The sequence below is a fragment of the Pedobacter rhodius genome, assembly GCF_027213645.1.
Classification (GTDB): domain Bacteria; phylum Bacteroidota; class Bacteroidia; order Sphingobacteriales; family Sphingobacteriaceae; genus Pedobacter; species Pedobacter rhodius.
Genome location: NZ_JAPWGL010000003.1, coordinates 403701 through 634386, shown reverse-complemented (window position 1 = coordinate 634386; position 230686 = coordinate 403701). Strand labels below are relative to the sequence as shown.

195 protein-coding genes, 1 tRNA gene and 1 riboswitch (2 of these 197 only partly in view) are annotated in these 230686 nt (G+C 37.6%); of the genes, 106 read left to right on the top strand and 90 right to left on the bottom strand.

What is annotated here, in order from left to right; genetic code table 11:
* From O0931_RS12850 to O0931_RS12840, 3 genes are all read left to right on the top strand, one after another.
* On the top strand, positions 1-799 hold the 3' portion of the coding sequence (locus tag O0931_RS12850) for a sensor histidine kinase (protein WP_269415981.1). 227 nt of this gene lie to the left of the window's left edge; only the last 799 of its 1026 coding nucleotides appear in the window; the start codon falls outside the window, past its left edge; its stop codon occupies positions 797-799.
* 465 nt (positions 800-1264) lie between these two features.
* On the top strand, positions 1265-1906 hold the full coding sequence (locus O0931_RS12845; RefSeq protein WP_269415980.1) for a DUF47 domain-containing protein: 642 nt from the start codon (positions 1265-1267) through the stop codon (positions 1904-1906).
* A 12-nt stretch (positions 1907-1918) separates the two neighbouring features.
* Positions 1919-2929: an inorganic phosphate transporter gene (locus tag O0931_RS12840; RefSeq protein WP_269415979.1), complete on the top strand. Its 1011-nt coding sequence runs from the start codon at positions 1919-1921 to the stop codon at positions 2927-2929.
* A 180-nt stretch (positions 2930-3109) separates the two neighbouring features.
* On the opposite strand, the gene O0931_RS12835 is transcribed toward O0931_RS12840, so the two are convergent.
* Both O0931_RS12835 and O0931_RS12830 read right to left on the bottom strand, forming a co-directional pair.
* Positions 3110-4396 (bottom strand): carboxypeptidase-like regulatory domain-containing protein, encoded by a 1287-nt coding sequence (locus O0931_RS12835; protein ID WP_269415978.1) that lies wholly within the window; start codon positions 4394-4396, stop codon positions 3110-3112.
* Complete coding sequence (locus O0931_RS12830; RefSeq protein ID WP_269415977.1) at positions 4389-4967, bottom strand: RNA polymerase sigma factor; 579 nt, start codon at positions 4965-4967, stop codon at positions 4389-4391. The genes O0931_RS12835 and O0931_RS12830 overlap by 8 nt, the downstream gene beginning before the upstream one ends.
* 103 nt (positions 4968-5070) lie before the next feature.
* On the opposite strand from O0931_RS12830, the gene O0931_RS12825 reads away from it, so the two are divergent.
* From O0931_RS12825 to O0931_RS12810, 4 genes are all read left to right on the top strand, one after another.
* Positions 5071-6987, top strand: a complete 1917-nt coding sequence (locus O0931_RS12825; protein ID WP_269415976.1) for a vWA domain-containing protein — start codon at positions 5071-5073, stop codon at positions 6985-6987.
* A complete protein-coding gene (locus tag O0931_RS12820) occupies positions 6974-7732 on the top strand; it encodes a DUF4197 domain-containing protein (protein WP_269415975.1) in 759 nt (252 codons plus the stop codon). The genes O0931_RS12825 and O0931_RS12820 overlap by 14 nt, the downstream gene beginning before the upstream one ends.
* 172 nt (positions 7733-7904) lie before the next feature.
* Positions 7905-9137 carry a DEAD/DEAH box helicase gene (locus O0931_RS12815; RefSeq protein WP_269415974.1) on the top strand — a complete coding sequence of 411 codons (1233 nt, stop codon included), beginning with the start codon at positions 7905-7907 and terminating at the stop codon, positions 9135-9137.
* Between the two features lie 63 nt (positions 9138-9200).
* The gene (locus O0931_RS12810; RefSeq protein ID WP_269415973.1) at positions 9201-10112 is read left to right on the top strand and encodes an AEC family transporter; all 912 of its coding nucleotides are present in this window, start codon (positions 9201-9203) and stop codon (positions 10110-10112) included.
* Positions 10113-10513: 401 nt separating this feature from the next.
* On the opposite strand, the gene O0931_RS12805 is transcribed toward O0931_RS12810, so the two are convergent.
* The 11 genes from O0931_RS12805 to miaB form a co-directional block, all read right to left on the bottom strand.
* Positions 10514-11941 carry an L-serine ammonia-lyase gene (locus O0931_RS12805; protein WP_269415972.1) on the bottom strand — a complete coding sequence of 476 codons (1428 nt, stop codon included), beginning with the start codon at positions 11939-11941 and terminating at the stop codon, positions 10514-10516.
* A gap of 59 nt (positions 11942-12000) precedes the next feature.
* A complete protein-coding gene (locus O0931_RS12800; RefSeq protein ID WP_269415971.1) occupies positions 12001-12660 on the bottom strand; it encodes an MgtC/SapB family protein in 660 nt (219 codons plus the stop codon).
* Between the two features lie 23 nt (positions 12661-12683).
* Complete coding sequence (locus tag O0931_RS12795) at positions 12684-13709, bottom strand: PorP/SprF family type IX secretion system membrane protein (protein WP_269415970.1); 1026 nt, start codon at positions 13707-13709, stop codon at positions 12684-12686.
* Entirely contained in the window at positions 13706-19708 is a 6003-nt protein-coding gene (locus O0931_RS12790) for a PKD domain-containing protein (protein WP_269415969.1), read from the bottom strand. The genes O0931_RS12795 and O0931_RS12790 overlap by 4 nt, the downstream gene beginning before the upstream one ends.
* Positions 19709-20033: 325 nt before the next feature.
* On the bottom strand, positions 20034-21671 hold the full coding sequence (groL, locus tag O0931_RS12785) for a chaperonin GroEL (RefSeq protein WP_269415968.1): 1638 nt from the start codon (positions 21669-21671) through the stop codon (positions 20034-20036).
* Between the two features lie 99 nt (positions 21672-21770).
* Positions 21771-22061 carry a co-chaperone GroES gene (locus tag O0931_RS12780; protein ID WP_025141798.1) on the bottom strand — a complete coding sequence of 97 codons (291 nt, stop codon included), beginning with the start codon at positions 22059-22061 and terminating at the stop codon, positions 21771-21773.
* A gap of 751 nt (positions 22062-22812) precedes the next feature.
* Positions 22813-23172, bottom strand: coding sequence for a preprotein translocase subunit SecG (secG, locus tag O0931_RS12775; protein WP_269415967.1), 360 nt, complete (start codon positions 23170-23172; stop codon positions 22813-22815).
* A gap of 13 nt (positions 23173-23185) precedes the next feature.
* Complete coding sequence (locus tag O0931_RS12770) at positions 23186-24262, bottom strand: hypothetical protein (protein ID WP_269415966.1); 1077 nt, start codon at positions 24260-24262, stop codon at positions 23186-23188.
* 53 nt (positions 24263-24315) lie between these two features.
* Entirely contained in the window at positions 24316-24819 is a 504-nt protein-coding gene (locus O0931_RS12765) for an LptE family protein (protein ID WP_269415965.1), read from the bottom strand.
* Positions 24820-24826: 7 nt separating this feature from the next.
* Positions 24827-26077, bottom strand: a complete 1251-nt coding sequence (locus tag O0931_RS12760; RefSeq protein ID WP_269415964.1) for a sigma 54-interacting transcriptional regulator — start codon at positions 26075-26077, stop codon at positions 24827-24829.
* 80 nt (positions 26078-26157) lie between these two features.
* On the bottom strand, positions 26158-27576 hold the full coding sequence (gene miaB, locus O0931_RS12755; protein ID WP_269415963.1) for a tRNA (N6-isopentenyl adenosine(37)-C2)-methylthiotransferase MiaB: 1419 nt from the start codon (positions 27574-27576) through the stop codon (positions 26158-26160).
* Positions 27577-27786: 210 nt separating this feature from the next.
* Here miaB and O0931_RS12750 point away from each other — a divergent pair, with 210 nt between their 5' ends.
* From O0931_RS12750 to O0931_RS12735, 4 genes are read left to right on the top strand one after another with little or no spacing between them, the layout of a single operon-like run.
* A complete protein-coding gene (locus tag O0931_RS12750; RefSeq protein WP_269415962.1) occupies positions 27787-29577 on the top strand; it encodes an AsmA family protein in 1791 nt (596 codons plus the stop codon).
* 59 nt (positions 29578-29636) lie between these two features.
* On the top strand, positions 29637-31454 hold the full coding sequence (locus O0931_RS12745) for a hypothetical protein (protein WP_269415961.1): 1818 nt from the start codon (positions 29637-29639) through the stop codon (positions 31452-31454).
* Positions 31455-31510: 56 nt separating this feature from the next.
* Complete coding sequence (locus O0931_RS12740) at positions 31511-32068, top strand: LemA family protein (protein ID WP_269415960.1); 558 nt, start codon at positions 31511-31513, stop codon at positions 32066-32068.
* Complete coding sequence (locus O0931_RS12735; protein ID WP_269415959.1) at positions 32068-33021, top strand: DUF3137 domain-containing protein; 954 nt, start codon at positions 32068-32070, stop codon at positions 33019-33021. Before O0931_RS12740 ends, O0931_RS12735 begins: the two co-directional genes overlap by 1 nt.
* Here O0931_RS12735 and O0931_RS12730 read toward each other — a convergent pair.
* From O0931_RS12730 to gltX, 9 genes are all read right to left on the bottom strand, one after another.
* Positions 33018-33383 (bottom strand): response regulator, encoded by a 366-nt coding sequence (locus tag O0931_RS12730; protein WP_269415958.1) that lies wholly within the window; start codon positions 33381-33383, stop codon positions 33018-33020. The genes O0931_RS12735 and O0931_RS12730 overlap by 4 nt on opposite strands.
* Positions 33384-33414: 31 nt before the next feature.
* Positions 33415-33999 (bottom strand): chemotaxis protein CheB, encoded by a 585-nt coding sequence (locus tag O0931_RS12725; protein WP_269415957.1) that lies wholly within the window; start codon positions 33997-33999, stop codon positions 33415-33417.
* Complete coding sequence (locus O0931_RS12720; protein WP_269416266.1) at positions 33984-34766, bottom strand: CheR family methyltransferase; 783 nt, start codon at positions 34764-34766, stop codon at positions 33984-33986. Before O0931_RS12720 ends, O0931_RS12725 begins: the two co-directional genes overlap by 16 nt.
* Positions 34767-34798: 32 nt before the next feature.
* A complete protein-coding gene (locus O0931_RS12715) occupies positions 34799-35176 on the bottom strand; it encodes a response regulator (protein WP_269415956.1) in 378 nt (125 codons plus the stop codon).
* A gap of 13 nt (positions 35177-35189) precedes the next feature.
* Positions 35190-38771, bottom strand: coding sequence for a response regulator (locus O0931_RS12710; RefSeq protein ID WP_269415955.1), 3582 nt, complete (start codon positions 38769-38771; stop codon positions 35190-35192).
* A 47-nt stretch (positions 38772-38818) separates the two neighbouring features.
* Positions 38819-39970 (bottom strand): hybrid sensor histidine kinase/response regulator, encoded by a 1152-nt coding sequence (locus O0931_RS12705; RefSeq protein ID WP_269415954.1) that lies wholly within the window; start codon positions 39968-39970, stop codon positions 38819-38821.
* 100 nt (positions 39971-40070) lie between these two features.
* On the bottom strand, positions 40071-40910 hold the full coding sequence (gene ypfJ / locus O0931_RS12700; protein ID WP_269415953.1) for a KPN_02809 family neutral zinc metallopeptidase: 840 nt from the start codon (positions 40908-40910) through the stop codon (positions 40071-40073).
* A 121-nt stretch (positions 40911-41031) separates the two neighbouring features.
* The gene (locus O0931_RS12695) at positions 41032-41214 is read right to left on the bottom strand and encodes a hypothetical protein (RefSeq protein WP_269415952.1); all 183 of its coding nucleotides are present in this window, start codon (positions 41212-41214) and stop codon (positions 41032-41034) included.
* A gap of 62 nt (positions 41215-41276) precedes the next feature.
* Positions 41277-42785 carry a glutamate--tRNA ligase gene (gltX, locus tag O0931_RS12690; protein ID WP_269415951.1) on the bottom strand — a complete coding sequence of 503 codons (1509 nt, stop codon included), beginning with the start codon at positions 42783-42785 and terminating at the stop codon, positions 41277-41279.
* Positions 42786-43008: 223 nt separating this feature from the next.
* On the opposite strand from gltX, the gene O0931_RS12685 reads away from it, so the two are divergent.
* Genes O0931_RS12685 through O0931_RS12675 form a run of 3 tightly spaced genes read left to right on the top strand, consistent with a single transcriptional unit; the run spans position 43009 to position 45116 of the window.
* Complete coding sequence (locus O0931_RS12685) at positions 43009-44214, top strand: sensor histidine kinase (RefSeq protein WP_269415950.1); 1206 nt, start codon at positions 43009-43011, stop codon at positions 44212-44214.
* Positions 44195-44704, top strand: coding sequence for a DinB family protein (locus O0931_RS12680; protein WP_269415949.1), 510 nt, complete (start codon positions 44195-44197; stop codon positions 44702-44704). The genes O0931_RS12685 and O0931_RS12680 overlap by 20 nt, the downstream gene beginning before the upstream one ends.
* Complete coding sequence (locus O0931_RS12675) at positions 44694-45116, top strand: hotdog fold thioesterase (RefSeq protein WP_269415948.1); 423 nt, start codon at positions 44694-44696, stop codon at positions 45114-45116. The genes O0931_RS12680 and O0931_RS12675 overlap by 11 nt, the downstream gene beginning before the upstream one ends.
* Positions 45117-45180: 64 nt before the next feature.
* Here O0931_RS12675 and O0931_RS12670 read toward each other — a convergent pair whose 3' ends face one another.
* Entirely contained in the window at positions 45181-45534 is a 354-nt protein-coding gene (locus O0931_RS12670; RefSeq protein WP_269415947.1) for a DUF6249 domain-containing protein, read from the bottom strand.
* 167 nt (positions 45535-45701) lie between these two features.
* On the opposite strand from O0931_RS12670, the gene O0931_RS12665 reads away from it, so the two are divergent.
* The 4 genes from O0931_RS12665 (at position 45702) to O0931_RS12650 (ending at position 47724) form a co-directional block, all read left to right on the top strand.
* Complete coding sequence (locus tag O0931_RS12665) at positions 45702-46022, top strand: DMT family transporter (protein WP_269415946.1); 321 nt, start codon at positions 45702-45704, stop codon at positions 46020-46022.
* 342 nt (positions 46023-46364) lie between these two features.
* A complete protein-coding gene (locus O0931_RS12660; RefSeq protein ID WP_269415945.1) occupies positions 46365-46598 on the top strand; it encodes a hypothetical protein in 234 nt (77 codons plus the stop codon).
* 62 nt (positions 46599-46660) lie between these two features.
* Positions 46661-47242, top strand: a complete 582-nt coding sequence (locus O0931_RS12655) for an RNA polymerase sigma factor (protein WP_269415944.1) — start codon at positions 46661-46663, stop codon at positions 47240-47242.
* A complete protein-coding gene (locus O0931_RS12650; protein WP_269415943.1) occupies positions 47239-47724 on the top strand; it encodes an anti-sigma factor family protein in 486 nt (161 codons plus the stop codon). The genes O0931_RS12655 and O0931_RS12650 overlap by 4 nt, the downstream gene beginning before the upstream one ends.
* Positions 47725-47848: 124 nt before the next feature.
* Here O0931_RS12650 and O0931_RS12645 read toward each other — a convergent pair whose 3' ends face one another.
* The 5 genes from O0931_RS12645 to O0931_RS12625 all read right to left on the bottom strand — a co-directional run bounded on the left by O0931_RS12645 (position 47849) and on the right by O0931_RS12625 (position 51926).
* Positions 47849-48361 carry an RBBP9/YdeN family alpha/beta hydrolase gene (locus O0931_RS12645; protein WP_269416265.1) on the bottom strand — a complete coding sequence of 171 codons (513 nt, stop codon included), beginning with the start codon at positions 48359-48361 and terminating at the stop codon, positions 47849-47851.
* Between the two features lie 98 nt (positions 48362-48459).
* Entirely contained in the window at positions 48460-48651 is a 192-nt protein-coding gene (locus O0931_RS12640) for a cold-shock protein (RefSeq protein ID WP_010599196.1), read from the bottom strand.
* 105 nt (positions 48652-48756) lie between these two features.
* The gene (locus tag O0931_RS12635) at positions 48757-49683 is read right to left on the bottom strand and encodes a hypothetical protein (protein ID WP_269415942.1); all 927 of its coding nucleotides are present in this window, start codon (positions 49681-49683) and stop codon (positions 48757-48759) included.
* 41 nt (positions 49684-49724) lie between these two features.
* Positions 49725-50591: a phosphodiester glycosidase family protein gene (locus O0931_RS12630; protein ID WP_269415941.1), complete on the bottom strand. Its 867-nt coding sequence runs from the start codon at positions 50589-50591 to the stop codon at positions 49725-49727.
* 84 nt (positions 50592-50675) lie between these two features.
* A complete protein-coding gene (locus O0931_RS12625; protein WP_269415940.1) occupies positions 50676-51926 on the bottom strand; it encodes an aspartyl protease family protein in 1251 nt (416 codons plus the stop codon).
* Positions 51927-52063: 137 nt separating this feature from the next.
* Between O0931_RS12625 and O0931_RS12620 the strand changes: the two genes are divergently transcribed.
* The 4 genes from O0931_RS12620 (at position 52064) to O0931_RS12605 (ending at position 55743) form a co-directional block, all read left to right on the top strand.
* Positions 52064-53305, top strand: coding sequence for a D-alanyl-D-alanine carboxypeptidase (locus O0931_RS12620; protein WP_269415939.1), 1242 nt, complete (start codon positions 52064-52066; stop codon positions 53303-53305).
* Between the two features lie 4 nt (positions 53306-53309).
* Complete coding sequence (locus tag O0931_RS12615; RefSeq protein ID WP_269415938.1) at positions 53310-54104, top strand: alpha/beta hydrolase; 795 nt, start codon at positions 53310-53312, stop codon at positions 54102-54104.
* 9 nt (positions 54105-54113) lie between these two features.
* Positions 54114-55154 (top strand): aminotransferase class I/II-fold pyridoxal phosphate-dependent enzyme, encoded by a 1041-nt coding sequence (locus tag O0931_RS12610; RefSeq protein ID WP_269415937.1) that lies wholly within the window; start codon positions 54114-54116, stop codon positions 55152-55154.
* 88 nt (positions 55155-55242) lie between these two features.
* Positions 55243-55743, top strand: a complete 501-nt coding sequence (locus O0931_RS12605) for a phosphoglycerate mutase family protein (protein ID WP_269415936.1) — start codon at positions 55243-55245, stop codon at positions 55741-55743.
* 456 nt (positions 55744-56199) lie between these two features.
* Here the strand turns inward: O0931_RS12605 and O0931_RS12600 are convergent, their stop codons facing one another.
* The 4 genes from O0931_RS12600 to porX form a co-directional block, all read right to left on the bottom strand.
* Positions 56200-56883: a M15 family metallopeptidase gene (locus O0931_RS12600; RefSeq protein WP_269415935.1), complete on the bottom strand. Its 684-nt coding sequence runs from the start codon at positions 56881-56883 to the stop codon at positions 56200-56202.
* An 80-nt stretch (positions 56884-56963) separates the two neighbouring features.
* On the bottom strand, positions 56964-58193 hold the full coding sequence (locus O0931_RS12595) for an alanine dehydrogenase (protein ID WP_269415934.1): 1230 nt from the start codon (positions 58191-58193) through the stop codon (positions 56964-56966).
* A gap of 84 nt (positions 58194-58277) precedes the next feature.
* Positions 58278-58694, bottom strand: a complete 417-nt coding sequence (gene tsaE, locus O0931_RS12590) for a tRNA (adenosine(37)-N6)-threonylcarbamoyltransferase complex ATPase subunit type 1 TsaE (protein WP_269415933.1) — start codon at positions 58692-58694, stop codon at positions 58278-58280.
* A gap of 97 nt (positions 58695-58791) precedes the next feature.
* Positions 58792-60345 carry a T9SS response regulator signal transducer PorX gene (gene porX / locus O0931_RS12585; RefSeq protein ID WP_269415932.1) on the bottom strand — a complete coding sequence of 518 codons (1554 nt, stop codon included), beginning with the start codon at positions 60343-60345 and terminating at the stop codon, positions 58792-58794.
* Between the two features lie 111 nt (positions 60346-60456).
* On the opposite strand from porX, the gene O0931_RS12580 reads away from it, so the two are divergent.
* The 10 genes from O0931_RS12580 (at position 60457) to O0931_RS12535 (ending at position 68932) form a co-directional block, all read left to right on the top strand.
* Positions 60457-61680: an HD domain-containing protein gene (locus tag O0931_RS12580; protein ID WP_269415931.1), complete on the top strand. Its 1224-nt coding sequence runs from the start codon at positions 60457-60459 to the stop codon at positions 61678-61680.
* Positions 61681-61802: 122 nt separating this feature from the next.
* Positions 61803-62879, top strand: a complete 1077-nt coding sequence (gene lpxD, locus O0931_RS12575) for a UDP-3-O-(3-hydroxymyristoyl)glucosamine N-acyltransferase (RefSeq protein WP_269415930.1) — start codon at positions 61803-61805, stop codon at positions 62877-62879.
* Positions 62869-64281: a bifunctional UDP-3-O-[3-hydroxymyristoyl] N-acetylglucosamine deacetylase/3-hydroxyacyl-ACP dehydratase gene (locus O0931_RS12570; protein WP_269415929.1), complete on the top strand. Its 1413-nt coding sequence runs from the start codon at positions 62869-62871 to the stop codon at positions 64279-64281. Before lpxD ends, O0931_RS12570 begins: the two co-directional genes overlap by 11 nt.
* The gene (lpxA, locus tag O0931_RS12565) at positions 64281-65066 is read left to right on the top strand and encodes an acyl-ACP--UDP-N-acetylglucosamine O-acyltransferase (RefSeq protein WP_269415928.1); all 786 of its coding nucleotides are present in this window, start codon (positions 64281-64283) and stop codon (positions 65064-65066) included. The genes O0931_RS12570 and lpxA overlap by 1 nt, the downstream gene beginning before the upstream one ends.
* Positions 65067-65217: 151 nt before the next feature.
* Positions 65218-65688 (top strand): GNAT family N-acetyltransferase, encoded by a 471-nt coding sequence (locus O0931_RS12560; RefSeq protein ID WP_269415927.1) that lies wholly within the window; start codon positions 65218-65220, stop codon positions 65686-65688.
* Positions 65689-65768: 80 nt separating this feature from the next.
* Positions 65769-66392 carry an ABC transporter ATP-binding protein gene (locus tag O0931_RS12555; protein WP_269415926.1) on the top strand — a complete coding sequence of 208 codons (624 nt, stop codon included), beginning with the start codon at positions 65769-65771 and terminating at the stop codon, positions 66390-66392.
* 453 nt (positions 66393-66845) lie between these two features.
* Complete coding sequence (efp, locus tag O0931_RS12550) at positions 66846-67406, top strand: elongation factor P (RefSeq protein ID WP_269415925.1); 561 nt, start codon at positions 66846-66848, stop codon at positions 67404-67406.
* 118 nt (positions 67407-67524) lie between these two features.
* On the top strand, positions 67525-68085 hold the full coding sequence (gene efp / locus O0931_RS12545; RefSeq protein ID WP_269415924.1) for an elongation factor P: 561 nt from the start codon (positions 67525-67527) through the stop codon (positions 68083-68085).
* Positions 68086-68202: 117 nt separating this feature from the next.
* Entirely contained in the window at positions 68203-68763 is a 561-nt protein-coding gene (locus O0931_RS12540) for a 5-formyltetrahydrofolate cyclo-ligase (protein WP_269415923.1), read from the top strand.
* 10 nt (positions 68764-68773) lie between these two features.
* A complete protein-coding gene (locus O0931_RS12535; protein ID WP_269415922.1) occupies positions 68774-68932 on the top strand; it encodes a hypothetical protein in 159 nt (52 codons plus the stop codon).
* Between the two features lie 109 nt (positions 68933-69041).
* Here O0931_RS12535 and O0931_RS12530 read toward each other — a convergent pair whose 3' ends face one another.
* The 3 genes from O0931_RS12530 to O0931_RS12520 all read right to left on the bottom strand — a co-directional run bounded on the left by O0931_RS12530 (position 69042) and on the right by O0931_RS12520 (position 71169).
* Positions 69042-69809, bottom strand: a complete 768-nt coding sequence (locus tag O0931_RS12530; protein ID WP_269416264.1) for an exodeoxyribonuclease III — start codon at positions 69807-69809, stop codon at positions 69042-69044.
* A 28-nt stretch (positions 69810-69837) separates the two neighbouring features.
* Positions 69838-70278, bottom strand: coding sequence for an IS200/IS605 family transposase (tnpA, locus tag O0931_RS12525; RefSeq protein ID WP_269415921.1), 441 nt, complete (start codon positions 70276-70278; stop codon positions 69838-69840).
* 183 nt (positions 70279-70461) lie between these two features.
* Positions 70462-71169, bottom strand: a complete 708-nt coding sequence (locus O0931_RS12520) for a peptidylprolyl isomerase (protein WP_269415920.1) — start codon at positions 71167-71169, stop codon at positions 70462-70464.
* Between the two features lie 95 nt (positions 71170-71264).
* Here O0931_RS12520 and O0931_RS12515 point away from each other — a divergent pair, with 95 nt between their 5' ends.
* The 8 genes from O0931_RS12515 (at position 71265) to O0931_RS12480 (ending at position 76822) form a co-directional block, all read left to right on the top strand.
* Positions 71265-71669, top strand: a complete 405-nt coding sequence (locus O0931_RS12515) for an HYC_CC_PP family protein (RefSeq protein WP_269415919.1) — start codon at positions 71265-71267, stop codon at positions 71667-71669.
* Between the two features lie 128 nt (positions 71670-71797).
* Complete coding sequence (locus O0931_RS12510) at positions 71798-72334, top strand: heavy-metal-associated domain-containing protein (protein WP_269415918.1); 537 nt, start codon at positions 71798-71800, stop codon at positions 72332-72334.
* Between the two features lie 3 nt (positions 72335-72337).
* Positions 72338-73150, top strand: coding sequence for a hypothetical protein (locus O0931_RS12505; RefSeq protein WP_269415917.1), 813 nt, complete (start codon positions 72338-72340; stop codon positions 73148-73150).
* 79 nt (positions 73151-73229) lie between these two features.
* On the top strand, positions 73230-73733 hold the full coding sequence (locus tag O0931_RS12500; RefSeq protein ID WP_269415916.1) for a DUF3347 domain-containing protein: 504 nt from the start codon (positions 73230-73232) through the stop codon (positions 73731-73733).
* Complete coding sequence (locus O0931_RS12495; RefSeq protein ID WP_269415915.1) at positions 73733-74293, top strand: helix-turn-helix domain-containing protein; 561 nt, start codon at positions 73733-73735, stop codon at positions 74291-74293. Before O0931_RS12500 ends, O0931_RS12495 begins: the two co-directional genes overlap by 1 nt.
* Before the next feature lie 179 nt (positions 74294-74472).
* Positions 74473-75045 carry a YceI family protein gene (locus O0931_RS12490; RefSeq protein WP_269415914.1) on the top strand — a complete coding sequence of 191 codons (573 nt, stop codon included), beginning with the start codon at positions 74473-74475 and terminating at the stop codon, positions 75043-75045.
* Between the two features lie 82 nt (positions 75046-75127).
* On the top strand, positions 75128-75952 hold the full coding sequence (gene ygiD / locus O0931_RS12485) for a 4,5-DOPA-extradiol-dioxygenase (protein ID WP_269415913.1): 825 nt from the start codon (positions 75128-75130) through the stop codon (positions 75950-75952).
* A gap of 144 nt (positions 75953-76096) precedes the next feature.
* The gene (locus O0931_RS12480; RefSeq protein WP_269415912.1) at positions 76097-76822 is read left to right on the top strand and encodes a heavy-metal-associated domain-containing protein; all 726 of its coding nucleotides are present in this window, start codon (positions 76097-76099) and stop codon (positions 76820-76822) included.
* On the opposite strand, the gene O0931_RS12475 is transcribed toward O0931_RS12480, so the two are convergent.
* Genes O0931_RS12475 through O0931_RS12465 form a run of 3 tightly spaced genes read right to left on the bottom strand, consistent with a single transcriptional unit; the run spans position 76817 to position 78041 of the window.
* Positions 76817-77230 (bottom strand): type II toxin-antitoxin system VapC family toxin, encoded by a 414-nt coding sequence (locus O0931_RS12475; RefSeq protein WP_269415911.1) that lies wholly within the window; start codon positions 77228-77230, stop codon positions 76817-76819. The two genes, O0931_RS12480 and O0931_RS12475, sit on opposite strands and share 6 nt — an antisense overlap.
* Positions 77227-77466, bottom strand: a complete 240-nt coding sequence (locus O0931_RS12470; RefSeq protein ID WP_269415910.1) for a DUF6364 family protein — start codon at positions 77464-77466, stop codon at positions 77227-77229. The genes O0931_RS12475 and O0931_RS12470 overlap by 4 nt, the downstream gene beginning before the upstream one ends.
* 44 nt (positions 77467-77510) lie before the next feature.
* Positions 77511-78041 carry a YfiT family bacillithiol transferase gene (locus tag O0931_RS12465; protein WP_269415909.1) on the bottom strand — a complete coding sequence of 177 codons (531 nt, stop codon included), beginning with the start codon at positions 78039-78041 and terminating at the stop codon, positions 77511-77513.
* 268 nt (positions 78042-78309) lie between these two features.
* Between O0931_RS12465 and O0931_RS12460 the strand changes: the two genes are divergently transcribed.
* The 5 genes from O0931_RS12460 to O0931_RS12440 all read left to right on the top strand — a co-directional run bounded on the left by O0931_RS12460 (position 78310) and on the right by O0931_RS12440 (position 83563).
* Complete coding sequence (locus O0931_RS12460) at positions 78310-79497, top strand: hypothetical protein (RefSeq protein WP_269415908.1); 1188 nt, start codon at positions 78310-78312, stop codon at positions 79495-79497.
* A gap of 198 nt (positions 79498-79695) precedes the next feature.
* Positions 79696-82083: a S9 family peptidase gene (locus tag O0931_RS12455; protein WP_269415907.1), complete on the top strand. Its 2388-nt coding sequence runs from the start codon at positions 79696-79698 to the stop codon at positions 82081-82083.
* 277 nt (positions 82084-82360) lie between these two features.
* Positions 82361-82993 carry a peroxiredoxin gene (locus O0931_RS12450; RefSeq protein WP_205057446.1) on the top strand — a complete coding sequence of 211 codons (633 nt, stop codon included), beginning with the start codon at positions 82361-82363 and terminating at the stop codon, positions 82991-82993.
* Between the two features lie 13 nt (positions 82994-83006).
* Entirely contained in the window at positions 83007-83315 is a 309-nt protein-coding gene (locus O0931_RS12445) for a thioredoxin family protein (RefSeq protein ID WP_269415906.1), read from the top strand.
* Positions 83315-83563, top strand: coding sequence for a DUF6952 family protein (locus O0931_RS12440; RefSeq protein ID WP_269415905.1), 249 nt, complete (start codon positions 83315-83317; stop codon positions 83561-83563). The genes O0931_RS12445 and O0931_RS12440 overlap by 1 nt, the downstream gene beginning before the upstream one ends.
* 335 nt (positions 83564-83898) lie before the next feature.
* On the opposite strand, the gene O0931_RS12435 is transcribed toward O0931_RS12440, so the two are convergent.
* The 5 genes from O0931_RS12435 to O0931_RS12415 all read right to left on the bottom strand — a co-directional run bounded on the left by O0931_RS12435 (position 83899) and on the right by O0931_RS12415 (position 91468).
* A complete protein-coding gene (locus O0931_RS12435; RefSeq protein WP_269415904.1) occupies positions 83899-86484 on the bottom strand; it encodes a phosphoenolpyruvate carboxylase in 2586 nt (861 codons plus the stop codon).
* Positions 86485-86924: 440 nt separating this feature from the next.
* The gene (locus tag O0931_RS12430) at positions 86925-88472 is read right to left on the bottom strand and encodes a DHA2 family efflux MFS transporter permease subunit (protein ID WP_269415903.1); all 1548 of its coding nucleotides are present in this window, start codon (positions 88470-88472) and stop codon (positions 86925-86927) included.
* Positions 88473-88479: 7 nt separating this feature from the next.
* Positions 88480-89517 (bottom strand): HlyD family secretion protein, encoded by a 1038-nt coding sequence (locus O0931_RS12425; RefSeq protein ID WP_269415902.1) that lies wholly within the window; start codon positions 89515-89517, stop codon positions 88480-88482.
* A gap of 8 nt (positions 89518-89525) precedes the next feature.
* The gene (locus O0931_RS12420; protein WP_269415901.1) at positions 89526-90845 is read right to left on the bottom strand and encodes a TolC family protein; all 1320 of its coding nucleotides are present in this window, start codon (positions 90843-90845) and stop codon (positions 89526-89528) included.
* On the bottom strand, positions 90842-91468 hold the full coding sequence (locus O0931_RS12415; RefSeq protein ID WP_269415900.1) for a TetR/AcrR family transcriptional regulator: 627 nt from the start codon (positions 91466-91468) through the stop codon (positions 90842-90844). Before O0931_RS12415 ends, O0931_RS12420 begins: the two co-directional genes overlap by 4 nt.
* Before the next feature lie 115 nt (positions 91469-91583).
* On the opposite strand from O0931_RS12415, the gene O0931_RS12410 reads away from it, so the two are divergent.
* The 3 genes from O0931_RS12410 (at position 91584) to O0931_RS12400 (ending at position 95062) form a co-directional block, all read left to right on the top strand.
* Positions 91584-94124 carry a bifunctional glycoside hydrolase family 9 protein/polysaccharide deacetylase gene (locus tag O0931_RS12410; protein ID WP_269415899.1) on the top strand — a complete coding sequence of 847 codons (2541 nt, stop codon included), beginning with the start codon at positions 91584-91586 and terminating at the stop codon, positions 94122-94124.
* 60 nt (positions 94125-94184) lie between these two features.
* A complete protein-coding gene (locus O0931_RS12405; protein ID WP_269415898.1) occupies positions 94185-94370 on the top strand; it encodes a hypothetical protein in 186 nt (61 codons plus the stop codon).
* A 122-nt stretch (positions 94371-94492) separates the two neighbouring features.
* A complete protein-coding gene (locus tag O0931_RS12400) occupies positions 94493-95062 on the top strand; it encodes a DUF2911 domain-containing protein (RefSeq protein ID WP_269415897.1) in 570 nt (189 codons plus the stop codon).
* A gap of 16 nt (positions 95063-95078) precedes the next feature.
* On the opposite strand, the gene O0931_RS12395 is transcribed toward O0931_RS12400, so the two are convergent.
* Both O0931_RS12395 and O0931_RS12390 read right to left on the bottom strand, forming a co-directional pair.
* Positions 95079-97460, bottom strand: coding sequence for a phosphocholine-specific phospholipase C (locus tag O0931_RS12395; protein ID WP_269415896.1), 2382 nt, complete (start codon positions 97458-97460; stop codon positions 95079-95081).
* Between the two features lie 75 nt (positions 97461-97535).
* Positions 97536-99038 carry a glycerophosphodiester phosphodiesterase family protein gene (locus tag O0931_RS12390; RefSeq protein WP_269415895.1) on the bottom strand — a complete coding sequence of 501 codons (1503 nt, stop codon included), beginning with the start codon at positions 99036-99038 and terminating at the stop codon, positions 97536-97538.
* Between the two features lie 191 nt (positions 99039-99229).
* On the opposite strand from O0931_RS12390, the gene O0931_RS12385 reads away from it, so the two are divergent.
* Together O0931_RS12385 and ybeY are read left to right on the top strand one after the other, a co-directional pair.
* On the top strand, positions 99230-102577 hold the full coding sequence (locus O0931_RS12385; protein ID WP_269415894.1) for a DUF4175 family protein: 3348 nt from the start codon (positions 99230-99232) through the stop codon (positions 102575-102577).
* 166 nt (positions 102578-102743) lie between these two features.
* On the top strand, positions 102744-103187 hold the full coding sequence (gene ybeY / locus O0931_RS12380; RefSeq protein WP_269415893.1) for an rRNA maturation RNase YbeY: 444 nt from the start codon (positions 102744-102746) through the stop codon (positions 103185-103187).
* Here ybeY and O0931_RS12375 read toward each other — a convergent pair.
* Positions 103184-104371 (bottom strand): threonine aldolase family protein, encoded by a 1188-nt coding sequence (locus O0931_RS12375; RefSeq protein WP_269415892.1) that lies wholly within the window; start codon positions 104369-104371, stop codon positions 103184-103186. The genes ybeY and O0931_RS12375 overlap by 4 nt on opposite strands.
* Positions 104372-104769: 398 nt before the next feature.
* Here O0931_RS12375 and O0931_RS12370 point away from each other — a divergent pair, with 398 nt between their 5' ends.
* From O0931_RS12370 to O0931_RS12355, 4 genes are all read left to right on the top strand, one after another.
* Positions 104770-105405, top strand: a complete 636-nt coding sequence (locus tag O0931_RS12370; RefSeq protein WP_269415891.1) for a GIN domain-containing protein — start codon at positions 104770-104772, stop codon at positions 105403-105405.
* 282 nt (positions 105406-105687) lie between these two features.
* A complete protein-coding gene (locus tag O0931_RS12365) occupies positions 105688-107550 on the top strand; it encodes an ABC-F family ATP-binding cassette domain-containing protein (RefSeq protein WP_269415890.1) in 1863 nt (620 codons plus the stop codon).
* 132 nt (positions 107551-107682) lie between these two features.
* Positions 107683-109545: a tRNA uridine-5-carboxymethylaminomethyl(34) synthesis enzyme MnmG gene (gene mnmG / locus O0931_RS12360; protein ID WP_269415889.1), complete on the top strand. Its 1863-nt coding sequence runs from the start codon at positions 107683-107685 to the stop codon at positions 109543-109545.
* Positions 109546-109666: 121 nt separating this feature from the next.
* On the top strand, positions 109667-111304 hold the full coding sequence (locus tag O0931_RS12355) for an Ig-like domain-containing protein (protein ID WP_269415888.1): 1638 nt from the start codon (positions 109667-109669) through the stop codon (positions 111302-111304).
* On the opposite strand, the gene O0931_RS12350 is transcribed toward O0931_RS12355, so the two are convergent.
* Both O0931_RS12350 and nadB read right to left on the bottom strand, forming a co-directional pair.
* Entirely contained in the window at positions 111294-111806 is a 513-nt protein-coding gene (locus O0931_RS12350) for a gamma carbonic anhydrase family protein (RefSeq protein ID WP_269415887.1), read from the bottom strand. The two genes, O0931_RS12355 and O0931_RS12350, sit on opposite strands and share 11 nt — an antisense overlap.
* Before the next feature lie 64 nt (positions 111807-111870).
* Positions 111871-113457 carry an L-aspartate oxidase gene (gene nadB, locus O0931_RS12345; protein ID WP_269415886.1) on the bottom strand — a complete coding sequence of 529 codons (1587 nt, stop codon included), beginning with the start codon at positions 113455-113457 and terminating at the stop codon, positions 111871-111873.
* A gap of 447 nt (positions 113458-113904) precedes the next feature.
* Between nadB and nadA the strand changes: the two genes are divergently transcribed.
* The 3 genes from nadA to thiL all read left to right on the top strand — a co-directional run bounded on the left by nadA (position 113905) and on the right by thiL (position 117399).
* On the top strand, positions 113905-114903 hold the full coding sequence (gene nadA / locus O0931_RS12340; RefSeq protein ID WP_269415885.1) for a quinolinate synthase NadA: 999 nt from the start codon (positions 113905-113907) through the stop codon (positions 114901-114903).
* Between the two features lie 68 nt (positions 114904-114971).
* Positions 114972-116189: a dicarboxylate/amino acid:cation symporter gene (locus O0931_RS12335; RefSeq protein ID WP_269415884.1), complete on the top strand. Its 1218-nt coding sequence runs from the start codon at positions 114972-114974 to the stop codon at positions 116187-116189.
* Positions 116190-116358: 169 nt separating this feature from the next.
* On the top strand, positions 116359-117399 hold the full coding sequence (thiL, locus tag O0931_RS12330; RefSeq protein WP_269415883.1) for a thiamine-phosphate kinase: 1041 nt from the start codon (positions 116359-116361) through the stop codon (positions 117397-117399).
* Positions 117400-118125: 726 nt separating this feature from the next.
* On the opposite strand, the gene O0931_RS12325 is transcribed toward thiL, so the two are convergent.
* From O0931_RS12325 to O0931_RS12315, 3 genes are all read right to left on the bottom strand, one after another.
* Positions 118126-118218: a GIY-YIG nuclease family protein gene (locus O0931_RS12325; protein WP_331283629.1), complete on the bottom strand. Its 93-nt coding sequence runs from the start codon at positions 118216-118218 to the stop codon at positions 118126-118128.
* The gene (locus O0931_RS12320; RefSeq protein WP_269415882.1) at positions 118219-119592 is read right to left on the bottom strand and encodes a DNA recombination protein RmuC; all 1374 of its coding nucleotides are present in this window, start codon (positions 119590-119592) and stop codon (positions 118219-118221) included. It lies immediately after the preceding gene.
* A 141-nt stretch (positions 119593-119733) separates the two neighbouring features.
* Complete coding sequence (locus O0931_RS12315; protein ID WP_269415881.1) at positions 119734-120867, bottom strand: NAD(P)/FAD-dependent oxidoreductase; 1134 nt, start codon at positions 120865-120867, stop codon at positions 119734-119736.
* An 86-nt stretch (positions 120868-120953) separates the two neighbouring features.
* Here O0931_RS12315 and O0931_RS12310 point away from each other — a divergent pair, with 86 nt between their 5' ends.
* Positions 120954-121649 (top strand): zinc metallopeptidase, encoded by a 696-nt coding sequence (locus tag O0931_RS12310; protein ID WP_269415880.1) that lies wholly within the window; start codon positions 120954-120956, stop codon positions 121647-121649.
* Positions 121650-121920: 271 nt separating this feature from the next.
* Here the strand turns inward: O0931_RS12310 and apaG are convergent, their stop codons facing one another.
* Both apaG and dusB read right to left on the bottom strand, forming a co-directional pair.
* A complete protein-coding gene (gene apaG, locus O0931_RS12305) occupies positions 121921-122307 on the bottom strand; it encodes a Co2+/Mg2+ efflux protein ApaG (protein ID WP_269415879.1) in 387 nt (128 codons plus the stop codon).
* Between the two features lie 36 nt (positions 122308-122343).
* Positions 122344-123351, bottom strand: a complete 1008-nt coding sequence (gene dusB, locus O0931_RS12300) for a tRNA dihydrouridine synthase DusB (protein WP_269415878.1) — start codon at positions 123349-123351, stop codon at positions 122344-122346.
* 43 nt (positions 123352-123394) lie between these two features.
* Here dusB and O0931_RS12295 point away from each other — a divergent pair, with 43 nt between their 5' ends.
* Genes O0931_RS12295 through O0931_RS12285 form a run of 3 tightly spaced genes read left to right on the top strand, consistent with a single transcriptional unit; the run spans position 123395 to position 125366 of the window.
* Entirely contained in the window at positions 123395-124321 is a 927-nt protein-coding gene (locus O0931_RS12295) for a CPBP family intramembrane glutamic endopeptidase (RefSeq protein ID WP_269415877.1), read from the top strand.
* Positions 124302-124508, top strand: coding sequence for a putative signal transducing protein (locus O0931_RS12290; protein WP_269415876.1), 207 nt, complete (start codon positions 124302-124304; stop codon positions 124506-124508). The genes O0931_RS12295 and O0931_RS12290 overlap by 20 nt, the downstream gene beginning before the upstream one ends.
* 48 nt (positions 124509-124556) lie before the next feature.
* Positions 124557-125366 (top strand): phosphatidate cytidylyltransferase, encoded by an 810-nt coding sequence (locus tag O0931_RS12285; protein ID WP_269415875.1) that lies wholly within the window; start codon positions 124557-124559, stop codon positions 125364-125366.
* A 154-nt stretch (positions 125367-125520) separates the two neighbouring features.
* Here O0931_RS12285 and O0931_RS12280 read toward each other — a convergent pair whose 3' ends face one another.
* Both O0931_RS12280 and metE read right to left on the bottom strand, forming a co-directional pair.
* Entirely contained in the window at positions 125521-125907 is a 387-nt protein-coding gene (locus tag O0931_RS12280; protein ID WP_269415874.1) for an acyl-CoA thioesterase, read from the bottom strand.
* Between the two features lie 101 nt (positions 125908-126008).
* Complete coding sequence (metE, locus tag O0931_RS12275) at positions 126009-128342, bottom strand: 5-methyltetrahydropteroyltriglutamate--homocysteine S-methyltransferase (protein WP_269415873.1); 2334 nt, start codon at positions 128340-128342, stop codon at positions 126009-126011.
* A gap of 198 nt (positions 128343-128540) precedes the next feature.
* Positions 128541-128739: riboswitch (cobalamin riboswitch) on the bottom strand.
* Between the two features lie 187 nt (positions 128740-128926).
* Here metE and O0931_RS12270 point away from each other — a divergent pair.
* A complete protein-coding gene (locus O0931_RS12270) occupies positions 128927-131632 on the top strand; it encodes a M14 family metallopeptidase (protein ID WP_269415872.1) in 2706 nt (901 codons plus the stop codon).
* A 238-nt stretch (positions 131633-131870) separates the two neighbouring features.
* Here the strand turns inward: O0931_RS12270 and O0931_RS12265 are convergent, their stop codons facing one another.
* Positions 131871-132515 carry a hypothetical protein gene (locus O0931_RS12265; RefSeq protein ID WP_269415871.1) on the bottom strand — a complete coding sequence of 215 codons (645 nt, stop codon included), beginning with the start codon at positions 132513-132515 and terminating at the stop codon, positions 131871-131873.
* Between the two features lie 109 nt (positions 132516-132624).
* Between O0931_RS12265 and O0931_RS12260 the strand changes: the two genes are divergently transcribed.
* Positions 132625-133344, top strand: coding sequence for a DsbA family oxidoreductase (locus tag O0931_RS12260; protein WP_269415870.1), 720 nt, complete (start codon positions 132625-132627; stop codon positions 133342-133344).
* Between the two features lie 267 nt (positions 133345-133611).
* Here the strand turns inward: O0931_RS12260 and O0931_RS12255 are convergent, their stop codons facing one another.
* The 3 genes from O0931_RS12255 to mfd form a co-directional block, all read right to left on the bottom strand.
* Positions 133612-133830: a DUF3820 family protein gene (locus O0931_RS12255; protein WP_269415869.1), complete on the bottom strand. Its 219-nt coding sequence runs from the start codon at positions 133828-133830 to the stop codon at positions 133612-133614.
* Positions 133830-134966 (bottom strand): ATP-binding protein, encoded by a 1137-nt coding sequence (locus O0931_RS12250; protein ID WP_269415868.1) that lies wholly within the window; start codon positions 134964-134966, stop codon positions 133830-133832. The genes O0931_RS12255 and O0931_RS12250 overlap by 1 nt, the downstream gene beginning before the upstream one ends.
* A 90-nt stretch (positions 134967-135056) precedes the next feature.
* Positions 135057-138395, bottom strand: coding sequence for a transcription-repair coupling factor (mfd, locus tag O0931_RS12245; RefSeq protein WP_269415867.1), 3339 nt, complete (start codon positions 138393-138395; stop codon positions 135057-135059).
* A 206-nt stretch (positions 138396-138601) separates the two neighbouring features.
* Here mfd and O0931_RS12240 point away from each other — a divergent pair, with 206 nt between their 5' ends.
* From O0931_RS12240 to O0931_RS12220, 5 genes are all read left to right on the top strand, one after another.
* Entirely contained in the window at positions 138602-138904 is a 303-nt protein-coding gene (locus tag O0931_RS12240) for a DUF2752 domain-containing protein (protein WP_269415866.1), read from the top strand.
* A gap of 5 nt (positions 138905-138909) precedes the next feature.
* Complete coding sequence (locus tag O0931_RS12235) at positions 138910-139278, top strand: TM2 domain-containing protein (RefSeq protein WP_269415865.1); 369 nt, start codon at positions 138910-138912, stop codon at positions 139276-139278.
* A 102-nt stretch (positions 139279-139380) separates the two neighbouring features.
* The gene (locus O0931_RS12230) at positions 139381-140478 is read left to right on the top strand and encodes a Nif3-like dinuclear metal center hexameric protein (protein WP_269415864.1); all 1098 of its coding nucleotides are present in this window, start codon (positions 139381-139383) and stop codon (positions 140476-140478) included.
* Positions 140478-141221 (top strand): zinc ribbon domain-containing protein, encoded by a 744-nt coding sequence (locus O0931_RS12225; protein ID WP_269415863.1) that lies wholly within the window; start codon positions 140478-140480, stop codon positions 141219-141221. The genes O0931_RS12230 and O0931_RS12225 overlap by 1 nt, the downstream gene beginning before the upstream one ends.
* 151 nt (positions 141222-141372) lie before the next feature.
* The gene (locus O0931_RS12220; RefSeq protein WP_269415862.1) at positions 141373-142866 is read left to right on the top strand and encodes a YfgM family protein; all 1494 of its coding nucleotides are present in this window, start codon (positions 141373-141375) and stop codon (positions 142864-142866) included.
* On the opposite strand, the gene O0931_RS12215 is transcribed toward O0931_RS12220, so the two are convergent.
* A complete protein-coding gene (locus O0931_RS12215) occupies positions 142863-143939 on the bottom strand; it encodes a 3-oxoacyl-ACP synthase III family protein (RefSeq protein WP_269415861.1) in 1077 nt (358 codons plus the stop codon). The two genes, O0931_RS12220 and O0931_RS12215, sit on opposite strands and share 4 nt — an antisense overlap.
* A gap of 548 nt (positions 143940-144487) precedes the next feature.
* Between O0931_RS12215 and O0931_RS12210 the strand changes: the two genes are divergently transcribed.
* Complete coding sequence (locus O0931_RS12210) at positions 144488-147646, top strand: SusC/RagA family TonB-linked outer membrane protein (protein WP_269415860.1); 3159 nt, start codon at positions 144488-144490, stop codon at positions 147644-147646.
* Positions 147647-147658: 12 nt separating this feature from the next.
* Positions 147659-149236 (top strand): SusD/RagB family nutrient-binding outer membrane lipoprotein, encoded by a 1578-nt coding sequence (locus O0931_RS12205; RefSeq protein ID WP_269415859.1) that lies wholly within the window; start codon positions 147659-147661, stop codon positions 149234-149236.
* Between the two features lie 101 nt (positions 149237-149337).
* On the opposite strand, the gene O0931_RS12200 is transcribed toward O0931_RS12205, so the two are convergent.
* From O0931_RS12200 to rsfS, 3 genes are all read right to left on the bottom strand, one after another.
* The gene (locus O0931_RS12200; protein WP_269415858.1) at positions 149338-149982 is read right to left on the bottom strand and encodes a LutC/YkgG family protein; all 645 of its coding nucleotides are present in this window, start codon (positions 149980-149982) and stop codon (positions 149338-149340) included.
* Between the two features lie 91 nt (positions 149983-150073).
* Complete coding sequence (ftsH, locus tag O0931_RS12195) at positions 150074-152101, bottom strand: ATP-dependent zinc metalloprotease FtsH (protein WP_269415857.1); 2028 nt, start codon at positions 152099-152101, stop codon at positions 150074-150076.
* 28 nt (positions 152102-152129) lie between these two features.
* A complete protein-coding gene (gene rsfS / locus O0931_RS12190; RefSeq protein ID WP_056869173.1) occupies positions 152130-152504 on the bottom strand; it encodes a ribosome silencing factor in 375 nt (124 codons plus the stop codon).
* 46 nt (positions 152505-152550) lie between these two features.
* On the opposite strand from rsfS, the gene O0931_RS12185 reads away from it, so the two are divergent.
* The 4 genes from O0931_RS12185 to pfkA all read left to right on the top strand — a co-directional run bounded on the left by O0931_RS12185 (position 152551) and on the right by pfkA (position 156574).
* Positions 152551-153333, top strand: coding sequence for a biotin--[acetyl-CoA-carboxylase] ligase (locus O0931_RS12185; protein WP_269415856.1), 783 nt, complete (start codon positions 152551-152553; stop codon positions 153331-153333).
* On the top strand, positions 153333-153782 hold the full coding sequence (locus tag O0931_RS12180; protein ID WP_269415855.1) for a protein-disulfide reductase DsbD domain-containing protein: 450 nt from the start codon (positions 153333-153335) through the stop codon (positions 153780-153782). The genes O0931_RS12185 and O0931_RS12180 overlap by 1 nt, the downstream gene beginning before the upstream one ends.
* A 124-nt stretch (positions 153783-153906) precedes the next feature.
* Positions 153907-155598, top strand: a complete 1692-nt coding sequence (locus O0931_RS12175; protein ID WP_269415854.1) for a protein-disulfide reductase DsbD family protein — start codon at positions 153907-153909, stop codon at positions 155596-155598.
* Positions 155591-156574, top strand: a complete 984-nt coding sequence (gene pfkA / locus O0931_RS12170; RefSeq protein ID WP_269415853.1) for a 6-phosphofructokinase — start codon at positions 155591-155593, stop codon at positions 156572-156574. Before O0931_RS12175 ends, pfkA begins: the two co-directional genes overlap by 8 nt.
* 45 nt (positions 156575-156619) lie before the next feature.
* Here the strand turns inward: pfkA and O0931_RS12165 are convergent, their stop codons facing one another.
* The gene (locus tag O0931_RS12165; protein ID WP_056086323.1) at positions 156620-156946 is read right to left on the bottom strand and encodes a heavy metal-binding domain-containing protein; all 327 of its coding nucleotides are present in this window, start codon (positions 156944-156946) and stop codon (positions 156620-156622) included.
* Between the two features lie 645 nt (positions 156947-157591).
* Complete coding sequence (locus O0931_RS12160; protein ID WP_269415852.1) at positions 157592-158113, bottom strand: 5' nucleotidase, NT5C type; 522 nt, start codon at positions 158111-158113, stop codon at positions 157592-157594.
* 140 nt (positions 158114-158253) lie between these two features.
* On the opposite strand from O0931_RS12160, the gene O0931_RS12155 reads away from it, so the two are divergent.
* The 5 genes from O0931_RS12155 to O0931_RS12135 all read left to right on the top strand — a co-directional run bounded on the left by O0931_RS12155 (position 158254) and on the right by O0931_RS12135 (position 161951).
* Positions 158254-158823, top strand: a complete 570-nt coding sequence (locus O0931_RS12155; protein ID WP_269415851.1) for a 30S ribosomal protein S16 — start codon at positions 158254-158256, stop codon at positions 158821-158823.
* A gap of 155 nt (positions 158824-158978) precedes the next feature.
* Positions 158979-159506, top strand: a complete 528-nt coding sequence (gene rimM / locus O0931_RS12150) for a ribosome maturation factor RimM (RefSeq protein ID WP_269415850.1) — start codon at positions 158979-158981, stop codon at positions 159504-159506.
* 16 nt (positions 159507-159522) lie between these two features.
* The gene (gene trmD / locus O0931_RS12145; RefSeq protein WP_269415849.1) at positions 159523-160197 is read left to right on the top strand and encodes a tRNA (guanosine(37)-N1)-methyltransferase TrmD; all 675 of its coding nucleotides are present in this window, start codon (positions 159523-159525) and stop codon (positions 160195-160197) included.
* Positions 160198-160334: 137 nt separating this feature from the next.
* Entirely contained in the window at positions 160335-160682 is a 348-nt protein-coding gene (gene rplS / locus O0931_RS12140) for a 50S ribosomal protein L19 (protein ID WP_346432490.1), read from the top strand.
* Positions 160683-160772: 90 nt separating this feature from the next.
* Entirely contained in the window at positions 160773-161951 is a 1179-nt protein-coding gene (locus O0931_RS12135) for a mechanosensitive ion channel family protein (protein WP_269415848.1), read from the top strand.
* A 266-nt stretch (positions 161952-162217) separates the two neighbouring features.
* Here O0931_RS12135 and O0931_RS12130 read toward each other — a convergent pair whose 3' ends face one another.
* The 3 genes from O0931_RS12130 to O0931_RS12120 form a co-directional block, all read right to left on the bottom strand.
* A complete protein-coding gene (locus O0931_RS12130) occupies positions 162218-162877 on the bottom strand; it encodes a phosphatidylserine decarboxylase family protein (RefSeq protein ID WP_269415847.1) in 660 nt (219 codons plus the stop codon).
* 53 nt (positions 162878-162930) lie between these two features.
* The gene (gene hpt, locus O0931_RS12125; protein ID WP_269415846.1) at positions 162931-163473 is read right to left on the bottom strand and encodes a hypoxanthine phosphoribosyltransferase; all 543 of its coding nucleotides are present in this window, start codon (positions 163471-163473) and stop codon (positions 162931-162933) included.
* 132 nt (positions 163474-163605) lie between these two features.
* Entirely contained in the window at positions 163606-165762 is a 2157-nt protein-coding gene (locus O0931_RS12120) for a transglycosylase domain-containing protein (RefSeq protein WP_269415845.1), read from the bottom strand.
* 282 nt (positions 165763-166044) lie between these two features.
* Between O0931_RS12120 and O0931_RS12115 the strand changes: the two genes are divergently transcribed.
* The 3 genes from O0931_RS12115 to O0931_RS12105 are packed head-to-tail and all read left to right on the top strand — an operon-like array spanning position 166045 to position 168092.
* A complete protein-coding gene (locus O0931_RS12115; protein WP_269416261.1) occupies positions 166045-167121 on the top strand; it encodes an Mrp/NBP35 family ATP-binding protein in 1077 nt (358 codons plus the stop codon).
* A 34-nt stretch (positions 167122-167155) separates the two neighbouring features.
* A complete protein-coding gene (locus O0931_RS12110; protein WP_056086291.1) occupies positions 167156-167401 on the top strand; it encodes a NifU family protein in 246 nt (81 codons plus the stop codon).
* A 46-nt stretch (positions 167402-167447) separates the two neighbouring features.
* Positions 167448-168092 (top strand): peptidase associated/transthyretin-like domain-containing protein, encoded by a 645-nt coding sequence (locus O0931_RS12105; protein ID WP_269415844.1) that lies wholly within the window; start codon positions 167448-167450, stop codon positions 168090-168092.
* A 47-nt stretch (positions 168093-168139) separates the two neighbouring features.
* Here the strand turns inward: O0931_RS12105 and def are convergent, their stop codons facing one another.
* The 3 genes from def to O0931_RS12090 form a co-directional block, all read right to left on the bottom strand.
* On the bottom strand, positions 168140-168700 hold the full coding sequence (def, locus tag O0931_RS12100; RefSeq protein ID WP_269415843.1) for a peptide deformylase: 561 nt from the start codon (positions 168698-168700) through the stop codon (positions 168140-168142).
* A 125-nt stretch (positions 168701-168825) separates the two neighbouring features.
* Positions 168826-170058, bottom strand: a complete 1233-nt coding sequence (locus tag O0931_RS12095; protein WP_269415842.1) for a M16 family metallopeptidase — start codon at positions 170056-170058, stop codon at positions 168826-168828.
* A gap of 254 nt (positions 170059-170312) precedes the next feature.
* The gene (locus O0931_RS12090) at positions 170313-172391 is read right to left on the bottom strand and encodes a S9 family peptidase (RefSeq protein WP_331283626.1); all 2079 of its coding nucleotides are present in this window, start codon (positions 172389-172391) and stop codon (positions 170313-170315) included.
* 238 nt (positions 172392-172629) lie between these two features.
* On the opposite strand from O0931_RS12090, the gene O0931_RS12085 reads away from it, so the two are divergent.
* The 3 genes from O0931_RS12085 to O0931_RS12075 all read left to right on the top strand — a co-directional run bounded on the left by O0931_RS12085 (position 172630) and on the right by O0931_RS12075 (position 175528).
* Positions 172630-174168, top strand: a complete 1539-nt coding sequence (locus O0931_RS12085; RefSeq protein WP_269415841.1) for a YifB family Mg chelatase-like AAA ATPase — start codon at positions 172630-172632, stop codon at positions 174166-174168.
* An 84-nt stretch (positions 174169-174252) separates the two neighbouring features.
* Complete coding sequence (locus O0931_RS12080) at positions 174253-174876, top strand: hypothetical protein (protein WP_269415840.1); 624 nt, start codon at positions 174253-174255, stop codon at positions 174874-174876.
* A gap of 280 nt (positions 174877-175156) precedes the next feature.
* The gene (locus tag O0931_RS12075) at positions 175157-175528 is read left to right on the top strand and encodes a hypothetical protein (RefSeq protein WP_269415839.1); all 372 of its coding nucleotides are present in this window, start codon (positions 175157-175159) and stop codon (positions 175526-175528) included.
* A 41-nt stretch (positions 175529-175569) separates the two neighbouring features.
* Here the strand turns inward: O0931_RS12075 and O0931_RS12070 are convergent, their stop codons facing one another.
* A complete protein-coding gene (locus O0931_RS12070) occupies positions 175570-175818 on the bottom strand; it encodes a hypothetical protein (RefSeq protein ID WP_269415838.1) in 249 nt (82 codons plus the stop codon).
* Positions 175819-175921: 103 nt separating this feature from the next.
* Between O0931_RS12070 and O0931_RS12065 the strand changes: the two genes are divergently transcribed.
* Positions 175922-176269 carry a hypothetical protein gene (locus tag O0931_RS12065; RefSeq protein WP_269415837.1) on the top strand — a complete coding sequence of 116 codons (348 nt, stop codon included), beginning with the start codon at positions 175922-175924 and terminating at the stop codon, positions 176267-176269.
* An 81-nt stretch (positions 176270-176350) separates the two neighbouring features.
* The gene (locus tag O0931_RS12060; RefSeq protein WP_269415836.1) at positions 176351-177733 is read left to right on the top strand and encodes an MBL fold metallo-hydrolase RNA specificity domain-containing protein; all 1383 of its coding nucleotides are present in this window, start codon (positions 176351-176353) and stop codon (positions 177731-177733) included.
* Between the two features lie 315 nt (positions 177734-178048).
* On the opposite strand, the gene O0931_RS12055 is transcribed toward O0931_RS12060, so the two are convergent.
* From O0931_RS12055 to ffh, 5 genes are all read right to left on the bottom strand, one after another.
* Complete coding sequence (locus O0931_RS12055; RefSeq protein ID WP_269415835.1) at positions 178049-179938, bottom strand: M3 family metallopeptidase; 1890 nt, start codon at positions 179936-179938, stop codon at positions 178049-178051.
* Positions 179939-179993: 55 nt separating this feature from the next.
* A complete protein-coding gene (locus tag O0931_RS12050; RefSeq protein WP_269415834.1) occupies positions 179994-180803 on the bottom strand; it encodes an AraC family transcriptional regulator in 810 nt (269 codons plus the stop codon).
* Positions 180804-180906: 103 nt separating this feature from the next.
* Entirely contained in the window at positions 180907-182154 is a 1248-nt protein-coding gene (locus O0931_RS12045; protein WP_269415833.1) for a glutamate-5-semialdehyde dehydrogenase, read from the bottom strand.
* A 125-nt stretch (positions 182155-182279) separates the two neighbouring features.
* On the bottom strand, positions 182280-183359 hold the full coding sequence (gene proB, locus O0931_RS12040) for a glutamate 5-kinase (RefSeq protein ID WP_269415832.1): 1080 nt from the start codon (positions 183357-183359) through the stop codon (positions 182280-182282).
* Positions 183360-183532: 173 nt separating this feature from the next.
* A complete protein-coding gene (ffh, locus tag O0931_RS12035; protein ID WP_269415831.1) occupies positions 183533-184870 on the bottom strand; it encodes a signal recognition particle protein in 1338 nt (445 codons plus the stop codon).
* A 187-nt stretch (positions 184871-185057) separates the two neighbouring features.
* On the opposite strand from ffh, the gene O0931_RS12030 reads away from it, so the two are divergent.
* The gene (locus tag O0931_RS12030) at positions 185058-187484 is read left to right on the top strand and encodes a DUF5916 domain-containing protein (protein ID WP_269415830.1); all 2427 of its coding nucleotides are present in this window, start codon (positions 185058-185060) and stop codon (positions 187482-187484) included.
* A 116-nt stretch (positions 187485-187600) separates the two neighbouring features.
* Here the strand turns inward: O0931_RS12030 and O0931_RS12025 are convergent, their stop codons facing one another.
* The 8 genes from O0931_RS12025 to O0931_RS11990 form a co-directional block, all read right to left on the bottom strand.
* Positions 187601-188602 (bottom strand): DUF3078 domain-containing protein, encoded by a 1002-nt coding sequence (locus O0931_RS12025; protein ID WP_269415829.1) that lies wholly within the window; start codon positions 188600-188602, stop codon positions 187601-187603.
* Between the two features lie 103 nt (positions 188603-188705).
* The gene (locus tag O0931_RS12020; RefSeq protein WP_269415828.1) at positions 188706-189029 is read right to left on the bottom strand and encodes a hypothetical protein; all 324 of its coding nucleotides are present in this window, start codon (positions 189027-189029) and stop codon (positions 188706-188708) included.
* Positions 189026-189778 (bottom strand): hypothetical protein, encoded by a 753-nt coding sequence (locus O0931_RS12015; protein ID WP_269415827.1) that lies wholly within the window; start codon positions 189776-189778, stop codon positions 189026-189028. The genes O0931_RS12020 and O0931_RS12015 overlap by 4 nt, the downstream gene beginning before the upstream one ends.
* Before the next feature lie 48 nt (positions 189779-189826).
* A complete protein-coding gene (locus O0931_RS12010; protein ID WP_269415826.1) occupies positions 189827-190663 on the bottom strand; it encodes a glucosaminidase domain-containing protein in 837 nt (278 codons plus the stop codon).
* A 26-nt stretch (positions 190664-190689) separates the two neighbouring features.
* Positions 190690-191364, bottom strand: coding sequence for a glucosaminidase domain and LysM peptidoglycan-binding domain-containing protein (locus O0931_RS12005; protein WP_269415825.1), 675 nt, complete (start codon positions 191362-191364; stop codon positions 190690-190692).
* 45 nt (positions 191365-191409) lie between these two features.
* Positions 191410-192045, bottom strand: coding sequence for an O-methyltransferase (locus O0931_RS12000; protein ID WP_269415824.1), 636 nt, complete (start codon positions 192043-192045; stop codon positions 191410-191412).
* Positions 192046-192054: 9 nt separating this feature from the next.
* Positions 192055-192471 (bottom strand): Holliday junction resolvase RuvX, encoded by a 417-nt coding sequence (gene ruvX / locus O0931_RS11995; RefSeq protein WP_269415823.1) that lies wholly within the window; start codon positions 192469-192471, stop codon positions 192055-192057.
* Between the two features lie 229 nt (positions 192472-192700).
* The gene (locus O0931_RS11990) at positions 192701-195121 is read right to left on the bottom strand and encodes an outer membrane beta-barrel protein (protein WP_269415822.1); all 2421 of its coding nucleotides are present in this window, start codon (positions 195119-195121) and stop codon (positions 192701-192703) included.
* Positions 195122-195333: 212 nt separating this feature from the next.
* Between O0931_RS11990 and O0931_RS11985 the strand changes: the two genes are divergently transcribed.
* Genes O0931_RS11985 through O0931_RS11975 form a run of 3 tightly spaced genes read left to right on the top strand, consistent with a single transcriptional unit; the run spans position 195334 to position 198429 of the window.
* Positions 195334-196482, top strand: a complete 1149-nt coding sequence (locus O0931_RS11985) for a DNA polymerase III subunit (RefSeq protein ID WP_269415821.1) — start codon at positions 195334-195336, stop codon at positions 196480-196482.
* Positions 196483-196484: 2 nt separating this feature from the next.
* Complete coding sequence (locus O0931_RS11980) at positions 196485-197972, top strand: PSP1 domain-containing protein (protein WP_269415820.1); 1488 nt, start codon at positions 196485-196487, stop codon at positions 197970-197972.
* Entirely contained in the window at positions 197965-198429 is a 465-nt protein-coding gene (locus O0931_RS11975) for a gliding motility lipoprotein GldH (RefSeq protein WP_269415819.1), read from the top strand. Before O0931_RS11980 ends, O0931_RS11975 begins: the two co-directional genes overlap by 8 nt.
* A gap of 871 nt (positions 198430-199300) precedes the next feature.
* Here the strand turns inward: O0931_RS11975 and O0931_RS11970 are convergent.
* Entirely contained in the window at positions 199301-200602 is a 1302-nt protein-coding gene (locus O0931_RS11970; protein WP_269415818.1) for a UDP-N-acetylmuramoyl-tripeptide--D-alanyl-D-alanine ligase, read from the bottom strand.
* A gap of 83 nt (positions 200603-200685) precedes the next feature.
* On the opposite strand from O0931_RS11970, the gene O0931_RS11965 reads away from it, so the two are divergent.
* The 12 genes from O0931_RS11965 to O0931_RS11910 all read left to right on the top strand — a co-directional run bounded on the left by O0931_RS11965 (position 200686) and on the right by O0931_RS11910 (position 225345).
* Positions 200686-203181 carry a M14 metallopeptidase family protein gene (locus O0931_RS11965; RefSeq protein ID WP_269415817.1) on the top strand — a complete coding sequence of 832 codons (2496 nt, stop codon included), beginning with the start codon at positions 200686-200688 and terminating at the stop codon, positions 203179-203181.
* A 242-nt stretch (positions 203182-203423) separates the two neighbouring features.
* A complete protein-coding gene (locus O0931_RS11960) occupies positions 203424-206678 on the top strand; it encodes a SusC/RagA family TonB-linked outer membrane protein (RefSeq protein ID WP_269415816.1) in 3255 nt (1084 codons plus the stop codon).
* 28 nt (positions 206679-206706) lie between these two features.
* Complete coding sequence (locus O0931_RS11955; RefSeq protein WP_269415815.1) at positions 206707-208143, top strand: SusD/RagB family nutrient-binding outer membrane lipoprotein; 1437 nt, start codon at positions 206707-206709, stop codon at positions 208141-208143.
* Positions 208144-208176: 33 nt separating this feature from the next.
* Positions 208177-209142, top strand: coding sequence for a DUF1735 domain-containing protein (locus tag O0931_RS11950; protein WP_269415814.1), 966 nt, complete (start codon positions 208177-208179; stop codon positions 209140-209142).
* A 191-nt stretch (positions 209143-209333) separates the two neighbouring features.
* Positions 209334-209954 carry a hypothetical protein gene (locus tag O0931_RS11945; RefSeq protein ID WP_269415813.1) on the top strand — a complete coding sequence of 207 codons (621 nt, stop codon included), beginning with the start codon at positions 209334-209336 and terminating at the stop codon, positions 209952-209954.
* A 311-nt stretch (positions 209955-210265) separates the two neighbouring features.
* The gene (locus tag O0931_RS11940; protein WP_269415812.1) at positions 210266-213412 is read left to right on the top strand and encodes a SusC/RagA family TonB-linked outer membrane protein; all 3147 of its coding nucleotides are present in this window, start codon (positions 210266-210268) and stop codon (positions 213410-213412) included.
* A gap of 22 nt (positions 213413-213434) precedes the next feature.
* The gene (locus O0931_RS11935) at positions 213435-214976 is read left to right on the top strand and encodes a SusD/RagB family nutrient-binding outer membrane lipoprotein (RefSeq protein ID WP_269415811.1); all 1542 of its coding nucleotides are present in this window, start codon (positions 213435-213437) and stop codon (positions 214974-214976) included.
* 335 nt (positions 214977-215311) lie between these two features.
* Positions 215312-218371 carry a SusC/RagA family TonB-linked outer membrane protein gene (locus O0931_RS11930; RefSeq protein ID WP_269415810.1) on the top strand — a complete coding sequence of 1020 codons (3060 nt, stop codon included), beginning with the start codon at positions 215312-215314 and terminating at the stop codon, positions 218369-218371.
* 11 nt (positions 218372-218382) lie between these two features.
* On the top strand, positions 218383-219768 hold the full coding sequence (locus O0931_RS11925) for a RagB/SusD family nutrient uptake outer membrane protein (protein ID WP_269415809.1): 1386 nt from the start codon (positions 218383-218385) through the stop codon (positions 219766-219768).
* Positions 219769-219902: 134 nt separating this feature from the next.
* Positions 219903-220544, top strand: coding sequence for a hypothetical protein (locus O0931_RS11920; RefSeq protein WP_269415808.1), 642 nt, complete (start codon positions 219903-219905; stop codon positions 220542-220544).
* A 170-nt stretch (positions 220545-220714) separates the two neighbouring features.
* On the top strand, positions 220715-223864 hold the full coding sequence (locus O0931_RS11915) for a SusC/RagA family TonB-linked outer membrane protein (RefSeq protein ID WP_269415807.1): 3150 nt from the start codon (positions 220715-220717) through the stop codon (positions 223862-223864).
* A gap of 11 nt (positions 223865-223875) precedes the next feature.
* A complete protein-coding gene (locus O0931_RS11910; RefSeq protein ID WP_269415806.1) occupies positions 223876-225345 on the top strand; it encodes a RagB/SusD family nutrient uptake outer membrane protein in 1470 nt (489 codons plus the stop codon).
* 63 nt (positions 225346-225408) lie between these two features.
* On the opposite strand, the gene O0931_RS11905 is transcribed toward O0931_RS11910, so the two are convergent.
* Both O0931_RS11905 and O0931_RS11900 read right to left on the bottom strand, forming a co-directional pair.
* Positions 225409-225816, bottom strand: coding sequence for a DoxX family protein (locus O0931_RS11905; RefSeq protein WP_269415805.1), 408 nt, complete (start codon positions 225814-225816; stop codon positions 225409-225411).
* A gap of 1 nt (position 225817) precedes the next feature.
* On the bottom strand, positions 225818-226717 hold the full coding sequence (locus O0931_RS11900) for a S66 peptidase family protein (protein ID WP_269415804.1): 900 nt from the start codon (positions 226715-226717) through the stop codon (positions 225818-225820).
* A 37-nt stretch (positions 226718-226754) separates the two neighbouring features.
* Between O0931_RS11900 and metG the strand changes: the two genes are divergently transcribed.
* A complete protein-coding gene (gene metG, locus O0931_RS11895; RefSeq protein ID WP_269415803.1) occupies positions 226755-228860 on the top strand; it encodes a methionine--tRNA ligase in 2106 nt (701 codons plus the stop codon).
* Between the two features lie 222 nt (positions 228861-229082).
* Complete coding sequence (locus tag O0931_RS11890) at positions 229083-229685, top strand: FMN-dependent NADH-azoreductase (protein ID WP_269415802.1); 603 nt, start codon at positions 229083-229085, stop codon at positions 229683-229685.
* 50 nt (positions 229686-229735) lie between these two features.
* On the opposite strand, the gene O0931_RS11885 is transcribed toward O0931_RS11890, so the two are convergent.
* Complete coding sequence (locus O0931_RS11885) at positions 229736-230131, bottom strand: VOC family protein (RefSeq protein ID WP_269415801.1); 396 nt, start codon at positions 230129-230131, stop codon at positions 229736-229738.
* 165 nt (positions 230132-230296) lie between these two features.
* On the opposite strand from O0931_RS11885, the gene O0931_RS11880 reads away from it, so the two are divergent.
* A tRNA-Arg gene (locus tag O0931_RS11880) sits at positions 230297-230368 on the top strand.
* Positions 230369-230499: 131 nt separating this feature from the next.
* Here the strand turns inward: O0931_RS11880 and O0931_RS11875 are convergent.
* A protein-coding gene (locus O0931_RS11875) for a hypothetical protein (protein WP_269415800.1) crosses the window boundary here: on the bottom strand, positions 230500-230686 show its end. It continues 362 nt past the right edge of the window; the window shows 187 of its 549 coding nt (coding positions 363-549); the start codon falls outside the window, past its right edge — the gene reads right to left on this strand; its stop codon occupies positions 230500-230502.

Below are 230686 nucleotides of genomic sequence, written 5' to 3'. Positions count from 1 at the left end.
AGATGCGCTTGGTGAATATGTAAGTTCAGATCCGATTAACGATGTGGAGCAGGAAGTAAAAGAGTGGGCCGGTGCAAAAAAAAAGGAAATTGATTTGCTTAAAAAGCAAGAGCAGTTCCGCAGGGAATTTCTTTCGAATGTATCTCACGAATTTAAAACACCGCTTTTTGCCATTCAGGGCTATATAGAAACGCTACAGGATTGCCTGGAAGACGATCCCGAAATGGCAATTAAATTTTTGAAAAAAGCAGAAAACAATGTTGAGCGTTTGAGTTACCTGATTAACGACTTAGATGTAATTGCAAAATTGGAAACCGGCGAGGCGCCTATTGACTACCAAAAATTTGATTTTGTTCAGCTGGCGAAAGATGTAATGGAAAACCTGGAAGACAGGGCAAAATCAAAACACATCAAGCTTTTTTTTAAAGATAAATATACCGCTGTTACCCTAGTAAATGCCGACAGGGAAAAAATTCGACAGGTATTAATTAATTTAATGGTAAACAGCATTAAATATGGAATCGAAAATGGCGAAACAGCTATTAAAATTTTTGAGCTTCACGATCAGTTCTTAATTGAAGTGACCGATAATGGTATTGGTATTGAAGAGAAACATCTTTCCAGATTATTTGAACGGTTTTACCGCATCGATACGCACAGGGCAAGGGAAGTTGGGGGAACCGGCTTGGGCCTGGCTATTGTAAAACATATTTTAGAAGCGCACCAGCAAACGATTTCCGTACGCAGCACACCTGGGATAGGAACAACATTTGCTTTTACATTACAAAAAATCGGGTAGTTTTTTATTAACCGCAAAGAATGCGAAGTTAGGTGAAGGGAATTCACCACAAAGCGCACAGCGGCAGGTTAGGGTTTTAATGGCTCGTTTTCTTGAAAATAGTCATTGAGAGGAAGCATGACGAAGCAATCTATTTTGCTAAAAGACTGTTCGTACCCCGCATCCGACAGCTATTGCATGACGATGGCTTTATTTGAGTATATAATTTTCCCAAGAATATTTTACCTGAGTTCTTAAACCCGATAAGAGCGGCAGCCTCCAAATTTTTCGTGAGGGCTATAGCGTTTAACGGGGCTGCTGTTGCCGAAGAACCAGATCAGCAGGTTTTCAAATTTTACTCATTCCTAATCAAACAGTTAAAATGAATAATTGATGACCTGGCGACAAGACAATTCCTTAATATAATTAACAACTTAACATTAACTTAACATTGAGCGTGTAGCTTTGTAACATATTAAAATTAACATGAACAATATTTTTAAGTTCTTTACGCCTCAAGATAAAAAGTTTCATCCTCTTTTTGAGCAAGCAGGCAGCAACGCATTAAAAATTGCTGAAACGCTTTTAGAAATGGTTAGCACCGCTGATGCAGAAAGCAGAAAAGCCATATTTAAAGAAATTGAACGCTTAGAGCATGTGGGTGATGATATTACCCATTCAATTTTCTTAGAATTAAGCAGAAACTTTATTACACCTTTTGACCGGGAAGACATTCACCAACTGGCTACGGCTGTTGATGATGTTGCCGATTATATTTACGGAACGGCAAACCGTATGCAGATGTATAACATGAATACCATTAACGAGCCGATTGTAAAAATTGCTGAACTTCTGGTAGAAATGTGTACCGATATTGATAAAGCAATTAAAGAATTACGCAGTTTCAAAAATATCCGTGTTATTGCGGATGCATGTATCCGGATTAACAGTGGTGAAAATCAGGCCGATTATGTATTTACATTAGCCGTTGCCCGTTTATTTGAATATGAAACTAATGCTATTGAATTAATCAAACAAAAAGAGGTTTTACAAACAATAGAGAAAGCAACAGACAAGTGCGAAGACGTGGCTAATGTGCTTGAAACGATTTTGGTTAAAAACGCTTAATAAAACACAAACATGGTAACTACCTTATTGGTTGTTGTTGTAATTCTGGCTATTGCTTTCGATTACATTAATGGCTTCCACGATGCCGCTAATTCGATTGCAACGGTTGTTTCTACAAAAGTTCTTACGCCTTTTCAGGCGGTTTTATGGGCTGCGCTTTTCAATTTTGCTGCCTACTTTTACTTTACCGATCATAAAGTGGCCAATACGGTTGCTAAAACAGTAATTGAAAATTACATTACTTTAGAAGTTATTCTTGCCGGTTTAGTGGCTGCAATTATCTGGAACCTGTTAACCTGGTGGTATGGCATTCCTTCCAGTTCATCTCATACACTTATCGGTGGTTTCGCCGGTGCGGGTATGACACATGCTTTACTTACAGGTGCCAGTCCGCTGGATGCCGTAAATATGTCATACGTGGTTAAAATTGTATCATTTATTGTACTTGCGCCCGTTATAGGTATGGTAATTTCTGTTGTAATTACCTTAATAATTATTAACATCTGCAGGTATGCAAAACCAGCAACGGCAGAGAAATGGTTTAAACGGTTACAACTTTTATCATCTGCGGCACTGAGTTTCTTTCACGGTGGTAATGATGCACAAAAAGTTATGGGTATTATCGCAACTGCTTTAATTGCATCGAAAGTTATTCCGGATTTCGAAGCCCTGCCGGCCTGGGTACCCATTGCCTGTTACTCTGCAATTTCTTTAGGCACAATGAGCGGTGGCTGGAAAATAGTGAAAACAATGGGTTCTAAAATTACCAAGGTAACCGCACTTGAAGGTGTTGCTGCTGAAACGGCCGGCGCTGTAACACTGGGTATTACAGAGCATTTTGCAATTCCCGTTTCTACAACGCATACAATAACAGGATCGATTGTTGGAGTGGGTTTAGTGAAAAGTGTTTCTGCAGTTCGTTGGGGTGTAACCATCAACTTAATCTGGGCATGGATTTTAACCATCCCGGTTTCGGCTACCCTAGCGGCAATTATTTATGCCGGTATTTATTATTTCAAGTAACAACAAAATTCTTAAATACATTTAGAGACTAAGGCAGATTGCTTTAGTCTTTTTTGTTTAACCGTATAGCAAAGCTGTTTTTAACACATTTGAATTATCGCCTAAAACACCTTGATTCAACGAAGAAAGACTTGTATTTTCATTTGAAGCTACTGCCTTTGCGTATACTTTGCGGTTAAACTAAAATTTAACACTCATTTCAACCAGGTCGTTTCCGTTTTTAGGTAAAACCCAGTCAGGACCGGTATCAATAAGTCTTTTAGCCTCAGCATCGGCTTTTTTATTCAGCGATTTTATAACCAAAATATTTGCTGGCCGCCCGTTTTTCTTAACTTTAAAACGTACAACAACATATTGTGCAGGACCTTTAGGATTATATAATCTATTGTTGTTTTCAAGGTATTGATCGTAATTTATCGTTGAAACAGGTACGGGTTTAGTGATTTCGCCTTTGGCCCTATCCAGATCTTCAACAGCATTTAAAACAATTTTTTTCGGTGTAATGGCTTCCTTTTTACGCCCGTTAGACCCTGTAATTAACGCAATTTCATTTAAAGATTTATCGCCACTCAAAGCCATACGAATTGCGTCAGGGTTTGTCGCAATTACCTTATCATTAAAACCCTGTGCTTTAATTAAAATTTCCTTGTCTTTATCCGCGCTATCAACGGGTAGCGTAAAAAAACCAGCCGCATTTGTTGCAGTTACCGCTTTCGAGTTTTCTAACTTCACAACTGCTCCCTGTACGGGCTTGCCTGTTTCGGAAACAACATTGCCGCTGTAAATCAAATTGCTTCCCGAACTTTGGGTTGCCGCCGAAACAACTACTTCATTCAAGTCGCTACGTTCACCAGGCTGGGTCGCAATCGGCGCAGCTTTGGCCTTTTTTAAGGTCGTATATTCTATATCTATCTTTTTCGCCTCAGATTCTTTCTCCGCATTTTTAATTACAGGAACTTGTCTGGCATTTTTGGCTAAATCACCGGTTTTGGCGTCAGCAATTGCTTTATCTATAAAGGCAGATTTAGAAACTTCATTTGCCCTCACGGCAGAATCTTCTTGTTTAGGCGTATCAGACGCAACGGTATTTGTAGAATCTAAATGAACAATAACGCCCTGCGATTTTCTGGCAGCAATCTCCGCATTTTTACGGTTCGTTTCCCGCATAAAAAACAAGATACTTACCGCTATAAATGCTACAGTGGCCGTTGCAGCAATGCTTAAGCGCTGTGTGGTAATGCCCCACATTTTACGCCTAATCGGTTTTTCAGAAATCCTATCGTAAAGTTGTTTTTGTAAAATAGAAAGCGTTTGTTTACGCTTTGGCGATTGGCGCAAACCCTCAAGTGCCTCGGCAACAAAAGGGTCGTCTAAGGCCTGCCTTTCTACAAAGTGCATACCTTTAGCATCAAGCTTACCATCAAGATAATCTTCCAGTACATCAATATCTAACCAATCGTTATTCACTGCTATTTTTCTCTATACAAATCTTTAAATTCCGCTTCCCATTCTGGATGTAACTCTTTACCTTCAGTATATCGTAGCCGGTCATATCGGCCACTTCCTTATAGCATTTTTCCTGCAAATAAAATAAATCTACACTTTTCCGCTGTTCTTCAGTTAATGTTTCCATACACTTTTCCATAATGGTCAGCTGCGTTTCTTTTGTGTTGTCTATATCCAGATGCACAAACTCACTGTTTTCCACAAAAGTATCGTCTATTGAAACGTTATTTTGTTTCGCAGATTTCCTTAACTCCATCAAACAATGATTTCTTGTAAGTACATGTAACCAACTTTTAAAGTTCTGCACCTCATATATTTTGAGTTTTGTTACCAGTTCCTCAAAAATCTGCATTACGGCATCTTTACTTAACTCTTCATCTTTAAAATAATTAAGGCAAACCCCGAAAACCAAATGCATGTATTTGTTATAGAGTGTACCCAATGTGTCTAAACTGCCGGTATTTTTATACGCCGCAATTAAGTCTGCATCTTCTTGCCGGTTATTTCCAGCTGTATTCTTTATAAACTTCAAAAATAGGGTCGCTAAGACAAATTATCTTTCAAGTATAAAAAATATTTTCGAGTATAAATATGGAAAAGACTATGTAACGACATCATCATTAAAAATCAAGATTATGAAAAAGTTACTTTTATCTTTAATTACTATAATTATCCTGGCAAGTTTTAAGCCGGCTACAACACGTATTATCACGGGCATTGTAACAGATGGAATAAATGCATTACCCGGAGTTTCGGTAGCAGGCAACTACAGCAAACAAGTTGTAGTTACGAATTCAAAAGGGGCGTTCAGCTTACGATTATCTGAAAAAGATACAGAACTCAGGGTATCTTGTATTGGTTTTACAACCCAATTTATTAAAATTGGTACGCGCAATAAAATCTCTATTAATCTGATTGCAGATGCGAAATCGCTTAATGATGTTGTCATAGTTGGTTACGGTATGCAGCGTAAGGTTTCAATGACAGAATCGGTGTCTACCGTTTATGATTATGCAGCTGCTCCTCTACAGGGGCGGGTTGCAGGGATATCCGTAAATAAAGTCAAAGGTTCAAATACCAATTTAATCCGTAACGATGAGAGTTATGCTTCTGTTAATGAGAATACTTTTCATAAGGTTAAAAACGAGCCGCTTTCTACATTTTCTATAGATGTTGATGCCGCTTCTTACACCAACATCAGAAGGTTTATAAATGGCGGTAATCTTCCGCCGGCAGATGCCGTTAGAATAGAAGAGATGATTAATTATTTTGACTATGATTATAATCAGCCAGGCGGAAATGATCCGGTAAATATTATTACTGAAATCGCACCTGCTCCATGGAACAATAAACATAAGCTGGTTCAGATTGGCCTACAGGCAAAAACGATTCCAACGGTTAATTTACCCGCATCTAACCTGGTTTTTCTTATAGATGTTTCCGGATCAATGAATGATTCAAATAAATTGCCCTTACTGGTATCTTCTTTTAAATTGTTAACGGATCAGTTAAGGGCAAAAGATAAAGTTGCAATCGTTGTTTATGCCGGCAATTCAGGTATTGTTTTACCTGCAACCAGCGGCGATGAAAAAACGAAAATTAAAGATGCACTCGATAAGTTAAGTGCAGGCGGTTCTACAGCCGGCGGCGAAGGAATTGAACTTGCTTATAAAATTGCAGGTGAAAACTTTGTAAAAGGCGGTAATAACCGGGTGATCTTAGCAACAGACGGCGATTTTAACGTAGGGGCGAGTAGCGATGCGGAGATGCAGAAATTAATCGAAGCTAAAAGGAAAAGTGGTATATTCTTAACCGTTTTAGGTTATGGAATGGGTAATTATAAAGACAGTAAAATGGAAATTCTTGCCGACAAAGGAAATGGCAATTATGCTTATATCGATAATTTAACGGAAGCGAGAAAAGTGCTGGTTAACGAGTTTGGCGGAACTTTATTTACTGTTGCTAAAGATGTTAAACTGCAAATAGAATTTAATCCATCTAAGGTCCAGTCGTACCGATTAATTGGCTATGAAAATCGTTTGTTAAATAAAGAAGATTTTAACGATGATAAAAAAGATGCCGGTGAAATTGGCTCGGGCCACACCGTTACCGCGCTTTATGAAATTGTTCCCGTAGGCGTAAAAGATGATTTATCCGGTTCCGTTGATGAATTAAAATATCAGAAGACCAGCCAATTAAAATCAACTGACTCAGAAGAAATCTTAAACGTTAAACTTCGCTATAAAGAACCGAACGGCGCTAAAAGCAAGTTACTGGTCAAAGGAATTTATGATAATGCCTTAGGTTTTAATGCAACCAGCGATAACTTCAGGTTTGCCGCTGCAGTTGCAGCGTTTGGTATGATTTTAAGAAAATCCCCTTTCAAACAAAATGCTACCTTTGAGCAGGTAATTACTTTAGCTGAAAATGCGAAAGGCAAAGACAAAGAAGGTTACCGTTCTGAATTTTTAAGCCTGGTAAAATCAGCTAAACTAATGGCAAAGGATTTGCTTAGCATAAAAGATAAACTCATAATGAATGAAGAAAATTAACATTCTACCTGCATCCCTGGCATTAATATTATTTACGAACCTGAATGTGAATGCTCAAATAAAACTGAGCGACATTTTTAAAAAAGTTACAGAAAAAACCACAACAACGAATGCAACCGGCACGCCAACAACCTTAGAAATCGGACAAGGAATTAAAGAAGCTTTACAAATCGGCGTATCTGCCGGTGCAGACAGGCTCTCGGCTAAAGATGGTTTTTTAGGTAATTTGGCCGTTAAAATCTTAATGCCTCCGGAAGCGCAAAAAGTAGAAAAAACTTTACGCAGCATTGGTTTAAACAAACTTTGCGATAATGTGATTGTAAGTTTGAACCGCGCTGCAGAAGATGCCGCTACCGAGGCTAAACCCATTTTTATATCTGCCATTAAACAGATGACTTTAACGGATGCAACAAACATTCTTTTAGGCAATAAAAATGCAGCAACTGAATATTTCAAACGCGTAACCACACCTCAACTGATGCAAAAATTCAGTCCGATTGTAACCACAAGTTTAAATAAAGTAAACGCAACGAAATATTACAGCGATTTAACTGCGCAATACAATAGGCTGCCTTTAGTAAAACCCGTAAACACCAATTTAACGGAATACGTTACACAAAAAGCAATAGAAGGTTTGTTTGTGGAGGTTGCAAAAGAAGAGCTGAAAATCAGAGATAATTTCAGTTCCCGCAGTTCTACGCTATTGCAAAAAGTATTTGGCTACGCCGATAAGAAAAAGCGTTAAAAGATGGAAAATGGACGATGGGCAATGAATGATGGATGATGGAAATGGAAATTCGAGGTTAACAGATTTAAATTGAATACTACATTTCGATCGTTTAAAACTGATATTCAAATCATGTTTGCTATTCGACGTATTTTAAGGTACTTTTGCTAAAATACATAAACATAACAGATTGAATTTTAACGACTTTAATTTTAACCCCGATTTACACGAAGGCCTGATGGCAATGGGGTATAAAAGCGCTACCCCGATACAAGAACAAGCTATACCGGTAATTTTAAACAACCATGATCTTATTGCCTGTGCGCAAACAGGCACAGGAAAAACAGCCAGTTACCTTTTACCGGTAATGGACAAGATTAGCAGGGCTACCGAAAGGCATAATAATACTTTAATTTTAGCGCCAACCCGTGAACTGGCCCAACAGATTGATTTACAGGTTGAGGCATTGGCTTACTTCACCAATATCAGCTCGCTTGCAGTTTATGGTGGTGGCGATGGCATTGCTTACGAACAACAAAAACGTTCGATGCGTGACGGTGTGGATATCATTATTGCAACACCAGGGCGGTTAATGGCCCACTTATCTTCCGGTGTGTTGAAGCTGGAACATTTACAGCATTTAATTTTGGATGAGGCCGACAGAATGTTAGACATGGGTTTCTATGATGATATTATGCGCATTGTAAGTTACCTGCCTAAGAAAAGGCAAACCCTTCTGTTTTCGGCTACAATGGCCCCGAAAATCAGGAAAATGGCCGGTTCCATTTTAAATGAACCACAGCAGATAACCATTTCTATCGCAAAACCCGCAGAAGGAATCGACCAGCAGGCCTATAATATTCACGACCAGCAAAAACAGGCTTTATTAACAGATATTTTTAAAGACGAAACCTATAAAAGTGCTATTATTTTTGCTTCAACAAAAGAAAAAGTTAAAGCTTTATACAAGACTTTTAAAAGCTTAGGCATTAAAGCGGATGCATTCCATTCCGATTTAGGGCAAAAAGAGCGTGAAGATATTTTACTTGCTTTTAAAAACAGAAGGTTGCCAATCATAATCGGAACCGATGTTTTATCGCGTGGAATTGATGTGGAGGGTGTGGATCTGGTTATTAATTATGATGTTCCCGGCGACCCTGCAGATTACGTTCATAGAATCGGCCGAACAGCGCGGGCAGCAACAAAAGGAACCGCAATTACCCTGGTTAACGGAAGAGATAAACGTAAATTTGATAATATTGAGAAACTGATTGAAAAGGAAGTTCCCCGGATGACTTTGCCAGAGCATATTGCAACAATGGACATTACGCATGTGGAGGAAAAAAGACCACAGCACCCAAGGAATAACGGCAAGAAAAAGGTTTGGCATAAGAAAAAACCAAAACCAAGCAACCAGGGTTAACCTTATTAAACGCCAATAGAATTTCTGATTGGCGTTTTCTTTTATCGCTATCTTTGCAAATCAATGGCAAATTTCATTTTAATCGGTTTGTGTATCCTGGCGGGAATGCTGTTTCGCAAGGGTAAAAGCCTTCCAAAAGATGCACACAAAGGCATTAACGCCTGGATTATCTACATCGCACTTCCTGCCGTTTCATTTAAATACCTACCGCACATTACCTGGACAAAGGATTTATTGTTTCCGGCATTTGCGCCGATCTGCATTTGGATATCCGGCTGGTTTATCATTACGCTGTATTCAAAACTCAGCAACATCAGCCGGGCAACTTTCGGTGGTTTAAAGCTGGTGAGTTCGCTGAGCAACACTTCATTTATTGGCTTCCCATTAATAATAGCGTATTTCAGCGAAAAAGAACTTGCTATTGCAATTATTTGCGATCAGGTTACATTTGCCTTATTATCTACCATTGGGATAATCGTGGCGATACGTTCTTCACAACAACAAAAACTCAGCGCAAAATTAGTACTAAGTAAAGTATTAACTTTTCCTCCATTAATTGGCTGTGTTTTAGCGTTGATTTTACCTCGATACCTGGATTTATCTCCTTTAGCAATTTTATTCGATAAACTTGCCGGAACGGTTGGTCCGCTCGCATTATTTTCTATCGGCTTACAATTAAAATTTGGTGGTTGGTTTAATGAAATCAAGCACATCAGCTTCGCTTTATTCTACAAATTGATTTTAGCCCCACTTTTGGTTTTGGTAATTGCTTTATTATTAGGGATGAACGGGATGATAACTAAAATAACTATTTTCGAAATGGCAATGCCAACGCTGCTCACAGCAGGAGTAGTCGCCGATCAATATAATCTGAATCCCAAAGTGTCCAATTTAGTGGTTGGGATTGGGATATTATTATCGTTTATTACAACTGGACTTTGGTGGTTGGTGCTGACTTATTCCGGTTTAATTTAACCATAAAGAAAGTGAAGCTCATTAACCACAAAGACACGAAGCACATAAAGTATAAAAAGCTGATAATATACTTAAATTCAAACCTTTCACAGGCTGAAGTTTCTAAGCTAGCCAGGGTGTCTTAGGTGGTGAAATCACAAAAGCATTAACCACAAAGACACGAAGCACAGAAAAGTTAATAAGATAACTTAAATTCAAACCCTTTACAGACTGAAGTTTCTAAGGTAAGCTAGGGTGTCTTAGGTGGTGAATTCACGAAAAAGCGAAGCTCATTTAACCACAAAGACACGAAGCACAAAAAGTATAGAAAAGCTAATAATATACTTAAATTCACCCCTTTTACAGGCTGAAGGTTTCTTATATGAACTAAGGTTTCGATGTTGATACAATTTAACAGTTAACTAACACTCCGGCAAGCTAATCGGAATATTTGTTGCCAAACCACCATCTGATGTTTCTTTGTATTTGGCATTCATATCCAGCGCCGTTTCCCACATGGTATTTACAACGGCATCTAAACTTACTTTTGCTTTATCCGGATTACTTTGTAGAGCCAACTGACTCGCAGTAATTGCTTTTATGGCGCCCATGGTATTTCTTTCAATACAAGGAATTTGAACCAGACCACCTATTGGGTCGCAGGTTAAGCCCAGATGATGTTCCATGGCAATTTCTGCAGCCATTAAAACCTGTCGCTGAGAACCGCCCAAACATTCTGTTAATGCTGCAGCGGCCATCGCCGAAGAAACTCCGATTTCAGCCTGGCACCCCCCCATTGCCGCCGATATGGTTGCCCCCTTTTTGAAAATACTACCCACTTCAGAAGCACAAGCGATAAACTGAATGATTTTATCTTCAGCATAACCGTCGCAGAAAGTGATAAAATATTGTAAAACGGCCGGAATTACGCCTGCGGCGCCATTTGTTGGTGCAGTTACTACCCGACCAAAGGAAGCATTTTCTTCGTTAACAGCCAGCGCAAAGCAACTTACCCAATCTAAAATATAATTAAAGCCATTGCCACCTTTCCTTATGGCTTCAACCCATGAGGTATAGTCGTGGTATTCACTTTTACCTATCAAACGTTTATTTAGCGGGAAGGCCCTGCGGGCAACATCCAATCCGCCAGGCAAGAAGCCAGTAGTATGGCAACCGCGGTAAATGCAATCTCTCATTACTGCAAAATGCTGAAGAATCCCTGCTTTGGTTACCGATTCAGGTCGCCATGCAGTTTCATTTTCCATTACAATTTCGCTTACTTTTAACCCGGTCGACAGGCACCAGTGTAAAAGCTCTTTTGCTTTCTCTACAGGAAAAGGTAAATCAACTTGTACTTTTTGGCTATTATCTTCACCCTCCTTTACCACAAAACCACCGCCAATTGAATAATAGGTTTCGGAAAAAGCTTTGCCGTTTTTTAAGAAGGCCTGAAAGGTAACTGCATTAGGATGAAAGGGCAGACTTTCGGCGAAAAGAAAAAGCAAATCGTTATTGTGGTCAAAGTCGATGGTTAAACACCCTGCCAGATTAAGTTTTTTATCTTTTTGAATGGCTTCAAAAGTTGGCGTAACGGCATCAACATCAAAGGTTACGGGATCTGCACCTGTTAATCCCAATAAAATGGCAACATCAGTTCCGTGGCCCTTACCGGTTTTTGCAAGTGAACCATAAAGCAATATTTTTACCTGCTCTACAGCGTCCAAAAGATTATTTTTTTGAAGTGAGGCGGTAAATTGTTGGGCAGCACGCCAGGGGCCAAGTGTATGCGAACTCGACGGGCCAATGCCTATCTTAAAAATATCGAAAACTGAAATTTGCTCTTTAATCATGAATCAGGTTAGTTATACAAAGCTATGATTTGTTTAATGGATTATTCAATGGAATAACTTTAAAAATCAAACTCTATAATTTCATCATCCTTTAACATCTGCTCTACAAATTTTTTGTGGTTTTTTGGCGTTCCGGTTGCTATCCAGTTTCCGGTAATAACGTTATTGACCAGTTGATGTTTTCCTCGTTGGGGTTTAAGCTTGTTCTCCCTGAAAACTTCCTCATAGCTTTCTAAATCGCCGTGCGCATGTTGTTTCTTAACAATTCTATAAATGCGTTTTGTGAACCGACGGTCGCCGATTTCCTCTAAAAAAGGAAAAATAATTAAGGCTAAAAGCACTACGCCAGTTACACCAATTGCCTGCTCGTAATAGCCTGAACCTACGGCCATCCCAATTGCTGCCACTATCCAGATGATACAAGCCGTTGTTAAACCTTTAACGCGGTTTTCTTCTTTAAAAATTACACCCGCGCCCAAAAAACCAATGCCGGTAACAATGTTTGATGCAATTCTATCCTGGCTGGTCGGCCCGATTTTAATGGATAATATGGTAAACAAAGTTGCGCCTAAACCAATCATCATCATGGTTTTTAAACCTGCAGATTTGCTTCTGTATTCCCGTTCCGCACCAATTAAGCCACAAAGTAACGTAGCTAAAAGAAATTTATTGACTTCACTTTGTGTAATAAAATGGCTGTTATCTAAAATATCATTCATTGCCCTGATTTAACAAAGGCAAATTAATAAAAATCATAGCATCTTAAGCCATTTGCACGACCATAATTTGTACTGTTAGGCCAGTATTTTTCATAACCTAAGCCAATTTCCGATGTTCCGCCGGTATTGGTGTAATTAATTTTTGAAGTGGTGGCATCATGGCTGATTCCGATTCGGAATTTTTCGCCATTTGTTCTTCTGTTGAAAATATCGAAAATCACAGAGAAAACGATTGCGTCGTTTCCGGCCGAGTTGCCATCATTACGATACCAGATTCCGGCATTGATGCCAGCATATTTAAATTGGGTACCGACACTGAATGATGTAACGTTTTGCTGCTTGTAAGCAACGATCGACGGAATCAAGTAGGTTCCATCCCGGTCATACTGATCGGAAACCAAAGCGAGTTTATAACTTAAATTTCCGGATATTCTCATCGGTAATCTGGCCTGGTAACCAGCCAAAGATTCGTCAGGACGGTTTAAATGATGCAAACCAACACCAAGCATAAAGTTTTTATAAACCAGGTTACTTCCTGCAGCCGCATCGAAGTAAAACCGGCTATCTACATTTGGCCTTTCGGCACCTGAAATAATCCCTGGTATGATTCCTGATGTTACATCTATCTGATCGCCGAAAACCAGTTTATCCCAGTTTAATTTTTGATTGGTTATACCACCCTGCAAACCAAAAGAAAGTGTATAATCGTCGCCGCCAATGATGTATGAATAGCTTAAAGCGATGTTATTTTTTTGCAGGTATGCTGTACCCTCGCTACTTCGATTAAAAATTAAGCCAATGCCACTATTTATCTTTTGCAGGTTTAAATCCGCGGAGGCGCTCATGTAAGAAAAATCGCCCGAAAGCCCGGTCCATTGATTTCTGTATAAGGCGTTAACCCTGATATCTCCTTCAAACTGACCCGTTAATGCCGGATTTAAATATATTGGGGCGTTGTAAAATTGCGAATAGATATAATCCTGCCCCGCAGAAATCAAAGGCATCACCGTTATCAACATAAATAAATAAATCCTCCTGCTCTTTATCATCTTATTAAATATATGTTTCCGGTTTTCTTCGGCGGTGATGAATCGTAAGTCATCCCTTTCCACTCACCACCATTTATAAACTTTACATCAATTTTCCAGAAGTAAACGCCCTGAGGCTGCTCCTGCCCGTTGTATCTTCCATCCCATCCTTCCAGCGGCGCACCGTCGTCGAGTTTTGTCGTTTCCCACAAAACCTGTCCCCATTTGTTAAAAACCGTCATTTTCCAGGTATCAATACCTCTTCCTTTTGCCCGGAAAGTTTGTAACTCATTTTTCTGACTTGCCGGCATAAATGAGTTTGGTACATATAAAAATCCGGGTACACCAATTATTCTGACGGCCTGCGACGAAACTGCCGAGCAGCCTTCTTTATTCAAAATTTTCAGGGTTACTGTATAATCTCCAACGTTAGGGTAAGTATGTGTCGGGTTTTGAAGTGTAGAGCTTGTTCCATCACCAAAGTTCCATTCCCAGCTTCCGGCACCGTTTAAACTTGCATCTTTAAAGCTAAAAGTGAAATTCGGAATGGATAGCTCGTTCCCAGGTAAAACCGTAAATATCGACTTCAATTCGGGTGCAATATTTATATAATCTGTCAGAACCAGCGTGTTGGTACAGCCTAAAAGATTTATTGAGGTCAATTTAACCGTATAATTTTTGCCTGCACCTTTATAAATGTGTTCAGGTTCGAACTCTGCAGATGTTGTTCCATCTCCAAAATCCCAGGTATAGCCTATAGCATTTTTACTTGTGTTTTTAAATTTTACCAAACCACCATCGCAAATTGCCGTTTTATCTGCTGTAAATTCAACTGTTGGTTGCGCCAATACCGTAATGGTTTCAGTGGTTTGTGCATTTGAACAATCATTTGACGCATATAACGTAACCGTAAATTTGCCTGGTTTTGTAAAAATATGCGAAACGGTTTCCGGCGCTGAATTGGTGATCTGTATACCTGTACCATCACCAAAATCATAAATAAACTTGCTGGCCCCTTTTGAGTTATTATAAAAATTAACCTTTAAGGGTGCGCAACCGGTAAGTTCCCCCGCATTAACAACTAACTCTGGCGTAATATCGTTCGGCGAAACCCGAAGGGTGTAACTTGATGTACTTTTACCACAAGCATTCTCGGCAGTCATGGTGATAACATAATCCCTAACGGCAAGGGTGGTAAATAAATGGTTTACCGAACTTCTGTCGTTGGTTATTACCTTGGGAGAGCCATCGTTAAAATCAAACGTGTAAGTTGTGCCTGAGCTTACCGGTGATGTGTTGCTAAAATTGACTAACAGCGGCGAGCAGCCTGTCGTTTTATCAGGACTGAATATGGATACCGCTTTACCCTGAACTAATACAGTAGACTTTTGAGTCGTTGTACCGCATGGTGTTATGGCGCTCAGCGTTATCGTATAAGTAATATCTTTACCTGTCGGATCCGCCTGAAAAGTTACCGGACCGGGTTGCGCCAGATTTGATGTTGTTCCGTTTCCGAAATCCCATTTAAAACTGGATGCCGTTAATGAATTCGATGTGTTGGTAAAGTTAACGGCCAACGGACCGCAGCCTTGCGTAACCGACTGGGTAAATGCGGCTTTTACATCCTGCTGAGTTGAAAATGTATGGCTGGTTTCGTCACCTGTACAGCCCAGACTGCTTGTTACAACTAATTTTATGACAACCGCTTTATTTTCGCCAGTAATCGTATAGCCCGGAAAGTTAATACCGGTTCCGATTTGAACATTATCTGCAAACCAGGTATACGTATCGTTTCTATCCGGATAAGCGTTTGCCTTTATTATTGCAGGTGTTAACACAAACGGAGGGCAGCCAAAATCTGTTGTATAGGTAATCTCCGCTTTAGCCGAAGGATTTACTGTAATTTTAACAGGGGTACTAAAATTGGAACAGGTACCGCTTGTAACAGAACGTCGGTACAGAATGGTTACACTCAGCGCAGATGGTGTAAAATCCCTACCCGTGGCGCCGGTAACATCTACCCATGTTACCCCGTTGTTTATGCTGGATTGCCATTGGTACAGGTAAGTTCCGCTTCCACCAGTTGGTGTGGTTCCTGTTATTGTGAGTGCCGGGCTACCAATACAGATGGTTTGATCTGAAGCGATTGTATTTCCAATAACAACCGGTAATACTTTTATTTCAACGCTATTGCTGTTTGACGTACAAACATTGCTGTTTACAATTCTTCTGTAAAAAGCGGAAGTAGTTACCGGTACGTTGAGATCTTTACCAGTTTGACCACTAATATCGGCCCAGGTATTTCCATCCGCACTGCTCTGCCATTGATAAGTATAAGTGCCATTTCCTCCGGTAGGTGTATCGCCTGTAACGGCAATGCTCTGGTTATAACAAACCTCAGCACTTGTACTGCTAATGGTGTTGGTTAAGGGAAGAAGGTCTGTGATCGTCACATTATCCTGTGTTGGCCCACAGGGCGATGGACCTATAACGGTCCAGGTAAAAATATAGGTTTGTCCAGGTGTAAGTTTGGTTATTGTAGTTGCAGGGTTTGTCGGATCTGTGATCTGCGTATTTGATAATATTGGGCTAACTACTGTCCATCTGCCGGTTTCTCCGGCTTTCAGTGTGGACAATGCATTTAGCTGGGCGCTGGTTTCATTACATAATACCTGGTTGGTACCCGCATCGGCAATTGTTGTTGCAGGTACTACTGTAATGGTAGCAGGTGTAGAAAATTCAGGTTTACACGCACCACTTTGTACAACCGCTCGGTATTGGGTAGTAGTATTAAGATTTGAATAGGCAATACTAACTGTCGTATTATCAATAGTGTTCCAATTAACCCATCCATCCGTAGAACTTTCCCATCTAACTACACTACCTACTTGTTCACTTAGCGTAATTGAGCCACTATTATTTCCTGCGCATACGGTTTTAGCCCCCACTATTGTACCGCCAACAGAAAATGGATTGATGGTGATTTTTACATCATCAATTAAGAAACAACCTTGGGCCGTAGTTATGGTCCATCTAAAAATATATTCATTGCCTGCAACTAAACCAGAAACAGTTGCATTTTCTTGATCATCGGATGAAATATTAACAGCAGGATAGTTAGATACTTGTGTCCATCTTCCTATCCCTACAATTGCTTTGTTCCCTTTTAAAATATAGGTTCCGGTACTGCATATGTTATCGTCCAGGCCGGCATTAGGTATAGTTGGTAAAGGCTGTACAGTAATGTTTACTGTATATGGCAGGCCTGTACAATCGTTAATTGAAATAGGGGTAATGGTATAAGTAACAATAACAGGAGCTGAGGTATTGTTAACTAAATTATCATTAATAATTGATGTTGATGTAGGATTGCTGTTATTGGTAAATCCAGTCACTCCAGCTACCGAAGTGCTAGTCCATGTATATTTGGTATCTGGTAAGTTAGATGATAGTGCAATTGATGCGGTTTGATTGCTACAAATATTTAAAAATGCAGGTGTCGCTGTAACAATTGGGCGCGGAGCAATGGTAACGGTTAAGGTAAAAGGAACACCTGAACAGCCATCATTTACAGGTGTAATTGTGTAGGTAACCGTAGCAGGATTTATTGGATCAGAATTAGCTAAAACGTCGGCAATGGATAAGCCAGGGCTTGCAGAATCATTAAAACCATTTGCATTTGAAGATCCTTTTGCGGTCCAAGTATAAACAGTATTATCTAAGTTGGAGATTGGGGAATAGTTAAGCGGATTCCCTGAGCAAATAGTTAATTTATCTGAACTTGTAATTCTAATTTCTTTTTTAATGTAGATTCTAATTTTTTCTGAGATGGTTTTACAAGGTTCCTGGAGATCTGTTTCTGCAGTATAAGTTAATGTAACAAGACCAGTAATTTTTTCATTTTCAGTTGGGGTATAGGTGGTAATAGTGCTATTCACATTTCCAAAAATACCTGAACCACCAACCCATTTGCCATTTTTAACCATCCCTGTAATAATGGCTTCTAAATTAACGGTGCTTTGTGTAAAACAAATGTTTTTATCCGCACCTAGGTTAATTGAAGGAGCAGCAACAAACTCTATTTTTTGTGATTTTGTTACTGTAGCACAAGTGTTTTTATGGATTACAGTAATTATGTATATTCTATTCTTTTTGAAATTAATAGAAGGATATTTACTATTCATAGAAAAGCCCGCATCAAATGAATAATCATCATTTGTTAATGCATTCCCATTTTCATCTGTAACTGTCCAAGTATAAGTATCTGGCAAATCTACTTGTGTTCCTGTAAAAATGGTTTGTGTCGGGGTATTTGGAATATTGTCGAAACTATAACTTCCAAGCCTACAAAGTTTTGTAGGATCAGCCAGAGAAACCGTTGGTTGACCATTAATAATTACTATTGGATTTGGCAATTGGCTTTTTACCGGTGAGCATGCTCCCGTAGAAATCTCCAACGCAATGTTATATACACCAGGATTTGTAAATATAAATTTAGGATTTGGAATATTGTTTGTAAAAGCGGTAAAACGCGTACCATTAGTGTTGGTAACAATCCAATTATATATGGGAGACGGAGCAGCTGGACAGCTTTGGTCAATTTTAGATTTATCTAAAACTTCTACCGTAAATGGAGCACATCCTGTTGTAGGCGTAGTGATTTCAAATGCTGGTTTTGGGGGATCTTGTATGCAGATTTCAGTATTAAATTCACTAGGTAAACAAACTCCAACACCATTAGAGGCAACAAGTGTGACTATGTGCTTACCTGTTGTTATAAAAATGTGATCAAAAGGTCTGGTATCCGAAAACTCTATAATTTTTTTCCCATCAACATACCATGTGTAGTCCATTAATGGAGAACAGTTTTGTCTTGTTCCGCCAGTTGAAGCATTGGTAAACCTAATTAAAGTATTGATACAGCCCACAGAATTTACTGGTGTTATCCTAGCTATGGGGTTTATAAATACTTGCGCATAGGCAGTCGCAGGTCTACTAACATTACAAACCTCACTTATTGCATTTACTGTAGTTTTAAATGAGTTTGATATTGGTGGATTTCCTGGAATAGTTGGTTCGCCACAAGATGTCCTCGTGTAATCATGAGATATTTTAGAAGCGTTAGTCGTAATTTCATAGATCGTAGATTCACTTGTTGAACCGTCACCCCAGTCAACTCGATAGATAGTTCCTGGATAATTGTTGTCAATTCCTCCAATTAAAGTAAGTTGAAATGAAACTCTAGCTGATTGGCCTGGCCCATTTATACAACCAATGTTCTGTCCACTATCTTGAATATTAACTAATAAGGGAGTATTGTGCAGAAAATAAGATTTGATTGATTTTATGTTCACTCCACCAGTGTTGGTGGTAGATATCACCGTAATAAGATAGTATCCTATATCTATTCCTGTAATATCCACCCCAGAACCAACGATTTCATTAAATGTTGTAGTCGTGCCAGTTTTAAGATTCTTGACTTCAATGATAACCGTAGATGGATTTATAGCATCACTTTTTACAAAAAAACTTTGACCATTTTTTGCTTCTGCTGGACACCAACCTAAATTATCCCCTCCTAAATCTCGACTTAAAAGAGATGGTGTGATTGTAATGGGCTTTGATTGAACATTACGAATGTCAATTGTGCCTGGAATGTCAATTACTTGAGCAGGACTGCTCGCTAAAATTCTCAACTTATAACCATTTCCTTGTTGTAAGTTAAGGGGTAGAATACCATTAATAAATGACGTATAAAACCCCGAGTATGTTCCAATTTGAGTTCCATTACCGATAAAATTTCCATTCGAATCAGAGATATATAATGTAAATACATTTCCAATTTTAAATTCAGATTGATTATTTGCAAAATTTAAAGATACGCTAATATTACTACCACCTCCGTAGGGCCCAGGATCAACCACCACATTCGTCAACTGTGCTTGCGCCGAAAAGGCAAAAAACAAAAGAGCCGAGCATACAGCAACTACACGCGAAATCTTTCTACACCAGGTCTTCATAAATTTTCAACAATAGGGAAATTGTTTTAAAAGAAGAATTACAGGAAAGAAATATAAACTTCCGATTATGACAAAGTCAAAAAAGGGCAACAGTAAGTTAATTTGTTTAGTAAATATTTATTCGATATCGTTTTTCTTCAAGTTATTTAGCTGCTAAATTAGTTAAATGATAGCGTATTACTAAAAATTTACACAAAAGTAAATATGAAATATCTTGCATTATGATGAAAAATGCCTTTTCTAAAGTCTTTATCAACAAAAAATCCCCCAAAACCTTAGTTTTGAGGGATTTAATTTTACACGTAAGTTTTATGCGAATGGTTGATTACATCATACCACCCATGCCACCGCCACCCATTGGAGGATGTGCTGAAGCACCTGCTTCTTCCGGCTCATCTGCTAAAACAACTTCAGTTGTTAATAGCATCGCTGCAATTGAAGCTGCATTTTCCAAGGCTACACGAGAAACTTTAGTTGGGTCGATAACACCGGCACCAATTAAGTTTTCGTAAACATCGGTACGGGCATTATACCCGAAATCTGCTGTACCTTCTTTAACTTTCTGAACAACGATAGAACCTTCGATACCTGCGTTTTCACAGATTTGACGCAATGGTTCTTCAATCGCACGACGGATAATCTGAATACCAGTGTTTTCATCTTCGTTAGCACCTTTTAAATCTGCTAAAGCCGCAACTGCACGAATGAAAGCCACACCACCACCAGCAACGATACCTTCTTCTACAGCTGCACGGGTTGCATGTAAAGCATCATCAACACGGTCTTTTTTCTCTTTCATTTCCACTTCGCTGGCTGCACCTACATAAAGAACTGCAACACCGCCTGCTAATTTAGCTAAACGCTCCTGTAATTTTTCTTTATCGTAATCCGATGTAGTGGTTTCAATCTGTGCTTTGATTTGGCTAACACGAGATTTAATATCATCAGAGTTACCAGCACCGTTGATAACCGTTGTATTGTCTTTATCTACAACAACTTTCTCCGCAGAACCTAAATAAGTTAAATCAGCGTTTTCTAATTTATAACCTCTTTCTTCCGAAACAACGATACCACCGGTTAAGATAGCGATGTCTTCCAACATTGCTTTTCTTCTATCACCAAAACCTGGTGCTTTAACCGCAACAACTTTTAATGAACCACGGATTTTGTTTACAACTAATGTCGCTAATGCTTCGCCATCTAAATCTTCAGCGATGATAACCAATGGTTTGCCGGTTTGAACCGTTTTCTCCAAAACAGGCAACAATTCTTTCATGTTGCTGATTTTCTTATCGTAGATTAAAATGTAAGGGCTATCTAGTTCAGCCTCCATTTTATCTGCATTCGTAACGAAGTATGGAGATAAATACCCTCTGTCGAACTGCATACCTTCAACTGTTTTAACTTCAGTTTCGGTACCTTTTGCTTCTTCAACGGTAATTACACCATCTTTACCAACTTTACCCATTGCTTCAGCAATTAAAGCGCCGATAACCTCATCATTATTCGCTGAGATGGATGCAACTTGTTTAATTTTGTTATTGTCTTCACCAACCGTTTGCGATTGTGCTTTTAAGTTTTCTACAACTGCAGCAACAGCTTTATCAATACCACGTTTTAAATCCATTGGATTTGCACCCGCAGCAACGTTTTTAATACCTGTTGTAATAATGGCCTGCGCTAAAACGGTTGCTGTAGTTGTTCCGTCACCAGCAATATCTGCTGTTTTTGAAGCCACTTCTTTAACCATTTGAGCACCCATGTTTTCAACCGCATCTTTTAATTCGATTTCTTTAGCAACGGTAACACCATCTTTAGTAATGGCCGGAGAACCGAATTTTTTATCGATAATTACGTTACGGCCTTTAGGACCTAAAGTTACTTTTACTGCATTCGCCAGAATATCAACACCTCTTTTAAGGGCGTCGCGTGCTTCTACGTTATATTTTACTTGTTTTGACATTTTAAGATTTTTTTAAAAGTTTTAATGTTTGAAGGTTGAAAAGTTTCAATCCTAGCTTTATAACATTACAACGTTGTACATTGTAACATTTCAATTTATCTATCCAACAACAGCGTAAATATCAGTTTCACGCATAATCAGGTAATCTTTACCTTCGTAAGGGAATTCGGTACCACCGTATTTACCATAAATTACAACATCGCCAACTTTTACACTAGCTTTTTTACCTTCAGAATCTTCTTCAGAAACGGAAACTACAGTCCCTTTAGATGGTTTTTCTTTAGCCGTATCAGGGATATACAAACCCGATGCAGTTTTTTCTTCTGCCGCAGCCGGTTCAACGATTACTCTGTTCGAACTGCCAGCAATTGGTTTAAGGTTTAACGCCATAACTTTTATTATTTTTTATTTTGATTTAAGTTTTTTAACTACGCATACATTTAACACTTTTTATGCCAATAGCTTTTCAGGGACAAATTTGCACCCGTACTGTCAATTTTTTAGATAAATGCAGAAATATCGAAAAATTTGCGTGTCAGCTTGGCAGAAGGAAATTAATTTTATTGCCAATTGTAATGGTTTAGATTAATTATTTAAACAAGTCTGATGTTTCTCCAGCAGGTTTCGTTGATACACCGCAGATTGCAGTGCCTTATAGAACGTATTATACTGTTAGTTGTTTAAATTGGATAAGGCTGACAAATTTCTCCCGCAGATTTCGCTGATGAACCGCAGATTGCAGTGCTTTATAAAACGTATTATACTGTTAGCTATTTAAATTGGTTAAGGCTGACAATTTTTCCCGCAGATTTCGCTGATAAACCGAAGATTGTGGTGCTTTATAAAACGTATTATACTGTTAGTTGTTTAAATTGGATAAGGCTGACAAATTTTTCCCGCAGATTTCGCTGATAAACCGCAGATTGAGGTGCTTTATATAAATTCAATGCATTAGTTCAACTGCCGGTAAGAGTATTTAGCTCCCCTCCTTATTCAAGGAGGGATTGGAGTTATATTAATAAAGTTAAATCAAGTCGTCATTCTTAATGCAATAAACCGTTTGTCCTTTATATGAATAGTCCATAATAAAAAAAGCTTTCCCTTTTGAGGAAAGCTTTTCAAAAATGTTTTATAGCCTTAACTATTTCTTAGTTGTATCAGCAGTTGCAGGTTTTGCAGGCGCCGCACTATTTGTTGCACCGCCGCCGAGTGGAGAAGGTGAAGGCATTTTGTTTAAACGATCCTGAATTTCGGTATTACCCGTTGCAGCAGCACCGCCGTTTGTTTTAGCAATTGTAGTAATTGATAAAGTTAAAACTACAATTACAGCTAACAATACCCACGATCCTTTTTCTAAAACATCGCCTGTACGTTGAACACCAAACATATTGCTGGTACCACCACCAGTTGCTAAACCACCCCCTTTAGGGTTTTGTACCAATACAAATAAGCCTAAAGCTACACAAGCAACAATTAATAAAATGATTAAAAAGGTTATCATGATAAAATATATTTTAAAATTTCTTTTCTATAGATTGGATAAGGTCGGCAAAGTAACCACTTTTTTCCGGATATTTCAAACTTAATTTTTTATAAGTATCTATGGCTTTGTGGTAAAGCATTTGCTCGATATAAATTTTAGCTAAAGTCTCCGAAACCAGGTCATAATGGTCTTCCGCACTTTTTTTCGCTTTATTCTCATTATCGATTTGTTCGGGCTTTGGTGGTTTTATTGTCGGGTCTTCTTTTAAAAACTTTTCAATAATTTCAGCGCCTTTAGCATCTTTTACTTCTGCAGATGGGTATTCTGCTAAATGATCAGCTACTTCAAAGGGTGTTTGTATGTGAAAAATATGCTCTACATACTGCTGTTGAAATTCGGCCTGCTCCTGATTTTTATGTTGCGGTTGCTTTGCCAAACCAGGTTTTGGCTGTGCATAAGGCTGAAAAATTTGTTCATGTTCCTTACGTGTTTTTGCAAGCCACCACAAAAAAGTATACGGAAGCTGGTCATCATCATATTTAGAAACAAAGCTGTGTTCAGGTTCATCAGGTACAACAGTTTCTATTTGTGGTGCTTTTACAACATCCGTACTCGCCTGTTGTTCGAAAGCGAAAAAATCTGTTGACGCTACACTTTCAATAAAATTATCTTCATCAGCCGGCAAATCCATCAAATGCCTGTCAATACCCGGTAGGGTATCGGGCGTTTCTACATTTACCGCTTGTAAAATAACCGGTTTTAAATCTTCAGTAATTTCACCGATTTCATCAAAAATTTCCTGTTCATCAGCTGTGCTTTCTGCATCAATTTCTGCAAATTCACTTTCTAAAGTTTCTTTTTCCGGCGTATTGTTTTCAGCTTTTTCTTCCTCTTCAACATTTTCCAGTTGCAACAAATTGTATAATACTTTTCCGTTGCTATATAAAGATGCCCCCGGAACAAATGCGGAATCTGCCTTGGCTAAAAGCAAACGAATCGGCTGTGCGTAAGGGCATTGCTCCAGCATTTCTTTCAGCATGGGGATATGCTCTTGCCTAACCTTTCCGGGTTGCGCCAATAAATCTGCAAGTAGCTGTTTGTTATCCATTACTGAGGTTTGCTGCTAAGATAAATAATGCAGGCGGTTTTTAAAACTTTAAACTACCATTGAGCAAAAGCCCTGTTAAAAATATCTTCGGTAAGTTGCTTGTTAATGGCTTCTATGGCTTGTGCCTGAAGGCCTTGTATCGAACCGCCCACCGGAAAATCGAAGTAACGGGTAAAGCTTTCTTCAAAGCTTTCCTTCTCATGATCTTTAATATTATTAATGTATTTTACAGCAACAGTAATGGTTAACCTGTTATTAGAGGCTGTAGGTGTAGCACTCGACGTTAAAGCTACAGGCTTGATTTCGTATCCCGTAATGTTGCCCTGAAAAATTGCATCACCATCATTTGGCGTAATGCTTAACTTGGTTTGGCTACGAATACGCGATTTCAACGCCTCGGTAAATTGCTGACTTAAAGTGGGAACAACCAGCTGTGCATTGTTTTCAAAAAAACGTACGGTTACGGTTTTCAGTCCCTCGGTTGATGCACCGCTAAAGGTATAAGCGCAAGAACTTAACGTTGCGACGATAAGGAAAGCAAATAGCTTGATCTTCATAAATTATTTATAGACTTAATTCTTTAATCTTTCTGTAGAGCGTACGTTCGGATATACCTAATTCCTGGGCAGCAAATTTACGCTTACCCTTATGTTTTTTAAGTGCTTTCTTTATTAAATCTGATTCTTTATCAACCAACGATAACGATTCTTCTACTTCTTCTGCATCATGTGCAAAATTGTAATCCGTATTGTTATTGTTGTTATTACTATTATTATTTGGTGCTGGCTGCTGTATGGTGAAACCATGTTCTTGTCCGGCAGGCAATTCCACGTCCCTGTACAACTGATTAATGTATTGCGGGTTATCAGCCAGAACAGTTGCCGTGTTACCGCCATGCTGGATAATTTCGGCAACCAGCTTTTTAAGCTCAACCATATCTTTTTTCATGTCGAAAAGAACCTTGTACAAAATATCCCTTTCCGTAAAATCTTCTTTCGACTGCGCGTTTATCGCCATTGGCAAATTGCTTCCGGCTTCATTAGGGATATAATTTAAAATGGCTTGTCCGGTTACATTTCTTTCTTTTTCTAAAACGCAGATTTGTTCGGCAATATTCTTTAACTGACGAACATTTCCCGGCCAGCTGTAATTGGTTAAAATCTGTACAGCATCTGGTTCTAAATGCAAGCCCGGACTACGGTATTTATCACTGAAATCGGCTGCAAATTTTCTGAACAATAAATAAATATCTTCCTTACGCTCATGTAACGCAGGAATTCGCAGGGGAACAGTATTTAGCCTGTAATATAAATCTTCACGGAATTTCCCGTTTTTAACGCGGTTGTAAACATCAACATTGGTGGCGGCAATAATCCGGACATCCGTTTTTTGAACTTTCGATGAACCTACCCGTAAATATTCGCCGCTTTCTAAAATCCTTAATAAGCGGGCCTGCGTTCCAAGAGGCAGTTCGGCCACCTCATCCAGGAAAATCGTACCACCATTGGCGACTTCGAAATAACCCTTACGGGCTTCGTGTGCACCGGTGAAAGAACCTTTCTCATGACCGAATAATTCTGAATCTATTGTTCCCTCCGGAATAGCGCCACAATTTACGGCAATGAAAGCACCGTGTTTACGGGCACTCATTTGATGGATAATTTGGGAGAAAACTTCTTTACCACTTCCACTTTCACCAGTAATTAACACCGACATATCCGTTGGCGCAACCTGACTTGCAATATCTATGGCACGATTAAGCAGCGGCGAATTGCCGATAATACCGAACCGTTGTTTAATATTTTGTGTATCCATTCTTTAGTATCAAGTATTGAGTATCTGGTATCAAAACTGGGTGCCTGGCTGTACAAACTTTCCGCTTTGGTCTTTAGACTTTATGCTACTATCCTTCCTATCAGCGTTGCTGAAGTACATCTTTCAATATAAACATTTGCATACTGGCCTGGTTTTACGCCATCAATTGCCGGGAAAATTGCCATTGCGCCGCTATCGCCCCTGCCGCAATAATCTTTATCCGATTTTTTTGATGTACCCTCAATCAACACCCGAACTGTTTTGCCCACCCATTCCTGTAAACGCATTAAAGAATGTGCTTGTTGCTTGGCTAAAATTTCAGCCAGGCGCCGTTTTTTTACATCTTCCGGAATGTCATCTTCCAATTTACGGGCGGCTAAAGTTCCCGGTCTTTCTGAGTAAGTGAAATTATACGCAAAATCATATTGTACATAATCCATCATACTCAATGTTTCCTCGTGCTCTTCTTCGGTTTCGGTACAGAAACCTGCGATGATATCCGTAGAAATTGCACAACCGGGGATAATGTTCCTGATTGCATCGATACGGTTGATGTACCATTCGCGGGTGTAAGTTCTGTTCATCAGTTCCAAAATCCGGGTATTTCCCGATTGAACGGGCAGGTGAATGTAATTGCAGATGTTATCGTATCTGGCAATGGTATGTAAAACCTCATCGGTGATATCTTTCGGGTGCGAGGTAGAGAAACGAATCCTCAGGTCGGGATTTACCAAAGCCGTTTGCTCCAGAAGCTGAGCGAAGTTTACGGTTTCCGTACCATCTTCTGAGGTCCAGGTATATGAATCTACGTTCTGACCCAAAAGCGTAACTTCGCGATAGCCAGCTTCGAATAACGATTTTGCTTCTTCAATAATGGAGTGCGCATCACGGCTGCGTTCGCGGCCACGGGTAAATGGCACCACGCAAAACGAGCACATGTTGTTACAGCCACGGGTAATGGAGATAAAAGCGGTGATGCCATTGCTGTTTAAACGAACAGGGCTGATATCGGCATAGGTTTCCTCACGGGATAACAAGACGTTAACCGCTTTATGGCCACTTTCTACCTGCTCAATTAAATTAGGTAAATCGCGGTAGGCATCCGGACCAACAACCACATCAACCAGGCGCTCTTCCTCTAAAAACTTAGATTTTAAACGCTCTGCCATGCAACCTAAAACGCCAACAATTAGCTTTGGATTACGGCGTTTCTCTACCCCAAATTGCGATAAACGGTTTCTAACCCTTGTTTCGGCATTCTCGCGAATAGAACAGGTATTAATAAAAATCACGTCTGCCTGATGGTAATCGCCGGTGGTTTCAAACCCGGTTTCAGAAAGTATAGAAGCCACAATTTCACTATCCGCAAAGTTCATTGCACATCCATAACTTTCGATGTATAATTTACGGGCATCCGCTTTAACCGGTGTATCCAAAATTAAAGCCTCACCTTGCCTTGCTTCATCGTGTGTTTTATCCTGTACTTGTAAATCAATCATTCTTAAAAACTTTTGGGGATTGCAAAAATACATAAATTAAATTAAAAGTGACAAATTGACATATTTAGTTTAAATGTTTACAAAGGGATTATTTAGAAAGGCTCACTATGCCAAAGGAACAAACTTCGTCTTCAGCTTTAACCTTTTAGCTTTCAGCTTAAACAAAAACCTTTCGCCCTTCAAACTGTTACATATCGATATGGCCAAATAATGACAACTCAAAACAGGAATAAACTTTGGATATGGATTGCCGGTATTTCGGGCGGATTAATTTTAATTCTGGCTTTTGCTGCCATGTTCATCAGTGCCCGCTGGAAACCAATTTTAAGCGAAAAAATTAAGGCCGGCGTTTACAATGGCTCCCAACATCTTTATAAAATCGATTTTAAAAGCATTAATCTTAATGTCGTTACCGGTAGTCTGGCACTTCGCGATGTAACACTTACACCGGATACATTGGTATTTGACAGTTTGAAAAAACAGAAACTGGCACCTGCACACATTTTTGAGCTGAAACTTAAAAAACTACAAATTACAAGAGTTGGAATTCTGACGGCCTACTTTAAAAAGCGGGTTAATGTAAACGAAATCAGGCTGGATAAACCTTCCATAAATATGATTTTTAATAAGGTGCCGAAAGAAAAAGATTCGGTAAAACCTGAAAAATCACTTTACGAACAAATTTCAGAAACCTTTAAATCCATTCAGGTTCGTTCGATAAAAATTGTCGATGCCGACTTTGACTACATCAACAAAAGTGGCGCCAAGAAAACTAAAAATTCCATTAAACATCTCGACATTACGGTTAAAGATTTTCTACTAGATTCTTTATCAGGAACCGATACCACACGTTTTTATTATACAAAAGATATTACATTCCAGCTGGCTGGCTACAAATCCATAACAAAAGATAAAATGTACTCGATGAAAGTTGATACAATAAGTGGTTCGGCTGCATCAAAGAAAATTACCATCAAAGGTTTTAAACTTACGCCTATTTATCCTGAATTAATTTTCGCCAGAAAATATAAAGTACAGAAAGATCGCTACAATCTTGATTTTAATAAAATTGAATTTAACGGCGTGGATTTTATTAGCATAAATACAGATCAGAAACTTCATGCAAAATCGTTAAAAATTGGTCCGGCAAAGGTAGAAGTTTTTATGAGCCGGGAATCACCACCGCCACCAGGGTTAGATAAGGGCAGAAACTATCCGCACATGGCGTTGAAACGTTTAAATATGCCAATAGTAATTGATACGGTAAGTTTGAATACGGTCGATTTAAAGTATTCAGAATATAATCCGGCGAGTAAAAAAGTAGGTAGTGTCGACTTTAAATCATTAACCGGAAATATTTTAAATGTAACAAACGACAGTTTAAAATTATCGAAAAATAATCACGCCATTGCCAATTTTAATTCACTTTTAATGGGAACCGGAAAGCTTAAAGTTAAAATCGACTTTAACCTAACGGATAATAATGGTGCTTTCAGTTATAGTGGCAGCTTAGATAAATTCGATTTAAGAAACCTGAATTCCTTATCAAAAAATCTGGGCTTAATCGAAATTGAGCAGGGAAACATTCAGCACATGGATTTTAGGGCAAATGGAAACCTGCGGGGTGCTTCAGGCGCAATGAATATGCTTTACACCAATTTAAAAGTTAAATTGTTATCGGATAATATCGACGGTAAAGGAACAACAGAAAAAGGTTTGCTTTCATTTCTTGCCAATACGATTTTAGTAAAAGATGAAAACCCGAAAAAAGGCGAAGCAGCAGCAAGAACAGCTACCATGACCAATACGAGAATTAACTCTGCCTCATTTTTTAACCTGATGTGGAAGACACTTTTTGTTGGCATAAAAGATATTGTTGGCGTTGGAATTGTTCCGGAGAAAAACCCGGTTAAACAACAAAAAGTTATTGCGAAGAAAATCAGAGAGCAGAAACGTCAAGACAAACGTGAAGCCAGAAAAGCAAAAAGGGATAAAAATTAATGCTATATTTTTAACAAATACGTTTTAAATGTATATTGCTGATAAAAGCTTTTGTTTAAATGCAGGATACAAAAAAACGACGTTATAAAATTTTAAAATGGTTGGCAGGTATTTTATTCAGTCTTTTTATAATGCTTGCGGCCATCGCTTTAATTTTAAATATTAAATCCAGGCCATTATTAACGGAGCAGATAAAAACTTTGCTTTACAAATCTACAGATAGCCTTTATACCATTAGTTTTACTAAAGTAAGTACTAATATTCTAACCGGAAGCGCCACTTTACAAAATGTTAAAATTACAGCTGACATAAACCGGTATAAAAAGCTTGTTACGCTTAAAAGAGCGCCAAACAATCTTTACACGGTTACACTTAAAAAACTGGTTGTAAAGCACTTTCATCCCTTAACCCTTTACCGCGAAAAAAAACTTACGATTGAGGAGGTTTTGTTTGATAAACCTGAGGTTTACATGGTTAACCGCCAATTGGATTTTAACGAGAACAGGGCACCACGGCCTGTTGAATCTCCCTATAAATTTATATCCAAAAGTTTAAAGGCATTTAGCATAAGCAAAATCCTGTTCAGAGATGCAAGCTTTAATTATGTAAATAAAAACGTTAACAAATTCGATGTTTTCTCGATTCATGATTTAAATATCACGCTTGTTGATTTACTCGTCGATTCCACCTCATTTGAAGATTCTACCCGGATATATTTATTGAAAGATGTGTTGCTTAACCTCAAAAATTACAATTACCAAACGCCGGATAAAATGTATAACATCAAGCTCGACCAGCTTGATTTCAAAGCATCAACAGGCCTTCTAAATATAAAAAAATTTGTATTGGAACCACTTTATGATGAAATGAAATTCGGGCAGGTTGCCGGGTATGCGAAAGACCGCTTCAGCATTTCCATGAATGATATTTCACTTAATGGAATTAACTTACCGCTTTACATTTCCAGACAGGAATTAAGGGCGAAGGAAATGTCGATAGCCAATGGTTTCGTTGCTGTTTTTAATGATAACAGTTTACCAAAACAGCCTGCGGAAAGCCGGATAGGAAAATACCCGCACCAGCTTTTACAGCGAATTACCGCGCCGATTTTAGTAAATAAAATTCAACTTAAAGATATTGATATCAGTTATGCTGTTTATAACCAGGAAAGCGGACAACGGGGCAGAATTTCTTTTGAGCATACTTCCGGGATTATTCGTAATACAACAAATATCGAAAAGGTAAAAATGGTTAACCCTATAATGGAGGCCAACCTGAATTCTTATCTGTTAGGGCAAGGTAAGCTTGACGTAGATTTTAAATTTAATTTAACAGCCAATACAGGCGATTTTTCTTACAGTGGTATTCTTCAAAATTTCAACGCCAGGGTGTTAAACCAGATCACAAAACCACTTGGCCTGGTCAGGATTAACCGCGGAAATGTTGACAAACTCAAATTTAACTTCAAGGCAGATGATTTCGGCTCGAAAGGAACTGTAGATTTCTCCTATTTCGATTTATCGGTTGCGCTGATGAAAAACGATCCAACAAAAGATCATTTAGTTAAACGCGGACTAATCTCTTTCCTGGCAAATGCACTGATTATAAACTCAGAAAACCCTGGTCCTGACGGAAAATTCATTTCTGCAAAAGTTAATTATGTAAGAGCGGAAAATACTTCCTTTTTTAACATGATTTGGAAAACGTTATTTCTGGGTGTTAAATATAGTATAGGAATTACAGAAGAAAAACAAAACGAAATTCAGGCGCATATAAACAAGTTTAAAGCCATGCGAACAAGTCATAATCTGAGGAAACGAAAAAGATTAGAGCGCAGGCAGCAAAGGGAAAAGGGACTGGAATATGAAAAACGTTGAGCCAAAATATTGTAACGTTTTAATATATTTATGCTCTAAACTACAAAACTAAAATTATGGTTATCGCACTTGTTGTTATCGGCTTATTGCTCCTTATTGGAATTTTCTTTTATAATGGCCTAATTGGCAAAAAAAATCAGGTTACTAATGCTTTTTCTGCGATTGATGTAATGCTTAAAAAGCGTTTCGATTTAATTCCGAACTTGGTTGAAGTTGTAAAACAATATACAAATTATGAACAGGGAACCTTATCAAAAATTGTTGAATTACGCTCAAAAGCCATTTCCGGAAACACCAGCGATGCCGAAAAAGCTCTAATAGATACACAACTGAGCAGTAGTGTTAAAGGCTTAATGGTTAATATAGAGCAATACCCTGATTTAAAGGCTAATTCAAACTTTATTAACCTGCAAAGCACATGGACAGAAAGCGAGGAACAAATTGCAGCCGCAAGAAGAACCTATAATGCGGCAGTAACAGATTATAACAATGCGATTATGATGTTCCCGGGAAGTATGTTTGCCGGTATGTTAAACTTTCAACCGATTACAGTTTTAACCACCGCAGAAGAAGAGCGTAAAAATATAAGTGCTAAAGAACTTTTCAATAATTAATGTTAAACCTTGAAAGCAATACGGCTTTACAAAACGTACTTGCTACACTGGAAGTTGAACGGCAAAAAATAGCATCAACACAAAAAAAAGGCTATATTTTTCTTGCGCTGGGCATTATTATAATCATTGCTAGTTTCTCTTTAAACTTTCCGGTTCCCGCAGCAATAGCCGGACTTATTCCTGCGATTTATGCTGGTATAATTTTATATCAAATCGCTGATGAGTTAAAAGCTTATAAAGAGGCATTCAAAATTAATGTAATTGGCACGGCATTAAAATCATTGGACCAGAGTCTGGTTATCGAACCTTACAAAGGAATACTGGATTACGAGTTTGAAAGTACCCAGATTTTTTCGCAAAGCCCCGATAGATATAATACCGAAGATTTGGTAAGCGGACATGCAGGGAAAACAGCATTTTATTTTGCTGAGGTGCACGCTGAATATAAAACCGAGGTGCAAACTAAAAATGGAACAAGAACGGAGTGGCACGATATTTTTAAAGGTATACTATTCGCTGCAGATTTTAACAAAAACTTTAATGGTGTAACCATTTTAAAACCAAAAGATCTTTTGGGAACAATGAGTGCCTGGTTTTCAAAAAACCTGTTCTCTTTTGGGGATAATGACTTTGTTACTCTTGAAAATGCGGAATTCAGCAAAACTTTTATAACACATGCTACAGATCAGGTAGAGGCAAGATACATTCTTACACCAGCCATGATGGAGCGGATTTTAGCTTTAAATAAAAACACAAAAAGCACCGTGTCGTTATCGTTCATAAACAGCAGGATGTATATTGCATTTCCACTGAGCAGAAACTATTTTGAGGCACCTGTTTTTAAAACCCTCCTTAACCCCGATTTTTTAGACCAGGATATTACGGTAATTAACTTTATGTATAATATCATTCAAGAGCTGGATTTAAATACCAGAATATGGGGTAAGAACTAACTCAAATGCTTCCTCACAATGTCTTCCAGCGATGCGATATCAAAGGGTTTTGATAAATAGCTGTCAGCACCGGCCTCATCGGCTAAAGCAGAAATATCGTTATTTGCAGAAAAATAAATTACCGGAATATGTTTCAAATCCGGGTTGCTCTTAATTGCTTTTGTCGCTTGAATTCCGCCTAAATCCGGCAACCAGTTATCCATAAAAATGATATCCGGCATATAGGCCGCTACCTGTTGTTCTATATCGTTTGCACTTTCTGAGGTTCTGATTTCATATCCTGCATCTTCCAGAATAAAAGTGCATAAATCTAAAATATCCCTGTTATCATCAAAAACAAATACCTTTTTTGTATCAGCCATAATTTTATGTCTTTAAGAAAGATTGTATAATCTATTTAACCAATTTATTAATAAATTCTGCCATATCACTGGCATCCAGAATAATTCCGGCTTTAATATGATTAACCGCCTGCTGTGGCATGTAAGACATTATTGCCGTGTTTGGATTCTGTATAACGACGATTCCTCCTAAATCGTTTACCGTTTTTAGCCCCGCAACGCCATCCGCATTTGAACCTGAAAGTAAAACACAAACAAGTTTATCCCCGAAAACCTCTGCAGCAGACTGAAAAGTGACATCTATTGATGGCCTTGAATAATTTATTTTTTCCGAATAATCTAATGAAAAAGTTTCGTCATCTTCTATCAGCAAATGATAATCTGCAGGTGCGATATAGACATGTCCGGGTAAAATTTTGTCCTTTTCTTCTGCTTCATTTACTTTTAATTTTGTTCTGCTCCGCAATAAATCACTTAATAAAGCATCGTTACCCGATTTCCGGTGTGTAACCAAAATAATTGGAAAGTTAATATTATCGCTCAGTGACGGAAAAATTTCAAGCAACACATCCAGGCTACCCGCCGAACCTCCAATAATTAAAGCCTCACATTTGCCTTTTATTAAAGTTTCCGCCATATTTTTTCAGTTTTTACACGCTTATATGCTTTTGATCTTTCCCAAAAATCTAAACTTTCTTTGCTACCCAAAGCTAAATAACCCAGCTTTTCAAGGCTGTTATCAAACAATTGAAAAACTTTATGCTGTAAATCTTTATCAAAATAGATTAAAACATTTCTGCACATAATTAACTGAAATTCATTAAAGGAATGATCCGAAACTAAGTTATGAGTAGAGAATATCATTTTTTCGCTCAGGGTTCCATCAAATTTTGCATGTGAATAATTTGCCGTGTAATAAGAGGAAAAATCCTGAATACCGCCTGATTTAACGTAATTTTCGGAGTAGCCTTTTAAATAATTCAATGGAAAAATACCCTGTTTTGCTTTTTCTAAAACAGAGGGGTTGATATCTGTAGCGTAAATAAGTGACTTATGAAATAAATTTAATTCTTTTAATACTATGGCCAGCGAATAAGCCTCTTCTCCTGTAGAACAACCTGCCACCCAGATGCGGATAAATGGATAGGTACCCAAAACAGGTAAAACATCATTTCGCAGGGCTTTGTAAAAATTGGGATCGCGGAACATTTCGGTAACATTTACCGTAATTTCTTCCAAAAATCTTTTAAAATATTGTTTATCTGTTCTTACGGTATACCTGAATTCTGCAAAGCTTACAAAATTATCCAGCGCATATAACCGGATGATTCTTCTTTTGATCGATGCGTGGGAATACTCAAGAAAATCGTAGCCATGAGCCTCCAGGACATCGCTCAAAAGCATCTCTATTTGCTCATTATCTATTGCTTCACTAATCACTTTTTGCTTGTAACTTCTTGTATTTGTATTATCAGTTCATCTATATTTACAGGTTTTGAAACATATCCGGAGGCGCCTGCACGCAAGCAGCGTTCTTTATCGCCAACCATGGCCTGTGCTGTAACAGCCAGAACAGGAATATCACGCATTTTCTGCGATTTTTTCATGACGCCTATCGCCTGATAGCCATCCATATCTGGCATCATCATATCCATCAGCACAACGGAAATTTTTTCGTTTTCAGCCATGATATCAAAGCCTTCCTGCGCACTTGGTGCAGATAATGTTCCGAAACCCTTCGCCCTTAGAACAGCTTTGAGGGCAAAAATGTTTCGATAATCATCGTCAATTATGAGAACTAATTTTCGAGGCATATTAATTAAAAGATTAAGATTTATGATGATTTTCGTATAACCAAACGCGTAAAAGCGAAAGCAGCTGATCCATATCTACGGGCTTACTGATGTAATCGGAAGCGCCGGCAGAAATACACTTTTCGCGGTCGCCCATCATGGCCTTTGCTGTAACTGCTAAAACCGGTAAATTACGATATTTAATATTTTGTCTGATGGCGGTTGTTGTCTCATAGCCGTCAAGTTCCGGCATCATCATGTCCATGAGAACAACGTCAACCGATGGGTTTTCATCAAGAAGCTTTAAGGCCTCTTTTCCATCTGTAGCCGCAAGAACCTTCATTTGATGTTGCTCCAGTATTTTTGTTAAAGAAAAAATATTTCTGACATCATCATCTGCCACTAGAACTGTTTTTCCTTTTAAAACATCCTGTAATTCGGAGAATTTTTTAGGCTCCGCCTTCTTCACTTTGCTTTTTTCTTCTACAAGGTGAAGAAATAAACCGGCTTCATCCAAAATACGTTGATAAGAATGAGCGGTTTTTACAACAATGGAATCTGCATACTGCTTGATTCTGCTTTCTTCGCCTTTTGATAAGCTTTTACCTGTGAAAATGATAATCGGCAGGTTTTCCAAACCAGGTGTTTTCTTTACAACCTCTAACGTTTCGTAAGCATGTTTATCCGGAATACCCATGTCCAGAATCACGCAGTTTACATCTGGTTTGTGCAATGCAGAAACACCATCAACCACCTGATTTACAATTTCGGTTTGAATGTTAAAATTACCCAGAAAATAGCTTAATGCTTTTGCATGCTGCTCATTTTCTTCAACAATTAATACCTTTTTCGGGTGGCGGCTCAGGGCATGTTCCAGCTTCTGGAAAATCTCCTGCATATGTTCAAAAGCGAAAGGTTTATTAATAAAATCAATAGCACCTTTCAGCAGACTTTCCTTTTTAACCTGTAGTGAAGACATAATATGAACAGGAATCGGACGGGTATCCGGATCAGATTTTAGTTCTTCCATAACCTGCCACCCATCTTTAACAGGCAATTGAATATCCAGAAGAATCGCCAATGGTTTATAAGCCTTTGCCATTTCTATACCAACATCACCACGAACGGCTACCAAACCTTTATAAGCCTTCTTTCTTGTAAAATCCAGAAGTGTTTTTGCAAAAGGCGTATCATCTTCAATAATTAAAATTACCTTATCATCAGGCAGGATATCAGCCCTGTCGTCCGCTATTTCCTGCGGAATGTTTGGAACCGTCAAATGATTTACTTTAACAACGGGTTCTGGTGCAACCTCAGGTTTTTCTAAAGGTATTTCGATATCCTCAAGACCTTTATTTTTATCAACCGGCAGTATTAAGGTAAAAATACTACCTTCGTTTTCTTTACTTTTTAAATCGATATAACCGCCTAAAAGTTTAGCCAGTTCGCGGCTGATGGAGAGCCCCAAACCGGTACCTCCGAACTTACGCCTTGTAGAGCCATCTGCTTGTTGAAAAGCTTCGAAAATCATTCCCTGTTTTTCTGCTGCAATACCAACACCGGTATCCGTAACCTTAAAAATCAGGGCGTTTAGCTTTTCATTTTTCTTAATATCCAAGGTAACGGTACCTTCCGTGGTAAATTTGATGGCGTTCGACAAAAGATTTTTTAATATCTGCTCCAACCGCATTTTGTCGGTATGGAAAAATTCCGGCAATTCTTCCGACGTATTAATTACTAATTTTAAAGCTTTTTCGTTGGCAAGCGGATTAAATAAGGCACGCATATTCGACACAACATCTGCTATCTTGATGTTTGCCCGGTCGAGTTCCATTTTCCCGGCTTCAATTTTAGATAAATCCAGAATTTCATCAATTAAGCTTAACAGGCCTTGTCCTGAACTTTGAATAACTTCTGCATATTCCTGATGTTCGCGATCCATTTCCTCGTTTTCGGCCATCAACCTTGATAACAATAAAATCGAATTTAACGGGGTGCGCAACTCGTGCGACATATTTGCAAGAAATTCAGATTTGTATCTGGTACTCAATTCCAGGGCCTCTGCTTTTTGCTGAATTTCAATATTACGCTCTTCGATAAGCTCATTTTTTTCTTCGAGCAAACTACTTCTTTCTTCAAGTTCCTGATTGCTCTGAAGCAGCTCTTCCTGTTGTACGCGTAATTCTTCTTCTGAAGCCTGGAGTTTTTGCGCCTGCGCTTCCAGCTCTGCATTCATACCCTCCAGTTCATTGTGCTGAACCTGCAATTCTTCCGACTGGGCCTGCGTTTCTTCTAACAGTTGCTGTAATTTTTGCCTGTTCTGAGCACCTAATAAAGCTGTACCCACGTCAGATATAACCAGGTTTAAAAAGTGAAGCTGCAAATCGCTGAATGGGCTTACCGAGCCTATTTCCATACCACCCATTGTAATACCATTTCTAATAATTGGCAAAACTAATAATTGTGTCGGTTTGATATTTCCGGTTGCATAACTAACGGTTAATTCACCCTGTGGAATTTCATCGAGTAAAATATGCTTGCCGGATTTTACAGCCTGGCCAATTAAGCCTTCCCCAACTTCCAATATGCTTGCAAGATTTTGCCCTTTTACTGCATACTGTCCTTTAAGATGCAGATAACCATCATCTTTAAAGAGATAAATTGCACCAACCTGGCTTTTTGTATAAGTTATTAAAAACTCAATAATATCATCTGCTAACTTAAAAACATCTTTTTCGCCAACCATTTTTACATTCAGGTTTGCAACGCCGGTTTGCAGCCATTCGTTTTCCGCCAGGGTATCGAAAGATTTTTTTAACGAGGCCGACATTGTATTTAATGAGCCTGAAAGCTCACCAATATCGTCCTGTGTCTGACTGTCTAATTTTACGCCGTAATTTCCTTCAGAAATTTGATGTGCAATTTCTTTAATGGCCAAAATACGTTTTTCCATCTCGTATTTTTTGTCTTCAATTTCTTTTTGAAGTTTAACGCGTTCATCAAAATCAATCGATACTTTTCTATAAAAAAACAAGGTGATTAAAATTGCCAGTACCGCAGCAATTAAAATTAATATTGGGGTATAAGAAGTGAGCTTATTTAATTCTGCTGTTCTGTTTTCAAGTAGCCGGCGTTCTTCAGTTACCATTTGGTTAACGATATTCCTCGCTTGATCCATATAGGTTTTACCTTGAAACAAAACTGTAGGATCTACCTGTCCGCCTAAAGATTTAATTTCGATAGTAGATTTAATAATCCCTAACCGGCGCAACATGATATTCCTTAATTCATCAACGTTTTTTTGCTGCTTTTGATTATCCCTGGTACTTTCAGCAACTTTATTTAAAGTATTAAGCGCAGCATCGGTAGCGCCGTTGTAAGGTTCCAGAAAAACTTTATTACCGGTTAAGAGATAGCCTCTCTGACCCGTTTCCGCATCTTTTAAAGTAGAAATTATGCTTTCTACATTTAAAATTACTTCATCACTATGTTTAACCAGTTCGGTACTTTTTATCAAATTGCTTATACTAACGTACGAAGCAAGAGAACTGATGAAAAGAATAATAAGCGATAAGCCGAGGCCTAACCGTAAATTATTTTTAAGGGTTGTTTTCATTAAAATTTATGCTTTGTTGGGATTTATAAGATGGTAATTTGATGGTATTAAACATTTTCAAGTATTTTTTTATCGGCGATTAACCTGGTTTCCTCTTCTATCGGAATGATAAAATAAAACTCAGAGCCCTCATCAGGTAAACTATTTACGCCAATTGTGCCACCATGTCTTTTAATAATTTCAGAACAGATGTATAATCCAATACCCAAGCCGTTAAACCGGTTACTGTTTTCTTCTACGCGGTAAAATTTATCAAATATTTTATGCTGCTGTTCTTTTGGAATTCCAATGCCGAAATCTTTAACGGCCAGATAGAGTTTGCCATCTTTTATATTGATAATTACATTAACCTGGTTGGTGCCTGGTGCGTATTTTATTGCATTGCTGATGAAATTGATAACAACCTGTTCCAGTCGCATTTCATCGCCGTAAATCATTTCATTGGTTTTGCCAAGCTTAGTGATGTTGAATTCAGGATTTGATTGCTGCATCATTTCAATGGCATTATTTACCATATTATCTGCGCAGAATTGCTGCATATTAAATTTCAGTTTTCCGCTTTCAATTTTAGAAATATCCAGTAAATCAACTATCAGTTCATTCAATTTTTCCAATTGAATGCTGGCTTTATCAAGATGATTTTGCGCCATCACCTTATCATCTTTATTAATGCTCCTTTGCAATAATTGAATATAGCCTTTTACACTGGTTAGCGGTGTTTTTAACTCATGGCTTGCAATACTTATAAATTCATCTTTTTTATGCTCAGCCTGCTTGCGGAATTCGATTTCTTCCAAAAGTTTTTCCTGGATTTCGTTGAGCTTTCTATTTTGCTCATAAATGCGGTAAAATGTTTTTATTTTCAGTAAAAGAATGTTGATATCTACCGGTTTGGTAATGTAATCCAAACCACCACTTTCATAGCCTTTAGTGATAAATCTTAATTCTGTATTTACTGCAGATAAAAAAATGATTGCTGTGTCTTTTGCTTTACTGAAACCAGAAACGGCTTCGGCTACTTCAAAGCCATCCATATCAGGCATTTGAACATCAAGAATAATCAGGACGTAATTATTTTTCAGAACTTTTTTTAGCGCTTCCTCTCCTGAAGGTGCTGTATCAACCTCAAAATTGTGAGCCTGCAATACTTTCTGCAGAGATACTAGGTTTTCAGGCCTGTCATCAACAATAAGAATCATCTTTTATAAAACATTAGAAAGCCGGGAAATCATGTTTGGTTAGGGCGAAATCGTCCCTAAATGTAAACAAACACATACATTTTAAAAATGTTTTAAAAAATTATAAATTATTTGAATTAAATGTATCGCCTTGTTTAATATCTCCGGTTTCGAATCCTTTTTTGAACCAATACATACGTTGTTGTGATGTACCATGGGTGAAAGAGTCTGGTGTAACCTCACCATTTGCCTGTTTTTGCAATTTATCATCGCCGATGGCATTCGCTGCAGTTAATGCCTCTTGTAAGTCGCCTTCATCAAGTTTTATTATTCCTGATTTTTGCGCATTGTGGGCCCATAGGCCGGCAAAGAAATCTGCCTGGAGTTCTAATTTAACAGATAAACGGTTGTAATCCGCTTCACTAACTTTTCCACGTGCTTGTTGTAATTTATCAGAAATACCTAAAAGATTTTGAACATGATGACCTACCTCATGGGCTAAAACATAGGCTTGCGCAAAATCTCCTGCTGCACCAAAACGGTTAGCCAGTTCATCATAAAATGATAAATCTATGTAAACTTTATTATCTCCCGGACAATAGAAAGGCCCAACATCAGCAGTGGCATTTCCACAAGCTGTTTGCACACCTTCTCTAAATAATCGAAGCGTTGGTTTTTCATATTCTTTACTCATGCTTTGAAATTCTTTTTCCCAAACTTCATCCGTAGAATTTAAAATCTTCGACATTTGAATTCCGGCAGAATCTGTTGGAATTCCTTTATTAACTTCAGCGGCTTCATTAGTTGGTATTTGACCAACCAAGCCAGTTAAATCTTTTCCAAAAAACAGCCCTAACACCACAATTATTAAACCTACTCCTCCACCTAAAACAGCCTTTCCGCCACCTTTACTTCCCCTGCTGTCTTCAACATTTTCACTTCCTTTTCCGAATATTTGCATAGTAGTCAATTAATTAAAACATGTTAAATATCTTTTACAACAAAATAGACAACATAAATGTTGCCTATTTTTTATATTTAGTTACTAAGAGACATTTTTTTTATCAAATGAAGATAAGCGCTTACTTATGACTTCCATCTCTATTTATCCAAGTAAACAGATTATTATTCAATTCATGTCCGGGCCTGCTGTCTTCAACATTGTCAGATCCAAATCCATTCCACTTCATTCCACCCATAATGTTCCTTTGTTCTTCTTTTGTTAGAACAGTAATTCCTTGCAAATCTTTTAGTTTTTTTTTCATAATTACATACTTTAGTGGTTAATTATACAATATACTAACTTTTTTATAACTTAAAATTATTTCTAACCATTAAAAACTGTTATCGCTTTAGCTATTCTAGATTTCGTTTCTTCAGTGCCGAGTAAAATCGCAATATCGAAAACACCGGGACCAAACTTTCCGCCAACAAGCATAACCCTGAAAGGCAGCATCAATTCGCCGGGTTTAAAACCTTTTTCTTCTGCTAAAGCTTTAAAAGCGGCTTCGGCTTCAATTGCATTGCCTAAGTTGATATTTTCTGCATATGTTTCAAAAAAAGCGGCTTTTTCTACCGTCCATTTTGGCTTTACCGACGCCGAATCATATACTGCAGGTGAAGTAAAAAAATAACCACTCTGAACGACAAAATCTGGCAATAACGTACACCTGTCTTTTATTAAATCGATAACCGTATCTAAACGCCTGTCATCATTAACTTCTATTCCTGCCTTTTGCAGTTCATTTTTAACTGAAACCCGCAAATTTTCAACTGAAGTCTGCTTTATCCACTCGTGGTTATACCACTTCGCTTTTTCAAAATCGAACTTAGCCCCTGCCTTACTGATTCTCTCCATAGAAAATCTTTCTTCTAACTCGACAAGCGTAAAGATTTCCTGCTCCGTTCCATCATTCCAGCCCAGAAGCGCAAGTATATTTACAAAAGCTTCCGGCAGGAAACCCATTTCTTTAAATCCTTTTGTTACATCGCCGGTTTTAGGATCTATCCAGTTCATTGCATAAACCGGGAAACCTAAGCGATCGCCATCGCGCTTGCTTAATTTTCCATGCCCGTCGGGTTTTAAAATTAAAGGTAAATGCGCCCATTGCGGCATATCTGTTTCCCAGCCTAAATATTTCCAAAGTAAAATATGAACCGGTGCCGATGGCAACCATTCTTCACCTCGAAAAGCATGTGTAATTTCCATGGCTTTATCATCTACAACAACGGCCAAATGATACGTTGGCATACCATCTGCTTTAAGCAAAACTTTATCATCAACAATAGCCGTTTCGAAGCTGACATCGCCACGAATTAAATCGCTAAAATGAACAATTTCATCTTCAGGTACTTTAATGCGGATAACGTGTGGTGTTTTTGCTGCCAATAAATCTTCAACTTCACTAAGCGTTAACGTTAAGGAATTACGCATCTGCATACGTGTGGCCTGTCCATATTGAAAATTTGGAAATTCTTTTCTTTTTACATCCAATTCTTCCGGTGTATCAAAAGCATAATAGGCATAACCGTCGCTAATTAGCTGTTCGGCAAACTTTCTGTAACTCGACTTGCGCTCACTCTGGCGATAAGGGCCGTAAGCACCCGGTTTGTTGGGACTTTCATCCGGCGTAATGCCACACCAATCCAAACAGTTTACAATATATTCTTCAGCACCCTCTACAAAGCGGTTCTGGTCGGTATCTTCTACACGTAAAACAAAGGTTCCATTATGTTTTCTTGCAAACAAATAATTAAACAAGGCTGTGCGAACACCCCCTAAATGCAAGCCTCCGGTTGGGCTCGGCGCAAATCGTACTCTAACTTTTTTATCCATTGTTGTTTTGTTGAGCGCTAAGCGTTTTGCGTTAGGCGCTTTGAACGCTTAGCGCCTAACGCAAAACGCAAGACGGCACAAAGATATGTTTTTCATCTGTTTTATATTGTTTTCATCTGCAATGACGCGGTAATGCTTTTAAAATTATTACCCCTCAGTTTCTGAAAAAGCATAATGGTTTTATGTTTTTTTCGTTTTGTTATTGTAATTTGCTACCCAAAGCATGAATCCATACGAAAAGAAACGCCGCTGGAAATTTTTCCTTCTTATTTTTGCCATCCTAATCGGCATTGCCTCTGTATTTTACACCGATTCTTTTGTTAAAAAAATGGAACGCGAAGAGGAAAACCAGTTTCAGCTTTGGGTAAAAGTACAAGAGCGCTCTATGCTTTTAATGGATAATGATTTACTGGTTGGTTTGGTAGAAACGGTTAGGCAGAACACAAAAACGCCCGTAATATTAACCAATAACGAAGGCTTAATTATTTCAACATCAGGATTAGACAGTACCAAAACAATATGGCCTGATAACGGCAAACTGGTTTATGATAGCCTGTATTTTGTTAAACAACTGGCCACTATGAAGATACAGCATAAGCCTGCAACAATGAATGTTTTTGGCGCCGAATATAAGGCTTACTATAAAGATTCTTTCGTTTTAACACAACTCCGTTACTTTCCATATATCCAGATGGGTGTTATTTTTCTATTTCTTTTAACGGCCTATGCAGCATTTAGTTCGGCGAGAAGAGATGAACAGGATCATGTTTGGGTAGGTCTGGCGAAAGAAACGGCACATCAGCTCGGCACCCCGATATCGTCATTAATGGCCTGGGTAGAACTTATGAAATCGAAATTCGATGCGGAAGATGATCCTTTGATTGCCGAGATGGAAAACGACATTAAACGCCTTGAAATTATTACCGACAGGTTTTCAAAAATCGGCTCGAAACCAATACTTGAAGATCATGTGGTTTACCTGGTCATTAATAATTTCATCGATTATTTTAAAGTCAGAACATCCGATAAAGTTAAATTTACCATTACCGGTGATGAACAGGTGAGGGCAATGCTTAATATTCCACTTTTTGATTGGGTAATAGAAAACCTCCTAAAAAATGCCGCAAATGCCATTGAAAACGAGGGTTCTATTTCAGTTAACATTATTGAAAACCTGGCTAAAGAGCAGGTATTTATTGATGTTACGGATAGCGGAAAGGGTATTCCCAGATCGAAATTCGATGCGGTTTTTCAACCGGGCTACACCACCAGGAAACGTGGCTGGGGTTTAGGTTTATCATTAACCAAACGTATCGTGGAAAATTACCATAGCGGTGAAATCTTTGTTAAAGATTCTGAAATAGGTAAAGGAACAACATTTAGAATAATCTTAAAAAGCAGCTTAAAATATGAACCGACCACAGCCTGACGACTATCCAATTTGGGGTGAAACCTATATCAGCAAAGTTAATGGGGGTATTTTTGAAATCCTTGAAGAACAGGTTTTTAGTATTCCAGTATTATTCGAATCAAATAAGGAAAAGGAAAATTTTGCTTATGCCGAAGGTAAATGGACATTGAAAGAAATGCTGGGCCACATTATTGATTGTGAACGTATTTTTGTTTATCGGATGACTTGTTTTGCCAGAAATGAACAGCAACATTTACCCGGTTTTGAAGAAGATGATTATGTTGCCAATGCCCGCTTCGCTGAACGAAACTATGAAGATATGATTGAAGAATTCGCAGCCTTACGCAAAGCCAACCTTTACTTTTTCAAAAGCCTTAATGAAGAGGAATTAAACAGAAAAGGTGTCGCTTCAGGCAGGGAAATAACTGTTAAATCTATTTTATTTATTGCTGCAGGCCATATTATTCACCATGCCGGTGTGCTAAAAGAACGTTACCATGTGGTTTAAAGACTTTACAACTGATGATTTAAATAATCGCCCGAAGAATCATATAGGCGGCTTGCTTGATATAAAATTTACTGAAATTGGTGAAGACTTTATTACCGGAACCATGCCTGTTGACGAACGAACGCATCAACCCGCGGGAATTTTGCACGGCGGCGCATCGGTTGTTTTAGCCGAAACCCTAGGTAGCATTGCTTCCTACATGTGTATCGACCCTGAAAAATATGTAGCTGTTGGTTTAGAAGTTAATGCGAACCACCTTCGCCCCGTAAAAAGTGGTTTGGTTAAAGGCATTTGCACCCCGATTCATATTGGAGCGAAAACCCATATCTGGGATATCAAAATTTATAACGACCGGGGAAAAATGAGTTGCATCAGCAGGTTAACGGTAGCCGTTATCAATAAACCGCAGTAAAAACCTTAAAAAAACCTGCGAGGTGTTAAATGCTATTTAAGACCTCGTAGGTTTAATCCGAAATTTATTGATCAATCGCTTTCTTCTCAATTAGAAATGAGGTGATTAAACCTAATCCGCCGAAAATACCCAGGCAGCCAAAATAAATTGCTACAGACTGACCTTCTTCTGAATGTGTCATGTCCGAACCGAAAACACCTCGGACTGTAAATAAAGCAACCAATAAACCGATTCCCAAGCCAACCAGCAATAAGCCGAATTTTAAACTCAGGTACGGACGAGGCGTAGATTTTCCGATACCCGGATCGATACCGCGTTCTATCATTGCCATTTTTTCCTTGTTTGATAAATAGCGGATTCCAAATACCATTGCGAATGCGCCTAAAAAAAGTGAGATTGGGACTAATATACCTTCCATGATTTTAATTTTTATTGTGTGTACTATTCTGTTTCTTTTATTGAACCGTGTTCTGTGTATTATGACAACACGATTTTTAATCAGGTTACACTTATGCTGTAAAAAGTTTACAATTGATAATTTTCAGTTCAAACGGGAAGTCTTTAAACATTTTTACCTTTGCAGATATGAACTGGATTATACTAATTATTGCAGGCCTTTTTGAAGTTGGTTTTACCACGTGCCTGAAGCTCTCTAACAACTTCAGCAATTTAAGGTGGAGCGTCGGTTTCTTTATATGTATTGCTTTGAGTTTTATGATGCTAAACAAAGCTGCGCAAACCTTACCAATGGGTACCGCTTATGCTGTATGGACGGGTATTGGTGCTGTTGGAACGGTAATTATTGGTATTGTTTATTTTAATGAACCGGCAACATTCTGGCGGATATTTTTCATCTGCACATTAATTGGCTCCATAGCAGGTTTAAAATTTTTCGCTTCGCACTAGCTGATTGATTTGGCTTCGACAACTCTGATTATGATGGTGCTTAAAAAAGAATTTTAAACTTAGCGCCTGTTCCTTCGCTGGTGGCCCACCGGTTAATCTAACTTCTATGGTATTCTTTTTCTGAAGCGCAAAACCAGTGCAGGCAACCAAATTTGTTCCCGTGTTTCACTTATACGCTTCGGGCATCGTACCTCAGCCCTGCAGGGTAACGTTTCACCCGGGGCTAATTACTCTTGGCTGGTGGCTCATTAGCCAATCTAATTTCTATAAGATTCTTTTTTTGAAGTTTACAAGGCCGTAACTTAGCTTTGAGAGCTGATTCTGATAAATGCTTAGAAAAAGTTGTCAAAGTTTAAAGCCTCAATCCGGCAGGATAAGGTTCGCCCGGCACTAACCGGGAGTAATGTTGCTATTTATGAACGGTTTGAAAGTCTGGCCGCTGTGCCTAAACCTGATAGGAACGAACATGTAGTGTTAGCCCTTTCAGCTAACCACGGCGTAAAGTGGATAGCAGGACTGCAGGCGGCCAGGAACCACTGCCATTCATTTCCAGAAAAGCCGAATTCTTTTCGCTAAATTAAGGCTAATTCTATTTGCACTGTAACCTGGTTAGTTTTCAGGTAGTCTTAGTATGAAGTATGAAGCAGGAGTTAACAGATTTAGAGCTGATTCAAAATGTATTAACCGGCGAAACCGGGCAATATGCTTTGCTGGTGAAACGCCATCAGCGATTTGTTTTTACGCTTGCTTTAAGATTTGCAAAAAACCGGGAAGATGCCGAAGAAATTGCCCAGGATTGTTTCGTAAAAGCTTATAAAGCATTAGGCTCTTTTAAACAGACAGCTAAATTCAGTACCTGGTTGTATACCATTACTTATACAACGGCAATGACTTTTTTGCGGAAAAAACGTTTAGATACCTCATCAATCAGCGATGAGGAAACATTTTTGCAATTGGAAAATCATACCTCGGCTTTTAATGCAAATGTTTATGAACAACAAAACAGCCATGCTTTTTTAAACGAAGCAATTAAAGATTTACTACCAGACGACGCTGCAATTATAACGCTGTTTTACAGCGGCGAACAAAGTTTAGAAGAAATTGGAACGGCCTTAAACATGGCGCCAAATACCGTAAAAGTAAAACTGCACCGTGCAAGGCAAAGGCTTAAAGAAAAATTACAATATTTGTTAAAGGATGAAGTAAAGGAGTTACTATGAATACAATAGAACAACAACTTTGGGATTACATTGATGGAAACCTGAATGAAACCCAACGAAAAAGCATCGAGGAAAAGATTGAAAGTGACCTTTCGGTAAAACTTCAGTACGAAGAATTATTAAATTTAAACATCGCCTTCGGTGAGATGGAGCTCGATGCGCCATCGATGTCCTTCACCAGAAATGTAATGGAAGAGGTGGCACTTCAGCCTGTACCTATTTCGCTAAAAACTAAAGTAGATAACCGGATTATATTCGGTATCGCGGCCTTTTTTATACTGGCTATACTCTCCATATTAGGGTACATTTTGTATAATACAACTTTTTCGATGCCCGATTTCAGCAAGTATTTCTCGGTTAATTTAAATGTAGAAAAGCTTTTAACACCAACCACCTTATACATTTTTTTAGGTGTAGATTTGATTTTGGGATTGATATTTATGGATTATGTGTTCAGGAAAAAGCTAAATAATAAGGAATGATTATTTCCGCCGGAGATTTTGAAATTTATTATTAATCGAGCGCTTTAATCTAAAATTAAGTTAAAAATTAAAAAAGGAGGTTAATAATAGCGTTCAGATTACCAATAAATCTGCGGAAATTAATCTATTTAAATGATTTTAACAGTTCCAGGCCTTCTTTCCATTCACCAAATCCTGAGGCCGCATTAATATGCCCGGCTTCGCCAATATTAATAAATTCGCTTCCCCAATTCTCGGCGAAGAACGCAGCCCGCTCTATCGAAATCCACTCGTCGTTGGTACTCGCTACCACAATGGTTTTAAAACCTATTCTGTCAAGCGGCACACTTTCAAAGCCAACGGTGTCGAAAGTATATCTCGGCGCTTCAACATCGCTTGGTGCAACCAGCAATGCGCCCTTTATTCTAATTTTTGAAGTTTTGGCCCAGTTTGCAATGGCGATACAGCCCAAACTGTGACCAATTAAAACAACTGTTTTGGGATCAAGGCCGGAAATCGCATTATCTGTGTTTTCAACCCAATCTTTACATGCAGGCGTATCCCAATCACTTTGTTCTATTCTTTTAAAGTTAGCTGCTGATTTTTCGAAATAGCCTTGCCAATGCTCCGGCCCGGAGTTACCTAAGCCAGGTAAAATAAATTAGTTAGTCATAAAATTGATAAATAAATTCAGGATTTTGGGCAATAAAAAAAGCCCCAATAAAATCAGGGCTCTTTTGTAAATATGATAGTTAATTAAATTACTTTCACATTAACGGCATTTAAGCCTTTTTTACCGTTAGCAACTTCGTACTGTACTTTGTCGTTTTCACGGATTTCGTCGATAAGACCTGTTGAATGAACAAAGATTTCGCTATCGCCATTTGCAGGGATAATAAAGCCAAAACCTTTAGTTACATTGAAGAATTTTACTGTGCCTTCTTGCATTGTATTAAATATTAAAAATTAAGTCTGCAAGGTAAGTTTTAATTTTTAAAATCAAAATAAATTTTAACATTTTTTTAACGTTAAAATTTTGTAAATAGCAGATTACTAAGGCCTTTTAATTGCCTTCCCAATAATCATCATGGTAATTTGGCTATTATGCGGAATGCCTAAGCTAGTTCCGGGCAGTACATTAAACAGGTTTCTAATGTAAATATCGGCCACAGCCTGCATGTTTTTTTTCTTCGATTCTACATTCTCCGGAAGTACCCCGTAAACATTTTTTACATGGATGCCACCCTGGAAATCTACTACCGCAGAAATTTGATACGCAAAATCTTTATAAGCCCGGTTTATTACAATTTTATACTGTGGAAACATATAATCATAAGCCGTGGTACGGCCTTCTAGTTTATTTGCCGTAACCAGTTTTTCTACTGTTACAATTTTGCTTTTCGGTATAAATTGAACAGGTTCGGTTGCTGCAAAAGCACTGTCGCTGTTCAGGTTTACGGCATTTGCTCTTTTGGTTATAAAAACAGTATCTGCTTTTGTAGGCCTTTGTAATTTTTCAGCAGTTGTTTTCAGTTTATTTTTGATATAGCGCTGTGCATAAAAAGTCATGTTTACATCTGAACGGAAATCGGCAAGAACAAGCTTGCCATTTACCTGAACCCTTTGTAAAATCAGGCTATCTGTAGTCATGACCTTTACTTTAAACCATTCTTCGGCAAAGTTATAAAGGTTTCCATGGTCGTATTGCAGGAAAAATTTTTGCATAATTTGCTTCTGCGGGCTCCAGGCCATCATGGTGTCTTCAGCTGCAACTTCAATTATCCACGATGGTTTTTGCATAAAGCCTTCCTGGTTAAAAGAAAGTCCGTTTTTAAACCGCCGCCTAACTTCCTCATAACGGATGCCTTTAACCGATTCCCAGGTATAATCCCTCAGTTTGGGATTCGTTTTTTTGGAAGCAAAATCGCATGATGAGCATAAAACAATAGCATAAAGCAGGAGGCAAAAATTTCTAATCATATCTATATAACGCAGCCGGCAAAAATTTCGACTAAAATAATTTATTTTTTCTTAACCAAAATTACATTAGCCACTTTCCGCTGCCCTTCATGGTCCCACTTTTTATTATCCGTTGGATAATTAATTACACCGTTTCCGCGGTAGCCCTTTACCCAAAGCGTTGTAGAGCCTCCGCCATCAAAATTAATTGCACTTGTACAGCCCAACCAACGCATAATTTTTGTGAGTTCAAATAAACTCATTCCTGCCGAATTATCATTCCGGCCATCAACGGTTAATAAAATTACACGTCCGTTTGGCTTTATGCCTAAGCAAGTTCTGGGGTGCCGCAAACGGTTAAAAGCAATTGTATCTAGTGCTTCATCTCTTCCGTTAATTGCTAAAAGAGGCCCGTTTAAAAGCACATTTTTTTCAGTTAAATTCTTTTCCCAGTCTGTGCTGCCATCCCACTTTTTTATGGCGATCTTACCGTTATCGATTACAACAGCCGCCCGCTGATGAAAAGCCCGGTTTCCATTTTTTTCAATCCGGTTTACGTTGATTATTTTTCCATCAACTCTCACGAAATCAACTGAACCTCCATTTTTTACATCAAAAAAATTGCTGTTAACAGCTGCCACAGCAGTGTCTCTTAAACCAAAATCGCTGGTTGTGATTAGTTCTTTTTCTTCAGCACCAATTGCAAAAACTGCTTTTTTTCCGGAATTTTTAATTTCAAGAAAAGAAATGTTTTCATTTACCGTAAACAGATTTTTGCGGTTAAAATGGTATGTAAACAACCTCACCTGCTTAGCTATCCGCTGCTTTTCCCAATGGGTTTTGATAAAAATCAGCGAATCCTGAACCTGTGTAAAGGCATTATGGCTTACCAGGAAAAGGAAGAATAAAACAGTAACCTTTTTAAACATTCGTTAAGTCTTTTAGAATATACTAAATTAAAACCTGACAAACTGTTTATCGACTTGTAACCTGAAAATTACTGTTCTGCTCAATTAAATTCTTTTTTCGAGGTGGATTACTTTAAAAAAAACTTGTTTATCGCGGTAAATTTCAAGAATAATACTTCTGTTTGCGCCTGATTTAAAAAGTTCTGACAACTCATTAAGCGAATACATTTCCATAGACCTGAAATTAACGCCGATAATTTCATCGTCAGGACACAGCCCTGATTTCTCCGCCGGCGAATTTTCATCTACTTCGCCTATAAAAAACCTTTTATATTCTTTCTGATCGAGGTAAACGACCATCCCCACCATATCATGCTCAAATGGCATTTTAAAATTTCCGTTTGGCCGAACATATATGAAGCCTTCACGGTAGTTAAACTGGATGTTGAATTTCCTTAATAAATCGGCACCCAGGTTTCCGTTTCTGGTTTTTAAATCTATTTTCTGCGATATAATTTTATAATCCGGAAAACCGGAAATCACATCCTTAAAATCAAATTCACCAATTGAAAGTTCTTTTACCCTTCCCAGGTAACCTTTAATCTGCCCGCTTAAACTCATGCCTAAATTGGCCTTGATTTTTGAATAGGGCAACGGGAACTTATCGCCATTAAACGTTTCCATAGATAATGCATGACTTGCACCTGTATCCATTAATAATTTAGCTTTAATTTTTCCGACATCCGGCGCATCAACTTCGGCATAAACATATGGCTTCAGGTTTTCGATTAGAATGGGGATTTTACTTCCTTTATATTTAATTTTTGTACCCGGATTACTGAAGATCATCCTGCTTTCAGTGTAACGGACATCAACAACGAAACTGTTAAAAAAGTTAAAACCTACAAGCCCATAAATTTTTACACCCAAATGCCCCGACAGGTTAAAAAGGTCCTCTTTCAAAATAGCGGTAGGCATATGTTGTGCTTCTGCCATTCCAATTCTGGCGCTTATATTTTGAGAAACAAATGCTTCCACTGTTTCTAAACCTAACCCTGAAACTTTAATTTTTCGCATTTTAGCGAAATTCAGTGTATCGATAATTGAGGGTTCTGTAATAATCAGAGGACCAACGCCGGTGTCTAAAACAAAATCATAAGGTCCTTTTTCATTAATATAAACAGGTATAATAATGAGGTTTTTTATTAGTTTGAAATGCAAGGATTGTCTTTTCTGATTTCCCGGGAAAGCAAAATCCTGAGCAGGCAAGGCATTAGAAAAAAGCAAAATGAAACCTGCACAAATCATTAATTTGCGGTATATCGCAAGCCTTATAAATTTATATTTGGTTAACATTTGATTAAATTTAATGTTTTAGTTTGTATTATTTCCTATAACTTTAAAAGATGATTATCTGCTGTTTAAAAAAATTATCCTTTTTTTCAATACTTCTATCAATCTGTTTATTTTCAGGCTGTTCTGCCGATAAGATAATGGCCAAAAAAGTTTCCAAAGAATTCAGAAATTCTGCGGTGATTAAACAATATCAGGTTGGGTTTTCGCTATATAATCCCGAAGATAAAAGGACAATTTTTGAGAAAGATGCCGATAAACAATTTACACCCGCATCGAATACAAAATTGTACACATTTTATGCCGCATTAAAAATGATTCCGGAGCAGCTGCCGGCATTACGGTATATTGAAAGGAACGATTCTTTAATCTTTTGGGGTACCGGCGATCCATCCTTTCTGCAATCAGAATTAAAAGGTAAATCGGCATATAATTTCCTGTCGTTAAGCAATAAAAAACTGTTTTTCGCCCCAGGCAGATATACCGGGAATTTCTTCGGTTCAGGATGGGCCTGGGATGACTACAATGACTATTACCAGGCAGAAATTAATGATTTGCCCTTACTCGATAATACCGTTTGGGTAAAAGGAAATCCAAATGGAACTTTTTCCATAACCCCTAAAAATTTTACGGCTTGTTTTATTAAAGACAGTACCAATAACAAGGGCGATTTCTTTGTAAAGAGAAAGTTTAACACCAATGAATTTGAATACAATGCGGTTCCGGTAAAAGCAGATTATGCCCAGCAAATTCCTTTTAAACTAAGCACAGCTACAACATTGAGTTTACTTGCCGATACACTTCATAAACCGGTCGAATTGATAAACATTAAAATGCCTGCGGATGCAAAAACAGTATATGGCACAAGTCGTGATGCAGTTTTAAAAGCCATGCTTCTGCCAAGTGATAACTTTTTAGCCGAACAACTATTACTGGTTTGTGGCGATAAGTTAAGCGATACCTTAAATACTGAAAAGACAATTCAATATGTATTAAAGCATTATTTAGCTGAACTACCTCAAAAACCCAGGTGGGTTGATGGTTCCGGCCTTTCCAGGATGAATTTATTTTCGCCTAACGACATGATTTATGTGCTGGACCTGATTTATAAAGAAGTAAATAATCCGTCGAAATTATTTAATATGCTACCTGCCGGCGGCAAAACCGGAACTTTAAAAAATGCTTATCCAAAAACAGACACGCCATTTGTATTTGGCAAAACAGGCTCATTAACAGGCGTTTATAATCAAAGCGGTTATATCGTTACGAAAAAAGGGAAAACCTTAATTTATTCGTTTATGAATAACAATTTTGTTAATCCAACTGCAGCAGTAAGAAATGAAATGGTACGAATGGTAACCTACATACACGATAATTTTTAATTTTATGATTAAGCTAATCTTAACTTTTCTATCCTTCGTATTTTTTCTTTCTGCATCCGCTCAAAAACAAATTGTTTTTAATTCCAAAAACTTACCTCAGGCCGATACAACCTGGGTTTTCATGCCAAAAAACCTTAATAAAAAAGATAAGGTACCAACAGTAATTTTGCTTCATGGCTGGAGCGGGAATTACAGGCAATGGAATAACATTATGGACGCTCAAAAATATGCGGATGACTATGGCTATATTTTAATTTGTCCGGATGGTTTATTTAAATCCTGGTATCTGAATAGTCCGGCTAAGGCAGACTGGCAATATGAAAGTTTCTTTTTCGACGAACTTTTGCCAAAAATTAAAAAAGATTATCCTGTTGATACCGCAAATTTATTTATAACCGGTTTAAGCATGGGTGGCCACGGCGCTTTATGGTTATTTCTTAAACATCCGGAAGCATTCAGAAGCGCGGGCAGTACAAGCGGCGGTATAAACCTTCGAGATGCTATTGGTAAATTTGGTGTGCCCGAATTATTAGGAAACCCTGATAAAGACAGCGGTATCTGGCTGAAATATTCTGTTATTGCAAATATTGATAAACTCGCCGGACTTAAAAAAGAAATCATTTTCGATTGTGGTGCAGATGATTTTTTTTACCAGTCTAATAACGCCATGAAAAAGAAATGCGACAGTTTAAAAATTAGTGCAACTTACATTTCGCAACCAGGCAGTCATAATGCAGCGTACTGGAAAAAATCCATTAAAAAGCAGTTTGAATTTTTCAGCAAACAGGTTTCAAAATAAAATTCAGGCATGCATCCGGAATTTAACCTGATATCGCAACCGTTTTCAAACACCATAAATATCGGTGGAATTGAATACTTGTATTTTAGTGGAACAGCTTACCTGGGTATTCCCCAAAACGAAGATTTTATCAAGTTATATATCGAAGGCATTAAGAAATTCGGTTTGAATAATGGTACTAGCAGAACAAATAATATTCAGCTTGGTATTTATGATGAAGCAGAAAAAGCGGCGGCTAAAAGATTTAAATCAGAAGATGCATTAATCACTTCGAGTGGTTATCTGGCTGCTCAACTTACAGTTAAAGCACTATCAGGATTGGGAAAGGTACTTTATGCACCAACAACCCATCCGGCACTTTGGTTAGAAAATCAACCCTTAAACTCAAAATCATTTCCGGAATGGAAGGTGGAAATAACTGAATTGATAAATCATTCAGCTGAGCAGAATTGGGTTTTGGTAAGCAATTCGATGAACAATCTTTTTCCCGAAATTTATGATTTCAGTTTTCTGGAGCAGGTTAATCCTAGTAAAAAAATTAGCCTGATAGTTGATGATTCGCATGGAATTGGCGTTAACAATAATGGTTTAGGAAGTTTTGACAATCTTCCAAAAAAGGAAAATATTAATTGTGTGGTAGTGGCCTCAATGGCAAAAGCTTTAGGTTTAGATGCAGGCTTGGTTTTAGGTTCACGAGAAATTATTCGGAAACTTAAACGTACGAATACTTTTATTGGCGCATCACCACCAGCCGCGGCAGGACTTTACGCTTTTATAAATGGCGCAAAAATTTACAATAAGGCATGGAACATATTGCAGGAAAACATTCAGTTATTAAGCACTAAACTTAAAATTGAACGGAAATTCGAGCAAGGTTTTCCTGTTTTTCAAATTAACAAATCAAGTCTGGCAGATAGGCTTTTGGAAAGTAAAATATTAATTTCTTCATTTCCATATCCTGACGTAAATGGTGAAGCCATAAATAGAATTATTTTAAGCAGCTGGCATACTGAAGAAGATATTTCGAGACTTATAGCCACTATTGGTTAACACCAGGTTCCCCGACTTTCTTTTTCATACTGCAGATTTCTTCAACCCGATAATTTTTTCAATATTTATACACAAAATATTATTCCTGATGAAAAAAAGCCTGATATTCTTCTTTGCTACCTTCTTGTTTTTTCAGATTGCAAAAGCACAAACTACCGAAATATGGGTAGTCCGCCATGCTGAAAAAGAAAAGTCGGATTCCCAGGATAAGAATCCCAATTTATCGGAAGAAGGAAAAATAAGGGCCGGAGATTTAGCAAGATTTTTAAAGAAAGAAAATATTGATGTTGCCTTTAGCACGCCCTATAAAAGAACACATCAAACTTTAGATTCTTTGGTGATTCCGAAAGTTATCAACTATAATAATATCAAAGCTTTGGTTGATAGTGTAAAAACAAGTTATACAGGCAAAAAAATCATTATCGCCGGGCATTCAAACACGGTTTTAGAAATTATTGAAGCTTTCGGCGGAAAGCGGCCAAGAGCCGAATTAACCGACGACGATTATGATTTTATCTTCCATTTAACGGTAAAGGGAGATAAAGCAAAGGTTAAAATGGATCAGTATGGTGTTCCCCATCATTTGTAGATTTAGGTTCAACGCATCGTGATTGACGTTTTACATGGCTAAACCAATGACAAATAAACTTTTCTTTTCAGAGGGGTGTATCAAACAGGTGCCAGGAATAGCTAAAAACATTAAGGCATTAAGAAAATTAAGGGATATCCCTTATATACTATTGTGTAATCCTTGTCTATGCCCCTTGGCTCACCGATCACACGTTAAATATAGGTTCGTTCTGTGGGGACAGAGACTAAAGAGTTAAGTGTTTAGCACACCCAAACAAATGAACCGATCACAAATGAACTACTGAAGATCTTTAAAATTTTTTAAAGGGAATGCCCGTTAAGCAGTCCATGGTCGATGGCTCACCGACCATACGTTTTAAATGTAGGTTTCGTTCTTTGGGTATAAAGACTAAAGAGTTAAGTGTTTAGCATACCCAAACAAATGAACCAATTGCAAATGAACTACTGAACATCTTTAAAGTTTTTCAAAGGGAATGTCCATTAGTGCATAATTTTGCCAGCCTTGAAAATCGTAGTGCCACCATTCATTTTCAAGTACATTCAACTTATATTTTTTCATCAAAGCAATAAAGAAATCGCGGTTCTTTTTTACCTCTGCTGATACATTTGGATAATATGCCGCAGCAGCGGCTGAGAAACTATCGTATGGTGTAGGCATTGGGATTTCTTTGCCTGTTTTTAAATTGATGATGGTCAAATCCACTGCACATCCTCTGTTGTGTTTGGAGCCCTGATTTGGATTTGCAACAAAGTTTTTATCACTTGCCTTTTTATAAAAAGCAACCGTTATGGCATAAGGCCTGTAACCATCAAAAATCTTCAATCCCAATCCTTTTTTATTTAATTCGCCCTGCACTTTTTTCAAAGATTCTACAACGGGTTTACGGGCGAAAGCCCTGGCCTGCCCGTACATAACCTGTTTCATAAAGTTATTTTTTGTTGCGTAGCGAATGTCGAGCTTAATACCGGGAATGGCTTTAGTTATTTCAACCAGCTGGTTATTCGGGTTCTTTTTTACGGAAGCCAGGTATTGACTATAAGAATTTATGATAACGAGTTTCTTAGGCGCTTCAGTTTTAACCTGGGCCAATGCAGAAACAGAAGCAAACAGAAAAAGGATGAGGGGGTTTAGTTTCATATTAGTATCAAGTAATGAGAATCAAGTATCAAGATGTAAAAAATTCCCATTTCCCATCTAACATCCTCCATTTTATATCCTTACTGATTCGAAACAACCAGCAATTCCAGATCCTTAAATGGCAAATTAAACATATCGGCCAAATCTTTATTAGTTACATTTCCCTGGTAAATATATAAAGCTTCACGAATACCAGGATTGTTCCAGACCATATTCATCAGGCCTCCAAACTCACCGATATCGAGTAAAATTGGCGCAAAAATATTTGTTAAAGCATAAGATGCAGTTCTTGGAACCCTCGATGCGATATTCGGAACACAGTAATGAATCACATCATATTTCCTGAATACCGGATTGGTATGGTTGGTAACTTCTGAAGTTTCAAAACATCCCCCCTGGTCAATACTTACATCGATAACGACCGAATGCGGTTTCATACGTGCAACAGTTTCCTCCATAACAACACAAGGGCTTCTCCCATGACTGGCACGGATGGCGCCAATTACAACATCACAGGTTACAATTGCTTTATTTAAAACGATTGGCTGCATTACCGAGGTAAAAACCCTGCTGTTGCCTAAATTATTCTGAAGCCGGCGTAAGCGGTAAATAGAACTATCAAAAACCTTTACTTCGGCACCTAAAGCTAAAGCGGTTCTTGCCGCATATTCACCAACGGTACCAGCGCCTAAAATAACAATTTCTGTAGGCGGAACACCTGTAAAACCACCAAGCATCAAGCCTTTCCCGCCCGTTACATTACTTAAGTATTCCGCAGCGATTAATATGGATGTTGAACCAACGATTTCGCTCATTGCCCTCACAACACTCAGTACATTTCCTTCATCACGCAGGTTTTCAAAACACAATGCATTTATTTTTTTCTGCATCAAAGCTTTAAGGTATTCTTGCTTTAAGGTTCCTGTTTGTAATGATGAGATTAAGGTTTGCCCTTTATGCATCATCGCAATTTCTTCCAGCATTGGCGGCGCAATTTTAACCAGTATATCGCAATCAAAAACTTCCTTTTTATCGTAAGCTATTTTTGCACCTTGCTCTGCATACTCCGAATCGGAAAAATTGGCTGCTATACCTGCTCCGCTTTCTAAAACAACCTGATGGCCATTATTTACAAGTAAAGCAACAGAAAGCGGCGTTAAAGCAATCCTGTTTTCCTGAAAAGAGATTTCCCTGGGGATGCCTATATTTAGATTATTTTTTCTGTTTCTGGTTTCTAGCGTTGCCTCTTGTGTTTGCAATAAACCCTGACGCGCTATATCGGCCATTCCTTCGCGTAATCCTGTAGCCATGATTGGTATAAAAAATGTTTGAATTTTCGGTTGATGAAGGTACACAAAATCTGTTAAAATACTGATAACAAATTACATCGGAATTTAGATTTTAGTAAACTCAAAAGTTCTGCAACGCTCATCCAAAATCGATATTTCAACTTTAACGTAATGCTCGGGTAATAGCTCCTCTACCCTTTCCGGCCACTCAATTAAGCAAATACCTCCGCCGTAAAAATACTCTTCGTAACCTAAATCGTAGGCTTCCTGAATATTTTTTATTCGATAAAAATCAAAATGATAAATGGTATTTTCTGCGCCTTCATATTCATTTACGATAGAATAGGTTGGACTGGAAACCGAATCTTCAACGCCTAAGCTCCTGCAGAAAGTTTTTATAAATGTCGTTTTACCTGCACCCATTTCCCCTTCAAAAAGGAAAATCTTCTCCTTACCTGCAAAGGCTAAAAGTTTACTTGCCACATCGGGCAAATCTGTTAAACCATTAATTTGAATCTTCATTGCTGTTAAAAGATAAAAGGCAAAAGTAACACATATTTGCATTGCTTTTGCCTTTGAAATTATACTTGCTCTTAAGTCGTCATTTCGGAATTAAAGTCTATCTCGGTGAATACGTTACCACCGGAATAATCATCTCTTCCAGTGAAATTCCGCCGTGCTGAAAAGTTTCATTATAATAATTCACAAACTGATTGTAGTTATTCGGATAAACGAAATAACTGTCTTCCCGTGCAAAAATATAACTGCTACTGATGTTAATTTTTGGCAGTAATGCATCATGCGGATTTTTAATTGCAAAAACCTCTTTCGCGTTAAAATTTAGGTTTCTGCCTTGTTTGTAACGAAGATTAGTATTTGTACTTCTATCGCCAATTACCTTAACCGGTTTTTTAACACGAATGGTTCCGTGGTCGGTCGTAATGATAACCTTAACCTGTTTTTGAGAAATCTTTTTCAACAAATCCCAAAGTGGCGAATGTTCAAACCAGGATAAAGTTAAAGAACGATAAGCCGCATCATCATTCGCAAGCTCCCGAATCATTTGCATATCCGTGCGGGCATGACTCAACATATCGACAAAGTTGAAAACAATTGCATTGAAATCATTTTTCAGCAGATTATTGGTTTGTTCAACCAGTTCTTTTCCTTGTTCGAAAGTTAAAATTTTATTGTAGCTGAATTTACAATCTTTGCGCAAGCTACGTTTAATATTATCGGCAAGGAAAGCTTCTTCGTGCATATTTTTCCCGCCTTCATCATCATCATTTTGCCATAGCCCAGGAAAACGTTTTTCCATATCTAAAGGCATTAAACCAGAAAATATTGCGTTCCGGGCATATTGTGTGGCGGTTGGTAAGATACTGCTATACATATCTTCCTCATCAATTCTGAAATATTCAGAAATCAAAGGGTTAATGATCTTCCATTGATCGTAACGCAGGTTGTCAATTAAAATAAAAAAAACAGGCGTATTATCATTGATATGAGGAAAAGCCTTTTTCTTTAACAATTCGTTAGATAACAAGGGCGCTTTGTCTTTATCTTTAATCCAGTCCAGGTAATGCTCTTCAATAAATTTCGAGAATTGTGTATTGGCTTCCTGCTTTTGCATGGTTAAAATTTCATGCATCTGCGGATCGTCTAATTTTTCCAATTCGAGTTCCCAGAAAACAATCTTTTTATACACATCAACCCATTCTTCGTAATTCAGGCGATCGCCTAAGGTCATGCCCAGTCTCCTAAAATCCTGCTGATAAGCCATCGACGTTTTTTCACTCACCAAAAGTTTTTTGTCAATCAGTTTTTTAATGGTCAGCAGCACCTGTTTTGGATTAACCGGCTTAATCAGGTAATCGTCAATCTTACTTCCAATAGCATCTTCCATCAAATTCTCTTCCTCACTTTTCGTAATTAATACGACCGGTACATCAGGATTAAGGTTTTTAATTGCCGAAAGGGTTTCAATCCCGCTCATTCCCGGCATATTTTCATCCAAAAAAACCAAATCGAAATTAGACTTTCCAAATGCTTCGAGGGCGTCGTTACCATTTGTAAATGTAGTTACATTGTAACCTTTATCGTTAAGTAATAATATATGAGGTTTAAGTAAGTCGATTTCATCATCGGCCCACAATATTTTTGTTTCTTGCATGTTTTTGTAAAATAGGATAAGGATTGCCGTTATATTTTGGCATGTAAATCAAACTATAAATAAAAATAGCAATTTTTGTACCGTATCTGTCTATTTAACTATTTTTAACGATTGAATAAGAAAAAAATAATAAATGATCCGGTTTACGGATTCATCAGCATTCCGTCAGAATTAGTTTATGATGTAATTTCGCATCCGTATTTTCAGCGTTTGCGTTACATCAAGCAACTGGGGATGACGCATCTGGTTTACCCCGGCGCTTTGCATACACGTTTTCATCACGCATTAGGTGCCATGCATTTAATGAGCCTGGCAATTGGACTGCTGAGAAGTAAGGGACACATCATTACCGAAGGTGAGGAAGAATCGGCGATACTGGCTATTTTACTGCACGATATTGGTCATGGCCCTTTTTCGCATGCGCTAGAACATTCCCTGGTAACAGGCATAAAGCACGAAGATATTTCAGCAAAGCTGATGCAGGAGCTGAATCAGCATTTTGAAGGAAAACTAACCCATGCGATAGAAATTTTTAATGGCACTTACCACAAAAAATTCCTACATCAGCTAATTTCCGGCCAGCTGGATTTAGATAGAATGGATTATCTGAACCGCGACAGCTTTTTTACGGGTGTTAGCGAAGGTGTGATCAGTTTCGACAGGATTATAAAAATGTTTAATGTTTTCGAAGATGATTTAGTTATTGAAGAGAAAGGCATTTATTCGGTTGAAAAGTTCCTGATTGCCCGTAGATTGATGTATTGGCAGGTTTATTTGCACAAGACCGTAATTTCCGGAGAAATGATTTTAGTTAAGCTGTTGGAAAGAGCAAAAGAATTATCTGCCGCCGGCGAAAAGTTATTTGCGGCGCCTTCACTAAGTTATTTCCTTGAAAATGATATTAATGAAGATAATTTCTTCCGTCAGCATCAAAATTTAGCACATTTTACAAATCTTGACGATCAGGATATTTATGCTGCTGTAAAGGTTTGGGTGGAGTATCCCGACCAGATTTTATCTGCATTATGCCGAATGCTAACATCCAGAAACTTATATAAAGTTGAGATAGGCAATCAAATGGCAGAAAAAGAGCGTATTCAATTTTTGCAAAATGCCGCCGTCGATCTTTTAAAGATTAAGCCCGAAGAAGCAAAATATTTTGTTTTTACAGATTCAATTCAGAACAGGGCTTATAATGCGGGTGTTGGAAATATTAAAATTTTGATGAAAAATAACGATATTGTAGATATTGCTAAAGCTTCAGATTTATCGAATTTAGAATCGCTGCAAAAAACCGTGGAAAAATATATTCTATGCTATCCCCGCGGAATTTAGGTTTATTTAACAAAATATTTAATTTTTAGTGGCGTTTTAAGTCTTATTATTGTGTAGAATATACACAATTTAACCCTAACAGGTTTTTTTGTTCATATCAATTTAACATTTACCTTTGTACGATGCAATTTACTGCCAAGCAGATAAGCGAGTTTTTAAACGGTTCCATTGATGGCAACCCCGATGTAGCTGTAACAGAACTCTCGAAAATAGAAGATGGTAAAGAAGGCTCCCTGTCTTTTCTTTCCAATCCAAAGTACGAGAATTTCTTATACTCTACGCAGGCCTCGGTCGTTATTGTTTCTAAAGATTTTAATCCTACACAGGATTATACAAGTACATTAATCCGGGTTGAAAACCCTTACAGTTCTTTCACGGTTTTGCTCGATAAATATAACGAAGCAATAAATGGCCAGGCGGAACCATCTGGTGTTGATAAATTGGCTTTTGTACATCCGACGGCAAAGATTGGAAAAGGTGTTTTTATAGGTGCTTTCGCTTATGTTGCCGAACAAGTAGAAATTGCTGCCGGAACGAAAATAAATCCTCAGGTATATATTGGTGCCAATGCTAAAATCGGAGAAAATTGCAATTTTTTTCCCGGCGTTAAAATTTACCATAATTCAGTAATTGGAGATAGAGTAACCGTGCATTCGAATACGGTTATTGGTAGCGATGGTTTTGGCTTTGCACCTCAAAAAGATGGTACGTACAATAAAATACCTCAAATTGGCAATGTTATTATCGAAAGCGACGTAGAAATCGGAGCCAATACAACCATCGACAGGGCTACAATGGGTGCTACAATCATTAAGAAAGGCGCCAAAATTGACAATTTAATTCAGGTTGCGCATAATGCCGAAATCGGTGAAAATACCGTTCTTGCTGCACAATCAGGCGTATCTGGCAGTACTAAAATTGGCCCGAACAGTGTTATTGGCGGCCAGGTTGGCATTGCCGGTCATTTAACATTGGCAAAAGGAACTCAAATAGGTGCTCAGGCAGGCATTAATTTTAATATTACCGAAGAAAACAAACAATGGCACGGAAGTCCGGCGCAACCTTTACGCAACTGGATGCGTGCTTCTGTAATATTTAAGCATTTACCTGATGTAGAAAAGCGTATCAATATACTCGAAGAAGCAATTAAAAAAATTACAGCTGAACTGGAAAAGAATACAATACAAAATGAACGTTAGACAAAAGACGATTAAAAAAGAAATATCTGCATCTGGTGTTGGTTTACACACCGGAGCGAATGTTACCCTAACTTTTTGCCCGGCACCAGAAAATCATGGCTTCAAATTTCAGCGTATTGATTTAGAGGGAGAACCGGTTATCGATGCCGATGCAGACAATGTAACGGATACTTCCCGAGGTACCACCATTACACAGAATGGCGCAAGTGTGAGTACGATAGAACACGTTATGGCATCTTTGGTGGGAATGGATTTAGATAACGTTTTAATACAGCTCGACGGGCCGGAAACACCAATTATGGATGGCAGTTCAATCCAGTTTATTGATTTATTGGAAGCTGTTGGAACCATTGAACAAAACGCAGACCGGGAATACTTTACGATTCCTCACAACATTACTTATACCGAAACAGACCGGAAAGTGGAAATCGTGGCTATGCCTTTGGATGATTACCGCTTTACCTGTATGATTGATTATAATTCCCCGGTATTGGGCAGCCAACATGCCGGCATTAATACCATTGCAGAATTTAAAAAAGAAATTGCCTCTTGCCGTACTTTTTGTTTTTTACATGAATTAGAATATCAGTTACAACACAACCTGATTAAAGGCGGAGACTTAAACAATGCCATCGTAATCGTTGATAAAGAGGTAACTAAAGATGAGTTAAGCCATTTGGCCAAACTTTTTAACCGCAAGGATATTGATGTAGCGCCTCAGGGTATCCTAAATAACATGGAGTTACGTTATCAGAATGAGCCTGCCCGTCATAAATTATTGGATATGATTGGCGATTTAGCATTAGTTGGTATGCACTTAAAAGGTCATATCATGGCCGCCCGCCCCGGCCACGCCGCTAATATTGCTTTTGCTAAGAAGATTAAAGCTGCGATTAAAAAAGAGAAAAACAAAAAAATCCAAAAGGTTTATGATCCGAGTGCTAAACCGTTATACGATATTAATCAGGTAATGGATATCCTGCCGCATCGTCAGCCATTTTTATTTGTCGATAAAATTCTGGAACTATCTAAAAACCACGTTGTGGGCGTTAAAAACGTAACTATGAACGAAGAGTTTTTTAAAGGCCACTTTCCGGGCGCACCTGTTTTTCCCGGTGTAATCCAGATTGAGGCAATGGCCCAGGTTGGGGGTATTTTAGTGTTAAGCACGGTTCCTGATCCAAGAAATTACCTGACTTATTTTTTAAAAATAGATAATGTCCGTTTCAGGGCACAGGTTCTTCCTGGCGATACGATTGTTTTTCGCTGCGACTTGCTGGAGCCCATCCGGAGAGGCATTGCACAGATGAAAGGTGTTGGTATGGTTGGCGAAAAAATCGTTGTAGAAGCTGAAATGATGGCTCAAATCTCTAAAATTAAACAAACAGAACCCGTTCAATAATGATACAGCCTTTAGCATACATACATCCCCAGGCGAAAATTGCCGAAAACGTTGTAATTGAGCCTTTTGTAGTCATACATAAAGACGTTATTATTGGTGAGGGAACCTGGATTGGTTCAAACGTAACCATTATGGATGGCGCCCGTATCGGTAAAAATTGCCGCATCTTCCCGGGAGCAGTTATTTCCGGCGAACCTCAGGATTTAAAATTTGCAGGCGAAGTAACCACGGCTGAAATTGGCGACAACACGACAATTCGTGAATGTGTGACCATTAACCGCGGCACTAAAGATAAATGGAAAACTGTGATTGGCAGTAATTGCCTAATTCAGGCTTATTCTCATATCGCTCACGATTGTGAAGTTGGCAACAACTGTATTTTTTCGAACAGCACAACCTTAGCTGGCCACATTACCATAGGTAACAATGTGGTTCTTGCCGGCCTGGTTGCTATTCACCAGTTTGTTAAGGTAGGTTCATACGCTTTCGTAACGGGCGGTTCATTGGTTCGTAAAGATGTTCCTCCTTATGTTAAGGCGGCCCGAGAGCCACTTTCTTATGCCGGCATCAACTCTGTAGGCTTACGCAGAAGGGGCTTTACCAATGAGCAAATTGATGAAATTCAGGAAATTTACCGCGTACTTTTTGTAAAACATAATAACGTAACCAAGGCTTTAGACATGATTGAGGCCGAATTTAAACCGACAGAAATTCGTGATGAAATTGTAGATTTTATCCGCAACTCTAACCGCGGGGTGATGAAAGGTTTCGGAATGGGCAGCTAGGTTTAGGGTTTAGGGTAAAAACCTAAAATTTAAAAATGTTTGAGCACCCATCAAAATAAAGCTGACGTTTATTATTAATCTTTAACTTATCTCAAATTTTACTTAGATGTTCTTAGGTGCCTAAGGTGGTAAAAAAGCAGAATAAACATGCATGAGTGATTTAACGCTAATCAGAACAAATTCGGATAATGCCGATTTCAGACAATTGGTTGTTTTGCTGGATAAAGATCTAGCCATCAGAGATGGTGACGACCATGCCTTCTATTCCCGATATAATAAAATTAATGCGATAAAAGAGGTCGTGGTTGCTTATCAAAATAATACACCTGTTGCCTGTGGAGCTATAAAACTTTTTTCAGAAACCGCAGCTGAAGTTAAACGCATGTTTGTTCATCCAGACTATAGAAAACAAGGGGTTGCAGCTAAAATACTAACTGAATTAGAGTTATGGGCAGCAGAATTGGGTTTTGTAGAATGCGTTTTGGAAACTGGCAAAAAACAACCCGAAGCCATCGCATTATACCAAAAAGTTGGCTATCAGATTACGCCAAACTATGGCCAGTACATTGGTATAGATAATAGTGTTTGCATGGCTAAATCCCTTCCCAAAAATAAAACTTAATACTCACATCTCAATACTTGATACTCATATCTTGATACTCACATCTTGATACTTGATACTCACATCTAGATACTTAATAAATGAAGATAGCTTTAAAAAATGTCGGCAGGAGGTTTAACAAGGAGTGGATTTTCAGAAATCTGAGTACCGAGTTTATTTCCGGCAACAGCTATGCTATTTTAGGCCCGAATGGTTCAGGAAAATCGACTTTATTAAGTGTTTTAACCGGAAGTTTAACGCCATCGGAAGGACAAATTTCTTTTTCTGATGCTAAAGATATTCCTGTTGAAGATATCTATAGGCACATCAGTTTAGCTGCTCCATATTTAGAACTGGTCGAAACTTTTACCTTAAAAGAGCTTATCGATTTCCATTTTAAGTTCAAGAATTTCGCGGCTGGTGTCGACACAAAATCATTAGTTTCTATACTTGGCTTAGAAAAATCGGCGAACAAGGAAATTAAGTATTTTTCATCGGGAATGAAACAAAGAACCAAACTTGCTTTGGCTTGCTGTTCCGATTCACCAATTTTATTTTTAGATGAACCAACAAGTAATTTAGACGTTCAGGGCATAAATTGGTACCACGAATTGATTGAGAAATTCACGAAAGACCGGTTAACTATAATTGGTTCTAATCAAATTCAGGAATATGAGTTCTGCAAAGAACACATTCAAATAGCTGATTTTAAACAAATTAACTAACCGTTTCACTTCTTTCTAATTGTCCGGTTTGTCATAAATTTGTATTATAAAAACATTTTTTAAAATATGTTTGGTAATTGAAAAATAGTTCTTACCTTTGCACCACCAAAAAGAGAAATAAATATCTGATTTATCTCTTCGGGAAATGACAACACATTCCGTTTAACGGAAACAAAATATACAGCTGTAAAAAGCAAAAAATTTTTTCATAGTTTAGTTTGAGGTTTAGGTTGATTATGCCTTTGGAGTGGTTCCCAAAGGCATTTCTTTTATACGAAGGTTTTTTACAGATTAACCTTCACCAAAACAAAAACCAAGTCTTTTTGCGTATGCGTCAATACCAATGAACAAATGACTATTGAACCCATGAACTGTGGTTTTTCCCTTCCAAATCAAAATTCATTTTTTTAACTTTGATGTTCAAAAATCAGCAAAACAAGATTTCATTATAAAATGGCAAAGGCATCAGAAGTAAAAAGTGGAAATGTGCTTCGTTTTAACGGAGAGTTGGTGAGTGTAGAAGAGTATATTCACCGTACGCCGGGCAACTTAAGAGCATTTTATCAGGCTCGCATGCGCAATGTTAAAACCGGTAAAATTGTTGAATATCGTTTTCGTACGGATGAAGAAGTTACGATTTGCCGTGTAGAAACCAACGATTATCAATATTTATACGAGGATGGCGATTACCTGGTGGTTATGGACAACAATACTTTTGAACAATACAATATCCTTAAATTGCTCTTCGGCAACTCCATTAAATTTTTAAAAGAAGGCATGAATGTTACCATCGCATTCGAAAGTGAGGAACCGATTATTGCGCAATTGCCCAACAGTGTAGAGCTTGAAATTACGTATACAGAACCTGCCGTGAAAGGCGATACATCGACCAGTGCCCAAAAATATGCAACGGTAGAAACCGGGGCTGAAATCAGAGTGCCATTGTTTATTAACCAGGGCGATAAAGTTAAGGTTGACACGAAAACCGGCGACTACATGGAGCGTGTTAAGTAGGCTATAACATCTTCCAGCATAAACCTTAAACCCTAAACCTTTATAGGTTTTTACTAAAATAATTTTACCTTTGCCGTCACAAAAAACTGAAATATAAATCCCGATAGGATAACATCATATGGCAAAAGCATCAGAAATTAAAACAGGTAACATCCTGCGTGTAAACAACGAATTGGTTACTGTTGATGAGTGGAATCACCGTACACCGGGTAAAGGCGGCGCTTTTTACACAGGTAAATTTCGTAACATTAAATCGGGCAGAATTGTTGAGGCTCGTATGAATACCGACGAGGCAGTCGAAATTTGCCGGGTTGAAACTAATGATTATCAATATCTATATGAAGATGGCGATTATTTAGTGGTAATGGACAACAATAGTTATGAGCAATATAACGTTGAAAAAACATTATTTGGTTCGGCTATAAAATTCTTAAAAGAAGGCATGAACGTTATCGTATCTATGGAAAGTGATGAGGCCATTATGGGCCAGTTACCTAACTTTGCAGAGTTTGAAATCACATACTCAGAGCCAGCTGTTAAAGGCGATACGTCTACAAATGCATTGAAAGCAGCAACACTTGAAAACGGTGTTGAAGTTAAAGTGCCGATGTTCGTAAACCAGGGCGATAAAATTAAAGTTGATACACGCACCGGAGAATATGTTGAACGTGTGAAGTAATTTATAAAATTTCAAAATGAGCCCTTGGATTTTTTCAAGGGCTTTTTTGTTTTAAACCTGTAAGGTTTCCAAAAACTTTATAGATTCCTTCACATTATATTTACCTAAATTGGCACTATGTTAAAGGCCGAAATCAGAAAACAAGCTTTAAAAGAAAGGTTAGCGATAAGTGAGGCAGAATATGAATCGCTAAACAACGATTTGCTGAATAAATTTACCGATCTTGATTTTAGTGCTGTAAAAACATTGCATATTTTTCTGCCTATTAAAGAAAAGAAAGAACCGAATACATTTCTGTTAATCGGGTGGCTTGCAGAAAATCATCCTGAAATTAAAATTATAGTTCCGAAAGCTGATTTTGAAACCACTTTAATGACCAATCATGAGTATTTGGGCGTAGACGATCTAAGTAAAAACCTCTACAATATTTTAGAACCGCAAAAAGGTGTTATACATGATGGCGAAGTTGACATGGTATTGGTTCCGCTTTTGGCTTTTGACAAACGTGGCTATCGCGTAGGTTATGGCAAAGGCTTTTACGACCGCTTCCTCGAAAATATAAATGCTCAAAAAATAGGCTTATCTTTGCGGCCTGCAACTGATAAAATTGATGATGTGAATGAACACGACATCCGTTTGAATTTTTGCCTTACACCAACAGAAACCATCAAATTTTAAGCTTTTAGTCATGCCACAGGAAATCGTTATCAAAACCGAAAAACAATACGAAGAGAACATGATTGCCGTATTTGAACTGCAGGAAAAAGAGGAGCTTACTGCCGATGACTTAAAGCAAATTGAGTTGATGCTTAAAGCCGGGGAAAAATACGAAGCCGAGCATTTGTAATTAGATGCTTTTACGCTTAGTTACAGTGTAAAGTAACAAGTATAAAGTATCGAGTATCAAGACAAAGTTAAAAACCATTATCCATTTTACATCTTACATTATCCATACATTAATCCATCTCCAGCAACACCGGGCAATGGTCTGAGTGAATGGCATCAGGTAAAATTCTAACATTTTTCAATCTACTTTCCATTGATTTTGTAGCCAGGTGGTAATCGATGCGCCAACCTAAATTCTTACCCCTCGAACCTGCACGATAGCTCCACCAGGTATAGTGATGCGGGTCCTTGTTAAAATAACGGAATGTATCTATAAAGCCATTATCCAAAAATAACTGCATCCATTCGCGCTCTTCAGGCAAAAACCCTGAAGAATTCGCATTCGATTTTGGGTTATGAATATCAATCGAAGTATGACAAATATTATAGTCTCCGCTCACAATTAAGTTAGGGATTTCTTTGCGCAATTCGCTAATGTACTTATCGAAGAATCGCATGAATTCATATTTTTTTACCTGTCGTTCATCACCGCTCGAACCTGAAGGCATATACAAACTCATCAACGAAAAATCATCAAAATCAGCTCTTAAAATTCTGCCCTCTTTATCAATCCATTCTTCGCCGCAACCATACTCAACATGATTTGGTTGTATTCTGGTTAAAATAGCCACGCCGCTGTAGCCCTTTTTCTCGGCCGGAAACCAGTAATGATGGTAACCTAATTGCGCTACCAAGGCAATAATTTCAGGGATTTGCGAGGGCATGGCTTTTACTTCCTGCAGACAAACCATATCGGCGTTGGTCGCCTGTAGCCATCCGAAAAAATTTTTAGTGCTTGCCGCACGAATTCCGTTAACATTGTAGGAGATGATTTTCATAGTGCTTTCCCACATTGAAATTAGTGGGTTAATTTTCATTTTTCAAAAGTCCATACAATTTTAAGAAATCTTCATATTCGTTTTGAAAACATTTCTTTCGATGATGCTCTTTTTGGTTTTTTATATATCTATAGACTCGTTCTAAAACAGATTCGCTTACAGAATATGCCGCATATCCTGTTTGCCAAGAGAACTTTTCGTTAATCAAACTTTCATTGTTCATAAAATATGATGAACTTCCCTTCACTTGCTTGATAACTTCAACAATTGATTTTTGAGGGTTTAACAAAAACAGGCAATGGATATGGTCCGGCATTCCGTTTATGGCCCTAACAACACAACCTAATTCTACAAATTGATGGTAAATAAAATCATAAAGCTTTCTTTCTATCTGAGATTGGATAAAATGATTTCTGTCTTTTGTTGCCCAAATCGCATGAATCCAGATTTTATTATACGAATGAGGCATGAATTATTGATTAACTTTATTATATTATAAATTTACATTTTTTCTAGCACAATCGCCTCCAATTCTATTTCCAACGATTGAAATCGTGGGCTATATTACAAAATGCCTACCTTAAAATACGGTTTATTTTACGCCCAATTATATAACCCACGATTTCAATCGTGGGACAAAACTAACATCACTTCAAGCCCTGAAACCCTGCGCCAACTGCTTTTCCAACTTCTTTGCTTCCCTCCTTTTCAAAACGGTAATATCCATCCTAACATCCTGTTTCGGGCGATTATTCTTATCGGTTAACACCGCAGCGATTTTATCCACCATATCTAAACCCATAACGATTTCGCCGTAAACCGTGTAATTCCTGTCCAAATGAGGCGTTCCGCCGATGGTTTTATAAATTTGTCTTTGCCATTCCGGAATTTTAAACTTCAGTCTTTTTTCTTCAACACTATTCAGCTGCTCATCGGTAAAAACTTTCCCCTGTACCAGGTAAAACTGGCTTCCGCTTGATGCCTTTTGAGGATTAACCACATCACCTTCTCTTGCCGCAGCCAATACCCCTTTTTTATGAAAAAGGCTATCTCTGAATTCTGCAGGAATTGTGTATTTCGGGCCACCCTCTCCCAATAACGAATCTGGCTTAGCATTTCTCGAATCCGGATCTCCGCCCTGAATCATAAAATCTTTTATCACCCGGTGAAATAAAGTGCCATTATAATAACCTTCTTTCGTCAGTTTTAAAAAGTTATCGCGATGTAACGGTGTTTCGTTGTACAGTTTCACGATACATTCGCCAAATGCTGTTTTAATCCGGATATATTGATTTTTAGGCTTAGCTGCAAAAGCCGAAAGCATTGAAAAAGTACAGATAAACAATAATAATTTCTTCATTTGAATGGTGTTTGAGGCTAAATTAAGCTAAAAAATGAAATTCAATAAATAATAATATAATGTTATTCGATATTTTTTGCCTTACCTTTGTATTAATGAAGTTAAAACAAAAAATAGCACTTTCTTTGGCCGTATTTTATGCGGTTAGTGTTATGGGTTTGGCTTTAAGTTTGCATTTCTGTGGTGGTAAACTGGAGAATGTAAAGTTGTTCAGTAATGAAGTTTCCTGCAAATTCTGCGCAGCTGTTCCTGCTGAAAAAATAAAAGATGACGGCTGTTGTAAAAATACCCAGGTAACGGTTAAGGTTAAGGATAGTCACCAAACTGCGGCCAAAATTGAAATGCCAAAGCTGTTTTCTATTCAGCTTTTTCTACATCCGCCTGTTTTAGAATTTCTTTCAAACATTAGCCCCGCTTTCTTCAGTAAAATTACCAATAAAGCGCCCCCGCTTTCCGCTCGGGTTGCCTTGCATGTTTTCAATTGCATTTTTAGGAATTAGGATTATTCTAAATTTCCGGCATTTCGAAAGAAATGCAATGGAATGAGAAATCGCTGATATACAGATTTCTCCACCATGAAAAACTCAGTCAAGATGACGGGTAATCGAAAATTTTAATTCAAAAAATCATGAAAACAATAAAATTATTCAGCATTATTATGCTATTCTTCGCCGCTCAGGTTTCGGCACAACAAATATCAACTGCAAATTTACAGGTAACGGGTTTAACCTGTTCTATGTGTTCAAATGCGACACAAAAATCGTTAGAAACCCTGGGTTTCATCAAATCGGTAAAACCCGATTTAAATAAAAATATCTTCGTATTAACCTTTAAAAAAGACGCTGGCATCAATATCGATTTAATTCGAAAAAAAGTTCAGGACGCCGGCTTTTCTGTTGGCGGTTTAACTGCTGATTTTAATTTTAATCAGGTTAAGGTTGATGATAAAGGTCAGGCAATTGTTGACGGTAATGTTTATCGTTTCGTAAACGCGAAAAACAAAACATTAAATGGAACAGTAAAAGCATCCGTAGTGGATAAAAACTTTATCTCAGGCGCCGCATTTAAAAAGCAGGCAACTACCGTAAATTCTGATGCTTATGCAAACGGAACCGCCGTTGTAAATGGAAAGAAAACCCGTGTTTATCACTTAGTGCTTTCTTAAAACATGAACAGGATTTTTATCGTGGTGCTGGTTTATATCGGCGCCTGTATCAATGCATCCGGCCAGGAATTGTATGTTTTTACGGAACCCGCCAGCAATATGCCCACTAAATCAATCGGTGTACGTTTAACAAATGAGGGCATGTTCAATAACCCTGATTTCGTAAGCAGAACGATCCCCGAAGTAATGTTTGCTTTTAATAAAAACCTGATGATGCATGCCCAGGCCTTCTTATCCGATATGGATGGAAGATATCGTTTTGAGGGTGGTAGTTTATATGCAAAGTATCGCTTTGTGTCGATTGATGAGGCTCAAAGCCATTTCCGGATTGCCGCTTTTGGTAGAGTCAGTACAAGCAAAAGGCCAACTTATACCAGAGATATTAATTTGGAGGGTGATAATAGTGGTGTTCAGGGTGGCTTTGTTTTCACACAGCTTTTGCATAAACTGGCCTTATCTGCAACATTAGGCTATTCGCATGCCTTTAAAGATGCGGAGAAACAAATAACTGGAATGCCCGGTCCGAACAATATGCTATCTTATAGTTTATCATCAGGATATTTGGTTTTGCCCTTCGTTTATAAGAATTACAAAGAGCCTAATTTCAATTTATATTTTGAAATGTTGGGCAAAACAGACCCGGGTTCGGGCGAATCTTATTTAGATTTGGCGCCTGCGGTTCAGGTAATTTTGAATAGCAGAACACGAATTGATTTGGGCTACCGCTTTCAGGCAACCGGAAATATTGCAAATAGATACACTAAAAACATGTACCTGCTGAGGGTAGAATTTAACTTTTTTAATGCTTTAAAATAAAATGAAAGCTGCATAAGCGTCGAAAGCCAACATGTTATTGATTACACAGGCTTTATCACAATTAAAAAAATAAAAAACGATGAAAAAAATCATGATAATGGTGGCTTTAATTGCCATTGCAACCACAAAATTAACTTTCGCACAAAGTAAAACTGGTGCCGCCTTTAATCAATTATTAATGGCTTACTTTGACGTAAAAAATGCTTTGGCAACCGATAAAAAAGATATAGCAACAGAAAAAGCGAAAGCGTTATCGGTAAAAGTTGATGCCATTCCGCATCAGGATTTACCTGCTGCACAACATATGTTATGGATGGAGCAAGCAAAAATCATCAAGTTGAAAGCAACAGAACTAGCTGCCGGAAAAGACATCAAGTCGCAAAGGAAATCATTCGAGGGACTTTCTTCTGCAATGATTAAAACAGTTAGAAACATTAAATTCAATAATGCTACGGTTTATGTTCAGCACTGTCCGATGGCGAGAGCAAGCTGGTTAAATGAAAAAGAAAACGTTGAAAACCCATATTATGGAAGTATGATGTTTGATTGCGGCGATGTTACTGAAACCATAAAATCAAAATAATGAAACTCCATATCAAAAATATGGTATGCAACCGATGCAAAATGGTGGTTAAAGCCGAGCTCGAAAGGCTTGGCTTTAACCCTGTTTCTGTAGTGTTGGGTGAAGTTCTGCTGACGGAAAACATTTCTGCTGCTGAGAAACTTAAAATCGCTGAAAAGCTAAATTATTTTGGTTTTGAGTTGTTGGAGGATAAAAAAACTCAAGTTGCTGAACAGGTAAAAACGGCGATTATCAATCTGGTTCATTACACAAAAGAACCGCTTAAAATCAACTTATCATTTTATTTAAGCGAGCAGATCAACCTGGAGTATGCTCAGCTAAGCACTGTTTTTACGGAAATTGAACATCAAACCATCGAGAAGTATTTTATTGCTCAAAAAGTTGAAAAGACAAAAGAAATGCTTACCTACGGCGAGCTCACGCTAAGCGAAATCGCATACCAGCTTAATTACAGTAGCGTTGCTCATCTTTCAGCTCAATTTAAAAAAGTTACCGGCTTAACGCCATCGGCATATAAAGTCCAAACAACAGATAAACGCAAAACATTGGACGAGATTTGATTAGGAAGAGGTAAAATGGAAGATGGAACAGCAGAGCCACTAGCGCAATGGAAATAAATTAAATGTTTTCCAGCTAAACAATTAAAAAAACGTGGCTTAGCAAAATCTTATTTTCTTAACATGTATCAAGACATAAATCTGAGTACTGACGTACTTTTGTTAAAAAACAAAACAAGATTATGAAAAAGTTATTCTTATTCGTGATAGCTACAACCATTAGCGTAGCATCTTTCGCACAAACAACATGGAAAACCGACCCAATGCACTCGTTTGTTAACTTCTCGGTTAAACACATGGGCATTTCTTTCGTTGATGGTTCATTTAAAAAATTTGATGGTACAGTTATGGCTGCCAAACCAGATTTAACTGATGCAAAAATTAATTTTACAGTTGACGTTAACAGCATTACAACTGGTGTCGACATGAGAGATGGTCATTTAAAAACCGACGATTTTTTCAATGCTGCAACTTATCCAACGATGAAATTTGAAAGTACTTCTTTCAAAAAGTTGAGTGGGAATAATTATGAGTTAGCCGGTAAATTAACTATCCGCGATGTAACTAAAGATGTGAAATTTGCAGTTGTTTATGGCGGTACAGCAAAAGACCAACAAGGAAATACTAAAGCTGGTTTTGGTGCAACAACAACTATTAACCGTTTGGATTACAACATTAAATACGACCCGAGTGGTACTGGTGTTGCAAAAGATGTTACCATCAAATTGAACTTAGAATTCGTTCAAGCAAAATAATTAATATAATCCTGTCAAATTGAGCTTGTCGAAATGCCTGTAGGTTCTTCGACAAGCTCAGAATGACAATGTCATTATCGCCATGTCAGCACTATCGCAATTCAGAAGTTTTACTCAACGTTTGCCGCAAACGGATTTAATGCCAACCATTTTTATTGGCCATGGTTCGCCGATGAATGGTATTGAAAACAATGAGTTTAGCCAAAGCTGGGCCGGGTTGGCAAAAAATATTCCTGTTCCTAAAGCAGTATTAGTGGTTTCGGCACATTGGTATACCCACGGAACTTTTGTTACGGCAATGGATTTCCCCTCAACCATTCATGATTTCGGCGGCTTTCCGCAAGCCCTTTTTGATGTTCAATATCCGGCGCCCGGCGATGCTAAACTGGCAGCAGAAATTCCTGAATTGATTCACAGTACAAATGTTGGTTTAGACCACGATTGGGGCTTGGACCATGGCACCTGGACAGTTGTAAAACACATGTATCCTGATGCCAATATTCCTGTTCTTCAGTTAAGTATTGACTACACCAAATCGCCGGAACAACATTACGAAATTGCCAAAGAAATTTACGCGCTTCGAAAAAAAGGTGTTCTGGTTTTAGGCAGCGGAAATATGGTACACAATCTTCGCATGTTAAGTTGGGAAATGATTAATGGCGGTGGCTATGATTGGGCGAATGAAATGAATGATAAGTTCAAAAATCTTATCGCTAATGGCGACCATAAGCCTTTAATAGATTACCGTCATCTAGGTGCTGATGCGATGCTGGCCATTCCAACACCCGAGCATTATTTACCCCTAATTTATACTTTAGGAATGAAGAAAGATAGCGAGGAAGTTTCTTTCTTTAATGACAAAGCGGTTGGAGGGTCGTTAACGATGACTTCAGTTTTGGTGGGTTGATATTGGTTTTAATACAGAGTTTCACAAAACGCATAGCGTTTAGGCTAAACAGAAATAAGTTGGAATAAAATTCTATAACATTTTATGATTATTCTGTAACGGTTTTCGCCTGCCAGATGGGTAAATTTGTATAAACGTTTTATTATGACACATACCTATCAACTTACCGGAATGACTTGCGGTGGTTGCGAAAATAAAGTTAAAAGTAGCCTTTTGGTTTTACCTGAAGTAACTTCGGTTGAAGTTTCAAAAGACACGAATTCCGCTACGATTACGATGGATAAACACGTTGGTTTAAATACACTGCAGGAAGCTTTAGGTGGTGCTGAAAGTAAATATCAAATTGCTGCAACATCTCATATTGAAGCGTTTGAAGAAACAAAATCATGGGCGGTAACCTATAAGCCAATCTTATTAATTTTCGGATATGTTACGGTAATTTCATTGGTGGTTTCCTGGCAGGAGGGCGCCGTAAACTTCATGACTTTCATGCGGATTTTCATGGGGGGATTTTTCTTAACTTTTTCTTTTTTCAAAATGCTAAACCTGAAAGCTTTTGCCGAAAGTTATGCGATGTATGATATCGTAGCCAAAAAATTTAACACCTGGGGTTATATTTATGCTTTTATCGAACTTGGCTTAGGCTTAAGTTTTGCGATTAACCTTTCGCCCGTTATTGTAAACTGGGTCACCTTAATTGTGATGACCGTTAGCATTTTAGGTGTATTAGAGAGTGTGTTGAACAAGAAAAAGATTCAATGTGCCTGCCTTGGCGCCGTTTTCAACTTACCCATGAGTACGGTAACCATTGTTGAAGATGCAATTATGATTGCGATGAGCGCTGCAATGTTGGTGCTGATATACTTATAGTTTTATAAGTAACTCATCTGGTGGAAGAACAGGAATTGCTGATTCTTTAAAGTCTTTAATATTTCGGGTTACGATATAATCTAATTTTTCAATATTATAAGCACAGAGAATTTGTAGTGCATCTTCAAAATCTTTATGCTTTGATTTCAATCCCCTTTTCACAATATCCTGACTTACAGCAATTAGTTCGATATATTCTAATAAATTATAGATTACTTGCCTCAAAAGTTTATCCTCTAAATATTTTTTTAATAAATAGTGTGCTGTAGCAATTGCATGAGATGAGGTAAATAATTGAACTTCCTGTCTTTCAGCCTTATCAAAAATTTCTATTGCGAATTTACTGAAAGGCCTTCTATCTGCTATTAAATCAACAATTATATTCGTATCAACAAATACTTTTTTCATAAGTGTTTTCGTTCAAAATACTCTCTAAGTGTTGCCTCTTCATCAAAATCATCGGGCAATTTTACTACTCCAACAATTGATTTTAGTTTTGAAGAAATTGTAGGTTTTTCATCATAGGTTATTGTTTCCAAATACTTCTCTACCAGTTCAGACAAACTGCGTCCAGTATGTCTAGCATATAATTTAGCTTTTTCAATAGTAGCCTTTTCAACCGTTAAAGTTAGTTTTGTTGTCATAACACGTGTACGTTATTCAAATATACGTGTTGCTGATTAATTTGTCAAGAGTTGCTTTTTATTGTAAACGTAATATGTGCCAGATGATGTTTTCCATGCCATGCGTACATACCCAGCATATTTGCCAATGTTAGCTCTTTTCCCTGCGCAGGATGAATATATTTTCGTTGGTAATCTTCAATCCTTAATGTCTTTAAGAAAGCGATCCAGCGTTGATGTAAGCTTGTTAAAAGCATAACAGACATTTGTATATTCCCGTTTTTTGCCTCTTCGGTTTCAGCCCAACGTTCTTCGTAATAAGGCCTGATGGTTGGAATATCTTCGGTCATTGCTTGTTTAAAACGGATGTAGGCATTCATGTGGCTGTCCGGAATATGATGAACGACCTGTCTTAATGTCCAACCGCCTGGGCGATACGTTTGATTTAATTCTTCATCGCTGAGGTTTTCGGTAGCACTTTTGATTTGACCTGGTAAAGCCTCAATTTCTGAAATCCATATTGCAGCTTGCTTTTCATCAAAAACTTCAGGCATCACGAACTGCCCGATTGGGTATTTAAGTTGTTCTAAATCCATGAAAGCAAGATAGGGTTTTACAGAATTATAATGAAGTCTTTTTAACACGGATTTACACGGAATAATTAAAGCGCTGTGATTTCTGTATTTCCAGAGCAAGTCTTTGATATTGCTATTAAACCTTTATCTGTGTTTAATAATTTAACTGACTTTAATCTCTAATCCCGGTTTAATCTTTTAAAGTATGAGTTTATTTAGTTAAAATCAACTCATTTCATTAAAAATTCATTCATTTAAACCATATTGCAATTAATTTTAAATATCACTGATGAATAGGTTGTTTTTTGTTTTCGCATTCTTAATTCCCCTGATTATCCATGCCCAAACCATTAAAACAGATGTACTGGTTTTAGGCAATGCTAATGCCGCTTTTGCGGCCGGTGTTCAAGCTTCCGAATCAGGTGTAAACGCTATTATTTTAACACAAAATGATGGCTTTAAATTAAGTGATTTTAAAAGTTTACCTCAAAATGGTGTAACAAAAGCTTTCGAAAAAAGAACGAGAAAATCCTTAAAACTTTCAGATAGTGTTCCCTTACCGGAAATAACCAATCAAATCGCAAACGCTGTTATAAAAAACTGGTCGGATAGCTCTAAACTTCTTGACGTAATTAACAATGCGCCTTATTATGAAATTAAACGCTCAGGAAATGGCTGGGAATTAAAATTAACAAAAGAAAAAAGCATTAAAGCAAAGGTTTTAATTGTAGCTGATAATATCGGAAAAGTTCTTCCCGCATTGAAAATTGAAAGTCTGAAACCTGCAGAAACGACCGCCCTAAATTATGCTGAGAACACATACCGAACCACCATTGGTGCCATAAAAGGAACCTTAAATTTTCTTTCGCTTTATGGTTTGCTTATCCCGAATCAGGAAAATATTTTATATATCAATGCTGATAATTTAGAAATCGGGCAAGCCGCCGGCGCAACCGCGGCTTATGCCGCTTTTTTCCAAACCAAAACGAGCCTGTCAAATTTGAAACGCATTCAAGGCGAACTATTAAGTTACAAACTTTCGTTAATGCCTTTTGACGATGTTAAAATCGCCGACTCCAACTGGTTGGCGATACAAAAAATAGGTATCACCGGAATTTTAAAAGCAGAGTTAAAAAAGGATAAAGTCTTTTTCAATCCCGAGAAAGAAGTTACATATACTGAAATAAAACAACCGATAAAAGATTATTACTATAAAGCTCAGATTTGGTTTGATGACCATGAAAATATTCCAATTAATTTAGAAAACACCATTTCGATTATTTGTTATGTCGGCAACAAAGCCGTTGATGCAACCAAAACCGAATTACAAAAGAAATGGAATAAGAACTATAAACTTTCTTCGAAATATGATTTGAAAAAGGTTTTAACACGGCGAGAATTTTCGGTTATCATCAATGAATATTTAAAGCCATTTGATGATGTAAATGTGGATAGAACGGGCAGGGTAATTAGGTAGGTTTAACCACAGCCATTTTTGACATAGAAACACTGAAATACACGTAAGGCATCGTTTTAATTCTGTACGTTCCGTATTTCCGTGGCAAATTTTTAAAAATCGTTATCTGTGGTTGATTGCTCTATACGTTGTAACATTTCCATTTCCTTGCGGATTTAGTTTCTGCATTCTATAAATTGCACCATCCAAAAAAAATTCATGAAGAAATATCTACTTTTCCTTTTACTTTGTACAGGTGAGTACACTTTTGCGCAACAAATTGCCCCTTTAACGGTCGAAAAAATAATGCGAGACCCAAAATGGATGGGAAACTCGCCAACAAACTTCCGCTGGACGGCAGATAGTAAAACTTTGTACTTCAACTGGAACCCTGAAAATAAACCAAAAGAAGAATTATATAAAATAACAACTTCTTCTGCTAAACCTGTTAAAGCTGTTGATAAGGAGGATGAGAAATTACTAAGTGTAAATTATGTTTACAATAAAGATAAATCGTTGGGTTTGGTTGAAAAAAGTGGTGATATCTATCTTCAAAATTTTAAAACTAAAAAGGAAACCAGATTAACCAATACCATGGAAAGAGAAAGCAGCCCTGTTTTCTTAACCAATGGAGATATCGTTTATCAACTGGGCGACAACCTTTTTCAACTGAATTTAAAAACAGCTGAAACCAGCCAAATCACAAATTTTGTTAAAGGAAAACCTGCCGGAAGAACAGCTGTAAAGGCCGGCACCGAACAAGACAACTGGCTGAAAGCGCAGCAAACCGAATTGTTCGATATCATAAAAAAAAGAAATGCCGAAAATCGCAGCGGCAATGGTAGAGGCGGTAGAGGGCGTTTTGGCGCTCCATCTGCCGATACAAAATCGTTGAAACCACTTTATACGGACGATAGATTTTTAAATGGTGTTGTAATTAGTCCGGACGGACATTTTATAACGTACAAACTAACTGCCCCGGCTCAGAATAACCACAATACCATCGTTCCGAATTATGTTACCGCATCAGGTTATACGGAAGACATTTCCGGAAGAACAAAAGTTGGCGAAAGCGAAAGTATATCTCAAGGTTTTATCTATGATACGCAAAAAGACTCGGTTTACACCATCCAAACGGCGACCATTCCAGGCATAAAAGATATTCCTGATTTTTATAAAGATTATCCGAAAGCGCTTGATACATTAAAAAAGAAAAATGCAGACAGGCCGGTTAATTTCTTTGGTCCGCTTTGGAATGAGAACGGCAGCACCGGAATTATGGTGGCCACTTCTACGGATAATAAAGATCGCTGGATCTTAAAATTAGAAGCCTCCACTGGTAAGTTTAGTCTGGTAGACCGTCAGCATGATGAAGCCTGGATTGGCGGCCCCGGCATTAGCGGATTTTTTCAGGGAAGTACCGGATGGATCAGTAATAATCTTTTTTACTATCAAAGTGAAGCAAGCGGATATTCTCATTTATATGTAGCAGACATTTCAACAGGAGATAAAAAACAACTAACATCAGGTAAATGGGAAGTTCAGTCTGTCCAACTTTCAAAAGACAATAAAACCCTCTATTTCAAAGCAAATAAGGAGCATCCCGGAATTACAAATTTCTATAAAATCGGTGTAAATGGCGGCGAACCAGTTCAAATTACCACCATGAAAGGTTTGAATGACATTACACTTTCGCCTGATGAAAAATATCTTGCCATCAATTATTCTTACATGAATAAGCCAGGGGAGCTATACATGCAACCAAATAAGGTCGGTGCAAAAGCAGTAAAGATTACAGCGTCTGCTACCGCAGCATTTAATTCATATAAATGGCGTGAACCGGATATGGTTTCTTTTAAAAACCGTTATGGTGCCGATGTTTATGCGAGGGTTTATAAATCTGATAACCCGCATCCAAATCATCCGGCCGTGGTTTTTGTTCATGGTGCCGGCTATTTGCAGAACGTTCATTTTGGCTGGAGCACTTACTTCCGCGAATATATGTTTAACAATTTGCTGGCGGATAATGGCTACACGGTAATTGATATTGATTATACCGGAAGTTCGGGTTATGGCCGCGACCACAGAACCGGAATTTACCGCCACATGGGTGGAAAAGATTTAACGGATCAGGTTGACGGTGTTAAGTTTCTGGTAGAGAAATATGGTGTGAATCCTAAACATGTTGGTTTATACGGCGGTTCTTACGGTGGCTTTATTACCTTAATGGCCATGTTTAATGAATCGGATGTTTTTGCCAGCGGCGCAGCTTTACGTTCGGTTACCGATTGGGCACATTACAATCATGGTTACACTTCAAATATTTTAAACGAACCTTTCAGCGACCCGATTGCTTATAAACAAAGCTCGCCAATTTACTTCGCGGATAAATTAAAAGGAAATTTGTTGATGGCACATGGAATGGTTGATGTAAATGTTCATTTCCAGGACATTGTTCGCCTGACACAACGTTTTATCGAGTTGGGGAAGAACAATTGGGAACTGGCCGTTTACCCGGTTGAAGACCATGGTTTTATCGAGCCAAGCAGCTGGACGGATGAGTATAAAAGGATATTTAAATTGTATGAGAATACATTGAAGAAATAACCTAAGCTCTCTAATTTTAGCAAGATCGGGTTAATTTGCAGCAACCCTGAATGTATTGTCATGCTGAGGCACGAAGCATCTGCAGCCTATGAAACAGATGCTTCGTGCCTCAGCATGACAGCGATAGAAAAAAATAGAAGCCTGCTATACATTTCAAGCACAATATAGTTTTTGACTATATCGTTATCAATAAATACAATTAACATTTAGTAAATCCGGGTTGATTAAGAGCGTATTTAGCCTTACCTTTGCGCTACAAAATTAAAGACAAAAAATTATGGCAATAGTAGGTAAAAAATTTCCGAGTGTTAGTATTGATGCAATGTCAGACATGGGTGATGACTTGAAAATCAATGTGTTTGAAGAGGCTGTAAACAAAAATAGCAAAGTATTATTATTTTGGTATCCAAAAGATTTCACTTTCGTTTGCCCTACTGAATTACACGCTTTCCAAGCGGCTTTACCTGAGTTTGAACAAAGAAACACTATTGTAATCGGTGCATCTTGCGATACGAATGAAGTACACTTTGCATGGTTAAATACACCAAAAGATAATGGCGGTATTGAAGGTGTTACTTACCCGATTTTAGCGGATACACACAGACAGTTATCTGGAATTTTAGATATTTTAGATCAGGAAGTTAATTATGACGAAGAAGGAAATGAATCTTTCTCCGGTTCAAATGTTACTTTCAGAGCAACCTATTTAATAGACGAAACGGGTAAAGTTTTCCACGAAAGTGTTAACGATATGCCATTGGGTAGAAACGTTAAAGAATATTTACGTTTAATTGATGCCTATGCACACGTTCAAAAACACGGCGAAGTTTGTCCTGCAAACTGGGAAGAAGGAAAAGAAGCGATGAACGCAAACAGAACCGGTGTTGCTGAATATTTAGCGGCTAACTAATTAACAAAACAATATGTTTTTAGAATTAACAGAAGATAATCTTCAGCAATATTTAGCAGATAACCCGAAAGTTATGGTTCAGTATGCTGCATCCTGGTGTGGTAACTGCAGAATCATGAAACCGAAGTTTAAAAAACTGGCTGCTGAAAATGAAGATGTGGCTTTCTTAATTGTTGATGCAGAGAAACTTCCAAACTCACGCAAATTTGCAAACGTTGATAATTTACCAACTTTCGCAGCTTTTGAAGGCGGTAAGTTAGTTGATCAGGTGCAAACCAACAAAGCAGAAGGTTTAATTGAACTTTTTAACAAGATAAAATAATGAAGATTCCGGTTATAAGACAATTATTTCAAAACACCACCACCGCTCAGCTGGAGACAACTTTAGAAGTTTTGGAGGCTTTCTGTGAATTCAGAGGTGTTAGCGAACACGAGGTTGACGTTGCGGGCGAAATGATTACCAATATTTGCGGTGCACTTGAAGTGCATCAAATGGTAAGCGAAGGCGCTGCTGAAAAAGACGCGCTTAATGCTTTCGGCCAAAAAGTAATGGGTTCGATTGACAGATAATTTTCTTTAATCAGGCTTTTTAAAATATACCCTTTGCGTTTTCGCAAAGGGTTTTTTGTTTTTTAGGAATTGCCTCATGCCTTGCAATTACAACTGTTCAAGTTGCTGCAAGTTGCTGTCATTCTGAACGCAGTGAAGAATCTGAAAGCGATGCGGACTAACCAACACCAACCCACACTGAAGGGAGGTTATGGATACACAAAAACACTGCTCATCGTTTCCAGATTCTTCGTGCCTCGCAATGACGACCGTTTCAAAAAAGGTCTGCGAACACACAGACCTTGGTAACCAGAATAAAATATATGTTCTTAAATGGTAAATTAAACCATCCGCTCCTAGGCCAAATTCCTGCCTGCATTTACAATCCCAAAAACCGTTCTAACAGCCAATTTTTCTAAAGCGGCTTGGTCTTTTTCATTTTGATCATGCTGTAGTTTTTCTAAAGCGAAATGCTGAATTAAAACCAATGGTAAAATAATTTTCTCGCGGGTGGCGATAGATTTTTTATCGACAGGATAATTCGCCATCAAAGTTTCCTGGCCTGATAGTTTTAAAAGCATCTGTTTCGTTAATTCGAACTCATCATGTAGCTGGGTCCAAAACGCACCAAATTCTTTATCGTTAGCCAGGTGAGCTGTAATTACAAAGTCTGATTTGCTCATACTCATCATGCAGTTATCGACAATGGTTTTTAAATAATCAGAATCTTCGTAAACCTTAACTACTTTAGCCCAATTACCAGCTTTTTCCTGGTTTTTCATCGCGGTTCCCATTCCATAAAAACCAGGGACATTTTGCTTAAGCATACTCCAGGCTGTAACAAAACTGATTGCCCTTAAATCTTCCAGTTTCATTTCACCCCCGCCATTTCTCTTAACCGGTCGACTGCTGATATTTGCCTGAGAAAGTAATTTCAACGGCGATAACTTTTCAAGATAACTCACAAAAAGCGGATGTTCACGTAAATCTACAAAAGCCTTGTAACCATCCTCGGCCATTTCATCAAGCAAGGTTTTATTTTCCGGATCTAACAGTACGTTGTGTTTTTCTTTCAATCCGGAAGAAATTCCGGCATTAATTAGTTGTTCAATGTTAAATTCGGCACTTTCTACCGATCCGTATTGCGAACTGATGGTTTGTCCCTGAACAGTTAACTGGATGTTTTTATTGGCGATTTCTTTACCCATCGAGGCATAGAAACGATGCGTTTTACCCCCGCCACGAGCAGGCGGCCCGCCCCGACCATCAAAAAATGCCAATTGAATATTGTGTTTTTTAGAAACTTCTGAAAGTGTGGTTTTACCATTAAAGATAGACCAGTTGGCCATTAAATAGCCCCCGTCTTTTGTACTGTCAGAATAACCCAGCATAATATCCTGCTTATTGCCACGGCTGGCTAAGTGCGTTTTATAAAACGGGTTGCTGTAAAGCGTATCCATAATCGCCCCCGCACCTTTTAAATCGTTTACCGTTTCAAAAAGCGGAACAAAATCGATGGTTAGTGCATCTTTACTCCATCCATTCCAAAGGAAAAGTTCTATTAACTGTAAAATGTCGCTTGCCTGCTGACAATTACTGATAATGAACCTATGGCAAGCTTTTTCACCATTACGCTTTTGGATTCCTTTAATTTCCTTAATCGTTTGAATAGTATCTTCAATTAAAGCATCAGCTTCGCTCGAATAAACAGGCGTTGCTTCTTTAAAGGAAATCAGTTTCAGTTTTTCTGCTTCCGACAGCGCATCATAATCCGCAGGATACAATGAAGAAATTGGTTTATTCTGGCGGCAGTAAGCATGAACGCTCCTCAAGACTCTGCTGTCCTGGCGAATATCAAGCGACGCGAAATAATTTCCATACAAATCGATTTTGCGGATTAAATCGTTCACCAAGTCAACGAATAAACCATCGTGTTCTTTAAGTAATGTGTCTTTAATTTTGTTAAGATTTCCCCTTAAGTCATCAGAAATATCATGTAATTCGCAGGTTTGGTCGAACGCATTCTTGTATAAAACATCATGAAGATAGACCAGGTGCTCTTCAACCCCTCTGAAAGTAATGCGGCGTTTTATTACCCTGAAATCGCGGTAGTAACAACGGAAAAGAATTTGACGCAACATTTTTGAAACTTCCAGCGTGGTATCGGCATGGATGTTCGGATTTCCGTCTCTATCGCCACCCGGCCAGAAACCCAATTCTAAAATTTTCTTTGTTTCGAGATTATACTCATCCAGGTTTTGGTCAATTTCTTCCTGAATATTTGCCGCAGCGAAGTAAAAAGTATTCTCTAAAAACCAGGCCAAGTTTAAAGCCTCGTCAACAGGTGTTGGTGATTTTTTATTAAAAAAGGGTGTTTTACCCAATTGCTGCAATAGCGAGTTCATCGAAGTGATGTCGTTATCTCTGATGGCCTTGGTTAAATCGGTAATGATAGCCAAAACACTTCCCGGATAAAATTGAGTTGGATGCGCTGTTAAAACCAAACGAAGTGAAAGCTCATCAATTAACTTTTCAATCTTCGCCAGTATTGGTTTGTTATCAGCATTCTTTTTTAAGATAAAAGCAAGTGTACTTTGCTCATCTGTAGTGTTTAACTTCGCAAATGAAGCATCCTCAACAGCATCAAAAAGCACAACCTGACGCTCTATATATTGAATAAATCGAAACAGTAAATCGATAATGTCTTTACGATCCGTATAGCTGGTAAACTTGGCGAAAAACTCTTCAATAATTTGAGCTGGTTTTTGCCCGTTTGCAATCCCATCTTCGCAGCTTTTAAAAAATAAAGGCAACAATGTGCCTGTATCTTTAATTTTGTAAAAAGGAAGTGTTAAAAACAAGCTGTTAAAAAGTTCAAATTTGGAAATTACCTCGTTATTAAAAATAGATTCTCGCTGTGTGGTCAAACGGAGTTTAGGCATGGCTTAAGCAATATTTTTGTATACGGTAATACTACAAAAAATGCGTAAGGTATTAAAATTCTAAGGCTTACAATTTGGATAATTGTAGAATAAATTTTAATTTTAAAATCTTATTTGGCTATTTGATAGTTAAGTAAGAACATTTGCAATGTTTAAGGGCGTTGCATTGATTGTTAATTTTTTGGGTTAAAACAGCCGATGTAATGAAATACACCGGCTGTTTTTATTTTATAGAATTTTCTATGCTTTTAACCTCATAGGTTACAAAGAAAGAAGCACTTAGGACACAAAAATTGGGCAATTATTCTTGGCGCATCTCTGCGAAAACCTCCATGTCCTCTGTGGTAAATAAAATCGACTGCGTTGTTTAACCCCACCTAAATCCTCCCCGGAAGGGAGGACTTTAAGGCAGAAGTATATAGAATTTTGTGATGAGGCTTCTAATGCGCATCCGTAACGATGTTTGCGTTTTTCTTGAATTTCTGAAGGTAAAGCAATGGAATAGAGCACAACATAATCAATCCGGCAACCCAATAGGCATCGTTATACGTAAGCAGCATGGTTTGCTTAATTACAGATCCCTCAATCGCTTTCATAGCCATTAGTTTGGCATCGATGAAAGAAGCGCCTTTTGCCATGAAGCTGCTGGTTAATCCTTTTAACTTTTGCGTAAAAACGGGGTTATACTCGTTGATATTAACCAATAAGTTGCTTCTGTGAAAACCTGCCCGAACATGAATTAAAGTCGTTAATGCTGCGATTCCGAACGAACCGCCTAATTGCCTGCTCATATTGTTTAACCCCGAACCTTGTCCAATTTCAGGGCCGGTTAAATCTTGCATGGCTAAGGTAGTTAATGGGACAAACAGTAATGCCATACCAAATCCCCTGATAACCAATGGCCAAAAGAAATCGCCGGTACCCGAAGCCAATGTTGATTTACTCAGCATCCAACAGAAAACGAAGAATAAAAACATTCCCCCTGTAGCCATAAACTGTGCCGGTACGCCTTTCTTAAGCATAATACCGATAAATGGCATCATAGAAATGGTACAAACGCCGCCTGCAATAAACAATTTTCCGGTTTGCAGCGGTGTAAAGCCTAAAAGGTTTTGTGCAAAAACCGGGAAAACGAATACAGAACCATACAATCCGAATCCTAAAATGAAGGAAGTAAACATCCCGATGGAAAAACTTCGTTTTTTCATAATACGAAGGTTAACGATTGGGAATTCGGTACTTGTTTCTCTCCAGATAAAAAGCAGTAAACCAAAAACAGACGTTACGGCTAATGCGATAATGTAAGGTGTCGAAAACCAGTCTTCACTTTCTCCTTTTTCCAATAAGGTTTGCAAACTTCCAACCGCAATTGCAAGTAAACCAATACCCCACCAGTCAACGGGTTTTCCCTGTCCGTCTTTTGGCGTCTCTCGGATAAATGTTATCGTACAATACGCTGCGAGAATCCCGACGGGAATATTCACATAAAAAATCCACGGCCAGTCTGCTATCTCTAAAATATATCCACCAATTGTTGGGCCAACGGTTGGGCCCACAACTGCACCCAAACCAAATAAAGCAGTTGCAATACCAACATCTTCACGTGGCCAGGTTTCAATTAAAATAGCCTGCGCTGTAGAGATTAAACCACCACCGGCCAATCCCTGAATAATTCTGAATAAAATAAGTTCGTTTAATGATGTGGCGTTACCGCATAAAAACGAAACAAGTGTAAAAACAATGATGGAGGTTAAGAAATAATTCTTACGCCCAAAGCGACTACCTAACCAACCCGACATTGGCAGGATAATAACATTCGCAACGGCATAACCGGTAGACAGCCAGGCTACGTCCTCCAGGGTTGCACCCAGGTTTCCCTGTATTTGAGGAATCGCTACGTTTACAATCGTTGTGTCAATCAGCTCCAGGAGAGAAGCCGTGATTACGGTAAAGGTAATGATCCACTTTTTTAAACCTACTTCGGCCATTATAATATTAATTAGTAGAAACGGATGCCTTAACGCTCATTCCCGGACGTAATTTGGCTAACATTTCTTTTGATGGATGAATTTTTATCTTAACTGGGATACGCTGAACCACTTTTACGAAGTTACCGGTGGCATTATCCGGTGGCAACAACGAACCTTTTGCACCTGTAATTGGAGAGAAATTATATACCTCTCCCTGAATTTTTTCTTCAGGATAAGCATCAACTTCGATTTCTACTTTAGAACCCGATTTTATTTTCTCTAATTGTGTTTCTTTAAAGTTAGCCGTTACATAAATACTTCCGTCATTAACGATAGAGAATAGGGATTGTCCGGGTTGAACCAGCTGGCCTTTTTGAACATTCTTTTTAGAAACGATACCTGATGCAGGCGCTTTAATATCGGTATACGACAGTTGAAGTTTAGCAAAATCGATGTCGCTTTGGCGCTGACTGATTACGTTACTGCTTACCGCTAATTGTGACTGCGTTGTACCTACCTGTTTAACTGCTGCATTGTATTGGTCAACCGCTGCCTGGTAGGCTGCCTGAGCTGATTCTTGAGTAGCTTTGGCCTGATCGAAGGCTTGTTGTGTAATTGAACCATCTTTAACCAGGTTTGCATAACGGGCATAATCTTTATTAGCCAGGTTTAATTTAACTTTTGCTGCTGCAACATTAGCTTTTGCGGTACTTGTATTTGCCTGGGTGGCTATAATTTGCGATTGAGCAACGCCTACACCGGCACTTGCACCTTTCTGTCCGGATTGCGCCTGCTCCAACTTTACTTTATAATCATTATCGTCAAGCTTAACTAAAATCTGTCCCTCGCCAACGTGTGTATTTTCTTCAAAATTAATGTCTTTTACATAACCTCCAACACGGGCAACAACAGGACTGATATCTCCATCGATCTGCGCATCATCCGTATCAACGTGTTTGCTGTAATAATTCCATTCTGTGATACCAAAGATGATACCTATAATTAGTAAAACGCCTAAAATGATGGGTACTACTATGTTCTTTTTTTTCTTTTCAGTTGTCATTGCTGTATTTATTGCGTTATTTTTCCTGTTGATTTTAGTAAGGTAAAGTATGCTAAGCCGGCATCAGCTTTAGCGATTTCTAAGTTTATTTTAGCCTGATACAATAATGTTTCCGCATCAATTCTATCTGTAACCGAAGCCACGTTGTTTTTATATTTCGATGCCAATAACTTATCGTTTTCTGTTGCCTGAGCAATTGAAGTCTCCAAAACCTGAATCTTGTTCCTCGCAACCTGGTAGTTTTGAAAGTTTTTATTAATATCCGTTTTTACATTATCGGATAAGATGTCTTTCTGAATTACGATTTCGCTTTGCTGAATTTTAGCTTCGCTCACCTTGTTTTTGTTCGTCCATAGGCTTGCGATATTCCAGCTCACGGTTGCGCCCAAAGTAACGGGCATTAAGTATTGATTTGCCGGTGGAATAAAATTACCGCTTGGGTTAATGTAGTATAAATTTGCACCCACACCAACAGTAGGTAAAGTATTTGCTCTTATGGTTTTAATATTGTAATCGGCAACTTTGTTTTGTACATCAAGTTGTTTCAGTTCCTGGCGGTTTGCCATGGCCAAAGTGATGTAATCTGATAAAGAACCTGCCGCTTTTAAACCTACGCTTGGATCTGTTATTTTAACCTCCGTATCTTCAGGTAAGCCTAACAAAATATCAAGGTTGTAGTTAATAATTTTACGGTTGCTTTCTATATCCAGTTGTGTAAGCGTAACATTTGCCTGTTGCAGCTGGAAACGTAAAACATCGTTTTTAGTCACAATCCCTTGTTCAAAGAAACGTTGAGCCTGTTTAATTTGAGCAGCAATTGATTCTAAGTTCTGATCAACTACTTTACGGCTCTGCGCTACCTTATATAAATTATAATATGTGCTAATTACGGCATAGGTAATTTCCTCTTTATTTTTATCGGCATCTAAACGGGCCACATCAGCAAGCAATTTGGTTGATTCTTTTGCGTATTTTAATTTTCCGCCACCGTAAACCAGTTCCTGTACTGCGGCAGTTCCGATGAAAGCATCAGCTCTTTTCGGCAGCTGTAATGAAGATCCTCCTCCTGGCAATGAAAAAGTACTTGTCGGAATTTCTGCATGGTTGTAGATGAAACTCGCATTTGCTGTAGGGAGTACATTGTCCTTTACAACTTCCAGCTGCGCAACAGCCTGATCTATTTTGTTTTGAGAGAGTTTTAAGTTTTTACTATTGGCTATGCCAAGTTCAATTGCCTGGTTTATGTTTAATTCCTTCGTGCTTTGTGCAAATAAAGCCGCAGGAATTAATGATGCCGCAAGCATTAATCTAATCGATTTGGGTATCATTTTTTTGCTGTTAAATAAACTGTTGTAAGATCCTGAAGGTGCGCGATAATACGCTCCTTAATTATTTTTTTATCTTTCGGATTGTTCAAATCAAAGTTTGAACAAGGCATAACCTTATTTGGAGATATAATGATGTTGGTAATGGTACCCATAATTGTAGCAATTACCATTCTTACATCAACTTTATTAAAGCTGCCATCCTCTATTCCATCGGTAATAATTCTGTCGATAAGAACCATATTCTGGCTCATCGCATCCTTGATTTTATCATACATCACGGGGCGTTGGGTTAAAGACAGTTCTCTGTGCATCATTTTATGAAAGGCTATATTTGCCAATATTCTATTGGTATAGCCCTCTATAACCTTATGCAGCTTTTCTAACGATGAGATTTTGTCTTCATTGATGATTCGTAGCTGAGAACCAAAACTGGCAATACGCCCATTCATTATCTCTACAAAAACACCTTCTTTCGAACCGAAATAATAATTAATCATTGCCATGTTCGCGCCTGATTCCTTTGCAATCTGACGGGTTGATGTGCCCTCATATCCTGTTTCGCAAAACAGCTTTTCGGCAGCATCAAGTATAGCTTGTTTTTTATCTATCTTTTCTGTTTTCATTTCTTTTTAATGGTACAAAATTAATCAAACGATTGATTAATATCCAAATGTTTTAATACATCTTTTACATTATCTTGATAAAACAGTAATTTTAAATTGAAATTTCTCTGATAAAATGAAAATCCCATATAATTTGTTTTTAATTTCTGTAGCCTTTATCGCTTTTCTGTGTTCTTTTAAAAACAACAGACTGGAAAATCAGCAAAGCTGGATAAGGATAAATTTGTTGGGATATCCGCCATCTTCAACCAAGGTTGCCGTTTGGGGAAGCAAAACAGATGCAGTTCCGGCTTATTTTGAAATTATTGAAAAAGAAACAGCGCAGGTGGTGTACAAATCTACAAATATTAAAGTTTTTGGCGCTTATGGACCATTTAACAAAACAGCTCGCTTAAACTTTTCTGATTTTAAACGTAGCGGAATGTTTTTCATAAAGGCCAATGATATTTTATCCCCATTGGTATTAATTAATGATACCGTTTACAAAGGTGCCGCAGATTTTTGTCTTCGTTACATGCGCCAGCAAAGAAGTGGTTATAATCCGTATTTAAAAGATAGCTGCCATACACATGATGGCTATGTGCTATACGGCGCAAAGGCCGGCATAAAAGACAGTACCCATTTCGATGCTTCAGGTGGCTGGCACGATGCCAGCGATTACCTGCAATATTCAACAACTTCGGCAAATGCAACGTATCATTTATTAATGGCTTACCGCGATTTTCCCGGAATCTTTGGAGATGAGAAACAAGCCAACGGACTGGCTGGTAAAAATGGGAGAGCCGATATTTTAGATGAAGCAAAGTGGGGTTTAGACTGGTTGCTGAAAATGCATCCGAAGAAAAACATCATGTTTAATCAACTGGCAGATGACCGCGACCACATAAGCATGCGCATTCCGAAACAAGATAGCCAATATGGAAAAGGTTTCGAGCGGCCATTATATTTTATTACCGGCGAGCCGCAGCAACGCGGAAAATTTCTAAACGCCACCAACGGAACAAGCTCTACAGCAGCAAAGTTTAGCAGTGCTTTTAACCTGGGTGCAGCCATTTTCAAAAACCAGGACGATGGTTATTCAAATATTCTGGCGCAAAAAGCCAAAACGGCTTACCGCTTTGCGTTAAAAAGGCCTGGTGTTACGCAAACGGCATCAGTTAGATCGCCCTATATTTATGCCGAGGATAACTGGGTTGATGATATGGAACTTGCTTCCGCCGCACGCCGCTTTGAAGAAAAGAAGTTAAACCAAAAAGCTATTTCGGATGCGCTCAATTATGCCGAACAGGAAAAAGTGACGCCGTGGATGCAAAAAGATACCGCTGCACATTATCAATATTATCCATTTATAAATCTCGGCCATAACGAACTTGCTAAACAGTTATCAGGAAATGATAAGGCTAAAATAACGGGCTACTACAAACAAGGGATTAAGCAGGTTTGGAGCAGGGCCAAAGAAAATGCTTTTTACCGTGGTATTCCTTTTATTTGGTGCAGTAATAATTTAACGGTTTCGTTTGCGATTCAATGCTCGTGGTATGGAAATTTAACAGGCGATGAAACATTTTCGGAATTAGGACAGGCAAATTTTGATTGGCTTTTTGGCTGTAATCCCTGGGGTACAAGTATGGTTTATGGTTTGCCAAACTGGGGAGATACGCCAATTGACCCGCATGCTGCCTTTACACATTTAAAAAATTATCCTATTGATGGTGGACTGGTTGATGGTCCCGTTTATACCAATATTTATAAAGGCCTTATCGGAATTACTCTAGCAAATGCCGATGAATATGCAGATTTTCAAAGTGATTTAGCCGTTTACCATGATGATTACGGCGATTACAGTACTAACGAACCAACGATGGATGGAACGGCTTCGTTAATATATTTGCTTGCGGCCAAGGAGGCTGAGTCTTCGCCAAAAAAAGTCTTTGCCTCCGGTTCAGGGGGCGAAACCAAAATTTTAGGTGCCACCGTTCGGGCTGATTCGACCAGAAAGAAAATTGCATTGGTTTTTACGGGTGATGAATTTGCGGATGGCGGAGACCTTGTCAGGAAAACTCTGAAGAATGAACATGTTAAAGCCTCATTTTTCCTAACAGGAAATTTTTACAGAAACCCTAAGTTTAAATCCTTAATAAAAGCACTGAAAAACGATAATCATTACCTGGGCCCACATTCTGATAAACATTTGCTGTACTGTGATTGGAATAAAAGAGATAGTTTGTTGGTTACAAAACAAGAATTTGAACAAGATTTAAAATCAAACTATGAAGAATTATCTCACTTTGGAATCAGTAAAACAGATGCCTCTTTCTTTCTCCCTCCATACGAATGGTATAACAAAAAGATTTCCGATTGGACAAACGAGCAGGGCTTAAGCTTGATCAATTTCACACCGGGAACGCGGTCCAATGCAGATTATACTTATCCTGAACTCGGTAAAAGTTACAGAAGCGCTGACGAAATTTTTAAGTCAATAACAAATTTTAATGAATCCAACCCCAGCGGATTAAATGGTTTTATCTTGCTGTTGCATATTGGTACCGATCCCCGTAGAACAGATAAATTTTATTTTCATTTAGCAAAACTCATTGCTTATTTAAGGCAGAATGGTTATGAATTAGTTAAAATTGATAATTTATTAGGCAGTTAAGTATTTATCTCAAATTAAAATTTAAAATAAATATTAACTTTGCCTCAAATAATTAAAAAAATGAGTGCACAAGAAAACAGCAACAATAATTTCAACTGGCTTTATTATGCTTTAGGTTTATTTTTCGGCATATTAACAGGTGCCGTAATTACGCAAAGTTATATTTTTGCGCTTTTAGGTGGTATTTTTGGCTTGCTAAGCGCAGGTTTATTTTTAAATGCAATTGTTAAAGGCAGAAAGTACTAATCTATAATTAGTTATCCTTTCAATTAACATCTTTAAAATCAAAAATAATTTCTCATAGCAGATGAGACCATTGTGATTTTAAAATCACGATAGCTTCATTACCGAAGAAAAAAAGCAAATAAATGAAAAACATATTGGTTCTTGTTTTCGCGCTTTTGTGTTTTGGCGTCAAAGCTCAGGAAGCAATCAATGCTGAAGTTAAATTCGCTGCGGCCGATCCAAGTCCTGCAGATATTGTGTACTTTCCATTAAATGCGGCCAAGGTTAAAGCCGGCGATGCAACAAAGCCAATTATTAAAGTAATTTATTCCCGACCTCAAAAAAAAGGCCGTGAAATTTTCGGTGTATTAGAGCAATATGGAAATGTTTGGCGTTTTGGCGCAAATGAAAATACCGAAATCCGTTTTTTTGAAAAAGTAACCATTGGCGGGAAAAAGATAAAGGCTGGTGTTTATAGTTTATTTGCCATTCCTAATAAAGATACCTGGACAATTATCATTAATAAGCAAACCGACAGATGGGGCGCTTTTACATATGATGAATCAAAAGACCTCATTCGTGTGAATGTTCCGGTTAAAACGTTAGCAAAACCTATCGAATATTTTTCAATAACTTTTACGCCTTTAACTGAAGGCGCAACCTTAATCGCCGCCTGGGATAAAACACAGGTTGAATTGCCTATTGCTTTTTAAAGGCTCGTTATCTTGCTTAGGCCAAACCTAATGCATTTCCCATGTAAGGATCAGTAATTGTTATTTCCCCGGTTTCTATTTTTCCGGCATAGCGATGTTTAAAAACCGCATTTCCGTTTTGGATAATGCTGAAATCGTACCAATGCCCACTTCTCGATAAACTCAAAAGCACATTCGTTATCGATTTTGGTTTCAAATTAAGATTTTGGGTGGCCGCTTTGTATTTATTATCAGCGATTTGAATATTTACAGCTGATGTTCCTTTATTTTCAATAGCGAAAACCAAATTGCCGGTTAGTTTTTTAGTAAGCAAACCACTTTGTTCGGGTTTCGCTTTAATACTAATTTGAGGATTCTTTTTGCTGCCTGTAAAATGCCTGTAAAAGCCATTCGGACCAGTAATTCTGAAATCGTAAGCTTCATTATCAAAATCTTCAATATTGATTTTATCTGTTAAAGTATCACCGGCCTTAACCGCATAAGCCCAAACTTTACCTTGAACGCCTTTGAAACTGGTAACGGTATTCATGGTAAAAGGTGCACCAACGGTTTCGGTTTCATTACCAAATAGCGTTTTTGCCGATTGGAAAGTAAGTTCAACTTCGTTTCCCACCAGGTTTGCATCAGCCGTTAGTTGATACGGCAAAGCGCAGGCTGGTTTTGTTCCTGGTTCTTGTTTTGGCGCATGTGCGGAAGTTTGGCTTGAAAATAATTCGAACTTATTAATTTTCGCAACTTCAATTTTATTTAATGCCGTTGGACCAACCTGAGCGGGTTTATTTCTGGCATTATTAATATTCGCAACAACTGTTTCACGTTTCAATGGCTCAGGAGATTTTATTTCTTCCCCGTTGTAAGGCCGAAATGCTGAAGTTAAATCGCCGCAAATGTGTCGCCGCCAATCGCTAATGTTATTGCTTTTGATGTTTTTGCCTGTCTTTTTACTTAACCATTTTTCCATGAACATCAATGAAGAAGTATGGTCAAAAACCTGGGAATTTACAAAACCACCTTTACTCCAGGGCGAAGCAATAACCATAGGCACACGGTAGCCCAAGCCTATCGGACTACCCTTTCTTGCTTCAAAATCTGTTGCATAGTTTATTCCGGCTGATACCTTTCCGCTTGATGCATCATCAGGATTTGGTACCACAAAAGGTGGTTGATGGTCGAAATAGCCATCGTTTTCATCATAGGTTAAAATGAAAATTGTTTTCTTCCAAACCTCAGGGTTTTTGGTTAAAATATCCAAAGCTTCGCTGACATACCAGGTTCCGTAAAGTGGCGAACTGGTATGATCTGAAAATCGTTGAGGCGCCACTAACCATGAAACGGCAGGCAGTTTGCCACCATCAACATCTTTTCTGAATTGATGGAAAATATCGCCCTTCGGGATGTTTATCGTTTCTGATTTCCCTTCATCATTGGTAAAAGTAAAAGGCGCTAATTCCAGGTAATCCTTCTCATTGATATTTGTTTGAAAAGCCTTATCAATCAGATTTTTTTCCCTCTGGGATAACTTATCATATTTTGCCTGAACTTCTTTTGCCGTTAATGCCGGTTTAATCGTGTTATCGCCGTTTTTTCTAAAATAAGCAGAAAGTTTAACGTTGTGTCTGGAAATATATTCTACAGGGTTATCGCCATAATTTCCCAGCCAGTCATCAATTTCGCCTTCCGGTAGTTTCGACGTCCAGAGTTCATTTTGATAAATACGCCAGTCAATGCCGTTATCTTCCAGTGTTTCCTGGAAAGTTGGCCAATCTACAAATACATTGTTTTGTGATTCTGCCTGGTCGTTATTTACAACAGCTACCCGATTTTCACTTTTTTCTCCACGAACAGTTCCCGTAAAAAAGAATAACCGGTTTGGTGTGGTGCCGGTTAATGAGGAACAAAAATGCTGGTCGCAAACCGTAAATGCATCAGCTAAAGCATAATAGAACGGTACGTCGCTTCTATCATAGTAAGATAATGTCATTGCCGATTTTACCGGAAACCACTTATCATACCTTCCGCCGTTTCTGGCCGCAACCTGGTCGTTCCATGAGTGGGGCAAACCACCTTGCCAGGTAATTTTGGTTTTGTTAATATCAACATGAAACGGCGCATAGGTATAACCCTGGCCGTCTTTTTGTAACCAAACTTTATTTCCATCGGGCTGAATATGCGGATGCGGATCGTTAAATCCCCGAACGCCCTTCATTGAACCAAACATGTGGTCGAATGAGCGGTTTTCCTGCATTAAAAAAACGATGTGTTCGGCATCGTGAAAGGTACTGCCGGCTTCGGCATTAATAGACATGGCCCTTAAAACGGAGTTAGGCAGGGCACCAGCCACACCTGTTGCACCAGCGAATAATGCGGCTTTTTTTATAAATTCTCTTCGTGAATCCATCTGCTATAAAATATTAAAAACGGATGATGTAAAATGGATAATGTTGCTATTCTATCTTCCACTACACATTTTACATCACTTTTGATAAACCCTAACATAATCTACTTTCATTGTTGCCGGAAATATGGATTCATCGACACCCATTTTTCCGCCCCAACCGCCACCAACCGCAACATTTAAAATAAGATGGAAGTTTTGGTCGAAAGGCCATTCAGGCGCACCTTTTCCGGTATTTTTGAAACTTAAATATTTCTGGTCATCGACGAAGAAATCCATACGGTCTTCGTACCACTCGATGGCATAAATGTGATAAGCATTATAAGGATTAATTTTAACGCCCTTACCAACCTGAGTATGAATGATGTGGTTAAACTTTTCTGTATGAACGGTTCCGTAAACACTATCAGGTTCGTAGCCAACATGTTCCATGATATCTATCTCCCCGCTTTTTGGCCAACTACCATATTTCTGAAAAGTTGGAAGCGCCCAGATTGCCGGCCATAAGCCTCTGCCCTTTGGTAACATTGCCCTTACTTCTACCCTGCCGTATTTGAAATCAAATTTATTCTTGCTCACCAAACGTGCTGATGTATAATGGTTATTTTCTTTATCGGCTTTAATAACGGTAATGTTCAGATTTCCTTTTTTAACAACTGCATTTGCAGAATCTGCATCCGTATAATATTGCAATTCATTATTTCCCCAACCTTTTCCGCCAACATCATAACTCCAGTTTTTACTTAGCGGCAAGCCCGCATCATCAAATTCATCAGCCCACTTTAAATTCCAGCCCTTGGCAAGCGGCGCTTTCTTAAGTTCTTCAAAGGTGAGTTCGGGTTCGTTTGTTGTAATATAGTCAACCTTATGTGCCAGCAACCATTGAATTTCGGGAACGGTATTAACCGTCCAGGCGTTAACCGTTAAACCTAATTTATGTGCCTTTTCTATCCAGCCATCTTTCTGGTAAACACTGTAATGGTAATCGACACCGGGTAATTTATCAGCTTTCATTTGCTCCGCGCTGATGTCGCCTTTCAAATAAGCAACTTTTGCTTTCGGTAAAACTTCCAGAATGCGTTTGCAGTAATCATAATCAAAGCTGATGTATTCTGTCCAATCTAAAACGCCAACTTTTTTAACCATCTCGATGCACTTGTTGGTTACATCGATACCTCGTTCTTTGCTGATTAGCGATGGTTTTATCTCTAAAATGAGTTTAGTCGTCTTCTGTTTTTTACCGGCTTTTAAATAAGCTTCAAGTGTTGGTATTTTCTCACCATTACTCATGGTTTTAGTTAACAACGCCTCATATTTTACTTTTTCGATGGTTAAGCCCTGAAATTCCGGATCGTGGTTAACAACCAATACATTATCTGCTGTCATCCAAACATCGAATTCCGAACCATAACAACCCAGTTTTACAGCTTCATTTAGTGATGCGATGGAATTTTGAGGAAAATTATTCTTTTTCCATGCGCCACGATGGGCGATTACCTGATTTTTATTCCAGGCAAATTTTTGGGAAAAAGAAGTGGTAAAAATGAATACCATGCTTATTAAAATAAATGCTCGTTTCATATTTGGGTGATTATACAAAAAATCAAAATTAGATTTTTATAAGAATACTCATTTAAAATCTATGTAACCTTTGTATTAATTATAACAAGATAAAGATTTTTAATTATTCATGTACAAAACCTAAAAGTTAATTATCGCTTTTGAATAAACTATTTGAAATAAACACGTTACCTTAACGAGGTTTCTTTTAATTGAGAAGAACAATTTTTACATTTACGGTGATGGTGAGCAATAACTATAGTGATTTGTTGAGGAAGATAGATGAGTTCATCCGTAAATTTTATTTAAATAAGATTTTGCGGGGCGCCATTTATGCTGCTGCAATACTTTTAGGACTGTATTTATTGGTTTTTTTAAGCCTGTATTACCTCAATCCAACTGCCGGATTTAAAACCTTTATCTTCTTTGCTTATTTATTATTGGGTTTATTATTGATTGTTTTTTTAATCATAAAACCTTTGCTTTCGATGTTAAAATTAGGCAAACATTTATCTTTTGATGAGGCCTCTGTTATTATTGGAAACCATTTTGCTGATATCAAGGATAAGCTTTTGAACACTTTACAGCTGCATAAACTTTCTGAAAATCTGCCAGAAAATAATCAGTTGATTATGGCAAGTATCGACCAGAAAATTCTGGAGCTGAAACCCGTTCCGTTTTATACCGCCGTTCGGATAAATGATAATCGCAAATACTTAAAATACCTGTTTATTCCACTATCGATTATCCTATTGATTGCTGTTATAGCGCCAACGATTTTGCGTGAGGGAACCAATAGTTTTTTCAAATATGATGAATACATTGCACCCAAAGCACCATTCAGTTTTACGGTTCTAAATAAAAACCTAACGGTAACGCAAGGTGATGATGTGACGATAAATTTAAAATTAGCCGGCGATGAATTACCTGCAGAGGTTTACGTGGAAGACGGAAAAAATACGTATAAACTTGAAAAGGAAAATATCAGCAGGTTTAATTACAGCATCAAAAACATCCAGAGCGATAAAAAACTAATTTTTAAAGGCGGCGGATTTAATTCTTCGGTGTTTACGGTTAGTGTTGAACCTCGTCCTGAATTGTTAAATGCTACCGCAACGCTAAATTATCCATCGTATTTAGGCAAAAAGCCGGAGGTAATTTCGAATGTTGGCGATATACTTTTACCCGAAGGGACCCGTGTAACCTGGAATTTTAAAACAGGTCAGAGCAACTCGCTTTTGTTCATTTTAAATGGCAAGGAAAATATTTTAAAGGTTAATGATGATGAATCTGCCTTTAATGCGACTATTCGAAATAATTCAAAATACAGCATCACCCCGAAAAATGATTTTGTAACACTTAGCGATTCGCTATCGCATCAAATTACGGTGATTAAAGACCAGTCGCCTGCCATCCAAGTTGAAGAAAAGCCTGATTCTGTAAGCAACAAAGCTATTTATTTCAGTGGTCAGGTTACCGATGATTATGGCTTCAGCCGTTTGAGTTTTAAATATAACATCAAAGAAAACAATAAAATTATCCGTACAGGTACGAAGAATATCACCATCAAAGCGAATGCAACAGAAAATACATTTTTCTACTTCTGGGATTTGAAGACCGCGTCGGCAAAGCCAGGACAAGAAATCGAATATTATTTTGAAGTAGCTGATAATGATGGTGTTAATGGTTCGAAAGTTACGCGTTCGGAAATTAAAACTTTTAAGCAGCCCAGTCAAAAGGAAACAGCTGAACAGGTAAATGCCAATAGTCAGGCACTTAAGCAAAAAGTGCAATCGGCTATTCGTTTAGCCAACACCATAGAAAAGGAAAGTAAAAAAGTTGCCGAAAGCCTGATTGATAAGAAACAGATTTCTTTCGAGGATAAAAAGCAAATTGAGGCGCTTTTGGATAAACAAAAGCAGTTGGATGAGGCTGTGAAAGAGGTTAAGGAACAGAACGATAAAAATATCCGGCAGCAGGAAGATCAAAAACAAACGGAAGAACTTTTGGAAAAACAAAAGCAGATTAAAGATTTGTTTGATAATGTACTCGATGAAAAAACCAAAGAACTTTTACAGAAGTTGCAAAACCTCATGAATGAGAAAAATAAAGACCAAACGCAAAACGAACTTTCGAAAATGCAATTGGATAATAAAACCCTCAAAAATGAGCTCGACAGAATTTTAGAACTCTATAAACAGCTGGAGTTTGAACAGAATCTTCAAAATGATATAGACCGTTTAAATGAAATGGCTAAGGAACAAAAAGAACTGGGTAAGCAAACGGCTGATAAAAAACAGGATAACGAATCGCTTAAGCAAAAGCAGGATGCCTTGAATAAGGAAATGAAAGATTTAAGGGATGATTTAAAGAAACTGGAGGAGAAAAATCAGGCTTTAGAAAAACCGAATCCATTTGAAAATCCTGAAAAAGAGGTACAGGATATACAAAAAGAACAACAGGACAGTAAGGACGCATTAGATAAAAAAGATTCGAAAGGTGCCAGTCAGAAACAGCAAAAAGCTGGCGAGCAAATGGAAAAACTTTCAAAAAAGATGAGCGACATGCAGCAACAGGGTGAGGAAATGGAAAATAACCTGAATGCCAAAGAGCTGCGTAAATTATTGGAAAACCTGCTGAATACTTCTTTTGAGCAGGAAAAAGTGATGCTGGCATTAAAGAAAATGACTTCGGCTGATCCTTCTTACATCAGCAATGTACAAAAGCAACGCAGCATTAAAGATAATTTGAAAACCATTGCCGATAGTTTATATGCCTTAAGTAAACGTGTGCCTCAGATCGAATCGACGGTTAACGAAGAGATGAATAAGATAAACTTCAATCTCGATAAGAGTTTGGAAAGCCTTGGTGATAGAAGAACACCGGAAGCCAATCGTTATCAGCAGTTTACCATGACTTCGATAAATAACCTGAGCTTAATGTTAAGTGAGGCATTGAGCCAATTGCAAAATATGCAGAAGAATGCTAAAAGCGGGAGTGGTAAAAAGCAAAAGCAGGGTATGAAACAGCTTTCACAAATGCAGGAGCAACTAAATAAAAGCATGCAAAAAGCTCGCGAACAAATGCAGAAACAAGGTGGTAATCAAGGTACAGTTGGTAAAGGTGAGATGAGTCAGGAATTTGGAAAGATGGCGCAACAACAACAAATGATTCGCCAGGCTTTGGAAAAGATAAACCGGGAGGAAAACAAGGATGGTTCGGGAAAAATGGGCAACCTGAATGAAGCCATTAAGGAAATGAAACAAACGGAGGTTGATCTGGTTAACAAGCGTTTACAGCAGGAAACTTTAAACCGCCAAAAAGAGCTGTTAACCAGACTATTAGAAGCAGAAAAAGCAGAACGCGACCAGGAAGAAGATTCTAAACGCGAAAGTAAAGCCGCTAAAGAATTTCCCCCATCCTACCAGAAAATGATTGAACAGTTTAAAAAGCAGCAGCAAAACGGAAATGATATGTTGCAAAAATTGCCGCCGAGTTTGAACTATTATTACAAAAATAAAATTGCGGAGTATTTGAAATCGTTGAATATGGTGAAGTAGGTTTTGCCACAAAAATGTTTCGTGAGGATACAAACCATGGCTTATAGATAAAATAATAATCTTTGTTCCATTGGAAAGGGATCCTAAACTGAAATTCAAAAAGAAATAATCTGCTAATCTGTGGCTAAGTAATATTTCTTAAATTTGCAGCCTTAAACAAGCCAACATGCCTGCAATTTCATTCTTTACAGAATCTGTTACTTACAATCTTCCTCAAAAACTTAAGGTTAAAAAGTGGATTAAAGCAGCTATTGAAAAAGAGGGTTTTGAATTGCAGGAGCTCAATTTCATTTTCTGCAACGATGAGTATTTGCTTGGCATTAATCAGCAGTACTTAAACCACGATACTTATACCGATATCATCACTTTCAATAACTCGGATGAAGAAAAACAAATTGTAAGTGATATTTTTATCAGCATTGAACGTGTTAAAGAGAATGCTAAAACCTTCAAAACTGATGAGTTTGACGAGGTTTGCCGAATCATGATTCACGGAACCTTGCATTTACTTGGTTATAAGGACAAAGGTAAGGCAGCAAAAACCTTAATGACTCAAAAGGAAGATGCGTATTTAGGCTATAGAACTGATGCCGGAATTGTGCTTGCTTAAATTTTTGCAAAGGCAGTTGCCTCTTTAAAAGCTTCACAAATTTGTTTATTTCCTTTTCTCAATAAGGTCGGGTTTACTTTTATTTTAACGAAACCATCTTCATGCGGCTGACCAAAAATTATATTATGTTCGGAACGTAATCTTACATTTAATTTGACAGCATCAATACTTTTATCCACCAAAACATTAAATTGGTTCGTTCCAAACTCGAATGGAATAAACTTCAATCCTTTCACTTGTTTTATCTGCTGCATAAAATCATTTGTTTTAGCAATTACCTTAGTCATTACCTCATCAATATCATTTAAATGATGTAAGGCCATAGCTGCACTCGGCCAATTTGTAAAAATCCCACCTCCATGTATCTTTATTAAGTGGTGCATTTTATCGATAATCACTTTATCGCCGCAAAGAACAGCGCCACCCGTGGCGCCCAGATACTTGTACAAGCACATGTAAACAGTATCAAAGTATGAGGCATATTCTTTTACTGAAGCATTGGTAAATGTAGTTGCAATGTGTAATCGGGCACCATCTAAATGCAATTTATAGCCTTGTTCTTTGCACCATGCAGAAATTCTTTTTATTTCGCTAAGCGGAACAGCCTGATTGTTGGTTCGTCTTACTGGTGTTTCTATAGATACCGCACCAACAGCGCCAACAAAAACTTCACTCTCTTTATGGTACTTAATAGATTCTTGTAATTCTTCTAAAGTAAAAAAAGTTTTCCCTGTGCCAAGAGGAATTAACCGCTTATTAAATAAAGTTTGAGCAGCATCTGCCTCATCACGATAAACATGGCTTGTTTCCTGAACAAATGCTTTTGTATTATCTCCGCACAATACGCTTATAGCCAGTTGATTAGCTAAAGTTCCTGTGGGGAGGTAAACTGCTGATTCCTTTCCGGTTATCTCCTTAAATTTATTTAAGAGCTTTTCTAAAGTAGCACCTTCGCCATAACTGTCTCTTTCTATTGCATTTAAATTATTTATTTCCTGGATTTTGTCTATAAAATCTGCGGGGCGGTAAAAAATCCCATCATTTATGAAATATACAGCCTCGCTATCTTTAGATGGTTGCATTTTATCATTTTTAAAACCATACGATGGCATTGAAGATGCCATTAATGGTATTGCAGACATTGTAGATAGCTTTAAGAAATCGCGACGTTTTAATTCAGACATGGCATTAGATATTAAAATTTACTAAAGTTGCTTTTTTCTTTTTTTAAATACAAGTAAGCGATATTGTTAATTACTTACTCTCGGCTGTTGTTTGCCAATTGTAATGAAAAACAAAAGCAGAAAAGCTCTTGTTGGCGCAAAAAGTGAAATGGTTTTATCCTTTTCTATCAAATTGCTTTCAAATCATTTTTTTATTCCTGTTCGTCTAATAGTTACGGGCGTTGGTCGATAATTTACCTACGCTGGTATATTAAGGCAAATCGGCGTGCAACCTTTTTACCCTCTTGCAGTCTTATATTCGAAAACAACAACAAAAAGATTTAAAAAAATTAAGATATAAGATTATGAACCTCCATTTATGGAAGCTTCATGACCCCTAAAAAACAAAAGAAAATATCATGAAAAACTCTATTAAAACATTATTCGCAGCAGCTTTAACAACAATCATTTTAGGTACTGCAAGTATTTCAGCAAATGCAACTGAAAACAATAACAACTACACAAATTTAACTTCGGTTAAAAACATTAGCAAAATTAAAATCAGCGGAAACGTTAGATTGATTTTGGTTCAGGATGCTAAAGAAAGCGTTGAAGTATACGACAATTACTTCGCAAAAAATGCCTTAGTACAACAACAAAATGGCGAATTAAGAATCAGCTCGTTTACTACAGCACCTTTAACAGTTATCGCTCATGTAAATAATCTGTCAGCCATCGAAGCATCAAATACATCGAGTGTTAAAACAGCTGGAAATTTCAATTTAGTAAACTTGAACGTCGTTTTAAATGATAAGGCTACTGCAGAAATTAAAGCTAACACGGTAAACTTAAATACTAATGTTAACGGCACTTCAAACTTAGTTCTAAGTGGTTCTACAGAAAGTTATACTGCGGTTTTAGGTTCGGTTGCAAAAGTAAATATGAATGATTTTGTGGCCGCCGATACAAACGTAAGTGCTGCCCCTACTGCTGGTACTTATGCATCTAACAGATATGAAGATATAAAAGTTGATGTCTTAGAATCTATTTTCTAAGCATCTCAAAAGATAAAGTTTAGTTTTAGTTAATGATTGAAGCAGCGGCGGAGCGAGTCCAGCCGCTGTTTTCGTTTATATGAATACCACAGGGAAACCGGAATAAGAAAAATTATATCTTTTGCGTTATTGCTCATTTCCGTGGCAAATAATTCATTCTGCATCAGTATTCTGCCATTTTTATCTGATGCGGAACAGCTTTGAAACATCTTTACACACTCCCAAATATTTTATACTTACTTTTGCACTAATTTTCCTTTATAAATCCGAAATACAAAAAAATTGAGCACACTAATTGCGGCAGAAGGCTTAGGTCATGGTTACCATGATGAATGGCTGTTTAAAAATTTAACCTTAGGCATTAACTCTGGTCAGCGCGTGGCGTTGGTTGGAATTAATGGCGCCGGTAAGAGTACACTTTTGAAATTATTAGCAGAAAGGTTCCCTCCGCTCGAAGGTAAGATCGTTAAAAATAAAGCTGTTAAAATTGGTTTCCTCGACCAGGAACCTCAGTTTACGGAAGGATTTTCCATCAGCGACCACATATTCTCCTTAGAAAATAAGCAACAACAATTGATAAAGGAATATGAAGAATTAATTGAAGATCCCAATCCTGATGAGAAAACGCTTAACCGTTTATACGAGGAATTAAGCGAACATAATGCCTGGGAATATGAGCATGAGATTAAAACGATTTTGAATCGAATGGGCATTACTCATTTGCAACAAAAAATTTCTACGCTTTCCGGGGGACAAAAGAAACGTTTGGCTTTAGCTAAACTTTTGATTGAAGATCCTGAAATTTTAGTGTTGGATGAGCCAACCAACCATTTGGATATTGATACCATTGAATGGCTTGAAAAATTATTGACTACAGGGCAGAAAACAATTCTGCTGGTTACCCACGACAGGTACTTTTTAGATAATGTTTGTAATACCATAGTTGAATTGGATAGAGGCAAAATTTTCAATTACAATGGAAATTATGCTTATTATCTGGAAAAGAAATCGGAAAGAGAGGCACTTGATGCCACTGTTCAACATAAGAACCAGCAGCTATTAAAGAAAGAATTAGAGTGGATGAGACGTATGCCACAGGCTCGAGGAACGAAATCAAACGCCAGAATCAATGCTTTTTACGATTTAGAAGAAAAAACAAAGAAAAAGTCTGATAATCAGACCATTAACCTCCAAATGAAGATGTCTCGCCAAGGTGGGAAAATTATTGAAATTGAACATATTGCAAAATCATTTGATGGTCGTCCGATAATTAACGATTTCAGTTATACTTTCAAAAAAGGTGACAGAATTGGTTTAGCGGGTAAAAATGGTACTGGTAAATCAACACTATTAAATATTATTACAAGTCAACTAAAGCCTGATGCCGGTACAGTTGACACCGGAGAAACAACAGTTTTTGGGTACTATAAACAGGGTGGTTTGACATTCGACCCGAAGGAAAGAGTAATTGATATTGTTAAATCAGACGCTGAATACATTAAGATGGCTGATGGTTCTGTGATTACGGCTTCCGCCCTTTTAACGCTTTTCCTCTTTCCACCAAAAAAACAGCACGGCATGGTGGAAAAGTTAAGTGGCGGGGAAAAGAAGCGTTTGAACTTAATGAAGGTTTTGATGCAGAATCCAAACTTCTTAATTTTAGATGAGCCAACCAACGATTTAGATATCGATACGTTAAATGTATTGGAAGAATTTTTAGAAAACTTCCCAGGCATTCTGATGTTGGTTTCGCATGATAGATACCTGCTTGATAAAATGAGTGACCAGCTCTTCATCATGGAAGGCGAGGGTATAGTTAAAATTTACAATGGTAATTATTCTGAATATCGTTTAAGTTTAGAACAGCCGAAAGTTAAGGTAGAAGCTAAAAAAATTACTGTTCCTGCCGTGGAACAAGCGCCTGCTAAAGTTTTAAAAAAGTTAAGTTTTAAAGAACAAAAAGAACTTGAGGAAAGCGAAAAAGGAATGGCTGCTACAGAAAATAAAATAGCTGAATTGACAGCAAGTCTGTTAAAAATTGATGCGACAGATTATTTAAAAATTCAGGAAGTATCCGATGAAATTGAGAAATTAAAATTAACACTCGACGAATACACGATGCGTTGGTTGGAACTTTCGGAATAAAATATACAGTAATTTTAAAGAAGTTCTCACGTTATGTTTCACGTGGAACCTAATAAAAATGTGTTGGAAAAATTATTACAACGGTAAGAAATAAGATATGTTCCACGTGGAACATCTAAGAAAAAAAATAAAATGTTTTCAAAATACGATTTGATTGTTGTTGGTGCTGGACATGCAGGCTGTGAAGCTGCCGCTGCTGCTGCCAATTTGGGGTCATCTGTTTTACTAATAACAATGAATATGGGCACTATAGCCCAAATGAGTTGTAATCCTGCAATGGGTGGTGTGGCTAAGGGACAAATTGTGCGTGAGGTGGATGCAATGGGTGGTTATTCAGGCATTATATCTGATAAATCTACCATTCAGTTCAGAATGCTCAATAAATCTAAAGGCCCTGCGATGTGGAGTCCAAGAGCACAAATTGACAGAATGCGCTTTGCTGAAGAATGGCGTTTAGCGCTGGAAAGAACGCCAAATGTAGATATGTGGCAAGACAGTGTTATTGGTCTTTTGGTTAAAGATAATACCATCTATGGTGTGAAAACGTCTCTTGGAATGGAAATAGAAAGTAGAGCTGTTGTACTAACCAACGGAACTTTTTTAAATGGTGTAATGCACATTGGCGAAAAGAAATTTGGTGGAGGCAGAACAGCTGAAAGAGCATCTACCGGAATAACCGAGCAATTGGTTGAGTTGGGTATGGAAGCCGGTAGAATGAAAACAGGTACCCCGCCCCGAGTTGATGGTAGAAGCTTAGATTACACCAAAATGGAAGAGCAATGGGGAGATGAAAATCCCGGTAAATTCTCATTCACAGACACAGAAGTTTCAACAGACCAACGTTGCTGCTGGATTACTTATACCAATGGTGATGTTCATGAAACCTTGAAAGAGGGTTTTGAAAAGTCGCCAATGTTTACTGGTAGAATTAAAGGATTAGGCCCCAGGTATTGTCCATCTATCGAAGATAAGATTAACCGTTTTGCGGAACGCGACAGACATCAGATTTTCGTTGAGCCTGAAGGATGGAACACCTGCGAAATTTATGTAAATGGATTTTCGACTTCACTACCCGAAGACGTTCAACAGAGAGCACTTCAGTTAATACCGGGTTTTGAAAATGCAAAAATGTTCAGGCCAGGTTATGCTATCGAATATGATTTTTTCCCGCCCACTCAATTGTCTTTAACATTAGAAACTAAGTTAATCAGTAATTTATTTTTAGCTGGTCAGATAAACGGAACTACCGGTTATGAGGAAGCCGCCTGCCAGGGTTTTATGGCCGGTATAAATGCGCATCAAAAAATAAACGATAAACATGAATTGATTATGAAAAGATCAGATAGTTATATCGGCGTTTTAATTGATGACTTGGTAACAAAAGGAACGGAAGAACCTTATCGCATGTTTACTTCAAGAGCCGAACATCGTTTATTGTTAAGACAAGATAATGCTGATATCCGCCTATCTCCTATTGGCCACGAATTGGGATTAATTTCTGATGAACGTTTGGAAAAAGTTACACAGAAAGTTGCAGCGGCAGATGCGCTGGTAAAATTTACCAGAAGCCAGGGTATAGAAATGGCAGATGCAAATCCAATGCTGGAAGGTTTAGGTTCCAGTGCTTTGAATCAAAATGTAAAAATCCATAGTTTAGTTGGTCGCCCTCATGTAGGTTTACAAGACATTATCAAAGTAAGTAAACCATTAGCTGAGGCAACAAAGGGCTTGGATAACGAAACAATAGAACAGGCCGAAATAAAAATCAAATATGAAAGTTATTTCGAAAAAGAAAATGAAATCGTTGCTAAAATGCTGAAGATGGAAGATAAGGAAATTAAGCCTGATTTTGATTACAATAAAATTGTTTCCATCTCAAAAGAAGCGCGTGAAAAATTATTTAAAATAAAACCCCGCACTTTAGGTCAGGCATCTCGAATTTCTGGCGTTTCACCTTCAGATATCTCGGTTTTGATGGTTCATATAAGTAAGTAGCTGATTATCAATATTTTAAATAAAAAATAACCGGCTTTAAATAAAGCGATAAAAACGAAAAAAAATATTTTTTAATATTATCATTCCAAAAACATTAAAAACTCGTCAGAACGTCTAAAATATGCCAAATTTAAAAGCTCAGTATTTTAACCTCAAAAATTTAGCAGCTGTTTTTGCTTTGCTCCTATTTTTTGGCTGTGCTAGTATACAAACTCCTCAAGGTGGTCCGAAAGACAACAAACCGCCAAAGGTAGTTAGTATGATTCCAAAAAATCAGACCAGAAATTTTAACGCAAAGAAAATTCTGATACAGTTTGATGAATTTTTTAAAATTCAAAATGAAACCAAAGAATTTTCTATCTCACCAGAATTAGAAAAAGCACCAATATTAAAAATCAAAAAGAAGATATTGGAAATTACCATGCCCGATACCCTTGAAAAAAATACAACTTATACTTTAAATTTTGGGAAAGCCATAGCAGATATTAATGAAGCCAACGTTATTAAAAATTTATCGTACGTTTTTTCAACCGGTAACGAAATAGATTCTTTAAGCTTAAGCGGGAAAGTGACAAATTCGCTTACCGGAGATTTTGAAAAAGAAGCTACAGTATTTATTCTACCGGTAGAACGTGATAGTTTATTTGGCAAAAGACGCCCCTCAATTTACACCTTAACAGATAGTGCGGGAAATTATAAACTGAATAATTTAAGAAAAGGTACTTATAAAGTATATGCTTTAAAAGAATCAACCGGGGGGGGTGATAAGATTTATCAGCAAAGTTCCGATGAGGTTGGATACCTAAAGGAACCCTTAGTTATTGATAAAAATATTGACAACATCAATTTACAGGTGTTTAAAGAAACTGCTCCTGACTTCAGGGTTTTAGATAAAAAGATAAATACTGATGGAAGTATTTCGTTTAGTTTTACGCAACAACTCAAACAGCCTCAATTAACTGTTACTGAACCTGCTGCTTTAGATGTATCTAAAAAGGTACTCTTCAATAAAACCAATGACACTGCAAAAGTATGGCTAAATGACTTGAGCTTCGATTCTGTTAAAGTAGCCATCCAAGACCAGGGTAAACTTTTACAAACTGTTAATTTAACACGAGGTAAAAAAGATACGTATACCAGAGACCTTACACCGGCAGATAATGCCGCCAGCGGAAAGCTTAACCCTTTTCAAACTTTTACATTAACCTTTACCTTACCGGTAAATTCTGCTGATGCTTCTAAAATAACCCTACTTGAAGATTCTGTAAAACGCACGAACTTCGAACTCGTAAAAGACAGCATTAACTTCCTGCAATACCATATTAAATATCCCTGGAAAATCAAAAAGAGTTACGATATCAAATTTAATGCAGGCACTTTTACAGGAATTTTCAACTCAAAAAATAAAGATTTTACTAAAAAATTCATACTCGATCCGAAGGAAAATTATGCTACGCTTGGTTTAAATATTGAAGTTCCGGATACAACAAAAAACTATATTGTAGAATTTATCAATGAAAAAAAAGCACCTATTAAATCCTTCCTAATCAATAAAAAAACAACAATAACCTTCGCAAACTATCCGGCAGGTAAATATTTCATAAGGGTTATTTATGATGATAATAAAAATGGAATATGGGATACAGGAAATGTTAAATCCGGTACCCAACCTGAAAAAATATGGTATTCTCCGGAAGAAAAATCACTGAAACCTAATTGGGAAAGGATAGACAATTTAACGATTCCGCCTAAGCCCTGAACCAGCCTGAATACATAATATAGTTATCCGGTAATTTATTTAATAAAGCCCTTTGCTCATCAGTAATGGGCTTTATCTTTTTTGCAGGTGTACCCGCATATAAATAACCTGTTTCGCAAATCGTATTTTCTAAAACAACTGAACCGGCTGCGATAATACAGTACTGTTCTACAATTGCATGGTCCATAACAATTGCACCCATACCAATCAATACATTATCTTCCACCGTACAACCATGAACAATTGCATTATGCCCTACAGAAACCCGGTTACCAATATGTGTTGATGCTTTTAAATAAGTAGCATGAATTACCGCACCATCCTGAATGTTTGATTCATTTCCGATGGTAATGGCATTTACATCACCTCTAATCACTGCATTAAACCAAACAGAACAATTATCACCAATGGTCACATCCCCTACTATTGTGGCGTTTTCTGCAATGAAGTTATCTTTTCCTATTTCAGGATGTTTATCTTTTACCGGAAGTATTAAAGGCATAGTTAAAATGTAAGATGGTATATGTAAAATGGAGTAAGGTTTAAAGTCCTCAGAAAATTAGGGGTTAAAAAACAGTATCAATTAACTCGTTAGCATGATTTGGATAATCAGTTGTAAAGTGCAATCCCCTGCTTTCTTTCCTTTGCATTGCAGATTTTATAACCAGGTAAGCCGTTTGAATTACATTTCTTAATTCACAAAGTTTAACCGAAACCTTATTCTTTTTATAAAATTCTTCTGTTTCCTGGTAAATGAGAAACAATCGGCGATGAGCCCTTTCTAATCTGAAATCAGAACGAACGATACCGACATAATCGCCCATAACTTTCTGCAGTTCCCTTAAATTATGGGTAACCAGAACATCTTCATTACTCTGCGTAACGCCTTGAGAATTCCATTCCGGTATATGCTCAGGGATGATGTTCTTCCGGAAATTTTCAATAGCATCCTGATAGATACGATGTGCAAAAACAGTTGCCTCCAATAGTGAATTGGAAGCTAAACGATTGGCTCCATGTAAACCGGTTGAAGAACATTCGCCGCATGCATAAAGATTTTTTATAGAAGAACGTCCATATTCATCAACCAAAATTCCGCCACACATATAATGCGAAGCTGGCGTAACCGGTATATAATCTTTGGTCATATCGATACCAATAGATAAACACTTCGCATATATATTCGGAAAGTGTTTTAAAATATCAGCTTTCTTACGCATCGTAATATCCAGATACACAAAATCATCGCCAGATTTCTTCATTTCATTATCTACTGCTCTTGCAACGATATCCCGAGGTGCTAACGATTTACGTTCATCATATTCCTGCATAAATTCTTCACCATTTTTACGTCGAAGAACCCCGCCAAAACCACGAACTGCCTCTGAAATTAAGAATGAAGGATACTCTCCCGGATGGTATAACGCAGTCGGATGAAACTGAATAAACTCCATATTCCTGACTTTTCCTTTGGCCCGGTAAACCATAGCCATACCATCGCCTGTTGCAATTACAGGATTAGTTGTAGCAGAATAGACATGTCCGGCACCGCCGGATGCCATAACCGTAACATTTGCCACAATCTTTTCCACATCGTTAAGCTCTGTGTTAAAGGCATATATACCATAACAGTTAATATCTTCGGTACGCTTATCCACAAACTCACCAAGGTGGTGCTGGGTAATTAACTCCAAAGCAAAGTAATGTGTTAATATCTCTATGTTCGGATTTTCGTGAATTTCCTTTAAAAGTACACGTTCAATTTCGTATCCGGTGATGTCTTTATAGTGCAAAACACGATGCTCAGAATGACCGCCTTCCTTAGCTAAATCATAAAAGCCAGCGTTATCTTTGTCGAAATTTATACCATAGTCGATAATCTCCTGAATACGCTGAGGACCCTCTTTTACAACAATTTCCACAATTTTTTCATCGCATAATCCATCGCCGGCAATCAAAGTATCCTGTATATGCTTCTCGAAAGAATCACCTTTATCAACAACAACTGCAACACCGCCCTGAGCGTATTTAGTATTCGATTCGTCTTCATTTGATTTAGTAACAATTAAAACCTTACCAAACTTTGCCGCCTTAAGTGCAAAACTCAAACCCGCTATACCTGAACCTATTACCAGAAAATCTACTTTTCTCATTTAAAAACATTTACTTTATCAACGTTGTTGATAACTATAGAACAACTGTTAGCTATATGTAGAAATAAGACTAACAAATAAATTTGAATGTTTAAAGCTACTCTAAAAAGACAATTTGCCACAATCTTTTACTCAATTTTTAAGCACCTTTGTACAAGTAATTAACTTTTCACACCATTACAAACAATTAACATTCCAATATTGATAAAATTTAAGTCGTTTTTCGATAGTACTGAAAATCAATCTTATCATATTATAAAAATGTAATCTAAATGTTAGTAAACGATTAACAACTTATCTAAAAGAATATTTTTTTGAAACTTGCCAACATTACCAACACACTAATAAACAAACAAGATCTATTTATTTAAAATAACTTATTAATTATTGAGACGTGGAAAGCTTTATCTTTGACCAACGTCTAAATTCAAAAAAGGAAAATTAATAATGAACATTGATGTATTAGAAGAAATTAATAAAAAAGGATTCGTAGAGGAAGAAATTGATCCAACGCTCGACCTTTTTGCTGAAATCGAAAAATTAAAGAAAGAAAAGAATGCGATAATACTTGCACACTATTATCAAGAACCTGATATACAGGATATTGCTGATTATATAGGAGATAGTTTGGGCTTATCTCAGGAAGCTGCAAAAACCGATGCTGATGTAATTGTTTTTGCCGGGGTTCATTTTATGGCCGAAACAGCTAAGATTTTATCACCATCGAAAAAGGTTTTATTGCCTGATGTAAAAGCAGGTTGTTCTCTTGCTGATAGCTGCCCCCCTCACTTATTTAAAAAATTTAAGGAAAAATATCCCGATCATTTGGTCATCACTTATGTGAATTGTACGGCTGAACTTAAAGCTTTAAGTGATATCGTTTGTACCTCAACAAATGCTGTTCAGATTGTGGAAAGTTTACCAAAAGAGCAGAAGATTATATTCGGTCCGGATAGAAATTTAGGGGCTTATGTAGCTAAAAAAACCGGCCGCGATTTAGTGCTGTGGAATGGTGCATGCATGGTTCATGAAATTTTTTCTCAGGAGAAAATTACAAAACTGAAAGAACGCCATCCTGAAGCTAAGTTTATTGCACACCCTGAATGTGAAGAAGTGGTTTTAAAAATGGCTGATTATGTCGGATCCACTACAGGGCTTTTGAAATATACCATTTCCAACCCTGCAAAAGAGTTTATTGTAGCAACTGAAAGCGGCATTATCCATCAAATGGAGAAAGCTTGTCCTGATAAAACTTTTATTCCGGCGCCACCAAATAACAGCTGTGCTTGTAACGATTGCCCGTACATGAAAAGAAATACATTAGAAAAACTATATTTATGTATTAAAAATGGATTGCCAGAAGTAACTGTACCTGAACATATTATAGAACAAGCCCGTAAACCTATTCAAAGAATGCTTGATATTTCAGCAGAATTGGGGCTATAATTTTTTCACCACCTTAGACACCTAAGAAAATTAACCTTAGGTGCCTAGGCGGTAAGCAATTTTTTTAAATGAAAACAAACAACATTCTAAAAAATTATTCCGGCTTATTATGGCTTTTGGCAGGTATTACTGCGGGAAGTATTGTTGGTTTAATTTTTGGAAAAAGTGTTGAAAGTATAAAACCACTAGGTGATATATTTTTAAACCTGTTGTTTACAGCGGTAATTCCATTGGTATTTTTTGCGGTTTCATCGGCCATAGCCAATATCGATCGCGGTAAAAAATTGGGAAAATTGCTGACGGTTATGGTGTTGGTTTTTCTATCAACAGTTTTAATTTCCGCAATTTTAACTTTAGTTGCCACCCGGATTTTTCCAATCCATCAACAATTAAGTAACAGCCCATTACCTGTTGAAAACGAGAAAATTCAATCGTTTGGAGAACAAATGACTCAACTGCTAACCGTTGGAGAATTCTTCGAAATCGGGAGTCGAAAAAATATGCTTGCGCTGATTATTTTTTCAGTTTTAGTTGGTTTTTCAACTTTATATTCCGGGAAAGAAGGTGACGGTTTTAAAAACTTTTTAGTTTCGGGAAACGAAGTGATGAAAAAACTCATCATTTTGATTATGAAACTTGGGCCAATTGGTTTAGGTGCTTATTTTGCCTATCAGGTTGGTGTTTTCGGACCGCAACTTTTTGGTACTTACGCTAAAGCACTAGGTTTATACTACGGAGTTGGCGCCTTTTATTTTATTGTTTTTTTTACTTTTTATGCATTTGTAGCAGGTGGATTTAAAGCAATAAAAGTGTTTTGGAAGAATAATATTGTACCTTCCTTAACCTCGATTGGTACCTGCAGCAGCATTGCAACCATACCCGCAAATTTAGAAGGTACTTCAAAAATGGGTGTTCCGGCATATATTACAAATGTGACGATTCCATTAGGTTCTACATTACATAAAGATGGGTCGAGTATCAGTTCTATTGTAAAAATTGCCGTAGTTTTTGCGATCTTTGGAAAAGATTTGGTTCACGTAGATACCATAATTTTAGCATTAGGCATAACAGTTTTAGTAAGTATAGTAGAAGGCGGAATACCAAATGGAGGATATATTGGCGAATTATTAATGATATCCGCTTATCAGTTACCGCCCGAAGCTTTACCACCTGCAATGATAATTGGTACATTGGTCGACCCAATGGCCACTTTATTAAATGCAACCGGTGATAACGTTGCCGCAATGTTAATTGCACGTTTTACTGAGGGAAAAAATTGGATGTAACAAAAGGGTTTGTCATCCTGACGAAGGAAGGATCTGCAAGCAATGAAAGTATATACTTTGAAAGTACAGATTCTTCGTTCCTCAGAACGACAGTTTTATTCAAAGAAATTAGGCATTGCCTTATTAATTAACAAAGTTTAAATTAAAAAACCTTAACGGTTTAGAATATATGTTTGAAAATAAAGAACGCACAGATATCAATGAATTAGGTGAATTTGGTTTAATAAAACACCTTACAACTAATTTTAAAATTAGAAATGATTATTCGGTAAAAGGGGTTGGCGATGATGCTGCCGTTTTAGATGCTAAAGGCAAACAAACCCTCGTTTCTACCGATTTACTTTTAGAAGGAATTCACTTTGATTTGGCTTATGTTCCGTTAATGCATTTGGGATACAAGGCCGTTCAGGTTAACTTAAGTGATATTTATGCCATGAATGGTAAAGCCAGCCAGATTACAGTTTCGCTGGGTTTATCCAGTAAATTTCCTTTGGAAGCTGTTGAAGAAATCTATAAGGGAATTGAATTGGCCTGTAATAAATTCAATATCGATTTAATTGGTGGCGATACTTCATCCAGTAAACAAGGTTTGGTAATCAGCATTACCAGTATTGGCTATGCAGATGCGGATAAAGTTACCTATAGAAATGGTGCTCAGGAGCATGATTTGCTTTGCGTTTCAGGCGATTTAGGCGGGGCTTACGTTGGTCTTCAGATTTTAGAAAGAGAGAAATTAATTTATTTAGAAAACCCACAAATTCAGCCGGATTTAGAAGGTAAAGATTATATTATTGAAAGACAATTGAAACCAGAAGCCAGGATGGATATTGTTGCACTTTTAGAAGAAATGGATATTAAACCAACTTCTATGATTGACGTTTCTGATGGGTTGGCTTCTGAAATTCTGCATTTAGCGGAACAATCTGACAAAGGCATCACCATTTATGAAGAGAAAATTCCTTTGGATCCAATGACTTATGAAACGGCTCGTGAGCTTGGCATCGACCCTACGGTTTGTGCTTTAAGTGGCGGCGAAGATTATGAGTTGTTATTTACGATTAGTCAGGACGATTATAAAAAACTTAAAAACGATGTAGATATTACGGTTATTGGCCACGTCACCGATAAAAATTCCGGATGCAAAATGGTTTCAAAATCAAACAATGTTCATGAATTGAAAGCACAGGGTTGGAATGCTTTTAAAAGCTAAAAAGATCTTAATACGCTATGCTTTGTCATTCAGAGCATAGCGAAGAATCTTTAACAGGCATGCACTGAAGTAGTATAGCACGTAACGATAATACGGGTTATACTCATATTAACGTTAGTTTTTTATCGGTTTGGGATTCCTCGTACCTGGGAATGACATGCATAGTGACGTCATGTTCCCACTTGTCATTCAGAGCATAGCGAAGAATCTTTAACAGGCATTCACGGAAGTAGCATAGCACGTAACGATAATACGGGTTATACTCATATTAACATTAGTTTTTCATCGGTTGGGGATTCCTCGTACCTCGGAATGACATGCAGAGTGGCGTGATGTTCCCACTTGTCATTCAGAGCATAGCGAAGAATCTTTAACAGGCATGCACTGAAGTAGCATAGCACGTAATGATAATATGGGTTATACTCATATTAACATTAGTTTTTCATTGGTTGGGAGATCCTAGTACCTCGGAATGACAAGCAATTGGGAACGATTTGAGCAAGAATAATCTCAATAAAATTATTCTTCGTTGAGAATACTATCATTCAGAAAATTCCAATGTGGGTTTTCAACGTCAATTAGTGCATTCTTTTTAGCTCTACTCCAACCTTTTATTTCTTTTTCTCTCTCAATAGCATGTTCGATATATTGGTATCTTTCAAAAAAGATAAGATAATGGCAATTGTACTTTTTAGTGAATGAAAATTTATTTATGCCTTCAATATGTTATTTTAACCTAATGGCTAAATCATTAGTGACACCAGTATAAATTACTGTTCGGTTTTTATTGGTTAAGATATAAACGAAATAATTATGGATTTAATTTTCCTCCTCCAAATACTTCACATCAATTTGCTTAGTCGTTTTCGCACCTAACTTTTTAATTTTTTCGGATGTATTTGTCAAATTTCCTGAACCTATCGAAAGTTTGTTAAGTGCTTTATCATAAGCATCCTGACCATTTTTGATGTGTTTACCTATATTTTCCATATCAGAAACAAATCCCACAAACTTATCGTACATGCTGCCGCTCAAACGGGCAATTTCCATCACATTTCTATTTTGTCTGTCCTGTTTCCACATACTCGCTATGGTGCGTAGAGTTGCCAGCAAAGTAGACGGACTAACAATAACAACCCGCCTGTCCCAGGCAAAATTGAATAATTCTGCATCTTTTTGAACGGCAATACTGAAGGATGATTCAATCGGAACAAAAAGCAAAACGAAATCGGGAGAATTTATTTTATATAAATCCTGATAATTTTTTGATGATAATTCTTGAATGTGATTCTTAATTGATGCAAGATGGGCTTTTATAAAGCCTTCACGCTCTTCTTCGGTTTCGGCTGATACAGAACGCTCATAAGCAACCAAACTCACCTTAGCATCAACTACAAGATGTTTGTCGTCTGGCAAGTCAATTACGACATCCGGCTGGTAACGACCGCCTTCGGCGGATGTATGCGAGGCTTGCAGGCGATATTCCTGATCCTTCACCAAACCCGATCGTTCTAAAACTTTTTCCAGAATGACTTCACCCCAGTTTCCCTGCTTTTTACTATCGCCTTTTAAAGCTTTGGTTAAGTTATTTGCATCTTCCTGAATCATTTTACTTTGAATCTGAAGTTCAGAAATTACCCCTTTTAAAATGTTGCGTTCGTCTGATTCAGCCTTGTAAACCTTTTCGACTTTTTCTTCAAAAGCTTTGATATTTTCTTTAAGTGGATTTAAAATCAAATCTAAATTTGTTTTGTTTTGCTCTACAAATCTGTTTGATTTTTCTTCCAGAATTTTATTGGCAATTAATTCAAAATCCTTATTTAGCTTCTCTTGTGACTGTTCATAACTTATTTTTTGTTCAGCCAATTTTTCTTTCTCAGCCAGGTAAAAAGATTTTGTTCCTTCCAACTCACGATTGGCATCAGCCAGGCGATCGCGTTCTGCCTGTAATTCATCAATTAGACGTTGCTGCTCTTGTTTAAGTAAAATGGTTATGTGTGCTTGCTCCGCTGTTAAATTTGAAACACGTTCATCAGCCTTGGCTAAATTAATTTTTAAAGACTCGTTTTCGGTCTTAATTTTCTCAAATTCTTCAATGGAAATTAATGCAACAGCAGCTTGGGGTTTCTTTAAAAAAAGTAATACCGATACAATTAAAATAACGATTAATAAGGCAACAGCAGTAACATCCATAATGATAAAAATTTTAGTAAAAATCGAGATTTAAAATAAATTTACCAAAATATTTTGCTTTGAATGCTAGCTACATATTAAATTTTTTAGGAAGGATAGTGTGTAAATCTGTGGTTTACGTTTATCATTATCGATTTTAAGCTATAAACTTTTTAAAACCAATTCTGCTACATCTTCTCCGGTTTGGCTGCCCATGGCAACACCCATCCCATTACATCGAACCGCACAAAAAATATTAGGGCTGGTTTCTGTAACTATTGGGTCCAGTTGTTTACCAAAAGCCATAATTCCACTCCAGCGATAGTCGATTTCAAAATGTGTCTCCGGTAAAATAACAGTCTTTAAAAGTTTTTCTAAAGTATCTTGGACAATAGGCGTTAAACCCGGTTTGGTTGTTTCCTCAGCTCTAAAATCTAAATTTCTTCCCCCACCTAGTAACACTCTATCGTTAATATTTCTGAAATAATAGAAACCTTTATCGTAATGAAATGTACCGTTTATTTTGAGATTTTTAATTGGTTTGGTAATCAGAACTTGCCCGCGGCCTGGTTTAACATCCAAACCCGGAATTAATTTATTTACGAAAGCATTAGTGGTTACGATAACTTTTCTTCCTGTGAAGTTGCCTTGTTTGGTTTTAACCAATAATTTATGCTCACTAACGATTTCCTCAACCTCACAATTATTAAAAATAGTACAACCAAGCTTTTGTGCATATTGAATTAAGGCAAACATCATTTTTCCGGTATCTATTTGTGCTTCATAACGGTTTGCTATCAAGCCGTTAATACCTTTTAAACCAAATTTGCTAATCTTTTTATTACCAATAGAAAACGTATCGGAACCGATAACTGGCTTAATGAGCTGATTGTAATGTTCAATTTTAGCTACACAAGCCTCATAAAGAAAAATGTCGTCATCCTTAAATAATTCATACCCCCCTAATGGTTGATAATCAATCTCTTTATCACCTAAAATACCCCTTAACTTTAACAATCCTTTCCAGCGCTTTTCAATCAGCGATACAAGCCCTTCTGCACCACATATACCTTCTTGTTCTATCAGTTCAGAAATGCTTCCAAAACACGCAAAACCTGCATTTTTTGTGCTTGCGCCCGATGGTAAAAAACCACTTTCGATAATGGCTAATTTTAGCGAAGGTTCAGAAATTTTAAGGTTGATGGCAGCATTTAAACCAACAATTCCGCTTCCGATCAGAATGATATCAAAATCAAAAAAAGAAGATTTTTCCCAATAAGATAATTTGTTTGGCATAGTTTAAAATTAATACAAATATGTTGGTTTCTAATATAGGATCGCTTTTTGATATAGTGCTAAACGAAAAACATACACAAAAGAAAATGGGAGTTTATTTAATTTTAATCGTCCCGGTATTATTGCTGAGCATGTTTGTACAATGGCGTTTTAGGCATAAATTTTCTAAATACGCAGAAATGCAACTAAGCTCAGGCTTATCGGGTAAGGAAGTGGCAGAGCGAATGCTGCATGATAACGGCATATTCGACGTGAAGGTGATGAGTACCGAAGGGCAACTAACAGATCATTACAATCCGACAGATAGAACGGTAAATTTAAGTACCGACGTTTATTATAGCCGAAGTGTAGCCGCTGCAGCTGTAGCTGCACATGAATGCGGGCACGCTGTACAACATGCAAAAGCTTATGGCTGGCTTGATTTAAGAAGCACAATGGTTCCGGTAGTCAGTATTTCATCAAACTTGCTGCAATGGGTACTGTTGCTTGGTGTAATGCTAATGGTTTTTGCTGTTACACCTATCGTTTTGGCCATTGGTGTTGTTGGTTTGGCATTGGTAACTGTTTTCAGTATTATAACATTGCCGGTTGAATTCGACGCAAGTAACAGGGCGCTGGCCTGGTTAAAAAATAACCAGGGCGTTATGCAAACGCAGGAGGAAAATGCACAGGCTAAAGATGCGCTTTGGTGGGCGGCTATGACTTATGTTGTTGCTGCGATAGGCGCGCTGGCAAACTTACTTTATTACGCTTCAATGCTTTTTGGAAGAACCAGAGACTAGCTATTTTCATCTACTTATGAAAATTAAAAAAGCGGTTCGAAATTAATTTTTCGGCCGCTTTTAATTTTTTTAGAGATTTAACTATAGGAGCAAAGAAATAGAGCCCTAAATATTATCAAGAGACTTCCCGAAGATTAAATTAATTTACGCAGAAAAAATCTGCGATATTTTGTAATGGCGGGAATGAAACGATACAACTGAAAACAACAGCAACAAATTTTTATTAAAACGGATTAAAATAAAACACCGGAAGTTTTCAAGAAATAATTTATTAATTTAATTTGTAAGGAGCAATCAATAAAAACTCTGGAATATCAACATCAAATTCCACATTATCGATAAGGCGGTTCATTAAATATTTGCCTTGCATGCTACCGATATCGGTTTTTAAATTACAACCTGAAACGTAGGCGTGGCTTTCGCCCGGATTTATAATAGGCTGCAAACCAACAACACCTTCGCCTTCAACCTCTCGGCGACTGCTGTTTGAGTCGAAAATAAACCACTGGCGGCGCATTAACTGCACAGGATAATCAGAAAGATTTGAAATTTCTACGCGATAAGCGAACATAAAATGCTCATTAGCAGGATTAGAATATTCCGGCTGATAGATGGTTTCTACCGAAACCTTAACCCCATCTGTAATTGCTGTAACCATGATGATTTAACGAATGTACAAAAAGCTTTTCAAAAATCAAGCCATTTGATTGGCAGGATCGTAGTTGGCAAATTTTTCTGCCACTTCGTCTAAAATGCTGTAAATGTTATTAATATCGCCCTCCGAAACCAAACGCATCCGGTAAGGTTTAAAATCAGGCAAGCCTTTAAAATAATTTGCGTAATGTCGTCGCATTTCGAAAACACCCGTTTTAGGGCCTTTCCATTCAATGGATTTTTCCAAGTGTGTTCTGCAAACGGTAATTCTTTCTTCAATTGTCGGACCTGCCAAATGCTCACCGGTTTTAAAAAAATGTTTCACTTCGCGGAAAATCCATGGATAGCCTATTGCCGCCCGGCCAATCATAATACCATCCACTTCATATTCCATGCGCCAGTTTGCAGCCTTTTCCGGACTATCCACATCACCGTTTCCAAAAATTGGAATTTTTATTCGAGGATTTCGTTTAATTTCACGAATTAACGACCAATCTGCCTCACCTTTATAAAGCTGAGCCCTGGTTCTTCCATGAATCGTTAAAGCCTGGATGCCAACATCCTGAAGACGTTCGGCAACTTCGTAAACATTCTTTGTATTATCATCCCAGCCAAGGCGGGTTTTAACTGTAACAGGTAAATGTGAGGCTTTAACAACTGCATCGGTCATTTTTACCATTTTATCAATATCCTGGAGCAAACTTGAGCCGGCGCCTTTACAAACCACATTTTTAACCGGGCAACCGTAATTGATATCAACTAAATCAGGCCCCGCCGCCGATGCAATTTCCGAAGCCTCACGCATGTGCTCGATATCGCCACCAAAAATCTGGATGCCTATTGGTCGCTCGTATTCAAAAATATCCAGTTTCTGAATACTTTTTGCCGCGTCCCGAATCAATCCTTCTGATGAAATAAATTCAGTGTACATCATATCTGCACCATTCTGCTTGCAAACAAAACGAAACGGCGGATCGCTGACATCCTCCATCGGAGCCAGCAATAATGGGAACTCACCTAAATCTATATTTCCTATCTTAACAGACATTTTCTATCTTCAACGATTAATAAAACATACAAAGGTACAAATAATGAATGTTGTAACACCTGATAAGGAAGAAATCAACCCTTTCCTGCAATTACTTTTACTTTTATTTTACGCAGTTGTTGGCGGAGTGGTTTTCGGAATTATTGCTGTGGTTATTGTATTAATGATTTACGGACTAGGCATGATTAGCAATATCAACCAGCTTTTATCCGGAGATCCAAAATTTATAGATGGATTTAAAATTATACAAATATTAAGTTCGATAGGTACGTTTATTTTGCCACCGATAGCTTTGGCGCTTACGGCACAGAAAAAATTAACCGACTTCTATAGCTTTAAAAAGCCCAAATTAGCCCTGCTAATTCTTGTTTTGGCGATAATGGTTTTGAGTATGCCATTTATGGAATGGAGTGCAATTTGGAATCAAAAGATGGTTTTACCTGGTTTTCTTCAAAAGATAGAAGCTTGGATGAAAGAAAAGGAAGACATAGCAATGAAGCTTACCATACAGCTTTTAACCGTTCGCAGCACTTGGGATTTTATCGTAAATCTCATTATGATAGCGGTGTTACCGGCAATTGGAGAAGAATTAATGTTTCGTGGCGGTGTGCAGCGTTCGTTGACAAAAGCATTTAATAATCCCCATGCCGCCATTTGGATATCAGCAATTATTTTTAGTGCCATTCACATGCAATTCTATGGTTTTTTACCCAGGTTACTTTTAGGCGCCGGGTTTGGCTATCTGTATTATTTCAGTGGAAGTATCTGGTATGCCATGTTGGGACATTTTATAAATAATGGTTATGCCGTTTGCGTGGCTTACTATATGCAGAAACATAACATGCCACTCGATAAAGCAGAAAATCCGATCGGTTTTCCGTGGTATGGCTATTTAATTAGTGCAATAATAACCATAGCTTTGTTTAAATTTTTTAAAGATACAGCACAACGTGAGCGAAAACTGGGTTAAAGTATATACAACAGGTGATGCATTTGCCGCCGAAGTATTAAAGCAAGGATTAATCGAGGAAGATATTCCTGCGGTTGTGATCAATAAGCAGCTTTCGGCTTACAATATTGGCGAAATTAATGTTTTGGTAAATAAAGCAGATTTCGATAAAGCCATCGAATATATTGTTAAAAATGAAATCGAATAACGCCATGTATATTACCCATTTTCCATCATTCATCACCCACTTTCCATCATGAAAACCCGGGCAATAACGGCATTCTTTTTCACAATTGTGATGTTAGGCTCCGTGTTTTTAGGAACCTATGTATTTACTGCTTTTTATCTGATTTTAAGTATTCTTTCGCTTTTTGAATTTTATAAACTGATAAAAAACTCCGGTATCAGGCCGCATAGAAATATAGGCTTAGTTGCCGGAGCGCTAATTTTTTTAATGGCTGCGGGCTTGCATTATTTACGATATGATGTTAAGTATCTATTGCTTTGCATTCCGTTGATTTTTTCGGTTTTTATTACCGAACTGTATAAGAAAAACAAGATTCCCTTTGCCAATATATCTTATACGTTTGTTGGATTCGTCTATGTAACTTTTCCTTTCTGTTTTTTCCATGCACTGGGTTTTTTAAACCATTGGAATGAGTACAATTTTCATTTTCCCCTGGCTTTTTTACTGATGCTCTGGGCAAATGATACCGGTGCGTATATGTTCGGTGTAAAATACGGAAAGCGTAAATTGTTTGAGCGCCATTCGCCAAAAAAAAGCTGGGAAGGTTTTTTTGGTGGCATGTTAACCAGCGCCCTGGTTGCCTATGGCCTATCATTCCTGTTTAAGGAAACAACCCCAACGGTTTGGGTTGGCATGGCCGTACTAATTGCTTCATTTGGTACCCTTGGCGATTTAGTAGAATCGATGCTTAAACGCAGTTTGGATACCAAAGATAGCGGAGGTTTGCTTCCGGGTCATGGTGGCTTACTCGACCGTTTCGATGGATTATTACTTGCAGCCCCTGTTGTTTATGCGTATCTGTACCTGATTTTGTATTGATATTCCATGATTAGTTAATAAAATTTTATAATACCATTTAAGAAAATATAAGACGATGACCTTAAGTCTGCGTGAATCAGCGGATATTTGCGGTATTTAATTTGCAATAATATTTTTTCTCCCGCTGATTTAAGAAGATTTCCGCCGAGTTAAACTATTTTATCACCTGAACCGGCTTCTTATTTTCATCAATTGCAACGAAAGTAAAATCGCCGTGAACGGCTAGTTCTCTTCCTTCGGCATACATCTGTTCGATATAAATCTCGACATTCACCTTTAAACTTGTGTTTCCAACATGGCTTACCCGGGCAATTAACTCAACAATGGTACCGGCCGGGATAGATTTTTTGAAATCGATTCTGTCGCTGCTTACCGTCACCATAATTTGCCGGCTAAAACGTGTTGCAGCGATAAAGGCGACTTCATCCATCATGTGCATTGCCGTACCACCGAAAAGTGTATCATAATGGTTTGTTGTGTTTGGAAAAACGGCTTTAAAAACACTGGTCTTTGATGCGCTGATTCTTTCTTCTAAGGTCATGATTTTGGTTATAAAAATGTAGCCACGGAAACACCGATTTATACGGAATTTTTTAATTCCATTTCTTCCGCGTTTTCCGAGTCCCGTGGCAAAAATGAGGATTAATTTATTTGCGGGTGTTCATCTAAAATAAGTTCGGCCTTACGCATTTCTTTGGCGGCTTCAACCATTTCGATTAATGCTTTTCTGGTTTCATCCCATCCCCGGGTTTTTAATCCGCAATCCGGATTTACCCAAAGCTGCCCTGATGGAATAACAGCTTTTGCTTTTTTGAGCAAAGTAATCATTTCCTCCCTTTTAGGCACTCGAGGGGAGTGAATGTCGTAAACGCCAGGACCAATCTCGTTCGGATATTTGAAATCGGCAAAAACGTCGAGCAGTTCCATTTGCGACCGTGACGTTTCGATGGTAATTACATCGGCATCCATATCAGCAATGTTTTGGATAATATCATTGAATTCTGAATAGCACATGTGTGTGTGTATTTGCGTTTCGTCCCGAACACCACTTGCCGAAATCCGAAAGGCTTTCACTGCCCAATCCAGGTAATTCTGCCAATCAGCCTTGCGCAAAGGCAAGCCTTCTCTTATTGCCGGCTCATCAATCTGAATAATCTTAATTCCGGCACTTTCCAAATCACAAACTTCATCGCGAATTGCTAAAGCAATCTGTGTACAGGTTTCGGAACGTGGCTGATCATTACGAACGAAAGACCACTGCAGAATCGTAACAGGACCGGTTAACATACCCTTCATGTGCTTTGTCGTTAACGATTGTGCATAAGATGTCCACTTTACGGTCATCGCCTGCGGACGAGAAACATCGCCGTAAATTATTGGCGGTTTTACACATCGGGAGCCATAACTTTGTACCCAGCCATTTTTCGAAAAGGCAAAACCCGAAAGCTGCTCTCCGAAATATTCGACCATGTCGTTACGTTCAAATTCACCATGAACCAAAACGTCGAGGTCGATTTCTTCCTGCCATTTCACCGACTTAGCGGTTTCTTCAGCAATTAGCGTATTATACGCTTCTATTGAAAAAGTTCCGTTTTTCAACTTTGCCCGCCAGCTTCTAACTTCAGCGGTTTGCGGAAAAGAGCCGATTGTTGTGGTCGCAAATCGTGGCAAATTGAGCGCTTCCTGTTTTGTTTTTCTTAATGGAAATGGGCTTAAACGTTCAGCATCTTCTGTTTTTAATGATTTAACCCGTTCCTTAACTTCAGGATTATGAATTAATTTAGAATTTTTCCGATTCGCAATGGCAATTTTATTTGCTTCAAGTTTTTGCAGGGTAGATGCAGGATCTTCGTTTGATGCAAGTTTTTTAAGTGTTACAACTTCGGCCACTTTTTGTTTCGCAAAGGCCAGCCATTGTTTTATTTCCGGAGAGAGATTTTTCTCATTTGTTTCGTTAATCAAATCAACAGGCGAATGAATCAATGAACAAGACGGAGCAATCCAGATGCGCTCCGGGCCTAATTTTTCGGTTGCTTTATTTATAATGTCGAGCGCATCCTCGAAGTCATTTTTCCAGATGTTTCTACCGTCTACCAATCCCAAAGAAAGAATAACTTTATCATTCAATGCCGCTATAACTTCTTCTAATTGTTGGTGTGCCCTTACTAAGTCTACATGCAATACGTTTACTGGAAGGGAAGAAGTTAACGATAAGTTATTGCCTAAGCCTTCGAAGTAAGTCGCTAAAACAATTTTTAATCGAGGAAAAGCCTTTCTGATTTCTTTATAAGCATATTCATACGCTTTTTGCTCTTTTTCAGATAAATCGAGGGTTAAGAATGGCTCATCGAACTGAATATATTCTACACCCAATGCATTTAAACGCGTTAGGACATCCAAATAAACGGGAATCAGATTTTTAATCAAATCAATTTTTTCGAACCCCGCCGTTTTCTCTTTGCCCAATAACAAATAAGAAACCGGACCGATTAATACGGGTTTGGTTAGAATGCCCAGTTGCTTTGCTTCATAAAACTCATCGATAATTTTTGTCGAAAAAAGTTTAAAAGGTTGGTTCTCATAAAATTCCGGAACGATGTAGTGGTAATTGGTATCGAACCATTTTGTCATTTCCATTGCAACAACATCCAAACCATCTTTTTGATAGCCCCTGGCCATTGCAAAGTACAAATCGAGTTCGGAGTTTCCTTTTTTAAGGATAACTTCATTGTACCTTTTCGGAATCGCACCGAAGGTTAAGGAATGATCAAGTACATGATCATAAAAGGAAAAATCGTTTGATGGAATTACATCTATTCCTGATTCTTTTTGCATCAGCCAGTTTTCGTGACGGATGTTTTTCCCAACCTGCAGTACATTTTTGTACCCGGTTTTACCTGCCCAATAATTTTCGCAGATTTTTTTTAGTTCTCGTTGGCTACCAATACGCGGGTAACCCAGATTTTGCGTTAGCATTTCTTTTAAAGATTAAGTAAATAAAATCGTTTAAAAGCCCTTTTAGCAATATTTTACAAAGCTTTGGATAAAAATAAAAGGAAAGGTTGGTGCACAAAAAACCGATTTCACAGCCAAAAGGCCTAAAGGAGAACCTGATAAAATGGTAATTTTATTGTACAAATCAGACCTGACCAATTGCTTTTTAACGCGAAAGCATCGTCAATTCGATATTTGGCAGGTCTCCTGACTTATCCCCAAATTATCGCCTTCCCATACCCGAAAGTACAGTGGCATTTTTTGATAATTTGTTGTCCTTATTAAAAAGACAAGACTTACAGTTGCGCGACAGTTCGTGATTTACACACGATTCCCTTTTAATCTACAGCTAAGTAAAACCGATACCGGTTGATGAAAAAATAAAGTTAAGAACTTACATCAAGGGCAAATGTATGCAATATGGATCAGGTTTTTTAAATAAATACTGTTTTTTATGTTTAATCCCAGGTGTGTAATCAGTATAAACTGTAACAAATTTACAGCAAGAATAGTATAGAAGCTTTTCTGTTATATATTTGGCACTAACCAACCAAACTTTCTCAACTATGATAAAAAACTACTTTAAGAGGTTATGTTTTACCTTTTTAATGTTGAGTTGTGCCGCTGTGTTTGCGCAAGAAGTCCCGACGCCAAAGTCACACTTCGGATTCAACATCGGCGATGATTACCAACTCGCAAACTACACACAAACGGAAGCTTATTTTAAAAAACTTGCAGAAACATCGAAGCGTGTTAAGCTGGTTGATATCGGTAAAACTGAAGAAGGCAGAAGCCAGTATATGCTTATTGTTTCCGCTCCTGAAAACCTGAAAAAGTTAGATCGATACAAAGAAATTTCTCAGCAACTGGCACATGCAGAACTTACGCCTGAACAGGCTAAGGCTTTAGCGCAAGAAGGTAAAGCGGTGGTTTGGATTGACGGGGGCTTACATGCGAACGAAGTTGTTGGTGCACATCAGCTGATTCAAACGGCATATGAATTTGCGTCGAAAACAGATCCTGAAACGATGAGAATTCTGGATAACGTAATTATCCTTTTTACACACGCTAATCCCGATGGGCAGGAATTGGTGAGTAACTGGTATATGAAGGATAAAGATCCGAAAAAAAGAACTTTATCCGGCTTGCCAAGATTGTACGAAAAATATGCCGGTCATGATAACAACCGTGATTTTTTCATGCTAAACCTAAAGGAAACTCAAAATATGGGACGCCAGCTTTTTGTAGAATGGTTACCGCAAATTATGTACAACCACCATCAGGCTGGTCCTGCCGGAACAGTCGTTGCCGGACCGCCCTATCGCGATCCGTTTAATTACGTTTTTGACCCGACAATTTTAACCAGTCTGGATGCTGTTGGCGCTGCAATGCACAATAGAATGAACGTAGAGAACAAGCCAGGTTATACACAGAGAGGTGGCTCCGTTTATTCGACCTGGTATAATGGTGGTTTAAGAACGACAACGTATTTTCACAATATGGTGGGCTTGTTAACTGAGATTATCGGTAGTCCAACGCCTTCTGACATTCCGCTTGTTCCGTCGAGGTTGTTGCCAAGCGGCGATTCGCCAAACCCGATTACACCAAGAAAATGGTATTTTAAAAACTCGATAGATTACTCGGTTTCTTTAAATTATGCGGTTTTAGGTTATGCTCAACGCTATCATGACGAATTGTTGTACAATATTTATCAGATGGGTAAAAACTCTATTGATAGAGGAAAAAAGGATACCTGGTCTTTCTCGCCTAAAAAAATAGATGCAATTAATGCTGCGGCCAAAACATCAACTCCTGCAGCTGGTAGCGAATTTGCAAGAGGCAGAGGGGCAATTAGCATGAAGGCTTATGATACGGTTATGAAAGCGCCGTTAAACCGCGACCCTAGAGGTTATATTTTATCTGCTGACCAACCTGATTTTAATTCAGCCATTAAATTCTTGAATGCCTTAATCAGAACCGGGATTTTGGTTCAAAAAGCTACGGCACCGTTTACCGTTGCAGGTAAAAGTTATCCTGCAGGAAGTTATGTGGTTAAAACAGATCAGGCTTTCCGACCGCATGTTTTGGATATGTTTGAACCACAAGACCACCCGAATGATTTCAAATATGAAGGAAGCGCACCAACGCCGCCATATGATGCTGCCGGCTGGACACTCGCTTACATGATGGATGTTAAGTTCGACAGATTGCTCGATGATTTTTCCGGACCTTTTGAGCGAATTCCTTTCGGTCAGTTATTAAAGCCGGAGAACAAATTAGCATCGGGATCTGGTTATGTGTTGGCTTCGGCACAAAACGACTCTTATACGGCTGTAAATGATTTATTAAAAGGCAAAATTGATGTTTATCGTTCTACAGAAAATGGCGACTTCTATGTTTCAGCTTCGGGTAGTGCTAAAAGTATTTTAGAAAAAGCCAACGTGAAACTGAAAGCCGCTTCTGCGCCAAAAAATAAAACTAAAATTACAGCCGGCAGAATTGCACTTTGGGATACTTATGGCGGTTCTATGGCTTCTGGCTGGGTCCGCTGGATGATGGAGCAATACCATTACAACGCCACCGTAATTTATCCGCAGGATATTGATGCCGGAGATTTGAAATCGAAATATGATGTAATTGTTTTTGTTGGTGGTGCAATTCCTGCATTGCCAAATGCCGGCGCTACTGGAAGAGGTGGAGGCGGTTTTGGTGCGCCAAATGCACAAGACGTACCGGAAGAATTTAAAAAACAAACCGGTAGAATTACAGCAGACAAATCAATTCCTCAACTCAAAAAATTCCTTGAAGATGGCGGAAAAATAGTAACCATCGGCTCGAGTACGAACCTGGCTTACCATTTACAATTGCCTGTTCGCAATGCGATGGTTGAAATTGTAAACGGAACGGAAAAAAGACTGCCTGATGAAAAGTTTTATGTGCCTGGAAGTGTGCTTAACGTAGAAGTTGATAACAAACAGCAGGCAAACTGGGGAATGGAACACGAAGCCGATGTCTATTTCGACAATAGCCCAGTGTTCAAATTGACAGGTGATGCAATCGTATCGGGAAAAATAAAGCCTTTAATGTGGTTTAACTCTGCAACCCCACTGCGTAGCGGTTGGGCCTGGGGCCAGGCTTATCTGCAGGATGGCGTAACGGCGTTTGAAGCAAATATTGGTAAAGGAAAACTTTATGCATTTGGTCCGGAAATTGCATTCAGGGCGCAAACACACGGAACGTTTAAACTGATTTTTAACCAGCTGTATAAATAAAATCTTAATTCACAAGCCGCTTTCTTTGAGGAGAGGATAGCGGCTTGTGAATTTATATGAATTCGCGTTTCTGTAGCAATTACTGCTAAATAGTTTCCCGCAGATTTCCCTAATTACACAGATTTTCCGTGATCCGATCTCCCTGTCTTTGGCTCAAAATATTTAGCCAGTTACATAAATGGTTCATAAGCAATAAAGCCACTAAATTTAGTGGCTTTATTGTGTCTAATATTATTCTTTATTTTGAATAAGGGAAATTTCTCGAAACTTTCCTCATCATATGTTCAACTAGGTCATCGGTTGATGTCGTTATGCTATCGTTCATAGTTTTAAAGAAACGCCAAAGTAAATCTCCGGTTGAACCATTGTTTAGCGTTAAGGTTAGTGTACCTGTTCCGGTTTTACCGCCAAAACCACCAAACAATACTGCAGATGCGATAGCGCCGGCTTCGCTTTTGGTTTGCTCAGTTTCAAAACTTCCGCCTAAAACGGCATCAACGCCCAAAATTTTTGCAATTTCATCTTTAGTCATTTCTTCAAGCTTATCGGCTATGCCTGCTTTTTTTAATAAAATGTTTGTCCGGTCTACATCTTGAAATTCAACGGTGTAATCGCTTGCTTTTCGAAGCAGGAAAGTATACATGCTCGATTGAATTGATTTTGACATTGTTTTTTCCTGATCCCTGTTGGCCTCGGCATTAAAGTTTTTCGGCATTTTTTTGTAAGAAATTTTTGTCGCAAAAGGTAAAATTGCCACGAGCTTGTGCTTTTCTTTTTCGGTTTTTAACTTTGGGCTTTCAAAAACTTGTTTTGACCCTTCAAATTGTGCGAACGCACCAAAATACACACCCATTACTAAGAGCGTTAATAAGATTTTTTTCATCGTTATAAATTTGTTTGTTTGCTCAAACATATAAAATTTTGCAATATTTCTTGCCATTTGCTTTTGACTTTTCACTTACCATGTTTAATTATAATCGGCTTAGCTTTGTATGATGAAAGTAGAAATCTGGTCGGATGTAATGTGTCCGTTTTGCTATATCGGGAAGCGTCATTTTGAAAAGGCAATAGAAACTTTACCTTTTAAAAATGAAATTGATGTGGAGTGGAAAAGCTATCAGCTTAACCCTGATTACCATAATACGAATAACGAAACTGTTTACGATTACCTTTCGAGAAGTAAAGGAATGCCGGTTGAACAGGCAAAACAGATGACTAAACAGGTTGCTGATATGGCTGCAAATGCCGGATTAACAATTGATTTCGATAAAAATATTCCGGCAAATACCTTTAATGCCCATCGTTTAATTCATTTGGCTGCTAAACATAATCTACAGGATTTAGCCGAGGAAAAACTCTTCGAAGCGCATTTTGTTCGAAGCTTAAATATTGGAGAAGACGCTGTTTTACTGCAACTGGCAGAAGAAATAGGATTGGATAAAACAGAAGCAGAAGCTATTTTGAAGAGCGATAAATTTGCTGAATCCGTTCGCTATGATGTTTACGAAAGTCAGAATTTAGGCATTCGTGGTGTTCCGTATTTTGTGATGGACAGAAAATATGGCGTTTCGGGTGCTCAGCCTGTTCAGGCTTTTACCGATGCTTTAACGCAAAGTTTCACAGAATGGAAATCAGCTCAGCCTAAAACAAATTTAACTTCGTTGAATAAAAACGATGATGCAATTTGCGATGAAAATGGCTGTGAAATATAGATTTCCGCAATTACATTGATTATGCATGTCGTTTCTATGAATTCCGTATTGCTGTGGTAATGACGGCTAATGGTCTCCCGCAGATTTCGCTAATTACGCAGATTTTGTTTTTCCAACTCCAGGGTCTGTGTCCTTACAAACCAAACTTATAACGGGAACGCTGATTTCTTATAGAATGAAGTTAGCAAATTATTGGTCTTTTAGGATACGGGCTAATGGTATAGACCATGAAATAAATCCGATAGCTATCCTATCAGGTCGACTTTTTTATAATCGATTTGCCTTCAAAGGCGTTAACAAATATTCCAGTCCGTTTACCCGTATTTCGAACATAGTAGCCATCAAGTCGCCTAGTTTTCCCTTCGGGAAACCCTTATCCTTGTACCAAAGCAAATAACTTTCGGGGATGTTACAAATTAAGTAACCTTTGTATTTTCCATAAGGCATTTGCATTTTCACTAAATCGAGTAATAGAGTAGGATCCATTAAAGTATAAAGTCTAAATAGTTTTCTTTGTTAATGATTGAAAATGAGGCATTAGGATAGTTTTTAGCAAAAAAACCGGGTATTTTTTTCTTTTGATTTCCCCATTTAAAGTCAATAGCATTAATCTGTCCCTCCTTTTCTTCAATTAAATCAATTTCCTGCTGGTCGTAAGTGCGCCAAAAGTAATGTTGAACATTTTGTTGTTGATATGACAATTTTTTTATCCGCTCACTAAAACCATAATTTTCCCACAAAATTCCATGATCGTTACGTAATGCCAGTAATCTAAAGTCGTTAATAATAGCATTTCTAATCCCGTTATCATAAAAATACCATTTAGAAGATTTGGTTACTTCTTTACGCAAATTATTACTGTAGCCACCAACTTTATAAATGATGAATACTTTTGAGAGTAGATCAAGATAGCGGTCTACAGTGTTTTTGCTAATTCCTAAAGAACGGGAAAGCCCATCAATAGAAACTTCTGAGCCAACCTGAAATGCAATTAGCTTTAACAATTCTAATAACTTACTACTATTTTGAATGTTTTCATATATCAAAATATCTTTAAGTAAATATGACTTTATCAGTTCAGTTAAATATTGCGATTTTTCTGCTAAAGTTTCCAATTGAAATAACTCCGGGTAAGAACCAAAAACTAACCTTTCTTCGAGATTTTGAGCAGTTTGAAGTCCGTTTTCATATTGTGATAATTCTAATTGTGCAATTGGATATAAGTAGTAAGTTAAACTTCTGCCCGTTAAAGGTTCGCCGGTTTGGTTCGAAAGATCGAATGCTGATGAACCACTCGCTATGATGGTCAAATCTTTAAAGCTATCTATAAGTAGTTTTAAAATTTTTCCAATTTCGGGTATAACCTGCGCTTCATCAATAACCAATAATTTGGCACTACCTAAAATTCTTTTATAGTTCGCTTCAGTTCTCGTGGTAAGCAATGTTTGTACATCCTGATCCTCGCCATTTAAAAAAAGGTATTCTACATTTGCTTCGGTGGTAATTTGTTCAATAAGCCAGGTTTTACCAACCCGCCTGGTTCCAAAGAGCAAAACGACTTTATTTTTCCCTATTTTGCTTAGAATAGTAGATTTTAAATATCTTGAAATCTGGCTTTGCATAAGTCAAATATACCAAAAAAACATTAATTCAGTCAAAAGACTGACTCAATTAACGTTAATTCAGTCAGTTAACTGACTGAATTAACGTTTTTAATCGATTAATTCTAAAGTTTGAATGGCTTCTTCAACCGTATTTATATTGTCAAAAGCAATGCGCAATGTGTTTTTCACCTCTTTTAAATTACACATTCGCGGATGATTTTGCGCAAAGGTTAAAATCCTGGTAAAGGTTTCAGAATCGAAATATTTCGATTGTTTATCGCTTAAGAAATAACCACGTAAACTATTCTTTTTAAAGCTGATTTTTTCAAAGCCTAACTTTTTGCCTAACCACTGTAAACGAACCACACTCAACATGGTTTTTACCTGCGGCGGAACCGGCCCGAACCTATCGGCTAAATGTTTCTCAAAAACCGCTAATTCTTTTTCGTTATCCAGTTTAGAAAGTTCTGTGTACAAATTGTAACGTTCGGTAATATTGGTGATGTAGGCATCCGGGATATACAATTCCAAATCAGTATCAACCTGTGTAAAACCGACATAAGGACGAGCAGGTTCGTTCTCAAATAATCCTTTAAATTCGGCTTCTTTGAGTTCCTGAATGGCTTCATCTAAAATTTTATGGTACATTTCGAAACCAATTTCGGCAATGAAACCACTTTGTTCTGCACCAAGCAAATTCCCGCTTCCGCGGATATCTAAATCACGCATCGCGACATTAAATCCGCTACCTAAATCAGAAAATTCTTCAATGGCACTCAGGCGTTTCCGGGCTTCAGAAGTTAAGGTTGATAATGGCGGCGAAAGCAGATAGCAAAAAGCTTTTTTATTGCTTCGCCCAACACGACCACGCATTTGGTGCAAATCGCTCAAACCAAACATGTGTGCGTGGTTGATGATAATGGTGTTGGCATTTGGAATATCCAGACCGGCTTCGATAATCGTGGTGGCAACCAGTACATCTTTTTCGCCGTTAATAAAATCAAGCATTACATCTTCCAAGGCATCACCATCCAACTGACCATGCGCAATACCAATTCTGGCTTTCGGAACCAGTTTCTGAATCAATCCGCCCAATTGCATTAAATCATTTACACGGTTATGAATAAAGAAAACCTGGCCACCCCGGTCCAATTCGAACTGAACCGCTTCCTGAATTAACTTATCGTTAAAAACATGCAGTTCTGTACTAACCGGCTGGCGATTTGGCGGTGGTGTACTGATGATAGATAAATCCCTGGCACCCATCAAAGAGAAGTGTAAAGTTCTTGGAATTGGCGTTGCCGTAAGCGTTAACGTATCAACATTTACCCGTACCGCTTTTAGCCTTTCTTTTGCGGTAACACCAAACTTTTGCTCCTCATCAATAATCATGATGCCAAGATCTTTAAATTTCACATCCTTGCTTAGCAAACGGTGCGTGCCGATTAAAATATCAACTTTTCCGGCTGCGGCTTCGGCTAAAGTATCTTTAATCTGTTTATTGGTTTTAAAGCGATTGATGTAATCTACCGTAACCGGGAAATCTTTTAATCTTGAAGAAAAAGTTTTAAAGTGCTGAAGGGCCAAAATCGTTGTGGGTACCAGGATGGCAGCCTGTTTACCTTCGGCAACGGCTTTAAACGCCGCACGAACGGCGATTTCAGTTTTGCCGAAACCAACATCGCCGCAAACCAACCTATCCATCGGATGCGGCGATTCCATATCCTTTTTTACATCCTGTGTTGCTTTTAGCTGATCGGGCGTATCTTCATAAATAAAGGAAGCTTCGAGTTCAGTTTGCAGATAACCATCGGGAGAAAAAGCGGTCCCGGCCTGCGTTTTACGTAAAGCATAAAGCTTAATTAAATCGCGGGCAATGTCTTTAACTTTTTTTTTTGTGGTTTTTTTCAGCTTGTCCCAGGCATCAGTACCCAGCTTATTCATTTTAGGTACACCGCTTTCCTTGCCGCTGTATTTCGCAATGCGATTTAACGAGTTAATGTTTACGTAAAGTAAATCATTATCGGCATAAATCAAACGGATCATTTCCTGGGTTTTGCCGTTAACCTCCACTTTTTCCAGACCGGCATATTTTCCAATACCATGGTCGATGTGGGTAACATAATCGCCTGATTTTAACTCACGAAGATCTTTTAGCGTAATGGCCTGACTTTTCTGATAGCCTTTTTTAAGCTTGTATTTATAATAGCGATCGAAAATCTGGTGATCGGTATAAAAAGCGGTTTGAATTTGCGCATCGACAAAACCTTCGCGCAACATACTGTTTATAGGTGTAAACTTCGCGGTTTTATCAATATCCTCCAAAATGGCATATAAACGCTCAATTTGCTTTGGTGAATCGGTAAAAATGAAGTTTACGATTCCTGCTTTTTCATTTTCTTTTAAATTGTGAATGAGCAGGTTAAAATCTTTATTAAAGGATGGCTGCGGCCTGGTTTCGAACTCAAAACGATTTTCTGTTTGATAAAAAAACTGTTTGCCAAACTCGATTATCGGGAAATCCTGAAGGTGGTCGCCAAGTAATTTCTCATCGGTAAAGGCAAACTTAGGGTCAATCCATTCGGGGTTTTGAGCTTTATCCGCTTGAGATAACGCTTTCCAAAGTTCGACAGCCTTTTTAAAGCCCGCCTTAACAATATCGAGTGTAAATTCAACATCTTTAAACCAAAGCTGCGTATCACCATCAATGTAATCCAGAATGCTGATATTGCTTTCCGTTAAAAACTTTGCCTGCACATTTGGAACAATGGTTAGCGATTTAACATCAGCCACCGAAAGCTGACTTTCAATTTCAAAACTTCTTATGCTTTCTACCTCATCGCCAAAAAACTCAATGCGGTAAGGTAAATCAGATGAAAAAGAAAAAATATCTACAATGCCGCCACGAATAGAAAATTGACCTGGTTCGTAAACAAAATCCCTTCGGTCGAAATCATAATCAATTAAAAATTCATTAATAAAATCGATGCCGAGTTTTGCGCCCAGACTAATTTCAAGCGTGTTTTTCTCTAAAGCAGACCGGTCAATTACCTTTTCTGCAATGGCTTCGGGGTACGAAACCACGATCTTTCCGTATTCCGAATCATGATTCAGCTCATTCAAAACCTCCGCACGAGCCAAAACATTTGCGGTATCAACCTGCGTAAAATCGAAAGATTTTCGGTAAGACGATGGAAAAAGTAAAACCTGTTTATCTAAAACGCTTTCTAAATCCGACTGAAAATAAGCGGCCTCTTCCCTATCCGGAAGAATAAAAAGCAATGGCTTATGTAGCAAAAAGTACGATGAAAGTGCAACAATGGCATCGGCAGAACCTACCAATCCCTTTAATTGTATTTTCGGGTTTTTAGAAGTATTCAACGATTTGGTAAATTGCGTTACCCTATCGTCGGTTTTGTATCTGTTTATTAAATCGCGAATATTCAAGGCACAAAAATAAGCTTATCTTTTATATTTAACCGCAAAACTTGTGTAAAGGTTTTTTTAAGTTTGCTTCCTGTTTTGGTACAATTCAAAATATTTCTTCGAACCGAAAAAGCACTTGGTCGTTTAAATTTTAGGGTTGGTCGAATTAATGCTTATTTCTGTAACAAAATTTTTTCCTTTAATCTAAATTATATAAAAAGCGAAACATGCAACACTTAAAAAGCTTTCCTTTAGAACTATTTTTCTGGGTAACTGCTTTAGTGTTATTGGCAAACACAAATACGCACGCGCACCACTTTACACTTTGTCCGCTGGCAAATTTGGGTTTTGCCGATTGGTGCCCGGGATGCGGATTAGGAAGGTCGATAAGCCATATTTTACATGGCGAATTTGCCGAAAGTTTTTCCGAGCACTGGTTAGGTTTTCCGGCTTTATTAATTATAGTGCACAGAATAGTAACATTGATAAAATACAAAACGAATAAAAAACATATAATAACAAACACATAGAAATCATGGACATATATCAATCACCTCTAATGTCGTTACCAGGTATAACACCAGAGGAATACTCATACTTACAACAAGCAACCACAGGTTTAACCGAGCAACAATTGCGTAATTTCTTAATGGTTTACAGCAGCAAAAGGAAAAACCCGTCAGATATGTTAATATTCTGTTTAATCGGTTTGTTTGTTGTACCGGGCTTGCAAAGGTTTATTATTGGTCAAATCGGAATGGGTATTTTGTACCTGTTAACAATCGGTTTATGTTTTATTGGCTCAATCGTAGATATTATAAACCACAAAACCCTTGCTTTTGAACATAACCAAAAAATGGTTTTCGAAAGCTTACAAATGGTAAGAATGGGTGGGTTTCAGTAAAAACTCAAATTTTCAGAATATAATTCCTGTATAAACCTCATAGATTTTAAAACCTATGAGGTTTTTAAGAAAATAAAAAGCCCAAATTTCTATCTTTATACCATGAGGTTATCAGAAATAACAAATTATCTGGAAAGCATTGCGCCATTAAACTACCAGGAAGATTACGATAATTCGGGTTTAATTGTTGGCGACCCAAATATGGACGTTCGGGCGGCACTTGTGGCGCTTGATTGCGTTGAAAAAATAGTTGATGAAGCGATTTCTACAGGATGTAATCTGATCATAACTCATCATCCCATCGTTTTTAAAGGGTTAAAAAAGCTTAACGGTAAGAACTATGTAGAACGGGTTGTTTTAAAAGCCATTAAAAATAACGTTGCATTGTATGCCATCCACACAAACTTAGATGCCGTACATACAGGTGTAAATGCCAGAATTTGCGAAAAGCTAGGTCTGAGCGGTATTAAAGTACTTTCGCCAAAATCAGGCTTATTAAAAAAACTGGTTACGTTTTGCCCGCAGGCACAGGCCGAGCAGCTGCGTTCAGCACTTTTTTACGCAGGGGCTGGAAATATCGGGAATTACAGCGAGGCAAGTTTTAATACAGATGGTTTCGGAACTTTCAAAGCAAATGAAAATGCCGATCCGTTTGTTGGTGAAAAAGGTGTGCGCCATCACGAATCAGAAGTTAGAATTGAAGTCATTTATCCGGTTCAATCGGAGAGAAAGCTATTGGTTGCGCTTTTCGAAAATCATCCCTATGAAGAAGTGGCTTATGATTTGTATCATCTCGAAAATAAACATCAGCAAGTAGGCTCAGGAATGGTTGGCTGGCTGGAATACGATATGGAAGCTTATGATTTCCTGCACATGGTTAAAGATAAAATGCAGGCAAAAGTTGTTCGCTATACATCCGTTTTGCCTAAAAGGATAAAAAAAGTTGCGGTTTGTGGCGGTTCCGGGAGCTTTCTTTTAAAAGAGGCAATTGCTGCCGGAGCAGATGCTTTTATTACGGCGGATTTTAAATACCATGAGTTTTTTGATGCAGAAGAAAAATTAATCATTGCCGACATCGGACACTTTGAAACTGAACAATTTACATCCAATTTATTGGTTGAAATTATTCAGAAAAAATTTACTAACTTTGCAATCCGTTTAACGGAGCAAAATACAAACCCCATAAATTACTTGTTTTAATGGAACAAACCGTAGAACAAAAGCTAAAGGCTTTATACGAATTACAAAATATTCATACAAAAATCGATAAAATCCGTCAGGTAAGAGGCGAATTACCAATGGAAGTTGCCGATCTTGAGGATGATGTGTTAGGATTAGAAACGAGAATTCAGAAAATTAAGGCAGACCTTGACGATCTTGAAGATTCTATCGTAACCCGTAAAAACACAATTAAAGATGCGCAGGCAGCTATTAAAAGATACGAAACGCAATTAAAAGAGGTTAAAAATAATCGTGAATACGATGCTTTAACTAAAGAAATTGAGATTCAGGGCTTAGATATTCAGGTTTCTGAAAAGAAAATTAAAGAACACGGTTTTGAAATCGCTTCAAAAACTGAAATTTATGAAGCTGCAAAAGCGGAATTAGAAGGCAGAAAAAAAGATTTAGAAGTTAAGAAAAGTGAACTTGACATAATCACTTCAGAAACGGAGAAAGAAGAGCAGGATTTGCAAAAGAAAGCTGATAGTGCAGAACCAATGATTGATGAGCGCCTGTTAGTTGCTTATAAACGTTTACGAAAAAATGCAGTTAATGGTTTAGCTGTAGTAACCATCGATCGCGATTCTTGCTCAGGCTGTTTCAACCAGATTCCTCCTCAGCGCCAGTTAGATATTCGCCAGCGTAAAAAAATTATTGTGTGCGAGCATTGCGGACGTATTTTGGTTGATGAGGCTTTAACGCATGAAGTAGCAGAAGCTTAGTTATTATAAAAACTAATTTAAAAAGTCCCGATTAGATCGGGACTTTTTTTGTTTGAAGCAAAATACCTGGATACTTTTATAATTAATTATTCCATTAATTTGAGGTATAGTATTTGTATGTTATTTTTAATATCCGAATTCGATTATAACAATGGCTAAAAGCATACGATTTGTCGCTACTTTTTTATTCCTGACTTTAACAATACCCCTTTCTTCTTTCGCTAATTTTGATTTTAACGCAAACTGCTTAAATGCTTACAGAAGCATTTTTGAACTTAAATTGGGGAATGCCAGAGCTTATATCTCAACAGAAAAAAAGCAACATCCCGATAACTCTATAATTTATTTGCTGGAAAATTACGTCGATTATTTTACATTAATTACATCCGGCAGCAAGGCGGATTTTGATAAACTTAAAGGCAACAAATCGATAAGATTAGACAAAATAAGTGACGACGAAAAAAATTCGCCTTATTACCTATACGCACAGGCTGAAATAAATTTGCAGTGGGCATTAATCAGAAGCCGTTTTGGCGAATACTTTAATGCGGCGATGGAAATCCGGAAAGCAAATTCTATGCTACAGGATAATGCGAAAAAATATCCTGATTTTCTCCTGAATAATAAAGGATTGGGATTAATTAATACTGTTCTTGGAAATTTACCGGATGGCGCCTTGAAAAGCGCATTATCCACTTTTGGAATACGAGGAAACACGCAAAGTGGCTTGGCTATGCTCGATAAACTTGCCAATGGATTAGCTAAATCAACCTACGAACCGTTTTACGAAGAAGTTGTTTTTTATTATGCCTATGTTCTTGCTGATGTTGTACATAGCCCGACGGCTTATTCAAAAACAATGAAATATACCGAAAGAATTGCAGATACAAGTCTTTTAAAATCTTATCTGCAAAGTTACGTTTGTATAAAAACAGCACATAACGACGAGGCCATTAACATTTTGAATAAGAAGCCTGAAGGGGGCGTTTATCAGCCTTTTCCATATCTGGATTATCTGGAAGGCGTGGCACATTTAAATAAATTAGAACTCTCTGCCTCTAACTATTTTAACAGGTTTTTACAAAATAATAAAGGCGTAAATTACATCAAAGATGCTCATCTTCACCTTGGCTGGATTTCATTGCTTAAAGGCGATAAAGCCGGGTATTCTGCTTCTGTATCGAAGACAATAAATTCGGGATATTCCTACAATGAAAAAGATAAGCAGGCACAAAATGAAGCATCGGCGCCGGCGCCGGCAGTTGATTTGTTAAAAGCAAGACTCTTATTTGATGGCGGCTATCTGGCAAAAGCAGCTCAACTGCTGGATAACAGGAATGCCGCTGATTATAACAGCGATAAAGATAAAACAGATTTTAATTATCGCATGGGAAGGATATACGATGATTTGGGAAAAGATGACCAGGCTTTAACTTATTATCAGGCAGCAATTAATCAGGGTAGAAACTTGAAATATTATTTTGCTTCTAATGCGGCGCTACAAATGGGTAAGGTTTATGAGAAGAAAGGAAATAAAGCAAAGGCAAGGGAGGCTTTCAATACGGCAATCTCCATGAAAAATCATGAGTATGAAAATAGTATTGAAAGCCAGGCAAAAGCCGGGATTAAAAGATTAGGGCTTTAAAACCTGTATACGAAAGCATTGATGTGCATACCTGCACCTACAGACGCAAAAACAGCAACATCACCTTCCTTAACGTTGTAGCCTTTAACCTGTCCTTTTAAAACTAAATCTAATAAGGTGGGAACTGTGGCAACAGAACTATTTCCGAGCCAGCTGATCGTCATTGGTACAAGATTTTCGGGTACTGTATCTAAATTATAAAGTTTAAACAAGCGCTTCATTATGGCGGTATCCATTTTTCCATTGGCCTGATGCACAAATACAATATTTACATCTTCAATAGTTAAACCTGCTTTATCTATCGCTTTTTTAATCACCTGAGGAACCTGAATAACTGCAAATTCGTAAAGTTTACGACCATTCATTTTCAGGTAAGCGTTCCCACCCGTTTCTTCCGGATTTGAACCTTTTCCCATGGTTAACAAACCTCCGTGATGCAGGGCATGTGTTTCTGTTTTGTGGGCCAGAATGCCTTTTTTCTCTGTCTGATTTACGCCTTCATAAATCACAGCGCCGGCACCGTCAGAGAATATCATACTGTCTCTGTCGTGCGGATCTATAATTCTGGATAAAGTTTCTGCGCCAATAACCAAAACTCTTTTTGCATCGCCGCTTTTAATGTAATAATCGGCCTGAATACTGCCCTGCACCCAACCCGGACAGCCGAATATTATATCGTAGGCAACACAATCTGTATTTGAAATACCCAATTGCTGCTTCACTTTGGAAGCTAAAGAGGGTAAAACATCAATACGGTTACTGTTTAAAGGAATGTCGCCAAAGTTGTGGCAAAAGATAATATAATCTAAAGTTTCTTTATCAATACCTGCATTTTGAATCGCTTTTTCGGCTGCTTTAGCACCAATTTGGTTACTTAGCTGATCAGGACAAACGTAGCGACGTTCAACAATCTCAGTAATTTCAGAAAATTTGTGGATGATTTCAGAATTTTCTTTCTCCAAACGACTTCCATTTTCAAAAAAAGTTGAATTCAAGAATTCATTGCCGGAAATAATATTTTCAGGTATATAGCTTCCGGTTCCGATAATTACCGTATTTATTGTTGCGCTCATAAATTATAATACCGCATACTAAAACGGTATGTAGTATAAAAATATGGTTAATAAATTAGAAAAGGAAATTTAAATGTTTTTTAAGTCCGGTTTTTTTTCTACAAAAGAAACAATGAGAAGCTTAAAATCAAAATTTTAATATCACTTTATCAAGTTGTATTTAAACATTAAATATAAAGCATATGTCTCGAAGAATGCAGCAATACGATATAATTTTTCTTAAAAAAATTAACATTTTATTTGTTCTTATGTATCAATATTTTTACTAATTTAGTTTAACCAAATTAAATATTGGTTAAACAATCTTATAAAAAACAAATGATGGTCTTTATGCCTGATTATTTGTTAATCTGACTATCAAATTAAAGAATAAAAGTTAAATACTATAAAATCTGCGTTGAAACTAAAACGTTTTATTAACACAAACAACAATACTGCTTTCTTTTAAAAGTCTTTTAATGTGATGTATGATCAATCGTAAAATGAATTCTAGTTAAGCAATAAATACCATAAACTAAACCATTAAAACAACAAAAAAATGTATGACCATGAGTAAAATTTACACAACAAAAAATGCTGGAAAAATAACCTTTTCGAGTAAAACAAAAAGCGCCCTAAAATTAGCACTCCTGGGTGTTGTTGCGCTTAATTTACAAACTACTACGGCAAAGGCAGCCGGTAATGAAGTTAATAAAAGCTTTATTTTAAATGTATCGGCTATTGAAAATAGTTTAGGCGGCATAAAAAAAGCGTTATTTAAGCCGGTAAGTGGGTTGGTAACAGACGAAACCGGCAACCCGCTTCCCGGTGCAACTGTCGTTGCTAAAGGTACAAACGCTAAAACAGTTACCGGAAGCGACGGTAAATTTACGTTAAACGTTCCTGATAATGCCACAATATTGGTGGTGTCATTTATAGGCATGGAATCTCAGGAAGTAGATATCAGCAACCTCAGCAGTGTAACTATAAAGTTAAAATCGTCTGGCAATGCAAACCTATCAGAGGTTGTTGTAACCGCTTTAGGTGTAAAACGAGAAAAAAAGGCATTAACCTTTGCCGCGCAGCAACTTAATGGCACAGAACTTACAAAGGCTGGCGCGCCCAATTTTATGGAAGCCTTGAGCGGTAAGGCTGCCGGTGTTGATGTTGGAATTAGTAATTCCGGTGTGGGTGGCTCGACAAAAACAGTGTTAAGGGGATCCAAATCAATTGCGGGAAATAGCGAAGCACTTTTTGTAATCGATGGCGTTCCGGTTGTAAATAATAAAGGCGGACAACCAGGATCTTATGGTGGAACAGATGGGGGCGATGGTCTTTCTGCACTAAACCAGGACGATTTTGAATCGGTTACTATTTTAAGAGGTGCCAATGGTTCAATTTTATACGGTAGCCAGGGCGCTAACGGTGTAATTTTAATCAACACTAAAAAAGGCCAGGCGGGTAAAATTGCTATTGCTTTAAATTCTACCATAAATTTCAGTACTGCGGCAACATTACCTGAGTTTCAATTTAATTATGGAGCAATAGCTGGCAGCGATTACAGTTGGTCTAAAACTAAAGGAAATTACCAAAGCAATTACATTGATGATTTTTTTCAAACAGGCGTAAATACCATTAATACACTGTCTGTATCTGGCGGAAATGAAAGAACAACTACTTATTTTTCTTATGGAAATAATAATGCATCAGGTATTGTGCCTACCAGCACTTACAATAAGCATAATGTAACCTTAAGTCAGGAAACAAAATTATTTGATGATAAGCTTACACTAAGCGGAAATGTAAGGTTCTCTTACGAAAAATCAAAGAATCGGCCGGGTGCAGGTTATTATAATAACCCGTTAACAGGCTTATATTTATTTGCACGGGAAAGAAATTTTGATGAATATAAAACGAATTACCAGATTTTTGATGCGACCCGAAATTTGTACAAACAAAACTGGTATTCTACTGAAGAAAAGCAAAACAATCCCTACTGGGAATTAAATAGCGACCCAAAGCTGTCTACCAGCAGCAGGGTAATTGCAACGGCAAAGGCATCCTATTCGTTTTTACCGCATTTTAAATTTGATGTGCGTGGAAATATTGATTATAATGACCGGTTATTAGATTATCGTTATGCTGCGGGCGGTAATTCGGTAAGTGTTAGTTCTAATGGTACCTGGAATTATACAAAATATAATGATAAAGCTTTATATGGTGATGCCATTTTGAGTTATGATAATAGCTTTGGTAAATTTAGTTTAAATAGTGTATTGGGCGCTAGCATTCAGGATTACACTTTTAATGATGGATTGACTTTTAATAACGGTACGATACCACTTCAGTACCCGAATTTTTTCAGTTTTGCAAATCTGCCCTATAATGTAATAGTTAATCAAACATATAGCAGGGTTCAGAAACAAGGCTTATTTGCCAATGCCTCTTTAGGGTATAAAGATTTGATTTACCTGGATTTGTCAGGTCGTAACGATTGGGCTTCTACATTGGCAACAACCGGAAACGATTCTTATTTTTATTATTCAGCTGGTTTATCTACCATAATAAGCCAAATGTTAACCCTGCCCACAGAAATTAATTTCTTAAAATTAAGGGCATCAACATCGCAGGTTGGTAATGAAGTGCCGTATAACATCGTAAATCCAGGTAATACCATAGGTGGTGCCGGTGGACCGAACGGCATAGGCGGTATTAACAGAAATACCCAAACACCTTTTGCAACATTAGTACCTGAAAAAATAATCAGTAACGAGGTTGGTTTAGAAAGCCGTTTGTTAGGCGACAGGTTAAATTTTGATTTTACTTATTATAAAAACTCAAGTACGAATCAATTTTTATCCCTGCCGGCTCCTTCGGGATCGGGTTACACATTTTATTACATCAACGCAGGTAAAGTGACCAACCAGGGTTTCGAGTTAACATTAGGCGGAGACCCGATAAAAAATGATAAATTTAAGTGGAATACCACCATAAACTTATCACGAAACATAAATAAAATTGTAGAATTAATTGCCGATAATCCTGGTTATCAGGTGGGGAGTGACAGCGAAGGCTTTAATTCGATAATTAAAGCCGGCGGTTCTTTTAACGATTTATACATTTTTAAATTCGCACGCAATGCTGCCGGTCAGATTATTTTAGATGCATCAGGAAAACCAACTAAGGCTGCAACACAAGAATATGTCGGTAATTTAAATCCAAATTTTATAGCTGGCTGGAACAATACATTTACTTACGGCGATTTAAGTTTAAGTGCCTTAGTAACGGCTAAGTTTGGTGGTGTTGCTTTCTCTAAAACCGAGGCTTTCTTAGATTCGTATGGGGTAAGCAAAAGAAGCGGTGAAGCACGTGATGCCGGAACCATTCCGATTAATGCCATTCAGGGTAATATGCCTGTAACATCCATTGACCCGGCGCTCTACTATTCAGTTATTGGCGACAGAAATGGAATCATGGAACCTTATGTTTTCTCCAGAACCAATGTTCGTTTGGCGCAGGTATCCTTAGCCTACAATATACCTGTTAAAGGTTCGGCAATTAAATCAGCGTCTGTTTCTTTAATTGGCCGTAACTTATTTTTCTTCTATAAAAAATCACCTTTCGATCCGGAGCAGGCGATGAGTACCAGCAATAGTATGCAGGCAAATGATGTTTTTGCTGTACCTGGTACCCGTTCTTACGGGCTTAGTCTTAAGTTAAACTTTTAATATCTTAAAATAATGAAAAAATTATGTTTAATGGTGCTTGCTTTGATTGTACTCAACTCTTGCACCAAGAATTTTGAGGGGATAAATACAAATCCTAATCAGATAACAGATAAAATGTTAGAGCAGGATTTTAATTTGGTCGGATCTTCTTTCTCTGGTATGTTATTTAACCTTATGGGCCATCAAATTGAAGAAGATTTGTGTTATGATAACTGGATGGGCTACATGGGTACACCAACGCCCTTTGTTTCAAGTGTAAATAATACAACATATTACCTCAGGTGGATCGATGCATACTGGAATCGTATATACGGCAGTGTAATGTCTCCATCAAAACAAATCATACAACTTGCCCAGGAAAAAAATCTACCATTATTTGGCGATTGGGCAAAGCTGGTTAGAATTTTAGCGATATCTAAATTAACGGCAATATATGGCCCTGTAATTTATTCGAATTATGGTACAGCAGGCTTAGGTTCTATTAAATATGATAAGGAATCAGATTTATATAATAGCTTTTTTACTCAGTTAGATCAGATAGAAACAAATTTTAAAGCTAACCCAACTTATACAGGCTTTACTAAGTTCGATCCGAGTTATAAAGGTAACATGGCTGCATGGTTAAAATTAATCAACTCGTTACGTTTACGCCTGGCTATGCGTTTGGTTAAAATTAATCCCGCCTTAGCTAAAACACAAGGCGAAAAAGCCTTGGCTGATCCGGTTGGATTAATTACGACTAATGCAGACAATTTTCTTATTTCTTTAAATGGAGAGGTAATGCCTGTAGCAATGATTTCTTTCAGTTGGAACGATACCCGTATGGGCGCAGCAATGGAATCTTTTATGGTAGGTTTAAAAGACGGGCGGATAAGCAAATATTTTTCTGAGGTAAGTGATGCTTCCCTGGTTACCGATCATCCGGCATATAAATACAAAGGCATTCGAAATGGTGCATATCTGAACGCCAAAGACGACAGGGTTCCGTATTCAACTGTAAGCACAGATTTCAATTCCGTACAAAGCAGAAGAGGATTTACTGCAGCAGAAATAGCCTTTCTTAAAGCCGAAGCGGCATTAAGGGGCTGGGCTAACGCAGGTGACGCTAAGACAAATTATGAGAATGGCGTACGCCTTTCATTTGCCGATTGGGGCGCAGGAGGCGTTGATGCCTACCTGGCTGATGCAACAAGCAAACCCATTAACTATATTGACCCCAAAGAGAGCAGAAATAATTTTACAGCACTTTCTGCTATTACAGTAGCCTGGAATGCGGGCGATTCAAATGAATTGAAACTGGAAAAAATTATTACACAGAAATATTTATCCAGTTTTACAAACACGCTGGAAGCATGGGTCGATTTTAGAAGAACAGGTTATCCAAAAATTCCACATGTAGCTAAAAACGACAGCAGTCCTGACTGGGGTGTTATAGCTGCAGACCAATGGATAAAAAGATTGGTATTTGTACCTGCAGAAAGAACCGGAAATGCTGCGGCTGTTACTGAAGCTTCAACTTTTTTAAGTTCAGGTAAAGATGATATTGCATCTCGCTTATGGTGGGATACTACTACAGCAAGTAATTTTTAAAGTTTTATATTATGAATCAATTAAATGGCTGCCTTTCGGGGTGGCCATTTTTATTGAAACCGTTAACAACAGGTTGAAATTCATAAAATGGCTTCAGCCTGCTAGTTGAAATCATCAACAAGAAATACAAAAAGTTCTTTAGGGCCATGTGCACCAAGTACCAATGTTTTTTCAATATCGGCAGTACGGCTTGGGCCGGTTATGTTACTAATCATGGATGGAATCTGATTTCCATACTTATTCTTGAGCAGTTGGAAAGCGTCTTTTAAATCTAAAACCAATTGGCTTGGGCGCGCAATAACAATATGATGATGAGGAAAAATACTTAATCTTCTGCCTGCTGCGCTTTCATTTGTAACCATAACACTTCCGTTTCTGGCAATTAAAGCTTCGCACATGGTAACGCCTACTTCAGCTTGTTCAAAATCTTTATCCGTTTGGTAAAAGGGGAATTCGTATTTAGCTAAAAAATCCTGTAATTCCGGCTCCCAGCAATAAATTTTCCGCCATTTAAATTTATCAGCAAGCTGCAGCATATTCTCAATAAAATCAATGCCATCTTCACAAAAGATAAAATTACCTGATACAGCCATTAACTGTTCAGCAAATAATACTTCAAGTTCATCGACATTTTTTTTATACAAGGGTGTTTCTTCTAAGTTAGGATAAGGATTTTCACGCTTTTCTAAAAGCGCTTTTCTTATCTTCTTTAGCATCTGTTCTTTTGCAGTCGTATTATCCCTCATTGTATAAAAAACTAAAACCCCGGATTTTTACATCCGAGGTTTCAAACTTATGCATAAATGTTTTGTTTTAAAAGCCTTTTTATTGCTTTAATTAGGCTTCTACAGGAGGAACATTATTTGTTCCGCCTTTTGCCAATTCTTCGGTTATTTCAGTTCCGAAAGGACGTTTTCCAAAGATGTTTTCTAAATCATCTTTAAACAGCACTTCTTTCTCAATTAAAATATCAGCAAGCTGAATTAACTTATCTTTATTATCCTGAAGTAAATTTATAGCCCTTTGATATTGACTTTCTATTAAAGCCGATATTTCTTTATCAATAATTAAAGCGGTTTCTTCAGAGTAAGGCTTGTTAAAATTGTATTCATTCTGACCTGAAGAATCATAATAAGTGATGTTACCTAATTTTTCATTCAAGCCGTAAATGGTAATCATCGCCCTGGCTTGTTTATTAACTTTTTCAAGATCACTTAAGGCACCTGTTGAAATCGTATCAAAAATAACTTTTTCAGCAGCACGCCCGCCCATTGTTGCGCACATTTCATCAAGCATTTGGTGAGGGCGAACAATTAAACGTTCTTCCGGCAAATACCAGGCAGCACCTAGACTTTGTCCGCGGGGAACAATAGTTACCTTGATTAAAGGAGCCGCATGTTCAAGCATCCAGCTAACCGTTGCATGGCCGGCCTCGTGAATTGCAATTGCTCTTTTTTCTGAAGGGGTAACAATTTTATTTTTCTTTTCTAAACCACCAACAATTCTGTCAACAGCATCCAGGAAATCCTGTTTATCAACGGCTGTTTTATTTTTTCTGGCTGCAATTAATGCGGCTTCATTACACACATTGGCGATATCGGCACCCGAAAATCCTGGCGTTTGTTTTGCTAAAAATTCAGTATCTAAACCTTCGGCCATTTTAATTGGCTTTAAGTGAACTTCAAAAATTTCTTTACGCTCCCGAACATCCGGTAAATCAACATAAATTTGTCTGTCGAAACGGCCGGCTCTTAATAAAGCTTTATCTAAAACATCCGCCCTGTTTGTAGCAGCTAAAATGATTACATGCGTATTTGTTCCAAAGCCATCCATTTCGACCAATAACTGGTTTAATGTGTTTTCACGCTCGTCGTTTCCGCCCATCACACCGTTTTTACCACGGGCACGACCAATGGCATCTATCTCATCGATAAAAATGATACAAGGTGATTTATCTTTTGCCTGTTTAAACAAATCACGAACACGGGAAGCCCCTACACCTACAAACATCTCCACAAAGTCAGAACCCGACAAAGAGAAGAAAGGAACCTGGGCCTCGCCGGCAACGGCCTTAGCCAATAAAGTTTTACCGGTACCTGGTGAGCCAACCAATAAAGCACCCTTCGGAATTTTACCGCCGAGTACGGTATATTTTTGAGGATTTTTTAGGAACTCAACAATTTCCTGTATTTCTTCTTTAGCACCTTCTAAACCAGCAACATCTTTAAAAGTGGTTTTAACATCATTTTTCTCATCAAATAAGGTCGCTTTCGATTTGCCGATGTTAAAAATCTGGCCACCACCACCAGCTCCTCCACCCATACGGCGCATCATAAATATCCAGAAAGCAATTAAAAGTAATACCGGTACGATAATCGTAAGAAACCAGCTTGCCAATGGATTATTTTTAGTTGTTGGCTGTGCTAAAATTCGCTGGCTGCTCGGAATGTCTTTTTGTGAATCGGCAAGCAATTTATCTAAAGCATCAGGAGAGCCTGCGATAAAATAAACTGTTGGACCGGTATTGTTATTGAAGCTGCTTGTGCTTTTGTATGATTTATATTGAGGCTTGTTTAAACTGTCTTTTTTAATATAAACTTCTGCTTTAACAATGTCGTCAGATTTGTAGGAAATGATTTTATCTACATCACCTTTAAGCAGCATCTGGGTTTCGAAAGTTCTGTAAGATACTTCCTTGCCCCCTTCAGTAGTAAATAAAAACTGGGCTGCAATTATAGCGATTATAATCGCTGCATAAACCCAAAAAATATTGAACTTAGAACCGCCTTTTTGAGGTTTTTTAGGAATATTGGGTAATTTTTTCCCTGGTTTATTGTTTTCGTTTGTATTTTGATTATTGTTCATTTGTTTTTTTCAAAAGGTGTGGTTATGGCTATGCGCTTTGGTAATTTGTGCTTTCAGCATCACCCCATAATTCTTCTATGCCATAAAAATGGCGCTTTTCAGTTTTAAAAATGTGCACAACCACATCGAAATAGTCTAAAATAACCCAGTCGGCAGATTCAAAACCTTCTTTATGTCTTGGATCTGTTTGGGTGGCTTTATATATTTCTTTCTCTACACTATCAGCAATAGCTTTTACCTGCGTAGCAGAATTTGCACTCGCAATAATAAAATAATCTGCTACTGAAGTATGAATATTTTTGAGGTCCAACCGCACAATATCTTCTCCTTTTTTCTCTTGTATGCCGTGTACGGCCAATTCAGAAAGGTATGTAGAAAGGGCTACTATTTTCTTTTTTACCATTAAAATGCTTTAATTTTGGAATTATAATTAAATATAAATTTAACACTTGCAAAATAACACTTTTTCGACACTATTTATTGGTCAAAATCTAATCAAACTAAAAGAAGTTGATTCTACAAATAATTATTTAAAAAAAATGGTGTCAAATTCCGATCCACTACCTGAGGGAACTGTAATTATGGCAGATAATCAATTTGCGGGCAGAGGGCAGCAGGACAGGGTTTGGCAAACAGAAGCAGGAAAGAATATCAGTGCAAGTATTTTTTTAAAACCATCTTTTTTACCGTTAAAAAAGCAATTTTACCTGAATATCGCTGTTAGTTTAGCCATCGCGAAGGCGTTGTCTGCTTTTCTTCCGGATGCGGTTAAAGTTAAATGGCCGAATGATATTTATTACAATAAAAGGAAACTTGGTGGCATACTTATAGAAAACACACTGACAGGTGTGATTATAAAATCAGCAGTTGTCGGTATTGGTATAAATATCAATCAGGCGAATTTTAGCGCTGATTTGAGCCAGAAAGCAACTTCTGTATTTCAAATTTTACAAAAAGAAACAGTTCTGGAACGGATTATAGAAAAAATATTCGTTTATATGGAAAAATACTATCTAAATTTGAAATCGGGCGACTATGGTTTTCTGCAAAAAGAATATCTGGAAAACCTCTTAAATTTTAATGTTAAAGCAAATTACAGTCAAAACGGTCATGTTTTTGAAGGTTGCATAAAAGGCGTGGAAGATGATGGGCCGCTTATCATGGAAATTGACGGGAAAACAAAAGTTTTCAATTTTAAAGAAATAGAATACACACACAAATTAAACACATAATGAAAAAAGTCACATTATTATTATCATTGGTATTTTTTACCATTGCGGGCGCATTTGCTCAAATTGAAAAACCGGTAACATGGGCTTATGTAGCTAAAAAAACCAGTAAAACAGAAGCAACTTTATATATTAAAGCTTCTATCGATGACAGATGGCACATTTATTCTCAAAATGTAAAAAGCGGCGGACCTGTAAAAACAACTTTTACTTTTTCTCCATCCAAAGATTTTAGTTTAATTGGCAAGACGATGGAACCTAAAGCGATCGTTAAATATGAAGATACATTTAAAATGAACGTAAGTTATTTTGAAAATCAGGTCGTTTTTCAGCAGAAAATTAAGCTGAATAAAGGCGTAACCACTGTAAAAGGCAAAGTAGAATTTATGGTTTGTAACGATAAACAATGCCTTCCGCCGGAGGAAGTTGAATTCAGTATCCCGGTAAAATAAAATATAACAGCAAACAGAAAGAGTTCCGAATTTTCGGAACTCTTTCTGTTTAAAGTAAAATCTGTATTGAGCTTGCGTTAAGATTAACGGTTTTATGTATTTTCGCCTGCTCAAACACACAAACATGAAAAAGGTTTTATTATTGCTCACGCTTGCCGCAATGTTCATTGCATTACCGGCTTCAAAAAGCTTTGCCGGCATTACGCAGGATACAACGGCATCAGTACCTGATGATATCCAATTTACAGAGGTAGGCTCTGCACAAGATAGCGCAGCGAACGGAATTGTTAAGGATTCGGTATCGGAAGATACGGTTAAGAAAGTTGTAGAAACTAAATCATTAAAAACAGCTAATGCCGAAAAATTAACACTTTGGCAAACTTTTATAAAAGGATTGTTATTTGGGTTTGCAGCTATTTTAATGCCATGTATATTTCCAATGTTGCCTTTAACAGTTAGTTTCTTCACTAAAAAAGCTGGTAGTAAAAGTAAAGCTGTTGGGCAAGCAATAATTTACGGATTATCAATTATAATCATTTATGTTGCCTTAGGAATGCTTGTAACCATAGCATTTGGTTCTGATGCTTTAAATGCACTTTCAACTAATGGCATTTTTAATGCATTTTTCTTTTTAATGTTAGTAGTCTTCGGCGCATCATTTTTGGGCGCTTTCGAAATTACATTGCCAAGTGCATTTGTGAATAAAATTGACGCGAAATCAGACAAGGGTGGCTTGATGGGAATATTTTTCATGGCCTTTAGCTTAGCACTAGTTTCTTTTTCTTGTACAGGACCCCTTATCGGAACTTTATTAGTCGATGCCGCATCAAAAGGCGATAGATTAGGTCCGGCGGTTGGGATGTTCGGCTTTTCATTTGCATTGGCTATACCTTTCGCTTTATTTGCGTTATTCCCATCCCTTTTAAAATCTCTTCCAAAATCTGGTGGTTGGTTAAATAGTGTAAAGGTTGTTTTAGGCTTCATAGAACTTGCCTTTGCTTTTAAATTTTTATCCAATGTAGACTTAGCATACCATTGGAACTTATTAGACAGAGAAATCTTTTTGGCTATTTGGATTGCAATATTTGCATTAATGGGAATTTATTTATTAGGGAAAATTAAATTTTCGCATGATAGTGACTTACCTTATTTATCTGTACCACGAATTTTTTTAGCAATTTTAGTGTTTGCATGGGTAATTTATTTGATTCCGGGGATGTGGGGCGCCCCGTTAAAATCAATAAGTGCTTTTTTACCTCCAACAGCTACTCAAGACTTCGATTTAAATAACCTGAACACTTCAACTACTTCGGTAGATAAATCAGTAATTACAGAAAAAAAGTATGCAGAGTTATTTCATCGTTTAACACCTAAAGGTTTTGATCCTTATTATGATTTTGAGCAAGCTAAACAAGCATCAAAAGAATTAGGGAAACCTGTATTAATTGACTTTACGGGGTGGAATTGTGTAAATTGCCGAAAAATGGAGAACAATGTATGGTCTAATCCAGAAGTTGCAAAAAGGTTAAAGAACGATTTTGTAATGGCAGAACTTGTTGTTGATGATAAAACAGAATTACCTGTAGATGAGCATTATGTTTCTGCCTTTAGTAAGAAAAAAATAAATACCATTGGTAAAAAATGGAGTGATTTTCAGGCCGCAACTTTTAATAGCAATTCTCAACCACAATATGTAATTGTAGATAGTGATGGAAATGTTTTAGTACCCCCTCAAGGTGCCGACTATGAGCCAGCGAACTATATTAAATTTTTAGATAGCGGAAAAGCTGCCTTTAAAAAACAAACAAATGAATAAGATAAAGAACATTGGTGTTTTAACCTCCGGGGGGGATTCCCCGGGCATGAACGCCGCAATAAGAGCTGTTGTCAGGGCTTCTATTTATTATGATATTGAAGTAACTGGTTTCCTGCGTGGATATGAAGGGCTTATCCATGATGATTGTATTCCGATGGATCGCAAATCAGTGGCAAACATTATTCAGCGCGGCGGCACGATTTTAAAAACGGCAAGAAGTGAGGCTTTCAGAACTGTTGAAGGCAGAAAAACTGCCCATGAAAACTTAAAAAGCAGAAATATAGATGCTTTAATTGTTATCGGTGGAGACGGCACATTTACCGGAGCAAATGTATTTGCAAGCGAGTTTGATTTTCCAATTATTGGTTTACCGGGAACCATTGATAATGATCTGGCCGGTACCGATTTCACGATTGGTTACGATTCGGCAATTAATACGGTAATTGATGCAGTAGATAGGATTAGAGATACTGCAGAATCTCACGACAGGCTTTTCATTGTGGAAGTTATGGGTCGCGATTCCGGTTTAATAGCCTTAAGAAGTGGTATAGGTGTTGGTGCAGAGGCCATTCTCATTCCGGAGGCAAATATGGGTGTTGAAGATGTTCTTCATAAACTGGAACATAGCCGTAAGGATAAATCATCTAAAATAATTATTGTGGCCGAGGGCGATGATGCCGGCGGGGCATTTAAAGTTGGCGAGATTCTTCAATCCAAATATCCGCATTACGATACTAAAGTGTCCGTTTTAGGGCATATACAAAGGGGCGGCAAACCGACCTGTATGGATAGGGTTTTGGCAAGTAGATTAGGCGTTTCTGCTGTAGAGGGTTTGATTAACGGAGAACGCAATGTGATGGCCGGTCAGGTTAACCGGGAAATGGTTTTTACTCCATTTGACCACGCAATTAAACATATCGATGCAGAAAAAGTAAGTTCGAGGTGGTTAAAGCTGATTGATATACTTTCTTTCTAAAAAATATCGGATGAGCAGCTAAATTGCTCATCCGATATAAAAGCCCTATAAATTTTCAAGAATTACAGCCGTTCCGCTGGCGGTTACCATAAGCATGCTGCCCCCGGTACCAACAGTTTCGTAATCTAAATCAACCCCCACAATCGCATTGGCGCCCAACGCTGCGGCATATTGTTGCATTTCGTTTACAGCAGTATCTTTAGCTTCCCTTAGAACCTGCTCGTAAGCGCTCGATCGGCCGCCAACAATATCTCTTATTCCCGCAAATAAATCCTTAAAAATATTTGCACCAATTATGGTTTCTCCGGTAACAAGACCAATGTATTTTACAATTTTTGTGCCCTCAACCGAAGGCGTTGTGGTTACTAACATAGTTTCAGATTTTTTTGTAATTAGAACGGTTTTTTAATCAAATGTTACACTTTATTTTGAAAAGCAAGGTTCTGTATTTCATCGGTTTCGCTGCTCCTGCTACCCGTTTCAAGCTTCGCAATAGAAAATTGCTTTGCTTTACACTGCTATCAGGTTTATTTTACGCAGGTTTTTGCTGCTATTTTCGCTTCATTCTTAGCGGCGCAAAAAATAAATTTATGTGTTCGGAAGCAACCAGCTATTAATATTCCTGTGTTTAAATGTGACGAACCGTATTGTGCTGCCTTTAGCTGCGGGAAATAAAGATGGAAATCTGGTTGGAGCGTTTAATTTCTAAGAAATATCGTCGTTTCGACCGTAGCGGAGAAATCTTTGAAATTTACTAAATGAAAAGATAGCTCCCTGTCTACCGCAGGCACAATGTCATTAAGTTAAGAACAAATGCTGTCAGTCTGAGCCTGTCGAAGACCTTTTTATAATCGATAACAAAAAATATTTGTCCTTCACTTCGACTTCGCTCAGCGCAAGCTAGCTATCAATGACGACTTGATACAAACAGTATATTTTAAAAGAGATTTCGTCGGGAATTTAGCGGAAAGTCTGGCTATAGAAACCTGGCTATAGAAACAATCAGGCCTTAAAATATTAAAGCAATAAATTTGCAACTTCTTCCCAGGTGTTTACGCGTTCGTATTCGGTAATCAATAAATTATGAGGAGATGTATATAAAAGCGGCCTGCCCTTAAAATTCACGAAATTTTTAATTCTATCGTCGATTAAAACATCCGCTTCTACAATTTTATTGCCGCAGAACATAATGTGTTGCCAATCGATAAACGGGAAATGTTCGGCCAACCAATCGTATTTATCAACTAATGAATTTCGAAATTCCATTGCGGCGGAAACGATGTAAACATCATATTTTTCCTGCAGGGCTTTTATTACCCGCTGACTGTCAGGGATTACTTCCAGGTCGCGAAAAAAGCCAACTTCATTTATATATTCTAACCATTTTCGATCAACATCCTGGGGGATTTGCATAAAAATTTCATTTCCGGCTTCAATTTTTAAATCGAGTGGCGTACCAAAATCACGGTTATAAAGCTTAATAAATTTCGGTATTACATCGGCAATAACCTCATCCATATCAATGGCTATTCTTTTCATATTGTATCTGCAAATATTTTGAGCCAAATCTCCTGAAAATAAACTAATTAAACTATGTTTTTAATTTGCAGAATTTTTTTATCTTTGCAGCCCGCAACACGAAGTTCCGGGAAATATGTTGAATACATAAACAAAAAGAAATGGCAACTAAAATCAGATTGCAAAGATTCGGTAAAAAAGGAAAACCTTTTTTCCATGTAGTAGTAGCAGATTCACGTGCTCCACGTGATGGTAAATTCATTGAGCGTTTAGGTTCTTACAACCCAAACACCAATCCTGCGACTATCGAAATTAACTTCGAAAAAACTTTAGCTTGGGTTAACAAAGGTGCTGAGCCTACGGATACAGCTCGTGCTATTCTATCTTACAAAGGTGTTTTATACAAAAAACACTTAGAAGGTGGTGTTAAAAAAGGTGCTTTAACTCAAGAGCAGGCTGATGAGAAATTCACCGCTTGGTTAGATGCTAAAGCAGGCAAAATTTCTGGTAAAACAGAAGGTTTAGCGACTTCTAAAGCAGATGCCCGTAAAGCAGCTTTAGCGGCAGAAGCTAAGAAAAAAGAAGACAGAGCAGCAGCTATCGCAGCTAAAAATGCACCAGTTGCAGAAGAAGTTGTTGAAGAAGAAGCTACTGAAGAAGCACCAGCTGTTGAAGCTGAAGCGGCTACAGAAGCTCCTGCAGCAGAAACGAAAGAAGAAGGAGCAGAATAATTTTAATTATTTTGTTTTAAGAAATAGCGTTCCGAATTTCGGAACGCTATTTTTATATAAAAGGAAATTTTTTTATTAAAACGCCGTTATTGCGAGTCACGAAGCAATTTATTCGTAAAGCAATGACGACAATATAATGAGTAGGGTTTTTGGTTATGAAACACGAAGAGGCATTTTACATCGGTTACGTTACAAAAAGCAGGGGCTTAAAAGGCGAAGTCCAGGTGTTTTTCGAATTTGATGAATATGAACAACTGACCTTTGATGTCGTTTTTGCAGATATGAACGGTAAGCTGGTTCCTTATTTTGTGGCGTCAGCAAAATTGCAAGCCAATAAAACCGGCTACTTTAATTTTGATGATGTTGATCATATCGATAAGACACAACCGTTGTTGAAAAAGAAACTCTATTTGCCTATTGACCAAAAGCCTGAACGTGATGAAGACGAGTTTTTCTATACCGATCTTAAAGGCTTTATGGCAGTAGATGAAACCCTTGGCGAACTCGGTGAAATTTTAGAGGTTAATGAATACCCGCAACAATTCGTAGCCACTGTTTTGTACAAGGAAACAGAGATCCTATTCCCTTTGAATGAAGATTTTATCATCGAAATTGATGATGAAGAGAAAGTTTTAACCCTTGATTTGCCGGAGGGTTTACTGGATGTTTATCTTGAAAATTAAAACCTAACTTTGCCCCATGCGTTTCGATATCATAACCGTTTTACCAGCTTTACTTGAAAGCCCCTTTGCACACTCTATCTTGCAACGTGCACAGAAAAAAGGTATTGCCGAAATTGTGGTTCATAACCTGAGGGATTATGCTACAAACAAACAAAAAAGCGTTGATGATTACCAATATGGCGGCGGCAGCGGAATGGTAATGAGTATTGAGCCTTTTGCGTCTTGTATAGAAAAACTTCAGTCGGAGCGTGAATATGATGAAATAATTTTTATGAGTCCGGATGGGGTAACTTTAAATCAAAGTACCGCGAATGAGCTTTCCATTAAAAAAAACATCATCATTTTATGTGGACATTATAAAGGCATAGATCAGCGCATCAGAGACATTTTTGTAACCAGGGAAATTTCTGTTGGCGACTATGTTTTAAGCGGCGGAGAACTGCCCGCTGCAATTGTGGTTGATGCTGTGGTTCGTTTAATCCCCGGAGTTTTAAATGATGAGACATCTGCCCTGTCAGACAGTTTCCAAGGCGAACTTTTAGATGCACCCGTTTATACCCGTCCGGCAGATTGGCGCGGACATAAAGTGCCCGATGTTTTATTAAGCGGACACGAAGCAAAAGTAAATGAATGGCGTCATGAACAGGCTTTAGAGCGTACTCAAAAACGTCGTCCTGACCTTTTGGAATAGAAGCGTTTAGCCTAATCGAATGTGGAATTCTAAAAGATTGTGGAAAAAATAAAATTAGACTTTTTTTTATCAAAAAAATTCTCTAATATTGCAATCCCAAATTTAACACAAAGAATTTGGTTTAATAGCTTAAAATCATGGATTTAGTAAAATTTGTTGAAGAGCAGGCCATCGCGAAAAAAGATTTTCCTGCGTTCAAGTCTGGCGATACAGTGAGCGTACACTATAAAATTCGCGAAGGTAATAAAGAACGTGTTCAAATTTACCAAGGTGTTGTTATACAACGTAATAGTGCTGGTGCAAACGAAACTTTCACTGTTCGTAAAATGAGCAATGGTGTTGGTGTAGAGCGTATCTTCCCTATAAGTTCTCCAAACATTGAGAAAGTGGAAGTAAATAGCTATGGTAAAGTTCGTAGAGCGAAATTGTTCTATTTACGTGCTTTAACCGGTAAAGCTGCCCGTATTAAATCTTTAAGAAAATAATATTCTTTATTGTAAGATATAGACCTTCACGATTCAAAATCGTGGAGGTTTTTTTGTTATAGTATATTTATCCAATCATTGCAAGGCGATATGTTAGATTCTGCTTTTTTTGAGCAAGCTTTTTGGGGTAATACAGTGAGGGCTTACTGTTTGTTTGGCGGTATTCTGTTAACCGGCCTCATTTTCAGAACAATTGTTTCCAGGTTGTTAAGTAAGTTATTGTTTAAACTTTTCCAAAGATTTTCTCAGCAAGCCCATGATGATACTTTCGTCGCCTTATTGCTTAAGCCGATTGAAGTCTTTATCCTTTTCTCGACACTTTATCTATCCATTAATCAACTTAAACATCCTTTAGAGGTTACGGTTTTTCATTTTAACCGATTGGTTGGAAAAGTTAAGGAACCTATTCCGGTTACTATTGGTGATTGTGTCGACAGAATATTTCTATTCCTGATAATCCTTTCTGTTTTTTGGATATTCCTTCGGATAATCGATTTCATTTCGCATGTTTTAATGTATAGGGCATCGCTAACCGAAAGTAAAGCTGATGATCAATTGGTGCCATTTTTAAAGGAACTTTTTAAAACAGTTATCGTATTTATAGGCTTCTTTACGTTACTTGGCTTTGTGTTCGAAGTAAATGTTTTAACACTGATAACCGGCTTGGGCATTGGCGGTATCGCAATTGCTTTAGCTGCGAAAGAGAGCCTGGAAAACCTACTCGGTTCATTTACTATTTTCCTGGATAAACCCTTTACGGTAGGCGATTTGGTAAAAGTAGATGGCGTAGAAGGAACGGTTGAAAAAGTAGGTTTCAGAAGCACCTTAATTCGTACCTCGGAAAAAACAATGGCAACTATTCCTAATAAAGGAATGATTGATGGCGTTTTGGAAAACATGAGTTTAAGGAACTTCAGAAGAGTGAAATTTTCTTTTGGCATTACATATGAAACCAATGCCGAAACCATCAAAAATATAGTTGATGAAATCAGAGATTACATTCACGCACATGCAGATACAAGCGATGATGGTAATGCCTATTTCGAAGGTTTTGGCGATTCATCGTTAAATATAGAGGTCATATATTTCGTTTCTATTACGGCTTATAATGATTATTTAGCGATAAAACAGGAAATCAATTTCAAAATTATGGAAATTGTTATGCGAAATAAATCTGATTTTGCTTATCCAACGCAAAGGTTAATCAGCGATAAAACTTCAGGCACTTCATCAAAAGAAAAAGAAGTTGGCAATGATGCTACCGACTAGACCAGGATTAATGGATTACCAGTATAATATGTAAATCCGGTTAGAACCAAGCTCAAGTTTACTGAGGTATCTTAGGTGGTTAAAAAATAACGCAGGATTGATGGATTATAGGATTGCCAGGATTATATCAAAACCCGGTTAGAACCAAGCTTAAGTGTACTGAAGTGTCTTAGGTGGTTAAAAAATAATGCAGGATTATGGGATTAACAGGATGATTTCTAAATCCGGGTAGAATCTAGCTTAAATGTACTAAGGTGGTTAAAGAATTAACTTAATGTTGCTAACGTCGTAATACCGCCTTTAACAACTTCGTTAAGTGCTACGTTAACTTTTGTTCCAACGGGAAGGAAAACATCTACCCTGGAGCCAAATTTAATAAAACCAAACTGTTCTGCCTGAACAACCTGATCGCCTTCTTTTACATACCAAACAATTCTGCGGGCCAATGCACCTGCAATCTGGCGAAACAATACCGGGGTACCATTTTTATGTTCTACAACAGTTGTTGTGCGTTCGTTTTCTGTAGATGACTTCGGGTTCCATGCAGCAAGATATTTACCCGGGTGGTATTTAAAGAATTTTACAACGCCGGAAATCGGATTACGGTTAATATGAACATTTACCGGCGACATAAAAATCGAAACCTGTAATCTTTTATCTTTAAAATATTCCCCTTCTTCAGTTTCTTCAATAACAACAACTTTGCCATCTGCCGGGCAGATTACTAAATTATCGCCTGATGAAAAGCTACGGCTCGGGTTGCGGAAAAATTGCAGAACAATAATAAACAGTGCTGCAGAAAAAATATAAACAAACCAGCGTAACCAGGTTAAATCATAGTACTTATAATCTATAAATGCGTTAATGATAAAAATAAATAATATGCTTAAAGCTATTGTGGTGTAGCCTTCTTTATGTATGGTCATTGTGTTAGAAATTATAGGGCAAAGGTGCGAAAAATAAATAATACAAACTAAAATTATGATTCAGTTGCCCTGTAAATGTCGGTTAAGTTTCTGCCGAGACCATTATAATCCAGTCCGTAGCCAACCACGAATTCGTTAGGGATTTCAAAGCCAATGTAATCCAGTTCTTCTATTTCGTATTTTAATGCAGTTGGTTTAAGCAGCAGCGAACTTACTTTCAAGGAAGCGGGTTTTTTTTCTTTTATGGTTTTGATGATGTGTGTTAGGGTTAAACCCGTATCCACAATATCTTCAACTATAATTACATCCCTGCCTTCAATATCTTCAGATAAACCAATCAGTTCTTTTACCTTCCCAGAGCTCGACGTTCCTTCATAAGATGCAACACGCGTGAAAGCAATTTCACATGGCACATTTATTTCTTTAATCAAATCGGCCATAAATAAAAAACTTCCATTAAGAATGCCAATAAATAATGGACACCTTCCTTCATAATCGACATTTATCTGTATGCCCATCAGTCGAATTCTTTTGCTTATTGTATCATTTTCCAGGAAGATTTCAAACTCTTTGTCTTCTACTTTTATTTTGTGCATGTGCCGGATTGTTAAATTGTTAATCGTTAGCGTTTTGTAAATATAAGCCTCGTGTATGTGGCGTAATCAATTTATCTCTAAAAAACTTCGCTATTAACCATGAGCCATCAACCATTATCCATCATACATAATTTACCCCCCATTCTCCAGTTCTTTTTCTCTCCGCCGCTGTTCCCTTCGTTCCTGTCTTAATTGCTTTTTAGTTTTTACGGTATCGGTTGGCTTAGTGCCTGGTCGGCTTGAAGTATCCTTCTTACCCCCACCGAAAATCCTGTCAAAAAGATTTTTGCTTTTATCCTGCATCACAACAGGTACATCATTCATATTATCATCATCGTCAAATGCAGAGGTATCAACCACAGCAGTGTCAGGGGCAAGATATTTACGTAAGCCTTCCCTTAACCTTACATTATAGAAACCATAACCTGAGGTATCAGCAGATGTTAAACCCCGCCTTGCCATGATATTTCCCATAAACCTGAAATAGTTAAACATATAAGGTTTCAAGCTCCCGTCGGCCATAAATTTATACATAGATGCTTTTGGCTTTGGTACAATGCTGGCCAGAAAAAGTCCGTCACCAATGGTTAAATCAGCAGGTTGTTTTCCAAAATAATACCTCGATGCTTCACCAATGCCGTAAATATTCTGACCAAGTTCCATAATATTGAAGTAAACCTCGAGCATTCTTTGTTTGCTAATCAAATGATTATGCTCAATTAACCAAACAATTAAAATTTCCTCCGCTTTACGGGCAAGGGTTTTCTGCCGACTTAAATAAACATTTTTTACGAGCTGCATACTGATTGTACTTCCGCCACGTTTAAATTTTTTCTCCTTAAAGTTTACGGCAATCGACTTACGGATGGATTCTTCAACAAAGCCATTGTGGGTAAAAAAAGAAGGGTCTTCTGCAGTTAAAACGGCATTAATAAAGTTTTTAGATATGGCATTTAAAGGCGTAAAATTTGGGTTTGAAGGACCAATTGTAATGTCGCGCATGGGCTTGCCATATTCGTATGGGGTATAAACAAAAGGACTGTTAATTTTTTGCAGGTTGGTTTTGCCCCACTGTACGATCTTAAAATCAACAGGCGTTAACGTAGAACTGAATTTAACGCTATCCGGAATTGCCGTATCAAGGTAGAAATTTAAATTGTATTTTATTTTTCCCTGAACTTTCAAGCCGTCGAGCGATTCGAACAATCCCTGTGGAAAAGCCTGAAAGATAGCTTGTGCGTCTTGTTCTTCGGCATTTAATTTTAATTCGTAAATCTTATTTTTGCCTAAAGTGTATTTAACATAAGGATGAATGGATGCGTTTTTTAAATAGGCTGTAGAACTGCTGTCTAATGCAATATAATTAGGGCCTACCAAAACATCTGCATCCAATTTGGCGCTTTGAACAATAATGTCGTTGCTGGCAATCCGAGGTTGGTTAATCAACATATTTTTAACCGACCATGAACCGGAAATTTTGTAATCATCACCACTATACTTTGCATTTTTTAGTTCTGTTTGCAGGGTATCGAAGCTTAGTTTTGCATGGAGCTTGTTATTCAGGTATGGTAATTCCAACTTTTTCCCGTCTGCATAGGCCATTATATTTAATTCTTTGCTTCCCGGATTTACTTCCCCGTCAAAATGCCAGACAGATTCGCCGTTGTTTACATTTATTGTCGATTTTAAATCGCCTCCATCTATAGTAGCAGCAGTCGCGAAATTTAATTTAGCCGTATCATTATCATTAAGTTTAAAAACCATGTTTTTAACGTCCATATCATCAGGTATTTTATATAAAACCTCATTGAGGATGTTGCTTGCGATGTCGGCCAGGTTTACTTTGCTTTTTGTTGTTGTGCTATCTTTTTTCTTTCTTTTAAGGATAAAATCGATGTTTGATGTGGAGTCTTTAAAGACAACACTTACAAAACCATTGTTTAATTTAAGTTCGGCTAACTTTACATTGCCAAAAATAAGCGGCCAAAGTTTAACGCCTACACTAAGTTCAGCAATATTGGAAAGGGTATCCCTTTCTTTTGGAACAACAGAAATCGCGGTCATTTTCACGGTACTTAAACCAGTAAATCCTGCCGATCCGATTTTAACATCCAAACCATAATCTTTATTGGCTTTTGCGATGGCTTTAGCAACCATTTTTTTTAGCAGCGCCTCTCTTTTGCTATAGGCAACCGCGCCTAAAGCCATGCAAACAATCAAAAAAACACCTAAAACCCAGGCTCCGATTTTTAAATATTTTTTAGGGATGTTAATTTTAGGTATGCGCATATAGGTAAAAATATAACTGGTGAAATCTGTTAAATTGCTTTTATGGTATTTCTTCTACTGTATTTTGCCGCTGCAAACTGCGAATTTTAAAACTTAAATTTAAAATGCTGTTGTTAAATTGCTGCATTTGCCACTTCAAACTGGAGGCTAAAAACTTGTTAATTGTCCAAATTGATTAAACGTAACAATCAAATGTTTATTTGGTGTTAAAATTACAGTTTAAAACCCTAAATAAAAGTATTTATGGCTATGTTTTGTTAATTTTGAATTTAAATTAATATGATGCAGATTAGCCCGCAACAAGTTTTAGATGCTTTAAAAAATGTAGAAGATCCGGATCTCAAAAAAGACCTGGTAACCTTAAACATGATAAAAGATTTACAGATAGTTGATACCCGAATAAATTTTACACTTGAACTTACCACACCTGCATGCCCGATGAAGGAAATGCTGAAAAATGCCTGTACAAATGCAATAAAACATTTTGTATTCGCAGAGGCGGACATAAATATAAATGTAACATCCAGGGTAACACAACCTGTTAATTCATCATCGTTGGATAACATTAAAAACATCATTTTGGTTTCGTCAGGAAAAGGCGGTGTTGGAAAGTCTACGGTTGCAAGTAATCTGGCAGTTACCCTGGCCAAAGACGGTGCAAAGGTCGGTTTAATCGACGCGGATATTTATGGACCATCAGTGCCTACGATGTTTGATTTGGTTGATGCAAAGCCAGGTGCAGAAGAAACAGCAGATGGCAAGACAAAAATTATTCCGATTGAAAAATATGGTATAAAATTATTGTCGTTAGGCTTTTTTGCTGATCCGGGTCAGCCGGTACCCTGGCGCGGACCGATGGCTTCGAATGCGGTAAAGCAATTATTTAATGATACGAACTGGGGTGAGTTAGATTATTTAATTGTAGACCTGCCTCCGGGTACAGGTGATATTCACATCACCATTACGCAAAGTTTTCCGATAGCAGGAGCGGTTGTGGTTACAACGCCTCAGCAGGTGGCTTTGGCCGATACCCATAAAGGCCTGGCGATGTTCCGTATGCCGGGCATTAATATTCCGGTGTTAGGCGTGATAGAAAATATGTCGTATTTTACACCAGCCGAATTGCCGGAAAACAAATATTATATTTTTGGTAAGGGTGGTGGCAGAAAACTGGCTGAGCGGTTTGATGTTCCGTTTCTAGGTGAAATTCCAATTATACAGCATATTTCCGAAGCCGGAGATAATGGAAAACCTGTTGCATTAAATCAAAATCCGCTTCTGGATGGTATATTTGGAAATATTGCAGGTAAAATAGCCCAACAAATATCCATTAGTAACGCACAGACGGCCAATTGCTAAAAAATTACTATTTTTATATTTTAATAATCAAATAATGAATTTAACAGAACAAGTAGAACAGGCATTAGAAACCATCAGACCATATTTAATGGCCGACGGGGGTGATGTTTCTGTTGAAGAAATTACATCAGAGGGTATTGTGAAGCTGAAGCTTTTAGGTAACTGCGGTTCTTGCCCGATGAGTTTTATGACCATGAAATCTGGTATTGAACAAGCCATTATGAAAGCCGTTCCTGAAATTACATCAGTCGTAGCCGTAAACATGGCAGAACAAGATTAACACTATTTAACAAGCGGTTTTAAGTATTAGAATTACTTTTGTCTTAATGAGATATTGTGTTGCCCTTATTTGCCTGTTTTTTTCTATAACCGCATTTGCACAACAGAAGCCGGCTCAAGATAAGCTTATTCAATTTTCGGGAATCATTACAGATATCGATAGCACTAATGTTATTCCGTACGTTACGATAACCAACCTTTCTCAGAAAAGCAAGCGTGTTGCGGCAGATTACAGAGGTTATTTTACCTTTATCGTAAATCCGGGCGATACCATTTTATTTACTGCAATTGGTTACAAAAAGTTCTCCACCATAATCCCTGAAAGTACACCGGATAGTAAATACACGATTATGGTTAAATTGAAAGCGGAGGTAATTAATTTGCCAACGGTTCGTATTTTCCCCTGGGCTACCACAGAAGAATTTACCCGTGAATTTTTATCTATGAAACTTGCCGACGATGATCTTGCAATTGCGAAGAAGAACCTTTCCAGATCATCTATTAATGGCCTGATTCAGACTTTGCCACGCGACGGCGGGGAAATCAGCAGCCAGAATTACCGGTATAATTTCGACAGGATGATTAACAAAAATATGGTTCAGACAAATCCGTTATTAAATCCTTTTGCCTGGGGTAAGCTGATGCAACAAATCTTCGACGGGGATAAAAAGCGGAGTGATAACGACGAATAAAAAAAGGAAAACGTTTTCATTTCCCCTCTTACATTTTCCATCAAACTTTATCTTTTCTTGCTCTTATTAGGAAACTTCATTTTGTAGTCGGTTTTAATGTTTCCTTTTGAGATCGCATCCAGTTTACTTTTAAGCATCGTTTTGCGAAGGATGCTTACTTTATCTGTAAACAATTTTCCCTCTATGTGATCGTACTCATGTTGAATTACGCGAGCAGGCATTCCGTCAACATCATCGGTATGTTCAACCCAGTTTTCATCAAAATATTTGATTTTAATGTTTGGTTTACGAAGGATGTTTTCGCGGATATCGGGAATACTTAAACAACCCTCATTAAAATTCCAGGGTTCGCCGGTTTCTTCAATTATCTGAGCATTAATAAACACTTTTTTGTAGCCAAGCGTTCCATCTTCGTCTTCACCGGTATCAACAATAAATAAGCGGATTGGCAAGCCGATTTGTGGTGCCGCCAAACCAACGCCATTTGCATAATACATGGTATCGAACATGTTGGCAATCAGTTCTTTTAATTCCGGATAATCTTTATCAATATCAATTCCTACTTTCTTTAAAACAGGGTCTCCGTATGCTACTATTGGTAATTTCATTGTGTAAAGTGTTTTTAATCGGCCGTTATCGCAATGCACGAACCAATCTATTGCTATCGCTAAAACCTAGCGCATTAAGATTGCTTTGTGCTTCGCAATGACGGGAATTGCTACAAAAATAGCAATTATTCCAGTATTGGACTGAAAGTAAAAATATTCAGTTGTTCCGGTGCTAAAACTTCATCCGCTATCTGCGCAATTTGTGTGGTGGTAACCCTATTAATTTTCTCAAAAACCTGTTCAAGGGAATCAATTTTATTATGGTCGATAAGCGTTTTAGCCATCGAAATAATTAAGCCGATTCTGTTTTCCTCACTTAAAGCAATTTGTCCGATGAATTTGTTTTTAGCTTTTTGCAACTGTAATTCATTCAGGGGATTATCTTTCAGCTTTTTCATCTCTTTAAAGATTAAAGACAATGCTTTTTGATGCTTTTCCTTATCTGTTCCAAAATAAATTGAAAATATTCCGGTATCGCTTAGTGGTGAAAAATTAGATTCTATGGTATAGGCAATTCCGTATTTTTCTCTGATTTGAAGATTTAAAACCGAACTCATTCCATTTCCGCCAAAATAATTATTCAGCAACATTAAGCCAGCTTTATTTTTATGATGGGTGGCATAAGTTTGTGTGCCCAATATACAATGCGACTGCATAATCGGCTTGTAAATATTGGTTATTGTCGGATTTAAAACGATAGGTTTTACCCGGTTTAATGGTGGCGAATTTTCTTCAACATCAGCGAAATATTTTGTGCCTTTTTTTACAAAGCTGTTGAAATTATAGTTCCCTAAAACAGCGATTACGATTTCATTGGTACGATAATTTGCCTTACGGAAATTGATGACATCTTCCCGGGTAAAATTGCTCACACTTTCTGTGGTGCCAAGAATGTTATTTCCTAAAGCATTTCCGGCAAAAAGCATATCCTCGAAGTCATCATTAATGGCTTCTTCGGGCTGGTCTAAATAGGAGGCAATCTCATCCAGAATAACACTTTTCTCCTTATCCATCTCCTCTTCAGGAAAAGTAGAATGGAAAATGATATCATTAAAAAGATCTAAAGTTCTCTCCAGATAAGGGTTCAAAAACGACGCGTGAACACAGGTATATTCTTTAGTAGTATAGGCATTCAAATCGGCGCCAACACTTTCCAGACGGTTTAAAATCTGGTTGGTGCTGCGTTTTTCTGTGCGTTTAAAAATGAGGTGTTCGATAAAATGTGCCAAACCCGCTTTTTGTTCAGGTTCATCGCGAGAACCCGTATTGATGATGATGCAGGCATGAGATATTGCAGAGGCCGAAGGCACGTGCAGCAAGCGGATGCCATTCGTTAAAGTATGAACATTGTATTCCATTAAGGGACAAAGATAAGGCTATTTGCTTATAAAGCCTCTGTATCGGGGTATCGCAATTGTAAAGCAGAAATCAATTTATCTTTCCTTGGGCCTTTTTCAAAAAACAACATTTCTGTATTGAGGAACAGCATCATTAATGCGAAAAGGCGTACACCGGTGCACAAGACAAATGATTTGAACTTGAAAAGGGTGTCATGTTGAGCCTGTCGAAACACTTAATTGTTCTTCGACAAGCTCAGAATGACAGGCGTATATTACTTCTCAATCCCTTCCAGTGCAAACAAAAATGCCCACCTTAGTGATACATCTTTCAAATAATCGAAACGACCTGACGCACCGCCGTGACCGAATTCCATATTTGTTTTAAGGAGCAAAACGTTTTTATCTGTTTTCATTGCACGAAGCTTAGCTACCCATTTAGCAGGCTCGAAATACTGTACCTGACTATCGTGTAATCCTGTTGTGACCAGCATATTCGGATAAGCTTTCTTCTCTACATTTTCATATGGAGAATAACTTTTCATATACTCATAAGCATCCTTTTTCTTCGGATTTCCCCACTCATCAAACTCGTTTGTGGTGAGCGGAATACCCTCATCGAGCATGGTATTTACCACGTCAACAAAGGGAACATCAGCAATTACACCATTCCATAAATCAGGGGCTAAATTCACCACAGCACCCATTAGCAAACCACCGGCACTGCCGCCATGCGCATACAAATGACCTTTCGAAGTATATTTCTGTTCAACCAGGTATTCGCCCGCAGCAATAAAATCGGTAAACGTGTTTTTCTTTTTCATCAGCTTGCCGTCCTCATACCATTGGCGGCCCATTTCTTGTCCGCCACGAATATTCGCAATTGCGAAAACGAAACCACGGTTAAGCAAACTCAGCCTCGGCGAAGAAAATGTAGCATCGGTACTCGCGCCATATGATCCATAAGCATAAAGTAAAAGCGGTGCTTTTCCATTTTTTTCAACCCCTTTTTTGTAAACCAAAGCCACCGGAATTTTGGTTCCGTCTTTCGCCGTGGCAAAAACACGTTCGGTAACATACTCATCAGGGTTATAACCGCCAACAATTTCTTGTTGCTTCATTAATTTTTTATCTTTTTTCTCTAAATCATAATCGTAAATAGAGTTTGGCGTGGTTAGAGAAGTGTAAGAATAACGCAGCATTTTGCTGTTATACTCCGGATTAGAACCAATGCCAGCCGAGTACACAGGTTCATCAAATTTGATGTAATAATCGCTGCCATCTTTTTTTAACACACGTAATTCTGTTAAGCCGTTTTTACGTTCAGATAAGACCAGGTAATCCTTAAACTCATCGCCGTATTCCAGCAAAACATCTTTACGGTTCGGAATTACTTCTTTCCAGTTTTCTTTCGTGGTTTTATCCAAAGGGCACTCCATCAAACGGAAATTTTTGGCATTCCAGTTGGTCACGATGTAAAATTTATCATCAACAGGCAATACATCGTACAAAACATCTTTAAACCTCGGAGTGAAAACTTTGAACGGGGCTTCGGGATGGTCAGCATCAATCATTCTGTATTCGGAAGTTAAAGTACCCTGCGAGCCGATGAAAATATACCTGCCGTTTTTTGATTTCGTTACGCCGATATAGTTCGAGTTGTCTTTTTCCTCATAAACAACAACATCGGTTTTGGCATCGGTTCCCAATACATGTTTTTTAATCTTTTCGCTCAATAAAGTAACCGGGTTTTTTGAGGTATAAAACAAAGTTTTATTATCGTTTGCCCAGGCTACTGCACCTTCGGTATTGGTAATCGCATCTTTATAAATTTCACCGGTTTCCAGGTTTTTTACCTGAATGGTGTATTGTCTGCGGGAAACTTTATCGACACCAAAAGCCAGCAATTTATTATCTGGGCTTACACTAAAACCTGTAGCGCTGTAATAAGAATGCCCTTTTGCTAAGGCATCAACATCCAACAAAACTTCTTCGGCGGCAGTTAAACCTCCTTTTTTACGACAATATTTGTAGTATTGCTGGCCATCTTCAGTGCGGGTGTAATAAAAATAACCATTCCTGAAAACCGGTACTGATTCATCTTTTTCTTTAATGCGACCTTTCATTTCCTTAAACAAATTCGCCTGGAACGTTTCCGTCCCTTTCATCATTGTGTCGAGGTATTTATTTTCAGCTTTCAGGTAATCTACAACCTTGGTACTGTCGGGTCCTTTTTTGAAATAATCAATCATCCAGTAGTAATTATCTACTACGGTATCGCCATGAATAATTCTTTTGTGCGGCTTAATATCGGCTATCGGAGGTTTAGCATCAGGCCATTTTATTGGTTTCATTTCTTGTTTTTTTGGGTTGTTGCAAGCCGTTATTGCACTCAGCAAAATCAGGGAGGGTAAGATACGTTTCATCATAATGGTTTGGTTGAGGTTGATGCAATTTAATGAATTTCTTTTAGATTTTAATTTGTAAATAAATGGTTCGGTTTTTCATTTTACATCTCCAAATTTCTTTCTATATTAGAAAACAATTATTCATCCCCGAATAACATAACATCCCGTTTCTTATTAGAATTTAATGCTTGTAAAAACATACGGGAGCGCTGTGTATGGTGTAAATGCACGCACTATAGCCATTGAGGTAAGTATTAGCGGCGGTAATAAATATTTTATGGTTGGCCTGCCGGATAACGCGGTAAAAGAAAGTCTGCAAAGGGTAGAAAGTGCCATTCATGTTTCCGGTTTCAGGATGCCAAGACAAAAAATTGTAGTTAATCTTGCCCCGGCAGATATCAGAAAAGAAGGTTCAGCCTACGACTTACCAATCGCTATCGGGATACTAGCCGCGTCGGGTCAAATTCCCTCTGAATCGTTAGAAAACTATTTTATTATGGGCGAATTATCGCTAAACGGTGCTATTCAGCCTGTTAAAGGCGCGCTGCCAATCGCAATTCAGGCTCAGCAGGATGGTTTTAAGGGCTTCATTTTGCCAAAACAAAATGTCCGGGAAGCAGCCATTGTAGACGGGTTAATCGCCTATGGCGTAGAAACATTGGCTCAGGTGATAGCTTTCTTCAACAAAAGTGAGCCGCTGGAACAACTTAAAATCAATACCAAAGAGGAATTTCTGAAAAACATCGGTAATTACGACTACGATTTCGCAGATGTTAAAGGGCAGGAGAACATTAAACGTGCTTTGGAAATTGCTGCAGCCGGTGGACATAATGTGATTTTAATTGGTCCGCCGGGCGCGGGAAAAACGATGTTGGCAAAACGTTTGCCAACCATCTTACCACCGCTGAATTTATATGAAGCTTTAGAAACCACTAAAATACATTCGGTTGCAGGAAAGCTTTCAGCAGCAGATGCGTTGATGACTATTCGTCCGTACCGTTCGCCGCATCATACCATTTCCGACGTTGCTTTGGTGGGTGGAGGGATGAATCCTGCACCAGGAGAAATTTCCCTGGCGCACAATGGTGTTTTATTTCTGGACGAATTACCGGAATTTAAAAGAACTGTTTTAGAAGTTATGCGACAACCATTGGAAGACAGGAAAGTTGCCATTTCACGGGCTCGTTTTTCAGTTGAATATCCTGCGAGCTTTATGCTCGTTGCATCGATGAATCCTTGTCCCTGTGGCTTTTACAATCATCCGGAGAAAGAATGTGTTTGTGCACCCGGTGTGGTGCAAAAATACCTCAGTAAAATTTCGGGACCACTTTTAGATAGAATTGATTTGCATGTCGAAGTTACGCCTGTCAATTTTTCGGAACTTGCCTCATCCCAAGAAGCGGAAAAAAGCGAATGTATCCGGACTCGTGTAATTAAGGCAAGGGAAATTCAGGATCATCGTTTTATGGATAAAGAAGATTTACATTATAATGCACAAATGAACCCTAAAATGGTCCGCAAAGTTTGTCAGATTAGCGAAGCCGGAACAGCTCTTTTAAAATCGGCAATGGAGCGCTTAGGTTTATCGGCACGTGCCTATGACAGAATTTTGAAAGTGGCCAGAACCATTGCAGATTTAGATGGAAGTAAACATATAGAATTAGAACATCTGGCAGAATCTATCAATTACCGAAGTTTAGACAGAGATGGCTGGGCCGGATAAACAATAAAACTATTTTTAAAGAATATGGTTTCAATTTTGTTAGCCTTGAGGGCATTAAGAAGCTGATTTGAAAGCAAAAATAAAATGAAGAAACTAATTACAGTAATGGTAATCGCTGCAATTTTTATGGCTTGCAGCAATCCGAAAAAACCACAAGATACCACGAAAGTAGCTAAAGAGCAATCTACTGAAGGTTTAACAGATAAGGAAAAATTAATAGCAGAATTAAATAGATTTAAACTGGCGGTTCAAACTAAAGATAAAAATGAAATAACTGGTTTTTTTATTTTTCCTGTGGCCGATAGCGCCCTAACAGTTTATGATATGGGCGATGAATTCGATAAGCAAAAAGTTGAAAATGGAAATGCCATCACTAAAAAAATGTTTATCGATAACTTTAACAGTTTATATAGTTACCTGGATTTCGACGAGTTTTCTAATCTTTTCAGGTATTTAAAAATAAATGAAATAACTACAAGAAATAGCCTTTCCTATGAACATAAACCTAAAAATGAAGGCTGCTATTATACCTATCATATTGATGTTAAAAATACAGAAGTTACAATTAGTTACGGAACCAATACAAATGATGAATACTTTAAAAAGCATTCGGACGAGGCTGAAGTTTGCAGCGAATATTTATCAATTTGGGTATTTGACTGGAATGGTAAAAAACTGGTTTTTAAAAAACAAATGGTTGCCGGATAGCATAGCTGCTTATGCTAAAGCCGGCCTAACTGAATAGTTTTAACTACCAATATCAGGAGTTTGATATCAGAATTACAGATTGTTTAATATTTAATTTGCCAAAAATAAAAAGCCTTGTAAAACAGATGTTTAGCCTAAAATAAATTGCTCGAAATCTTAAAATTATCTGTTTTTCCTAAGAATAAAATTTCGTTGGCACAGTCATTGTATTCAGGCTGTTACATTAATTAACAGAATCTATTGTCTACCCAATGGATTTATAACCTTTGAAAAACAAAACATGAAAAAAACAGTTCAAATTTTCAGCATGCTTTTAATAGCATTAACAGTGATGGCCTCGTGTAAAAAGGATACCGACCCGGCAGACAGAGATTTTTTCGTTGGTACTTACCGTGGAACGGTTTCTTACAGCAAAGATGGTACGCAAATTAACAGTACCGATGGTAAAGTAACCGTAACTAAAGTTAGCGACACTTATAGCTTCTTTTTTGGAAACAACATTCCTGATATTACAGGGGTTAAATTCCAGGAAAGCGGAAATACCTATATAAGTGTTGGTACAGGCGTTATCGGTATTACGATTGATGCAAGTACATTAAAAATTGGTGTTTCGAATTCGAATGGCACCTGGACAGCAAATTGTACCAGATAAATTATTAAATAAAAAGTCCCGATTTCAATCGGGACTTTTTATTACAGTTCTTCTTCATCCTCTTCTTCAGGCACATATTTTTCAATTGCCTGTCCAATCGCGTTCACTTCTTCATCTTCCTCGAAAATTGGTAATTCAGTTTTATAATCCATTTTTAACCAAATTGAAGAGGTATCTTTCTGAATCTGGATGTACTCTTTGCCATCTTTGAAAATGGTGTATGAATCATTTCCCTCAGGAAAAACGGAGTAATTTACCGGTCCTATTTCTATATCAAATGGCTCTTGCATTATTAACGTTTTTATTCAAAGATAGTGGTTTAAAAAATTAATACTTGCGTATTTTTAAAACTTATTAGTTGCTAATACTTTAAAAAAACTTTATATTTTAACTATGGATTTTACAAAAGCTGAAAACAAAATATGTAGGGCAATTTTTGAAATCGGCTTGCAACGCGAATTTAAAAAAGGGATGAATGAGTTTGCTGCAATTATAGATAAATGGAAATCGGAAAAACCTGAGGATAACAGAGAAAGTTATTATTCAATTTTTACTGCTGTAAAGGACTTTGACAAACATATAGCTCACCGTTACGATGGACTTAAAAATTCCTGGTTCTATGGCACTATTGTGGCTTTACTTATAGATAAAGTTATAACTGCCGAGGATTTGAAAGATTTCTCTGAAGAGCGAAAAGCCGAATTATTGCTCGCCGTTGAAAGGAATACAAAGTCCCGTTAACCAAAAAATTACCTGCTGTTGTTTAAAAATTCCGTCAATTGTACTACTTTACACCGAACAATTTACCCTACAGATAGAAAGATGAAGTTAACGTTTTGGGGCGCTGCGCAACAAGTGACTGGAAGTATGCACCTGCTCGAAGTGGGATATTATAAAATACTGATAGATTGCGGCTTAGATTATGAAAAAGAGACCTACCAAGAGGAAAACCAACAATTTCCATTCGACCCTGCCGACATTAACCTGGTAATTTTAACCCATGCACATATCGACCATTCGGGTAATTTACCCACATTGGTACGCCTCGGTTTTGACGGGCAAGTGCTTTGTACACCGCCAACAGCTGATTTAACTTCTATTTTACTATTTGATTCAGTTGAACTTTTTTTAAGAAAACAAAGCCGGAAACCTCGTACAAAACGTGGCAACTTCAACGGGCCGAAACCTTTATACCTGCACAAACACGTAATGGATACCATTGATCGGTTTGTAACCATAGGTTTTAATAAGCCCTTCAAAATTAACGGCGATATCAGTTTAGTTTTTATTCCGGTTGGGCATTTATTAGGCGCTGCTGCGGCTGTTTTAACCATCAACGATAATGGCGAAGAAAAGAAAATTGCTTTTTCAGGCGATATTGGCCGTGAAAATTATCCTGTTCTGGTAAAACCCGAGCCCATTCCTGAAGTTGATTATTTTGTTTGCGAATCTACCTATGGCGGTCGTTACCATACCAAAGACCAAACTTTGGAGGAAAGACTGGTAAAGGAAATCGAAGAGGCTTGCATTAAAACACCCGGGCGATTAATTATTCCTGCATTCAGTATTGGCAGAACACAGTCGCTGGTTTTTGCGCTGAATCAAATCTTCACTAAAAAATTATTACCGCCGGTTCAGATTTTTGTCGACAGCCCGATGGCGATTCAAGCAACTGATGTTTATCGAAAACACCATAATCTGGTTAATCAGGAAGCAAAAGATTTTTACAAAACCATGGGGGATGAATTTGAATTTGAGCATCTGGCTTATGTTCAAACCATGAAAGAAAGTAAAGATGTTTCCAATTATTTCGACCCTTGCATTATTATTTCTTCTGCCGGGATGTTAGAGGGCGGACGTATTCAGGACCATCTTTATTACAACATCCAAAACTATTATTGCACCATTCTTTTTATTGGCTATTGTGCTAAAGGAACGCTCGGGTACAAACTTCTCAGCGGTGCGCCAATCGTTAGAATTAAAGACCGCGAAATGATGGTTTATGCAACCATTCGCCAAACCGATTTACTCAGTGGCCATGGCGACCACGATGATTTAATGCGAACGGTAAAACAAGCCGGACAACCAAAACAGGTTTTCCTGGTTCATGGAGAAGATAAAAGTTTACGGAGTTTAACTGCGGCTTTGCAGGAAGAGGGTTTTAATGTTGTAGCTCCGGAAAGAGGAGAAGTTTTTGAAATTTAAAATCCTCATAAGCATCCCTATTTTCAGTTTTGCTCCTGAAAAAGGTAGCAGAATATAACACATTCTATAGGTTTTGTACAACATACACTCGAAGAAAAACAATTTCGCTACGAGAAGCCAAATTACTATTGACCACCTGCATCTCAGTTAAAGAAATCATCATTAATTTTGGATTTCTTGATATACCCCATTTTTCCAGATATTTTAAAAGCCAGACCAGTGCTACATCTACCGAATACAGAGGTTATTTGATAATAACATGAAGGGGAGCATACTTTCTAATAGCGTTTATTCTAAGCATTTTTATAGAGATGATTAGGGTTCATTCTGTTTATAGAGTTCGCGAAGTGTTTCTGTTTTATTCCGAATCAGCTTTAAAGTGCTTTTAAGCAAAATTTTAGTATCTAATTTGAAGCCCATGAACCTTTCAAATAATTCTGTTGCCGGGGCATTAAAACCATTTTTCAGAAGTGCTAAATATCGGGCTTCAAACTTTTTAGGGTGCTCATGCAAATGGTCATAAAGTTTGCCGGCTACTAAAACCGCATATAGATAGTTAACAGAATAAAGGGAATCGTCAAAAAAAAGCCTTTTATTAATCCATTCGCTTCTGCGTTCTGGCTCTTTTGGGAAAAATAGATCGTAATGCCCCATAACATTTGCATATAGACTATCTATATTTTCCCGGGTTAGACTTCGTCCATTAGCCAGATGGTCATATAGCTTTTGCTCAAACAACCCTTCTTCAGCAGAACTAAATACTTCAAGTGAAAGCAAGTTCAAGAATTGTTTAGTATAGTAGGCTTTACCTTTAATATCTTTAACATGTTCCTCCAATTTGTCCAGCACTAGCAATTCGTTGAGCATTGCAAACGCTTCGAAAAGAAAACTTGGCCCAGATGCATATGATGGTATTCTAAGCTGTTGATTCATCAGTAGCTGATGCACGGCGTGTCCACCTTCGTGTGAAAGCGTTAACAAGCTACTTAAAGTGCCATTATAGGTTCTCATATAAAGGCTAACAGGTACTCCTGCATAGCCGATGGAAGTATATTCATTTACACGGCTTCCAGTGCCCCCGGCAATTTCCATTGCACCGTTTTCAGGGGTTAGAAGCCATGAAAATTTCTTGATATAAGTACTGCCCAGGGGAGACATGGCGTCCAGAATTAGTTTTTTGACTTCTGTAAAAGGTAGGGGTTTGTAAGCGTATTTATCGGCAATTAATAGGTCGTAGCTGTTTACCTTTTCCAGGTCTGTGCCTCTTTGGTTATATTCTGCCAATAGTTTTTGATAAGCTTTAAATACATCAGCATGTAAGGGCATTTCCAGTAGCAATGATCTAACACTATCTTCAGGTAGCTGGAGATGTATCTTGTAATTGCGTTGTGGAGCATTTTTAAAGCCTTGAAGCTTAGATAATAAGTCATTCTGCTTGGCAATATCGATTAATGTTGTAGCCATCATTTCCCCATGGACATTGTATGCCGAATGGTAAGCGAGTGAAGTTGCTTTCCGTACTTCGTGATCTTTGCTTTGAAGCAACACATTACGATTTCGGATAGGATTAAGTTTTACACCGTCTGCTAAGATAATATCTGGAGCATCAATTTCGTCCATTAGTCTATCGTATTTTTCAGTGAGGCTCTCTACAGCCCGCTTTCCTATTTTTTGGAGCCGTATCTGTTCGGGTAGGGAAAGTTGAAAGTCTGTAGATTTGTTACGTTGATCTACAAAATATTTGTAGGTTGCTAGAGATTTGGGCTGATAGGATGCTGTAAATATTGTCTTGATTTCATCTTTACTAAGACTTTGCGTCAAGTATCCGTCTAACTTGTCAAGCTTCTCTTCAACCTGATTCCGAATATATCTGGAGATGGTGTCTCGGTTGTCTCGATAATTTAAAAGCCTGTAATACTCATAATGCTTTTTAAGGCTTATCAACAAGCGATCGTAATCTTTAAGTTTTTTATACAGATTCGAGGTAGTCCATAAGCTATCATTAATAAAACGGTCCACTTCACTGAAAAGAATATTACGCTTATTGGCCTCAATATTTTCACTTTTAAAATAGCGTGAAAGATTGACATGGAATTTTGTAGATTGGCCACTGAACGGATCAAAGGACTGGGCTCGTATCGAGATAAAAAAAGAGGTCAATAATACAACAGTGTTCGACAATATTAAATTTCGGATAATTTGCATAAAGTAAAGATACCTTTGATTGTCTCATCAAAAATTGAATGTAATTAACCATTAACTATATTTTTTTGAAATCTTTAGGTAGAAAACCGGTTGTTTGTTTGAAAACTCGGGTAAAATGAGCCTGATCGGCAAATCCACACTTATAAGCAATGCCTGTAAGTGATAGTTGTGATGACCTGATTAATGTAAGAGACCGGTCTACTTTGAGTTGCCTCATATATGCACTTAACGTCATGCCAAAATATTGCGGAAAGTACCTTGATAGGCTTACCGGATGGATGCCAGCTATACGGGTTAATTGTCCAAGATCAGGTTTGTCATCCCACCCATCATTCAGTTGTTCCCTTATCGCAGCTACCCATTTTGGTTTTTTTTTCTTATCAGAGGGCGGTGCTTTTCTATTGTCTGGCGGACATAAGAGTTCATATAATAGCAACTGTGCTGATGCTTCTACATAACTGTCTTTATCTTGGATTTCCTTAAAAAGCTTAAGTAGTATAAACTTACTTTGAGGTTCTTGTTGGGCAATCATTTTTTCTATACATTCCGATGTAGATGCAGTCTGACCAGCAAAAAAAGGTCCAAGGTCGAGGTTGATAGTAAGTGTCCCTGTTGCATAATTGGTGCATCGATGTATCTGGCCCTCCGGAATAAATTTGATGTCTCCCGGAATACGATATTTCACTTTGCCTCCAAATTCCTCATTGTACGCGCCACTTAACAATAAGCTTATACTGCTGTTCTGATGGGAGTGCCATTCTTCAAATTCTGAAATTGCTTCATAGCTTGTGAGCAATATGGAACAACCGTTTATTTGTTTCGAAAACCCATTATAACCTAGAAAACTTGCCGAAGGTAATTGCATAAAAAGTTAAGCTGTAGTCTAATTTATGCTTTTAACGTTATATAAGCAACCGTATAAAGCATTTTTGTTAGACAATCCCCTCGCGGAGGGTTGAGTGGAGCTTTTACCTTCTCACCTGCCCCTCACCCCGTACTACCCATTTATAACTCGTTAATTCTTCCAGTCCCATTGGCCCACGGGCGTGAAGTTTTTGAGTGCTGATGCCAATTTCCGCACCCAGACCAAACTGTGCACCATCTGTAAATCCAGTTGAAGCATTTGCATAAACCGCAGCAGCATCTACTTCATTTAAAAATCTGTTGATGTTTTCAGCGTCCTCTGAAATAATGGCTTCACTGTGTTTGGAACTGTAGTCTGAGATATGATTTAAAGCTGCATTAAAATCATCAACAATTTTAACTGCCAGTTTTAATGATAAAAATTCCGTTCCGAAATGCACTTCAGTTGCATGGTTTAATAGCTCGACAGGGTAAGAAGATTTTAAAATTCTGTAACTTTTTTCATCGGCAAAAAGCTCAACTTTTCCATCGGCCAATGGCGATAGAAGTTCTGGCAAATCGGCTAATCTGTTCTGATTAATTAACACACAGTCGAGGGAATTACAAACACTTACTCTTCTGGTTTTTGCATTAAAAATTATGGCTTTTCCTTTTTCCAAATCACCCGATTCATCAAAATAGGTATGCACAATTCCTGCTCCGGTTTCAATTACAGGGATTTTGCTGTTTTCGCGAACGTGGTTAATGAGTGATTGACTTCCGCGAGGAATTAGCACATCAACAAAACCTCTGGCGTTTAGTAAAGCTTCCGTTGCAGTCCTTTCGGCTGGCAATAAAGTCAAAATATCGGGGCTAATCTCGTGCCTTGCAAGCACACCCCGGATTACTTTTGCAATTGCTAAATTCGAAAATTCGGCATCACTTCCGCCTTTTAAAACAGCAACGTTTCCGGTTTTAAAACAGAGCGAAAATACATCGGCCGTAACATTCGGCCGGGCCTCGTAAATTACACCAACAACACCAAGCGGAACACGAACTTTCTGAATCTGAAGTTTGTTTTCTAAAATTTTATCAGAAAGAATTTCACCTAAAGGACTTGCTAAATTCACGACGTTTTTAACATCATTGGCAATGTCAGTAATACGTTGTTCGCTTAATTTAAGCCTGTCATATTTTGGGTCATCGATGGGCATTTTGGCTAAATCTTTTTTGTTTTCAGCTAAAATTTCTGGCGCATGTAAAACCAAGGCCTCAGCTAAATCTGCTAAAACTTTATTGGTTTTTTCTTTGCTTAAGCTAATCATGGTGCGGGTAGCCTGTTTTGCCTTTTCGAAGTGTTGTTTATAATTCATTTTGTTTTAATTAACCGCAAAGTGCGCCAAGTTTTTCGCAGAGAAACGCAAAGTTAAACGCTTTATAAAACTATTGGCTTTGCGTTTCTTTGCGCCTACCCTTTGTGTTCTTTGCGGTAAAATATTTAAATCGCTGAGTAAAAATAATCGTAATGTACCAGCGCTTTTTGTTTTTTCTGACCGATTCTTTCCTTTGCTTTATCCGAACCATATTCTGCGATACCTAAGCCGATAAGTTGGTTATTTTCATCGATAATTTTAATGATATCACCCTTTAAAAAATCAGCTAGTATTTCGATAATTCCAACAGGTAGTAAGCTTGTTGCTTTGCCCGATGTTAAAACGCCTTTTGCACCATCGTTTAATTTAACAATTCCCGTTGCTGAGGTTTCTGAATGGGCAATCCATTTCTTTTTACCTGATTTAATCTTTTCCGGAATAAAATGAGTGTGTACGATTTCGTTATTCAACAATGAAGTTAACACATTATCTATAGTTCCATTTGCAATATGAACGCTGATCCCAAGTTTGGCTACTTTCCGCGCCATGGTCGATTTGGTAACCATTCCGCCACGACCAAACTGCGACTTACCTGTTTGAATAAATGAGGCCAGGTTTGAAACCGAACCCGAGATTTCTTCTATCACTTCCGAAGCAGCCAGTTTCGGGTCGCCATTATAAATTCCGTTTACGTTAGAGAGAATAATTAAGGCATCAGCATTTAACATAGAGGCGATTAATCCGGCCAGTTCGTCGTTATCGGTGAACATTAATTCGGTTACGGAAACGACATCATTTTCATTAACCACTGGAATAACCTCATTTTGCAACAAAATCTGCAAACAGTTTTTCATGTTCAGGTAATGCGCCCTATCTCGAAAATCTTCTTTTGTTACCAAGACCTGAGCACATTTTATTTTATGCGGTTCGAAGAAATTAGCATAGGTATTAATTAATTTTACCTGGCCAATGGCAGCCAATAATTGTCGTGTGGTAACCGCATCTTGCTTGTCAGAAACTTTAATTAAACTTCTGCCCGACGCGACCGCACCAGAAGAAACCAAAATCACTTCGATACCGTGTTTTTTAATCTCTGCCAGTTGATTGACCAAATGCTGAATTCGAGATTCATCCGGCAACCCGTTAGTCCGCGTAATTACATTCGACCCTACCTTAACAACTATTTTTTTGTACCCTAATTTCATTATTACGATTTGATGCGGCAATTTAACATCTATTTTTTTCAATTGAAATGATTATCAGCGTAGCGGCTAATTTTTGCTAAAATGATAATTTAACAAAAAAATCCCAACCATTTCTGATTGGGATTTGCCTTTATAATATTTTCGCTTTTAGTGTTTCTGCGTTAAGCGCAGAGCTACCTTCCAAAAGGCATTTTCGGCATACCCTTCATCATTGCTGCTGCGGCTGCGGGATTTGAGAATTGCTTCATCATTTTACGCATATCTTCAAACTGTTTTATCAGCTTGGTAACTTCTTCAAGTTTGCGGCCAGAACCTTTTGCAATGCGCAGGCGGCGGCTTTGCTGAATGCTGTCGGGGTTTTCTTTTTCGAAAGGCGTCATTGATTGGATAATGGCTTCGATAGATTTAAATGCATCATCCTCGATATCTACATTTTTCATCATTTTGCCAACACCAGGAATCATACCCATTAAATCTTTCATATTACCCATTTTCTTGATTTGTTGAATCTGGTTATAGAAATCATTGAAATCGAATTTGTTTTTGCGAATTTTCTTCTGCAACTCTGCGGCTTCTTTCTCGTCGAACTGCATTTGAGCACGTTCTACCAGGGAAACCACATCACCCATACCCAAAATACGAGAAGCCATACGATCCGGATAGAAAACGTCCAGTGCTTCCATTTTTTCACCCGTACCGATGAATTTGATTGGCTTATTTACAACCGATTTAATCGAGAGTGCTGCGCCACCACGGGTATCACCATCTAATTTTGTTAAAACAACACCTGTAAAATCAAGTCTGTCGTTAAATACTTTGGCTGTATTAACCGCATCCTGACCGGTCATCGAATCGACAACGAATAAAATTTCGTGTGGTTGCGTTTTGGCTTTAACCTCGGAAATTTCGTTCATTAACGATTCATCAATCGCTAAACGACCGGCAGTATCAATGATAATGACGTTATTCCCATTTTGTTTACCATGTGCAATACCTTCCAGCGCGATTGCAACCGGGTCTTTAGATTCGCGGTTTGCATAAACTGAAACCCCAACTGAGGTTCCTAAAACCTCCAATTGATCTACTGCAGCCGGGCGATACATATCACCGGCAACCAGTAAAGGTTTTTTGCCTTTACCTTTTAAATGCAAGGCCAGTTTTCCGGCAAAAGTTGTTTTACCTGCTCCGTTTAAGCCTGCAATTAATATGATGGTTGGATTTGCTTTGGTTTCAAGTTCGGTAACTTCACCGCCCATTAAGGCAGCAAGTTCATCGTTCATGATTTTGGTAAGCAACTGGCCGGGAGAAACCGCTGTCAATACGTTTTGTCCTAATGCTTTTTGCCTTACATCATCAGTAAATGCTTTGGCCGTTTTATAGTTAACATCGGCATCTAACAATGCTTTACGAATCTCTTTCATGGTTTCCGCCACGTTGATTTCCGTAATGCTGCCCTGCCCTTTTAATACTTTAAATGCCCTGTCTAGCTTGTCCTGTAAATTGTCAAACATGTTTTTTACGCTAAAAAGCTAATCGCTGCAGGCGAAAAGCCAATGTTTTTTAATAAAAGGCAAATGTATCAAATTTAGTTCAAACCTATAAGGTTTTCAAAACCTTATAGGTTTAATTGTTGATATTTTTTGTTTTAGATGCAACATTTCTACAATGTAATAGTCTTATGTAGACTAAACCAAACCTATGAGAATTTTCCTACTCCTGTTTTTATTGTTCGCCTATTCGATCTCTTATGCACAGGATCCTTCAAAACAGAAACAATTACCTGCTTTAAGAACTATTGAAACACCAAAAATTGACGGGGTTTTGGACGATGCCTGTTGGGTAAAAGTTCCGGTGGCGACCGATTTTTTCGAAATCAGGCCGGTGCCGGGAAGAGTAGAAAAACAGGATAGAAGAACGGAAATGAAAGTGCTTTACGATGATGTGGCCATTTACGTTTATGCCCGTATGTACGATGATAAAGACAGCGTTTCGCACGAACTGGTATCTCGTGATAATATTGGTAATGCTGATTTCATCTCGATAATTGTTGATCCGTTTTACGATAAAATGAATGGTAATGGTTTTTTTGTAACCGCTGCCGGAGTACAATTCGATGCCAAGTATTCGCAGGTGGGCGATGAAGACCCGAACTGGAATGCCGTTTGGGAAAGCGCCGTAAAAATTGATGAGCAAGGCTGGACTTGCGAAATGAAAATTCCGTATTCAGCGTTGCGCTTTTCCAGTAAAGACATTCAAAACTGGGGCTTAAATTTCAGCAGAAGAATACAGCGGACCAATGTGCAAACTTTCTGGAATTATGTTAATCCAACTGTAAACGGTTTCATCAATCAGGAGGGTCTTTTTACAGGTCTAAAAGATATTAAACCGCCGCTTCGCCTTTCCTTTTCACCATATCTTTCTGCTTATGTAAATCATTATCCCGTTAATCTTCCTGGTGTAAAAAATACAACATCGCGTTTTAATGGCGGTATGGACGTAAAGTATGGGATAAATAATAGTTTTACTTTAGACATGACACTGGTACCCGATTTTGGACAGGTACAATCGGATAACCGGATTTTAAACCTGACGCCTTTTGAAGTCAAATTTAACGAAAACAGGCAGTTCTTTACTGAAGGAACTGAGCTTTTTAATAAAGGAGATTTGTTTTATTCTAAACGTATTGGTTCTATCCCATCCTATTATAATTACAGCGGTATAAATAGCAGCGATAAAATAATTAAAGATCAAAAAGAAGCTAAAGTTTTAAATGCCACCAAAATTTCAGGGCGAACAGCCAAAGGTTTGGGTATCGGGATTTTTAATGCGATAACCAACAGCATGCAAACCGAAGTGGAAGATGCAAACGGCAACCTTCGGAATGTAGAAACCCAGCCGCTTACCAATTACAATATTCTAGTTTTCGATCAGTCACTGAAAAACAACAGTTCGGCAACATTTATAAATACGAACGTTTTGAGGCAAGGCAGCGCTTACGATGCCAATGTTAGTGCATTATTATTCAATTTAAATAATAAAGGGAACAAATACTTTGTAAATGGCGGCGGTAAAATGAGTTACTTGCGTGGCGAAGAAACAAGCACCGGTTACAGTTATACCTTGCGTTTTGGAAAGCAAAGCGGCAATTTCACCTGGAGTTATAACCAGGTATATGCTGATGATAAATTCGATCCATCAGATATGGGCTTTTTTACCAACAATAACTTTTTAGACCAGCGTATAGGTTTTGGATACAATATTTTTAAACCAAGCAAGTGGTATAACGAATGGCAAAGCTGGTTTAACACATCTTATTCGCGAAGGGCTATGCCTGGCGATTATCAAAGTTTTGGAATTGAGGGAGGTTCTTATGTCCGGTTCAAAAACTTATGGTCTGCTGAACTGGATGTAAATTATGATGCTAAAGCCAACGACTTTTATGAAGCCAGAAATGGTCAGATGTACAAGGCGCCGGAAAACTATACAATTGGTCTTTACATCAATCCTAATCGTGCGAAAGCCTATAATTTTGGCGGGAACATTCGTTATCGGGAACAACAACTTTTTAAGGGGAAATCTTATAACTTTTACTTTTTTCAGAACTTCAGGCTGAATGATAAAATTGCTTTCGGTTTAGACTTAAACTTCAATCCGAATTATAATTATGTAAATTGGGTTACCGCACAGGGCAATCAGGCCATTTTTTCTAAATATGACAGAAGAACAGTTGAAAACTCATTCGATGCAAAATATACTTTTACAAATTTAATGGGTTTAACGGTTGTGTTACGCCATTATTGGAGCGACAGACGAAACAAGGATTTTTATTTACTTAAGCAGGATGGCAATTTAACCGATTATCAGGGGCCGGCATTAACCGGAACAGATAGAAACTACAATGTTTTCAATATCGATTTAATTTATACCTGGCAGTTTGCACCAGGCAGTACACTCTCTTTATCTTACAAAGATGCCGCCGAAACCTATGATACTTTTTATACGCAAAGATATAACAGAAACCTGAGTGGGATTTTAGCATCCCCACAGAATAACAGCCTTTCTGTTAAAGTTCTTTATTACGTAGATTACCTCGATTTAAAGAAAAAGCATAAAAAGAAAGCGTAATAAGCTGTTTTGTTCTTTTATAACGATGACGGTTGACAGCACATTTTTAATGTGTTTACAACCGATAAAATCGTTTTTACCTTGTATCCTGATTGCAAACGGGATGATATATTTAACTACCTCGGGAAAACAAATGCAAATCCTAATGCCAGTGTCTGGCTTGCCTGAACCTTATTGGTACCGGTATCGGTATCATAAAGTAAAACACCTGTTAAACTGGTATTCATAAACCTGTTTATTTTAGCAGTTAAGGCAACGTCTAATCTATGGTCTACACGTTTAAGGGCAATATCTTCATAAGGAATAAACATTGCATAGCGGGCTTTTAAATTTGTATTTGTAAAAATATCTTTATCAAAAGCCGATACAATCTGAAAAGCTAATTCATTTCTAAATTGTTTACCTGGCGATACGCCATAGTTTTTAGCATTTGTTCTGTACAAAGTGGTGTCTAAAACAAAAGTCTGCCTTGCGGTTCCGGTACCAATCCGGGTAGAAAAATATTTATTTGGTTTATACTCAAAACCAATGGACTCGGTTAAATAGCCCGGGCCCATAAATTTTGAAATTAATGTAGCGGTTTCGGTACCATTAACAGTTGAATAAGAATAACCGTTATCAAATTGGGATTCGAAGTTTATGGAACCAAAAAAATACCAGTTTTTTGATAATTGAAATGATGCTTTATTATCCCAGAAAATACGGTCGTTGGTTTTCTTTTGTAACTGGTCTTTATTTTTGATTTTCCCGTATTGAAGAATAACCTCACTTACGTAACTATAACTGTTTTTGCTGTATTCTGCCTTCCAGTTTAATAAACCGCCTACCGCAATAGAGTTTACACCACCGCCTTTCCAGTTATCACTGAATTGTGCCTGATTAATATTTATACCAATAGCCGTTTTTGTTTTCCAGTAATTTACCTTGGCATTTACAATTGCCGGACGGATTTTAACCGGCTCGAATAATAAAGGCAATGTTCTGCTTGGTAGTGGGTTGCGCTTAAGTTTTATGTTCAGGTCTTTTGTGTTGATAGGAATCGTGTCAATCTCCTGAGCATATAATTTCGCTGAACTGAGGCTTAAAATGATGATTAAGGAGGCTAAAAAATTCTTCATTGCTTACAAAGAAAAAGAAAATAATCAGAGATAAAAAGGTTTAGCAAAATGATTTTTCTTTAGATGACCGATTTGCATAATGATAGATAAACGCCTTAATTACCTAAATTATTTTCAGCCAGGCAAACCAATTGCGCTTTTCAAGGTAGTTTAAGTTGTTTTCGTTATCATAGGCTTCCTGCTCAAAAATAATTTTCCGATAGGCCAGATCATGTTTTTTATATTTTACCAGGTTAAATAAATAATTTAGCAGGTAGAGGATATAAAATGGTAAAATTAAAAGTTCAAGTTGCTGCCTGAGGTGTATTTTTTCATGGTTTATAATTTCCTTATCTGCTTTGTAGCTTTCCTTTTTCAATAATATAAAAGGGAAAATCGCCATTCCGGCCGCCGGCAGTTTTTTTAAAATCAGGATGGGTGCTTTCAAAATTTTTCTATGCTGAGTTGGGGAAGCGCAGGCAATCGGAGGGCCTGTGGATTTATCCGGTAACTTTTATAAGCATTTCTAATAAAAAGGTTAAATGCATAATCATTTGCATCGAGCACAAACTGATAGGTTGGACGATATTGCTGCATAAAATCAGTAAGTTCCGGGTCTTTAATGCCAAGGATTTGCCGAACCAAATTTGGTGTAAAACGATAGTCGATCATATCTTCCCGGTAATCTTTTTCCAGAATTTTTTGCAAATGGCGGGCATTTTTGCCTTGTCTGCTTAACAGGTTATAAATTGCATCGATTCCCAAACCTACGCCGCCGCTTCCCAGGTTCAGTAAATCTTTAGAGCTTCCCTTTTCCGTTGCATAGCGGTATTCCTTTATCGTTTTCTCGTATTGTGCCTGTGGCGAGAGCTTTTTCTGCTGAATCAATACATCCCTTAATCGAATACCTAAAGATTTTAATTGAAAGTAGGCTGCCGGCTGCCCTTTAAAAATGATAGTGTCTACCCCATAACCTGATAATGCCGCAACTAAGGTATCGCCCGGAATTGCAAACGTGCTGAATTCGCCTTTTGTGGTATTGTAAAGCCCATCCCCGCTTCTGGTATTATAAATATAAACTTTTGCAAGCCGCTGCTTGGTCTCTTTATCAATAACAACACCCTGCACAGGTTTCGTTTGTGCAAATAGCATTGCCGAAAGGCTAAAGAACAGTATAAAAGCAATTAAAAATTTCATTGGATAACAAAGCTACAACTTACCAGGCTGCGATAATTTTGATTAACATTATTTAACCTTCAATACCTGTCCAAGTTTAATGCCATCAGTTGTCATATTGTTTAATATTTTTAAATCATCGATGCTGATGTTGAAACGCTTTGCAATATTATAAAGCGTATCGCCTTTTACAACGGTATAAGTTCCATCTGCTAAAATTGGTTTTGCCCCGGGCGGAGGCGTTTCTACAGGTGTAAATTTTGCTTTTTCTTGTGGGATGTTTTGGTTAATTTCTGTAAACACACGGTCTTCACGAGCAATTTTTTGTTTTTCCGTCTCCGACTGGTCGTATTGGTAGAGCTGATATTTTTCAATTGTGCTGATTAACATGTCCGGATATTTAGGATTGGTTGCATAACCGGCCTGTTTTAAACCCTGAGCCCAACTTTTATAATCATTTTTATCCAGTTGAAATAATGCACTGTAACGTTTACGCTTTAAAAATTCTGAATGGTCTTTGAAGGATTCTCTAGCATCTTTATAAACCCTGAAACAATCATTTTTTTGATCGTCATCTCTGAAGTAGTTTTTCCCTTTCCAGTCGGATGTACATTTTATACCAAAATGATTATTTGCATATTTTGCCAAATCGCTGTTTCCGCTACCCGATTCTAAAATACCCTGTGCTAAGGTAATACTTGCCGGAATTCCGTAGGCATTCATTTCTTCAACGGCTACAGTTTTAAATTCATCGATGTAGCTCAAGGTATTATAACTCTTGTACGTGTTATTGTTTGCCTTGTTCGCCGCTTTCTCTATTTTTTTATTGTTTTTCGAATATTTACGTGTAGAACAAGAACTTAAGAACACGACGATTATCGCCAGATAGATGTAATTTATTTTCATTTTAGTTTTTATTTGAGGTACCGGCATTACAATTTGATTTTTTGACCTGGCTTAAGACTGGCTTTTTTCATCCCGTTTTTCTGCATAATGGCTTTAACCGTTGTGCCCTTCTTTTTAGCAATAACACTCAAATTATCGCCAGATTTAATTGTATAACTATTTGTGCTTCTTCGCGCCCTTTTTTTATGATATATAGTAGTTGTATAAACCGGTTCTTTATAGCCTTCGGGCCTTTCATCGTATTGATAGAGCTGATATTTCTTTATTAATGCAATAACCTGATTTGCCCAACTCCTGCTGTGTGCATAACCGGAACGCTGAATGCCTCTCGCCCAGCCTTTATAATCGTATTGATCGTATTTTGCGAAAAGACTATTAAAAGGCGAACGGGTTTCCATTAGTTCTACAAAATGGCTGTAAGATTCATCAGTATTTAAATAATCACGGTAGGAGGAACGGATAGCTTCATTATTATTTGGCCCCTTTACACCAAAATGGTTATTCATATGTTGCGCAATTTTGCTGTTTCCGGACGCAGATTCATGGATAGCCACAGCTAAAATTAAACTTGCCGGAATTTTATAATCGCGCATCAATTCCTGTGCAAATGCCGAATGTTCGGTAATGTAATCTTCGGTACTTTGAGCATTAGCGGTAACCACCGATAAAAGCAGCAGGCATAAGGTAAATATTTTTATCATGGTTTTAGTGTTGCCATCATCCGATAACTATCGGATGAAGATTACTCATTTTTTTCTAATCACAAACAGACCATCCCTAACAGGTAAAATTAATTTTTCAACCCGCTCATCAACAGCTATTTTATCATTAAAACCTGTTATGTTTTTAGTATCTTTATCTTGCTTTTCCTGAAGAACTTTTCCACTCCAGAGCACATTGTCGACAATGATTAGCCCACCCGGACGAACCCGATCGAAAATCAAATCATAATAAGTGCCATTGTTTTTCTTATCCGCATCAATAAACACAATATCGAAAACTTCGTTCAGGTTGGCTATTGTTTTAGTTGCATCGCCTAAAATGTATTGTATTTTATCGTTATAATCAGATTTGCTAAAGTTCGTACGAACCATATCTTCCAGTTCTGCATTAATATCTAAAGTATAAATTAACCCATCTGAAGTTAAGCCTTCTGCGAGGCAGATTGTAGCATAGCCTGTAAATGTGCCTATTTCTAGAATTCTTTTTGGCGAAATCATTTTACTTAACATACTCAAAACCCTGCCCTGATAATGTCCGGAAAGCATTCGGGGCATTAAAACTTTAAGGTTGGTTTCGCGATCGATACTTTGAAGCAGCTCACTTTCCGGTTCGCAATAATTGATTAGTAATTTCTGTAAATCGTCGTTTATCAGGCTCATTTTGTTTGGTTATAAACGATTGGTTTCCATAAAATATTGTAAAATGATGGTAGCAGCAATGGTGTCTACTCTTTCCTTATTTTGCCTGGCAGATTTTTTTAATCCACTTTGCATAATGGCCTGCTGTGCCATTTTTGATGTGAAACGCTCGTCAACCCAATGCTGCGGAATGGCGGGAAAGGCTTTTTTTAACAAGGTGGAAAAACCTTTTGCATGTTGTTTAGAGTCAGAATCAGAACCATCCATTTGTTTAGGGTCGCCGATAACGAATGCTTCAACTTCCTCTTTTAACAGATATGTTTTTAAGAATTCTATCGCGTCTTTTGGATGTACGGTATCCAGTCCGGTTGCGATAATCTGCAGCGGGTCGGTAACGGCAACGCCAATACGTTTAGTGCCATAATCGAAGGCAAGAATTCGGGCCATATAATTTATAAAAGCCTCAAAGGTAAGATTTTTTAAGGAGACCGATTTTTTGAATTAAGAAGAGATGATTTAATTCATTCACAGCAGTTTAATTACCATTAAGAAGTTAAGGTAATTAAGAAATTACACGACCTGGCAGGGTAACTAACCTTTAACAATCTAAATCTTAACCTTCTTGATGCCTTAATGGTAAAATTTGATGGATTTTAAATTACCGTTTAACACCTATTTAGTTTATAGACCCAGCCCTTTTCATTTCATCTGTTACCCCGCCATTTGATCTTTTTATTGCTTTTAGCGGTTTGCCAAATCTATATGTGAAACTGAGGAAAAAAAGCCTGCTATCGCGGGTTAATTTGAAATATTCCTGTGCCTGGGGGAAATCGGTTAAGCCTTCCATTGCCTGTGTAAAAAAGAGGTCTCTGGCACTAAATTTAAGACTGCCTTTTCCTTTTAAAATTGTTTTTGATACACCGGCAGAGACCTGTCCCGTTGGATATAACAATTCCTGTAAATCATTTCTTGCCTTCGTTATGTAAAAGCCCGAAAGTTCGGCCATTACTGTTTTCGCTATATTGAACTGGTTGCTTGCGCTAATCTGAAACTGATTTATTGACGATTGATAATTTATGTTTTGGTAACCATCGAGTTTTTTATAGTTGTAGTTTCCCTGTCCGTTAAACGACCACCATTTTGTTACAGGAAATTGCAGGGAAACGGATAAACCCAGGTTGCTCATTTCGCCAACATTGCCGTCTGTATAAATTAATATGTTTGTACCTTCCGATAAAAATAACTGAGAAAAATAATTTTTTACAACGCTGTAGGAAAGTGTAGTGGTAATTAATTGATCGTAACGATGGCTAAACTCCAAATTCCAGCTATACTGAGGAATAATATATGGGTTTCCTCTTTGTAAGGTGTATTTATTAACAATAAAGATAAAAGGATTAAGCTTTTGATACGCCGGACGGTCTATCCTCCTGCTTGCCGTTATTGTGAATGCATTGAGCGAATCTGCCTGATAACTCAAATAACCTGATGGAAATAAGTTGCCATAAGTTCTCGAAAAAGAAGAATCGGGTTTTATACTGTTTCCAAGTTGGCGCGCATCATAATTCGTATGTTCATAACGGAGGCCTATTTGGGCGTTTATTTTGGATGATTGGTGTTCAAAACTTGTATAAAGTGCGCTTATATTTTCCCTATATTGGAAATGATTGCTTCTGTTTAAATCAGCTGAACGTGATAATCCATTGAGATTCACATAGTCGGCTATGTTATCCGTACTGATGCTTGAAGATTTGAAACCAGATTCAAGTTGACTGCCTGGGTTTAAATGTAAAGTATGATCGGCCTTCACAGAAAAAATCTTTATTGTTGACGGAATATCTACATCAGTTCCAAGCGTATAGCCATTAGTTGCCTGAAGTTTATTGATAAACTCCTGGTTATTGTTTATGCTATATTTTAACGCGTCTAAATCCACGGACAATTCTTGCTTTTCGCCTATATTCTGCTTAACATTCAGATTAGCTGCACGGTTGTTAAATTTAAACAGGCTGGTGCTGATTGTTGATATTGAAGAATCAATGCTACCGCTTTCTTTTTTCCACATGGCAACGGCATCACTTTTTCCAGTTCTCTTAATCACCATTCCACTAATTGAAAAACCTATTGTTGTTGTTTTTGAAGCATATATATCTATTCCTGTTTTTAAAAAGGAATAATTAGTGAGATTAGATATTGCTGTTTTTTGTTCCAAAATACCTGTTGTTGCATTATCCTGATTAAAATAATCGCGGTCAGCATATATGTCCGTGAAGTTATTATTTGCATTGTAGCTCGTTGTCGCATAAGCATTAACTTTCCCTTTTTTGTAGTTTAACAATAAACTATTGTTGTTTTTATAATCCCTGCTCCAACCGCCAATGATGTTAACAGAACCATTGAAACCTTCCTGGGTATTTTTTTTTGTTTTAATATTAATGATACCCCCATTGCCGCTTGCATCGTATTTTGCAGACGGATTGGTCATCAGTTCTATCTGGCTTACCTGTGAGGAACTCATGCTCGACAAAAGATTGGTTAAATCGCTACCTGATAAATATGTTGGTTTTTCATCTATCATAATCAAAACATTCGATTTACCCTGTAAGCTTATACTACCTTCCTTATCAATCATTACACCAGGTGATTTTTCGAGTAATTCCAAAACAGTTGTTCCTGAATTGGTGATTATAGCATCTATATTTAGTACCACTTTCCCCTGTATGTGTTGTATTGGCGGTTTAGTTCCGCCAATAACGACTTCTTTCAGCACCTGACTGCCTGGTAATATTTTAATATATAAAGTAGAAATTACAAAAGGAGATTTAACTACAGTCGTTTTATGCGCTTCGTAGCCAACTGCTTTTGCATTGAAAATATAATTGCCCGGAGCAGGTTGATTAAATATAACAATGCCTTTTTTATCAGTTCTCCCGGCTTTTACAAATGATAAGTTTTTTGCCGATAAAAGTTCTACGGTTGCACTTTCGAAGGGAAGGTTCTTTTCGTTTAAGACGATTACTTTAATTTTTTTTTGACTAAAGCCTGTTATTGTAGAGAGCAATAAAAAAAGCAATAACAAAGACTTAAAAAAGTTCATTCGTATGAGGATAGTTAGTTTAGAGTGTTTAATGGGTTTCAAATATAATGAAAATCAGGTATATATATTAATATGAAGTTAATTTTTTAAGGCCTGATATTTGTAAATCAACCCGGCATTTATGTAGTCTAAATTGATACCCCCGGCCCGGTTAAGTCAAATTCTTAGGGCTAATGGCCAACATTTCATATCTATTTCTTATTTTGCACCAAATGCAGTTTAAAGAAATCATAGGGCAGGAAAAGGTTAAGCAACAATTGGTGCAAACGGTAAAAGAAAACCGTATCAGCCATGCGCAGCTTTTTTTATCGCCGGTTGGTTCAGGGGCCTTACCGCTGGCTGTTGCTTATGCGCAATACATAAACTGTCTGGATAGAAAAGAGAACGATAGTTGCGGTGTATGCTCCAGCTGTAGAAAATATGAAAGGTTAATTCACCCCGATTTGCATTTTTCTTACCCATTCTTTGCCTCGTCTAGTATAAAAACGGCTGTAGATGTTTTGGATGACTGGCGTAATATGCTGTTGCAGGATTTATATTTTGATATGGATATCTGGCGTTCGAAACTTGAGGCTGCAAATAAACAGGCGAACATCCCGATTGGCGAATGTCATGATATTATTAAGAAACTGAGTTATAAAGCTTTTGAAGCCCAAACTAAGGTTCTGATAATGTGGTTGCCCGAATACCTGGATAAATCTGGAAATGCTTTGCTTAAATTGATCGAAGAACCGCCTGCAAATACACTTTTTATTCTGGTGGCCCAAAGTCAGGATCAGATTTTAACGACCATTTTATCACGAACACAAATTGTAAAAATTCCAAAATTAACTGGTGAAGAAATAACTAATTACCTGCTCGAAAATACAGGCGTAAACCAAAATCAGGCAATTGATTATTCTTTTCTGGCGGATGGAAACTTAATAGAAGCGAAAGCTTTGGCGGCTGATATTCAGGGTGATAGCTCAGGGGTATTTACCAGTTGGCTGCGCATGGGATTTGGGAACAAAGTACCCGATTTAATCGACTTTACCGATGAAGCTGCTAAATGGGGGCGGGAAAATCAAAAGAACTTTTTAAAATACGGTATAAATTATTTACGCGAATGTTGCTTAATTATTAGCGGAGCCGAAGCATTGGTTAAATTGCCGCCACTGACGATGGAAACCGCAAAAAAATTAAGTGAGCATGTGCTTACATTACCCATGGCAGAAGCAATAATTACAGAGCTGGAAAAGGCTCATTACCATATTGAAAGGAATGCAAACCCGAAAATTCTGTTTTTAGATGTATCTTTACAGTTGGTAAAAATTATCAGGTTTAAAACGCTCCCTCAGGGGACTCAATATATATACAATTAATTATGGGATGTGGAAGTTGTTCAACAGGTGGTGGTTGCACCCCTAATGGATGCAAAAGTAATGGCTCATGCGGCACCGGTGGTTGCCAGACAATGGAAGTACACGATTGGCTATCCAACCTGGATATGCCCTCCAGCTATAAACCTTTTCAGGTTACAGAAATAAAATTTAAAGGCTCCAGAAAAGAGTTTTTTCTGAATAACGATAACATTTATCTAGAAATCGGAGAACTCGTTGCCGTAGAAGGACCAACAGGTGGTTTTGATGTTGGTCATGTTTCACTAACAGGAGAACTGGTAAGGGTACAAATGAAAAGGCGTAAAACGCCTTTGGATCAGGTAACTAAAAAGATTTATCGTAAAGCGACCGAGGCCGATGTAGAAAAATGGAATGCTGCGAAGGAAATGGAATGGGAAACCATGCACAAAGCCCGGAAGCTTGCACTGGATTTACGCTTATCCATGAAAATAAGTGACGTCGACTACCAGGCAGATAAAACCAAGGCAACATTTTTTTATACAGCCGATGGTCGTGTGGATTTTCGCGAACTGATTAAAAAAATGGCCGAAAGCTTCCGTATCCGTATAGAAATGCGGCAGATTGGTATGCGCCAGGAGGCTGGCCGCTTAGGCGGAATAGGCTCGTGCGGCCGCGAATTGTGCTGTTCTACCTGGTTAACTAATTTTAAAACCGTTTCTACAGCTGCAGCCCGTTATCAGAACCTTTCTTTAAACACATTAAAACTAGCCGGGCAATGCGGTAAATTAAAATGCTGTTTAAATTATGAATTAGATACTTATCTGGATGCGTTAAAAGATATTCCGGATAGAATAGAGAATTTAGATACCGAAGCGGGTTATGCACGCCATCAAAAAACAGATATCTTCAAAAAAATAATGTGGTTTAGTTACCAGGGCGATGAAAACTGGATTCCGGTTGCTGCGGCTCGTGTTAAAGAAATCATGGCAATGAATAAAGCCGGCAAAAAAGCACCTAATTTAAAGGAAGAAGCCGTTCAAATTGCAACGCCGGTTATCATTGAAAAATCTTTCGATTATGAAAATGTGGTTGGTCAGGATAGTTTAACCCGTTTGGATGAACGTTCTAAAAACAGAAATAACAACCAGAACAGGAATCAGAAGAACAACCGTAATAACAATCAGAACAGAAGAGATAGAGATCAGACAAACGATAAATCTGCAGGTAATAAACCTCAAAATCCAAATCAGCAAAAGCCTCAGCAAAACGGACCAAAACCCCAGCAACAAGGTGGTCAAAACCCTAAAAATCAAGGGCCAAGACAACAAAATACGCCACGGCCTCAACAAGTTCAGGTGCCAAAACCAATAGTTAAAGTTGAAGGCGCGCAGGCAAGTACAGGCGAAAAGACACCGGAGCAGAGCAGAAATAAGAACAGGAATAACCGTAGAAAAAATAATAACCGCAGAAATAACAATAATGGTTCTGATAATAAACCGGCTGTTGAATAATACGCAAGCTTTTTTGCTTGTTGTCGTGTTTTTTACTGCATTCCTGTCAGGATGCAGTTCAAATATTACGGATGGTAATGAAGAAATTCCGGACAGAAAATGGACTTATCGCAATCACCTTAAAGTTCCTTTTGAAATTAAGGACAACATTAAGGCCTATAATATTTATTTTAAGCTAAGGCATACTGCCGATTATCAGTATGCCAATATTTTTATTTTAGCGCATTTTAAGGATGGTAAGGATAAAGTAACCAGGCGTTATCAGTTCAAGTTAGCTAAAAACGACGGTGAGTGGCTAGGCAGTGGCTCAGGAAATGTCTTCAATTATACTTTTCCCCTTCTAACAAACTATCATTTTTCGCATAATGGTAAGTTCGAAATCGAAATTGAACAAAATATGCGGGATAATCCACTTTTAGAAATTAGCGATGTTGGTCTTTTAATCGCGCCGAATTAACAGCCGGCCTTCTCCTCCAGTAGTCATTCTCGCGCAGGCGGGAATCTTAATGCGATAAACCCATTAAGCGAAAAGCCTTCATCTGTATCATATAAAACCACCATATAAGATATATAGATTGTTTCTTTCTAAGAATTCCATATTCGTAATTGCCTACCGCGTGCAGATGAGGAGGAACGACTTAACAATCTTTAAGGGGGGATTACAATATAAATGATGCACGTGTAACAACAATGGTTGCGGATTGACCCTTCCTAAAAAAAACTTTCCTTGAAAAACTCGTGCCTGCAGTAGACAAAATTGTTTCCGTGGCATATTATTTTAATGCTCCCGCTGATTTCGCAGATGATGATGGTTAAAAAGCTTTTCTGCAGATATCAGCGTTTTTTGCGGGATATTTTTCTGCTACGATGTTTTAATAGGTTAATTCAAAGAGTTTATAAGCTTAGCGTCCTTTTCTGTGAAATCCGTGTTTCCGTGGCATGTTATTTTAATGTTCCGCTGATTTCGCAGATCTAAAACTTTTAAAACCTTTTCGTGAAAATCATTTTATTATCTACAGGTAAAACCCGCTAATTATTTTAATAATATTCATGTTTTGTTCTACAATGCTTCGAGTCTCCTTCGAGAAAATGGCCTTTAAAGCACTGTTATAAGAACAAACCTCGAACAACACCCGAACAAACCAGCTTTTTACCGGACAAATCCGGACAATTCCAGACAAATGCGGACGTTGCCCGGACAACCTAATTCTGAATTAGCCTTGTACATTCGTTGCATAATAAAGGCCAGATTGAAAGGCACGGATTTTTTAGTATCAATAATTAGTTCGTGTTAACGAATAATTTTATGAAATAAGCGTATTCATAATCTATAAATATGCTAACAAACTTTCCAGCTTCATTCCTCTTGAACCTTTTAAGAGTACAAGTGAATTTGTTATTTTATTTTCAGCCAGGTATTCAATAGCTTGTGCTGGTGTTTCAAAGAAAACACCAGCATAATCATTGCTTAATACAGAAAAATATTTTCCGATAAAAATGATTTTATCCAATCCACTTTTCACAGCCTGTTCTGCAATTAATTTATGTTGTCCTGCTGATTCCGCACCAAGCTCAAACATATCGCCTAAGATGGCTATTTTTTTATCAGCTGTTAAAACGGCTATATTATCCAGTGCTGCAGACATACTGCTTGGATTGGCATTGTAAAAATCGCAGATTACGGTATTGCTTTCCGTTTTTGTTAACTGTGAACGATTGTTTTGAGGCTGGTAATTTGCTAAACCATTATTAATTTCTTCAGGATTCATATCAAAGAAATCGCCGATACAAATTGAAGCAAGAATATTCTCAAAATTATAACTACCGGTTAAATTGGTTTTTACTGTCGATAAAATTTCATGGTTTGTCCAAACAACTTCAATAAACGGATCGCTGCTTTTCAATTCGCCTTTAATGGTATTTCCGTTTTCAGTACCATAAAAAATTAGTTTTGATAATCCTGCTGCGGCGCTCATTTCCATTAAATGAGAATTATCCCGGTTAATAAAGGTATAACCCTGAGTTTCTTTCAGGTAAGCATATAATTCAGCTTTACCTTTTTTAACCCCCTCAAATCCGCCAAAACCGTCTAAATGTGCCATACCCACATTGGTTATAATGCCATGTGTAGGCTGCGCAATTGTACATAGCAATTCAATTTCTTTTTGGTGATTGGCACCCATTTCAATAACTGCAATTTCCACGTCACTTCCAATTGATAAAATTGAAAGTGGTACGCCAATGTGATTATTCAGATTACCGAAAGTTGCAAAAGTTTTATAACGCTCCGCTAAAACGGCATTAACCAATTCTTTACTTGTGGTTTTACCATTGCTTCCAGTTAATCCGATTACAGGAATATTTAATTGCTTACGGTGATGGCTGGCTAAATCCTGTAAAGCGGAAAGGGTATCTTCAACTAATAAATACCGTTCGCTAGTTACATATTCCGCTTCATCAACAACCGCAAACGAGGCACCTTTGTCAATAGCTTGTGCTGCAAACGTATTTGCATTAAAATTATCACCCTTAAGGGCGAAAAAGATACAACCATCTGATATGTTTCTGGTATCAGTAGAAATTACCGGGTTTTTAAGAAAGTGCTGATATAATTCTTCGGTTGTACTCATGCTAATTGAAAAATATTTGTTGCAAAATTAAGCTTTAGCAACAACAAAAAACAAAATTAGTACATTAGATAAAATTATTACTTATGAAGAAACTGTTTACCATTTGCTTATTCGCTATTTCCTCAATTTTAACTGTACAGGCCCAGGTAAAATCACCTGATGAATTTTTGGGTTACGAACTGGGTACGCATTTTACACCACATTATAAAGTAGCAGATTATTTCAGGCAAACAGCAGCTGCAGCTTCAAAAAATGTAAAGCTGATAGACTATGGGAAAACGAATGAAGGGCGGCCCCTGCTCGTTGCAGTAATTTCCTCAGCAGAAAATATAAATAAGCTTGAAGAAATACGTAAAAATAACCTCGCGCTGGCAAGTGGTACCAGCACTGGTATCGATTTAGCTGCTCAACCCACCATTTTATGGTTAAGTTATAATGTTCACGGGAATGAAGCTAATTCTACCGAAACGGCAATGAAAACACTTTATAATTTATCTTCGGGAACCAATCAGCAGGCAAACGAATGGTTAAAAAATACAGTGGTGGTTATAGATCCTTGCTTAAATCCCGATGGAAGAGATCGTTATGCAAACTATTTTAACAGCGTTGTCGGCGAAAAACCAAATTCAGATCCTACATCGAGAGAACATATCGAACCCTGGCCGGGCGGAAGGCCGAATCATTATTACTTTGATTTAAACAGAGACTGGGCGTGGCAAACTCAAATGGAAAGCAAACAAAGATTAGCGCTTTATAACCAATGGATGCCTCAGGTTCATGTTGATTTTCATGAACAAAGCTATAATGATCCTTATTACTTCGCGCCCGCGGCAGAACCGGTACACCAGGATATTACACCCTGGCAAAAGAGTTTCCAGGTTGTAGTTGGTAAAAATAATGCGAAGTATTTTGATGAACAGGGCTGGCAGTATTTTACCAAAGAACGTTTCGATCTTTTATATCCGTCATACGGAGATACTTATCCTTTATACAATGGTTCTATCGGAATGACCTATGAGCAAGGCGGAATAAGAGCCGGTTTATCCGTGGTAACGAATGATGGAGATACGTTAACCTTAAAAGATCGTGTTGCGCATCATTTTACAACAAGTATGTCTACACTGGAAGTCACTTCATTAAATCACAATAAATTACTGGATGAATATAAAAAGTATTTTCAGCAAGCTTTAATAACTGCGCCGGGGGTATATAAAAGCTATGTCATTAAGCCTGATAACCTGTCCCGATTAAAAAAATTAGCGGACCTGTTAACGAAAAATAAGATTGAATTCGCATTTGGCGGCGATAAAACAGGAAAAGGCTATGATTACGATACCAAAAAAGAAGAAAACTTTACTTTAGGAAGAAACGATTTAATCGTAAATGTGCTGCAACCAAAAGCCGTATTGGCAAATGTTTTATTAGAGCCTCAAACGGTTGTAACCGATTCAAACACCTACGACATTACAGCATGGGCACTTCCTTATGTTTACGGTTTGAAAGCTTATGCATTAAAAGAAAGTATAAAAGGAAAATACAGCACGCTTGATGAAAGTAAAATGGTTTCATCTAATTTAGATAAACCCCTAGCCTGGTTATTTGGATGGGGAAATAGTGAGGATTTACAATTGCTCGTGGCCTTACAAAAGGAGCATATAAAGGTTAGACAGGCTGATCAGCCATTTTCTGTTAATGGAAAAGATTATCCTGCGGGAACGCTGATTGTTTTGCGTGTCGAAAATGAGAAAACAATAAAAGACATTAAAAATAAAGTCGTTCAGATTTCAAATCAGTTAGATAAGCCGGTACAGGCAATTTCAACAGGCTTTGTCGATAAAGGAAAGGACTTTGGCTCATCTGTGTATCCGATATTAAAGCAGCCTAAAATTGCTATTGTATCCGGAAACGAGGTTTCATCGCTTGCTTTTGGTGAGGTTTGGTATTACCTGGAACACGATTTAGGCTTAACGCCAAATATCATTAATGCAAGAGATATCAATAATCTGGAGATTAGCAAAGTAAATACCTTAATCCTTCCCGATGGAAGTTACAGTAATTTCATAGACGAGGGGTTAAAAAGCTGGATTAATAAGGGCGGAAAGTTGATTTTAATGGAAGATGCTATAGAAAGTGTTTTAGAGAAAAAAGGATTTGATATTAAAAAGAAAGAAGCTGTTGTTAAAAAAGATGAAAAGCCGGAAGCGAGTAAACTTCTTTTTAAAGATAAAGACCATGATGATTATGAAAACACCATTCCTGGTGCGATATACAGAATTAATTTAGATGCATCTCATCCATTCTCTTATGGCATCGGAAAATCTTACTACACTTTGAAAACCGATCGTAAAATTTATGAGCCACTGGTTAAAGGATGGAATGTTGGGCAGGTAAACGATAAAAGTCTGATGTCCGGTATTGTTGGTAAAAAAGTACGTGAAGATTTGAAAACCGGTCTATTGATTGGTGTTCAGGATTCGGGAAGGGGAACGATAGTGTATTTAGCAAATGACCCTTTGTTCCGAAATTTTTGGGAAGGCGGGAAAACACTGTTTGGAAACATTGTTTTTTGTAGTTACTAGTCAAATCCTGATTGTTTTGTCGTTTAAAATCTATTTTTAATTAAAATAATGGGTAAAATAACCTGTTAAGTATAACTAAATTGGTAGTTTATTTAAAATAATATCTTTTTTTAACTTATAGTAGCATTTTTTTAACCTTTTAGGTTTAAGTTTTGAAAATAGGCGCCAATAAATTTGGTGATATAAGTAAGTAAGTATACTTTAGTGGTTAATAAATCATTAACTAACCCTATTTTCAAATTATGAAAAAACTTCTACAAAGTTTGTTCATACTCTTATTTGTTGCTGTTTCAGCAATGGCACAAGAGCGAACAATTACAGGTACAGTTACTTCTCAGGACGATAAACTACCCATTCCTGGAGTAAGTGTAAAAATCAAAGGTACCCCAGGAGGTACAGTAACCGGGGCGGATGGCAAGTTCTCCATCAGAGCCAACAACGGGTCAACTTTAGTTATTTCTTATGTTGGATTTAAAGCCAGAGAAATTGTAGTTGGTTCATCAAATGTAATTAATGCATCATTAGCAACAGATGCAAATGAATTGACAGAGGTTGTTGTTACAGGTGCTTATGGTACAAAATCAACAGAACGTTCTCAGGTTACAAATACGCAAAGCGTTTCCGGAGAAAAATTAAACACCATCCGTTCTACAAATGTTAACAATGCCTTGGCGGGTAAAGTTGCCGGTCTTCAGGTAAGAAGCCAGTCTGCTGCTGCTTTAGGTAGAAATACAGAGGTAAGGCTAAGGGGTGCAGGTGGTTTTGGTACTGGAGTTGGTGCACTTTATGTTGTAGATGGAACAATTCTGCCAAATGCGGATGATGTCAATCTGGATGACATTGAAGACGTTTCGGTATTACAAGGACCTGCTGCTGCGGCATTATTAGGTTCTCAGGCTGCTGGTGGTGCAATCTTAATTACCACTAAAAAAGGAAAATCAGCAACAGGCATTGGTTTAACTTTAAATTTAGGCGGTTTGTTTGAAAACGCTTACATTCTTCCCAACTATCAGAACACTTATGCTGGGGGTAATTCTCAGGATTTAACAAAATATACCTGGAAGTCTACCGACCCAGCTGAATGGAAAGCGCTAGATGGTAAATACTATCCAAATTATAGTGATGACTCAAGCTGGGGGCCTAAAATGGTTGGCCAGGAATATATTCCATGGTACGCATGGTATCCAGGTACGCAGTATTCTTACAAAACAGCAAGTTTGACACCTAATCCGGACAATGCTAAAGACTTTTTCGAAACCGGTGTTACATTTAACAATTCCATTACATATAGTGGAGGTGGCGATAGATATAGCCTTAAGATGACTTATGGTAATCAAAATACCCAGGGATTAATTCCAGGGTCAAGTCAGAATAAAAACACCTTGAATTTCAACTCATCTTATGATCTTAATAAGCATTTTACTGTAGCGGCTAATATCAATTATGTTAAAAATGTATTAAAAGGAAATATTGATGATGCTTATAGCAATTTAACAACAGGTTCATTCTCTCAGTGGTTCCATCGTGATGTTGATATGGATATCATGAAGGAATTAAGAGGTTTAACCGTTCCGGGTTTACCAGGTGAAACAATTTATGCGAGCTGGAACCACTCTGACCCAACTGGTTATGATCCTGCTAATCCTAAAGCATTTTATGGGGGTAACTATTGGTATAATCCATATACTTTTGGTGATTTGAATACAAGATTAAATCAAAGAGACCGTCTTTATGGTAACTTAGCCTTTACTTATAAAGTAAATAATGATTTAAGCTTTACAGCTACTTACCGTAAGCAACAAAATACCACATTTTCTGAAAACAGAACAAGAAGTGAATTGGAAACAAGTGGTAATCAAACTGGATTAAAAGCGGCTTACTCTACTGAAAACACCTATTCTAATAGAGAAAACTATGAGTTGTTAGGACATTATACCAAACAAATTAAAGATTTTTCTTTAGACGTAACTGCTGGTAGCGATATATTCAAAGGCGAAAGTACTTATGTGAATGCTAATACAAATCAGGGATTATCAATTCCTAATTTGTTTACCATCAGTAACTCATTAGATGTGCCTTCAATAGGTAACTACAGATACGTTGAAAAATACAGAGCTTTATTAGCGAGTGCAACTTTTGGCTATAAAAGATTGGCGTTTATTAATGCTTCGATTAGAAATGATTGGTTTTCTACCCTGCCTGCAGAAGATAATGCGGTATTGTCAAAATCAATAGGTGGTTCATTTGTGTTTTCTGAATTACTGCCTAAAGATGGTTTCGGATGGTTATCTGAAGCAAAAATCAGAGGTTCATATGGTGAGATTCCTCAGGCGTTAGGTGAAAGTACCGGTCGGTTTGGTGCTTATCGCTTTCCAGGGTTTTCATATGGCGTAAACTCATTAAAATTTAATGGTAATTTATTGCAAAATACACCAGATGCTTTAGTCGATCCTGCAATCAGAGGTGCGGTTGCTCAAAGTTCTGAGGTAGGTTTGGATTTAAAATTCTTTAAAAGAAGACTAAATTTATCTGCTACTTACTGGGATAAAACAGAAACAAACTATCCAAGGGCAGTGCCTGTAAACGGAGCAAGTGGTTTTACTTCAATCCTAACAAACATTGGTAAAATCACAAGTCATGGCTTAGAATTTCAATTGCAAGCTGTTCCATTTAATAACGACAACTTTAGCTGGAGCATTAATGCTACTTACGCTAACTTAATCAGCAATAAAGTAGTTGAAGTAAGTGAAAAATATGGCGTAACCAGGGTTACAAACGTAAATAACGTTTGGGGAACGACTATGCCTTTTATGATTCATGAAGCAGGTTATGAATGGGGTCAGATTTGGGGTAATGGTAAAAAACGTAATGCTGATGGCGTTCCGTTGCTGGATGCCAATGGTCACTTTGTAAATGATCCTAATGTTTACTTCGGTAGTGTTCTACCAAAACATACAGGCGGTTTACAAAACGCATTTACCATATTTAAAATGTTTGACGTGGCCGCGAATATTGATTATCAATTCGGCGGTAAATTTGTTTCATTATCAAATCAATGGGGTGCATATAGTGGGGTAACTGCTCGTACCGCTGGTAATAATGATAAAGGAAATCCTATCCGTGATAAAGTTGCTGATGGTGGTGGTGTACGTGTGGATGGTGTAGATGCAACTACAGGGCAACCTAAAACTTACTACCTGGAAGCACAGGATTATTTTCAGGGGTTATACAACTCTAAAACCTTTGATGATTACATCTACGATTTAACTTTTATTAAGTTACGTGAGGTTTCAGTAGGTTATCGTATACCAGTTAAGAAATTAGGTATTGCTTCATTTATTCAGAATGCAACATTCTCAGTAGTTGCCAGAAACCCTGTATTAATTTATGCTAAAACCAAAGATTTCGATCCGTCTGAGATTTCGGCCACAAGTGGTGAAACTTCTCAGTTACCAGGTACAAGAGGTTTTGGATTTAACTTGAAAATAGGATTTTAATAGGGGTGATTAAATTTAAAGAAAAGATATGAAAAAGATATTTATATATGCATTTGCAGGCTTGTTATTAGTAGCATCTGCAGGATGTAAAAAGCTTGAGGACTTTGGTCAGACCAATATTGATCCGAACAGTACAACACAGGCTAATCCATCAGCTTTATTAACGAATACACTTGTCGGTTTAGCAGGTTATTCATATACTGTAAGACCAGGATACTATGGACAGTACTTTTCGGAAACGCAATATCCGGATGCTTCTAACTATACCTTAATTCAGGACGGTTTTGCTGGTATTTATAGTGGTGCATTGTATGATTTACAGAATATTCAGATTTTGAATACAAGTAATAATATGAAACAGGTTGCTAAGATTGTTCAGCAATACATTTTCTGGTCAATTACCGACCGTTGGGGTGATGTACCTTACAGCCAGGCTTTAAAAGGTATTGAGTTTAATGCACCGGCTTATGATGCTCAGGAATCTATTTATAAGGGTATGATATCAACTTTGACATCATCAGTTGCTGCAATGGATAATTCTTCAATTACTGGCGATATCGTTTTTAACGGCGATGTAGCTTCGTGGAAAAGATTTGCGAACTCATTAAGGATGTTAATGGCCTTACAATTATCAAAAAGGTATCCGGGCGCAGCTGATTATTCTGCAACTCAATTTAAAGCGGCTTTAGCTGATGCTGGTGGTTATATTTCTACTAATGCTCAAAATGTTAAAATTACTTATAATACGAATTACAAAAATCCTTTGTTTAACGAGTATAATGGTCGTAAAGATTTAGCAGAAAGTAAAAGCATGACTGATTTGTTAGTGACAACTTTGGGCGGAGATGCCAGACAAGCTGCGTATGGTGGTGCTTCTGAGGTGTTAGGCAGTACTGCTTCTTCAAACTTGGGCGTTCCCTATGGCGTTACAAGAGCTACAGCTACAGCATTTACAGATGCAAACCCAACCTGGGCTCGTGTATTAAGGGGCGATTTAAGAACAGAAAGTAGTCCGTATGTAATGTTATCAGCTGCTGAAGTTACTTTAGCGCGTGCTGAAGCTGCTAATATGGGCTGGACAACTGAAGTTTTACCTACTTTATATCTTGCCGGAATCACTTTATCTCACGAACAGTGGGGCGTTGGTGCGCCATCAGCAACTTATTTAGCCAATGCCAATGTTGCAATCGGTGCTGTAGGTACGGCAGGTAATTTGAAAAACATCGCTACGCAAGAATATATAGCCAGCTATCCTAATGGTTTAAGAGCCTGGAACATTTATCGTAGAACAGGATTTCCAGCACTAGTTCCTGCCACGGCAGCAACCAATGCTACGAAACAAATTCCACGCAGATATGTATATGCGCCTTCTGAAATAACAACCAATGGTGCAAGCTATGCTGCCGCTGTTGCTAAGTTGACAGGCGGAAATACGCAGGATGCCAGAATGTGGTGGGATTTATAATATTAAGAATAATTAATTTTAACATATAAAATTATGAAAAAAAGATTTTTAAAATACTTTTCTTTAGGGATGGTATTGACATCGGTTTTCGTGTCGTCTTGCAGGAAAGATGATTTTGTGGATGGTGATGCTCAAGAAACGCAAACATCAGGTAACACGATTATCAAGATAATAGACGGACCGGAAAAGTCTCTTTTCTTAGATGCAGCTACCGGGATTGCTCCGGTTAATGTTTTTAACATTAGAAGAGATGCAGCTAATGCTGCTGCACTTAACACTGCTAGTTCGGTTACGCTTACAGCAGCGCCAGATTTAATTGCAGCATATAATACGGCTCATCCTATTTCTACTGGTGTTCCAAATACGTATGAAACTTTACCTGAAAGCCTTTATACACCTGGCGCAGGTTTAACTAAAACTTCTACAGGTTATACAATAGCGCTTAATGCCGGTGATTTCGCGAAGGACTTTCGCATTAATCTAAATTTTGGACTTTTTGACTTTAGTAAAAAGTATGCCTTAGCCTATAAAATAACTAATCCAGGTAATGGTACTACTTCTGCTAATCAAGGCCAGATTTTCGTTCTTATAAGTGTTAAAAATGCTTACGACGGTATTTATTCACAATCAGGTGGGTACATTCAACGATATACTGCTCCAGGCGTAAAAGAAGTCGGGACTTTAAGTGGTACACTGGCAGGGAATCCTGATTTAACATTAACTACTATTAATGCGACTACTGTCGAAATAGGAAATTTAACTTGGTTCGGTGGAACGGGTGGCGTAGGTGGTATCGCTAACTTGAGAGCAACAATAGATCCAGCTACTAATTTGGTAACAATGTCTTGTTTAGGTGCTCCAACGCTTAAAAACACAGCTGGAGCTGTTAATAAATATGATCCAGCCACTAAGACTTTTACATTAAATTTTGACTGGAATCCGGTTACAACACCAAGGGTTGTTTCTGATCTTGTAATTAAATACAAAGGTTCTAGATAATTTAACATCAAATATTTAAAAAAAAGAGGTATTGAGAAATACCTCTTTTTTTTTAAATATTATTTTGCTAGGCGTAATAAACTTGCATCACAAAACTTTGATTAATTTTTTGCATATTTAATTTATAAATTTTATCAATAGTATTTATTATGTTAAAACCCACGTTAAGGAAAATTCTTTTTTGTTCACTGATGTTATTTTCATGTGTTGTTCAGGCACAAATTAAAACAGTTAGTACCTATAAAAACCTTATAACAGTAAAAGAATCGAGAGGCGATCTCGAAGGTTCTCCTTATTTATTTCCACAATGGGAAATGGCGACCATAAAGTTCTCACCAGGTATTAACCCTATTACCGATAACATAAAATATGATTTGCTTGAAGATATGCTCGTAACTAAAGGCGAAAATGATGAGGAATACGAATTTAAGGATATGCCTGCTGAATTTGTATTATCAAATACTAAGGAAGTGTATAGAAATGGTTTTATGCCTGTAGATGGAATGACCGTAAAAACTTTTTATAATGTAATTTATGATGGAAAGATAAAGTTTTTGAAAAAGCTATCGAAAACAATTATCGAAAGTAAAGGCTACAATACCGGTACCGTAACGAAGAAGGTAGCTGAAGTTATAAATTATTATTTAGTTAAGGCTGATAATAAACCTGTTAAAGTAAAAAACAATGAAAAAGCTTTTATTGCGGTATTAGGTAGAGGAGATGAGTTAACTAAGTATATTAAGGAAAATAAGATAGATTTAAAATCTAATGAAGGTATAATAAAACTGCTCACTTACTATGACACTTTATAGATTAATGTGTTAACCTCAGCTGATTTTAAAGTTTTTAACAATCGAAAAATGAAGTAGTATATAATTTTATCGATTTCGAACATTAATTTGTCGCTACCAAATTCTATCCCTATGTTTCTATAGTCAGAACAATTTGTCCAAGTGTTTATATTAAAGAATTCTCAAAAGTGCTAAACTTTTGATTCGTTATATCTTTCTGTCACAGAACAGTCAAATAAGTTAAAATTCGCTCATTTTTTGTTAAAAAACGGCTACACCCAACTACATTTAGAGCTGTAAAAAACTAATCATTAACTAACCTATTTTAAAACATGAAAAAACTTCTACAAAGTTTGTTCATTCTTATGTTCGTTGCTATATCGGCAATGGCTCAAGAAAGGACAATCACAGGTACGGTTACTTCTGCGGATGACAAACTCCCAATCCCAGGTGTAAGTGTAAAAATTAAGGGTGCTAATACTGGTACCTCTACTGATGCTACTGGTAAATACACACTTAAAGTTGATGCTAATTCTGTAATTGAATTTACTTCAATTGGGTTTGCAAAACAATCAAGAACAGTTGGTACATCGAATACAATTAACGTCGTTTTAACTTCTGATGCCCAATCATTAAATGAAGTTGTTGTAACAGCTGTAGGTATTGAAAAAAGCAAAGCATCTCTGGGTTATGCTGCTGATAATATTAAAAGTGCAGATTTAACTACAGGAAGACAAACAAATTTAATCAATGGTATTACTGGTAAAACACCAGGTGTTCAAATTGGCCGGTCAAGTGGTGGTGTAAATACTGCTACCCGTATAACAATGAGAGGTACGAGGTCTTTACAGGGTGAAGGGCAACCTTTATTCGTTATAGATGGTATTCCTATCGATAACTCGGCTAATCAACCTTCCTCCAGCTCAACAAATCAGGTGGATGTTGGAAACCGTGTTGGTGATATTAACCCGGATGATATTGAATCTGTTACTGTTTTGAAGGGTCCAAATGCGGCAGCTTTATATGGATCTCAAGGTAGAAACGGTGCAATTGTTATTACCACTAAAACAGGTAAAGACGCCGCATCAAGAAATAAGAAAATGGAAATTAATGTAGTTTCTTCTTTTAACCTTGATAACGTTCAAAAATTACCTGTTCTTCAAAATGAGTTTGGTTCAGGATATGAAAATGGTACAGGAAACCCACCAATTTATGATGAAATTGAAAATACTAACTGGGGACCAAGGTTAGATGGATCTATAGTTCAATCTGGTCCAACCCTAGCAAATGGTAATAAACTATTTATCCCTTATAGTGCTGTCCCGGATAATGCTAAAAACTTTTTTGAAACAGGACATAACATCCAAAATTCTGTTTCATTCTCCGGAGGAAGTGAAAAAGGAAGCTTTTATGCTTCGTTATCTGATAATGAAGTAAAGGGGGTTGTTCCAATGGATAAATTCAGGAGAAATACTTTTAAATTATCAGGCTCGACAAAACTTGCTAACAACGTTAGCGTAAGTGCTAATATTAGTTATAATAAAAACTTAACTAATACCTCTTTTGTAGGTACTGGTAATGCGACAGTAATTAACGACGTGTTAAATGTTAGTCGTCAGATCAATTTGGAAAATTTTAAAGATTGGAGAAACTATGAGTTTGCAACAACTCAAGGCTTCTTTAACGGTTATCAGCCTAATCCTTACTATGCATTAGAAAATAATAGATTCAATAGTAATCTTGATCGTTTTCTGGGTAGTTTTCAGGTTACTTACGACCCGGTAAAATGGTTAAATGTAACTTACCGTTTAGGTACTGACTATGCATCTGATAGAAGAAAACAAACATTTGAAAAAACAACTTTCGGAACAGGTCAGCGTCCTACTGCTACTCCAGGCGCAATTATCGAAGATGCTTTTTCTAACAGAATTGTTAACTCGGATTTATTATTAACCTTTAAAAAAGACATTTCAGAAGATTTTAGTGCTACTTTAATCTTGTTAAATAACGTTCGTCAAAATGATAGCCGGAATTTAACTGCTTCTGCTAGTGCAATTTCAACACCAGGTTTTTTCAACTTATCAAACCGTGTAGGTGAGTTAGGTGGTGGCGAAAGTTCATTTAAAAACCGTATTATTGGGTTTGCAGGTGATTTGACATTAGGATATAAAGATTATATTTTCCTAAACGGAACGTTAAGAAATGATATTTCTTCAACACTACCAAAAGATAACAACTCTTATTTTTATCCATCAGCAAGTTTAAGTTTTATTGCTACTGAAGCTATTGATGCATTAAAAGGAAGTGATATTCTTTCATATGCTAAATTAAGAGCAAGTTATGCTAAAGTAGGTTCTGATGCTAGTCCTTATAACTTAGTGCCAACTTTTGGTGCTGGTGCAGGTTTCCCTTACGGATCAACTGCTGCATTTACGCTATCTAATACAACGCCAAATCCTAATTTAAAACCAGAGTTTACTACATCGTACGAAATTGGTACAGAATTATCATTTATTAAAGATAAATTAGGATTAGACTTTACTTATTATAAAACAACTACAGATGGACAGATTATCAACGTTGGTATCCCTTCATCTACAGGTTTTACAGCAGCGACCGTGAATGCTGGTGTGGTAAGTAATAAAGGTGTCGAAATTTCATTAAAAGGAAATCCTTTTAGAAACCGTGATGGTTTTTCTTGGAACTTTAGTTTTAGTTATACCCACAATAAAAATATAGTTGAATCCTTGTATCAAAGTGCACAACAATTACCTTTAGGTGGTGGCGATCCTGTTCCAACTGCAATTGTTGGTCAGCCAATATCTTTAGTAGGTTCTGCATATTTAAGAGATGGGAACGGAAATGTTGTTGTTGATGCAACATCCGGTTATATTCGTTTAGATCCTACTTTAAAGAACTTAGGTCAAGTAAGTCCAAAACACATTTTAGGATTTAACAATACGTTATCATATAAAGGTTTCTCTTTGTCTACAACACTTGATTTCAGATCGGGTAACGTAATTTATTCAGGAACAAAAAGTACGTTAACATTCACAGGTTCAACTGAAGAAACAACGCAGTTTGGAAGAGAGCGCTTTATTTGGCCTAATTCCGTAATCGAGACTTCCCCAGGGGTATTTACGCCAAATACAACAGTAAAAACACGTAGTGGTAACTTTGATTTCTGGTATGGTAACTTTAATAGTTTTGCAGAATCAAGCATTGTTGATGCAGCTTTCTTAAAATTAAGAGATGTTTCATTCGGATATCAGATACCTGCAAAATACCTGGCAAAAACTCCTTTTGGAAAAGCCAGCCTTTCTGTAAATGGATCTAACATTTTATTATGGACGCCAAAATCTAATAAGTATATAGATCCAGAGGCAAGCATTTTTGGAACGAACAACTCTCAAGGTAGAGAATTTACCAGTATACCTTCTACAAGAACATTTGGTATAACATTAAATGCTACATTCTAGTATTTATTAAAAATCAAGAAATATGAAAATTAAACATATTATAAAGGGAATGGCACTATTATCGCTAACATTTGCGGTAACAAGCTGTGAGAAAAACTTTTTGGATATCAATCAAAATCCAAATACGCCAACAACCACTACACCAGAACTTGTTTTGCCAGCGGCATTAAGTAATACCGGAACTGTAGTTAACAATAACTTAAATGTTTTAGGAAATCTTTTAACCGGAAACTGGGGGCAATCTCCCGATTTCTTGTTCTACCAGCCTCAAGAAACATATCAGTTAACACCGAATACTTATGATGCTGTTTGGACATCATTATATGCAGGCGGATTAAATGATTATAAGTATGTAGAAACACAGGCAACCGCATCAGGCAAAAAAAATGCTGTTGCCATTGCTAAAATTATGCAAGCTTATAACTTTCAATTACTGGTTGATACTTGGGGCGATGTTCCATTTAACGATGCTTTAAAAGGAACAGAAGTAACTTCACCAAAATTTGATAAGGCGGAAGACGTTTATGACGGTATTCTTAATCTGCTTAATGCAGGTCTTGCAAGTATCAATACGGCTGCCGGAGCAGATAATCCAACTGCTGCAAGTGATATTATGTTTGGAAGTTCATCCGTTACAACTGCAATGGGTAAATGGACAAGATTTGCGAACACATTGAAGTTACGTGTTTTATTAAGACAGTCTTTAATCCCTTCCCGTGCTGCTAAAGTAACTGCCGGATTTGCATCATTGTCTGGTGCAACTTTCCTGGCAGCGGGTGAAAATGCTGGTGTAAATCCTGGTTATATAAATCAGGCTGGTAAATTCAATCCTTTATATGGACAGATAGGATTTAGTGTGACTGGAGCTGAAACTTCAAACTATCAGGCAACAAGAGCAAATAAATTTGCGGTTGATTTCTTAAGTGCTGCTTCTGATCCTAGAATCGGACTGATTTACAGGCCAGCTGTTGCGCCAATTCCTGCAACTCAAACCTATACAGGTGTTTATCCCGGAACAACCGCAACACCAACAACAAAAAAGGATAATTATTCTGCAGTTGGCGCAGGCGTTCTTCCTTCAAGTGCAAATAGCGGTTTTGCTAAGCCTGCATATTTATTAACAGCATCTGAAGGATTTTTCTTGCAAGCCGAAGCTATTTTAAAAGGTTATCTTCCTGGTGGCGCGGCAGCAGCTCAAGCTGCTTATCAAGCGGGTATAGAAGAATCATTTAAATTATTAGGTTCAACTGCTGCGGCAGCCAGTACTTATTACACGAGCTCAACATCTCCATTAGTTAATTGGACTTTGGCAACAGCTGCTTCACGTCAGTTTGAGGCTATTATCACTCAAAAATGGATTGCAAATAATGGTTTTAATGGTAACGAGGCATGGGCTGAATATCGTAGAACAGGTTTTCCAACAAATATTCCAATTGGTTTGAATAATGTTAGCGGTGGTAAATTACCTTTAAGATTACCTTATCCACAAAATGAATTAGCTAGTAATGCAGCAAATGTTCCTGTGATTAATATCTTCAATAATAAAATATTCTGGGAAAAATAATAAATATTTTATTTCTGTTAAAAAGGCTGACCCTATTTTTAGGGTCAGCCTTTTTTGTTAAAAATATTTGAGTGTTTCATTCCGGATTTAAAATTTCTATTCATTTCTAGCTTAAATTGAATTAGAAACCTTTGAAAACTTAATTGTTTAGATAGGTATATGATGCCGAAGCAAAGAATTATAGATAAGTGATATCCAAGCAACAATTTTACTTGAAACGCAATTGTTTGTCTTAGTATTGTAATAATTATCTGGTTTTTTGTTAATTTATGTTAAATAGGTTTTTGAACTCTATATTTAGCTTCGAAAACTAATTATTAATTAACTTAAATTTCATGAAAAAACTTTTACAAAGTTTGTTCGTGTTGCTATTTGTTGCAGTGACTGCAATGGCGCAAAACCGAACAATCACAGGTACAGTTACCTCACAGGCTGATGGATTGCCAATTCCTGGTGTTAGCGTGAGGGTAAAAGGTAGCCCGGGAGGCATTGTTACTTCTGCTAATGGTAAGTATTCACTTACTGTTAATTCAAATTCAACAGGTTTAGAATTCTCCTATGTCGGTTATGTTACACAAACTATCCGTTTAACGAATTCAAATGTTATTAATGTTGCCTTATTAAATTCTGCAAACGATTTAGATGAATTAGTTGTTGTTGGTTATGGTACACAAAAGAAAGGCAGCTTAACAGGTGCTCAAGGATCTATTAGTGCCGCAGATATCCAAAATACACCCATATTAAATCCTCAACAGGGTTTGCAAGGCCGTGTTGCCGGTGTTCAGGTTACACAGGCGTCAGGTACACCGGGTGGTGGTATTTCCATCAATATTCGTGGAGCAAGTTCAATTTCAGGAAGTAATCAACCACTTTATGTAGTTGATGGAATTCCGGTAACCACGGGTTCATATACACAGGTTGCGGCTGGCGGACAGCTTACAAACTCATTAGGGGATATTAACCCTAGTGATATTGAATCAATGGAAATATTAAAGGATGCTGCTGCTACTGCAATTTATGGTTCAAGGGCTGCAAATGGTGTCGTTCTAATTAATACCAAAAGAGGTCTTAATCAGGCTACAAAAATTGGCGCCAATGTATATTCAGGTTTTCAGGAAGTAGCTAAAACAATCCCTACCCTTACTGGTCCTCAATACATTCAGTTAATGAATGATGCTGTAAATGCAAGATATGGTGGAACAGCTAATTATAGCGATACAAGAATTGGAGCCGGCGTAAGAAGTGCCAATCCGAGCGATTATCCATCAACCAATTGGCAGGATTTGATTTTTGAAACCGCACCAATTACCAATTATGAATTGAATGCACGTGGTGGAAATGATAAAACAAAATTTGCGATTTCAACTTCATTTTTTGATCAAAAAGGGGTGGTTATTGCCAGTGGTTACAAAAGATTTAGCGGAAGGTTAAATTTAGACAATCAGGCAACAGATAAATTAAAACTAACATTATCTACCAGCTTCAGTAGTTCCGTAAACAATCGGTTAAATAACGATAATAATATTTATGGTACCGTAAGTGGTGCGTTCTTATTAGGTTCACATGTTCCTGCTTACAATGCAAATGGTACTTATGGCAGAGATGCAATTTCATCTGTTGATAATCCACTTGCAGGCGCTTTGGAAAATACGTTTAAATTTTACAGCAATCGTTTATTGGCATCGGGTGGTGCGGAATATAAATTTACCCCTGAATTAACTTTTAGATCTTCAGCGTCTGTTGATTATTTTACAGCAAAAGACAGAACGTTCTTATCTACACTTACTAATGCGGGTGCGGGTTCAGGTGGTTCAGCTACTGAAGGTCAGAATCAGGAAGTTAATTACGTGTTTGATAATACTTTAAATTATGCTAAAGTATTCGGGGGTGCTCATAACGTAAATTTACTTGCAGGTTTTTCTTATCAGGAATCAAATTATGAGAATATTTTAGCTGCAGCTACAGGCTTTCCTGGTAACGATATCAGACGATTATCAGCTGGTTCTGTGAGAACAACAGCAAGTTCAGGGGGAAGTTCAAATGCCTTAGAATCTTATTTTGCCAGAGCGAATTATTCATATAAAGGAAAATATATTTTCCAGGCTTCCGGCCGTTTAGATGGTTCATCAAGATTTGGATCAGAGAAGAGATATGGATTTTTCCCTGCTGTATCAGGTGCATGGAGATTATCAGAAGAATCTTTCCTTAAAAACGCGAAAGCCATAAGCGATTTAAAAATAAGAGCGAGTTACGGTATTGTAGGTAATCAGGAAATCGGAAACTTTACGTCTTTACCTTTGGTAGGTGGTGGCTCAAATTACCTTCAAAATCCGGGTTTAGCCCCAACTCAATTAGGAAATGTTAATTTAACCTGGGAAAATACAGCAGCATTAGATTTAGGTTTAGATTTAGGCTTATTTAATAACAGGTTAACTTTAAACTTTGATGTTTACCAGAAAAAAACAACTGATTTATTGCTGGGTAAACCTCTTGTTGGCTCATCAGGTTTTACAACCATTCAGTCTAATTTAGGTAAAACAGAAAATAAAGGTTTAGAAGTTGCTTTAACAGGTGTGATTTTTAATAATAAAGATTTCTCATGGACCTCAAACTTTAACATTTCGTTAAATAAAAACAAAATTGTAGAACTTTCTGGTAATCCATTTGGCGCAGGTTTCGCTTCATGGGTAGAAGCTGGCCAACCGTTAGGTGCATTTAGAGGTTACAGAGTTTTGGGTATATTCCAAAGTGCCGCGGAAATTGCCGCATCACCAACCCAGGCCGTAACTGCAAGTCCTTTAACATCTACCGCACCTGGTGATATTAAATTTGCCGACTTAAATGGAGATGGTGTGATTAACTCCTTAGATCAGGAAATTATTGGTAAAGGTATGCCAACCTATCAAGGTGGTTTTACGAATAACTTTAAATATAAAAACTTCGATTTATCTGTTTTCTTACAATACCAGGGCGGTAATCAGATTTATTCGAATACCCGTTCTTTCGGTGAAGGGATGAACAGTGTTTTTGGTCAGTTAGCGACTACTTTAAACAGATGGACGCCAACCAATACGAATACGGATATGCCTAGAGCTGTTTACGGAGATCCAAATAATAACAGAAGGGTTTCAGACAGGTTTTTAGAGGATGGCGATTTTCTAAGAATAAAAAATGTTAGTCTAAGTTATAATTTTGGTCCGAAAGTTTTAAATACACTTAAGGTTTCAGCAATTAAATTATACGTTGCTGCTCAAAATCTTTACACTTTTACCAACTATTCAGGTTTAGACCCTGAGGTAAGTACCTTCTCAGTAACCAATACCGCTCCAGGTACTGATTTCTTAACTTATCCTCAAGCAAGAACTTATACATTCGGTTTAAACTTAACTTTTTAATGAATCTTGATATGAGAAAATATATAAAATATAAATATTTGGCTTTCTTTTTTGCGGCAGGCACAGTATTTTCTTCCTGCAAGAAGGAACTAGAAGCTCAAAAGCCTCAGGCATCATTAGCAGCGTCGGGGGCATTTACAAATGTTGCAAGTGTGAGAGCCGGTCTGTTTGGCGTTTATAACAGCTTACAAAGCGGAAACTATTATGGATTGCAATACAATGCCTTCGCAGAATTAGGTGGCGGTAATTTAAGTCACGTTGGTACTTTCCCAACGTATGCGCAAATTGCTAATAATCAAATTTTGACAGATAATGTTAACATAAGTGATATGTATAACACGATTTACAATGGCATTAATAACGCAAATACAATGATTGCAGCTGTTCCTAGTATTACAGATGCCGCTTTAGATAAAGATGCAACACTTGCTGAATTGAGAGCATTAAGAGCGTTAATGTATTTTGATTTATTAAGGTATTTCGGTGGTTCAAATGATGGATACGGAAAAGCTAATGGCGTTGGAATTTCTTTAAAACTTACACCTACACTTACAGAATCGGATGCAACTCCAATCCCAAGAAATACAGAGGCACAGGTTTATACTCAAATATTAGCTGACTTAGACTTTGCTATTGGTGTACCAACATTTGCAAATAAAATTACAAATAGAATTGGTAAAGATGTAGCAAACTCTATTAAAGCAAGGGTTCAGTTATACAGAGAGCAATGGGCAGATGCAGAAGCATTGGCTACAACAGTAATTGGCAGTGCAAGATATTCTTTGTTAACCAATGCAAATTATGCTAATATCTGGGCAACCAAAAACTCAGCTGAATCTATCTTTGAACTGGATTACAATTCAGCGGATCAAAATAGTATTGCATTCTATTATTATACAACTGCTACTGGCGGGCGGAATGAGATTAGTTCATCTCAGGCATTAAATGCAGCTCATGAACCAAATGACGTTAGGCAGGCGATTAACTTTACAACGGTAGCGCCGGTATCTAAAACAAGAAAGTTCACCAGAATTTCTACAGGAGATGATAACGTTATCGTATTCAGGCTTGCAGAAATTTACTTAATTCGTGCAGAAGCAAGAGTTCGTCAGGGTGGCGCAGTAAAAATTGCTGATGGTTTAGCAGATTTAAATGTGATTAGAGTAAGAGCAGGTTTAACCCCATTGGTTTCAGTTTCTCAGACAGATATTTTAACTGCTATTTTAGCGGAAAGAAGAGTAGAATTAGCACATGAAGGCCATAGATGGTTTGACCTTAGAAGATATAATTTAATATCTACTTTAGGGATTTCTCAGGCTTACAGAGCATTATATCCTATTCCTCAAAGAGAAGTTCTGACTTCTGGAAATATAATTGTACAAAATACAGGATACTAATCCTCAATGCAAAAATACAATGCCCCCATAAAGTTAAATACTTATTGGGGGCATTTTTTATTTATAGATATCCTTGCCCACTTGACTAATTTGGGTAAATATATTAGCTTTATTAAAGTTCAAATTAATATCAAATGAAATACCTTTTAATATTATTATTTTTAAGTGCAAATACCAAACAAGTTTTGGCACAAGCTTTAACTTATCAGGATGGTAGTCCTGCCAAAGAAATAAAGCTGGTTAATGTAGAAGGTTCAGAATTGCTCTATCCAAACTGGCGCTTAGGGTCTGCAAAAATAGCTTCAGGAGTTATATATTCAAATTTAAGTCTGAAATACAATTTGTATGATGATCAGGTGTATTTTTTAGGAAAGGATAGCATATCAATGAAATTTATCAACCCTGTAAATGAATTTCATATCGAGAAAGATATGTTTAAGAACGGCTACCCGGCAGTTAAAACATTTAATAATTTATCTTATTATTTAATCATGGCAGAGGGAAAGGCAACGCTTTTGAAAAAATTAACCAAAAATATAATTGAAGTAAAGGAGTTTAATTCTTCTGTAACAACAAAAAAAATAATGGATGATAAAATTTATTTTTTATTAGTTGACGGAAAAATTACACAGGTAAAAAATGATAAAAACAGTTTTATTAGTATTCTCGCTGATAAAAAAAATGAAATAGACTCCTATCTCAAAACAAACAAGGTAAATTTTAAAAAAGATGAAGATTTAACTGCTTTAATAAAGTTTTATAATGATTTGAAGTAAATTTTGTTCTTATAAGCTTCAATAATACATACAATTGCTTATTTGACATCAATCGAGTCGCATTTGTACTCAAAATCCTAGTTAATCAGTAGAATTTATTATCGTAAAATTTGCATTACGTTAAGGTTTTCTATACATTAGTGTCTAACTAATTAATCTTAACTAATTTTATGAAAAAACTTTTACAAAGTTTGTTCATCTTGCTATTTATTGCGGGAGCCGCATTCGGGCAAGAAAGAACAATCACAGGAACAGTTACAGGTAAGGAAGACGGACTCCCGCTTCCAGGTGTAAGTGTAAAAATCAAAGGCTCAACAAGTGGTGTATCAACCGCGGCAGATGGTAAATATTCCATCAAAACATCAGTAAAAACTGGAACACTGGAATTTTCTTCTATAGGATTTGTACCCCAGAACAAGTCAATAGGAACTTCTAATGTCATTAATGCTGCGTTAGAAACAGATGCTAAAACATTAACAGATGTAGTTGTTACAGGTTATACAACTCAATCTAAAAGAGATGTTACCGGATCCATTGCGAGTGTGAGCGGCGAAAAACTTAGAAATCAACCTATCCAAAGTTTTGAGCAGGCTTTAGCCGGTAAAGCTGCCGGTGTTAACATTATTCAACCTAATGGTGTATTAAACAACCCGCCTGTTTTCAGGGTTCGGGGTTTTAACTCAATATCCTTAAGTTCTTATCCATTAATTATTGTTGATGGTATACCTGTTTTTACAGGCGATCAGTCTTCTAATAGTGCGGCGGGAAATGCACTGGGCGATATTAACCCGGCAGATATTGAATCTATCGATATCCTGAAGGATGCAGCTTCTTCTGCAATTTATGGTTCGAGAGCTGCAAATGGTGTTGTAGTTATAACAACTAAAAAAGGTAAACAAGGCATAACAAAAATTAACTATGAAGGATGGGTTGGTTCTACTAAAGCTCAAAACCTGACGCCGCTTTTAAATGCCTCTGAATATGTTTTAATCAAGAACGAGTCAAGAACTAATATCGGACTTGCACCCGCATTCTTTCTGCAAACCAGGTCAGACGGCTCTCAGGTTGAAACCAATTGGTATGACTACGCCTACAGGACAGCGACTTCTCAAAACCACGCTTTAAATTTCTCCGGTGCAAATGAAAAAACTTCTTATTATGTATCCGTTGGCTATGGTAATCAGGAAGGCTTTATTTTAGGTAACTCATTTGAAAGAAAGAATGGCCGTGTAAATTTAGACCACAAATTATTTAAAAATGTTACTATAGGTACGAATTTCTCTTATAGTAATACATTGAATAGAGCACCTAATACGGGCTCTTTACCGGGTCAGGCTTTTTCTACCGTAGGTTTAGGTCGGTTGGCAATTGTGCTTCCTCCAAACGTATCTCCGTATAATGAAGATGGCTCATATAATATAAATGCATCCGGAGCGGTTGGTTTAGGCGCGAATACAATTGCATCTAACTATCCTAATGCAGCGGTTCTAGTTAATGAAGATAAAAATACTTCTGAAAGTGATCGTATTATTGCTAATGCTTACGCATCAATTGAAATTGTTAAAGGATTAACATTTAAAACTACTTACGGTTTAGATAACCTTAAGGTAGATAATAATGCTTTCGTAAACCGGATACAAGGTGATGGTTTCTCTTATAATGGGGGTGCAACAAGCACTTTTGTTAAAAACAGCAGATGGAACTGGTCTAACACTTTAAATTATAATAATGTATTTGGGGATCATACTTTAGGTGCTTTTATCGGTGCTGAAGATCAATATACCAAATCAGCTGGTTACGGTGCAACAAGACAAGGTGTAATTGATCCATTCATTCAGGTTTTCCAGGGTTCTTTTGCAACCATTACACCTGCCGGATTGGTACAGGGAAATAATGCTTTCCGTTCATACTTTGGAAGCATTAACTATGATTATAAAAAGAAATATTACCTTACCGGATCATTCAGACGTGATGGCTATTCAGGCTTATCTGCAGGTAATAAATATGGTAACTTTGGAGGTGCTTCAGCAGGTTGGGCACTTTCAGAAGAGAATTTCTACAAAGGATCTCGTTTAAGTGAAATATTAACACGTATTAAGTTTCATGGTAGTTATGGTGAAGTTGGTAACATCAATATCGGTAATTATCCTGCATTATTTTTATATAGCCCGGGACTTTACGGTTCTGCTCCGGCACTTAGCTTCTCGCAGGCTGGTAACCCTGATTTAAGATGGGAAACCAGTAAAAAAGCTGATGTTGGGGTAAACCTGGAATTCTTGGGAGGACGATTCTCCCTTGATGTGGATTACTATCATAACAATATCGATAACCTTGTCCAAAATGCACCTCAGTCTCCTTCAAAAGGGATTCCGGGAAATGCAATTACCACTAACGTTGGTAAAATGTACAATAAAGGTTTCGAGTTTACAATTAATTCGAAAAACATTAATAACGACAACTTTACCTGGTCTACAAGCTTAACTTTCAGTACCCTGAAAAATGAGGTAACTGCCCTAGGTAACAACAACGCTGATGTTTTCGGTGCAACTTCATTAGAAACAGCGAACATTACCAGAGTTGGCTATCCGATTGGTTCAATTTATACAGTTCCTACCGCTGGTGTCGACCCGGCAACAGGAGAAAGAATCTTCATAAACAGATTTGGACAAAAATTAAGATTTAGCTTTGCCCGTGCAACTGCTGCGCGTTACCAATACCTTGACGGGGCCAATGCAGGCCAGAATGCGCCTGCAATCGATGCCGCTTTAGATGCAACAATTACAGGTCAGTCTATACCAAAATGGTTTGGCGGTTTAGATAATAATTTCCGCTATAAAGCCTTTGATTTAACTTTAGGTCTAACATTTTCAGGAGGAAATAAAATTTATTATGGCTCGTTAGCAGGTCTTAGAGATCAACGTTTCTGGAATAATGAAGCGGGTGTTTTAAACAGGTGGACAACACCTGGTCAGGTTACTGATATTCCGCGTTTGGTATATGGCGACAATACTTCAAATGGTTCGGCTTTTGCCCAGTCTCAAAACGTATTCTCCGGCAATTTCCTGAAAGTTCGTAATTTAGCTTTAGGGTATACTTTACCAAGAACGGCGCTAAGTAAATATGGTGTTGGTAGCATCAGGGTATACGCACAATCAAGTAACCTGTGGATTATATCAAACTACCCGGGGCCAGATCCTGAAGTTTCTGTTAATGGAAATTCTACTACAACAGGAAACAGTGGTAACCTTGCACCAGGTGTTGATAGAAACTCTGTTCCATCTGGAAGAACGTTCACTTTCGGACTTAATGTTGGATTTTAAAATTAGAGATCATGAAAATTAAAATAAATAATAAAATAAAATATCTTTTTATCGCTGCACCATTTTTATTTGCAACGTCATGTAAAAAGGATTTCTTAACCACTGCACCGGATACGGCTTTACCAATTGAAGATGCTTTTTCAAATCCAGACAGAATTTTATCACAGGTTAACGGCATCTATGCAGGTGTAAAGAACGGGCAGTTTTTGGGCGGCAGATACCAAATTTATAGCGACATCCGCGGAGAAGATTTTGTGGTAAACAAGCCTAACGGCGTAACCGGACTCGATACCTGGAGATTTAACGTAACTTCAGGAACAAATGAAGTTGTGAACCTCTGGGGTGCTGTATACGCGGCAATTAACAGGGCCAACCTGGTTATTGAAGGCGTAAATGCAAATGCATCAAAACTTACTCCAGCACTTGCCAAACAGTATATTGCAGAAGCAAAGTTTTTACGTGCATTGTCTTATTACAGTCTGTTACAACTTTATGCCAAGCCTTATATCACAGATAACGGTGCAAGTTTAGGCGTGCCATTAAGGTTAAAAGGCGAGAAAGATTTAAGCAGCAACGATTTGAAAAGAAGTACTGTTGCAGAAGTTTATACGCAGATTTTAAAAGATCTGGACGAAGCTGAGCCAGACTTAGCATTAACGCTTACTGCAACACGGGCATCGAGAAATACCGCAATCGCCCTTAAAACAAGAGTATATCTTTCTATGGGTAACTTAACTGCTGTGGTTACAGAGGCAAACAAAATTGTATCGGCAACCGCTCCGTTTTCGGCAACTACAGGTGCACCTTTAAAATTAGAGAGTAATATTGCAACCGTATTTGGTGGTGCTTATGTGGGTAATGCCTCTGCTACAGAAACGGCATTAACATTTCCTATGGCCGATTTAGATGCACCAGGAACGCAAAACCAGTTAGCATATTATTATAATGTAGCGACTAATAATGCCGGTGGTAATGAGGAATTTTTCTTAAACCCGACCGGTATTTTTGCTAATGCTGCATTTGCAGCCGGATCAACTGATGCTAGAAAAGGCTTAACAGCTGTGTCAGGAGGAAATACTTACCTGACTAAATTTAAAAGGCCGTCGCCATATACAGACTATGTTCCGGTAATTAGATATGCAGAGGTTTTATTAAATTTAGCAGAAGCTACTGTTACCACGGATCCTACACGTTCGATAGCGTTATTAACCGCTGTTAGACAACGTTCAAATCCTGGTTATGTATTTTCTGCAACAGATTTATTGCCGGCAAATTTAAAAAATACAATTCTAACAGAAAGAAGAATCGAATTACTTGGAGAAGGTTTTCGTTCGCCTGATGTTATGAGACAAGGCTTAGGTTTTGTCGCTAAAAGTGGTTCTCAGGGAACTGCACCTGCAATACCATTCAATACTGCTGGCTATATTTGGCCAATATCTTCAGTTGAGGTTCAAAACAATAAATTAATTGTTCAAAACTAATTGCTAACCAGATGTAACACAAAAGCCGGCAATTGCCGGCTTTTGTGTTTATAAATAAAAAAATTATCTCTTATCAACACTGTATTTTCCAGGACCAATAAATATCAGTCCAAAAAATACGATGCCCAATTCAATAGCATGACTTGCGCCTTGTAATCCGTCACCTTTTGAAAAATGAACCAAAGCAGCAATAATCATCGTAAAAATTAATAAAATACAAGCCGGCCTGAAAAATAAACCCACAATCAATAAAAAACCACCAAAAGTTTCTGTGGCTGCTGCCATAAATCCCCAGAATACCGGTAAAAAATCAATGCCGATTACTTTCATGCTTCCGCCTAATTTTGTCCAGCCATCGATTCCGCCGGCCAGTTTAGGGAAACCGTGAATAATAAACATAATCCCTAATCCAACTCGTAATAAAAGTAAACCGGTATTCCGGTATCTTCCTAAATTAGCTAATATTGCCATGTTATAAATATTTAAATTCTACTTGATTTGCTTCAACTTTTAAATCAATTTCTGCACCAACAATCATCGTCATGTTATTATCAATATGCCCTGTCGGGAAATTAAAGCAAACCGGGTAATCGTATTCCTTTACAATTTCCCAGATTACTTCTTCCGGGCTTTGTCCGAAAGGGATTTTTTCTTCCTCAATTTCATTAAAAGCACCAACAATTAATCCTTTCAAATCAGCGAGTTTTCCGGCTCTTTTAAGCATTCTGAACATTCTGTCGATTGAATATTCATGTTCACCAACATCTTCCAGAAATAAGATTTTATCGTTAAAATCCATTTCAGATGAAGAACCCTGGAGCATACAAAGTAAAGTTAAATTTCCACCAATCAATGTTCCGCGGCAATTACCCGACCTGTTTTTAAAAGTGCTTTCATATGAATAAGACTGATGTTCGCCAAATAGCGCTTTCTTCAAAGATAGTAAGGCTTCCGGCGTTGAATCCTCAAAAGTGTAAGGCATTTGTGCATGCATGGATTGCACTTTTTGTTGAGCAAAAAGATGCGCTAATAAAACGGTGAGGTCACTGAAACCGACCAGCCATTTTGGATTTTGTTGGAAATTGCTAAAATTTAATTCATCAATAATTCTAACGGTACCATAACCACCACGACCAGCGATTATCGCTTTTACCATTGGGTCATCTAAGAAAGTTTGTATATCTGAAGCCCTTAAAGCATCAGAACCCGCAAACTGGTGCGCTTCTGCATACACACTCTTACCGATAATTACATCCAATCCCCAACTTCTTAAAACCGAAATGGCATAATCTATAGGCTTTGGAAGTTTTTTCGCAGGACAAACAATCGCGATTTTATCTCCTTTTTTTAAATATGGGGGCTGTATAATCATGGCTAAACAATATCTTTGTCAAATTAAATGAATTGTTTTGGATAATAGTAAAATAAAAAGATATACAGTTACTGCAGCATTGCCTTATACAAACGGACCTGTACACATCGGGCATTTAGCCGGTGTATATATTCCGGCAGATATTTATGCAAGATACCTGCGTTCAAATAAACGCGACGTAAAGTTTGTATGTGGTTCTGACGAGAATGGTGTTCCCATTACTTTGAAAGCTAAAAGAGAAGGTATTACGCCACAGGAAGTTGTAGATAAATACCACAAAATTATTGGCGATTCTTTTAAAGAGTTCGGCGTTTCATTCGATATTTACCATCGTACATCGTCTTTAACACATCATCAAACTGCTGCAGATTTTTTTGAAACCCTTTACGATAAAGGTGTTTTTACCGAAGAAATTACCGAACAATATTACGATGAGAAAGCGAAGCAGTTTTTAGCCGATCGTTACATAACCGGTACCTGTCCGAATTGTGGAAATGAAAATGCCTATGGCGATCAATGCGAAAACTGTGGCACAACCCTAAATGCAACAGATTTAATTAATCCAAAATCAACTTTATCGGGTGATAAACCTGTTTTAAAAGAAACTAAAAACTGGTTCCTGCCTTTGGATAAGTATGAAGAAAGGTTAAGGGCATACATCGAAAGCCATAAAGAATGGCGGCCAAATGTTTATGGCCAATGCCAAAGCTGGTTGAACGCAGGATTACATCCCCGTGCCATGACCCGCGATTTGGATTGGGGCATTCATGTTCCGCTTCGCGATGCAGAAGGTAAAGTTTTATATGTTTGGTTCGATGCCCCAATTGGCTACATCTCCGCAACAAAAGAACTTTGCAATTATGCAAAGCTTGATGTATGGAATCCGAAAGCAGAAGAATATTATATTAACAATTATGAAGCCGATAAATGCGGTTGGGAAGAATACTGGAAAGATGAAGATACTAAATTAGTACACTTTATCGGAAAAGATAACATTGTTTTCCATTGCATTATTTTCCCTGCGATGTTGATGGCACATGGTGGGTATATTCTTGCAGATAATGTGCCGGCTAATGAGTTTTTGAATCTCGAAGGACAAAAAATCTCCACTTCAAAAAACTGGGCGGTTTGGTTAAACGAATACCTCAGGGAGTTTGAAGGTAAGCAGGATGTTTTACGTTACGTATTAACAGCAACGGCACCGGAAACAAAAGATAACGATTTTACGTGGAAAGACTTTCAGGCCAGAAATAATAACGAATTGGTTGCGGTTTTAGGCAATTTTGTAAACCGGGTTATTGTGCTTACACACAAATATTTTAATGGAACGGTGCCCACTTTAATGGCGGTAACAGAACAAGATCAAAATGTAATTGATGAATTGGCGGGTTACCCGGCAAAAATATCGGCTTCAATTGAAAATTACCGGTTCAGGGAGGCGCTTTCAGAAGTAATGAACGTTGCCCGTTTAGGAAATAAATACCTGGCAGAAACAGAACCCTGGAAACTGATTAAAACTGATGAAGATCGTGTTCGTACCATTTTACATATTGCGCTTCAAATCTGTGCGAACCTTCAAATTTTAATTGAGCCATTTTTACCATTTACCGCAGATAAACTGATGAAGATGTTGAATAATGGAAAGCAAGGCTGGGAAAATGCGGGTTCTGTAACCCTCATTAAACGTGGCCATGATATTCAAGAAGGCGTATTGCTATTCGAAAAAATTGAAGATGCTGCGATCGATTTCCAGATCGAAAAGTTAAATCAAAGCAAAGCTTCAAACGCGACAACAGCTGTTTCAGCTCCTGCAAAAGAAAATATCAATTTCGATGATTTCTCTGCCATGGATATTCGTGTAGCAACTATTATTGCTGCAGAAAAAGTAGAGAAGACCAAGAAGTTACTAAAGCTGACCGTTAATACTGGTCTGGATGAGCGTACAGTTGTTTCCGGTATAGCTGAACATTATAAGCCGGAAGACATCATCGGTAAGCAGGTAAGCCTAATTGTAAACCTGGCACCAAGAGAAATTAAAGGAATTTTATCTCAAGGTATGATTTTGATGGCAGAAAATTCAGAAGGAAAACTTACTTTTGTAGCGCCTTCTGAAAAGTTTGCCGAAGGTAGTGTGATTAGATAATCTGGATTCACAAGCGACGAACTTTTAAGTTTGAATTGGTGTTATTCCGAACTACTTTAAGACGCCTTTATAAACGAAATAAATACTTTAGCCCTGCATAGCCAGGGCTTTTTCATGCCTCAAACTGCTTCTAACTTTCTAAAAGGATAGCGCTAACCTTTGGGATAGTTATAAAATTAGCTGGAAGGCTATCTCTAAATTTGCCTTATAAATTTAGATAAAATGAAAAAAATTCTTCATATCATTTCAAGTCCTCGCGGCGAAGACTCGATGAGCATAAAATTGGGCAAAGCCATAATCTCAAAAATTCAGGAAACCTATCCGGGCGCTACTGTCCATGAGCACAACTTAGCGAAACAACAATTTCCACATCTCGAAGAAGCGCATCTTGTGGCATTTTTTACGCCTGCAGAGAACAGAAGTGCCGAAAATGTAGAAGCCATCCGCCATTCGAATGAAGCCATAGCAGAGATTCAGGATGCAGATATTATCGTTATTGATGTACCGTTCTATAATTTTGGTATTCCATCAACGCTTAAAGCATGGGTTGATCATATTGCAAGAGCTGGCGTTACCTTTAAGTATGGCGCAAATGGCCCGGAAGGTTTGATTACAGGCAAAAAGGTCTATCTGGCAATCGCATCTGGCGGTATCTACTCAGACGGTCTAATGCAAGGTTACGATTTTGCTGCTCCTTATCTCAAATCAGTGCTTGGCTTCTTAGGCATGACAGATGTAAGCATATTCAGAGTTGAAGGTGCGTCTATACCAGTTATTCAGGATACTGCTCTTGAAAAAGGTATTCAAAGTATTTTGATTGATTAACAGCTCCGCAAAACCTTGTAGGAACTTGTGTTTCTGCAAGGTTTTTTCTTCTAGTAAGATGGCCAGTAAAGTACATTAAATTTATGCCCATCAGGATCTGAAAAGCCAAATGTATAACCTTTATCAAAATCTTCAGCTTCTGCATATATCGTTGCACCAGCTTTTTTAACCCTTTCCAGCCATAAATCTACCTCTTCACGACTGTCGGCCGAGAGGCTAAAAATAATTTCAGTTCCGGTGTTTAGTGCGGCATTTTCTAGCCTCGCTGCATTTTTGAACTGCTTCGCCAGGAAGAAATGAATTATGAAGTTATCTTTTCCAAACAAAAAACTTACCAAGTCGGCATTAAAGGTTCCATTGGGTTTGAAACCTAAATCACTGTAAAATTTAGCGGTTATTTCTAAATCTTTTACGGCAAGGTTAGCCCATATCATCTTAGTTTCCATAAAATCTTAGTTTTAATATTAAAGAACAACAAGTTAGCAATTTGCTTTGTTTTTGGATCTGGCATTGCTGGCTTGTTACGGCAGGTTACCGTTATGAATATAAAAAACAACTTAAACTATCAGTTTTCCGCTTAAAACTTTTATTATATTTGCGGCAGATAAAATGGTCCCGTAGTTCAACGGATAGAATAGAAGTTTCCTAAACTTTAGATATGAGTTCGATTCTCGTCGGGACCACTTCCTTAGATTTAAACCAGAACAAAGTCTCGCAAATATTTGATTTTCAAGACTTTGTTTTGGTTTTTTTTATAAGGTGTTAATACTTCTTGTTCAAGTAAAAATGTAATAGAAGATACGTCTGGGAGAATTTATTTGTGCTGCCAGCATCTGCCACCGCCAACAACGACACGCTTGCAGTAGCCTCCGGTCTTATTTTTTGCTCCACAAACCGAAGAACTGGGTGCGGTTGTTCCACCAGTGTTATTTCCGCCGGTTGAAGTGTTGGAAACATAGTTGCCAAAGCTTGATGTGCCGTTCCCTGAAGCCGTGCTGTAG

What these genes read in the sequence shown, in the direction of transcription:
- O0931_RS12845 (WP_269415980.1), top strand. Translation starts at nt 1,265, where the DNA reads ATGAACAATATTTTTAAGTTCTTTACGCCTCAAGATAAAAAGTTTCAT.
- O0931_RS12840 (WP_269415979.1), top strand. Translation starts at nt 1,919, where the DNA reads ATGGTAACTACCTTATTGGTTGTTGTTGTAATTCTGGCTATTGCTTTC.
- O0931_RS12825 (WP_269415976.1), top strand. Translation starts at nt 5,071, where the DNA reads ATGAAAAAGTTACTTTTATCTTTAATTACTATAATTATCCTGGCAAGT.
- O0931_RS12820 (WP_269415975.1), top strand. Translation starts at nt 6,974, where the DNA reads ATGAAGAAAATTAACATTCTACCTGCATCCCTGGCATTAATATTATTT.
- O0931_RS12810 (WP_269415973.1), top strand. Translation starts at nt 9,201, where the DNA reads ATGGCAAATTTCATTTTAATCGGTTTGTGTATCCTGGCGGGAATGCTG.
- O0931_RS12805 (WP_269415972.1), bottom strand. Translation starts at nt 11,941, where the DNA reads ATGATTAAAGAGCAAATTTCAGTTTTCGATATTTTTAAGATAGGCATT.
- O0931_RS12800 (WP_269415971.1), bottom strand. Translation starts at nt 12,660, where the DNA reads ATGAATGATATTTTAGATAACAGCCATTTTATTACACAAAGTGAAGTC.
- O0931_RS12795 (WP_269415970.1), bottom strand. Translation starts at nt 13,709, where the DNA reads ATGATAAAGAGCAGGAGGATTTATTTATTTATGTTGATAACGGTGATG.
- O0931_RS12790 (WP_269415969.1), bottom strand. Translation starts at nt 19,708, where the DNA reads ATGAAGACCTGGTGTAGAAAGATTTCGCGTGTAGTTGCTGTATGCTCG.
- groL (WP_269415968.1), bottom strand. Translation starts at nt 21,671, where the DNA reads ATGTCAAAACAAGTAAAATATAACGTAGAAGCACGCGACGCCCTTAAA.
- O0931_RS12780 (WP_025141798.1), bottom strand. Translation starts at nt 22,061, where the DNA reads ATGGCGTTAAACCTTAAACCAATTGCTGGCAGTTCGAACAGAGTAATC.
- secG (WP_269415967.1), bottom strand. Translation starts at nt 23,172, where the DNA reads ATGATAACCTTTTTAATCATTTTATTAATTGTTGCTTGTGTAGCTTTA.
- O0931_RS12770 (WP_269415966.1), bottom strand. Translation starts at nt 24,262, where the DNA reads ATGGATAACAAACAGCTACTTGCAGATTTATTGGCGCAACCCGGAAAG.
- O0931_RS12765 (WP_269415965.1), bottom strand. Translation starts at nt 24,819, where the DNA reads ATGAAGATCAAGCTATTTGCTTTCCTTATCGTCGCAACGTTAAGTTCT.
- O0931_RS12760 (WP_269415964.1), bottom strand. Translation starts at nt 26,077, where the DNA reads ATGGATACACAAAATATTAAACAACGGTTCGGTATTATCGGCAATTCG.
- miaB (WP_269415963.1), bottom strand. Translation starts at nt 27,576, where the DNA reads ATGATTGATTTACAAGTACAGGATAAAACACACGATGAAGCAAGGCAA.
- O0931_RS12750 (WP_269415962.1), top strand. Translation starts at nt 27,787, where the DNA reads ATGACAACTCAAAACAGGAATAAACTTTGGATATGGATTGCCGGTATT.
- O0931_RS12745 (WP_269415961.1), top strand. Translation starts at nt 29,637, where the DNA reads ATGCAGGATACAAAAAAACGACGTTATAAAATTTTAAAATGGTTGGCA.
- O0931_RS12740 (WP_269415960.1), top strand. Translation starts at nt 31,511, where the DNA reads ATGGTTATCGCACTTGTTGTTATCGGCTTATTGCTCCTTATTGGAATT.
- O0931_RS12735 (WP_269415959.1), top strand. Translation starts at nt 32,068, where the DNA reads ATGTTAAACCTTGAAAGCAATACGGCTTTACAAAACGTACTTGCTACA.
- O0931_RS12730 (WP_269415958.1), bottom strand. Translation starts at nt 33,383, where the DNA reads ATGGCTGATACAAAAAAGGTATTTGTTTTTGATGATAACAGGGATATT.
- O0931_RS12725 (WP_269415957.1), bottom strand. Translation starts at nt 33,999, where the DNA reads ATGGCGGAAACTTTAATAAAAGGCAAATGTGAGGCTTTAATTATTGGA.
- O0931_RS12720 (WP_269416266.1), bottom strand. Translation starts at nt 34,766, where the DNA reads ATGCTTTTGAGCGATGTCCTGGAGGCTCATGGCTACGATTTTCTTGAG.
- O0931_RS12715 (WP_269415956.1), bottom strand. Translation starts at nt 35,176, where the DNA reads ATGCCTCGAAAATTAGTTCTCATAATTGACGATGATTATCGAAACATT.
- O0931_RS12710 (WP_269415955.1), bottom strand. Translation starts at nt 38,771, where the DNA reads ATGAAAACAACCCTTAAAAATAATTTACGGTTAGGCCTCGGCTTATCG.
- O0931_RS12705 (WP_269415954.1), bottom strand. Translation starts at nt 39,970, where the DNA reads ATGATTCTTATTGTTGATGACAGGCCTGAAAACCTAGTATCTCTGCAG.
- ypfJ (WP_269415953.1), bottom strand. Translation starts at nt 40,910, where the DNA reads ATGCAAATATTCGGAAAAGGAAGTGAAAATGTTGAAGACAGCAGGGGA.
- O0931_RS12695 (WP_269415952.1), bottom strand. Translation starts at nt 41,214, where the DNA reads ATGAAAAAAAAACTAAAAGATTTGCAAGGAATTACTGTTCTAACAAAA.
- gltX (WP_269415951.1), bottom strand. Translation starts at nt 42,785, where the DNA reads ATGGATAAAAAAGTTAGAGTACGATTTGCGCCGAGCCCAACCGGAGGC.
- O0931_RS12685 (WP_269415950.1), top strand. Translation starts at nt 43,009, where the DNA reads ATGAATCCATACGAAAAGAAACGCCGCTGGAAATTTTTCCTTCTTATT.
- O0931_RS12680 (WP_269415949.1), top strand. Translation starts at nt 44,195, where the DNA reads ATGAACCGACCACAGCCTGACGACTATCCAATTTGGGGTGAAACCTAT.
- O0931_RS12675 (WP_269415948.1), top strand. Translation starts at nt 44,694, where the DNA reads ATGTGGTTTAAAGACTTTACAACTGATGATTTAAATAATCGCCCGAAG.
- O0931_RS12670 (WP_269415947.1), bottom strand. Translation starts at nt 45,534, where the DNA reads ATGGAAGGTATATTAGTCCCAATCTCACTTTTTTTAGGCGCATTCGCA.
- O0931_RS12665 (WP_269415946.1), top strand. Translation starts at nt 45,702, where the DNA reads ATGAACTGGATTATACTAATTATTGCAGGCCTTTTTGAAGTTGGTTTT.
- O0931_RS12655 (WP_269415944.1), top strand. Translation starts at nt 46,661, where the DNA reads ATGAAGCAGGAGTTAACAGATTTAGAGCTGATTCAAAATGTATTAACC.
- O0931_RS12650 (WP_269415943.1), top strand. Translation starts at nt 47,239, where the DNA reads ATGAATACAATAGAACAACAACTTTGGGATTACATTGATGGAAACCTG.
- O0931_RS12640 (WP_010599196.1), bottom strand. Translation starts at nt 48,651, where the DNA reads ATGCAAGAAGGCACAGTAAAATTCTTCAATGTAACTAAAGGTTTTGGC.
- O0931_RS12635 (WP_269415942.1), bottom strand. Translation starts at nt 49,683, where the DNA reads ATGATTAGAAATTTTTGCCTCCTGCTTTATGCTATTGTTTTATGCTCA.
- O0931_RS12630 (WP_269415941.1), bottom strand. Translation starts at nt 50,591, where the DNA reads ATGTTTAAAAAGGTTACTGTTTTATTCTTCCTTTTCCTGGTAAGCCAT.
- O0931_RS12625 (WP_269415940.1), bottom strand. Translation starts at nt 51,926, where the DNA reads ATGTTAACCAAATATAAATTTATAAGGCTTGCGATATACCGCAAATTA.
- O0931_RS12620 (WP_269415939.1), top strand. Translation starts at nt 52,064, where the DNA reads ATGGCCAAAAAAGTTTCCAAAGAATTCAGAAATTCTGCGGTGATTAAA.
- O0931_RS12615 (WP_269415938.1), top strand. Translation starts at nt 53,310, where the DNA reads ATGATTAAGCTAATCTTAACTTTTCTATCCTTCGTATTTTTTCTTTCT.
- O0931_RS12610 (WP_269415937.1), top strand. Translation starts at nt 54,114, where the DNA reads ATGCATCCGGAATTTAACCTGATATCGCAACCGTTTTCAAACACCATA.
- O0931_RS12605 (WP_269415936.1), top strand. Translation starts at nt 55,243, where the DNA reads ATGAAAAAAAGCCTGATATTCTTCTTTGCTACCTTCTTGTTTTTTCAG.
- O0931_RS12600 (WP_269415935.1), bottom strand. Translation starts at nt 56,883, where the DNA reads ATGAAACTAAACCCCCTCATCCTTTTTCTGTTTGCTTCTGTTTCTGCA.
- O0931_RS12595 (WP_269415934.1), bottom strand. Translation starts at nt 58,193, where the DNA reads ATGGCTACAGGATTACGCGAAGGAATGGCCGATATAGCGCGTCAGGGT.
- tsaE (WP_269415933.1), bottom strand. Translation starts at nt 58,694, where the DNA reads ATGAAGATTCAAATTAATGGTTTAACAGATTTGCCCGATGTGGCAAGT.
- porX (WP_269415932.1), bottom strand. Translation starts at nt 60,345, where the DNA reads ATGCAAGAAACAAAAATATTGTGGGCCGATGATGAAATCGACTTACTT.
- lpxD (WP_269415930.1), top strand. Translation starts at nt 61,803, where the DNA reads ATGCAATTTACTGCCAAGCAGATAAGCGAGTTTTTAAACGGTTCCATT.
- O0931_RS12570 (WP_269415929.1), top strand. Translation starts at nt 62,869, where the DNA reads ATGAACGTTAGACAAAAGACGATTAAAAAAGAAATATCTGCATCTGGT.
- lpxA (WP_269415928.1), top strand. Translation starts at nt 64,281, where the DNA reads ATGATACAGCCTTTAGCATACATACATCCCCAGGCGAAAATTGCCGAA.
- O0931_RS12560 (WP_269415927.1), top strand. Translation starts at nt 65,218, where the DNA reads ATGAGTGATTTAACGCTAATCAGAACAAATTCGGATAATGCCGATTTC.
- O0931_RS12555 (WP_269415926.1), top strand. Translation starts at nt 65,769, where the DNA reads ATGAAGATAGCTTTAAAAAATGTCGGCAGGAGGTTTAACAAGGAGTGG.
- efp (WP_269415925.1), top strand. Translation starts at nt 66,846, where the DNA reads ATGGCAAAGGCATCAGAAGTAAAAAGTGGAAATGTGCTTCGTTTTAAC.
- efp (WP_269415924.1), top strand. Translation starts at nt 67,525, where the DNA reads ATGGCAAAAGCATCAGAAATTAAAACAGGTAACATCCTGCGTGTAAAC.
- O0931_RS12540 (WP_269415923.1), top strand. Translation starts at nt 68,203, where the DNA reads ATGTTAAAGGCCGAAATCAGAAAACAAGCTTTAAAAGAAAGGTTAGCG.
- O0931_RS12535 (WP_269415922.1), top strand. Translation starts at nt 68,774, where the DNA reads ATGCCACAGGAAATCGTTATCAAAACCGAAAAACAATACGAAGAGAAC.
- O0931_RS12530 (WP_269416264.1), bottom strand. Translation starts at nt 69,809, where the DNA reads ATGAAAATCATCTCCTACAATGTTAACGGAATTCGTGCGGCAAGCACT.
- tnpA (WP_269415921.1), bottom strand. Translation starts at nt 70,278, where the DNA reads ATGCCTCATTCGTATAATAAAATCTGGATTCATGCGATTTGGGCAACA.
- O0931_RS12520 (WP_269415920.1), bottom strand. Translation starts at nt 71,169, where the DNA reads ATGAAGAAATTATTATTGTTTATCTGTACTTTTTCAATGCTTTCGGCT.
- O0931_RS12515 (WP_269415919.1), top strand. Translation starts at nt 71,265, where the DNA reads ATGAAGTTAAAACAAAAAATAGCACTTTCTTTGGCCGTATTTTATGCG.
- O0931_RS12510 (WP_269415918.1), top strand. Translation starts at nt 71,798, where the DNA reads ATGAAAACAATAAAATTATTCAGCATTATTATGCTATTCTTCGCCGCT.
- O0931_RS12505 (WP_269415917.1), top strand. Translation starts at nt 72,338, where the DNA reads ATGAACAGGATTTTTATCGTGGTGCTGGTTTATATCGGCGCCTGTATC.
- O0931_RS12500 (WP_269415916.1), top strand. Translation starts at nt 73,230, where the DNA reads ATGAAAAAAATCATGATAATGGTGGCTTTAATTGCCATTGCAACCACA.
- O0931_RS12495 (WP_269415915.1), top strand. Translation starts at nt 73,733, where the DNA reads ATGAAACTCCATATCAAAAATATGGTATGCAACCGATGCAAAATGGTG.
- O0931_RS12490 (WP_269415914.1), top strand. Translation starts at nt 74,473, where the DNA reads ATGAAAAAGTTATTCTTATTCGTGATAGCTACAACCATTAGCGTAGCA.
- ygiD (WP_269415913.1), top strand. Translation starts at nt 75,128, where the DNA reads ATGTCAGCACTATCGCAATTCAGAAGTTTTACTCAACGTTTGCCGCAA.
- O0931_RS12480 (WP_269415912.1), top strand. Translation starts at nt 76,097, where the DNA reads ATGACACATACCTATCAACTTACCGGAATGACTTGCGGTGGTTGCGAA.
- O0931_RS12475 (WP_269415911.1), bottom strand. Translation starts at nt 77,230, where the DNA reads ATGAAAAAAGTATTTGTTGATACGAATATAATTGTTGATTTAATAGCA.
- O0931_RS12470 (WP_269415910.1), bottom strand. Translation starts at nt 77,466, where the DNA reads ATGACAACAAAACTAACTTTAACGGTTGAAAAGGCTACTATTGAAAAA.
- O0931_RS12465 (WP_269415909.1), bottom strand. Translation starts at nt 78,041, where the DNA reads ATGGATTTAGAACAACTTAAATACCCAATCGGGCAGTTCGTGATGCCT.
- O0931_RS12460 (WP_269415908.1), top strand. Translation starts at nt 78,310, where the DNA reads ATGAATAGGTTGTTTTTTGTTTTCGCATTCTTAATTCCCCTGATTATC.
- O0931_RS12455 (WP_269415907.1), top strand. Translation starts at nt 79,696, where the DNA reads ATGAAGAAATATCTACTTTTCCTTTTACTTTGTACAGGTGAGTACACT.
- O0931_RS12450 (WP_205057446.1), top strand. Translation starts at nt 82,361, where the DNA reads ATGGCAATAGTAGGTAAAAAATTTCCGAGTGTTAGTATTGATGCAATG.
- O0931_RS12445 (WP_269415906.1), top strand. Translation starts at nt 83,007, where the DNA reads ATGTTTTTAGAATTAACAGAAGATAATCTTCAGCAATATTTAGCAGAT.
- O0931_RS12440 (WP_269415905.1), top strand. Translation starts at nt 83,315, where the DNA reads ATGAAGATTCCGGTTATAAGACAATTATTTCAAAACACCACCACCGCT.
- O0931_RS12435 (WP_269415904.1), bottom strand. Translation starts at nt 86,484, where the DNA reads ATGCCTAAACTCCGTTTGACCACACAGCGAGAATCTATTTTTAATAAC.
- O0931_RS12430 (WP_269415903.1), bottom strand. Translation starts at nt 88,472, where the DNA reads ATGGCCGAAGTAGGTTTAAAAAAGTGGATCATTACCTTTACCGTAATC.
- O0931_RS12425 (WP_269415902.1), bottom strand. Translation starts at nt 89,517, where the DNA reads ATGACAACTGAAAAGAAAAAAAAGAACATAGTAGTACCCATCATTTTA.
- O0931_RS12420 (WP_269415901.1), bottom strand. Translation starts at nt 90,845, where the DNA reads ATGATACCCAAATCGATTAGATTAATGCTTGCGGCATCATTAATTCCT.
- O0931_RS12415 (WP_269415900.1), bottom strand. Translation starts at nt 91,468, where the DNA reads ATGAAAACAGAAAAGATAGATAAAAAACAAGCTATACTTGATGCTGCC.
- O0931_RS12410 (WP_269415899.1), top strand. Translation starts at nt 91,584, where the DNA reads ATGAAAATCCCATATAATTTGTTTTTAATTTCTGTAGCCTTTATCGCT.
- O0931_RS12405 (WP_269415898.1), top strand. Translation starts at nt 94,185, where the DNA reads ATGAGTGCACAAGAAAACAGCAACAATAATTTCAACTGGCTTTATTAT.
- O0931_RS12400 (WP_269415897.1), top strand. Translation starts at nt 94,493, where the DNA reads ATGAAAAACATATTGGTTCTTGTTTTCGCGCTTTTGTGTTTTGGCGTC.
- O0931_RS12395 (WP_269415896.1), bottom strand. Translation starts at nt 97,460, where the DNA reads ATGGATTCACGAAGAGAATTTATAAAAAAAGCCGCATTATTCGCTGGT.
- O0931_RS12390 (WP_269415895.1), bottom strand. Translation starts at nt 99,038, where the DNA reads ATGAAACGAGCATTTATTTTAATAAGCATGGTATTCATTTTTACCACT.
- ybeY (WP_269415893.1), top strand. Translation starts at nt 102,744, where the DNA reads ATGCCTGCAATTTCATTCTTTACAGAATCTGTTACTTACAATCTTCCT.
- O0931_RS12375 (WP_269415892.1), bottom strand. Translation starts at nt 104,371, where the DNA reads ATGTCTGAATTAAAACGTCGCGATTTCTTAAAGCTATCTACAATGTCT.
- O0931_RS12370 (WP_269415891.1), top strand. Translation starts at nt 104,770, where the DNA reads ATGAAAAACTCTATTAAAACATTATTCGCAGCAGCTTTAACAACAATC.
- mnmG (WP_269415889.1), top strand. Translation starts at nt 107,683, where the DNA reads ATGTTTTCAAAATACGATTTGATTGTTGTTGGTGCTGGACATGCAGGC.
- O0931_RS12355 (WP_269415888.1), top strand. Translation starts at nt 109,667, where the DNA reads ATGCCAAATTTAAAAGCTCAGTATTTTAACCTCAAAAATTTAGCAGCT.
- O0931_RS12350 (WP_269415887.1), bottom strand. Translation starts at nt 111,806, where the DNA reads ATGCCTTTAATACTTCCGGTAAAAGATAAACATCCTGAAATAGGAAAA.
- nadB (WP_269415886.1), bottom strand. Translation starts at nt 113,457, where the DNA reads ATGAGAAAAGTAGATTTTCTGGTAATAGGTTCAGGTATAGCGGGTTTG.
- nadA (WP_269415885.1), top strand. Translation starts at nt 113,905, where the DNA reads ATGAACATTGATGTATTAGAAGAAATTAATAAAAAAGGATTCGTAGAG.
- O0931_RS12335 (WP_269415884.1), top strand. Translation starts at nt 114,972, where the DNA reads ATGAAAACAAACAACATTCTAAAAAATTATTCCGGCTTATTATGGCTT.
- thiL (WP_269415883.1), top strand. Translation starts at nt 116,359, where the DNA reads ATGTTTGAAAATAAAGAACGCACAGATATCAATGAATTAGGTGAATTT.
- O0931_RS12320 (WP_269415882.1), bottom strand. Translation starts at nt 119,592, where the DNA reads ATGGATGTTACTGCTGTTGCCTTATTAATCGTTATTTTAATTGTATCG.
- O0931_RS12315 (WP_269415881.1), bottom strand. Translation starts at nt 120,867, where the DNA reads ATGCCAAACAAATTATCTTATTGGGAAAAATCTTCTTTTTTTGATTTT.
- O0931_RS12310 (WP_269415880.1), top strand. Translation starts at nt 120,954, where the DNA reads ATGGGAGTTTATTTAATTTTAATCGTCCCGGTATTATTGCTGAGCATG.
- apaG (WP_269415879.1), bottom strand. Translation starts at nt 122,307, where the DNA reads ATGGTTACAGCAATTACAGATGGGGTTAAGGTTTCGGTAGAAACCATC.
- dusB (WP_269415878.1), bottom strand. Translation starts at nt 123,351, where the DNA reads ATGTCTGTTAAGATAGGAAATATAGATTTAGGTGAGTTCCCATTATTG.
- O0931_RS12295 (WP_269415877.1), top strand. Translation starts at nt 123,395, where the DNA reads ATGAATGTTGTAACACCTGATAAGGAAGAAATCAACCCTTTCCTGCAA.
- O0931_RS12285 (WP_269415875.1), top strand. Translation starts at nt 124,557, where the DNA reads ATGAAAACCCGGGCAATAACGGCATTCTTTTTCACAATTGTGATGTTA.
- O0931_RS12280 (WP_269415874.1), bottom strand. Translation starts at nt 125,907, where the DNA reads ATGACCTTAGAAGAAAGAATCAGCGCATCAAAGACCAGTGTTTTTAAA.
- metE (WP_269415873.1), bottom strand. Translation starts at nt 128,342, where the DNA reads ATGCTAACGCAAAATCTGGGTTACCCGCGTATTGGTAGCCAACGAGAA.
- O0931_RS12270 (WP_269415872.1), top strand. Translation starts at nt 128,927, where the DNA reads ATGATAAAAAACTACTTTAAGAGGTTATGTTTTACCTTTTTAATGTTG.
- O0931_RS12265 (WP_269415871.1), bottom strand. Translation starts at nt 132,515, where the DNA reads ATGAAAAAAATCTTATTAACGCTCTTAGTAATGGGTGTGTATTTTGGT.
- O0931_RS12260 (WP_269415870.1), top strand. Translation starts at nt 132,625, where the DNA reads ATGATGAAAGTAGAAATCTGGTCGGATGTAATGTGTCCGTTTTGCTAT.
- O0931_RS12255 (WP_269415869.1), bottom strand. Translation starts at nt 133,830, where the DNA reads ATGGATCCTACTCTATTACTCGATTTAGTGAAAATGCAAATGCCTTAT.
- O0931_RS12250 (WP_269415868.1), bottom strand. Translation starts at nt 134,966, where the DNA reads ATGCAAAGCCAGATTTCAAGATATTTAAAATCTACTATTCTAAGCAAA.
- O0931_RS12240 (WP_269415866.1), top strand. Translation starts at nt 138,602, where the DNA reads ATGCAACACTTAAAAAGCTTTCCTTTAGAACTATTTTTCTGGGTAACT.
- O0931_RS12235 (WP_269415865.1), top strand. Translation starts at nt 138,910, where the DNA reads ATGGACATATATCAATCACCTCTAATGTCGTTACCAGGTATAACACCA.
- O0931_RS12230 (WP_269415864.1), top strand. Translation starts at nt 139,381, where the DNA reads ATGAGGTTATCAGAAATAACAAATTATCTGGAAAGCATTGCGCCATTA.
- O0931_RS12225 (WP_269415863.1), top strand. Translation starts at nt 140,478, where the DNA reads ATGGAACAAACCGTAGAACAAAAGCTAAAGGCTTTATACGAATTACAA.
- O0931_RS12220 (WP_269415862.1), top strand. Translation starts at nt 141,373, where the DNA reads ATGGCTAAAAGCATACGATTTGTCGCTACTTTTTTATTCCTGACTTTA.
- O0931_RS12215 (WP_269415861.1), bottom strand. Translation starts at nt 143,939, where the DNA reads ATGAGCGCAACAATAAATACGGTAATTATCGGAACCGGAAGCTATATA.
- O0931_RS12210 (WP_269415860.1), top strand. Translation starts at nt 144,488, where the DNA reads ATGAGTAAAATTTACACAACAAAAAATGCTGGAAAAATAACCTTTTCG.
- O0931_RS12205 (WP_269415859.1), top strand. Translation starts at nt 147,659, where the DNA reads ATGAAAAAATTATGTTTAATGGTGCTTGCTTTGATTGTACTCAACTCT.
- O0931_RS12200 (WP_269415858.1), bottom strand. Translation starts at nt 149,982, where the DNA reads ATGAGGGATAATACGACTGCAAAAGAACAGATGCTAAAGAAGATAAGA.
- ftsH (WP_269415857.1), bottom strand. Translation starts at nt 152,101, where the DNA reads ATGAACAATAATCAAAATACAAACGAAAACAATAAACCAGGGAAAAAA.
- rsfS (WP_056869173.1), bottom strand. Translation starts at nt 152,504, where the DNA reads ATGGTAAAAAAGAAAATAGTAGCCCTTTCTACATACCTTTCTGAATTG.
- O0931_RS12180 (WP_269415855.1), top strand. Translation starts at nt 153,333, where the DNA reads ATGAAAAAAGTCACATTATTATTATCATTGGTATTTTTTACCATTGCG.
- O0931_RS12175 (WP_269415854.1), top strand. Translation starts at nt 153,907, where the DNA reads ATGAAAAAGGTTTTATTATTGCTCACGCTTGCCGCAATGTTCATTGCA.
- pfkA (WP_269415853.1), top strand. Translation starts at nt 155,591, where the DNA reads ATGAATAAGATAAAGAACATTGGTGTTTTAACCTCCGGGGGGGATTCC.
- O0931_RS12165 (WP_056086323.1), bottom strand. Translation starts at nt 156,946, where the DNA reads ATGTTAGTAACCACAACGCCTTCGGTTGAGGGCACAAAAATTGTAAAA.
- O0931_RS12160 (WP_269415852.1), bottom strand. Translation starts at nt 158,113, where the DNA reads ATGAAAAGAATAGCCATTGATATGGATGAGGTTATTGCCGATGTAATA.
- O0931_RS12155 (WP_269415851.1), top strand. Translation starts at nt 158,254, where the DNA reads ATGGCAACTAAAATCAGATTGCAAAGATTCGGTAAAAAAGGAAAACCT.
- rimM (WP_269415850.1), top strand. Translation starts at nt 158,979, where the DNA reads ATGAAACACGAAGAGGCATTTTACATCGGTTACGTTACAAAAAGCAGG.
- trmD (WP_269415849.1), top strand. Translation starts at nt 159,523, where the DNA reads ATGCGTTTCGATATCATAACCGTTTTACCAGCTTTACTTGAAAGCCCC.
- rplS (WP_346432490.1), top strand. Translation starts at nt 160,335, where the DNA reads ATGGATTTAGTAAAATTTGTTGAAGAGCAGGCCATCGCGAAAAAAGAT.
- O0931_RS12135 (WP_269415848.1), top strand. Translation starts at nt 160,773, where the DNA reads ATGTTAGATTCTGCTTTTTTTGAGCAAGCTTTTTGGGGTAATACAGTG.
- O0931_RS12130 (WP_269415847.1), bottom strand. Translation starts at nt 162,877, where the DNA reads ATGACCATACATAAAGAAGGCTACACCACAATAGCTTTAAGCATATTA.
- hpt (WP_269415846.1), bottom strand. Translation starts at nt 163,473, where the DNA reads ATGCACAAAATAAAAGTAGAAGACAAAGAGTTTGAAATCTTCCTGGAA.
- O0931_RS12120 (WP_269415845.1), bottom strand. Translation starts at nt 165,762, where the DNA reads ATGCGCATACCTAAAATTAACATCCCTAAAAAATATTTAAAAATCGGA.
- O0931_RS12115 (WP_269416261.1), top strand. Translation starts at nt 166,045, where the DNA reads ATGCAGATTAGCCCGCAACAAGTTTTAGATGCTTTAAAAAATGTAGAA.
- O0931_RS12110 (WP_056086291.1), top strand. Translation starts at nt 167,156, where the DNA reads ATGAATTTAACAGAACAAGTAGAACAGGCATTAGAAACCATCAGACCA.
- O0931_RS12105 (WP_269415844.1), top strand. Translation starts at nt 167,448, where the DNA reads ATGAGATATTGTGTTGCCCTTATTTGCCTGTTTTTTTCTATAACCGCA.
- def (WP_269415843.1), bottom strand. Translation starts at nt 168,700, where the DNA reads ATGAAATTACCAATAGTAGCATACGGAGACCCTGTTTTAAAGAAAGTA.
- O0931_RS12095 (WP_269415842.1), bottom strand. Translation starts at nt 170,058, where the DNA reads ATGGAATACAATGTTCATACTTTAACGAATGGCATCCGCTTGCTGCAC.
- O0931_RS12090 (WP_331283626.1), bottom strand. Translation starts at nt 172,391, where the DNA reads ATGAAACCAATAAAATGGCCTGATGCTAAACCTCCGATAGCCGATATT.
- O0931_RS12085 (WP_269415841.1), top strand. Translation starts at nt 172,630, where the DNA reads ATGCTTGTAAAAACATACGGGAGCGCTGTGTATGGTGTAAATGCACGC.
- O0931_RS12080 (WP_269415840.1), top strand. Translation starts at nt 174,253, where the DNA reads ATGAAGAAACTAATTACAGTAATGGTAATCGCTGCAATTTTTATGGCT.
- O0931_RS12075 (WP_269415839.1), top strand. Translation starts at nt 175,157, where the DNA reads ATGAAAAAAACAGTTCAAATTTTCAGCATGCTTTTAATAGCATTAACA.
- O0931_RS12070 (WP_269415838.1), bottom strand. Translation starts at nt 175,818, where the DNA reads ATGCAAGAGCCATTTGATATAGAAATAGGACCGGTAAATTACTCCGTT.
- O0931_RS12065 (WP_269415837.1), top strand. Translation starts at nt 175,922, where the DNA reads ATGGATTTTACAAAAGCTGAAAACAAAATATGTAGGGCAATTTTTGAA.
- O0931_RS12060 (WP_269415836.1), top strand. Translation starts at nt 176,351, where the DNA reads ATGAAGTTAACGTTTTGGGGCGCTGCGCAACAAGTGACTGGAAGTATG.
- O0931_RS12055 (WP_269415835.1), bottom strand. Translation starts at nt 179,938, where the DNA reads ATGCAAATTATCCGAAATTTAATATTGTCGAACACTGTTGTATTATTG.
- O0931_RS12050 (WP_269415834.1), bottom strand. Translation starts at nt 180,803, where the DNA reads ATGCAATTACCTTCGGCAAGTTTTCTAGGTTATAATGGGTTTTCGAAA.
- O0931_RS12045 (WP_269415833.1), bottom strand. Translation starts at nt 182,154, where the DNA reads ATGAATTATAAACAACACTTCGAAAAGGCAAAACAGGCTACCCGCACC.
- proB (WP_269415832.1), bottom strand. Translation starts at nt 183,359, where the DNA reads ATGAAATTAGGGTACAAAAAAATAGTTGTTAAGGTAGGGTCGAATGTA.
- ffh (WP_269415831.1), bottom strand. Translation starts at nt 184,870, where the DNA reads ATGTTTGACAATTTACAGGACAAGCTAGACAGGGCATTTAAAGTATTA.
- O0931_RS12030 (WP_269415830.1), top strand. Translation starts at nt 185,058, where the DNA reads ATGAGAATTTTCCTACTCCTGTTTTTATTGTTCGCCTATTCGATCTCT.
- O0931_RS12025 (WP_269415829.1), bottom strand. Translation starts at nt 188,602, where the DNA reads ATGAAGAATTTTTTAGCCTCCTTAATCATCATTTTAAGCCTCAGTTCA.
- O0931_RS12015 (WP_269415827.1), bottom strand. Translation starts at nt 189,778, where the DNA reads ATGAAATTTTTAATTGCTTTTATACTGTTCTTTAGCCTTTCGGCAATG.
- O0931_RS12010 (WP_269415826.1), bottom strand. Translation starts at nt 190,663, where the DNA reads ATGAAAATAAATTACATCTATCTGGCGATAATCGTCGTGTTCTTAAGT.
- O0931_RS12005 (WP_269415825.1), bottom strand. Translation starts at nt 191,364, where the DNA reads ATGATAAAAATATTTACCTTATGCCTGCTGCTTTTATCGGTGGTTACC.
- O0931_RS12000 (WP_269415824.1), bottom strand. Translation starts at nt 192,045, where the DNA reads ATGAGCCTGATAAACGACGATTTACAGAAATTACTAATCAATTATTGC.
- ruvX (WP_269415823.1), bottom strand. Translation starts at nt 192,471, where the DNA reads ATGGCCCGAATTCTTGCCTTCGATTATGGCACTAAACGTATTGGCGTT.
- O0931_RS11990 (WP_269415822.1), bottom strand. Translation starts at nt 195,121, where the DNA reads ATGAACTTTTTTAAGTCTTTGTTATTGCTTTTTTTATTGCTCTCTACA.
- O0931_RS11985 (WP_269415821.1), top strand. Translation starts at nt 195,334, where the DNA reads ATGCAGTTTAAAGAAATCATAGGGCAGGAAAAGGTTAAGCAACAATTG.
- O0931_RS11980 (WP_269415820.1), top strand. Translation starts at nt 196,485, where the DNA reads ATGGGATGTGGAAGTTGTTCAACAGGTGGTGGTTGCACCCCTAATGGA.
- O0931_RS11970 (WP_269415818.1), bottom strand. Translation starts at nt 200,602, where the DNA reads ATGAGTACAACCGAAGAATTATATCAGCACTTTCTTAAAAACCCGGTA.
- O0931_RS11965 (WP_269415817.1), top strand. Translation starts at nt 200,686, where the DNA reads ATGAAGAAACTGTTTACCATTTGCTTATTCGCTATTTCCTCAATTTTA.
- O0931_RS11960 (WP_269415816.1), top strand. Translation starts at nt 203,424, where the DNA reads ATGAAAAAACTTCTACAAAGTTTGTTCATACTCTTATTTGTTGCTGTT.
- O0931_RS11955 (WP_269415815.1), top strand. Translation starts at nt 206,707, where the DNA reads ATGAAAAAGATATTTATATATGCATTTGCAGGCTTGTTATTAGTAGCA.
- O0931_RS11950 (WP_269415814.1), top strand. Translation starts at nt 208,177, where the DNA reads ATGAAAAAAAGATTTTTAAAATACTTTTCTTTAGGGATGGTATTGACA.
- O0931_RS11945 (WP_269415813.1), top strand. Translation starts at nt 209,334, where the DNA reads ATGTTATTTTCATGTGTTGTTCAGGCACAAATTAAAACAGTTAGTACC.
- O0931_RS11940 (WP_269415812.1), top strand. Translation starts at nt 210,266, where the DNA reads ATGAAAAAACTTCTACAAAGTTTGTTCATTCTTATGTTCGTTGCTATA.
- O0931_RS11935 (WP_269415811.1), top strand. Translation starts at nt 213,435, where the DNA reads ATGAAAATTAAACATATTATAAAGGGAATGGCACTATTATCGCTAACA.
- O0931_RS11930 (WP_269415810.1), top strand. Translation starts at nt 215,312, where the DNA reads ATGAAAAAACTTTTACAAAGTTTGTTCGTGTTGCTATTTGTTGCAGTG.
- O0931_RS11925 (WP_269415809.1), top strand. Translation starts at nt 218,383, where the DNA reads ATGAGAAAATATATAAAATATAAATATTTGGCTTTCTTTTTTGCGGCA.
- O0931_RS11920 (WP_269415808.1), top strand. Translation starts at nt 219,903, where the DNA reads ATGAAATACCTTTTAATATTATTATTTTTAAGTGCAAATACCAAACAA.
- O0931_RS11915 (WP_269415807.1), top strand. Translation starts at nt 220,715, where the DNA reads ATGAAAAAACTTTTACAAAGTTTGTTCATCTTGCTATTTATTGCGGGA.
- O0931_RS11910 (WP_269415806.1), top strand. Translation starts at nt 223,876, where the DNA reads ATGAAAATTAAAATAAATAATAAAATAAAATATCTTTTTATCGCTGCA.
- O0931_RS11905 (WP_269415805.1), bottom strand. Translation starts at nt 225,816, where the DNA reads ATGGCAATATTAGCTAATTTAGGAAGATACCGGAATACCGGTTTACTT.
- O0931_RS11900 (WP_269415804.1), bottom strand. Translation starts at nt 226,717, where the DNA reads ATGATTATACAGCCCCCATATTTAAAAAAAGGAGATAAAATCGCGATT.
- O0931_RS11890 (WP_269415802.1), top strand. Translation starts at nt 229,083, where the DNA reads ATGAAAAAAATTCTTCATATCATTTCAAGTCCTCGCGGCGAAGACTCG.
- O0931_RS11885 (WP_269415801.1), bottom strand. Translation starts at nt 230,131, where the DNA reads ATGGAAACTAAGATGATATGGGCTAACCTTGCCGTAAAAGATTTAGAA.